212 protein-coding genes and 4 riboswitches (1 of these 216 running past the window's edge) are annotated in these 226,451 nt (G+C 73.9%); of the genes, 65 read left to right on the top strand and 147 right to left on the bottom strand.

Annotated features, from left to right (window positions below):
- From ftsZ to mraZ, 13 genes are all read right to left on the bottom strand, one after another.
- On the bottom strand, positions 1 to 904 hold the 5' portion of the coding sequence (gene ftsZ, locus SM611_RS25110; RefSeq protein WP_371952364.1) for a cell division protein FtsZ. 566 nt of this gene lie to the left of the window's left edge; the window shows 904 of its 1,470 coding nt (coding positions 1-904); its start codon is at positions 902 to 904; its stop codon lies off the left edge, out of view.
- A 380-nt stretch (positions 905 to 1,284) separates the two neighbouring features.
- Positions 1,285 to 2,031: a cell division protein FtsQ/DivIB gene (locus SM611_RS25105; RefSeq protein ID WP_371952363.1), complete on the bottom strand. Its 747-nt coding sequence runs from the start codon at positions 2,029 to 2,031 to the stop codon at positions 1,285 to 1,287.
- 88 nt (positions 2,032 to 2,119) lie between these two features.
- Positions 2,120 to 3,529 (bottom strand): UDP-N-acetylmuramate--L-alanine ligase, encoded by a 1,410-nt coding sequence (gene murC / locus SM611_RS25100; RefSeq protein WP_371952362.1) that lies wholly within the window; start codon positions 3,527 to 3,529, stop codon positions 2,120 to 2,122.
- Positions 3,526 to 4,620 carry an undecaprenyldiphospho-muramoylpentapeptide beta-N-acetylglucosaminyltransferase gene (gene murG, locus SM611_RS25095; RefSeq protein WP_371952361.1) on the bottom strand — a complete coding sequence of 365 codons (1,095 nt, stop codon included), beginning with the start codon at positions 4,618 to 4,620 and terminating at the stop codon, positions 3,526 to 3,528. The genes murC and murG overlap by 4 nt, the downstream gene beginning before the upstream one ends.
- Before the next feature lie 40 nt (positions 4,621 to 4,660).
- Complete coding sequence (gene ftsW, locus SM611_RS25090; RefSeq protein ID WP_371952360.1) at positions 4,661 to 5,914, bottom strand: putative lipid II flippase FtsW; 1,254 nt, start codon at positions 5,912 to 5,914, stop codon at positions 4,661 to 4,663.
- Positions 5,915 to 5,916: 2 nt separating this feature from the next.
- Complete coding sequence (gene murD, locus SM611_RS25085; RefSeq protein ID WP_371952359.1) at positions 5,917 to 7,404, bottom strand: UDP-N-acetylmuramoyl-L-alanine--D-glutamate ligase; 1,488 nt, start codon at positions 7,402 to 7,404, stop codon at positions 5,917 to 5,919.
- On the bottom strand, positions 7,386 to 8,462 hold the full coding sequence (gene mraY, locus SM611_RS25080) for a phospho-N-acetylmuramoyl-pentapeptide-transferase (protein ID WP_371952358.1): 1,077 nt from the start codon (positions 8,460 to 8,462) through the stop codon (positions 7,386 to 7,388). Before mraY ends, murD begins: the two co-directional genes overlap by 19 nt.
- Complete coding sequence (locus SM611_RS25075) at positions 8,459 to 9,841, bottom strand: UDP-N-acetylmuramoyl-tripeptide--D-alanyl-D-alanine ligase (RefSeq protein WP_371952357.1); 1,383 nt, start codon at positions 9,839 to 9,841, stop codon at positions 8,459 to 8,461. The genes mraY and SM611_RS25075 overlap by 4 nt, the downstream gene beginning before the upstream one ends.
- Complete coding sequence (locus SM611_RS25070; RefSeq protein ID WP_371952356.1) at positions 9,838 to 11,373, bottom strand: UDP-N-acetylmuramoyl-L-alanyl-D-glutamate--2,6-diaminopimelate ligase; 1,536 nt, start codon at positions 11,371 to 11,373, stop codon at positions 9,838 to 9,840. Before SM611_RS25070 ends, SM611_RS25075 begins: the two co-directional genes overlap by 4 nt.
- 81 nt (positions 11,374 to 11,454) lie before the next feature.
- The gene (locus SM611_RS25065; protein ID WP_504230284.1) at positions 11,455 to 13,173 is read right to left on the bottom strand and encodes a peptidoglycan D,D-transpeptidase FtsI family protein; all 1,719 of its coding nucleotides are present in this window, start codon (positions 13,171 to 13,173) and stop codon (positions 11,455 to 11,457) included.
- Between the two features lie 667 nt (positions 13,174 to 13,840).
- The gene (gene ftsL, locus SM611_RS25060) at positions 13,841 to 14,536 is read right to left on the bottom strand and encodes a cell division protein FtsL (protein ID WP_371952354.1); all 696 of its coding nucleotides are present in this window, start codon (positions 14,534 to 14,536) and stop codon (positions 13,841 to 13,843) included.
- Positions 14,533 to 15,549 carry a 16S rRNA (cytosine(1402)-N(4))-methyltransferase RsmH gene (gene rsmH, locus SM611_RS25055; protein WP_371952353.1) on the bottom strand — a complete coding sequence of 339 codons (1,017 nt, stop codon included), beginning with the start codon at positions 15,547 to 15,549 and terminating at the stop codon, positions 14,533 to 14,535. The genes ftsL and rsmH overlap by 4 nt, the downstream gene beginning before the upstream one ends.
- A 246-nt stretch (positions 15,550 to 15,795) precedes the next feature.
- Positions 15,796 to 16,227 (bottom strand): division/cell wall cluster transcriptional repressor MraZ, encoded by a 432-nt coding sequence (mraZ, locus tag SM611_RS25050; protein ID WP_371942050.1) that lies wholly within the window; start codon positions 16,225 to 16,227, stop codon positions 15,796 to 15,798.
- Positions 16,228 to 16,669: 442 nt separating this feature from the next.
- Here mraZ and SM611_RS25045 point away from each other — a divergent pair, with 442 nt between their 5' ends.
- The 3 genes from SM611_RS25045 to SM611_RS25035 are packed head-to-tail and all read left to right on the top strand — an operon-like array spanning position 16,670 to position 21,567.
- Positions 16,670 to 17,716: an AAA family ATPase gene (locus SM611_RS25045; protein ID WP_371952352.1), complete on the top strand. Its 1,047-nt coding sequence runs from the start codon at positions 16,670 to 16,672 to the stop codon at positions 17,714 to 17,716.
- A 3-nt stretch (positions 17,717 to 17,719) separates the two neighbouring features.
- A complete protein-coding gene (locus tag SM611_RS25040) occupies positions 17,720 to 19,012 on the top strand; it encodes a DUF58 domain-containing protein (RefSeq protein ID WP_371952351.1) in 1,293 nt (430 codons plus the stop codon).
- On the top strand, positions 19,009 to 21,567 hold the full coding sequence (locus tag SM611_RS25035) for a transglutaminase TgpA family protein (protein ID WP_371952350.1): 2,559 nt from the start codon (positions 19,009 to 19,011) through the stop codon (positions 21,565 to 21,567). The genes SM611_RS25040 and SM611_RS25035 overlap by 4 nt, the downstream gene beginning before the upstream one ends.
- Positions 21,568 to 21,704: 137 nt before the next feature.
- Here the strand turns inward: SM611_RS25035 and SM611_RS25030 are convergent, their stop codons facing one another.
- The 10 genes from SM611_RS25030 to SM611_RS24985 form a co-directional block, all read right to left on the bottom strand.
- On the bottom strand, positions 21,705 to 22,097 hold the full coding sequence (locus SM611_RS25030) for an SCO2097 family morphological protein (RefSeq protein WP_371952421.1): 393 nt from the start codon (positions 22,095 to 22,097) through the stop codon (positions 21,705 to 21,707).
- 147 nt (positions 22,098 to 22,244) lie between these two features.
- Entirely contained in the window at positions 22,245 to 23,507 is a 1,263-nt protein-coding gene (locus SM611_RS25025; protein ID WP_371952349.1) for a DNA polymerase IV, read from the bottom strand.
- A gap of 75 nt (positions 23,508 to 23,582) precedes the next feature.
- Positions 23,583 to 24,368 (bottom strand): methyltransferase domain-containing protein, encoded by a 786-nt coding sequence (locus tag SM611_RS25020; protein WP_371952348.1) that lies wholly within the window; start codon positions 24,366 to 24,368, stop codon positions 23,583 to 23,585.
- A gap of 181 nt (positions 24,369 to 24,549) precedes the next feature.
- Positions 24,550 to 24,966: a transcription antitermination factor NusB gene (gene nusB / locus SM611_RS25015; protein ID WP_371952347.1), complete on the bottom strand. Its 417-nt coding sequence runs from the start codon at positions 24,964 to 24,966 to the stop codon at positions 24,550 to 24,552.
- 1 nt (position 24,967) lies between these two features.
- Positions 24,968 to 25,525 carry an elongation factor P gene (efp, locus tag SM611_RS25010; protein ID WP_371952346.1) on the bottom strand — a complete coding sequence of 186 codons (558 nt, stop codon included), beginning with the start codon at positions 25,523 to 25,525 and terminating at the stop codon, positions 24,968 to 24,970.
- 31 nt (positions 25,526 to 25,556) lie between these two features.
- Entirely contained in the window at positions 25,557 to 26,627 is a 1,071-nt protein-coding gene (locus tag SM611_RS25005; RefSeq protein ID WP_371952345.1) for a M24 family metallopeptidase, read from the bottom strand.
- Positions 26,628 to 26,771: 144 nt separating this feature from the next.
- The gene (locus tag SM611_RS25000; protein ID WP_371952344.1) at positions 26,772 to 27,647 is read right to left on the bottom strand and encodes a hypothetical protein; all 876 of its coding nucleotides are present in this window, start codon (positions 27,645 to 27,647) and stop codon (positions 26,772 to 26,774) included.
- Positions 27,648 to 27,759: 112 nt separating this feature from the next.
- Positions 27,760 to 28,473 (bottom strand): hypothetical protein, encoded by a 714-nt coding sequence (locus SM611_RS24995; RefSeq protein WP_371952343.1) that lies wholly within the window; start codon positions 28,471 to 28,473, stop codon positions 27,760 to 27,762.
- Between the two features lie 116 nt (positions 28,474 to 28,589).
- Positions 28,590 to 29,114 (bottom strand): hypothetical protein, encoded by a 525-nt coding sequence (locus tag SM611_RS24990; RefSeq protein ID WP_371952342.1) that lies wholly within the window; start codon positions 29,112 to 29,114, stop codon positions 28,590 to 28,592.
- 56 nt (positions 29,115 to 29,170) lie between these two features.
- Entirely contained in the window at positions 29,171 to 29,347 is a 177-nt protein-coding gene (locus tag SM611_RS24985; RefSeq protein WP_371952341.1) for a hypothetical protein, read from the bottom strand.
- Positions 29,348 to 29,918: 571 nt separating this feature from the next.
- Here SM611_RS24985 and SM611_RS24980 point away from each other — a divergent pair.
- Positions 29,919 to 31,397 (top strand): flavin monoamine oxidase family protein, encoded by a 1,479-nt coding sequence (locus SM611_RS24980; protein WP_371952340.1) that lies wholly within the window; start codon positions 29,919 to 29,921, stop codon positions 31,395 to 31,397.
- Positions 31,398 to 31,440: 43 nt separating this feature from the next.
- On the opposite strand, the gene SM611_RS24975 is transcribed toward SM611_RS24980, so the two are convergent.
- Both SM611_RS24975 and SM611_RS24970 read right to left on the bottom strand, forming a co-directional pair.
- The gene (locus tag SM611_RS24975; protein WP_371952339.1) at positions 31,441 to 32,487 is read right to left on the bottom strand and encodes an LLM class F420-dependent oxidoreductase; all 1,047 of its coding nucleotides are present in this window, start codon (positions 32,485 to 32,487) and stop codon (positions 31,441 to 31,443) included.
- 63 nt (positions 32,488 to 32,550) lie between these two features.
- A complete protein-coding gene (locus tag SM611_RS24970) occupies positions 32,551 to 33,216 on the bottom strand; it encodes an enoyl-CoA hydratase/isomerase family protein (RefSeq protein WP_371952338.1) in 666 nt (221 codons plus the stop codon).
- Positions 33,217 to 33,464: 248 nt separating this feature from the next.
- On the opposite strand from SM611_RS24970, the gene SM611_RS24965 reads away from it, so the two are divergent.
- Complete coding sequence (locus SM611_RS24965) at positions 33,465 to 34,040, top strand: TetR/AcrR family transcriptional regulator (protein ID WP_371952337.1); 576 nt, start codon at positions 33,465 to 33,467, stop codon at positions 34,038 to 34,040.
- Between the two features lie 31 nt (positions 34,041 to 34,071).
- Here the strand turns inward: SM611_RS24965 and aroQ are convergent, their stop codons facing one another.
- From aroQ to aroC, 4 genes are read right to left on the bottom strand one after another with little or no spacing between them, the layout of a single operon-like run.
- Positions 34,072 to 34,533 carry a type II 3-dehydroquinate dehydratase gene (gene aroQ / locus SM611_RS24960; protein ID WP_371952336.1) on the bottom strand — a complete coding sequence of 154 codons (462 nt, stop codon included), beginning with the start codon at positions 34,531 to 34,533 and terminating at the stop codon, positions 34,072 to 34,074.
- The gene (aroB, locus tag SM611_RS24955; RefSeq protein ID WP_371952335.1) at positions 34,530 to 35,603 is read right to left on the bottom strand and encodes a 3-dehydroquinate synthase; all 1,074 of its coding nucleotides are present in this window, start codon (positions 35,601 to 35,603) and stop codon (positions 34,530 to 34,532) included. The genes aroQ and aroB overlap by 4 nt, the downstream gene beginning before the upstream one ends.
- Positions 35,600 to 36,109, bottom strand: a complete 510-nt coding sequence (locus tag SM611_RS24950) for a shikimate kinase (RefSeq protein ID WP_371952334.1) — start codon at positions 36,107 to 36,109, stop codon at positions 35,600 to 35,602. The genes aroB and SM611_RS24950 overlap by 4 nt, the downstream gene beginning before the upstream one ends.
- 8 nt (positions 36,110 to 36,117) lie before the next feature.
- Complete coding sequence (gene aroC, locus SM611_RS24945) at positions 36,118 to 37,311, bottom strand: chorismate synthase (RefSeq protein WP_371952333.1); 1,194 nt, start codon at positions 37,309 to 37,311, stop codon at positions 36,118 to 36,120.
- An 80-nt stretch (positions 37,312 to 37,391) separates the two neighbouring features.
- Here aroC and SM611_RS24940 point away from each other — a divergent pair, with 80 nt between their 5' ends.
- Positions 37,392 to 38,411: a DUF2332 domain-containing protein gene (locus SM611_RS24940; RefSeq protein WP_371952332.1), complete on the top strand. Its 1,020-nt coding sequence runs from the start codon at positions 37,392 to 37,394 to the stop codon at positions 38,409 to 38,411.
- On the opposite strand, the gene SM611_RS24935 is transcribed toward SM611_RS24940, so the two are convergent.
- From SM611_RS24935 to SM611_RS24910, 6 genes are read right to left on the bottom strand one after another with little or no spacing between them, the layout of a single operon-like run.
- Complete coding sequence (locus SM611_RS24935) at positions 38,408 to 39,037, bottom strand: nitroreductase family protein (protein ID WP_371952331.1); 630 nt, start codon at positions 39,035 to 39,037, stop codon at positions 38,408 to 38,410. The two genes, SM611_RS24940 and SM611_RS24935, sit on opposite strands and share 4 nt — an antisense overlap.
- 22 nt (positions 39,038 to 39,059) lie before the next feature.
- Positions 39,060 to 39,827, bottom strand: a complete 768-nt coding sequence (locus tag SM611_RS24930) for an SDR family NAD(P)-dependent oxidoreductase (RefSeq protein WP_371952330.1) — start codon at positions 39,825 to 39,827, stop codon at positions 39,060 to 39,062.
- On the bottom strand, positions 39,827 to 40,747 hold the full coding sequence (locus tag SM611_RS24925) for a sulfotransferase (RefSeq protein ID WP_371952329.1): 921 nt from the start codon (positions 40,745 to 40,747) through the stop codon (positions 39,827 to 39,829). Before SM611_RS24925 ends, SM611_RS24930 begins: the two co-directional genes overlap by 1 nt.
- Positions 40,747 to 42,006 carry a DegT/DnrJ/EryC1/StrS family aminotransferase gene (locus tag SM611_RS24920; protein WP_371952328.1) on the bottom strand — a complete coding sequence of 420 codons (1,260 nt, stop codon included), beginning with the start codon at positions 42,004 to 42,006 and terminating at the stop codon, positions 40,747 to 40,749. The genes SM611_RS24925 and SM611_RS24920 overlap by 1 nt, the downstream gene beginning before the upstream one ends.
- A gap of 32 nt (positions 42,007 to 42,038) precedes the next feature.
- Entirely contained in the window at positions 42,039 to 44,789 is a 2,751-nt protein-coding gene (locus tag SM611_RS24915; RefSeq protein WP_371952327.1) for a type 2 lanthipeptide synthetase LanM family protein, read from the bottom strand.
- Complete coding sequence (locus SM611_RS24910; protein WP_371952326.1) at positions 44,786 to 44,974, bottom strand: hypothetical protein; 189 nt, start codon at positions 44,972 to 44,974, stop codon at positions 44,786 to 44,788. The genes SM611_RS24915 and SM611_RS24910 overlap by 4 nt, the downstream gene beginning before the upstream one ends.
- Before the next feature lie 196 nt (positions 44,975 to 45,170).
- Here SM611_RS24910 and SM611_RS24905 point away from each other — a divergent pair, with 196 nt between their 5' ends.
- Positions 45,171 to 46,040: a family 3 encapsulin nanocompartment shell protein gene (locus tag SM611_RS24905; protein ID WP_371952325.1), complete on the top strand. Its 870-nt coding sequence runs from the start codon at positions 45,171 to 45,173 to the stop codon at positions 46,038 to 46,040.
- Between the two features lie 308 nt (positions 46,041 to 46,348).
- Here the strand turns inward: SM611_RS24905 and SM611_RS24900 are convergent, their stop codons facing one another.
- The 9 genes from SM611_RS24900 to SM611_RS24860 all read right to left on the bottom strand — a co-directional run bounded on the left by SM611_RS24900 (position 46,349) and on the right by SM611_RS24860 (position 58,325).
- Entirely contained in the window at positions 46,349 to 47,872 is a 1,524-nt protein-coding gene (locus SM611_RS24900) for an MFS transporter (RefSeq protein ID WP_371952324.1), read from the bottom strand.
- Complete coding sequence (locus tag SM611_RS24895; protein WP_371952323.1) at positions 47,869 to 49,503, bottom strand: AMP-binding protein; 1,635 nt, start codon at positions 49,501 to 49,503, stop codon at positions 47,869 to 47,871. Before SM611_RS24895 ends, SM611_RS24900 begins: the two co-directional genes overlap by 4 nt.
- A gap of 92 nt (positions 49,504 to 49,595) precedes the next feature.
- Positions 49,596 to 52,568: a glycine--tRNA ligase gene (locus SM611_RS24890; RefSeq protein WP_371952420.1), complete on the bottom strand. Its 2,973-nt coding sequence runs from the start codon at positions 52,566 to 52,568 to the stop codon at positions 49,596 to 49,598.
- A gap of 43 nt (positions 52,569 to 52,611) precedes the next feature.
- A complete protein-coding gene (locus SM611_RS24885; protein WP_371952322.1) occupies positions 52,612 to 53,364 on the bottom strand; it encodes a phytanoyl-CoA dioxygenase family protein in 753 nt (250 codons plus the stop codon).
- Between the two features lie 41 nt (positions 53,365 to 53,405).
- Positions 53,406 to 54,101: an SseB family protein gene (locus SM611_RS24880; protein WP_371952321.1), complete on the bottom strand. Its 696-nt coding sequence runs from the start codon at positions 54,099 to 54,101 to the stop codon at positions 53,406 to 53,408.
- 68 nt (positions 54,102 to 54,169) lie between these two features.
- Positions 54,170 to 55,276: a barbiturase gene (gene bar, locus SM611_RS24875; protein ID WP_371952320.1), complete on the bottom strand. Its 1,107-nt coding sequence runs from the start codon at positions 55,274 to 55,276 to the stop codon at positions 54,170 to 54,172.
- An 11-nt stretch (positions 55,277 to 55,287) separates the two neighbouring features.
- Complete coding sequence (locus tag SM611_RS24870) at positions 55,288 to 56,307, bottom strand: carbamate kinase (protein ID WP_371952319.1); 1,020 nt, start codon at positions 56,305 to 56,307, stop codon at positions 55,288 to 55,290.
- A gap of 151 nt (positions 56,308 to 56,458) precedes the next feature.
- Positions 56,459 to 57,622 carry a pyridoxal phosphate-dependent aminotransferase gene (locus SM611_RS24865; protein WP_371952318.1) on the bottom strand — a complete coding sequence of 388 codons (1,164 nt, stop codon included), beginning with the start codon at positions 57,620 to 57,622 and terminating at the stop codon, positions 56,459 to 56,461.
- A 61-nt stretch (positions 57,623 to 57,683) separates the two neighbouring features.
- On the bottom strand, positions 57,684 to 58,325 hold the full coding sequence (locus SM611_RS24860) for an NAD(P)-dependent oxidoreductase (protein ID WP_371952317.1): 642 nt from the start codon (positions 58,323 to 58,325) through the stop codon (positions 57,684 to 57,686).
- A gap of 137 nt (positions 58,326 to 58,462) precedes the next feature.
- On the opposite strand from SM611_RS24860, the gene SM611_RS24855 reads away from it, so the two are divergent.
- A complete protein-coding gene (locus SM611_RS24855) occupies positions 58,463 to 59,038 on the top strand; it encodes a TetR/AcrR family transcriptional regulator (protein WP_371952316.1) in 576 nt (191 codons plus the stop codon).
- A gap of 66 nt (positions 59,039 to 59,104) precedes the next feature.
- Here the strand turns inward: SM611_RS24855 and SM611_RS24850 are convergent, their stop codons facing one another.
- Together SM611_RS24850 and SM611_RS24845 are read right to left on the bottom strand one after the other, a co-directional pair.
- Positions 59,105 to 60,502, bottom strand: a complete 1,398-nt coding sequence (locus SM611_RS24850) for an acyl-CoA synthetase (protein WP_371952315.1) — start codon at positions 60,500 to 60,502, stop codon at positions 59,105 to 59,107.
- Positions 60,502 to 61,716 carry a CaiB/BaiF CoA transferase family protein gene (locus tag SM611_RS24845; RefSeq protein ID WP_371952314.1) on the bottom strand — a complete coding sequence of 405 codons (1,215 nt, stop codon included), beginning with the start codon at positions 61,714 to 61,716 and terminating at the stop codon, positions 60,502 to 60,504. Before SM611_RS24845 ends, SM611_RS24850 begins: the two co-directional genes overlap by 1 nt.
- A 73-nt stretch (positions 61,717 to 61,789) precedes the next feature.
- Between SM611_RS24845 and SM611_RS24840 the strand changes: the two genes are divergently transcribed.
- The 3 genes from SM611_RS24840 to SM611_RS24830 all read left to right on the top strand — a co-directional run bounded on the left by SM611_RS24840 (position 61,790) and on the right by SM611_RS24830 (position 64,752).
- Positions 61,790 to 62,365 (top strand): uridine kinase family protein, encoded by a 576-nt coding sequence (locus SM611_RS24840; RefSeq protein ID WP_371952313.1) that lies wholly within the window; start codon positions 61,790 to 61,792, stop codon positions 62,363 to 62,365.
- Between the two features lie 691 nt (positions 62,366 to 63,056).
- Positions 63,057 to 64,250, top strand: coding sequence for an HNH endonuclease signature motif containing protein (locus tag SM611_RS24835; RefSeq protein WP_371952312.1), 1,194 nt, complete (start codon positions 63,057 to 63,059; stop codon positions 64,248 to 64,250).
- Between the two features lie 97 nt (positions 64,251 to 64,347).
- Positions 64,348 to 64,752 (top strand): class I SAM-dependent methyltransferase, encoded by a 405-nt coding sequence (locus SM611_RS24830; protein ID WP_371952311.1) that lies wholly within the window; start codon positions 64,348 to 64,350, stop codon positions 64,750 to 64,752.
- 12 nt (positions 64,753 to 64,764) lie between these two features.
- Here the strand turns inward: SM611_RS24830 and SM611_RS24825 are convergent, their stop codons facing one another.
- Complete coding sequence (locus SM611_RS24825; RefSeq protein WP_371952310.1) at positions 64,765 to 65,985, bottom strand: phospholipase D-like domain-containing protein; 1,221 nt, start codon at positions 65,983 to 65,985, stop codon at positions 64,765 to 64,767.
- Positions 65,986 to 66,161: 176 nt separating this feature from the next.
- On the opposite strand from SM611_RS24825, the gene SM611_RS24820 reads away from it, so the two are divergent.
- From SM611_RS24820 to SM611_RS24800, 5 genes are read left to right on the top strand one after another with little or no spacing between them, the layout of a single operon-like run.
- Positions 66,162 to 66,809, top strand: a complete 648-nt coding sequence (locus SM611_RS24820; RefSeq protein WP_371952309.1) for a tetratricopeptide repeat protein — start codon at positions 66,162 to 66,164, stop codon at positions 66,807 to 66,809.
- A complete protein-coding gene (locus SM611_RS24815) occupies positions 66,806 to 67,165 on the top strand; it encodes a hypothetical protein (RefSeq protein WP_371952308.1) in 360 nt (119 codons plus the stop codon). Before SM611_RS24820 ends, SM611_RS24815 begins: the two co-directional genes overlap by 4 nt.
- Positions 67,166 to 67,222: 57 nt before the next feature.
- Positions 67,223 to 67,939, top strand: a complete 717-nt coding sequence (locus tag SM611_RS24810; RefSeq protein ID WP_371952307.1) for an AraC family transcriptional regulator — start codon at positions 67,223 to 67,225, stop codon at positions 67,937 to 67,939.
- A gap of 50 nt (positions 67,940 to 67,989) precedes the next feature.
- Entirely contained in the window at positions 67,990 to 68,805 is an 816-nt protein-coding gene (locus tag SM611_RS24805; protein WP_371952306.1) for an alpha/beta fold hydrolase, read from the top strand.
- A 1-nt stretch (position 68,806) separates the two neighbouring features.
- Complete coding sequence (locus tag SM611_RS24800) at positions 68,807 to 69,370, top strand: dihydrofolate reductase family protein (RefSeq protein ID WP_371952305.1); 564 nt, start codon at positions 68,807 to 68,809, stop codon at positions 69,368 to 69,370.
- A 30-nt stretch (positions 69,371 to 69,400) separates the two neighbouring features.
- On the opposite strand, the gene SM611_RS24795 is transcribed toward SM611_RS24800, so the two are convergent.
- Positions 69,401 to 71,257, bottom strand: coding sequence for a hydantoinase B/oxoprolinase family protein (locus SM611_RS24795; RefSeq protein ID WP_371952304.1), 1,857 nt, complete (start codon positions 71,255 to 71,257; stop codon positions 69,401 to 69,403).
- On the bottom strand, positions 71,254 to 73,293 hold the full coding sequence (locus SM611_RS24790; protein WP_371952303.1) for a hydantoinase/oxoprolinase family protein: 2,040 nt from the start codon (positions 73,291 to 73,293) through the stop codon (positions 71,254 to 71,256). Before SM611_RS24790 ends, SM611_RS24795 begins: the two co-directional genes overlap by 4 nt.
- Before the next feature lie 144 nt (positions 73,294 to 73,437).
- On the opposite strand from SM611_RS24790, the gene SM611_RS24785 reads away from it, so the two are divergent.
- Positions 73,438 to 73,812, top strand: coding sequence for an FKBP-type peptidyl-prolyl cis-trans isomerase (locus SM611_RS24785; RefSeq protein ID WP_371952302.1), 375 nt, complete (start codon positions 73,438 to 73,440; stop codon positions 73,810 to 73,812).
- Positions 73,813 to 73,946: 134 nt separating this feature from the next.
- Here SM611_RS24785 and SM611_RS24780 read toward each other — a convergent pair whose 3' ends face one another.
- A complete protein-coding gene (locus tag SM611_RS24780; protein ID WP_371952301.1) occupies positions 73,947 to 74,588 on the bottom strand; it encodes an SRPBCC family protein in 642 nt (213 codons plus the stop codon).
- Between the two features lie 229 nt (positions 74,589 to 74,817).
- Here SM611_RS24780 and SM611_RS24775 point away from each other — a divergent pair, with 229 nt between their 5' ends.
- The gene (locus SM611_RS24775; RefSeq protein ID WP_371952419.1) at positions 74,818 to 75,633 is read left to right on the top strand and encodes a polysaccharide deacetylase family protein; all 816 of its coding nucleotides are present in this window, start codon (positions 74,818 to 74,820) and stop codon (positions 75,631 to 75,633) included.
- 115 nt (positions 75,634 to 75,748) lie between these two features.
- On the opposite strand, the gene cutA is transcribed toward SM611_RS24775, so the two are convergent.
- From cutA to SM611_RS24750, 5 genes are all read right to left on the bottom strand, one after another.
- The gene (gene cutA / locus SM611_RS24770) at positions 75,749 to 78,163 is read right to left on the bottom strand and encodes an aerobic carbon-monoxide dehydrogenase large subunit (RefSeq protein ID WP_371952300.1); all 2,415 of its coding nucleotides are present in this window, start codon (positions 78,161 to 78,163) and stop codon (positions 75,749 to 75,751) included.
- Complete coding sequence (locus tag SM611_RS24765) at positions 78,163 to 78,663, bottom strand: (2Fe-2S)-binding protein (RefSeq protein ID WP_371952299.1); 501 nt, start codon at positions 78,661 to 78,663, stop codon at positions 78,163 to 78,165. Before SM611_RS24765 ends, cutA begins: the two co-directional genes overlap by 1 nt.
- Positions 78,663 to 79,544, bottom strand: coding sequence for an FAD binding domain-containing protein (locus SM611_RS24760; protein ID WP_371952298.1), 882 nt, complete (start codon positions 79,542 to 79,544; stop codon positions 78,663 to 78,665). The genes SM611_RS24765 and SM611_RS24760 overlap by 1 nt, the downstream gene beginning before the upstream one ends.
- 3 nt (positions 79,545 to 79,547) lie before the next feature.
- Positions 79,548 to 80,999 carry a uracil-xanthine permease family protein gene (locus SM611_RS24755; RefSeq protein ID WP_371952297.1) on the bottom strand — a complete coding sequence of 484 codons (1,452 nt, stop codon included), beginning with the start codon at positions 80,997 to 80,999 and terminating at the stop codon, positions 79,548 to 79,550.
- A 147-nt stretch (positions 81,000 to 81,146) separates the two neighbouring features.
- The gene (locus tag SM611_RS24750; protein WP_371952296.1) at positions 81,147 to 82,910 is read right to left on the bottom strand and encodes a PucR family transcriptional regulator; all 1,764 of its coding nucleotides are present in this window, start codon (positions 82,908 to 82,910) and stop codon (positions 81,147 to 81,149) included.
- Positions 82,911 to 83,121: 211 nt separating this feature from the next.
- Here SM611_RS24750 and SM611_RS24745 point away from each other — a divergent pair, with 211 nt between their 5' ends.
- The 5 genes from SM611_RS24745 to SM611_RS24725 all read left to right on the top strand — a co-directional run bounded on the left by SM611_RS24745 (position 83,122) and on the right by SM611_RS24725 (position 89,266).
- Complete coding sequence (locus SM611_RS24745; protein ID WP_371952295.1) at positions 83,122 to 84,090, top strand: oxamate carbamoyltransferase subunit AllH family protein; 969 nt, start codon at positions 83,122 to 83,124, stop codon at positions 84,088 to 84,090.
- A gap of 102 nt (positions 84,091 to 84,192) precedes the next feature.
- Entirely contained in the window at positions 84,193 to 85,644 is a 1,452-nt protein-coding gene (locus SM611_RS24740; RefSeq protein ID WP_371952294.1) for an AllF/FdrA family protein, read from the top strand.
- Positions 85,641 to 87,047 (top strand): YlbE family protein, encoded by a 1,407-nt coding sequence (locus SM611_RS24735; RefSeq protein ID WP_371952293.1) that lies wholly within the window; start codon positions 85,641 to 85,643, stop codon positions 87,045 to 87,047. Before SM611_RS24740 ends, SM611_RS24735 begins: the two co-directional genes overlap by 4 nt.
- Positions 87,048 to 87,076: 29 nt before the next feature.
- Entirely contained in the window at positions 87,077 to 87,985 is a 909-nt protein-coding gene (locus SM611_RS24730; protein ID WP_371952292.1) for an aldose 1-epimerase family protein, read from the top strand.
- 60 nt (positions 87,986 to 88,045) lie between these two features.
- On the top strand, positions 88,046 to 89,266 hold the full coding sequence (locus tag SM611_RS24725) for a DUF6986 family protein (protein ID WP_371952291.1): 1,221 nt from the start codon (positions 88,046 to 88,048) through the stop codon (positions 89,264 to 89,266).
- 11 nt (positions 89,267 to 89,277) lie between these two features.
- On the opposite strand, the gene SM611_RS24720 is transcribed toward SM611_RS24725, so the two are convergent.
- On the bottom strand, positions 89,278 to 90,138 hold the full coding sequence (locus SM611_RS24720) for a nitroreductase/quinone reductase family protein (protein ID WP_371952290.1): 861 nt from the start codon (positions 90,136 to 90,138) through the stop codon (positions 89,278 to 89,280).
- 73 nt (positions 90,139 to 90,211) lie between these two features.
- Between SM611_RS24720 and SM611_RS24715 the strand changes: the two genes are divergently transcribed.
- A complete protein-coding gene (locus tag SM611_RS24715; RefSeq protein ID WP_371952289.1) occupies positions 90,212 to 90,682 on the top strand; it encodes a MarR family winged helix-turn-helix transcriptional regulator in 471 nt (156 codons plus the stop codon).
- On the opposite strand, the gene SM611_RS24710 is transcribed toward SM611_RS24715, so the two are convergent.
- The 4 genes from SM611_RS24710 to SM611_RS24695 are packed head-to-tail and all read right to left on the bottom strand — an operon-like array spanning position 90,660 to position 94,413.
- Positions 90,660 to 91,253, bottom strand: coding sequence for a nucleotidyltransferase family protein (locus tag SM611_RS24710; protein WP_371952288.1), 594 nt, complete (start codon positions 91,251 to 91,253; stop codon positions 90,660 to 90,662). The genes SM611_RS24715 and SM611_RS24710 overlap by 23 nt on opposite strands.
- Positions 91,254 to 91,271: 18 nt before the next feature.
- Positions 91,272 to 92,396, bottom strand: coding sequence for an XdhC family protein (locus SM611_RS24705; RefSeq protein ID WP_371952287.1), 1,125 nt, complete (start codon positions 92,394 to 92,396; stop codon positions 91,272 to 91,274).
- Positions 92,389 to 93,528 carry a vWA domain-containing protein gene (locus SM611_RS24700; RefSeq protein ID WP_371952286.1) on the bottom strand — a complete coding sequence of 380 codons (1,140 nt, stop codon included), beginning with the start codon at positions 93,526 to 93,528 and terminating at the stop codon, positions 92,389 to 92,391. The genes SM611_RS24705 and SM611_RS24700 overlap by 8 nt, the downstream gene beginning before the upstream one ends.
- A gap of 3 nt (positions 93,529 to 93,531) precedes the next feature.
- Entirely contained in the window at positions 93,532 to 94,413 is an 882-nt protein-coding gene (locus SM611_RS24695) for an AAA family ATPase (RefSeq protein WP_371952418.1), read from the bottom strand.
- 160 nt (positions 94,414 to 94,573) lie between these two features.
- Between SM611_RS24695 and SM611_RS24690 the strand changes: the two genes are divergently transcribed.
- From SM611_RS24690 to SM611_RS24680, 3 genes are read left to right on the top strand one after another with little or no spacing between them, the layout of a single operon-like run.
- Positions 94,574 to 95,830, top strand: a complete 1,257-nt coding sequence (locus SM611_RS24690) for a sulfite oxidase (RefSeq protein WP_371952285.1) — start codon at positions 94,574 to 94,576, stop codon at positions 95,828 to 95,830.
- A 26-nt stretch (positions 95,831 to 95,856) separates the two neighbouring features.
- Complete coding sequence (locus tag SM611_RS24685) at positions 95,857 to 97,257, top strand: selenium-binding protein SBP56-related protein (protein WP_371952284.1); 1,401 nt, start codon at positions 95,857 to 95,859, stop codon at positions 97,255 to 97,257.
- Positions 97,254 to 97,892, top strand: coding sequence for a hypothetical protein (locus SM611_RS24680; RefSeq protein ID WP_371952283.1), 639 nt, complete (start codon positions 97,254 to 97,256; stop codon positions 97,890 to 97,892). Before SM611_RS24685 ends, SM611_RS24680 begins: the two co-directional genes overlap by 4 nt.
- Positions 97,893 to 97,899: 7 nt before the next feature.
- Here SM611_RS24680 and SM611_RS24675 read toward each other — a convergent pair whose 3' ends face one another.
- The 13 genes from SM611_RS24675 to SM611_RS24615 form a co-directional block, all read right to left on the bottom strand.
- Complete coding sequence (locus SM611_RS24675) at positions 97,900 to 98,346, bottom strand: PH domain-containing protein (RefSeq protein ID WP_371952282.1); 447 nt, start codon at positions 98,344 to 98,346, stop codon at positions 97,900 to 97,902.
- Positions 98,339 to 99,214, bottom strand: coding sequence for an ATP phosphoribosyltransferase (gene hisG, locus SM611_RS24670; protein WP_371952281.1), 876 nt, complete (start codon positions 99,212 to 99,214; stop codon positions 98,339 to 98,341). The genes SM611_RS24675 and hisG overlap by 8 nt, the downstream gene beginning before the upstream one ends.
- Positions 99,215 to 99,351: 137 nt before the next feature.
- The gene (ribH, locus tag SM611_RS24665; protein ID WP_371952280.1) at positions 99,352 to 99,858 is read right to left on the bottom strand and encodes a 6,7-dimethyl-8-ribityllumazine synthase; all 507 of its coding nucleotides are present in this window, start codon (positions 99,856 to 99,858) and stop codon (positions 99,352 to 99,354) included.
- The gene (locus SM611_RS24660) at positions 99,858 to 101,099 is read right to left on the bottom strand and encodes a bifunctional 3,4-dihydroxy-2-butanone-4-phosphate synthase/GTP cyclohydrolase II (protein ID WP_371952279.1); all 1,242 of its coding nucleotides are present in this window, start codon (positions 101,097 to 101,099) and stop codon (positions 99,858 to 99,860) included. The genes ribH and SM611_RS24660 overlap by 1 nt, the downstream gene beginning before the upstream one ends.
- Before the next feature lie 91 nt (positions 101,100 to 101,190).
- Positions 101,191 to 101,838: a riboflavin synthase gene (locus SM611_RS24655; protein ID WP_371952278.1), complete on the bottom strand. Its 648-nt coding sequence runs from the start codon at positions 101,836 to 101,838 to the stop codon at positions 101,191 to 101,193.
- Between the two features lie 70 nt (positions 101,839 to 101,908).
- Positions 101,909 to 102,039: riboswitch (FMN riboswitch) on the bottom strand.
- Between the two features lie 80 nt (positions 102,040 to 102,119).
- A complete protein-coding gene (locus SM611_RS24650) occupies positions 102,120 to 102,425 on the bottom strand; it encodes an HAD family hydrolase (RefSeq protein ID WP_371952277.1) in 306 nt (101 codons plus the stop codon).
- Positions 102,422 to 103,099, bottom strand: coding sequence for a ribulose-phosphate 3-epimerase (gene rpe, locus SM611_RS24645; RefSeq protein WP_371952276.1), 678 nt, complete (start codon positions 103,097 to 103,099; stop codon positions 102,422 to 102,424). The genes SM611_RS24650 and rpe overlap by 4 nt, the downstream gene beginning before the upstream one ends.
- Positions 103,100 to 103,111: 12 nt before the next feature.
- On the bottom strand, positions 103,112 to 104,062 hold the full coding sequence (locus tag SM611_RS24640) for a phosphatase PAP2 family protein (protein WP_371952275.1): 951 nt from the start codon (positions 104,060 to 104,062) through the stop codon (positions 103,112 to 103,114).
- A gap of 15 nt (positions 104,063 to 104,077) precedes the next feature.
- The gene (locus SM611_RS24635; protein ID WP_371952274.1) at positions 104,078 to 105,484 is read right to left on the bottom strand and encodes an RsmB/NOP family class I SAM-dependent RNA methyltransferase; all 1,407 of its coding nucleotides are present in this window, start codon (positions 105,482 to 105,484) and stop codon (positions 104,078 to 104,080) included.
- Complete coding sequence (fmt, locus tag SM611_RS24630; protein ID WP_371952273.1) at positions 105,484 to 106,410, bottom strand: methionyl-tRNA formyltransferase; 927 nt, start codon at positions 106,408 to 106,410, stop codon at positions 105,484 to 105,486. The genes SM611_RS24635 and fmt overlap by 1 nt, the downstream gene beginning before the upstream one ends.
- Positions 106,411 to 106,956, bottom strand: a complete 546-nt coding sequence (gene def / locus SM611_RS24625) for a peptide deformylase (RefSeq protein WP_151542021.1) — start codon at positions 106,954 to 106,956, stop codon at positions 106,411 to 106,413.
- Positions 106,957 to 107,043: 87 nt separating this feature from the next.
- The gene (locus SM611_RS24620; RefSeq protein WP_371952272.1) at positions 107,044 to 108,852 is read right to left on the bottom strand and encodes a hypothetical protein; all 1,809 of its coding nucleotides are present in this window, start codon (positions 108,850 to 108,852) and stop codon (positions 107,044 to 107,046) included.
- Positions 108,853 to 108,868: 16 nt separating this feature from the next.
- A complete protein-coding gene (locus SM611_RS24615) occupies positions 108,869 to 111,022 on the bottom strand; it encodes a primosomal protein N' (RefSeq protein WP_371952271.1) in 2,154 nt (717 codons plus the stop codon).
- A gap of 256 nt (positions 111,023 to 111,278) precedes the next feature.
- Between SM611_RS24615 and SM611_RS24610 the strand changes: the two genes are divergently transcribed.
- Positions 111,279 to 112,829: a DUF8823 domain-containing protein gene (locus tag SM611_RS24610; RefSeq protein ID WP_371952270.1), complete on the top strand. Its 1,551-nt coding sequence runs from the start codon at positions 111,279 to 111,281 to the stop codon at positions 112,827 to 112,829.
- Between the two features lie 72 nt (positions 112,830 to 112,901).
- On the opposite strand, the gene metK is transcribed toward SM611_RS24610, so the two are convergent.
- The 13 genes from metK to pyrR form a co-directional block, all read right to left on the bottom strand.
- Entirely contained in the window at positions 112,902 to 114,095 is a 1,194-nt protein-coding gene (gene metK, locus SM611_RS24605) for a methionine adenosyltransferase (RefSeq protein ID WP_371952269.1), read from the bottom strand.
- 122 nt (positions 114,096 to 114,217) lie between these two features.
- Positions 114,218 to 115,483, bottom strand: coding sequence for a bifunctional phosphopantothenoylcysteine decarboxylase/phosphopantothenate--cysteine ligase CoaBC (gene coaBC, locus SM611_RS24600; protein WP_371952268.1), 1,266 nt, complete (start codon positions 115,481 to 115,483; stop codon positions 114,218 to 114,220).
- A gap of 217 nt (positions 115,484 to 115,700) precedes the next feature.
- Complete coding sequence (gene rpoZ / locus SM611_RS24595) at positions 115,701 to 115,955, bottom strand: DNA-directed RNA polymerase subunit omega (protein WP_021597645.1); 255 nt, start codon at positions 115,953 to 115,955, stop codon at positions 115,701 to 115,703.
- Positions 115,956 to 115,983: 28 nt separating this feature from the next.
- A complete protein-coding gene (gene gmk, locus SM611_RS24590) occupies positions 115,984 to 116,571 on the bottom strand; it encodes a guanylate kinase (protein WP_371952417.1) in 588 nt (195 codons plus the stop codon).
- 94 nt (positions 116,572 to 116,665) lie between these two features.
- Complete coding sequence (mihF, locus tag SM611_RS24585) at positions 116,666 to 116,992, bottom strand: integration host factor, actinobacterial type (protein ID WP_371952267.1); 327 nt, start codon at positions 116,990 to 116,992, stop codon at positions 116,666 to 116,668.
- 758 nt (positions 116,993 to 117,750) lie between these two features.
- Positions 117,751 to 118,455: an orotidine-5'-phosphate decarboxylase gene (pyrF, locus tag SM611_RS24580; protein WP_371952266.1), complete on the bottom strand. Its 705-nt coding sequence runs from the start codon at positions 118,453 to 118,455 to the stop codon at positions 117,751 to 117,753.
- Positions 118,452 to 119,444: a dihydroorotate dehydrogenase gene (locus tag SM611_RS24575; protein WP_371952265.1), complete on the bottom strand. Its 993-nt coding sequence runs from the start codon at positions 119,442 to 119,444 to the stop codon at positions 118,452 to 118,454. The genes pyrF and SM611_RS24575 overlap by 4 nt, the downstream gene beginning before the upstream one ends.
- A complete protein-coding gene (locus SM611_RS24570) occupies positions 119,441 to 120,328 on the bottom strand; it encodes an iron-sulfur cluster-binding protein (protein WP_371952264.1) in 888 nt (295 codons plus the stop codon). Before SM611_RS24570 ends, SM611_RS24575 begins: the two co-directional genes overlap by 4 nt.
- Before the next feature lie 73 nt (positions 120,329 to 120,401).
- Positions 120,402 to 123,758, bottom strand: coding sequence for a carbamoyl-phosphate synthase large subunit (carB, locus tag SM611_RS24565; protein WP_371952263.1), 3,357 nt, complete (start codon positions 123,756 to 123,758; stop codon positions 120,402 to 120,404).
- Positions 123,758 to 124,876 (bottom strand): glutamine-hydrolyzing carbamoyl-phosphate synthase small subunit, encoded by a 1,119-nt coding sequence (gene carA / locus SM611_RS24560; protein WP_371952262.1) that lies wholly within the window; start codon positions 124,874 to 124,876, stop codon positions 123,758 to 123,760. The genes carB and carA overlap by 1 nt, the downstream gene beginning before the upstream one ends.
- The gene (locus SM611_RS24555; RefSeq protein ID WP_371952261.1) at positions 124,873 to 126,159 is read right to left on the bottom strand and encodes a dihydroorotase; all 1,287 of its coding nucleotides are present in this window, start codon (positions 126,157 to 126,159) and stop codon (positions 124,873 to 124,875) included. The genes carA and SM611_RS24555 overlap by 4 nt, the downstream gene beginning before the upstream one ends.
- On the bottom strand, positions 126,156 to 127,097 hold the full coding sequence (locus tag SM611_RS24550) for an aspartate carbamoyltransferase catalytic subunit (RefSeq protein WP_371952260.1): 942 nt from the start codon (positions 127,095 to 127,097) through the stop codon (positions 126,156 to 126,158). The genes SM611_RS24555 and SM611_RS24550 overlap by 4 nt, the downstream gene beginning before the upstream one ends.
- Positions 127,094 to 127,669 carry a bifunctional pyr operon transcriptional regulator/uracil phosphoribosyltransferase PyrR gene (gene pyrR, locus SM611_RS24545; protein ID WP_371952259.1) on the bottom strand — a complete coding sequence of 192 codons (576 nt, stop codon included), beginning with the start codon at positions 127,667 to 127,669 and terminating at the stop codon, positions 127,094 to 127,096. The genes SM611_RS24550 and pyrR overlap by 4 nt, the downstream gene beginning before the upstream one ends.
- Positions 127,670 to 128,116: 447 nt before the next feature.
- Here pyrR and bldD point away from each other — a divergent pair, with 447 nt between their 5' ends.
- Positions 128,117 to 128,611 carry a transcriptional regulator BldD gene (gene bldD / locus SM611_RS24540; protein WP_021597992.1) on the top strand — a complete coding sequence of 165 codons (495 nt, stop codon included), beginning with the start codon at positions 128,117 to 128,119 and terminating at the stop codon, positions 128,609 to 128,611.
- A 109-nt stretch (positions 128,612 to 128,720) separates the two neighbouring features.
- Here the strand turns inward: bldD and SM611_RS24535 are convergent, their stop codons facing one another.
- From SM611_RS24535 to SM611_RS24520, 4 genes are all read right to left on the bottom strand, one after another.
- Positions 128,721 to 130,142, bottom strand: coding sequence for an MFS transporter (locus tag SM611_RS24535; protein WP_371952258.1), 1,422 nt, complete (start codon positions 130,140 to 130,142; stop codon positions 128,721 to 128,723).
- Positions 130,143 to 130,244: 102 nt separating this feature from the next.
- Positions 130,245 to 131,432: a CoA transferase gene (locus SM611_RS24530; protein ID WP_371952257.1), complete on the bottom strand. Its 1,188-nt coding sequence runs from the start codon at positions 131,430 to 131,432 to the stop codon at positions 130,245 to 130,247.
- Positions 131,433 to 131,676: 244 nt separating this feature from the next.
- Positions 131,677 to 132,174, bottom strand: coding sequence for an SAV_6107 family HEPN domain-containing protein (locus SM611_RS24525; RefSeq protein ID WP_371952256.1), 498 nt, complete (start codon positions 132,172 to 132,174; stop codon positions 131,677 to 131,679).
- Positions 132,175 to 132,455: 281 nt separating this feature from the next.
- The gene (locus tag SM611_RS24520; RefSeq protein WP_371952255.1) at positions 132,456 to 133,247 is read right to left on the bottom strand and encodes a L,D-transpeptidase family protein; all 792 of its coding nucleotides are present in this window, start codon (positions 133,245 to 133,247) and stop codon (positions 132,456 to 132,458) included.
- A 23-nt stretch (positions 133,248 to 133,270) separates the two neighbouring features.
- Between SM611_RS24520 and SM611_RS24515 the strand changes: the two genes are divergently transcribed.
- Genes SM611_RS24515 through SM611_RS24495 form a run of 5 tightly spaced genes read left to right on the top strand, consistent with a single transcriptional unit; the run spans position 133,271 to position 135,957 of the window.
- On the top strand, positions 133,271 to 133,735 hold the full coding sequence (locus SM611_RS24515; RefSeq protein WP_371952254.1) for a YbaK/EbsC family protein: 465 nt from the start codon (positions 133,271 to 133,273) through the stop codon (positions 133,733 to 133,735).
- Positions 133,735 to 134,085 (top strand): arsenate reductase family protein, encoded by a 351-nt coding sequence (locus tag SM611_RS24510; RefSeq protein ID WP_371952253.1) that lies wholly within the window; start codon positions 133,735 to 133,737, stop codon positions 134,083 to 134,085. Before SM611_RS24515 ends, SM611_RS24510 begins: the two co-directional genes overlap by 1 nt.
- 57 nt (positions 134,086 to 134,142) lie before the next feature.
- Complete coding sequence (locus SM611_RS24505) at positions 134,143 to 135,003, top strand: hypothetical protein (protein ID WP_371952252.1); 861 nt, start codon at positions 134,143 to 134,145, stop codon at positions 135,001 to 135,003.
- Positions 135,004 to 135,011: 8 nt separating this feature from the next.
- The gene (locus SM611_RS24500; RefSeq protein ID WP_371952251.1) at positions 135,012 to 135,344 is read left to right on the top strand and encodes a hypothetical protein; all 333 of its coding nucleotides are present in this window, start codon (positions 135,012 to 135,014) and stop codon (positions 135,342 to 135,344) included.
- Between the two features lie 10 nt (positions 135,345 to 135,354).
- Positions 135,355 to 135,957: a GNAT family N-acetyltransferase gene (locus tag SM611_RS24495; protein ID WP_371952250.1), complete on the top strand. Its 603-nt coding sequence runs from the start codon at positions 135,355 to 135,357 to the stop codon at positions 135,955 to 135,957.
- Here SM611_RS24495 and metF read toward each other — a convergent pair.
- Complete coding sequence (gene metF / locus SM611_RS24490; RefSeq protein WP_371952249.1) at positions 135,894 to 136,829, bottom strand: methylenetetrahydrofolate reductase [NAD(P)H]; 936 nt, start codon at positions 136,827 to 136,829, stop codon at positions 135,894 to 135,896. The two genes, SM611_RS24495 and metF, sit on opposite strands and share 64 nt — an antisense overlap.
- Before the next feature lie 179 nt (positions 136,830 to 137,008).
- Between metF and SM611_RS24485 the strand changes: the two genes are divergently transcribed.
- From SM611_RS24485 to SM611_RS24470, 4 genes are all read left to right on the top strand, one after another.
- Complete coding sequence (locus tag SM611_RS24485) at positions 137,009 to 138,061, top strand: polyprenyl synthetase family protein (protein WP_371952248.1); 1,053 nt, start codon at positions 137,009 to 137,011, stop codon at positions 138,059 to 138,061.
- Positions 138,062 to 138,138: 77 nt separating this feature from the next.
- Positions 138,139 to 138,681 (top strand): carboxymuconolactone decarboxylase family protein, encoded by a 543-nt coding sequence (locus SM611_RS24480; protein WP_371952247.1) that lies wholly within the window; start codon positions 138,139 to 138,141, stop codon positions 138,679 to 138,681.
- Positions 138,681 to 140,822: a beta-glucosidase family protein gene (locus SM611_RS24475; RefSeq protein ID WP_371952246.1), complete on the top strand. Its 2,142-nt coding sequence runs from the start codon at positions 138,681 to 138,683 to the stop codon at positions 140,820 to 140,822. Before SM611_RS24480 ends, SM611_RS24475 begins: the two co-directional genes overlap by 1 nt.
- A gap of 92 nt (positions 140,823 to 140,914) precedes the next feature.
- Positions 140,915 to 141,994 carry a serine/threonine-protein kinase gene (locus tag SM611_RS24470; protein ID WP_371952245.1) on the top strand — a complete coding sequence of 360 codons (1,080 nt, stop codon included), beginning with the start codon at positions 140,915 to 140,917 and terminating at the stop codon, positions 141,992 to 141,994.
- 51 nt (positions 141,995 to 142,045) lie between these two features.
- Here the strand turns inward: SM611_RS24470 and SM611_RS24465 are convergent, their stop codons facing one another.
- The 4 genes from SM611_RS24465 to SM611_RS24450 form a co-directional block, all read right to left on the bottom strand.
- A complete protein-coding gene (locus SM611_RS24465; RefSeq protein ID WP_371952244.1) occupies positions 142,046 to 142,207 on the bottom strand; it encodes a hypothetical protein in 162 nt (53 codons plus the stop codon).
- 63 nt (positions 142,208 to 142,270) lie between these two features.
- Positions 142,271 to 142,903 (bottom strand): thiamine phosphate synthase, encoded by a 633-nt coding sequence (gene thiE / locus SM611_RS24460; protein ID WP_371952416.1) that lies wholly within the window; start codon positions 142,901 to 142,903, stop codon positions 142,271 to 142,273.
- Between the two features lie 240 nt (positions 142,904 to 143,143).
- Positions 143,144 to 143,518 carry an Rv2175c family DNA-binding protein gene (locus SM611_RS24455; protein WP_371952243.1) on the bottom strand — a complete coding sequence of 125 codons (375 nt, stop codon included), beginning with the start codon at positions 143,516 to 143,518 and terminating at the stop codon, positions 143,144 to 143,146.
- An 81-nt stretch (positions 143,519 to 143,599) separates the two neighbouring features.
- A complete protein-coding gene (locus SM611_RS24450; protein WP_371952242.1) occupies positions 143,600 to 144,814 on the bottom strand; it encodes an NAD(P)/FAD-dependent oxidoreductase in 1,215 nt (404 codons plus the stop codon).
- Between the two features lie 94 nt (positions 144,815 to 144,908).
- Positions 144,909 to 145,022, top strand: a riboswitch (TPP riboswitch).
- Here SM611_RS24450 and thiO point away from each other — a divergent pair.
- The 6 genes from thiO to SM611_RS24420 all read left to right on the top strand — a co-directional run bounded on the left by thiO (position 145,012) and on the right by SM611_RS24420 (position 151,137).
- Positions 145,012 to 146,133 carry a glycine oxidase ThiO gene (thiO, locus tag SM611_RS24445; protein ID WP_371952241.1) on the top strand — a complete coding sequence of 374 codons (1,122 nt, stop codon included), beginning with the start codon at positions 145,012 to 145,014 and terminating at the stop codon, positions 146,131 to 146,133. It overlaps the preceding riboswitch by 11 nt.
- Complete coding sequence (gene thiS / locus SM611_RS24440) at positions 146,130 to 146,330, top strand: sulfur carrier protein ThiS (protein WP_371952240.1); 201 nt, start codon at positions 146,130 to 146,132, stop codon at positions 146,328 to 146,330. The genes thiO and thiS overlap by 4 nt, the downstream gene beginning before the upstream one ends.
- A gap of 104 nt (positions 146,331 to 146,434) precedes the next feature.
- Complete coding sequence (locus SM611_RS24435) at positions 146,435 to 147,214, top strand: thiazole synthase (protein WP_371952239.1); 780 nt, start codon at positions 146,435 to 146,437, stop codon at positions 147,212 to 147,214.
- A 147-nt stretch (positions 147,215 to 147,361) separates the two neighbouring features.
- Positions 147,362 to 148,324, top strand: a complete 963-nt coding sequence (locus SM611_RS24430; protein ID WP_371952238.1) for a DMT family transporter — start codon at positions 147,362 to 147,364, stop codon at positions 148,322 to 148,324.
- 36 nt (positions 148,325 to 148,360) lie between these two features.
- A complete protein-coding gene (gene pknB, locus SM611_RS24425) occupies positions 148,361 to 150,274 on the top strand; it encodes a Stk1 family PASTA domain-containing Ser/Thr kinase (RefSeq protein ID WP_371952237.1) in 1,914 nt (637 codons plus the stop codon).
- 20 nt (positions 150,275 to 150,294) lie between these two features.
- Positions 150,295 to 151,137: a deoxyribonuclease IV gene (locus SM611_RS24420; RefSeq protein WP_371952236.1), complete on the top strand. Its 843-nt coding sequence runs from the start codon at positions 150,295 to 150,297 to the stop codon at positions 151,135 to 151,137.
- A 758-nt stretch (positions 151,138 to 151,895) separates the two neighbouring features.
- Here the strand turns inward: SM611_RS24420 and SM611_RS24415 are convergent.
- The 5 genes from SM611_RS24415 to SM611_RS24395 all read right to left on the bottom strand — a co-directional run bounded on the left by SM611_RS24415 (position 151,896) and on the right by SM611_RS24395 (position 156,876).
- Entirely contained in the window at positions 151,896 to 153,533 is a 1,638-nt protein-coding gene (locus SM611_RS24415) for a sodium:solute symporter family transporter (protein ID WP_371952235.1), read from the bottom strand.
- Positions 153,530 to 153,967 carry a DUF485 domain-containing protein gene (locus tag SM611_RS24410; RefSeq protein ID WP_371952234.1) on the bottom strand — a complete coding sequence of 146 codons (438 nt, stop codon included), beginning with the start codon at positions 153,965 to 153,967 and terminating at the stop codon, positions 153,530 to 153,532. The genes SM611_RS24415 and SM611_RS24410 overlap by 4 nt, the downstream gene beginning before the upstream one ends.
- On the bottom strand, positions 153,957 to 154,745 hold the full coding sequence (locus SM611_RS24405) for a LytR/AlgR family response regulator transcription factor (protein WP_371952233.1): 789 nt from the start codon (positions 154,743 to 154,745) through the stop codon (positions 153,957 to 153,959). The genes SM611_RS24410 and SM611_RS24405 overlap by 11 nt, the downstream gene beginning before the upstream one ends.
- 76 nt (positions 154,746 to 154,821) lie before the next feature.
- On the bottom strand, positions 154,822 to 156,153 hold the full coding sequence (locus SM611_RS24400) for a histidine kinase (RefSeq protein WP_371952232.1): 1,332 nt from the start codon (positions 156,151 to 156,153) through the stop codon (positions 154,822 to 154,824).
- 99 nt (positions 156,154 to 156,252) lie between these two features.
- Positions 156,253 to 156,876: a sulfite oxidase-like oxidoreductase gene (locus SM611_RS24395; RefSeq protein WP_371952231.1), complete on the bottom strand. Its 624-nt coding sequence runs from the start codon at positions 156,874 to 156,876 to the stop codon at positions 156,253 to 156,255.
- Positions 156,877 to 157,148: 272 nt separating this feature from the next.
- On the opposite strand from SM611_RS24395, the gene aroF reads away from it, so the two are divergent.
- From aroF to SM611_RS24380, 3 genes are all read left to right on the top strand, one after another.
- Positions 157,149 to 158,198, top strand: coding sequence for a 3-deoxy-7-phosphoheptulonate synthase (gene aroF / locus SM611_RS24390; protein WP_371952230.1), 1,050 nt, complete (start codon positions 157,149 to 157,151; stop codon positions 158,196 to 158,198).
- 327 nt (positions 158,199 to 158,525) lie between these two features.
- A complete protein-coding gene (locus tag SM611_RS24385; protein ID WP_371952229.1) occupies positions 158,526 to 159,440 on the top strand; it encodes an EamA family transporter in 915 nt (304 codons plus the stop codon).
- A 40-nt stretch (positions 159,441 to 159,480) separates the two neighbouring features.
- On the top strand, positions 159,481 to 160,383 hold the full coding sequence (locus SM611_RS24380; protein WP_371952228.1) for a DUF5954 family protein: 903 nt from the start codon (positions 159,481 to 159,483) through the stop codon (positions 160,381 to 160,383).
- Here the strand turns inward: SM611_RS24380 and thiI are convergent, their stop codons facing one another.
- The 8 genes from thiI to SM611_RS24340 form a co-directional block, all read right to left on the bottom strand.
- The gene (gene thiI / locus SM611_RS24375; protein ID WP_371952227.1) at positions 160,384 to 161,616 is read right to left on the bottom strand and encodes a tRNA uracil 4-sulfurtransferase ThiI; all 1,233 of its coding nucleotides are present in this window, start codon (positions 161,614 to 161,616) and stop codon (positions 160,384 to 160,386) included. It lies immediately after the preceding gene.
- 104 nt (positions 161,617 to 161,720) lie between these two features.
- On the bottom strand, positions 161,721 to 162,746 hold the full coding sequence (locus SM611_RS24370) for a 6-phosphofructokinase (RefSeq protein WP_371952226.1): 1,026 nt from the start codon (positions 162,744 to 162,746) through the stop codon (positions 161,721 to 161,723).
- 147 nt (positions 162,747 to 162,893) lie between these two features.
- Positions 162,894 to 163,346, bottom strand: coding sequence for an SCO6045 C-terminal-like domain-containing protein (locus SM611_RS24365; protein ID WP_371952225.1), 453 nt, complete (start codon positions 163,344 to 163,346; stop codon positions 162,894 to 162,896).
- Complete coding sequence (locus SM611_RS24360) at positions 163,343 to 164,170, bottom strand: MbnB/TglH/ChrH family RiPP precursor modification enzyme (RefSeq protein WP_371952224.1); 828 nt, start codon at positions 164,168 to 164,170, stop codon at positions 163,343 to 163,345. The genes SM611_RS24365 and SM611_RS24360 overlap by 4 nt, the downstream gene beginning before the upstream one ends.
- Positions 164,157 to 165,137 (bottom strand): TIGR04222 domain-containing membrane protein, encoded by a 981-nt coding sequence (locus tag SM611_RS24355; protein WP_371952223.1) that lies wholly within the window; start codon positions 165,135 to 165,137, stop codon positions 164,157 to 164,159. Before SM611_RS24355 ends, SM611_RS24360 begins: the two co-directional genes overlap by 14 nt.
- Before the next feature lie 68 nt (positions 165,138 to 165,205).
- Entirely contained in the window at positions 165,206 to 165,844 is a 639-nt protein-coding gene (locus SM611_RS24350) for a response regulator (RefSeq protein WP_371952415.1), read from the bottom strand.
- Positions 165,845 to 165,861: 17 nt separating this feature from the next.
- Positions 165,862 to 167,013, bottom strand: coding sequence for a MacS family sensor histidine kinase (gene macS / locus SM611_RS24345; protein ID WP_371952222.1), 1,152 nt, complete (start codon positions 167,011 to 167,013; stop codon positions 165,862 to 165,864).
- A gap of 10 nt (positions 167,014 to 167,023) precedes the next feature.
- Entirely contained in the window at positions 167,024 to 167,758 is a 735-nt protein-coding gene (locus SM611_RS24340) for a lysophospholipid acyltransferase family protein (RefSeq protein WP_371952414.1), read from the bottom strand.
- 369 nt (positions 167,759 to 168,127) lie between these two features.
- On the opposite strand from SM611_RS24340, the gene SM611_RS24335 reads away from it, so the two are divergent.
- Positions 168,128 to 168,976: a hypothetical protein gene (locus tag SM611_RS24335; protein ID WP_371952221.1), complete on the top strand. Its 849-nt coding sequence runs from the start codon at positions 168,128 to 168,130 to the stop codon at positions 168,974 to 168,976.
- A 38-nt stretch (positions 168,977 to 169,014) separates the two neighbouring features.
- Here SM611_RS24335 and SM611_RS24330 read toward each other — a convergent pair whose 3' ends face one another.
- The 5 genes from SM611_RS24330 to SM611_RS24310 all read right to left on the bottom strand — a co-directional run bounded on the left by SM611_RS24330 (position 169,015) and on the right by SM611_RS24310 (position 172,851).
- Positions 169,015 to 169,719 (bottom strand): endonuclease/exonuclease/phosphatase family protein, encoded by a 705-nt coding sequence (locus SM611_RS24330; RefSeq protein ID WP_371952220.1) that lies wholly within the window; start codon positions 169,717 to 169,719, stop codon positions 169,015 to 169,017.
- A gap of 2 nt (positions 169,720 to 169,721) precedes the next feature.
- On the bottom strand, positions 169,722 to 170,690 hold the full coding sequence (locus SM611_RS24325; RefSeq protein WP_371952219.1) for an ROK family glucokinase: 969 nt from the start codon (positions 170,688 to 170,690) through the stop codon (positions 169,722 to 169,724).
- Positions 170,691 to 170,841: 151 nt separating this feature from the next.
- Positions 170,842 to 171,276 (bottom strand): SRPBCC family protein, encoded by a 435-nt coding sequence (locus SM611_RS24320; protein WP_371952218.1) that lies wholly within the window; start codon positions 171,274 to 171,276, stop codon positions 170,842 to 170,844.
- Between the two features lie 64 nt (positions 171,277 to 171,340).
- Complete coding sequence (locus SM611_RS24315) at positions 171,341 to 172,108, bottom strand: metallophosphoesterase family protein (RefSeq protein ID WP_371952217.1); 768 nt, start codon at positions 172,106 to 172,108, stop codon at positions 171,341 to 171,343.
- A gap of 47 nt (positions 172,109 to 172,155) precedes the next feature.
- Positions 172,156 to 172,851 carry a copper homeostasis protein CutC gene (locus SM611_RS24310; RefSeq protein ID WP_371952216.1) on the bottom strand — a complete coding sequence of 232 codons (696 nt, stop codon included), beginning with the start codon at positions 172,849 to 172,851 and terminating at the stop codon, positions 172,156 to 172,158.
- A 205-nt stretch (positions 172,852 to 173,056) separates the two neighbouring features.
- Here SM611_RS24310 and SM611_RS24305 point away from each other — a divergent pair, with 205 nt between their 5' ends.
- On the top strand, positions 173,057 to 174,859 hold the full coding sequence (locus SM611_RS24305; RefSeq protein ID WP_371952215.1) for an AMP-dependent synthetase/ligase: 1,803 nt from the start codon (positions 173,057 to 173,059) through the stop codon (positions 174,857 to 174,859).
- Between the two features lie 24 nt (positions 174,860 to 174,883).
- Here the strand turns inward: SM611_RS24305 and SM611_RS24300 are convergent, their stop codons facing one another.
- The 13 genes from SM611_RS24300 to ctaE form a co-directional block, all read right to left on the bottom strand.
- Complete coding sequence (locus SM611_RS24300) at positions 174,884 to 175,543, bottom strand: NAD(P)H-binding protein (protein ID WP_371952214.1); 660 nt, start codon at positions 175,541 to 175,543, stop codon at positions 174,884 to 174,886.
- Positions 175,544 to 175,669: 126 nt separating this feature from the next.
- Positions 175,670 to 177,079, bottom strand: a complete 1,410-nt coding sequence (locus tag SM611_RS24295) for a DUF1996 domain-containing protein (protein ID WP_371952213.1) — start codon at positions 177,077 to 177,079, stop codon at positions 175,670 to 175,672.
- A 35-nt stretch (positions 177,080 to 177,114) separates the two neighbouring features.
- Entirely contained in the window at positions 177,115 to 177,747 is a 633-nt protein-coding gene (locus SM611_RS24290) for a DUF4142 domain-containing protein (RefSeq protein WP_371952212.1), read from the bottom strand.
- A 111-nt stretch (positions 177,748 to 177,858) separates the two neighbouring features.
- A complete protein-coding gene (locus SM611_RS24285) occupies positions 177,859 to 179,382 on the bottom strand; it encodes a ferredoxin (RefSeq protein WP_371952211.1) in 1,524 nt (507 codons plus the stop codon).
- Complete coding sequence (locus tag SM611_RS24280; RefSeq protein WP_371952210.1) at positions 179,379 to 180,209, bottom strand: hypothetical protein; 831 nt, start codon at positions 180,207 to 180,209, stop codon at positions 179,379 to 179,381. Before SM611_RS24280 ends, SM611_RS24285 begins: the two co-directional genes overlap by 4 nt.
- A gap of 47 nt (positions 180,210 to 180,256) precedes the next feature.
- Positions 180,257 to 182,089 (bottom strand): hypothetical protein, encoded by a 1,833-nt coding sequence (locus SM611_RS24275; RefSeq protein WP_371952209.1) that lies wholly within the window; start codon positions 182,087 to 182,089, stop codon positions 180,257 to 180,259.
- A gap of 500 nt (positions 182,090 to 182,589) precedes the next feature.
- Positions 182,590 to 184,119, bottom strand: a complete 1,530-nt coding sequence (locus SM611_RS24270) for a penicillin-binding transpeptidase domain-containing protein (RefSeq protein WP_371952208.1) — start codon at positions 184,117 to 184,119, stop codon at positions 182,590 to 182,592.
- Positions 184,120 to 184,700: 581 nt separating this feature from the next.
- Positions 184,701 to 185,477 carry a hypothetical protein gene (locus tag SM611_RS24265; RefSeq protein ID WP_371952207.1) on the bottom strand — a complete coding sequence of 259 codons (777 nt, stop codon included), beginning with the start codon at positions 185,475 to 185,477 and terminating at the stop codon, positions 184,701 to 184,703.
- Between the two features lie 17 nt (positions 185,478 to 185,494).
- The gene (locus tag SM611_RS24260) at positions 185,495 to 186,622 is read right to left on the bottom strand and encodes a glycosyltransferase family 4 protein (RefSeq protein WP_371952206.1); all 1,128 of its coding nucleotides are present in this window, start codon (positions 186,620 to 186,622) and stop codon (positions 185,495 to 185,497) included.
- Between the two features lie 86 nt (positions 186,623 to 186,708).
- Positions 186,709 to 188,334, bottom strand: coding sequence for a cytochrome bc1 complex cytochrome b subunit (gene qcrB / locus SM611_RS24255; protein ID WP_371952205.1), 1,626 nt, complete (start codon positions 188,332 to 188,334; stop codon positions 186,709 to 186,711).
- Positions 188,331 to 189,446 carry a cytochrome bc1 complex Rieske iron-sulfur subunit gene (qcrA, locus tag SM611_RS24250; protein ID WP_371952204.1) on the bottom strand — a complete coding sequence of 372 codons (1,116 nt, stop codon included), beginning with the start codon at positions 189,444 to 189,446 and terminating at the stop codon, positions 188,331 to 188,333. The genes qcrB and qcrA overlap by 4 nt, the downstream gene beginning before the upstream one ends.
- Positions 189,443 to 190,354, bottom strand: coding sequence for a cytochrome bc1 complex diheme cytochrome c subunit (qcrC, locus tag SM611_RS24245; protein ID WP_371952203.1), 912 nt, complete (start codon positions 190,352 to 190,354; stop codon positions 189,443 to 189,445). The genes qcrA and qcrC overlap by 4 nt, the downstream gene beginning before the upstream one ends.
- Positions 190,355 to 190,389: 35 nt before the next feature.
- Complete coding sequence (ctaE, locus tag SM611_RS24240; RefSeq protein ID WP_371952202.1) at positions 190,390 to 191,046, bottom strand: aa3-type cytochrome oxidase subunit III; 657 nt, start codon at positions 191,044 to 191,046, stop codon at positions 190,390 to 190,392.
- Positions 191,047 to 191,139: 93 nt separating this feature from the next.
- Between ctaE and SM611_RS24235 the strand changes: the two genes are divergently transcribed.
- Together SM611_RS24235 and trpD are read left to right on the top strand one after the other, a co-directional pair.
- Positions 191,140 to 191,562: a hypothetical protein gene (locus tag SM611_RS24235; protein WP_371952201.1), complete on the top strand. Its 423-nt coding sequence runs from the start codon at positions 191,140 to 191,142 to the stop codon at positions 191,560 to 191,562.
- A gap of 47 nt (positions 191,563 to 191,609) precedes the next feature.
- Positions 191,610 to 192,659: an anthranilate phosphoribosyltransferase gene (trpD, locus tag SM611_RS24230; protein ID WP_371952200.1), complete on the top strand. Its 1,050-nt coding sequence runs from the start codon at positions 191,610 to 191,612 to the stop codon at positions 192,657 to 192,659.
- A 33-nt stretch (positions 192,660 to 192,692) separates the two neighbouring features.
- On the opposite strand, the gene SM611_RS24225 is transcribed toward trpD, so the two are convergent.
- From SM611_RS24225 to SM611_RS24210, 4 genes are read right to left on the bottom strand one after another with little or no spacing between them, the layout of a single operon-like run.
- Positions 192,693 to 193,502, bottom strand: coding sequence for an ABC transporter permease (locus SM611_RS24225; RefSeq protein WP_371952199.1), 810 nt, complete (start codon positions 193,500 to 193,502; stop codon positions 192,693 to 192,695).
- Positions 193,502 to 194,434 (bottom strand): ABC transporter permease, encoded by a 933-nt coding sequence (locus SM611_RS24220; protein WP_371952198.1) that lies wholly within the window; start codon positions 194,432 to 194,434, stop codon positions 193,502 to 193,504. Before SM611_RS24220 ends, SM611_RS24225 begins: the two co-directional genes overlap by 1 nt.
- On the bottom strand, positions 194,413 to 195,624 hold the full coding sequence (locus SM611_RS24215) for an ABC transporter substrate-binding protein (RefSeq protein ID WP_371952197.1): 1,212 nt from the start codon (positions 195,622 to 195,624) through the stop codon (positions 194,413 to 194,415). The genes SM611_RS24220 and SM611_RS24215 overlap by 22 nt, the downstream gene beginning before the upstream one ends.
- 34 nt (positions 195,625 to 195,658) lie before the next feature.
- Positions 195,659 to 196,702 (bottom strand): ABC transporter ATP-binding protein, encoded by a 1,044-nt coding sequence (locus SM611_RS24210; RefSeq protein ID WP_371952196.1) that lies wholly within the window; start codon positions 196,700 to 196,702, stop codon positions 195,659 to 195,661.
- Positions 196,703 to 196,781: 79 nt separating this feature from the next.
- Between SM611_RS24210 and SM611_RS24205 the strand changes: the two genes are divergently transcribed.
- Both SM611_RS24205 and SM611_RS24200 read left to right on the top strand, forming a co-directional pair.
- Positions 196,782 to 197,498, top strand: coding sequence for a FadR/GntR family transcriptional regulator (locus SM611_RS24205; protein ID WP_371952195.1), 717 nt, complete (start codon positions 196,782 to 196,784; stop codon positions 197,496 to 197,498).
- A gap of 15 nt (positions 197,499 to 197,513) precedes the next feature.
- Complete coding sequence (locus tag SM611_RS24200) at positions 197,514 to 198,215, top strand: PDC sensor domain-containing protein (protein ID WP_371952194.1); 702 nt, start codon at positions 197,514 to 197,516, stop codon at positions 198,213 to 198,215.
- Positions 198,216 to 198,244: 29 nt separating this feature from the next.
- Here the strand turns inward: SM611_RS24200 and SM611_RS24195 are convergent, their stop codons facing one another.
- The 3 genes from SM611_RS24195 to SM611_RS24185 are packed head-to-tail and all read right to left on the bottom strand — an operon-like array spanning position 198,245 to position 201,190.
- A complete protein-coding gene (locus tag SM611_RS24195; RefSeq protein ID WP_371952193.1) occupies positions 198,245 to 198,532 on the bottom strand; it encodes an Lrp/AsnC family transcriptional regulator in 288 nt (95 codons plus the stop codon).
- Between the two features lie 59 nt (positions 198,533 to 198,591).
- Positions 198,592 to 199,341, bottom strand: coding sequence for a rhomboid family intramembrane serine protease (locus tag SM611_RS24190; protein WP_371952192.1), 750 nt, complete (start codon positions 199,339 to 199,341; stop codon positions 198,592 to 198,594).
- A 4-nt stretch (positions 199,342 to 199,345) separates the two neighbouring features.
- Positions 199,346 to 201,190 carry a DEDD exonuclease domain-containing protein gene (locus SM611_RS24185; protein WP_371952191.1) on the bottom strand — a complete coding sequence of 615 codons (1,845 nt, stop codon included), beginning with the start codon at positions 201,188 to 201,190 and terminating at the stop codon, positions 199,346 to 199,348.
- 307 nt (positions 201,191 to 201,497) lie between these two features.
- Between SM611_RS24185 and SM611_RS24180 the strand changes: the two genes are divergently transcribed.
- From SM611_RS24180 to SM611_RS24160, 5 genes are all read left to right on the top strand, one after another.
- The gene (locus tag SM611_RS24180; protein ID WP_371952190.1) at positions 201,498 to 202,745 is read left to right on the top strand and encodes an NYN domain-containing protein; all 1,248 of its coding nucleotides are present in this window, start codon (positions 201,498 to 201,500) and stop codon (positions 202,743 to 202,745) included.
- A 188-nt stretch (positions 202,746 to 202,933) separates the two neighbouring features.
- On the top strand, positions 202,934 to 203,989 hold the full coding sequence (locus tag SM611_RS24175; protein WP_371952189.1) for a C40 family peptidase: 1,056 nt from the start codon (positions 202,934 to 202,936) through the stop codon (positions 203,987 to 203,989).
- Between the two features lie 498 nt (positions 203,990 to 204,487).
- Positions 204,488 to 204,682: riboswitch (cyclic di-AMP (ydaO/yuaA leader) on the top strand.
- A 152-nt stretch (positions 204,683 to 204,834) separates the two neighbouring features.
- A riboswitch (cyclic di-AMP (ydaO/yuaA leader) is annotated at positions 204,835 to 204,973 on the top strand.
- Between the two features lie 11 nt (positions 204,974 to 204,984).
- Positions 204,985 to 205,818 carry a CHAP domain-containing protein gene (locus tag SM611_RS24170; RefSeq protein ID WP_371952188.1) on the top strand — a complete coding sequence of 278 codons (834 nt, stop codon included), beginning with the start codon at positions 204,985 to 204,987 and terminating at the stop codon, positions 205,816 to 205,818.
- A gap of 39 nt (positions 205,819 to 205,857) precedes the next feature.
- Entirely contained in the window at positions 205,858 to 207,171 is a 1,314-nt protein-coding gene (locus tag SM611_RS24165; protein ID WP_371952187.1) for a hypothetical protein, read from the top strand.
- Entirely contained in the window at positions 207,168 to 208,574 is a 1,407-nt protein-coding gene (locus SM611_RS24160) for a M48 family metallopeptidase (protein ID WP_371952186.1), read from the top strand. The genes SM611_RS24165 and SM611_RS24160 overlap by 4 nt, the downstream gene beginning before the upstream one ends.
- A gap of 9 nt (positions 208,575 to 208,583) precedes the next feature.
- Here SM611_RS24160 and SM611_RS24155 read toward each other — a convergent pair whose 3' ends face one another.
- The 4 genes from SM611_RS24155 to ctaC form a co-directional block, all read right to left on the bottom strand.
- The gene (locus SM611_RS24155) at positions 208,584 to 209,867 is read right to left on the bottom strand and encodes a L,D-transpeptidase (protein ID WP_371952185.1); all 1,284 of its coding nucleotides are present in this window, start codon (positions 209,865 to 209,867) and stop codon (positions 208,584 to 208,586) included.
- Positions 209,868 to 210,000: 133 nt separating this feature from the next.
- Positions 210,001 to 210,411, bottom strand: coding sequence for a cytochrome c oxidase subunit 4 (locus tag SM611_RS24150; RefSeq protein WP_371952184.1), 411 nt, complete (start codon positions 210,409 to 210,411; stop codon positions 210,001 to 210,003).
- Between the two features lie 3 nt (positions 210,412 to 210,414).
- Positions 210,415 to 212,082: an aa3-type cytochrome oxidase subunit I gene (gene ctaD, locus SM611_RS24145; protein WP_371952183.1), complete on the bottom strand. Its 1,668-nt coding sequence runs from the start codon at positions 212,080 to 212,082 to the stop codon at positions 210,415 to 210,417.
- Positions 212,079 to 212,837: an aa3-type cytochrome oxidase subunit II gene (gene ctaC / locus SM611_RS24140; protein ID WP_371952182.1), complete on the bottom strand. Its 759-nt coding sequence runs from the start codon at positions 212,835 to 212,837 to the stop codon at positions 212,079 to 212,081. Before ctaC ends, ctaD begins: the two co-directional genes overlap by 4 nt.
- Positions 212,838 to 213,017: 180 nt before the next feature.
- Between ctaC and SM611_RS24135 the strand changes: the two genes are divergently transcribed.
- Positions 213,018 to 214,190 carry a cysteine desulfurase family protein gene (locus SM611_RS24135; protein ID WP_371952181.1) on the top strand — a complete coding sequence of 391 codons (1,173 nt, stop codon included), beginning with the start codon at positions 213,018 to 213,020 and terminating at the stop codon, positions 214,188 to 214,190.
- Positions 214,191 to 214,221: 31 nt separating this feature from the next.
- A complete protein-coding gene (locus SM611_RS24130) occupies positions 214,222 to 214,527 on the top strand; it encodes a sulfurtransferase TusA family protein (protein WP_371952180.1) in 306 nt (101 codons plus the stop codon).
- Between the two features lie 70 nt (positions 214,528 to 214,597).
- On the opposite strand, the gene SM611_RS24125 is transcribed toward SM611_RS24130, so the two are convergent.
- Positions 214,598 to 215,584, bottom strand: coding sequence for a carbohydrate kinase family protein (locus tag SM611_RS24125; RefSeq protein ID WP_371952179.1), 987 nt, complete (start codon positions 215,582 to 215,584; stop codon positions 214,598 to 214,600).
- A 238-nt stretch (positions 215,585 to 215,822) separates the two neighbouring features.
- A complete protein-coding gene (locus tag SM611_RS24120; RefSeq protein WP_026405700.1) occupies positions 215,823 to 216,185 on the bottom strand; it encodes a HesB/IscA family protein in 363 nt (120 codons plus the stop codon).
- 236 nt (positions 216,186 to 216,421) lie between these two features.
- On the opposite strand from SM611_RS24120, the gene nadA reads away from it, so the two are divergent.
- On the top strand, positions 216,422 to 217,576 hold the full coding sequence (gene nadA, locus SM611_RS24115; protein ID WP_371952178.1) for a quinolinate synthase NadA: 1,155 nt from the start codon (positions 216,422 to 216,424) through the stop codon (positions 217,574 to 217,576).
- Positions 217,577 to 217,607: 31 nt separating this feature from the next.
- Here the strand turns inward: nadA and pspAB (SM611_RS24110) are convergent, their stop codons facing one another.
- The 6 genes from pspAB (SM611_RS24110) to SM611_RS24085 all read right to left on the bottom strand — a co-directional run bounded on the left by pspAB (SM611_RS24110) (position 217,608) and on the right by SM611_RS24085 (position 221,942).
- Positions 217,608 to 218,219 carry a PspA-associated protein PspAB gene (gene pspAB, locus SM611_RS24110; protein WP_371952177.1) on the bottom strand — a complete coding sequence of 204 codons (612 nt, stop codon included), beginning with the start codon at positions 218,217 to 218,219 and terminating at the stop codon, positions 217,608 to 217,610.
- A 1-nt stretch (position 218,220) separates the two neighbouring features.
- On the bottom strand, positions 218,221 to 219,138 hold the full coding sequence (locus SM611_RS24105; protein ID WP_371952176.1) for a M48 family metalloprotease: 918 nt from the start codon (positions 219,136 to 219,138) through the stop codon (positions 218,221 to 218,223).
- 70 nt (positions 219,139 to 219,208) lie between these two features.
- Positions 219,209 to 219,778 carry a PspA-associated protein PspAB gene (gene pspAB, locus SM611_RS24100; protein ID WP_371952175.1) on the bottom strand — a complete coding sequence of 190 codons (570 nt, stop codon included), beginning with the start codon at positions 219,776 to 219,778 and terminating at the stop codon, positions 219,209 to 219,211.
- Positions 219,779 to 219,781: 3 nt separating this feature from the next.
- Complete coding sequence (gene htpX / locus SM611_RS24095) at positions 219,782 to 220,699, bottom strand: zinc metalloprotease HtpX (RefSeq protein ID WP_371952174.1); 918 nt, start codon at positions 220,697 to 220,699, stop codon at positions 219,782 to 219,784.
- Between the two features lie 158 nt (positions 220,700 to 220,857).
- Positions 220,858 to 221,136: a PspA-associated protein PspAA gene (pspAA, locus tag SM611_RS24090; protein ID WP_371952173.1), complete on the bottom strand. Its 279-nt coding sequence runs from the start codon at positions 221,134 to 221,136 to the stop codon at positions 220,858 to 220,860.
- The gene (locus tag SM611_RS24085; protein WP_371952172.1) at positions 221,133 to 221,942 is read right to left on the bottom strand and encodes a PspA/IM30 family protein; all 810 of its coding nucleotides are present in this window, start codon (positions 221,940 to 221,942) and stop codon (positions 221,133 to 221,135) included. The genes pspAA and SM611_RS24085 overlap by 4 nt, the downstream gene beginning before the upstream one ends.
- 132 nt (positions 221,943 to 222,074) lie before the next feature.
- Between SM611_RS24085 and SM611_RS24080 the strand changes: the two genes are divergently transcribed.
- Positions 222,075 to 222,650: a DUF3043 domain-containing protein gene (locus SM611_RS24080; RefSeq protein ID WP_371952171.1), complete on the top strand. Its 576-nt coding sequence runs from the start codon at positions 222,075 to 222,077 to the stop codon at positions 222,648 to 222,650.
- A 64-nt stretch (positions 222,651 to 222,714) separates the two neighbouring features.
- Complete coding sequence (locus SM611_RS24075) at positions 222,715 to 223,716, top strand: aldo/keto reductase family protein (RefSeq protein WP_371952170.1); 1,002 nt, start codon at positions 222,715 to 222,717, stop codon at positions 223,714 to 223,716.
- 52 nt (positions 223,717 to 223,768) lie between these two features.
- On the opposite strand, the gene SM611_RS24070 is transcribed toward SM611_RS24075, so the two are convergent.
- Both SM611_RS24070 and SM611_RS24065 read right to left on the bottom strand, forming a co-directional pair.
- The gene (locus SM611_RS24070) at positions 223,769 to 223,966 is read right to left on the bottom strand and encodes a hypothetical protein (RefSeq protein WP_371952169.1); all 198 of its coding nucleotides are present in this window, start codon (positions 223,964 to 223,966) and stop codon (positions 223,769 to 223,771) included.
- Positions 223,967 to 224,002: 36 nt separating this feature from the next.
- Positions 224,003 to 224,875, bottom strand: a complete 873-nt coding sequence (locus tag SM611_RS24065) for a DsbA family protein (protein WP_371952168.1) — start codon at positions 224,873 to 224,875, stop codon at positions 224,003 to 224,005.
- A 68-nt stretch (positions 224,876 to 224,943) separates the two neighbouring features.
- Between SM611_RS24065 and SM611_RS24060 the strand changes: the two genes are divergently transcribed.
- Positions 224,944 to 225,888, top strand: coding sequence for a bifunctional adenosylcobinamide kinase/adenosylcobinamide-phosphate guanylyltransferase (locus tag SM611_RS24060; RefSeq protein WP_371952167.1), 945 nt, complete (start codon positions 224,944 to 224,946; stop codon positions 225,886 to 225,888).
- Positions 225,885 to 226,451 (top strand): adenosylcobinamide-GDP ribazoletransferase (locus tag SM611_RS24055; protein WP_371952166.1); only part of this gene is annotated, 567 nt, incomplete at its 3' end. The genes SM611_RS24060 and SM611_RS24055, both read left to right, overlap by 4 nt.

Below are 226,451 nucleotides of genomic sequence, written 5' to 3'. Positions count from 1 at the left end.
CGTCGCCGAGCGCGTCGTCGATGACCGCACCGAAGATGATGTTCGCGTCCGGCGCGGCGGCGTTCGACACCAGCTGCGCGGCCTCGTTGATCTCGAACAGGCCGAGGTCGGAGCCGCCGGAGATGGACAGCAGCACGCCGTGCGCGCCGTCGATGCTGGCCTCCAGCAGCGGGCTGGAGATCGCCATCTCGGCGGCGGCGACGCTGCGGTCGTCGCCGCGCGCGGAGCCGATGCCCATCAGCGCCGAGCCGGCGCCGGACATGACGGACTTGACGTCGGCGAAGTCCAGGTTGATGAGGCCCGGGGTGGTGATGAGGTCGGTGATGCCCTGGACACCGGACAGGAGCACCTGGTCGGCGGCCTTGAAGGCGTCCAGCACGCTGACCTGCCGGTCGGAGATCGACAGCAGCCGGTCGTTGGGGATGACGATGAGGGTGTCGACCTCGTCGCGCAGCGTCTCGATGCCGGCCTCGGCCTGCATGGCGCGGCGCTTGCCCTCGAAGCTGAACGGGCGGGTGACGACGCCTATGGTGAGCGCGCCGAGGGTGCGGGCGATGTTGGCGACGACGGGCGCGCCGCCGGTGCCGGTGCCGCCGCCCTCTCCGGCGGTGACGAACACCATGTCGGCGCCCTTGAGGACCTCCTCGATCTCCTCGCGGTGGTCTTCGGCGGCCTTGCGGCCCACGTCCGGGTTGGCCCCGGCGCCGAGGCCGCGGGTGAGCTCGCGGCCCACGTCCAGTTTCACGTCGGCGTCACTCATCAGCAGCGCCTGGGCGTCCGTGTTGATCGCGATGAACTCGACGCCCTTGAGACCCTCTTCGATCATCCGGTTGACGGCATTGACGCCGCCGCCGCCGATGCCGACGACCTTGATGACCGCGAGGTAGTTCTGCGGTGCTGCCACGACGAGGGGCCTTTCCGCTCTCTCCGACCGCCCTGCCCGGTCTGACCGACCGTGCCGCCGCGGTTTCCCGACCTGTGCACTGAGGCGGGGCCAAAACCCTCACCCTCAACTTGAGGCTTACAGTTATGTCAACCTGAAGACTGATACGGACAGTAGGGCGGCCTTACCGCCAGGGTCAACTAACCTCCCCCGAACTCCACCGGCGTGTCGCAGCTGGCACAGGTTTGCCCTGGTTGGCCTCGGGCATCCGCCCGTTCCCCGGCCCGCGTACACCGGCGTCCCCCTCCCCGTTCCGCCTCGATCCGGCATGACCGTTCCAGCGTGCCCGATCGGACGCCCGGAAGCGCCGCGACACACGCACCCGGCCTACTTCGCCCGGATCACTTCGTCTTCAGGACCTCGGGGGAACTGATGTCCACGGTGCGGACGGCGCGGCCGGCCGCGGTGCGCCGCACGGCGTCCAGCAGCCTGATCTTCTCCCTTGCCCGCTCGGCGGCGCCCCACACCACGGTCTGCCCGTCCTTCATGTGGAGGGTGACCGTCTCGGGGCCGGTGGCCTCCACCTCGGCCAGCCTGCCGCCCAGCCGTTCCGGCAGGCCGCACAGCACGGCGAGCGCCGCGCGGGTCGCCCGGTCGGACGGCCCCGGCGAGGCGACCGTCAGCGTAGGCAGCCCGGACGGGCGCGACTCGCCGTCCGCCACCGTGACGCCGTGCCGGTCGACCAGGTGGTAGCGGCCGTCCCGGGTGAACACCGCCACCGGGACCCGCTCACGCACCACGATCCGGACCGTGCCCGGCCAGTTCCGCTCGATCTTCGCCGACTCGACCTCGCGGAGCCGCTCGACCCGCTCCCCGATCGCGCCGGTGCGCAGCCGCGCCATCGGCGTGCCGAGGTCGATCCCGGCCGCCGCGACGATCCGGTCGCGGGGCGCCAGGCCGGCGCCGGACACCTCGACGTGCCGCACGACCAGCAGCCGCGAGCCGAGCAGCACCCAGGTCACCAGGCCGAGCGCGCCGACGACCAGCAGTGTGACGAACACCGCCTTCCACCGGTTCGGACGGCCGCGCCCCTCCCCGGCCGGGCCCTCCTCCGGGACGGCGCGCCGATCCGCCCGCGTGTCGGTCATGACCCAATGGTGGCAGTCTTTCCCCCGTGCGCCGCCTACCGGCCCGCGGCGGCGTGTCCCCCTCGGAGGCCCGCTCCGCGCGCCCGCCTCAGGAACCGGCGAGTCGCTCCAGGATCAGCGGCCCGAGCTGCGTCACGTCCCCGGCGCCCAGCGTGATGACGACGTCGCCGGGCCGGGCGAGCGAGGCCGCGATGCCGGGCACCTCGTCGCGGACGGGCGCGTAGACGGTCTCGGTGCCCGCCGGGACCGCGTCCGCGACGAGGGCGCCCGTGACGCCGGGCTCGGGGTCCTCGCGGGCGCCGTACACGTCCATGACGACCGCGACGTCGGCGAGGCCGAGCGCCGCGCCGAACTCGGCGGCGAAGAACCGGGTGCGGCTGTACAGGTGCGGCTGGAAGACGGCGACGATCCGGCCGCCCTCGCCCTTCTCGCCCAGGTAGTCGCGGGTGGCGTCCAGGTCGGCAGTCAGCTCGGTCGGGTGGTGGGCGTAGCTGTCGAACACCTCGGCGCCGCCCGCCGCGCCCTTGCGCTCCAGCCGGCGCATCGCACCGCCGAACGCGGCGAGGCCGGCCCGCACCGGAGCGTCCGCCATGCCGAGCGCCTGCGCGACCGCGACGACCGCGGCGGCGTTGAGCGCGTTGTGCCGCCCGGGGACGCCGAGCACGACCTCGCCGGCGCCCTCGATCTCGAACCGGGAGCCGAGGCCGCGCGGGGTGAAACCGGTCACCCGCAGGTCGGCGCCCTCCGCCTCGCCGTACGTCCGGACGGTGAGCCCCCGCGCCCGCGCCAGCGCGGTGAGCTCCATCGCGACCGGGTCGTCGGCCCCGGCGACGAGCGTGCCGCCCGGCTCGACGCGGTCGACGAAGCGGGCGAAGTTCTCCTTCACCATCTCGAAGCCGCCGTAGTTGTCGAGGTGGTCGGCCTCGACGTTGGTGACGACCGCGATGTGCGGGGTGTACATGAGGAACGAGCCGTCGCTCTCGTCGGCCTCGGCGACGAACACGTCGCCGGTGCCCTCGTCGGCGCCGAGGCCGGTGGTGACGAGCTGGCCGCCGATGCAGTAGGACGGGTCGGCGCCCGCGTGCTGGAGCGCCACCGTCAGCATCGACGTCGTGGTGGTCTTGCCGTGCGTCCCGGCGACGGCGACGGCGCGCCGCCCCGCCATCAGGGAGGCGAGCGCCGCGGACCGGTGCAGGACGCGCAGGCCCCGCTCGCGGGCGGCGACCAGCTCCGGGTTGGTCTCCCGGATCGCCGTGGAGACCACCACCGTGTCGGCGTCGCCGACGTACGCGGCGTCGTGTCCGACGAACACCTTGGCGCCGAGATCGCCGAGCTGGCCGAGCAGCTCGGAGTCGCGGGCGTCGCTGCCGGACACGACCATGCCGCGGCGCAGCATGATGCGGGCGATGCCGGACATCCCGGCGCCGCCGATCGCGATGAAGTGGACCCTGCCGAGCTCCTCGGCGGGCACGACCTCCCCCGGGTCGATCAGGCTCATCGCGCGGCGCCCGCCGAGCGGACCACGTCGTACACCATGCGGGCGAGCGCGACGTCGGCGTCGCGGCGGCCCATCCGGCCGGCGGCCTCCGACATGTGCGCGACCCGGGCCGGGTCGGCGAGCACCGGCAGCAGGTGCCGGGCGATCCAGTCGGGCGACAGCTCGGCGTTGTCGACCAGCATGCCGCCGCCCGCCGCGACGATCGGCTCGGCGTTGAGGCGCTGCTCGCCGTTGCCGATCGGGAGCGGGACGTACACCGCGGGCAGCGCGACGGCGGCCAGCTCGGCGCAGGTCATCGCGCCCGCCCGGCACATGGCCATGTCCGCGGCGGCGTAGGCGAGGTCCATCCGGTCGCAGTAGGGGATCGTGACGTACTGCGGGCCGCCGGACGAGGGCTCGGGCTCCTCGGTGTTCTTCGGCCCGACGATGTGCAGCACCTGGATGCCCGCCTGCCGGAAGTAGGGGGCGGCGGCCACCGCGGCCTGGTTCAGCGACCGGGCGCCCTGCGAGCCGCCGAAGATCAGCAGCGTGGGCAGGTCGGGCAGCAGCCCGAAGTAGGAGCGCGCCTTGTCGCCCATCGCGAGCCGGTCGAGGGTGGCGATCTCGCGGCGCAGCGGGATGCCGACGAACGTGGGGTTCGGCAGCGGCGAGTCGGCGTGCGAGACCGCGACGTGCTCGGTGAACCGGGCGCCGAGCTTGTTGGCGAGGCCGGGCTTCGGGTTGGCCTCGTGCACGATGATGGGCACCTTGCGCTTGCGGGCCGCGAGGTAGCCGGGCGTGGCGACGTAGCCGCCGAAGCCGACCAGGACGTCGGCGTGGGCCTGGTCGAGGACGGCCGCCGCCGCGTTGATCGCGCCGCGCAGCCGGCCGGGGACCGACAGCAGCTGCGGGGTCAGCGTGCGCGGCAGCGGCACCGGCGGGATCAGGGCGAGCTCGTAGCCCCGCTGCGGGACGAGCCGGGTCTCCAGCCCCCGCTCGGTTCCGAGGCAGACGATCCCGGTGTTGGGGTCGTTGCGGCGCAGCGCGTCGGCGAGTGCCAGGGCGGGCTCGATGTGTCCGGCGGTGCCCCCGCCGGCCAGGACAACCCTCATGCTCGTTGACAACTCCTCAGCGTGGTCGAAAGGGGGGATTTCACCGCCGTGCCAGACCCAGCCAGCTTAGAGCCCTCACGACCGGTCCGGGGCCACGTGCGGAGAGTGCCTGCCGCGCGCCGGGCTCGCGTTTGGCGAAGGCGAGCAGCATCCCCAGCGCGAACAGGCTCGGGATGAGCGCCGACCCGCCGTAGGACACCAGCGGAAGCGGGATCCCCGTGATGGGTAGGACGCCGATGACGGCGCCGATGTTCACGATGGCCTGCACGACCAGCCACGCGGTGGCGCCCGCGGCGGCGAGCCGGGTGAACGGGTCCTTCACCCGCCGCGCGATCCGCAGACCCGCGTAGGCGAGCATGCCGAACAGGCCGAGGACGACGAGGGTGCCGACGAGCCCGAACTCCTCCCCCACGATCGCGAAGATGAAGTCGGTCTCGGCGTGCGGCAGGTAGTCCCATTTGGCGCGTCCCTCGCCGAGGCCCGTGCCGAACAGCCCGCCGGACGCCACCGCGAACAGGCCCTGCGTGCCCTGGTAGTTGGTGGTGAGCTGGTTGCCGGACGGGTCCAGGAACCCGGTGAGGCGCTGCATCCGGTACGGCTCGACGACGATGAGGATCGACACGAGCAGGCACACGAGCCCGGCGATGCCGACGAACAGCCGTCCGGGCGCGCCGACGACCCACAGCAGCGCGAGGAAGATGGTGAGGAGCACCAGCGTGGTGCCGAGGTCGCTGCCCAGCATGACCAGCAGGACGAGGATCCCGGCGCCCGGCATCAGCGGGACGAGCAGCGGCCGCCACTCGGTGAGCTGGCCGAGCCGGTCCTTGCGGGCCAGCAGGTCGGCGCCCCACAGCACGAGCGCGAGCTTGGCCAGCTCGGACGGCTGGATCTGCACCGGCCCGAGGTCGACCCAGCGGGTGGCGCCGCCCGCGCTGCGGCCGAGCCCGGGGACGAGCACCAGCGCCAGGCAGACGATCGACAGCAGCAGCAGCGGGTAGGCGAGCGCGCGGAACGTCCGCACCGGCAGCCGGGACCCCAGCCACATGCCGGGCAGCCCGATCACCACCCACACGGCCTGCTTCTGGAACAGCGTGTACGCCGATCCCGTCGCCTGGAGCTGCTTCACGCTGGACGCCGACAGCACCATCGTCAGCCCCAGCGCGAGCAGCATCATCGAGCAGCCCAGCACCAGGTAGTAGGAGGTGAGGGGACGGTCGAGCAGCCCGACGGCGGCGGCCACCTGCTCGCGCGGCCCCGGGCGCCCGCCGCCCTCCTCCTCGGCCGCGGCGGTCACGGCTACCGGGAGCTCCGGGGGACGTCCCCCGGGCGCGCGGGCCGGGCGTCCCGCGCCAGGCGCTCCACCGCCGCGATGAAGGCGTCCCCGCGGGCCGGGTAGTTGGCGAACATGTCGAAGGACGCCCCGACGGGCGCGAGGAGGACGGTGTCCCCGGGGAGGGCGAGGGCGGAGGCTTCGCTGACGACGCGGTCCATGGCCCCAGTGTCGGTGTCGGAGACGTCGACGACCGGTACATCCGGCGCGTGTCGCGCGAGTGCCTCGGCGATCCGGTGCCGGTCGCGTCCCATGAGGACGACGCCGCGCAGCCGCTCGGCGCACGAGCGCACCAGGTCGTCGACGTCCAGGCCCTTGAGGAGGCCGCCCGCGATCCACACGACGGTCTCGTAGGCGGCGAGGGACGCGGCGGCGGCGTGCGGCTGGGTCGCCTTGGAATCGTTGACGTAGGCGACGCCGTCGACATCGGCGACGTGCTGGATGCGGTGCGGGTCGGGGACGAACGAGCGCAGCCCCTCGCGGACGGCCGCGGGCGGCACCCCGAACGCGCGGGCCAGCGCGGCGGCGGCCAGCGCGTTCGCGACGTTGTGCGGCGCGTACGGGCGGACGTCGCCGAGCTCGGCCAGCTCCGCGGCGTTCCGCGCGGGGTCGTCGGTGAACGCCCGGTCGACGAGCAGCTCCTCGACGACGCCGAGCTCGCCGGGACGCGGCACCCGGAGGGTGAAGCCGATCCGCCGGTCCACGCCCTCGGCGCGCTCGGCGAGCGCGGTGGAGGTGTCGTCGTCGGCGTTGTAGACCGCGACGGTGCCCGGCGCGTAGATCTTGCCCTTGGCGCCGACGTAGGCGTCCATGGAGCCGTGCCAGTCGAGGTGGTCGGGGGCGACGTTCAGCACGACCGCCGCCTCCGGCGCGAGCGAGCTGGACCAGTGCAGCTGGTAGCTCGACAGCTCCACCGCGAGCACGTCGTACGGCCCGGCGTGCTCCCCCTGGGAGGACGACCCGCCGGACCCCCCTATGGCCTCGACGATGGGCGTTCCCACGTTGCCCACCGCGAGCGCCTTGTGGCCGGCGGCGGTGAGCATGCACGCCAGCATCCGGACGACGGTGGTCTTGCCGTCCGTCCCGGTGATGGCGAGCCACGGCGCCGCGCCCGGTCCGCGGAGCCGCCACGCGAGCTCGACCTCGCCGATGATCTCGATGCCCGCGGCGGCGGCCGCGGCCAGCAGCGGCACGTCCGGCCGCCACCCGGGGGAGGTCACGACCAGGTCGGTGCCCTCGGGAAGGCCCTCGCCGTCGCCGAGCCGGACCACGACCCCGCGGGCCTCCAGCTCGGCGGCGTGCCCGCGCTGCTCCGCGCCGTCGCGGGCGTCCACGACGGTGACGCGGGCGCCGCGGCCGGCGAGGACGCGGGCGGCGGCGCGGCCGGACACGCCGAGCCCGGCCACGCACACGGACAGGCCGTCCCAGGGCTCGCTCACTTCTTCGGCATCCATTCCAGGTAGAACAGCCCGAGCCCCGCCGCGGTGAACAGCGCGGACATCAGCCAGAACCGCACGACGATCGTGGTCTCGGCCCAGCCGGACATCTCGAAGTGGTGCTGCAGCGGCGCCATCTTGAAGATCCGTTTCGGCTGCGGCATGAACTTGCCGGTCAGCTTGAACCCGCCGACCTGGATCATCACCGACAGGGTGATCATCACGATCAGCCCGCACAGGATGGCGAGCAGGAACTGGGTGCGGGTCAGGATCGCCAGGCCGACCAGCACGCCGCCGAGGGCCAGCGAGCCGGTGTCGCCCATGAAGATCTTCGCGGGCGGGGCGTTCCACCACAGGAAGCCGAACACGCCGCCGAGCACGGCCGCGGCGACCACCGCGAGGTCGAGGGGGTCGCGGACGCTGTAGCAGTTGGGGGCGAGGGCGGCGGCGCAGCTGTTGCGCAGCTGCCAGTTGCCGATGATCACGTAGGCGGCCAGCACCATGCCGGCCGGGCCCGCGGCCAGGCCGTCCAGCCCGTCGGTGAGGTTCACGCCGTTGGACATCGCCGCGATGAGCAGCAGCGCCCAGATCACGAAGAGGTACGGGCCGATCGAGGGGCCGAAGTCGCGCAGGAAGGACAGGTGGGGGTCGGCGGGGGTGATGTCGTAGCCGTTGGGGAAGTTCAGCGACGCGACGGCGAACACGACGCCGACCAGGATGATCCCGACCATCTTGGCGCCGCTGCGCAGGCCGAGGCTGCGCTGCTTGAACACCTTGATGTAGTCGTCGACGAAGCCGACGAGGCCCAGCCCGGTCATCAGGAACAGCACCAGGAGGCCGGAGATGGTCGGCTCGTCGCCGGTGGCCAGGTGCGCCGCGCCGTAGCCGACGAGCGCGCCGACGATGAAGACCGTCCCGCCCATCGTGGGGGTTCCGCGCTTCTTGAGGTGCGCCTCCGGGCCCTCGTCGCGGATCATCTGGCCGTAGCCGAGCCGGTTGACGATCCGGATCCACACCGGCGTGCCGACCATCACGAAGACCAGCGCGACCCCGGCCGCGATGATGATGTTGGTCATCGGGCGTCCTCCGCGAGGAGCGCCTCGGCGACCCGTTCCAGCCCCGCGACGCGGGAGCCCTTCACCAGCACGACGTCCTGCGGCGCCAGCCGCTCGCTGAGCGCGGCCACCGCCGCGCCGACGTCATCCACCTGCACGCACTCTCCCGTCCATGACGCCACCTGCCCGGCCCCTTCGGCCATCGCCGCCGCGTTCGCGCCGACCACGACGAGTCCGGCTATCCCGCTGCGCGCGACATGCTGCCCGATCTTGGCATGTTCCGCCACGGAGGAGGCGCCGAGTTCGGCCATCTCCCCCAGCACCGCGAACGCGCGGCGGCCGCGGGCCATGTGCGCCAGCACGTCGAGCGCGGCGCGGGTCGAGTCGGGGTTGGCGTTGTAGGCGTCGTTCACCACGGTCACCCCGTCGGCCCGTTCGGTGACCTCCATCCGCCACCGGCTGACCGGCACGGCCTCCGACAGGCCCGCGGCGATCGCGTCCGGCGCGAGCCCGGCCGCGCGCGCGGCGGCGGCCGCGGCGAGCGCGTTCGGGACGGCGTGCGACCCGTGCAGGCGCAGCGCGACCGGCGCCGTCCCCTCCGGTGTGACCAAGGTGAACGCGGCGCGGCCCCGCTCGTCGAGCGTCTCGTCCGTCGCCCGCACCAGCGCGTCCGGCGCGCGGCCGAACGTGACGACCTCGGCCCGCGTGCGGGACGCCATCGCGGCGACCAGCGGGTCGTCGGCGTTGAGGACGGCGGTCCCGCCCGGGGGCAGCGCCTCCACGATCTCGCCCTTGGCGCGGGCGATGTTCTCCCGGCTGCCGAACTCCCCGACGTGCGCGGTGCCGACGTTGAGCACCACGCCGACGTCGGGCCGCGCGATCCCGGTCAGGTAGGCGATGTGGCCGATCCCACGCGCGCCCATCTCCAGGACGAGGGTGCGGGTCTCGGCGTCGGCGCGCAGCACGGTGAGCGGCAGCCCGATCTCGTTGTTGAACGAGCCGGGCGGGTACACCACCGGCCCGGCCCGGCCGGCCAGCTGCCCGATGAGGTCCTTGGTGGAGGTCTTGCCCGCCGAGCCGGTGACGGCGATGACGGTCACGTCCGGGAGCCGCTCCAGCACGCCCCCGGCGAGCCGTCCGAGCGCCTCCTGCACGTCGGGCACGACGACGCACGGTCCCTCCACGGGACGCTGCGCGAGCACCGCGGCGGCCCCGGCGGCGAGCGCCCCGGCCGCGAAGTCGTGCCCGTCCGCGCGCTCGCCCTTCAGCGCCGCGAACAGCGCGCCGGGCGCCGCGGCGCGGGAGTCGATGACCACGGGACCGCTCACCATGGCGTCCGGGGGCCCGTGAAGGGCGCCCCCCGTGATCTCCGCGATCGTCGACAGCGGAAGTGGGATCACGCCTGCGTCCCGTCCCCTCTAGTACCTCGTGGACGACGCCGGAGCGCCGCGCGGACGACCTCGCGGTCGTCGAACGGATGCACCTCGCCCGCCACGTTCTGCCCCTGCTCGTGGCCCTTGCCCGCGACGACGACGACGTCGCCGCGGCGGGCCCGGCCGACGGCCAGCCCGATCGCGGCGGCCCGGTCGGGCTCGACGACGATGTGCGCGCGCTCGGGCTGCGGCACCTTGAGCCCGCCCTCGACCATAGCGGCGAGGATCGCGAGCGGGTCCTCCGACCTCGGGTTGTCGTTGGTGAAGTACGCCGCGTCCGCCAGCCGGGCGGCGGCCTCCCCCATCAGCGGCCGCTTGCCGCGGTCGCGGTCGCCGCCGCAGCCGAGCACCACCGCGAGCTCGCCCTCGGTGACGGGCCGCAGCGCGTTCAGCACGGCCTCGACCGCGCCCGGTTTGTGCGAGTAGTCGACGAGGGTGACGAAGTCCTGGCCCTCGTCGACGCGCTCCAGCCGGCCGGGGACGCCGGGCAGCGACGCGACCCCGTGGACGGCGGCCTGCAGCGGGATGCCCGCCTCGACCAGCGCGACGATCGCGGCGAGCGCGTTGGCGACGTTGAACGGCCCGGCGAGCCGGACCTCCGCGTCCGCCTCGATCCCGCCGGGCCCGACGACGCGGAACACGCTGCCGTCGGCGCCCACCCGCACGTCCTCGGCCCGCCAGTCGGCCGCCGGGTCCCCGGTCGCGGAGAACGTCGTCGTCGGGACGGTGGCGATCTCCAGCAGCTCGCGGCCGTAGTGGTCGTCCAGGTTCACCACGCCGACGCGCGAGTACTCCGGCGTGAACAGCCGCGCCTTCGCGAGGAAGTAGTCCTGCATGGTGGGGTGGTAGTCGAGGTGGTCCTGCGAGAGGTTCGTGAACACCGCGACCTCGTAGCGGGCGCCGCCGACGCGGCCCTGCACGAGCGCGTGGCTGGACACCTCCATCGCGGCGGCGCCGACGCCGCGCTCGCGCATCATCGCCAGCAGCGCGTGCAGGTCGGTCGCCTCGGGGGTGGTGAGCGCGCTCGGGACCCGCTCGCCGCCGACCCGGATCTCGACGCCGCCGACCAGGCCCGTCTCGATCCCGGCCGCGCGCAGCCCCGCGTCCACCAGGAACACGGTGGTGGTCTTGCCGCTGGTGCCGGTGACGCCGATGAGGGTGATGTCGGCCCCCGGATCGCCGTACACCCACGACGCGGCGTCGCCGAGGCGCGCGCGGACGTCCGGCACCACCAGGACCGGCAGGCCCGCGGCCGCGGCCCGGTCGTACCCGCCGGGGTCGGTGAGGATCGCGGCCGCGCCCGCGTCGGCGGCCTGGCCGGAGAACTGGGCGCCGTGCGCGCGGGCGCCGGGCAGCGCGGCGTAGACGTCGCCGGGCAGCACCGCCCGCGAGTCGTGGGTGATCCCCGTGGCCGACACGCGGTCCCAGCCGTCCGGCTCGATCCCGAGAAGCTCCGCGAGCCCGCTCAGCGGACGGGCCGGATTGGTGGTCGGACGCATGGCTGTTCTTTCGGTGCGAGCGGAACGGGACCGCTGGGACACGGGTGGTGGACTCACAGGCGAGGAGGGTACTCGCTGCGGTCAGTCTCGGGCGTGGATCTGGATGATCGGCGGGCGGCTCCCCGTCGGCGGGATCTTCTGGGACTGCAGGGCGAAGCTCATCACGTCCTTGAAGACCGGTGCGGCCGCATCGCCACCATAGTGGCTGCCCCGCTTCGGGTCCTGCAGGACGACCTGCACGACCAGCTGCGGGTCGTCCGCCGGCGCGAACCCGGCGAACGACGCGGTGTAGCCGCCGCCCTCGTAGCAGCCGCAGCGCGGGTTGACGATCTCGGCGGTGCCGGTCTTGCCGGCGACGCGGTACCCCTTGATCTGGGCCTTCGGGGCGGTGCCCTCGTCGGTGGTGACGCCTTCCAGCATGTCGGTGATCTGGCGGGCCGTCCGCGCGCTGATCACCTGCTTGCGCGCGGGCGCGGGCGCGGGCGTGAACGCGTCGTCCTCGCCGACGGTGCCCTCGACGAGCGTCGGCGCGACGCGGACGCCGCCGTTGGCGATGGTCGCGTACACGCTCGCCATCTGCACCGCGTTGACCGACACCGTCTGCCCGAACGCGATCGGGTAGCGGTCGGTGCCCGACCACTTGGCCGGCGGTTCCAGCAGGCCGGGCGTCTCACCGGGCAGCGGCAGGCCGGTCTTCTGCCCGAACCCGAAGTCGCGCAGCGTCTGGTAGAGCCGCTGCGAGGTGATGCTCTGGCTGGCCATGATGGTGCCGACGTTGCTGGACTTGGCGAGCACCCCCTGGAACGTGAGCCGCTCCGTCGGGTGCGGGTGCGAGTCGTGGAACACGACGTCGTACTTCTTGATCTTGTCGGGGACGGTGTAGGGGGTCAGCGGGGTGACGCCGCCGTGCTCCATGACGGCGGCGGCGGTGACGACCTTGCCGGTGCTGCCCGGTTCGTAGGCGTCCTGCACCAGCGGGCTGCCCCACCGGGACCGCTCGGACCGGGCGTAGCGGTTCGGGTCGAACCCGGGCGCCGACGCCATCGCGAGCAGCTTCCCGGTGCGCGGGTCCATCACGATCACGCTGCCGCTGTCGGCCTTCGTCGCCCTGACCTGCTTCTCGATCGCCTCCTGCGCCTTGAACTGCAGGTCGTTCTGCAGGGTGAGGCGGAGGCCGCGGCCCGGCACCGAGGGGCGCTTCTGGTCCTCGCCCATGGGGATGTGCTGGCCCTCCAGGCTGATCTCCACCCGCTGCCAGCCCGCGCGCCCGGCGAGCACGTCGTTCATCGAGCTCTCCAGGCCCGCCGCGCCCTTCCCCGTGTCGTTCACGAACCCTATGACGCTCGCGGCCAGCGAATCGTTGGGATACTCGCGGCGATATTCCGGCAGAGTCCCGATACCGGGGAAGTTCCACGAGGTGATGAGGCGGGCCTGGTCGGGCCGCACCCCGTGCGCCAGGTACACGAAGCGGCTGTCGGTCTTGGCGATCTGCTTCAGCAGCGTCGCCGGGTTCAGGCCGAGCGTCGGGGCGAGCGCGCTCACGACCGCCTGCCGCCTGGCGGCCGGGATCAGCGACGGGTCGGCGTAGATGGCCCGCGCCTCGACCGTCATGGCGAGCTGGTTCCCCTGCGCGTCGGTGATGTCGCCGCGGACGGCGGGCAGCGTGATCTCCTGCATCCGCTGGCGCATCGCCTCCTCGGTGTACTTGCCGGACTCGATCGTCTGCAGCTGGACGAGCCGCCCGGCGAACAGCGACAGGACGAACGCGACGGCGAGCAGGCCGACGTTGAGCCGCTTCATCGGGTCGCGGCGGTGGAAGGTCACGCGGGTGCGCGGCCCCCGGCCGGGAGGCCGCGGCCCGGAGCCGCCGGGACGCGGCCCGCGGCCCCCGCCGCCGGCGCCCGTCCTGGCCCCGGCCGGACGGCCGCCCGGGGCCGTGCCCGGACCGCTCTTGGCCGGGCCGCTCTTGCGCGCGCCGCTCCTGCCCGGCGCGCTGCCGGCGGGCGGCTTCTTGCGCACGGGCTTGGCGGGCGCGCCCTTGCCCGACTCCCTGCGCACCGACTCCTTGCGCGCCGACTCCTTGCGCGGCGGAGCCTTGCCGTCGGTTCCCTTGCGCTCGGACGACTTGCGCTCGGACGACTTGCGGTCGGGTGCCTTGCGCGGGGTGTCCGGGCGGGCCGCGCCTGTCGCGCCGCTCGCGCCGCCGCGCGCGGGACGGCGGGACGCGCTGCCCTTCTTGCCCGGCCGCCCCGCGCCGTCCGCCCTCCCGCCCGGGGAGCGCGGAGTACCGCCGGTCTGGTGCCCGGACGCGCGCGCCGCGCCCGGGCCGCTCTTGTCGTCGCGCCCGGCCGACCCCCGGGGGGCCCGCCCGTCCGGGCCGCGTCGCCGGCCGGGCGGAGGGCCGGCGGTCCCGGGTCCCGGCCGTTTCGTCACCGCGTCCCCCGCTCCCCGATGCCGCCGCGCCCCGTCACGGCGCTCCGTTCCCCGCCTGCGCCCCGGCACCCGCCGCCGGGGTCCGGACGCCGTCGCCGGGCACCACGGTGCCGGGGACGCCGAGGACGCCCGCAGCGCCGGCCGAGGCGGCGGCCGCGTGCGGGACGGGACGGATCCTGCCGCCGCTCGCCCGGCCGGTGTCGGGGTCGAAGAAGGCCGGGTCCTCGGCCTCCTTCATGCCGAGCGCCTTCGCCTTCTCCGCCAGCCCCGCCGGGGAGCCCTCGCGGGCGATGTCCTCCTCGTAGGCCTGGCGCTGCTGCTCGAGCTGCTTGTTGCTCTGCTGGAGCCGCGTCAGCGTGAACGCGTCCTCGGCGAGGACGGTGTTGAGCAGCAGCAGGCTCACCAGGGCGCCGCCGAGCAGCCCGATGATGAGCAGCACGAACGGCGTGCGCGGCGCGGCCCGCTGGACCGCGGCCGGGCGGGGCCGGACGGCCGCCGCCCGCACGTTCTTCTTCACCGCCGGCTTCTTCACCGCCGCCTTGGCGGCGGCGGTGCTCGCGGGCGCCGTCTTCGGCGCCGCACCCGCCGCGGGCTTCGCCGGAGCCTTCGCCGGGGACTTCGCCGGGGTCTTGGGCGCGGGCTGCACGTCCGCCGCCGCGGCGGCCTTCCGCCTGGGCGCCTTCTTCTTGGGCGCCTCGGTCGGCGGCCGCCTGCTCGTGGTCGTCGTCATGTCGCCTCCCGGACCCGCTCCGCGGCGCGCATCCGCACCGATCCGGCCCGTGGGTTGGTCGTGGTCTCCTCGCCGGTCGGCAGCTCGGCCCCGCGCGTCAGGAGCCGGAACCTCGGCTCGTGCTCGGGCAGCGGGACGGGCAGGTCCGGCGGGGTGGTGTCGGCCGCCTGGGCGGCGAGGACCTGCTTGGTGATGCGGTCCTCGAGGGAGTGGTAGGACAGGACGGCGATCCGGCCGCCGACCGGGAGCGCGTCCAGCGCGGCGGGCAGCGCCCGCCGCCAGCTGTCGAGTTCGCCGTTCACCTCGATGCGCAGCGCCTGGAAGGTGCGCTTGGCCGGGTTCCCGCCGGTGCGGCGGGTCGCGGCCGGGATGGAGGTCCGCACGAGGTCGGCGAGCCGGCGGGTGGAGTCCAGCGGGGCGCGCTCGCGCTCGCGGACGATGGCCGAGGCGATCCGCTGGGCGAACCGCTCTTCGCCGTACTCGCGCAGGATCCGGGCGAGCTCGGCGGGCGGGTAGCCGTTGACGACCTCGGCGGCGGTGAGGCTCTGGGTGCGGTCCATCCGCATGTCGAGCGGGGCGTCGTAGGAGTAGGCGAAGCCGCGGCCCGCCTCGTCCAGCTGCGGGGAGGACACCCCGAGGTCGAACAGGACGGCGTCCACCGCGCGGACGCCGAGCCGGCGCAGCACCGCGGGGATCTCGTCGTAGACGGCGTGCTCCAGGGTGACCCGGTCGCCGAACGGCGCGAGCCGGCGCGCGGAGCGCTCCAGCGCGACGGTGTCGCGGTCGAGGCCGATGAGCCGGAGCCGCGGGACGGCCCGCAGCATCGCCTCGGCGTGGCCGCCCATGCCGAGCGTGCCGTCGAGGTAGACGGGGTCGCGGCCGGTGACGGCCTCCGCGGCGGGGACGAGGATGTCGAGGACGCGGCCGAGCATGACCGGCACGTGGCCGCCCTCCGGCCCCCCGTCGCCGGCCGTGCGGCCGCCGGCCTCGGACGCGTGGTCGTCTGCGTCCATGGTTCACCCCCTGTACTGCCACCTCGCTCGCGGACTTGTGTGGCATCGCCGGACCGGACCGTCCCGTGCCCCCGGCGGCGGCCTCGCCCGGCCAGGTCCCCATCCGCTGCCCTAGAGGAAGATCACCGCGTTTCCGCGGGGGGTCGCCGTCTGGCACCGGGGAAGCTGCGCCAGCTGGCTCGGAGAGCGGCTGGAGACCTGGCCGAACGTGGGCCATAGCCGGTCAACGGACCGACGAGTCTTCGCTCAGAGGATCCCTGGCAGCACCTCCTCCGAGACGTCGGAGAACGTCTGCTCCTCCTGCTCGAGGTAGGCCTCCCATGCCTGGGAGTCCCAGATCTCCAGACGCGTGTTGGCCCCGATGACCGTGCAGTCGCGGGTGAGGCCCGCGTACTTGCGCAGCGGCGGGGGAATCGTGACGCGGCCCTGCTTGTCCGGAACCTCGTCGGAGGCGCTGGCGAAGAAGACCCGGCTGTAGCCCCGGACCGCCTTCTCCGTGACCGGCGCGGCACGCAGAGCCTCGGTAATCCGCTGGAACTCCGCCATGGGGAAGACGTACAGGCAGCGCTCCTGGCCCTTCGTGATCACCAATCCCCCCGACAGCTCCTCGCGGTACTTCGCCGGCAGGAACAGTCGTCCCTTGTCGTCGAGGCGCGGTGAATGGGTGCCGAGGAACACCGGCCCCACCTCCCGCGCCGCATGGGGTGCTACCGCCCCCACGGCGCCCCACTCTACTCCACTCTTCCCCACCGTCAACAAGAAAAACACCCTCCACCGGCGAATTTCGCGGACGAAAGCGCAGGTCAGAGGGGGTGGTGCGGAGTGGGGCCCAGCGAGCCCCACTCCGCGCGCCGAAGCGTGGCAAGGCGGCCCGGGACGCTTTTCCGGCGGCTGTGGCGGGCCCCGGGCGACCGTGGTGGAGCGGGGTGGTGGAGCGGAGTGGTGGAGCAGGTGGAGCGGGGTGGTGGAGCCGGGTGGTGGACCGGGCCGCGGGCGGCGCTCGCGTCGGGGCGGCGCTCGCCGTCCGCACCGTGGAGCACAATGGGCTCGCGTTCCCCATGAACATCGCGGCGGGCCTTCCGACGACGTACTGTCGGGTGGAACGGCTGAGGAGGGTTTGGTGGCAGTAGGTACGCACGGCGAGTCGTTCATGGAGACCGACCCCCCGGCATCCCACCCTGCCCGGCGCCGCGCCTCGGGAGGCGAGGGGTCGGGCCGCGGGCTCGACGGGCTCGCCCACGTCGCGAACAAGATCCGGGACGCGGTGGAGTCGGTGATCGAGGGCAAGCCCTCGGTGGTGCGGCTGGCGCTCACGGTGCTGCTGGCGGAGGGCCACCTGCTGATCGAGGACGTGCCCGGGGTCGGCAAGACGATGCTGGCCAAGGCGCTCGCGCGGTCGGTCGACTGCTCGGTGCGGCGCGTCCAGTTCACGCCCGACCTGCTGCCGAGCGACATCACCGGGGTCAGCGCCTACAACCAGGAGCTGCGCGAGTTCGAGTTCAAGCCGGGCCCGGTGTTCGCCAACATCGTGGTCGGCGACGAGATCAACCGGGCGTCCCCGAAGACGCAGTCGGCGCTGCTGGAGTGCATGGAGGAGCGCCAGGTCACCGTCGACGGCACGACCTACGCGCTGGAGCCGCCGTTCATGGTCATCTCCACCCAGAACCCGGTGGAGATGGAGGGCACCTACCCGCTGCCGGAGGCGCAGCGCGACCGGTTCACCGCCCGCATCTCGATGGGCTACCCCGACCCGGCGGCCGAGCTGGAGATGCTCGACACGCACGGCCAGGCGTCCCCGCTCGACCGGCTCACCCCCGTCGCGCACGCCGCCGACGTCCGCGACCTCATCGAGGTGGTGCGGCGCCAGCACGTCGCGCAGCCGGTCCGGCAGTACGCGATCGACCTCGTCGCCGCCACCCGCAAGCACCCCGAGCTGCGGCTCGGCGCGTCCCCGCGGGCGACGCTGCACCTGGTGCGGGCCGCGCGGGCGTACGCGGCGCTCGACGACCGCGACTACGTCGTCCCCGACGACGTCCAGGACCTCGCCGTCCCCGTCCTCGCGCACCGGCTGCTGCCGACGCCGGAGGCGCAGGTGGAGCGGCGCCGCCCCGAGCAGGTCGTCGCCGAGCTGGTGAAGCGGCTGCCGGTGCCCTCCCCCGGGAAGTGACCGGTGCGACGCGCGCTGGCCGGCCTCACCACGCGCGGGCGGTCCTTCGTGGCCGCCGGCGCGACCGCGATCGTGTGCGCGGTCGTCCTCGGCGAACGCGACCTGCTGCGGGCCGGGGTGCTCGTGCTGGTGCTGCCGCTGCTGTGCATGCTCGCGGTGTCGCGGACCCGGTACCGGCTGGCGTGCGCGCGGCGGCTCGACCCGGCGCGGCTGCCCGTCGGCCGCGAGGCCCGCGTCGACTTGCGGCTCGAGAACGTGTCGCGGCTGTCCAGCGGGCTGCTGATGGTGGAGGACCGGGTCCCGTACGCGCTCGGCGGCCGGGCCCGGTTCGTGCTCGACCGGATCGAGCCGCACGGCTCCCGCCAGCTCGGCTACCGGATCCGCTCGGACGTGCGCGGGCGCTACCGCGTCGGGCCGCTGACGGTCCGGCTCGCCGACCCGTTCGGGATGGTGGAGCTGGTGCGCTCGTTCAGCCTGTCCGACACCCTGACGGTGACGCCGCAGATCGTCCCGCTGCCGCACAGCCGGCTGTCGGGCGCGTGGACGGGCGGCGGCGACAGCGTCGCCCGCGCGGTCTCCGCGGCCGGCGAGGACGACGTCGCCCCGCGCGAGTACCGGCACGGCGACGACCTGCGCCGCGTGCACTGGCGGTCCACCGCGCGGCACGGTGAGCTGATGGTGCGGCGCGAGGAGCAGCACTTCCAGAGCAGCGGCACGCTGTTCCTCGACACCCGCCGCGCCGCGCACTGGGGCGAGGGGCTGAGCGGCTCGTTCGAGCAGGCCGTGGCGGTGACCGCGTCGGTCGGCGTGCACCTCGTCCGGACGGGGATGAGCCTGCGGTACGTCACCGACGCCGGCGAGGCGCTGCCGGTGGCGCCGTCCGAGGGCGCGTTCGAGGGGCTGCTGCTGGACGCGCTCGCCGTGGCGCGCAGGTCCAAGGGCGGCTCGCTGTCGGCGGGGCTGGCCGCGCTGCGCGGCGCCCGCGGCGGCGGCCGGGAGCGCGACGGCCTCGTCGTCGCGGTGTTCGGCGCCCTGTCCGCCGAGGAGGCCCGGTCGGTGGCGGCGGTGCGGCGCGGCACCGGGACGTGCGTCGCGGTGCTGGTCGAGGGCCGGCCCGCGGGGACGGCCCAGGCGGGCGGCCACGCGGACGCGGGCGCGGCGCGCGCCGTGCCCGCCGCGGACCTGCTGCGCGCGGCGGGCTGGCGGGTGCTGACCGTCCGGTCGGCGGCCGAGCTCGCCGGCGCGTGGACGACGGCCGGGAAGACCGGCGATGACTTCGTCAGGGACGGTTCATGAGGATCCGGATGACGGCCATGGCCGCGGCCGCGACGCTCGCCGGCTCGCTCGGCCTCTACCCGCTGTTCGAGCGGTCCGGCTGGTTCTGGGCGGGGTTCGGCGCGGTGCTGGCCGTCGCGGGCGGCGGGCTGCTGGCCCGGCGGCTGCGGCTGCCCGCGCTGATGAACCCGGTGTTCGGCCTGGCGGCGCTGCTGCTGTACCTCGACCTCGTGTACGCCGCCGACCGGGCGTGGCTGGTGTTCGTCCCGTCCCCGGACTCGCTGCGGCACCTCGGCGACCTCGCCGGGGAGGGCTGGCGGGCCGCGAACCGGTACGCGGCGCCCGTCCCGCTGCTGCCCGGCATCGCGATGCTGACCGCCGCCGGGATCGGGCTGGTCGCGGTGCTGGTCGACCTCCTCGCCGTCCGGCTGCACCGCACCGCCCCCGCCGGGCTGCCGCTGCTCGCCATGTACAGCGTGCCCGCGGCCGTCCGCGAGGACGGCGTCGGCTGGCTGGCGTTCGGCGCCGGCGCGCTCGGCTTCCTCGCCCTGCTGATGGCCGACTCCCGGGAGAAGGTCGGCGGCTGGGGCCGCATGGTCACCACGCACCGCCGTCCCCGCGAGGTCCCCCTGGCCGGCTCGGACCCGCGGCCGGAGGAGGAGGCGGCCCGCCCCGATCCGGCGGCGCTCGCGGCGAGCGGCCGCCGGATCGCGGTCGGCGCGGTGGCCGTCGCGGTGCTGCTGCCGGCCGCCGTGCCCGGCCTGCAGCCGCGCGGCGTGTTCGGCCTGGGCGGCGGCTCCGGCCAGGGCACCCGGACGGTGACGACGCCCGACCCGCTCGTCAGCCTGAAGCGGGAGCTGACCCGGCTGGACGACTCGGTCGTCCTCACCTACCGCACCGACGACCCCGGGGGCCCCGACTACCTGCGCCTCTACGCCCTCGACCGGTTCGACGGCGACCGGTGGACCTACAGCCCGCTGAAGAGCAGCTCCAAGGACCGGCTGGTCTACGGGCAGCCGCTCCCGCCGCCGCCGGGGCTGTCGGTCGCCCGCGTGCACAAGGTGACGACCCGGGTGAAGGTGCGGCCCGAGGTCAGGAACATGACGTTCCTGCCGGTGCCGTACGCGCCGACGAACGTGTCGATCAAGGGCGACTGGCGGGTGCACCCCTCGTCGCTGATGCTGTACTCGCTGCACGACTCGGCGGGCGGGCGCTCCTACACCGTCGAGAGCGCGCGCGCCGACCCGACCAGCGGGCAGCTCGCCGCCGCGGGCGGCTACCCGGCCGACGTCGTCTCGCACTACACGGCGGTCCCCAAGAACATCCCGCAGGAGGTCAGGCGGCTCGCCGACCAGGTCACCGCGGGGTCGTCGACCGCGCTCACGCAGGCGGTGCGGCTGCAGCGCTGGTTCACCGTCAGCGGCGGGTTCACCTACGACCTGTCCGCGCCCGCGCCGCAGAACGGCGGCGACCTCGTCGACTTCCTGCTGCACAGCAAGCGCGGCTACTGCGAGCAGTACGCCGCGTCGATGGCGCTGCTGGCCCGGATCCTCGGCATCCCGTCCCGTGTGGCGATGGGGTACACGCCGGGCAGCGAGGTCCGGCCGGGCGAGTGGGTCGTCCGGTCGCGGGACGCGCACGCCTGGCCGGAGCTGTACTTCCAGGGCACCGGCTGGGTGCGGTTCGAGCCGACGCCGGGCGGCGCGGGCGGGCAGGGCACGGCCGTCACGCCGTCCTACAGCCAGCCCGCCGTCAGCAGCGGCGGCGAGAGCGACGGCCAGACCGGGCAGGCGCCGGACACGTCCTCCCCCGGCGAGGAGGCGTCGGCCTCGCCCAGCACGGGGGCCCGGCACCGCGACGACGAGGGCGCCGGCGGCGGCGCGTCCGCGCAGGGCGACGAGGAGGGCGGCTTCGGCGCGACGCCGTGGCTGGCGGGCGCGCTGCTGGCGCTGCTGTTGATGGCCGTCCCGATGACGCTGCGGAGGCTCACCCGGCGCCGCCGGTGGGCCGCGCTGACCGCACCGCCCGCGCCGCCGCGCGGCGGCCCGAAGGGGACGCGGGCGGGGCCGGCGAGGCGGGCGCCCCGCGACCCGAAGAGGGCGCGCGTGCGGCTCCCCGGCCCGGCGCCGGGGACGCCGTCCGAGGCGCGGACCGGGGAGCCCGACCCGGTCAGGGCCGCGCACGCCGCCTGGCAGGAGATGCGCGCCGACGCGCTCGACCACGGGCTCGAATGGCGGGCCAGCGACTCCCCGCGCGCCACCGCGCGCCACCTGGGCGAGGTGCTCGAACTGGACCCGGCGGGCCTGCAGGCGCTCACCCGCATCGCCCGCGCCGAGGAACTGGCCCGCTACTCGCGGACCCGGTCCGCGGAGCCGGTGGAGCGGCTGCGCGCCGACGTGCGGACCGTCCGGGAGTCGTTCGCGGCCTCCGTGGGCCGCCGGGCCCGCTGGCGCGCCCGGCTGCTGCCGCCGTCCACGATGGCGCAGACCCGCGCCACGCTCCGCACCGCCGGGGACCGCGTCGCGGACGCCGCCAACCGCGTGAACGAACTGCCCGCCCGCCTCCGCCGCAAGTAGGCCCCCGGACACGCGTTCGTCCCGGCCCTCCGCGGCTCGACCACGGGGCCGGGACGATCAGCCGTACCGCACACGTCCGGCGAAGAGGGACGGCGCCCGGGGCTCCGGACGGGGGCTGAGCGCCGTCGGACCTCCGCTCAGTCGCCTTCGGTGCGGCGGCGCCAGCGCTCCTCCATGCGTTCCATGAAGCCCGCCTTGGCGGGGCGGGACTGGCGTCCGCCGCTCCGCGCGGGCTCGTTGCCGATGCCGGTCATCCGCTTCCAGCTCGTCAACGCCCAGACGCAGCACACCACCATCAGCAGGAAGCCGGTCACGCTGATCGCGATGGTGACCGTGCCCTCGTTGATCACAAGGCCGGCCATCAGGGCGCTGACGCCCACGACGAAACCGAGTGCGGCCTTGACGATCCGGCGCTTGTAGTGGACCTGGGGGTTGGTCGAGCGAACCGCGTGAGCGAACTTCGGATCCTCGGCGTACAGAGCCGATTCGATCTGTTCGAGCATGCGCTGCTCGTGCTCAGAGAGCGGCACGGCACCTCCCAACGACAGCTCCGCGACGGGGTATCCGATGCGGGACGCGAACGTCAACGGTGATATGCCCAGAATACGAGCACTGTCGAGCGTACGAAAGCGAACGGCCCGTCGAGGGCCCGGTGCCGGTCACCCCACAGCCTTCTTTCATTGTCTTCCGTCCCTGCCGTCACGTCCGTCACCGTCCGCACGCCGCACCAGCGCGGCGGGACGGACGGCGCCGCGGCCGAACCGGTGCGCGACCTGGTCCATGGCACGCTCGGCCTCACGCCAGCCTCGTTCCGGCTCGTCGAAGGCGAGCTGACGGGGGGCCTCGCCGGCGGGGCCCAGGTTCTCGACCCGCACCCCGACCAGACGGAGTCGTACCCGTTCCAGCCCGGCTGCCTCGTACAGCTCGCAGGCTGTGACATAGATCACACGGGCGAGGTCGGTCGGCTCGCTCAGCGTGCGCGCCCGGGTGATCGTCTTGAAGTTCGCCATCCGGAGTTTGACGCTGACCGTCCGGCCCGCGTTCCGGCTCTCGCGCAGCCGCTCGCCGGTCTTCTCCGCCAGCCGCAGCAGCGACCGGCGGATGACCTCCGGGTCGTCGACGTCGGTGTCGAACGTCTCCTCGGCGCCGATGCTCTTGTCGGGCGTGTGCGGGACGACCTCGCGCGGGTCGCGCCCCCAGGCCAGCTCGTGCAGGTGCGCGCCCGCCGCGGTGCCGAGCTCCCGCTGGAGCGTCGCCGGCGGCACTTGGGCGAGCTGCCCGACCGTCCGCAGGCCGAGGCGAGCGAGGTGCTCCTCCGTCCGCTCCCCCACACCCCACAGGGACGCGACGGGCAGCGGGTGCAGGAAGTCGACGACGCCGTCGGCGGGCACCACGAGCAGCCCGTCGGGCTTGCACCGGGTGGAGGCCAGTTTGGCGATGAACTTGGTGCTGGCGACGCCGACCGAGCAGGTGATGCCCTGCTGGTCGCGGACCTGCTCGCGGATCGTCCGGGCGATCTCGGCCGGCCGGCCCAGGCGCCGCCTGGCGCCGGCCACGTCGAGGAACGCCTCGTCCAGCGACAGGCCCTCGACCAGCGGGGTGATCGAGCGGAAGATCTCGAACACGGCGGCGGACACCCGCCCGTACTTGCCGTGGCTGACCGGCAGCACCACGGCCTGCGGGCACAGCCGCCGCGCCCGCGTCATCGGCATCGCCGAGTGCACGCCGAACGCGCGGGCCTCGTAGGACGCCGCGGACACCACCCCGCGCGGCCCCGCCCCGCCCACGACGACGGGACGCCCCCGCAGCTCGGGGCGTTCGAGCAGTTCGACGCTGACGAAGAACGCGTCCATGTCCACGTGCAGGATGGCGCAGCCGGTGTCGTCGGCGGGCGGCCCGGGCTGCGGCCCGGGCCGGTGGAGCTGCTGCTTGCGGCTCACGCGCCCTCCCCGCCCGGCGGCCCGGCCGCGCGCGGGCCTCGCCGCCGCGCCCTCCGGTTCGCTCCGCCCACGGCGCTACCCGGCCGGCTTGTCGGCCACCAGGTGCAGCTGGGTGGCGAGGTCCCGCAAGACGGGGTGGACGGCGGCGACCGCCTCCAGCGCGATCAGCGCGTCGGCCGAGTCGGAGTCGCCGTCCAGCAGGCCGCTCGGCACGAGGTCGGCGAAGATGCGGACGCCGTGCAGTTCGGCGACGCGCAGGCCCGCGCCGCGGACCAGCGCCGACAGCGTCTCGCGGGTGAACCGGCGGGGCATCCGGTCGCCCTCGCCCCACCGCCCGGACGGGTCGGTCAGCACCCGCCGCGCATCGTCGAAGTGGCCGGACACGGCGCGGTGCAGCGCGGCGGCGACCTGCCCGGCGACCAGCACGCTGACGGAGCCGCCCGGCCGGACGACGCCGGTCAGCGCGGCCATCGCCGCGCCGGGCTCGTCGACGAACTCCAGGACGCTGTGGCACAGCACGAGGTCGGCGGCGTCCGGGCCCAGCAGGTCGGGCAGGTCGACGGCGTCGCCCTGCACCGCGCGGACCCGCACCCCGGACTCGGCGGCGCGGCGCTCCAGCGCGGCGAGCGCGTCCGGATTGGCGTCGACCACGGTGACCCGGTGCCCCAGTTCGGCGAGCGGCACCGCGAACCCGCCGGTGCCACCGCCGACGTCCACGACGTCGCTCGGGCCGGCCTCGGGGGTGATGCGCCCGAGCACGGTCCGCAGGGCGTCCCACAGGACCGCGCTCCGAACCCGCCCGCTGCCGCGCACCCGCTTCTGTTGCCGGCCGGTCACGGCCACTCCCCTAACGTCGCTCATCCCGCCCCAGCCTAGCCGCCCAGTCCCCCACCCACCGCCGCACACCAAACCCTGCCCACACTCCCACCGACGCGGCCGACCACGGGCCCACCGCACACCCGCGCAGCCACGACAGACCGAAACGGCGGCGCGAAGATCGCCTGCGTCGCAACGGGGTTCCCAGGGGATCGCCCCCAGGGAGTCACAGCGTGAGCGAGGGTTTCAGTTGTTGCAGGCGGGACAGGAGGCCGTTGACGAAGCGGGGGGATTCGTCGGTGGAGAGTTCGGTGGCCAGGCCGACGGCTTCGCTGACGGCGACGCCGTCGGGGACGTCGTCGACCCACAGGAGTTCGTAGGCGCCCATTCGCAGGATGTTGCGGTCCACGGCGGGCATCCGTTCCAGGGTCCAGCCGGTCGCGTAGGTGGAGATCAGTTCGTCGATGCGTTCCCGGTGCTCCTGGACGCCTTCGATCAGCCGGACGGCGTGCGGGAATTCAGCGAGTTCGTCCTGGTTGGGACGGCCCCGGGCGGCGAGTACCGCCGTGGGCTCCTCTTCCCGCAGTTCGGCCGCGAACAGGATGTCGAGGGCGAGCTTCCTGGCCTTGGTGCGTGCCGCCATCTCAGCCGCGGCCGAGGTACTCGCCGGAGCGGGTGTCGACCTTGACCTTCTCGCCGGTGGTGATGAACAGCGGCACCTGGATCTGGGCGCCGGTCTCCAGGGTGGCGGGCTTGCTGCCGCCGGTGGAGCGGTCGCCCTGCAGGCCGGGCTCGGTCTCGGTGATCTCCAGCACGACGGCGGCGGGCAGCTCGACGTAGAGCGGGTTCTCGTCGTTGAAGGCGATCACGGCGTTCTGCTCGGGAAGCAGGTAGTTCGAGGCGTCGCCGACGACGGTCGCCGGGATGTGGGGCTGGTCGTAGGTCTCGGTGTCCATGAAGACGAAGTCCTCGCCCTCGCGGTAGAGGTACTGCATCTCGCGCTTGTCGACGCTCGCCACCTCGACCTTGGTGCCGGCGTTGAAGGTCTTGTCGACGACCTTGCCGGACAGGACGTTCTTGAGCTTGGTGCGGACGAACGCGCCGCCCTTGCCTGGCTTGACGTGCTGGAACTCCAGGACGGTCCACAGCTGGCCGTCGAGGTTCAGCGTCATGCCGTTCTTCAGGTCGTTCGTCGTCGCCACTGGTTGTTCTCCCGGTCGCGGACCCGCGCGCCTACAGGACGAGCAGGTCCTTGGTCGTTGTGGTGAGGAGCTCCGGGCCGTCCGCGCGGACCACGAACGTGTCCTCGATGCGGACGCCGCCCCGGCCGGTGAGGTAGACCCCAGGCTCCGCTGTGATCGGAACTCGATCCATCAGCTTACCGGTCCGGCCATAGCCCAGCATTGGCCACTCCTGGATCTCCAGGCCGACGCCGTGCCCGAACCCATGCGGGAAGAACTCGCCGTACCCGGCCGACGTGATCATGTTACGGGCGGACGCGTCGACATCGCGCACATCCGTATCCGGCCGGGCGTGGGAGATACCGGTCCGCTGGGCCTCGGCCACAAGTGCGTAGATGTCGCGCTGCCAGGCGCTCGGCGAGCCGAGCGCCACCGTCCGCGTCATGTCGGCGTGGTAGCCGCCGTAACTGGCTCCAAAGTCCATGGTCACCAGATCCCCGCGGGTGACCGGCCGGTCTCCCGGCGCGTGGTGCGGTGAAGCGCCGTTCGGCCCCGCCGCGACGATCGGCTCGAACGCGAGGCCATGCGCCCCGTGCTCGAACATCGCAGCAGTCAGGGCCTGCGCGATCCAACGCTCGCTGAGCCCCGGACGCAACTGCCCGAGGACATCGGCGAGTGCCTGGTCGGAGATGGAACAGGCCCGGCGGAGGAGGTCGATCTCCTCCTCGCTCTTCACCCTCCGCAACCCCTCGACGATCCTCTCGCCGGGAATGAACTCCGCGCGGGGTGCGGCCGCCTTCAGCCCTCGATACCGCTCGACCGTCAGTACATGGTCTTCGAAGAGAACACGGCCACTTCCGAACTCGGCGATGCGAGGACCGAGGACCGCATCGACGTCACGGCCGAGCTCGAGAGGGATTTCCGGACAAACCTCTCTCGCCTTGGGCAGGTAGCGGGCATCCGTCACGAGCACGGTGGCCTGGCTCGCGACGATGAGAGCGCCGTTGGAAGTCCGCAGCCCGGTGAGATAGTGCACGTTCACTGGGCTGGCCACAAGGACGCAATCGGCGCCTTTCGCCTTCGCCGCGGACAGGAGGTCCTCGCGGCGTACTCCGTAATTCATATCTCAGTATTCCTCTGAATATGCAGCCGAACGACCCGAATTACTGACGGCCCGGCCAAGGCCGTGCATGCTCCGCTCGACCCGCTGGACGCGGCATGCTGGCGGCCATCGCCCGGCCGGGCAGCTTGGAGTGCGCGGAAGATGCTACGAGATCCGCCTGAACACTAGCCCGTAGATACAGTCGTTCTCAACCGGGCTGACCGTCCACTCATACTCTCTCCCCAGCGGTCCGACGGCCTGAGGCTGGGACGTGGTCACTTCGCAGACCCCGCGACGCAGCGAAGCACAGAATCCCCGTAAGTAGATAGGCGCTTCCTCGAAGGTCACCTTGATGATCATGCGCTCCGGTTCGCGCTGGAACATCGCTGCATACGGATACCACAGGCTGTCTTCCCCCTCGGCCATCCCGCCCGGCCAGGAGTGCCGGTGCTCGACCTCGAAATGCTCACTGCGCTGCAGGGGAACGGAGAAGGAAATACGCACATAGTGCAACTGGCCGAGATCTAAGACGTTCCTGATGTACAGTCCGGTCTCCGAGCCGTCGGAGGCGATGCTCACTGCCCGCTGTTTGAAGTTCTGCAGATGGATGACACTTCCGCCGAACATGACCATCGGGCACCACTCGGCCGGTCGACGGGTTGCGTTGGTGCCGACAAACCGGATGCATAGTGTCGCATCGTTCGCATCGAGCACCGTCTCACATCGGATCTCATCCACCTGAAGCGCGTCGTCCGTCTGCCAGTACAGATCCAGCGCCCTTTGATTCAGCAGGGTGCTGCGCAGCCAGGTCTCCAGATAGTTGATCGGCAGAACCAGGTTGATTCGCCGCAGAAGCCGCTCCCCGGGAGAGGCGGGAAGTCTGCCCGCGTAGGTGATGTAGACCACGGCCGCCCAGCCGCAGAGGCCGATGAAGGCTACCGCGGTGAGTATGAAGTACCGCGCGTTCAGCACCTGAAGGATGGCGAGCAGCCCACTGATCACCGAAATAAGAAGCAGCGTGATCCCGGTGGCCTTGGCCACGAAGGACCGGAGTAGACCGATCGGTTCCCCACCGAACCCCATGCCCCTCTACCCTCCGCGAGTCCGACCCGCGAGTCCGAAGAGCTCACCGGACTCAGGTGCCGGTTCCATACTAGCGATCAAACGCCAGCCCATAGATGAGGGTATTGTCGACAGGGTCTATGCGCCACTCGAAACTTCGGGCGGTCCCGTCCAGGTCGGTCGGCTGAAGCATGCCGACCTGGCACTCGGCATCGACGGGCCTCCCCTCCAAGGCGAGAATGTACCTCACCGCACGATCGAAATGCACCCTCGCGACGACACTTCCAGTATTCCGCGAGAAAAGCGCAGGGTAAGGATACCAAAGCGTATCTTCGCCCGCGGCCATCCCGGTCGGCCACAGGTGCTTCTGTTCGATCTCGAATTCCTCGCCGGGGCGCAGCGGTACCGGAAATATCATATCTATTAGCTGGAACTGCCCGGTGTCAATGAGCGATCGGCAGGACATCAGGACCGGCGCCTCGCTCGTGCGCCGGACGGTCGTCTCGTTCCCCGGAATATTGGTCCAGTGCAGGACGCTGCCACCGAACATCAGCATCGGGCAACTCGTCACAGGACTCGTCGCCTCATTCCGCCCGCGAAAAACGATCGACAGCTCCGCATCGAGTTCGCTCACGAACGTAGTGCAGACCATCTCTTCGATTCGCAGATTCCGATCACGGTGCCAGTACTCCGGCAGCGCCGCCGGATTGAGGATCGTCGCGAGGAGCCAAGGCTCCAAGTACCCCATGCCCAACGCGGCACCGATGGCTTCGGCCAACTTGCTCGGCTGCCAGTCCGGCAACATCTCGGCAGACGTCTTAGTATCACGAAAAAGGCGAATCATATGACTCAATTCACTACTTCCCGCCGTCAACCGCTCAGCGAGCCCCGGCGGGCGAAGAGGCTAGGTCATGTCGTCCATCACGCCTCACGGTAGCAAAGGCTCAGCATGAGCAGCGGCTCGGTCACCGGTCGCCGCTGGTGCGGGAGCACGGAACCGACGAAGGCGACCGCATCTCCACGGCGGGCCAGTGCGACGCGCTCGGTCTCCGCGATGAAGCCCCCGCCCTGCCTGGCCAACTCGAAGATCGTCGGAGCGGGTTCACGAGCGAGCGCCGGAGCGTACTCGAACTCCGTCGGTGCGCCCGAGAGCACCACGAGGAGGTTCAATTCGCACCCGGCGCGGTCGGTGTGCACTCCGATGAAGGACCCCTTGCTGTAGAGGACATACGTCGTGGCACTGAGCCGGAGCGGAACGGGGGTGAACGTCCGAAGAACAGAAAAGGCTGTGTCCGACTCACCGAGCGTGACGGCCACCTCGGAACCAGAGGCGGAGGCCATGTCAAAAGGTGAAGTGACCCTGCGCGGCCGGACCTTCGCACCGAAAGCGGAGCCGGCCGTGCGAGTGAAGGGACAGCCGGCCGCCTCATCGAGCAGGCGCTCCACCAGGGCGTCCTCTACTCGCCAACGCAGTACGTCGTCGGCCCTTCGGACGGTTCCGATCATGAAAGGGCGTCCTGCGTGCTGACGAGATCCCATTCTTCAGCGGGCAGGTCGACCATCTGATTCATGGTCACCGGTTCCGGGCCCACCGGAGGCAGATATTGGGCCTCTTCCGATACTCCGTTTTCAAGATCGGTAACCTGGAACGACCGACCATCGAGACGAATCGCATCCATTCGACTCTCCCCTTGTACCCTTGTTAAGGGGATGGTAACACGCTTGCGATGGCCCAGACAGAGCCTCTTATCGAAGTTTTCCGCATGCACCGGGGCGGCCACAGCAGCCTGGACAGGATCGATCCCTCACACCGCCTCCGTCGCTCTCCTCACAGTTATCGCACCCGAGGCACCTCCGCACGAACTGCCGACGCCCGACATCAACGATCCTTTTCAGCGGCCGTTTTGCATGAGCTGATCACAACGTGATCGCGGATGGCGGCAACCGGGCATCATAAGCCCCCGTCAGAACGGTTGGCCTCCCGCAACCCTCCGCAACAACGGCGATCTATGCGTGTTGGCCATAAGTGGTCTCAGGCGGCCTCTTGCCGGGATTGACCGCGTCGCGATGGACGGTCGACCTGAGCAGGAATCCCCGCCACCATGGCGCTGCGGCCCGAGGGCCGGGAGGCCGTCTCGACGCGGTCACGAAACATGAAGAACCCTCGACTTTGGCGTGAGGGCTGCCCTAGCGTGACCGGCGGTGTGATCTTCCGTCCCCCCGCACGGTCTTCCCCAGGAGGGATTCCCCTTGACCCGAGTCAGCCGCCGCAGACTGCTCGGCACAGGCGCGCTCACCGCCGCCGGCGCGGTCGCGTCCGCCGCCGCGGCGCCGCCCGCCGCCGCCCGCACCGCACCCCTCAGCACCGACGTGGTGATCGTCGGGGCCGGTCTGTCCGGCCTGACCGCCGCCCGCGACCTCGTCGCGGCCGGGCGGTCCGTGATCGTCCTGGAGGCCCGGGAGCGGCCCGGCGGGCGCGTGTACGGGCTGCCGCTCGGCGACGGCACCACCAGCGAGGGCGGCGCCGAGTTCATCGGCCCGACGCAGGACCGCATCGCCGCGCTCGCCCAGGACATGGGCGTCGCGACCTTCAAGACCTACAACGAGGGCAAGAACGTCTACTACCGCAGCGGCAAGCGGTCCCTGTACGAGACGGACGGGCTCCTCGGCGCGGTCCCGCCGGACTGGGGCGTGATCGACCTGGAGCTGGCGCTGGTCACGCTCGGCGGCATGATCAAGGAGGTGCCGGTCGGCGAGCCGTGGAAGGCGGCGAAGGCCGAGGAGTGGGACTCCCAGACGTTCTACACCTGGTCGCGGTCCAACTCGCTGAGCGGCGGCGCGCGGTTCCTGATGGACGCGTTCGCCTCCTCGACGCTGTCGGTGCGCTCGCAGGAGATCTCGCTGCTGTACCTGCTCAACTACGCGGCTTCGGCGGGCAACGAGAGCACCCCGGGGACGATCGACCGGCTGATCGACACCAAGAACGGCGCGCAGGAGTCCCGGTTCGTCGGCGGCTCGCAGGAGGTTCCCGTCCGGCTGGCGGCGAGGCTGGGCGACATCATCCGCTACAACGCGCCGGTGCGGTCGATCGCGACCGGGTCGGACGGCGTCACCGTCACCGCGGACGGCGTCACGGTGTCGGCGAAGCGCGTCGTCGTCGCGATGTCCCCGGCGATCGCCGGGAAGATCGACTACTCGCCGGCGCTGCCGGCGAACCGGACGCAGCTGATGCAGCGCTACCCGATGGGGTCGATCGCCAAGTTCGTCGGCGTCTACGACACGCCGTTCTGGCGCGCGGACGGCCTGACCGGGCAGGCGGTCGCCGACAGCGGCGCGATCGACGCGACGTTCGACAACAGCCCGCCGGACGGGTCGCGCGGCATCCTGATGGGCTTCATGAACCAGGCGAACATCCGCAAGCTGGACGGGGCGTCGGCGGACGAGGTCCGGGCGGCGGGCCTCGAGTCGTTCACCAAGCTGTTCGGCGACAAGGCGGCGAACCCGCGGTCCACCGCGTTCCAGCGCTGGGACAACGAGATGTGGAGCGGCGGCGGGCCGGTCGGCGTCGCCCCGCCCGGCGCCCTGACGGCGTTCGGCCCGGCGCTGCGGGCCGCGTGCGGGCCGATCCACTGGGCGGGCACCGAGACGTCCGACTACTGGACGGGCTACATGGACGGCGCCGTCCGGTCCGGCGAGCGCGTCGCCAGGGAAGTGCACGCGGCGCTGTGAGGCGCGCGGCGGGCGGCGGGCCGGACGCACGCCGCCCGCTGCGTCACATCTCGGAGGCCATCTCCTTGACCTTCTCGATCAGGGCGAGCCGGCCCTTGTGGTCGCCCGCGATCGGCGACACGTTCAGCGTCGTGATCCCGGACTCCTTCATCGCGGCGAGCCGCTCGCGCACGTGGCCCTCGGACCCGATGAGCGACATCTTCTCCAGCAGCTCCTGCGGGACCTTCGCGGCGGCCTCGTCCTTCTTGCCGTCCAGGTACAGGTCCTGGATCTCCTCGGCCTCCTTCTCGAAGCCGTAGCGGCGGGCGAGGTCGTTGTAGAAGTTCTTGCCCTTGGCGCCCATGCCGCCGATGTAGAGCGCCGCCATCGGGCGGCCGAACTCCAGGTAGCCCTGCACGTCGTCGCCGATGGCGAGCGCGGCCTGGCCGACGACGTCCAGCTCGCCGAGGGACGGGTCGCGGCGGGCCTTGCCCGCGGCGAGGGACGCGCCCCACACGTCGGCGGCCTTCTCCGGCATGTAGAAGATCGGCTCCCACCCGTTGGCGATCTCGGCGGTCTGCTCGACGTTCTTCGGCCCGATCGCGGCGACCAGGATCGGGATGTCGGCGCGGACGGGGTGGTTGATGAGCTTCAGCGGCTTGCCGAGGCCGGTGCCCTGGCCCTCCGGCAGCGGCAGCTTGTAGTACTTGCCGTCGTGCTGGAGCCGCTCCCGCCGCCACACCTTGCGGCAGATCTCGATGACCTCGCGGGTGCGGCCGAGCGGGGCGGTGTAGGGGACGCCGTGGAAGCCCTCGATGACCTGCGGGCCGGACGCGCCGATGCCGAGCGTGAACCGGCCGTCCGACACGTAGTCGAGGCCGGCGGCGGTCTGCGCCATCGCGGTGGGCGTCCGCGAGTAGATGTTCAGGATGCCGGAGGCGATCTCCAGCCGCTCGGTCTTGGCCGCGATGAAGCCCATCTGGCTCACCGCGTCGAAGCTGTAGGCCTCCGCGACGTAGACGATGTCGAGCCCGGCCTTCTCGTAGTCGGACAGCTCCTCGACGGTCTCCTTGAAACCGCCCGAGTAGCTGAGCGCCATCCCGATGCGCATCGGCATCCTCTCCCTAACCGAATCCGATTCCAGTCGAACGTAACCTACTCCGCCGCCGGGCGGTCAGCGCAGGGCGGGCCCGTGCAGGGCGTCCAGCACCGGCCGGTACAGATCCGCGCGGATCCCGGCGACGGTCGAACCGTTCCTGCCCGCCGACGCCGCCGCCAGCTCGACCGCGGCGGGCAGGACCTCGTCCTCGGCGGCGGTCCGCTGCACGATCCCGGCGTCCAGCGCCTGCTCGGCGGTGTAGCGGCGGCCGGTGAGCATGGCCTCGTGCGCGGTGGCCTTCGGCAGCCGCTCCTTGAGGAGCGCGTTCATGCCGGGCGTGAAGGTCATGCCGAGGTCGACCTCGGGCAGGCAGAAGTAGCCGCGGTCCGTCCGCATGACGGCGAAGTCGTGGCAGAGGGCGAGCATGGCGCCGCCGGCGAACGCGTGGCCGTTCAGGGCCGCGACGGTGGGCATCCGCAGCTCCAGGATGCGCGCGAACATTCCGTGCACGCGGCCCAGGTACTCCTCGAACTTGTCCTGGTTCGCGGAGAGCCAGTCGAGGTCGAGGCCGTTGGAGTAGAACTTGCCGGTGCCGACGGTGACCAGGGCGGCGGGCCCGTCGCTCTTCGCCACGGTGTCGAGCGCGCCCTCGACCGCGCCGAGGAAGTCGGGGCCGAACCGGTTCTCGCCGGCGTCGAAGCGCAGGACGTGGACGTCCCCGTCGCGCTGCAGGTCGATCACGATGTCTCCTTCATCCGTGCCTGAGCGGAACCTTACGCGCCGGTGGCCGGCGGGAAGACCATGCAGGCGGTGGTCCCGTGGGCCCCGTTCCTCGCGCCCGCCTCGAGCAGTTCCCTGAGCTGCTCCAGGCCCGCCGTGGTCTCCATCCGGTCCCCTCACCTCAGTAGGACGTCCGTCATAGGAAGAATTCTTTATGACGATTGTCATGGTCAATGCGAACGGCCTATGATGAAGGTCATAATCAAGCCATGGGGACCGACAGCCGGGAACGCATGGTGCGCAGCGCCGCCTATCTCTTCCGCGAGCGCGGCTACAGCGGCACCGGGTTCCGCGACGTCATCGCGCACAGCGGCGCCCCGCGCGGGTCGATCTACCACCACTTCCCGGACGGCAAGGCGCAGCTCGCCGAGGAGGCCGTCCGCTACGCAGGGGAGTTCCTCAACGCCGGGATCCTCGCCGCCACGGAGGGCGGCGACGCCGCGTCCGCCGTGGACGCCTTCGTCGGCTGGTGGCGGCAGGTGCTGATCAAGAGCGAGTTCCGGGCGGGCTGCCCCGTCGTCGCGGTGACCGTGGAGTCCCACGACGAGGCGCCGCAGCTCGCCGCGGCCGCCGCGGCGGTGTTCGGCCGCTGGCAGGACACCCTCGCGACCGGACTCGGCAACGCCGGCGTCCCCGACGAACGCGCCGCCCGCCTGGCCCGCCTCATCGTCGCCGCCGTCGAGGGCGCGACCATCCTCTGCCGCGCCCACCGCGACGTCGCCCCGCTGGACGACGTGGTCGCCGAGCTGAAGGACCTGACGCGCGGCGCCGTCCAGGACTCCTAGGACTGCCGGGAGCCCAGGGCCGCCCGGACTCTCAGGGCCGCCCGGACCGCTGGGACTGCTCGGCGAGGAGTCCGGCGATGGCCTGGAGGGCGAGGACGTAGGACATGGGGCCGAACCCCGCGATGGTGCCGGTCGCGACGCCCGCGACCACGGAGGTGTGGCGGAACTCCTCGCGGGTCGCGGGGTTGGTGATGTGGACCTCGATGAGCGGGGCGGTGCGCTGGGCGAGGGCGTCGCGGAGGGAGTAGGAGTAGTGGGTGAACGCGGCCGGGTTCAGCACGATCGGGATGCGCTCGTCGCAGGCCTCGTGCACCCAGTGGACCATCTCGGCCTCGTCGTCGGTCTGCCGGACCTCCACGTTCAGGTCGAGGCGGCGGCCGGTGTCGCGGCAGAGGGCGGCGAGGTCGTCGAAACTGGTCGTGCCGTACTTCTCGGGCTCGCGGACGCCGAGCCGGCGCAGGTTGGGGCCGTTCAGGACGAGCACGCGGGTCATGAGGTGATTTCCCTGTAGGCGGCGGCGAGCAGCGCCTCGTCCGGGCCTTCGAGGCGGCCCGGCTCGGCGATGCCGTCGAGGACGACGAAGCGCAGCGTCGATCCGCGCGACTTCTTGTCGATGGACATGGTGGCCCGCAGGCCGGCCCAGTCGGCGGCGTAGGACACCGGCAGGCCGACGGAGGTGAGGACGTCGCGGTGCCGCTGGACGGTCCCGGCGGGCAGCCGCCCGGCGAGGCGGGACAGCTCGGCGGCGTAGACCATGCCGATCGCGACGGCGTGGCCGTGGCGGAACCTGTAGTCCTCGGCCTTCTCGATCGCGTGGGCGAGGGTGTGGCCGTAGTTGAGGATCTCGCGCAGGCCGCCCTCCCTGAGGTCGGCGGAGACGACGCCGGCCTTGACCCGGACGGCGCGTTCGACCAGCTCGCGGGTGTGCGGGCCGTCGGGGGACGCGGCGCCCTTCGGGTCGTCCTCGACCAGCTCCAGGATCGCCGGGTCGGCGATGAACCCGGCCTTGATGATCTCGGCGAGGCCGCTGACGTAGTCCTCGTGCGGCATCGTCATCAGCGTGGCGAGGTCGCACAGCACGCCGGCGGGCGGGTGGAACGCGCCGACGAGGTTCTTGCCCTCGGGGACGTTGATGCCGGTCTTGCCGCCGACCGCGGCGTCCACCATGCCGAGCAGCGTGGTGGGGACGAGGACGGCGCGCACCCCCCGCAGCCACGACGCCGCCGCGAACCCGGCGAGGTCGGTGGTGGCGCCGCCGCCGACGCCGACGACGACGTCCGTGCGGGTCATGCCGAGACGGGCGAAGGACGACCAGAGGCCCGCGAGGACGCCGACCTCCTTGGCGGCCTCGCCGTCCGGGACGGGCAGCGCGTGGACGGCGTACCCGGCCTGCTCCAGCGCGCCGCGGACGGGCCGGGCGATCTCCGGCAGCCCCTCGGCGTGGACGACGGCGACGGTGCGGGCGCGCTCGCCGACCATGGCGGGCAGCTCGCCGAGGACGCCCGTCCCGATGACGACGTCGTAGGGGTCGGCGCCGCCGACGTGGACCCTGGCCTGCGTCATGCCGCGCTTTCCAGGGCCTTGGCGACCTCTTCGACGATGTCGGCGGGGTCGCGGCCGTCGGTGTCGACGCTGAGCGTGCCGAGGCTCTCGTAGATGGGGAGGCGCTCCTGCAGGAGCTTGCGCATCTGGCTGCGCGGGTTGAGGACGAGCAGCGGCCGCGCGGAGGCGAGCCCGACCCGCTTGATCGCCTCCGAGAGGCCGACCTTCAGGTAGACGACGGTGTGCCCGCCGAGCAGTTCCCGGGTCTCGGCGGCGAGGACGGCGCCGCCGCCGAGCGCGACGACGCCCTCGTGCTCGGCGAGGGCCGCGGCGACGGCGGCGCGCTCCAGCTCGCGGAAGCGCTCCTCGCCGTCGTCGATGAAGATCTCGCCGATCGGCTTGCCGGCCGCGGCCTCGACGTCGGCGTCGGTGTCGCGCAGCGTGACGCCGAGGCGCTCGGCGAGCGCGCCGCCGATCGTGGACTTGCCCGAGCCGGGCGGCCCGATGATGACTGCCTTCGGTCGCATGGTCCCGCTCACTTGATCGTCAGGGCGGACAGGTATCCGCGCAGGTTGCGCGCGGTCTCCTCGGCGGAGTCGCCGCCGAACTTCTCCAGCGCCGCGTCCGCGAGGACGAGCGCGACCATCGCCTCGGCGACGACCCCGGCGGCGGGGACGGCGGTGACGTCGCTGCGCTGGTTGATCGCCTTGGCGGGCCCGCCGGTCTTCACGTCGATGGTGTCGAGCCGCCGCGGGACGGTCGAGATCGGCTTCATCGCGGCGCGGACCCGCAGCACCTCGCCGGTGGTCATGCCGCCCTCGACGCCGCCGGCCCGGTTCGTCCGGCGGCGGACGCCCTCGGGAGTGCCGTCGATCTCGTCGTGCGCCCGCGACCCGGGCCGCCGCGCGGTGGTGAACCCGTCGCCGAGCTCGACGCCCTTGATCGCCTGGATGCCCATGAGGACGCCGGCGAGCCGCGAGTCGAGCCGCCGGTCCCAGTGGACATGGCTGCCGAGGCCGGGCGGGAGCCCGTAGGCGAGGACCTCCACGACGCCGCCGAGCGTGTCCCCGGCCTTCTTGGTCTCGTCGATGTGCGCGACCATGGCGGCGGACGCGTCCGGGTCGAAGCAGCGCACCGGGCTCTCGTCGACGCGGGCGAGATCGCCCGGCTCGGGCAGGACGCCGTCGGGCGCCTGGACCTCGCCGAGCGCGATCACGTGGCTGAGGACGTCCACGCCGATGGCCTGCTCGAGGAACGCCTTGGCGACCGTGCCCAGCGCCACCCGGGCGGCCGTCTCCCGGGCGCTCGCCCGCTCCAGCACCGGGCGCGCGTCGTCGAAGCCGTACTTCTGCATGCCGACGAGGTCGGCGTGACCGGGCCGCGGCTGCGAGAGCGGGGCGTTCCTCCCCCCTTGCCCCCGGCTCAGGGCGGCGAGGACGCCGGCGTCGACGGGGTCGGCCGACATGACCGTCTCCCACTTCGGCCATTCGGTGTTGCCGATCTCGATCGCGACCGGCCCGCCGAGCGTCACCCCGTGCCGGACGCCGCCGAGGATCGTCACCTCGTCCTGCTCGAACTTCATCCGGGCGCCCCGCCCGTGCCCGAGCCGCCGGCGGCGCAGATCCTCGGCGATGTCCCCCGAGGTCACGCGCACGCCGGCCGGCAGCCCCTCCACGATCGCGGTGAGGGCCGGGCCGTGGGACTCCCCCGCGGTCAACCAGCGCAGCATGCCCCCGATCCTATTGACTCCGCGCGCCCGCCCGTGACGGACGTCCACCATCTGAGAGGCTCGGCGGCGGAGGTGGGGCGATGCCGGGGGCGATGAGGAGGGCGCTGCTCGCCCAGGCGCGGGCGTGCGCCGAGCTGGGGTCGCCGATGTACGCGGAGCTGCTCCTGCGGGCGGCGGACGATCCGGGCGGGGCGGTCGCCGGGGTGCTCGGAGACCGCACGGGCTCCGGTTTCATCCTCGGGATGCTCGGGACGGTGCACCGGATCGTGCTGGAGGGGCGGGCGCCCGAACTGGCCGCGCACTACCCGACCGCGGGCGGGACGCGGGACCCGCTGCGGGCCTGGCCGGCGTTCCGGGACGTCCTGGCCGGGCACGCGGCGGAGGTGCGCGAAGGCGCCGCCGACCCGCCGCAGACGAACGAGGTGGGGCGGTCGGCCCCGCTCGTCGGGGGCCTCCTGGCGGTCGCCGAGGCGACGGGGCTGCCGGTCAGGCTGCTGGAGATCGGCGCGAGCGCGGGCCTGAACCTGCGCGCCGACCGTTTCCGGTTCCTGCACGAGGGCGGCGCGTACGGCCCGGAGTCACCGGTCGTCCTGCCCGGCGCTTGGCGGGGGCTTCCCCCGGTGGACGCGCCGCTCGTGATCGCCGGGCGGCGCGGATGCGACCCGAGCCCGGTGGACGCGGCCTCGGCGGACGGCCGGCGGCGGCTCCTGTCGTACGTGTGGCCCGACCAGGCGGAGCGGGTGGCGCGGCTGCGGGCGGCGTTCGAGGTCGCGGCCCGCGTCCCGGCGGAGGTCGTCCGCGCGGGCGCGGCCGGGTTCCTGGACGGCCTGGCCCCGGAGCGGGGCGTCGTCACCGTCGTGTGGCACTCGACGATGCGCGCCTACCTGTCACCGGACGAGGCCGCCCGCGTCGACCGGCACATCGAGGACGCCGGGGCGGCGGCGACCGGCGACGCGCCCGTGGCCCGCCTGTCGTTCGAGGGCCGGGACCCCTCCCGCCTGGACGCCGTCCAGGTCGTGACGCTGCGGCTCTGGCCGGGCGGCGAGCCCGCGGTCCTCGGCGAGGGCCCGGCGCACGGCCTGCCGACGACCTGGTTCTAACCGGCCCGCTTCTCGTCGGCCCGGTTCTCCTGGGGGGCGGTCCAGGTCTCGTGGTGGACGAGCTCGCCGAGGGGTTTGCGCATCGAGCGCAGGCGGGCGGTGTCGGACGGGGCCACGGCGTCCTCGCGGGGGTGGCCGATGGTGGCGACGCCGACCACGGCGACGTCGCCCGGGATGCCGAGCAGCGCCTTGAGCTCGTCCTTGCGGCGGACGGTCGCGAACCCGGTCGCGAGGCCCGCGTCGATCGCGGCGAGCTGGATCAGCATGAGGAACGCGCCGGAGTCGACCCACCAGTAGGGGGCGGGCCACTCGATCTCCTTGCCGTCGATGAGCTTGTCGGGCCGGGTGTAGCGGTCGTGGTAGTCGTCCTCGCGGACGCCGATCACCATGAGGACGGGCGCGACCGACAGCCACTTCTCCGGGTAGCGGGACTCCTCGGCGAGCTCGGCGACGCGCTCGCGCGTCGCGCGGTCGGTGACGACGACGAGGCGGTGGCCCTGGCTGAACCCGGCGCTCGGGGCCTTCCGGATCGTCGCGGCGATCTTCTCCACGGTCTCGGCGGGGACGGGGTCGGGCCGGTAGCGGCGGACCATCCGCCGCGCGGCGAGCACGTCGTCGAACTCCACTGCGCCTCCGTTCTCGGCCGCCTCAGATCCCCCGGCTGAGGCCGCCGTCCACCAGCAGGGTGGTTCCGGTGATGAAGCCGGCCCGCTCGCTCGCGAGGAACGCGGCGGCGGCGCCGAAGTCGGCGGGCGAGCCGAGCCGGCCGAGGGGGATGCCGGCGGCGATCCCGGCGAGGCCGGCGTCGCGGTCCGGGCCCGCGAGCGCCTCCACGGCCGGGGTCAGGTGGTAGCCGGGCGCGAGGACGTTGACGGTGATCCCGGCGGGACCCAGCTCGCGGACGAGCGACTTGGCGAACCCGGCGAGGGCGGGCCGCACGGTGCTGGACAGCGCGAGTTCCGGCGCCGGCTGCCGCATCGTCTCGGACGCGATCATGAGGATGCGGCCCCAGCCCGCGTCCCGCATGTGCGGGACGGCCGCCTGCACGAGCGCGATGTGGGACAGCACGCACAGCTCGACGGCGTCGCGGTAGGCGTCGGCGCCGAACCCGAGGGCGGGCCCCGCCGGGGGGCCGCCCGCGTTCGTGACCAGGACGTGCGGCCCGCCGAGAGCGGCGGCGGTGTCGCGCACCCAGGCGGCGGTGGCGGCGTGGTCGCGGACGTCGAGCCGGGTCGGGACGGCGCGCCCCGGTCCCGCCGCGTCGATCTCCTTGCGGGCCGGCTCCAGCCTGGCCTCGTCGCGCCCGCAGAACGCGACGTGCGCGCCGGCGGCGGCGAGCTCGCGGGCGGTGGCCAGGCCGAGCCCGCTGGTCGCGGCGGCGACGAGCGCGACCCGGCCGCGCAGTCCGAGATCCATCAGGCCTCCTCGGGGGCGGGGGCGGGGCGCAGCGGGTAGCCGTAGCGGGCGAGCAGCGGCGCGGCGAGGACGGTGGCGACGGCGCGGGCGGACGCGGGCTGGGCGCGCACCCACGCGTCGTCCGCCCGGATCCGGACCGGGCCCCGCCGCAGCCGGTCGGGGTTGCCGGTCACGGTGTGGTTCACGCCCAGCCGGGCCGTGCCGGCGGCGTCGACGGGCGGGTCGCCGGCGAGGCCCGCGTGCCGCATGACCCGCGCCAGCTCGGCGCGGGGGCGGGCGGCGAAGTCCTCGTAGCGGAGCCGCAGGCACCGGCCGGGGAACGCGCGGGCGACGCGCTCGGACGCCAGGTTGAACCCCGTCCAGTAGGCGGTGCTGCGGGCGGGGCCCATCGCCGGGATGTACTCCTTCGCGCGCCGCCACGACTCGGCGGTGGCGCGCGGGTCCCGGACGACGTGCAGGACGCGGGCGTCCACGCCGGGCGCCCCGCACAGCGCGGCGGCCTCGGCGGGGAACTTGCCGGTGTCGACGATCAGCCCGGCGCCGGTCTCGTCCGCGATGGCCGCGTACAGGGCGGCCAGGTCCCGGACGGCGGGGTGGACGCCGCGGACGCGCCGGGCCTCGGCGAGCCGGCGGCCGGTGTGCCGGGTCCGCAGCGCGGACTGCTGCCGCCGGACGGTGCGCTCGGCGTGCCAGTCGAGGTCGTCGCCGGCGAGCCGCCCGATGACGGCCTTCCACAGCGGGCACGACGGGATGTCCTGCCCGCATCCGCACAGCGAGTTGGTGCCCCGGCCGAGGACGCCGTTCGTCCACAGGTAGCGCAGCTCGCCGACGTGGACGGCGCCGGGCGCCTCGCCGAGGAGGTTGCCGAGCAGGGTCGTCCCGCTCCGGCACCAGCCCGTCACGTACAGGACGCGGACCATCAGGAGCGTCCCGCGCCGGAGCCGACGACCTTCCGGACGGCCTCGACGACGTGGTCGCGGTCCCGCTGGGTGAGGTTCGCCGACAGCGGGATGTCGATCGCCTCGTCGAGCCGCGCGGCCGTGGCCGGGTGCTCGGCGCGGGCGCGCGCCGCGTCGGGGAACAGGAAACGCCAGTTCCAGAAGGCGCGGACGTTGGTGTCGCCGGGGTCGCCGAGCGCGCGGGCGTCGATGCCCTCGGCGCGCAGCGCGGCGGCGGTCCACGCGGTGCAGCGGGCGCCGGCGCCGGGGAGCCGGAACACCAGCGCCTCGCCGAGGTAGGCGCCCTCGGCGACCGGGCGGCGCAGCGCGAGGCCGGGCACGTCCGCGAGCCGCGCGGCGACGTCGTCGTGGTTGCGGCGGTGCGCGGCGAGCCGGTCGGGCAGGCGGCGCAGCATCGGGCGGGCGAGCGCGGCCCGGACCTCGTCCATCCGCAGGCTGAAGATCGGCAGGGCCAGGTCGTCGACGGGCGGCGGCGGGCCGTCGAAGTGCCGCGCCATCCGGCCCTCGTAGGCGCCGGAGTAGACGACGGCGCGGGCGTGCACGGCCGGGTCGCGGGCGAGCAGGAACCCGCCCTCGCCGGTGTTGAGCGACTTGTCGGACTGGGTGCTGAACGCGCCCGCGTCGCCGAAGGTGCCGAGGAGGCGGCCGTTCAGCCGGGCGCCGAGCGCGGGCACCGCGTCCTCGACCACGGGGACGCCGTGCTCGCGGGCGAGCGCGCAGATCGCGTCCATGTCGGAGGCGAACCCGCGCATGTGCACGACGACGATCGCGCGGACCGCCGGGGTGAGGCGGCGGCGCAGGTCGGCGACGTCCATGTGCAGGTCGTCGTCGCACTCGACGAGGACGGGGCGGTGCCCGGCGAGCAGGATCGCGCTGGGCGTGGCGGCGAAGGTGAAGGCGGGGCAGGCGACGAGGGAGCCGGGCGGCAGGTCCAGGGCGAGCAGCGCGAGCGCGATCGCGGCGGTGCCGCTGGAGCACGACAGCGCGTGCGGGACGCCGAAGTACGCGCACAGGTCCCGCTCGAACAGGCCGGTCCGCGTCTCGGCGTACGGGCGGTGGTCGTAGCGGAAGTAGAGCCGGTCCCGGATCGCGCCGAGCGCGTCGTCCAGGTCGTCGTCGCCGATGAAGACGTCGCCCTTGTCGTAGGTGGGCCAGGGTTCGGTGCGCACCGGCGCGGCGCCGTCGATGGCGAGCAGGCCGGGCTGAACGTCCACGGTCATGTCGTCTCCTCCGGGGGGAACGGGAGCATGGCTCAGGGGTGCGGGGGCGCCAGCGCGAGCACCGGTGGCACGTCGGCGGGGAACGCGCGGCGCAGCAGCCCGTAGCCGATGCCGGACAGGCCGGCGAGGAGTCCGGGCGCGGGCGCGGGCAGGGCGGTGCGCCGCTCGCCGGACGGGCGGGGGGCGGACGCGGCGGGGGCGGGGTCGCCGAGGGCGGCGCGCAGTTCGGCGAGCCCGGACGCGCCGTGGCAGAGCGAGCCGTCCGGCGGCGGGCCGGACTCGCGGACGGTCCGCGCGGCGGCGTCCAGGGAACGCTCCAGGCCGGGCGCGGCGGCCGAGAGCTCCAGGAGCGCGAGGCCGGTGCCGGCGGCGCCCTGGCACCAGCCGGGCTCGGCCACCGGGCCCGGGTCGGCGAGCTCCCGCGCCCGGGACGCGTGCCGGGGGTCGCCGAGGAGGCCGTGCAGGCGGTGGAGGGCGACCGCCGCGCCGGGCGCTCCGTAGCCGAAGCCGGCGCCCGCGGGTTCCAGGGCCATGAGCCGCTCGCCGCCGGCCCGCGCCGCCTCCCGCACCGCGTCGCAGGGCAGGACGGCGTGCAGGGCGAGCGCGGACAGCAGCGCGCCGGCCTCGCCGTCCAGCACGGAGGGGCCGAGCACGGAGGGGCCGAGCACGGAGGGACCGAGCACGGAGGGGCCGAGCACGGAGGGGCCGGACGGCGCGGGCGGCGGCGCGTCGCGGGCCGCCTCGGCCAGGTCCGGGCGGCGGTGCACGGCGGCGGCGTGCGCGAGGTGGTAGGCGGGGCCGAGCGCGGGCACGGCGGCGGACGCGCGGCAGCGCAGGACGACCTCGTCGGCGACCCTCTCGGCCAGCGCCGCGACCCACCGCTCGCCGGTCGCGGCGGACAGGTAGGACAGGAACAGGCCGATGCCGGGCAGGCCGCCGTAGAGGTCGAGCCCGGCGGGCGCGACGCGACGGGACGCGGCGTCGACGACCTCGACGGTGAGCCAGCCGATCCGGCCGCCGTCGCGCACGGCGGTCGCGTCGAGCCGCCGGGCGACGTCCAGGGCGGCGCGCACCGGGTCGTCGCCGGCCGGCGCGTGCGCGGCATGGCCGGCGCGGGGGCGGGTGTCCAGCGCGGCGAGGCTCGCGTCGACGATCTCCAGCTGCGCGGCCAGGTCGTCCTCCCCCAGCGCGGCCAGGCGGGCGGCCGTCGCCTCCAGGGGCGCGGCCGGCAGGACGCCGGGGAGGCGCGTCCCGTCCTCCAGCCACACGTCGCGATGCCCGGGGCGGACCTCGAAGACCGGCACCTCGCCGCGCCGCAGCGCCGCCTTCTCCGCCTCGACGAGGGTCTCCCGGTGCGGGACGCCGGGCCAGCCGGCCGCGAGCCGGTCGAGGCCGCGCTCGCGGACGGCGGGGTCGCGCACCGCCTCAGGGCGCCAGCCGTCCAGCAGCAGCCGGACGTAGAGGAACGTCGACAGCTGGATCAGCCGGACCGGGGCGTCCGCGCAGCCGTGCAGCGGCCCGTCCTCCGCGAGGAGGCCGGTCCCGGCGGCGGCGAGCCGGCGGTAGGCGAACGCGTACCCGGCGGTGAGGGAGCCCCGGTGCGGGCGCGGGTCGGCGGTCCCGCCGTCCGGCAGGCGCAGCCGCCCCTCGGGCGCGGGGACGGTCCGGTAGCCGAGCCCGACCCGCATCCGGTCGGTGCCGGCGTGCTCGACGACCGGCGTCGGGATGAGGGAGCGGCGGCCGGGGGCGATGCCGAGCGGGCTGATGTCGACGCCGAAGGGCAGTTCGGTGCCGGTGTCGGGCATGACGAGCGGGCCGGGGAGCAGGCCGGTGCGCAGCACGGACTCCGCCAGCCGCGCGGCGGCCGGGTCGCCGAGCCGCGCGCGGCGCGCCATCGGCTGTGTCCCCTCGGTGTGGAACAGGGCCTCCAGGTCGACCACCACGGGATCGGCGCCGGCGGCGATCACGTTGTCGGCGTGCAGGTCGTAGCCGTGCACGGCGTGGGTCAGCGCGAGCAGCGCGCCCATCCGCCAGAAGAACGCGGGCAGCGTCTCCGGGTCGCAGGGGGCGGGCGCGACGTACTCGCTCCAGCCTCGGTCGCCGCGGTCCAGGAGGCCGGGCCGGCGCAGCGGGTGCGGCACGCCGTCCGCCGCGTTGAACCAGCCGAGCAGGCGGTCGAAGCACAGGTCGACGGCGAGGCTCCGCGGCTTGTAGACGACCGCGGCGCGCTCGAACCGGACGATCGCGACCGTCCTGCCGCCCCGGTGCGTCTCGGCGGACCCGAAGGCGACGCCGTGCAGATCGCCGAGGTCGCCGAGGTCGCCGAAGGCGGCGGCGAGCGAGGGCAGGTCGGCGGCGAGGTCGCGGGCGAAGGCGGTGCGGGCGGCGACCCAGGCGTCCAGCAGTCCCGCGGCCTGCCCGGCGAGGACGGGGTACTCCGCCCAGATCCGGGCCGCGGCGGCGGGGCCGCGGAGGCTCCGCACGAACGCGTCGTGGCGCTCCCGGGGCGTCGCGCCGGCCAGGCCGCGCCGCCGCGCCGCGCCGAGCTCGCGGGCCAGCGCCGGCTGGACGGCCATCGCGAGCCAGCCGAGCGGCGGCTCGCGAACGAGGAGCCCGGCCAGGCCGCCGGGCAGGCCCGGCAGGGCGTCGAGCTCGCCGCGCAGGGCGTCGCGCGCACGGTCGATCAGGGGGCGGGCGATCTCCAACAGGCCGAGACCGGTGCCGGCACCGGTGCCCGTGAGGTCGTCCGGCGCGCCGGTGGAGGCCGGAGCCGCGGCGCTCATGCCGCGCCGCCCGCGTCGCCGGGCCGGTCGGCACGCTCCTCGGGGTCCGCGCCCGGGGGCGCGGCGCGCAGGGGGCAGCCGGGGGCGGGCCGGGCGGCCGGGCGCGGACCGGTCCCGCGATCGGGATCGATCACCGGGTCGGTGAACTCCGTGGCCGGCCCGGCCGCATTATCCGGCTTCGGCATGTCACCATCCCTTCCAATCCGCAAGGACGTTCTACCATGAATCGAATTTTCCGAACAAGATCGAAGGGGACCCTTTTCATTTCTCCGCGGATGTGCTTACCCTCTCGTTTGGCACGGTGCAGGACCGGCATCGTGCATTTGTCGGCGACCCGAGATCCGAGCGGCCGCGCAAGGCGTGTTCTGACGGGAGTTCTCCGTGCTGGACTACCTCATCGACGACCCCGGGCTGCGCGAGCGCGGCCCGGGCGAGGAACTGGCGATCGCGGTCGCGCGGGCGGCCGGGGGCGACGCGGCGGTCCGGCTCCGGGCGCCGCTGACGACGCTGTTCCCGCTCGCCTCCACCCGCCCCCGGCCGACCGTGCGGGCGCAGGCCAAGGCCGGCACCGTCACCGACCGCACCCTTCGCTACGTGCGCGAGCACCGGGACACCGGCCGCGACGGCGAGCGCGGCACCCGCTACGGCGCGACGCCCGAGGCGGTGTTCCGCCCGGCGGTCGCCAAGGCGGAGCTGACCGAGATCTCCGTCGCCGTGCCGGTGCCCGCCGAGCTGTGCCACGACCCGGCGCTGCTCGCCCGCTTCGTCGACCACCGCGTGATCGTCCGGCTGTGCACGGTGGAGAACGAGGTGCTGCTGCACGGCAGCGACGACGGCGCGATCCCCGGGCTGCTGCGCCTGGACGGGCTGCGCCGGCTCGCCTCCCCGGCGGCGGGCGGCCGGATCGGCGCGGTGCTGGACGCGCTGATGGACGGCTGCGCCGAGGTGGAGGAGATGGGCGGCTCCTGCGACGGGCTCGTCATGCACCCGGCCCTGTACTGGCGGCTCGTGGGCGGCGGCGCACTGCCCTCGCTGGACGCGGCGGGGCTGCGCGTCACCCGGACGCGCATGATCGAGCGGGACCGGGTCCTGCTCGGCGACTTCCGCGCCGGCATCACCCTGCTGGACGGCGAGGAGTCGACGCTCGCGCTGCGCCGCCCCGCCGGCGACGGCGAGGCGACGATCACCGCCGCGATGCGCCTCGGCCTGGCCGTCCACCTGCCCCAGCACTTCGCCCTGCTGGGCCTCTGACCCGCCTCCGGCCTCCCCCGGTGCTCCCCCGGGCCCCGGCCGAGGGGCCCGCGACCGCGAGAAATGGAGGTGAACGACATGCGCACCCCCCCGTGGTGACCCTTCGCCGATGCCGGTCAACGGCCATTCCACGTCCCCGCGAGCCCAGGAGGTGAATCGTATGCGCACGACGCCCTGGTAAACCATCGGATCGGATCGAAATGCTGCCGCAGCGCAGGCCGTAATTGCCCGCGGGACTGCAAATGCCCGCGAGCCTGAATTCGGTCGCATCAATTGTCGGCAGCGGGCGCCGAATTACCGTCACGGCGCTACGGCGCCCGCGGCACCTTCCGGGGCCGCGGGCGCCCCCGTTCCCCGGCGGGCGGCGGAACCCCGGGCGGCCGGGCCGCGACGCCCGCGAGCGCCGTCGCCAGCATCCCGGCCGCGAGCCCCGCCCACGCGACGGCGAACGCCGTCCCGTCCGGCTCGTGCAGCACGGCCGCGAGGCCGCCGATCCCGGCCGCCGCGCCGGCCGACCGGGCCAGCATGATCAGCGCGCTGCCGCTGCCGAACCGGGCGGGCGGGACGGCGGCCATCGCGATGGTCTCGATCGCCACGGCGGCCGCCGCCGTCCCGGCCGTCCCGGCGACGAGCGCGGGCAGCACCACGACCGGGTAGCTCCGCCCGGCGCCGAGCGCGTCCGCCGCGAGGGGCCAGCACCAGCCGGCCGCGCCGAGCGCGCCGCCCGCGACCGCGACCGCCCGCGCCCCGGCGCGGCGGACCAGCGGCCCGCTCCGCCAGGAGACGACGGCCGAGGTCAGCGGTCCGGGCGTGAGCGCGATCGCGGCGGCGAGCACCGAGTAGCCCCAGCGCTCGGTCAGGAACAGCGCCACGCACAGCGCGACCGCGAACTGGGTGACGCTCAGCAGCGCCATCGCCGCGTTGCCCGCGGCCGTGGACCGGGCGCGCAGCAGCGTGAAATCGGCCGCCGGGCGGGGATGGCGGAGCGAGCGGCGCACCCCGAGGCACGACAGCGCGGCGCCGGCGGCGAGGGCCGCCGCCGTCCGGCCGTCGCTCCAGCCCCAGTCCGGGCCCTGCACGACGCCGAGGACCAGCGCCGCGACGCCGCCCGCGAGCAGCGCCGCGCCGAGCAGGTCGGGCAGCCCGCGCTCCGCCGGCCCCTGCTCCGCCGGCCCCTGCTCCGCCGGCCCGGGCCCGCGCGGCCCGTGCCCCGCCGGGGGACGCGCGGGGACGCCGGCCGCGGCGCAGGCCAGCGCGAGCGCGCCGAGCGGCAGGTTGATCAGGAAGATCCAGCGCCAGCCGCCGAGGGCGAGCAGCGCCGCGCCGAGCGCGGGACCGCTCGCGCCCGCGATGCCCGCGGCGGCGCCGAGCAGCCCGAACGCGTGCCCGACCCGGCCGGGGAACTCGCTCAGCCCCACCGAGATCGACAGCGCGACGACGGCGCCGCCGCCGGTGGCCTGCAGCATCCGCGCCAGCACGAGCGCGAGCGGCCCGGTCGCGAGCGCGCACGCGGCCGAGCCGAGCGTGAACACCGCGAGGCCGCCGAGGAAGATCCGCTTGGGCCCGAGCCGGTCGGCCATCCCGCCGGCGGGCAGCAGGACGGCGGCGAACACCACCGTGTAGGCGGTGATCGTCCAGGACAGCCCGGCGAGGGTGCTGCCCGGGAAGGCGCGGAGCAGCTGCGGGATCGCGATGCTGACGATGTTGTAGTCGACCACCGCCATGACGTTGGCGACGACGACCGCGGCGAGCGCCAGCGCCCGCCGCCGGGCCGCGTCCCGCGGCGGTGCGAGCAGGCCCGCGAGCGGCCTCGCGCGCGGCCCGGCGCTCACTGGGCGGCGGCGGTGCCGGCCCTCCGGGCGAACTCCTCCTCCAGGACGCGTTTGCGGACCTTCCCGGTCGGGGTCTTGGGCAGCTCGGCGACGACCTCCAGCCGGTCGGGCTCGTAGCCGGGCGTCAGCCCCGCGTCCGCGACCCGCTTGCGGAGGTCCTCCAGCGTGGGCGGCGCGGCGCCCGGCGCGGGGACGACGACGGCGACGACGGTCTCGCCGAGCAGCGGCTCCGGCTCCCCGACGACCGCGACCTCCGCGACGCGCGGGTCGGCGCGCAGGACGCCCTCCACCGTGACGCCGGGCACGTGCAGCCCGCCCTTGTTGATCATGTCCTTGGTGCGGCCGATGACCTTGATGCCGCCGCGCCCGTCCGGCCGGGCCAGGTCGCCGGTGGCGAACCACCCGTCGTGCAGCGCGGCGGCGAACGCCTCGTCGGCGCCCTCGTAGCCGAGGCACATGTTGGCGCCGCGGACCTCCAGGCGGCCCGGCCCGTCCGCGACGACCGCGCCGTCCTCGTCCACGAGCCGCACCGACATCCACGCGACGGGGCGGCCGTCGCTGCGGGACGCCCAGTCCGGCGGGTCGTCCGCGCGGCTGATCGTGACGCCGCCGTTCTCGGTCATCCCCCACAGCGACCGGACGGGGAACCCGAACGTGTCGCGGAAGCGCCCCGGCAGGTCCGGCGGGATCGGCGTGGACCCGGTGACCATGTGCCGCAGCGCGACCCGCCGCGGACGCGCCCGCTGCTCCGCGACCAGCTCGTCCAGGACGAACGGCGTGAAGTACGCGGCGGTGATCCCGTACCGCTCGGCGAGGTCGAGGAAGTCGCCCGGCTTGAACGCGTCCGCCCACACGGCGGTCGCGCCGGCGACGAGCGGCGCCAGCATCCCGTAGAGCCAGCCGCCCTGCCCGCCGACGATGCACGGCGTGGACAGCACGTCGTCCTCGCCGAGCCCGAGCGGGACGGTGTAGGAGCGCGCCATCGCGTACAGCGTGTTGTGCGAGTGCCGGACGCCCTTGGGCCGCCCGGTCGTCCCCGACGTGTACATGATCTGCAGGACGTCGTCGCCGGACGGCCGGTGCGCGGGCGCGGCGCCCGCGCCCGCGAGCAGGCCCGTCTCGAAGCCGATCGCGCCCTCGGGGACCTCGTCCCCCACCACGATCTGGTGCCGCAGCCCGGGGAGCCGGTCCCGCATCCCGGCGATGACCGCCGCGATCTCCAGGCCGCGCACCCCGTCCAGGGACACGACGGCGGCGGCGCGGGACTCGCGCAGGATCCACTCGGTGTCGGCGGCGCCCGTCGCGATGTAGTACGGCACGGCGACCGCGCCCGCGCGCCCGCAGGCGAGCGCGAGGACGGTGGCCTGCCACTGGTTGACCAGCTGCATCGCGACCCGGTCGCCGGGCCCGATTCCGAGGCCGGCGAGGCCGGCCGCGCACCGGTCCACCTGTTCCGCCAGCTGCGCGTAGGTGAGGACGACGTCGGGGCCGTCCCCGGTCTCCCAGACGTGGCCCACCACCGCCGGGCGGTCCGGGGCGGCGTCCGCCCATCGGTCGAGGTCGTCCAGGAACGTTCCGTCCCGCCACCAGCCGCGCCGCCGGAACTCCTGTGCGTCGTGAAGGTTCGCCATCGTCGAGCCCTTCCATGCGGGGGTCACTTGATCATGACCACGGCGCGGCGGTGACGGCAACGGCCAGTGTTGACGAAGAGCGGCCGCCCCGGTCAGGCGATCTCGCGCCAGCCGAGGACGGGGGCGACCGCGTCCCGGACGGCGGCGAGGAGGCCGAGGCGGTTGGCGCGGACGCCGGGGTCCTCGGCCATGACCATCACGTCGTCGAAGTAGGCGTCGATGGGCGCGACCAGCGCGGACGCGGCATCGGCGAACTCGGGCAGGGACGGCCGGGCGGTCAGCTCGGCCGTGACGCGGGTGAGCGCCTCGTGCAGGGCGTGCTCGGCGGGCTCGGTGAACAGGTCCGGGTCGTAGCCGGCCTCGGCGGCGTCGGGCACGATGCGCAGGACGCGCTGCAGCGCCGTCGTGAGCCGCTCGAACGGGGGCGACCCGATCAGCCCCTCCAGGTCGGCGGCGGCCCGCGCGGCCTGGGCGGGCGCGCCCGCGAGCGGCAGCACGGCGCGGACGACGCTCACCGGCCGGCCCTCGTCCAGGAGGTTCTGCTCCAGGCGGCGCGCGATGAACCGCTCGGCCTCCGCGAGCGCGCCGGGGGCGACGGCGACGGGCTGGTGGCGGGCGGCGAGCGCGAGCCCGTCCCCGACGGTGACCGGCGCGAGGCGCGGGACGTCCCGCAGGATCGCGGTCAGCGCGAGCGCGGCGCGGCGCAGCCCGAACGGGTCGGAGCTGCCGGTCGGCGCGGACCCGACGGCGAACAGCCCGGCCAGGAGGTCGAGCCGGTCGGCGGCGGCGAGCACGGCCCCGGCGACCGAGCCGGGCAGGGCGTCGCCCGCGGAGCGGGGCAGCTCCATCTCGTAGAGGGCGCGCGCGACGGCCTCGTCCTCGCCGGCGCGGCGGGCGTACTCGCGGGCCATCGTCCCGGCGAGGCCGGACAGCTCGATGACCATGGACGAGGCCAGGTCGAACTTCGCCAGCGCGGCGGCGCGGGCCAGCGCGGCGCGCTCCGCGCCGGTGAGGCCGAGGCGCCCGGCCAGGTCGGCGGCCAGCGCGGCGATGCGGGACGACCGGTCGGCCATCGACCCGAGCGCCTCGGTGAACGTGAGCCTGGCGAGGCCCTCCTTGAGCTGCTCGGGCGTGCTCCGGAGGTCCTGGCGGAAGAAGAACGAGGCGTCCTCGTAGCGCGCGCGGAGGACGGCCTCGTTCCCGGCCCGGACGGCGTCGCGGTCGCATTCGCCGTTGGCGACCGCGACGAAGTGCGGCAGGAGGCGGTCCGACGGGCCGCGCACCGGGAGGTAGCGCTGGTGCTTGCGCATGACCGTGGTGAGGATCTCCTCCGGCAGCTCCAGGTACTTCGCGTCGAACGAGCCGAGGACGGCGACGGGCTCCTCGACCAGGTCGACGATCTCCTCGACGAGGGCGTGCTCGGCGGCCAGGTCGACCGTCCCGCTCCGCGAACGGGCGAGGGCGGCGGCGTCCTCGGCGATGCGGGCCCGGCGGCGGGACGGGACGGGCTCGATCCCGTGCTCGCGCAGGACGCCGGTCAGCGACGCGGCGTCCGGCACGTCGACGCGCGGCGTGGCGGACGTCCGGTGGACGCGGGTGGAGCGGCCGGCCACGAGGTCCGCGACGGCGAACGGGACCTCCCGGTCGTCCAGCAGGGCGAGCAGCCAGCGGACGGGGCGGGCGAACGACAGTCCGGGCGCGCTCCACCGCATGTTCTTCCCGGAGCGGAGCCCGGCGACGAGGTCGGGGAGCAGCCCGGCGAGGACCTCGGCGGCGGAGCGTCCCACCACCCGGCGGGTGAATCCGGCGTACTCCCCGCCCGCGACGGTGACCGCGCCGACGTCCGCGACGTCGATGCCGTGCCCGCGCGCGAACCCCCGCAGCGCCCGCGTCGGCTCTCCGGCGTCGTCGTAGGCGGCGGCGAGCCGGGGCCCCTTCACGACCTGCTCGCCGTCGGGCTCGCGGGCCTCCAGGCCGCGGACGGTCACGATGATCCGGCGGGGCGTCGCGCACGTGTCGAGGGACGACGCGTCGGTGTACAGCCCGGCCTCCCGCAGCCCGTCGCGCAGGCGTTCCGCCACATGCCCGGCCGTCCGGCCGGCCTCGTGCGGCGGCAGCTCCTCCACGCCGATCTCCAGCGCGAACGTCCCGGCCGGGCCCGCCTCGGGAAGGGCGCCCGGTTCGGCGGGGGCGGGCCGCGCCGCGGCGTCGCCGAGGGGATGCCCCAGCTCCGCGCGGCGCTCCACCCACAGGGCGGCGACCTCGTGGGCGAGGCCGCGCATCCGGGCGAACGCGCGGGCCCGCTCGGTGGCGCCGATCGCTCCCCGCGCGTCCAGGACGTTGAACGCGTGCGAGCACTTCAGCACGTAGGAGTGGGCGGGGACGGGCAGCCGGGCGTCCAGCGTCCGCCGCGCCTCGGCCGCGTACGCCTCGAACAGCTCCCGGTTCGTCGCGATATCGGCGTCGTCCAGGTAGTACCGGCTCATCTCGTACTCGGCCTGCCCGAACGCCTCACCGTAGGAGATGCCGGGCGCGTAGGCGATGTCCTTGAAATGGGAGACGCCCTGCAGTGCCATCAGGATGCGTTCCATCCCGTACGTGATCTCGACCGAGACCGGGTCGAGCGTCAGCCCGCCGGACTGCTGGAAGTAGGTGAACTGGGTGATCTCCAGGCCGTCCAGCCAGACCTCCCAGCCGAGCCCCCACGCGCCGAGCGCCGGCGACGCCCAGTCGTCCTCGACGAACCGGACGTCGTGGGCGCGCAGGTCGACGCCGAGCGCGGCGAGGCTGCCGAGGTACTGCTCCTGCGCGTCGCCCGGCTCCGGCTTGAGGATCACCTGGAACTGCGTGTGGGTCTGCAGCCGGTTCGGGTTGTCGCCGTAGCGGGAGTCGTCCGGGCGGACGCTCGGCTCGGTGTAGGCGACGCGCCACGGCTCCGGCCCGAGGACGCGCAGGGCGGTGGCCGGGTTCAGCGTGCCGGCCCCCACCTCGGTGTTCATGGGCTGCGCGACGAGGCAGCCGCGCCCCGCCCAGTAGTCGGTGAGCCGGATCAGGGCGTCCTGCATGGTCGGCACGGGAGTCTCCAAAAGGGCGGCGGACGGATGAAGCCTAGAACCGCCCGAGACCTCGCCCGATCGCGACGCGCACGGGAGACGCATCCGGGAGCGGCCCGGCCGGGGCCAGCGGGGGCTGCGCCATGAACCGGGGCCGGGTGCCGTGGTGCTCCTGCGCGGCGTGCACCAGGAACGGATGGCACAGGTACACGTCGCCCGCCCGTCCCGTCGCGTGCGCGAGCGGGCGGTGCTCGGTCGCGGGGACGGCCTTGCCCGCCAGCTCCATGAACCCGAGCCCCGCGTCGCCGGCGGGCTCCAGGATCGGCGGGACGTCCAGGTGGGAGCCGACGCGGATGCGGGTCGGGCCGTCGTCGTCCCCGACGTCCGAGAACAGGAACAGCATGAGGAGCGCGCGGCCCTTCGAGGCGAGGTTCACGCGGTAGCCCATGAAGTCGGACGGGTCGCCGCCGGGGAAGCTCGCGTCGATGTGCCAGCCGTCGTCGCCCGGCGGCTCGTCGCCGGGGAACCGGACCGGGAACGTCCCGAGGCTCCCCCGCGGCAGCCAGGCCCCCTCGCCCACGACCGCGTCGAACGCGGCGTGCAGGCGGGGCGTGTTCGCGGCGGCTCTGAACGGCCCGCCGGCGTAGTCGCCGAGGCGGATGACCGGCCGCGTCCAGGTCGCGGGATCGTCGGGGTCGCGGCCGGTGTCGCGCCACAGGACGTCGCGGCACTCGGCGGCCAGCTCCCGGGGGAAGGCCTCCGCCACCCGGACGAACCCGTCGGCGATGAAGGCGTCAAGGTCGATCATGGCGCCAGCCTCGCAAACCGGGCCCGGCGGACGCGAACGGTTTACCGGCGCAGGACGTTCAGCTCGACGCCGCCGACGATCCGGCCGCGGAGCAGCTCGGCGAGCCGGTCGGAGACCCGCTGGACGGTGAGCCGCTCGTCGTGGCCCGGCACGACGGCGAACCGCACCGCGACCTCGGCGGACGTCCCCTCGGTCACCCGGACGCCGGTCACCGACCCGTCGGACCCGAACGCCGCCTCGACGGCGGCGAGGACGTCCGGGTCCTCGTGCGGGGCCGGGACGGGACGGCCCTCGGCGAGCAGGTGCAGGCGCAGCCCGTCCACGGCGAACGGGACCGGGCCGGCCACGTCCACGACCAGGGCGTCGGCGCCCTCGTCGAGGGCGGCGCGGCACGCGTCGCCGCCGCGGACCGTCACCGGGCGGGCGTCGGCGCGCCACGCCTTCATCGTCTCGGTGCAGGTGAAGCCGAGCACGCCGCGCCGCCCGTCGTCGCCGATCAGCGTGGGCAGCGCCATGTCGCTCGACTTCTCCCGGCGCGGCTCGCCGGGCGCCGTGTCCTCCGCCTCGGTGAGGACGGCGACGATCGGGACGAGGAGCCGGGCGCCCTGCAGCCGCCGCAGCACCGCGTGCGCGCCGACGCGACCGGCCGCGTACCCGGCGAGCGCTTCGCACAACCGCGGGTCGGCGCTTCCGTCGTCCCCGGGGAACTGTGGTTCGGGAATGGTCAGTCCGGACACGGCAGGAAGGCTATAACCTCCGGCGACCGCCGCGTGTATCGATTCGGATACTGTACGCGCCCGCCCGGTCACCCGAGGTCGGCGATGGCGGCCACGGTGCCGCCGCCGGACGGCCCCTGGTGGACGGCCGCGACCGACACGAACACCGCCGGGTCGCCGGTGACGGACGCGGCGACGCCGCCGACGCACGCCTTGATCTGCCGGTGCCAGTGCACGTCGGAGTCGTCCAGCATGATGTTGCGGCGGCCCCGGACCGAGCCGCCCGGGTCGGCCTCGCACTTGATGAACACGTTGACGAGCCGGTCGCCGAGGTCGGACGTGCGGGGCCGCTCGGGCAGGTCCAGACCCGCGGACCTGATCGCGTCCCAGACCCCGTCGGCGTCCAGTGCGTCCTTCATCACACCGTGCCCGGCCCGGTACCGGCCGCCGATGCCGCGCACGTTCCCGACGACGACGATCTGCGCGCGGTCGAGCTCCACGCCGGACGAGCACGACGCCACCGACGAGTACAGCGACAGGTCCTTGTGGATCCGCTCCGCCGACGGCGCCTCGATCTCGCCGAGCGCGACGGCGATGCCGAGCGCGGTCGTCGAGTTGGAGATGTCCATCGACGTGAGCGTGTCCTCGGTGACGACGTCGCGGCCGCGCGACTTGGCGTCGTTGATCGTGTCGAGGGTGAGCAGCGGCGTCTTCGTCTGCACGTAGTGGACGTCGGCCGGGTCGTCGATCCCGGCGGTCTTCATCGCCTCCCGGACGCCGGCGGCGACGGTCTCGACCATCGCGGGCCGGCCGATGTCCTCGGGCAGGATGACGTCGCTCATCGCGACGCCGACCGACAGGCGCGGCTCGTCCGACGCCGGCGCCGTCGCGGGGTCGACGGTGGCGAAGACGGTGGCGTGCGGGCTGAGGACCCCGTCGGTGCCGCCGGACCACACGAGCGGGACGCGCGCGACCTCGTCCGCCGTCCGGGTGCCCTTGGCGATCAGCACCTCGCGGAACGCGCGGTCGGCGAGCAGCCGCGTGTAGTCGTTCACGCCGCCGTTGCCCTCGGTCTTGCCGACGACGGCGAGGACCCGGTCGGCGTCCAGGACGCCGCCGTCGATCAGCCGGGCCAGCCCGGACGCGTCGGTCACGGACTCGATGGGGATCTTGCGGACTTCGATCGGGTCGGGCACGTCATCGCTCCTCAGCAGCTCTGGTCATCGGTCTCTACCCCGCGCCGCGCCTCGACGACCGTCCCGGCGCGCGCCTCGACGACCGTCCCGGCCCGGCCGCGCGCGGCGTCGCCGAGCCGGGCCAGCGACGCGATCGCGGCGCGGCGCCCGCCGGAGGCGACGAACCGCCGCACCGCCTCCACCTTCGGGCCCATGCTGCCGCTCGCGAAGTGCCCGGCGGCGGCGAGCTCGGCCAGTTCCGCGGCCGTGGTGCGGCGCAGCGGGCGGGCCCGCGGCGTCCCGAACCCGGTCATGGCGTGCTCCACGTCGGTGGCGATCACGAGGGTGGTCGCGCCGAGGCGGCGGGCCAGCAGCGCCGCCGCCAGGTCCTTGTCGACGACGGCCTCGACGCCGCGGAGCGTCCCGTCCCGCCGGACCACGGGCGCTCCCCCGCCGCCCGCCGCGACGACGACGTGCCCGGCGTCCAGCAGCGCCGCCGCCGCGCCGGCGTCGAGGATCTCCAGCGGCTCCGGGGAGGCGACGACGCGCCGCCAGCCCCGCTCCCCGAACGGCCGCCACACCTCGCCGAGCGCCATGGACCGGCGCGCCTGCTCCTCGGGGAAGTACCGGCCGATCGGCTTGGCGGGGGCGCCGAACCCGGGGTCGGAGGCGTCCACGAGCGTCCGCGTCACCAGCGCCGCCACCGGGCGGGCGGCGCCGCGCGCGGCGAGGGCCCGCTCCAGCGCGTTCATGATCATCATACCGACGGTGGCCTGGGTCTGCGCGCCGCACCAGTCCAGCGGGACGGGCGGCACCACGCCCGCCGCCAGCCGGTTCTTGATCAGCAGGTTGCCGACCTGCGGCCCGTTCCCGTGCGTGAGCGCGACCCGCGCGCCCGCCGCGACCAGGTCCGCCACGTGCCCCATCGCGGCCTCGATCGCCGCCGCCTGCGCGTCCGGGGTGGCGCTGCCGTCCGGCGCGGTCATGGCGTTGCCGCCGAGCGCGATCAGGATCCGCTCGCCGCTGAGCGAACCCCCGCCGTTCCACGTCACGGACGGACGCTAACCCGCGCGGCGGGCGGCGCTCACGGGCGAAACCAGCCCAAGGAACGCCGCCCGTTCGGCAACCTCCGCCCAACCGGCCGGGGCCGTTCGCCGTCGCCCGCCCGCCGGGTCCGGCCGCCGGCGGGCGGTCCGGGGTGTCTCAGCGGAGGCGGGCGAGGCGCTCGACGGCCTCGTCGATGACCTCGTCCCTCTTGCAGAACGCGAACCGGACGAAGTGGGCGCCGGCCTCGGCGTGGTCGTAGAACACCTGCGTCGGGATCGCGACGACGCCCGCCTTCTCCGGGAGGGCGCGGGCCAGCTCCATGCCGTCGGTGAACCCGAGCGGCCGGATGTCGGCCTGCACGAAGTACGTGCCCTGCGGCCGGTACGCCGTGAACCCGGCGGCCTCCAGGCCGGTGACGAGGCGGTCCCGCTTGGCCTGGAGCGACTTGCGCAGCTCCTCCACCCACGGGATCTCGTTGCGCAGCGCGTACGCGGCGGCCAGCTGGTAGGGGGCGCTGACCGCGTAGGTGAGGAACTGCTTCACCGTCTGGACGGCCCGGACGTACGGCGCGGGCGCGGTCACCCAGCCGGTCTTCCACCCGGTGACGGAGAACGACTTGCCGGCCGACGACACCGACACCGTCCGCTCCCGCATGCCGTCGAGCGTGGCGAGCGGGATGTGCTCGGCGTCGTCGAACGTGAGGTACTCGTACACCTCGTCGGTGATCGCGACCAGGTCGTGCTCGCGGCAGACGCCGGCGACGGCCTCCAGCTCGTCCCGCGTGAACACGGTTCCGGCCGGGTTGTGCGGCGAGTTCACCAGGATCGCGCGCGTGCGGGGGCCGACCGCCGCCCGCAGCTCGTCGGGGTCGAACGTGAACCGCCCCTCGACCGGCCGCAGCGTGACGGGCCTGCGCACCGCCCCGGCGAGCGCGATCACGGCGGCGTAGGAGTCGTAGTACGGCTCGAAGACGATGACCTCGTCCCCGGGCCCCGCCAGGGCGAGCACCGACGCGGCGATGCCCTCGGTGGCGCCGACCGTCACGTACACCTCGGTCGCCGGGTCGTAGGACAGCCCGTACCGCTCCGCCCGCTGCGCCGCCACGGCCTCGCGGAGCTCGGGCGTCCCGGGGCCGGGCGGGTACTGGTTCGCCCCGGCGCGGATCGCGTCCACGGCCGCGTCCAGCACGCCCGCGGGGCCCGGCTCGTCCGGGAAGCCCTGCCCGAGGTTGACGGACCCGGTCCGGACCGCCAGGGCCGACATCTCAGCGAAGATCGTCTCGCCGAATCCCCGCATGCGCGCTACGAGTGGCTCGTCCACGCAGCCCAGACTAACGGGATCAGGTCCAGCCCATCTGCTCCGCGTGGCGCGGGTCATCCGGTCAGCCCGCGACGCTGACGACGCGGCCGACGGAGGAGGCGTCGGCCGCCTGGTCCAGGAGCGCGGCGGCCAGGTCGGCGCGGGAGATCGAGGCGCCGCCGAGGACGTTGCGGTCGACGGCCTTGCGGTAGCGGCCGTTGCCGGGCCCGTCGGTGAGGCGGGGCGGGCGGACGATCGTCCAGCGCAGGCCGGACTCCCGGGTGAGCCGCTCGGCGGCGCGCATGTCGGCGAACGCGTGCTTGAAGAGCGGCTGCAGGATCAGCGGCTTGACGACGAACCGGGTGAGCGGGTCGTCGCCCGGCCCGGCGTGCAGCCCTGACGCGCTGACCAGTACGAACCGCTCGGCGCCCACCGCGGCCATGGCGGTGAGGATGCCGCGGGTGCCGTCCGCGCAGACGCTCGTGGGCGCGCGGCCCTCGCGGGTGCCGAGGGCGGACAGGACGGCGTCGCGCCCCTGCACCGCCTCCTCGATCGCGGCCGGGTCCCTGACGTCGGCGCGGACGACGTCGGCGCAGGCGCGCAGCTCGGGCGGGAGCCCGGCCGGGTCGCGGACGACGGCGGTCACCTCGTGCCCGGCGCCCAGCGCCCGCCGGACGGTGCGGACGCCCGTCCCGCCGGTCGCCCCGAAGATCGTCAGCCTCATGGTCCTCCTTCGCGGGGATGGGGCCGGTGACACGCGTCGGTGACACGGGTCGGTGTCCACGGGTCGGTGTCCACGGGTTAGTGAACACTAACCCCTATCCTGGTTAGTGTTCACTAACCCGTCAAACGGGAGCCCCCTTGAGCGCACGGGAACGGATCCTGGACGCGGCCGCGGACATCATGCGGCGGCGCGGAGGCGCCGGCGCCACCACCAAGGAGATCGCGAAGGCCGCGGGCTACTCCGAGGCGCTGCTCTACAAGTACTTCCGCGACAAGGAGGAGCTGCTGCTCAGCGTGCTGAAGGAGCGCATGCCGCCGTCCACGTCGATGGGCGTCCCCGGCGAGGGGACGGTGGAGTCCAACCTCGTCGCGATCGTCCACGGCGGGCTGCGCTTCTACCGGCGGGCGTTCCCGCTGATGGCGTCGATGGTCGCCCAGCCCCGGCTGATGACCGCGACGCGGGACTCGCTGCGCAAGTACGGCGCGGGCCCGCACGCGCCCGTGCTGGCCCTGGCCCGGTACCTGGACGCCGAACGCGGCCTCGGCCGGGTCGCCGCCGGCGCCGACACCGCCGCGGTGGCCGCCCTGCTCATGGGCGCGTGCTTTCAGCAGGGGTTCCTGCACTACTTCGCGGAGGGGGACGACGGCCCGGACCTGCCCGAGTCGGTCGCCCGCGACCTCGTGCGGCCCGTCCTGGCGGAGCTGCTGCCCTAGAGCCGGTCCGGTCCGGTCTGGCCCGACCTGGCCCCGACCTGGAGCCGGGTTGGAGGAGCTGCCGCCCTAGAGTTCGCCGAGGCGGGTCTTGACGACCTTGCCCATGGCGTTGCGCGGCAGCGAGCCGACCAGATGGACGACGCGGGGACGCTTGTGCGCCGACAGGCTCTCGGCGACGAAGTCGATCAGCGCGTCCGCCGCGACGCCGTCGGCGACGACATAGGCGGTGACCTGCTCGCCCAGATCGTCGTGCGGGGTGCCGACGACGGCCGCCTCCCGGACGGCCGGGTGCGCGAGCAGCGCGTTCTCGATCTCGCCCGCTCCGATCCGGTAGCCGCCGCTCTTGATCAGGTCGGTGGACGCGCGGCCGACGATGCGGTGCCAGCCGTCCGCGCCGATGGTCGCGATGTCGCCGGTGCGGAACCAGCCGTCCGGCGTGAACGACCCGGCGGTCGCCTCCGGGCGGTTGAGGTAGCCCTTGAACAGCAGCGGCGCGCGGACGTGCAGCTCCCCCGGCGTCTGCCCGTCCGGTGGGACGGGCGCGCCGTCCTCCGCGACAAGGCGCGTCTCGACGCCCGGCAGCGGGGTGCCGACGTAGCCGGGGCGTCGATCGCCGTCGGCGCGCGCGCTGAGCGTGATGAGGGTCTCGGTCATGCCGTAGCGCTCGACGAGGCGGTGCCCCGTCAGGCCGGTGAGCCGCTCGAAGACGGGCACGGGGAGGGGCGCGCTGCCGGACACGAGCAGCCGGGCGCCGCGGAGGGCTCGCGCCGTGCCGGGATCCGCCGCCGTCCTCGACCAGACGGTGGGGACGCCGAAGAACAGGCTGCCGCCGTCGTTCCGCGCCGCCGCCGCGTACAGCTCCGGCTTGGGGCGTCCGGTGTGGATGAGCGGCGACCCGACCCGCAGCGCTCCGAGCACGCCGAGGACGAGGCCGTGCACGTGGAACAGGGGCAGCCCGTGCACGAGGACGTCGCCGGGCGTCCAGGCCCACGCCTCCGCGAGCGCGTCGAGCCCGGCGGCGATCGCGCTCCGCGAGATGAGCACGCCCTTCGGCGGGCCCGTCGTCCCGCTCGTGTAGAGGATCAGCGCCGTCGCGTCGCCGGGGACGCCGGCCGCGACGCCGTCCCCGCCGCGCGGCAGCCCGTCGACCGGGACGAGGGGCGGCTCGCCGTCGACGGGCTCGGTGCCACCGGCGGCGAGGATCATGCTCGCGCCCGAGTCGCCCAGGATGTGGGCGCGCTCGGCAGGCCCCGAGTCGGGCGGCAGCGGCACCACCGGGACGCCCGCGAGGAGGCCGCCGACGACCGCCGCGACCGTCTCCAGGGAGGCCGTGGCGTGCACGGCGACCGCGTCCGCGCCGCGGACCTCCGCCGCCACGGCGGCCGCCCGGCCGAGCAGTCCGTCGCGGGACAGTTCGCGGCCGGCGATACGGATCGGGCCGCCGGTCTCGCCGAGCAGGTCCATCACTCGTCCCTCTCCCTCTTCTCCTTCTCTTTCTTCTCTTTCTTCTCTTTCCGCAGCTCCTCCCGCTCCTCCCGCTCCTCCAGCCAGGCCAGTACCTCGCCGGTGTGCTCGCCGAGCAGGGGCGGCGCGGTGTGGTCGCGCGGGGCCGCCCCGTCGAAGCGCAGCGGCGGGCCCGGCAGCTCGATGCGGCCGAGCTGCGGATGATCGACCTCGATGACAAGGCCCTGCGAGCGCGTCTGGTCCCACTCGTACACCTCGTCGATCGACCGGATCGCGCCCGCCGGGACGCCCGCCTCGTCCAGCCGCGCGAGCCACACGTCGCGCGTGCCGTCCGCGAGGGCCTTCTCGATGTCGGCGGTCAGCTCCGAGCGGTGCGCGGCGCGGTCGGGGATCGTCGCGTAGCGCGGGTCGTCGGGGTCGAGGCCGACGAGCGGCGCGAACCGGCGCCACAGGCTCTGGTTGGCCACCCCGATCTGGATCTGCCCGTCCTCGCAGTGGAACGTCCCGTACGGGGCGATGGACGGATGGTCGTTGCCCACCGATTCGGGGGCGTCGCGGGCGACCGTCCAGCGCGTCCCCTGGAACATGTGCGCGCCGACGACCGACGCCAGCAGCGAGGTGCGGACGACCGTCCCGCGTCCCGTCCGGGTCCGCTCGTACAGTGCGGCCAGCACCCCGGCGACGCCGTTGTGCGCCGCGAGGATGTCGGCGATCGACAGGCCGACCTTGCTGGGTGTGCCGGGCGGGCCGGTCACGCTCATGATCCCCGCCTCGCCCTGCACGATGGCGTCGTAGCCGGGGCGCCCGCCCTCCGGGCCGCCGTGCCCGAAGCCGGTGATGGACAGGACGATCAGCCCGGGGTTCAGCTCGTGCAGCCGCTCGACGGGGAAGCCGAGCCGGTCGAGCACTCCCGGCCGGAAGTTCTCCACCAGCACGTCGGCGTGCCGCACCAGCCGGGCCAGGACGCCCGCCCCCTCGTCCGACTTCAGGTCGAGGGTGATCGACTCCTTGTTCCGGTTGATCGACAGGTAGTAGGTGCTGACCTGGTCGTCGCCCGCGAACGGCGGCCCCCAGCCGCGGGTCTCGTCCCCGCCGCCGGGATGCTCGACCTTGATGACCCTGGCGCCGAGGTCGGCGAGGGTCATGGTGGCCTGCGGGCCCGCCACGACCCGGCTGAGGTCGACGATCACGACTCCTTCGAGCGGTCCGGGCAAGGACGTCCTCCTTAGCGGGTGCTCCTTCGCGGGTGCGGCACCTGGAAGTATGCCGTCCGTGCCGGGACCCGCCATGACCTACCCCGCGCTCGCCGCGCGGCTGCTCGCGCTGCCGCCGTCCTGCGGTCCGGCGCGCCTGGTCGCGGTGGACGGGCCGAGCGGCGCCGGCAAGTCGACGTTCGCCGACCACCTGGCCGAGGTTCTGGTCGGGGCGCCCGTCATCCGGTCGGACGACTTCCGGGTTCCCTGGGAGGCCGACCCGCTGACCTGGTGGGAGCCTCTGCGCGTCGCCGTTCTCGGCCCGCTCCGCGCGGGGCGTCCGGCCCGGCTGCGCCGCTACGACTGGCACCGCGACGGTTACGGCCCCGAAGAGGAGATCTCACCGCCGCCCGTCCTCATCGTCGAGGGCGTCGGCTCGGCCTGGGCCGGGTCGCCCGCCGCCTACCGCATCTGGATCGACGCCCCCTACGGCGTCCGCCAGGCCCGCGCTCTCGCCCGCGACGGCGTGGAGTACGCCGACGCCTGGGAGCGGTGGGCCGCGCGCGAGGGCGAGTTCTTCGTCAAGGACGGCACCAAAGCCCGCTGCGACCTCCAGGTGGACGGGACCACTTTCACTCCGCATCGGTTCTCAATCGCATCCGATCCGTAACGGGTGCCTCAGTTGGGTGTGGAGTGTCGGTCTTCGGTGTTCGGTTGGTGGGGGCGGGTTTTTTGTGGCGTGCTTTGTGGACTCTCTGGTGGCGTGCTTTGTGGCTCTTTGGTGGCGTGCTTTGGGGACTCTTTGATGGCGTGCTTTGGTTTCGCGGTTCTGGTTCGGAGTTCGGTCAATTGTGGTGGGGGCGGCGCTGCGTACGGGGCCGCCCCTCCAAAGTCAAGGGCGCTTCGCGTCGCTTCGCGATGGCCTTCGGCCACCCTTGACTTCGGAGCCTCTGCGGCCCCTGAGTGCAGCTTTCGTCGGGCAGGCTCCGCCTGCCCTCTGCCCGACGCGCCGCCCCCACCCGTCCAAGAGGGGACAAGGGTGGGCAAGGGCAGGGGCGGGTCAGGGACAGGGACAGGGACCGTACAGGGGCGGGACAGGGGCGGGACAGGGGCGGGGCAGGGGCGGGGCAGGGGCGGGGCAGGGTTCCGGTTCGCCTGTACTGGTGGCGATGGGCCCTTGCAGTCCAATTTTGGATGTATGCGAGCTTTGGAAAATATATGTGTTCTTGAGCGCCCTTCTTGATCGAATTATTCGGGGTTTGGATTTCGGTTGTTCAGGCATGGTGGGGTGGGTGGTGGGGTAGAATTTGGATATGAGTTCGGTTGTGGTCGATCTTGACGGGGCGTCCACCATGGAATTGGTGGACGCTGCGTCTGCGATCGCCGCTGAACTGGCTCGTCGGGCCGCGCCCGAATCGGCGGCGGCGTGCATGGAGCTCACCGAAACGCTCGCCGCCGCCACCGATATGAATGAGGCGGCTCTGTCCGGCTTGATCGAGGTGGTCGATCGCCGCAAGGAAGCACAGCGGTGGGGATTCCCGTCCACCAGGTCGTGGTTGCGATCGCGGCTCGGCATGCGTGAGTCCCGCGCGAAAGAACGCCTGAACCTGGCGCGCCAGCGGCACCGCCTCGCGCAGGTCGCGACGCGCCTGGCGACCGGTGACCTTCCCCTCGGCTACGCGTCCACCATCGCCGACGCCGTCGCCCGGCTCGACGACACCGACTGCCGGGCGGCGGAGCAGACCCTGCTCCAGATGGTCGGCAAGGGCTTCTCCGCCGGAAAGATCGCCTCCTTCGGCAAGCGGATCCGGGACGTCGTCGCCGAGCGGGACGGCACCGAGCGCGCCGACCGCGACACCCGGTGCGGCTACGAGCGGTCCTGGATCGACTCGACGCGCTCCCTCGACGGAGGCCGCTACATCAGGGGGTGGCTGAACGCCGAGGACGCCGCCGTCTGGGACGGGACCCTCGGCCCGCTGGCCAAGCCCGCCGGTGCCGACGACCGCCGCGACCTGTCCGAGCGGACGGCGGCCGCCCTCGGTTCCGTGCTGTCGGGCGGCCACCGCGCCACCAAGGTCACCGTCGTCTGCGACCTCGACACTCTCACCGGCGGCACCGCCCCGGCGCGGCTGACCGACGGGACCCCGATCCCCGCAGCGCAGGCCCGCCGCATCGCGCTCAACGCGGGCGTGTCGCCTCTGCTGCTGGGACGCGGGCACACGCCCCTCTACCTCGGCCACAGGGTCCGGTTCGCCACCGGCCCGCAGCGCCAGGTCCTGGAGACCCTCTACCCGACGTGTGCGGTACAGGGCTGCGAGGTCCCCGGGACGTTGTGCGAGGTCGACCACGTACGCGGCTGGGCACTCGGCCGCTCCCCCACCGACATCGACGTACTGTCCCTGTGCTGCGGCTGGCACAACCGCTACAAGCACACCAACCCGGATCGGCTCCACATCACGACGGACGAGAACGGCCGCTACATCTACCGGCTGCGTCCACCCGGAGCCGCCCCCCCTGCCGAACGCCGCCCGCCACCGTGGCCGCGCGCCGCCTGACGGCCTGCGGGGCATACGCTCACAGCCGTGACCAGTGCGGAGTACGTCGCGGTCAACAAGGCGCTCTGGGACGAAAGAGTCCCGATACACGTCGCCAGTGACTTCTACGACGTCGCCGGATTCAAGGCCGGGGGGCATCGTCTACACGGGTCTCGGCGCCCTGTACTGGCTTCCCGACATCGGCCGCTGGGCCGAGGTTGTCGCGTCACTTCTGCGTCCGGGCGGGTTCCTCTATCTCGACGAGCCGGACGCGGGCAGCTATGCCGATCCGCAGGCGTCCGTCCAGCACACCCGGTCGATCGAGTTCGTCCACGGGCTGGGCGAGGTCGTCACGGCCCTGGCCGCTGCCGGCCTGCGCATCGACTTCCTGCATGAGCACGACTACACGCTCTGGCAGCGGTTCTCCGTACTGGAGCGGGACGGCACCGCCTACCGCCCTCCCGAGGGCCGTCCCCGCGTCCCGCTGATGTACTCCGTCCGCGCCGCCAAGCCGTCGCCCTGACCGGGCCGGTGCCTACAGGAAGCGGCGGATCGGGGTGATCGACAGTTCCCTGGCGCGCTGGGTCAGGGAACGCCGGGCCCAGCGCGCGTGGTCGACCCGCTCGCTGCGGGCCAGGTCGTCGTCGAAGTGGGCGTCGAGCGTCGTGGTCAGGTCTTCGTCGATCACGGCGAGCATGACCTCCTCGTCGTGGTCGAGGGACCGCCGGTTGAAGTTCGTCGAGCCGAGCAGGGAGACCATCCCGTCCATGGTGATGATCTTGGTGTGCAGCATGGACGGCCGGTACTGGTGGATGCGCACGCCGCAGCCCAGGAGCGTCTCGTAGTTCCGCTGGCTCGCCAGGCGGCTCACGCGCTTGTCGGCGTGCGGACCCGGCAGCAGCAGGTCCACCTCGACGCCGCGGCCGGCCGTCTCGCACAGCAGGTCGATGAAGTAGGGATCGGGGGCGAAGTAGGCGGTGGCCACCCGCAGCCGCCGCTCCGCCAACTGGAGGACGACCCTGAAGAGGGTCTGCATGTCCTGCCAGCCGAGACTGGCCGACCCGCGCACGACCTGCACCACGGCGTCGCCCGCCGGGTCGTGTTCGCCGAAGCGGTCGCGGTCGTCGAACAGCACGTCGTCGACCTCGGCCCAGTTCTGGGCGAACGCGGCCGCGATGCCGTCCACCGCGGGTCCGCGCACCCGGAAGTGGCTGTCCCGCCACTCGTGCTCGTTGCGGGCGTCGCCGCACCATTCCTCGGCGATGCCGACTCCCCCGGTGAACGCCGTCCGCTCGTCCACGACGAGCACCTTGCGGTGGCAGCGGTGGTTCTGCTTGAACGGTGAGCGGGCGATGGGCTTGCGGAACCATCTGACCGTGACGCCCGCCCGGTCCATCTGGTCCAGAAGATCCCTTTCGATCTGCCAGCTGCCGATGCCGTCCAGGAGCAGGCGGACCCGCACCCCGGCGCGCGCACGGTCCGACAGCGCGTCGGCGAAGCGGCGGGCGATGTCCCCGCGCCAGTAGACGTAGGTCATCATGTCGATGGTGTGCCGGGCTCCGGCGATCTCGTCCAGCATCGCGGGGAAGATCGCATCCCCGTTGATCAGGGGGGTCACGGCGTTCCCCTCCGTCGCCGCCACGCCGATGAGCCGCTCCAGGGACCGGCGGATCCGGTGCGCGCGGTCTGCGGGGGGTGTCGCGGGGGTGCCGGGGGTGGTCTCGGGTTCCGCCGGTCGTTGCTGGGGGACGGTCATTCCGGCCTCTTCTCCTTACACTGCCGTCGACGACCAGCCCGTCCTCGCCGGACGCGCCGAGGATCCGAAGCCGATCGTTCGGCGGGGATTCGTCCCCCTGTCCGCGCGTTTCATGCCTGTCCGTACATCTGCCGAAATCGGTACGGTCGGATGATCTTCGTCGTTAGCGTGGTGCCATGAGCGGTGACGGGCTTTCCCAGGGGATCGGTCCTGCGGCGAAAATCGCGTTGCGGGGGGGGGCGGCGGCCGAGGACGACGAGGACGCCGCGGCCCTGTGGTGCTCGCGGCTGGCCGGGTTCGGGCTGGTCGAGGCGGCCAGGGACCACTTCCGCCCGGCCGCCGGGGCGGGCGACCTCGCCGCCGCCAAGTGCATGGTGTGGCTCGCCTGGGAAGCCGGCCTGGACGGCGACGCCCGGACGTGGCTCGACCGCGCCGCCCGGACCGGCGACCCGTGGGCCATGTTCGAGCTGGGGCGGTCCGTACAGGAGCCGGACGAGGCGGAGCGGTGGTACCGGCGCGCGGCCGAGGCCGGCGCCGGCATCGCGATGAACAACCTCGCCGTCCAGCACGTCCTGGAGGGGGAGCACGCGGAGGCCGAGCGGTGGTTCCGGCGTGCCGCCGACGCCGGGAACGTCGACGGGACGGCCAACCTGGGGCGCCTGAAGCTGGAGGCAGGCGATCTGCGGGACGCCGAGACCTGGCTGACCGCGGCGGTCGAGCAGGGGCACGGCGGCGCGGCGGAGCAACTCGCGTGCCTGCTGGCCGACGCGGGCCGGACGGAGGAGGCCGAGGTCTGGCGGGCGCGGTCGGCGGCCCGGCGATGATGATCCGGGTCGACCGCGACAGCGTCGCCATGGGGGAGGACGTCCGCCCCCATGACGAGACGATCGACCTGCCGGGCGAGACGTCCCTGGCCGACGTCGTGGCGCACCTGCTGGAGCGGCGGTTCCTCGCCTCGATCGCGAGCGGGAGGGCCACCTGGATCCTCGTCGGCGACCGGCCGCTGGCGGTCGTGGCGCAGCAGTGGGACGAGCCCCGCTTCCTCGTGGACGGGTCGCGGCCGATCCGCTCGTTCGGGGCCTGGGCCGGGGGCGTCTCCCTCAGGTTCCGGTACTGGAAGCAGCACACCCCCGACGGGGTCTTCGAGGAACTGGCCGCCGGACGCGAACCCGAGCGGTGAGCCGGCCGCGCCCGGGGCGGTCGGTAGCATCGGTGGAGCCTACGGGGAGGGCGCCGCATGCCGATCGAGAGCGAGCACCGTGCGTCCGACTCGCCGTACGTCGCTCGTGTCTGGCGCGGGCGCGCCGGCGGGGTGGAGAGCCTGACGTCGGTGGCGACATCGAACTGGGAGCTCGTCTTCTGGGAGTTCGAGGGCGCCGTGCACGCGGGCGTCCGGGGGCCGGAGACGGCGGCGTCGACCGTGACGGCGGCCGGTGACTCGGAGTCGCTCGGGATCACGTTCGCGCACGGGACGTCGATGCCGCATCTGCCGGTCGCCGGGCTCGTCGACGCCGAGAGGGAGAGCCCGTACGCCGACGGGCGCGTCTTCGTCCTGCGGGGCGAGGAATGGGAGATCCCCCGCTTCGACAGCGCGGAGGACCTCGTCGGCGGGCTCGTGCGCGCGGGCGTGGTCATCCGCGACCCGCTCGTGGACGAGGTCGTGCGGGGAGGGCCCGCCGGGGTCGGGTCCCGGTCGGTGGAGCGGCGCGTCGCGTCCTCGACGGGCCTGACGCAGGGCGCGATCCGGCAGATCGACCGGGCCCGCCACGCCGCGGTGCTGCTCGGGGAGGGCGTGCCGTCCCTGGAGGTCGTGCACCGGCTCGGCTACTACGACCAGCCGCACATGGCGAGGTCGCTGCGGCGGTTCATCGGCCGGACCGCGACGCAGCTGCGGCGGGACGCCGGGGGGCCGCTGTCGCTTCTGTACAAGATCGAGGGCGACGAGCGTTTCTAGGGTTGGGTCGCCGCGATCGACGCGGCCCGACACTGGAAGGGTGTGACCTGATGTTCGAGGGCACCGTCACCTCGCCCGACGGAACCGTCATCGCCTACAGCGCGTGGGGCGAGGGGGAGCCGATCGTCCTCATCGACGGCGCGACCGCCCACCGCGCCTCGACCCCCGAGAACGCGGCGGCGGCGGAACTGCTCGCCGGCCGGTTCCGGGTGATCAACTATGACCGGCGCGGCCGCGGGGAGAGCGGGGACACCGCCCCCTACGCGGTCGAGCGCGAGGTCGAGGACCTCACCGCGGTCATCGAGCGGGCGGGCGGGGGCCGCCCGGCGACGGTGTTCGCCTGGTCGTCCGGCGGGCACCTGGCGCTCAACGCGGCGCAGGCCGGGGCGCCCGTCGCGCGGATGGCGCTGTTCGAGCCGCCGGTCATCGCCGGCGGCGGCCACCCGCCGCTGCCGCCCCGCTACGTCGAGCGGCTCGACGCGGCCGTCGCCGACGGGCGGCCCGGGGACGCCGTGGCGCTGTTCCTGACCGCCGTCGCCGGGATGCCGGAGGACGCCGTCCGCGAGATGCGCGGCGCCGACTTCTGGCCGGCGCTGGAGGCGGTCGCCCCGACGATCGCCTACGACGGCCGCAACGTCGGGGACACCATGTCCGGCAGGCCGCTGCGCGCCGACCTGTGGGACAAGGTCGACGTGCCCGTCCTCGTGCTGTACGGCGAGGACACGTGGCCGCACCTCGCCGCGGGCGCGAAGGCGCTGGCGGACCACCTGCCGACCGCCACGCTGAAGGCGGTCCCGGGCGAGAACCACAGCACCACGCCCGACGTCCTCGCGTCCGTGCTGGGCGACTTCGCCGAGGGGGCCTGACATGGGGAAGATCGTCGTGACGGAGTTCATCTCCCTGGACGGCGTCGTCGAGGCCCCGGGCGGCGAGGACTTCAAGTACCCGGACTGGAGCTTCGCGTTCGACCGCGGCGAGGACGGCGAGCGGTTCAAGACCGACGAGGCGCTCGGGTCCGCCGCGCTGCTGCTGGGCCGCACCACCTACGAGGGCTTCGCCTCCGCGTGGCCGGAGTACGAGGGCGAGCTCGCCGACAAGTACAACACCATGCCGAAGTACGTCGTGTCCGGCACGCTTCGGGACCCCGGATGGACCAACACGTCGGTGCTCTCGGGCGACCTCGCCGGAGAGGTGTCCCGGCTCAGGCGCGACGTCGCCGGCGACATCTCCGTGCCCGGCAGCATCCGGCTCGTCCAGAGCCTGCTCGCGGGCGACCTGGTCGACGAGATCCGGCTCATGTGGTTCCCGGTGATCCTCGGCCACGGCCGCGGGCTCTGGGCGGCGACGCCCGACAAGAGCACGTGGACGCTCACCGAGTCGACGAGGTACGGCAAGGACTCCCTGGTCACCATCCATCAGCGGGTTCGCTGACCGGCGGCCGATCGTCGCGTTCCGGCCGCGTCACGTCGCCGGGCCATCCCCGTCGAGTGTGTCGACGTCGGCGGACGTGGCGCCGCCCGACAGGCGCGGGTAGCCGGGGCCCCGGTCGAAGAACGGGACGGGGCCTCGTCCGGCCCGCAGGCGGGCGCGCAGGGCCGCCGTCGCCCCCTCGTCCACGACGCCTTCGCTCAGGACCACGCCGTAGTCGTCGCGGGCGCCGTCCTCGGACACCTTGCCGTCGCGGACGTCGGCGGCCACCCGGGACGGTTCGCGGTTCAGGGGGTCGCCCCAGCCGCCGCCGCCGGTGGTGCGGATGCGGATGACCTGGCCGGCGCGGACGGGGTGGTCGTCCACCAGGCCGTCCATCTCCTCGCCGTCGATGTCGACGCGGAAGGGGCGTCCTGCGCGGCCGCCGTCGACGCCCCAGCAGGACAGGATCGAGCGGTCGGCGATCGACATGTAGCGGGCGTCGCGGAGCATGCGGATGTGCTTGTCGTAGCCGAGGCCGCCGCGGTGCTCCCCCGGGCCGCCGGAGTCGGTGGCGAGGCCGAGGCGTTCGACGATGAACGGCCAGCGCGCCTCGGCGAACTCGGCGGGGATGTTGCGGGAGTCGGGCACGACGTGGATGGTGTCCTCACCGTCGGCGTAGTAGCGGCCGCCGGAGCCGCCGCCCAGCACCTCGCGCATCAGGTACGGCCCGCGGTCGTCCTCGCCGTAGACGCCGGTGTAGCGGATCGTCTCCTGGTCGGCGGGCATCCGGCCGTTCGTGGCCTTGGCCAGGACGCCCGCGAGGACGCCCAGGAGCCGCAGGATCACGAACGTGCGGGCGTTGGTCGGGGCCGGGAAGACCGGCGTGAGGAGGGTCCCCTTCTCCGGGAAGCGCATCTCGATGAGGGGCACGACGCCCTCGTTGACGTCGAGTTCGGCGGCGCGCTCGGGGGTGTCGGCGAGGTTGCGCAGGACGGGCGCCAGCCACTTCTTCAGGAAGACGCCGCCCGCGTAGTCGCCCGCGTGGTTGATGGGGCCCTTGGCCTGGGGGGACGTCCCGGTGAAGTCGATGGTCAGCGGGACGGCCGCCGCCTTGTCGACGGTCAGCGTGATGCGCTGGGCGTGCAGCCGGGGCGGGTCCACGCCGTCGTGCTCGGCGTAGTCCTCCCAGACGAAGACGCCGTCGGGGATCTTGGCGAGCAGCTCGCGGCGGAACGTCTCGGTGGTGCGGTCGATGATCGCGTCGAAGCACGCCTCGACGTCCGCGCGGCCGTAGCGGGCGAACAGGTCGCCGAGGCGGCCGGCGCCCATCAGGCAGGCCGAGCACTCGGCGTCGAGGTCGCCGGCGAGGGAGTCGGGCATCCGCGAGTTGCGCGTCATGATCGTCAGCGCGGCCTCGTTGGGGACGCCCCGGTCCCACAGCTTGATCGGGGGGACCATCAGGCCCTCCTCGAACGCGCTGCGGGCGTGGCTCGGCATCGAGCCGGGGACGGCGCCGCCGATGTCGTCGTGGTGGCCGAACGCCTGGACGAACGCCACCACCTCGCCGGAGTGGAACACCGGGACGGTGACGCACAGGTCGGGCAGGTGGCCGATGCCGCCCTCCGACAGGTACACGTCGTTGTGGAAGAACACGTCGCCGGGGCGCATCGTCTCCGGCGGGAAGTCGCGCGCGACGGGCTGGACGAGCGCCGAGTAGGAGCGGCCGGTCAGCTTGCGGAGGCGGCGGTCGTGGATGCCGGCGCGGAAGTCGTGCGCGTCCCGGATCATCGGGGAGCGGGCCGTGCGGGCGATGGCCGTCTCGACCTCGCGCTCCACGGACGCGAGCGTCCCCTCGACGATCTCCAGCAGGATCGGGTCGGTCAGCGGGCCGGTCAGCGGGCCGGTCATCGCGTCACCACCAGGTTTCCGAAGCCGTCGAGCCGCGCGGTGAAGCCGGGGTGGAGCGGCAGCGTCGAGCCGAACTCCTCGATGACGGCCGGGCCCTCGACCGCGTCGCCGGGGGCGAGCTTCTCGCGCCGGTAGACGGGCGTCTCCGCCCAGGCGTCGAAGTACACGGCGCGGGCGCCGGTGCGGGCGCGCGACGGGTCGCCGTCGCCGGGCGGGCGCTCGGTGAGGCGGGGGCGCTCCATCGGGCCGATGCCGGAGACCCGCAGGTTGACCCATTCGACCGGATGGCGCGGGTCGTCCCGGTAGCAGTAGCCGTAGAGGGCCTCGTGCGCGTCGTGGAACCGGCGGACGACCTCGGTGCGGAACGCCTCGTCCGGCGGCCCGGCGGGCGCGGACACCCGCACCTCGAACGCCTGGCCGCAGTAGCGCAGGTCGGCGGACCGGGCGAAGCGGCGGCGGTCCTCGGCGAACCCCTCGCGGGCCAGGGCGGCGGCGGCCTCCGCCTCCAGCCCGGTGTAGACGCCGCCCAGCAGCGAAGGGTCGAGTTCGGCGTCGCGGACGACCCGCGTCCGCACGTAGTCGTTCTTCACGTCCACCGTGAGCAGCCCGAACGCCGACAGGTTGCCCGGGTTCTCCGGGACGACGGCGGCGGGCAGCCCGAGGACGTCGAGCAGCCGGCACGCGAGCAGCGGCCCCGACCCGCCGAACGCCACCAGGGGGTAGTCGCGGACGTCCAGGCCCCGCTTCACCGTGATCTGCCGGATCGCGTTGGCCTGGTTCCACGCGGAGATCTCCAGGATCCCGGCGGCGGCCCGTTCGAGCGTCAGCCCGAGGTCGTCGGCGAAAGCCCGCAGGCCGGTGCGGGCGGCGCCGACGTCCAGGGGGACCTCGCCGCCGAGCAGGTGCGGCGGGATCCGGCCGAGGACGGCGTGCGCGTCGGTCACGGTGGGCTCCGCGCCGCCCCGCCCGTAGCAGAGCGGGCCGGGGTCGGCGCCCGCGCTGCGCGGCCCGACCTTCGGCGCGCCCTCCGGCGACCGCCAGGCGACCGACCCGCCGCCCGCGCCGACCGTCACGATGTCGATCATGGGGATCTTCACCGGGTGCCGCCCGATCGAACCCTCGGTCGTGAGGGTCGGCTCGCCGTCCAGGACGACCGCGACATCGGTGGACGTCCCGCCGCCGTCCAGCGTCACGACGGAGCCGTGCCCACTGTGGGAGACGACGAACGCGGCGCCGAGCGCGCCCGCCGCCGGGCCCGACAGCACCGTCGTGATGGGCTGCCGCGCGACCTCCTCCGCCGACAGCACGCCGCCGTTGCTCTTCATCACCAGCAGCCGGGACGCGGTGCGCTCGGTGATCCGCGACAGGTAGCCGTTCATCGCGGGCTTCACGGCGGCGTCCACGAGCGTCGTCACCGACCGCTCGTACTCGCGGTACTCGCGCAGCACCTCGCACGACAGCGACACGACCGCGCCGGGGTGCTCGCGGCGCAGGACGTCCCGCATCGCCAGCTCGTGCGACGGGTCGGCGTAGGAGTGCAGGAAGCACACCCCGATCGCGAGGATGCCCTGGTCGCGGAACCAGCGGGCCGCCGCGACCGCCGACGCCTCGTCGAACGGGCGGATCTCCGCGCCGGTGTGGTCCAGCCGCCCGCCGACCGCCCGAACCCGGTGCACGGGGACGATCCGGGGCGGCTTCACCCAGAAGTAGCTGTTGCCGTAGCCGTCCGGGACGCTCTGCCGCGCGATCTCCAGGATCGACTCGAAGCCCTCGGTGGTGACGAGGCCGAGGCCGTCGACCCGGTCCTCCAGGAGCCGGTTCGTCGCGACCGTCGTCCCGTGCGACAGGGCCGCGACGTCCTCCGGCCCGGCGCCGAGCAGGCCGAGCACCTTGCCGACCCCGTACGCGAACCCCTCGGCGGGGTCGGCGGGCGTCGACGGGGTCTTGGTAGTGACCACGCCGCCGTCCTCGTCCAGCGCGACGACGTCGGTGAACGTCCCGCCCGTGTCGATCCCGATCCGCAGCCGCCTCGCCATACGCAAGGGTCTACCGGACGGCGCCCACCTGCGAAACCGTCGCAATCTGCCAACGGCCGCGTCGTTCTTTCGTGGGAGCGCATAGGGCTAGGCTGAGCCTTTCCCATCAGACGACCATCACGACGACACCGCTGGAGCCCATCCATGGCGCTTGAACGCCCCGAGGTCGACTTCCCCGAGGGACAGCCGCCCGAGTACCTCGACATCACCGACATCACCGAGGGCGACGGCCCCGAGGCCGTCAAGGGCTCGACCGTGTCGATGCACTACGTGGGCGTGTCGTGGTCCACCGGCGAGGAGTTCGACGCCTCCTGGAACCGGGGCTCGACGCTCGACTTCCAGCTCGGCTCCGGCCGCGTCATCAAGGGCTGGGACATGGGCATCCAGGGCATGAAGGTCGGCGGGCGCCGCAAGCTCGTCATCCCGCCGCACCTCGCCTACGGCGACCGCAGCCCCAGCCCGGCGATCAAGCCGGGCGAGACGCTCATCTTCGTCGTCGACCTGGTCGCGGTCGGCTGACGCCACCGGCCGGGGCACGACGGCGGGCGATCCGCGGGCCGGGAACGGCCCCGGGCGCCCGCCGTCGCCGTCCCCAGGCCGGTGACGCGGGTGTCGCGGACGCGGCCCAGCGAGAGCGGCCCAGCGAGAGCGGCTCAGCGGGAGCGGCGGCCGAGGAGGTGGCCGAGCGCGACGCCGGCGAGGGCGACCGCCCCGCCGGCGGCGAACGCCGCCACCATCGGCCAGGCCGCGGACGCGCGCTCGCGCTCCGGCGCCGCCCGCCCCGCGTAGACCGCGCCGCCCCCTGCCGGGGCGCCCTCCGCCGGGACGCCGTCCGCTGCGGGCCCGGCCGCCTCGGGAGGAGCGCAGAGGTCGCGTTCGACGGCGGCGAAGAACTCGCCGGCGGTGCGCCTGGCGACGCTGCCCAGCATCCGCTGCCCGACCCCGCCGACCATCCCGCCGACGACCGCGTCCGCGTCGTAGTCGATGCGGGTCGCGCCGCCGCCGTCCGAGAGCCGGACGCGGACGGTCGCGTCGACCGTGCCGGGCGCGCCCTGGCCGCGCGCCCGCAGCACGAACGAGCGCGGCGGGTCGGGTTCGGCCAGTTCGACCTGGCCCACGTAGGTGCCCTGGATGGAGGCGACGCCCGCGGTGACCGTCATGCGGTACGTGCCCGGCCCCGTCTCCTCCAGGGAGCGGCACCCGGGGATCGTCCTGGCGAGGACGGCCGGGTCCTGGAGCGCGTCCCACACGCGGTCGAGCGGCGCGGCGACGCCGGCACTGCCGTTCAGCTGCATGACCCGACTGTAGAGAACGCCGCCGCCGCGCCGAACGGCAACATCTGCCGAGTACACGCCGATGATTGGGCAGATGCACCCCGGCGGCCCCTGGAAATGGTCAGATATGTCCGGCAGGTTCCGGACGGAGGCGAACCCCGGCCGCCACCTGCGCGTCAACCGATGCGAGATCTACAACCGAACTGAACGGAGAACGCGGCCGATGCGAGGGAAGACGCCCGTGATCGCCATGGTTGCCGCCGGCGTGTTCGGCGTGGCCGCGGGCGGCTGGCCCGTCGTGGCCGCCCAGGCCGGCGACTCGGGCCCGTCCATGCGGACGCAGCTCGCCTCGGTGCTCGGCGACCGGACGTGGGCCACGCCCAAGCCCGGCTCGTGGACGATGCCGAAGCCCGCCCCCAACGGGCTCCCCCTGGTCATCAACCGCATCGAGACCCAGGAGCGGGTCGTCTTCCTCACCATCGACGACGGCTACACCTACGACTCGGAGTTCGTGGACCTCGTCCGCAAGGAGGGGGTCCCGATCATGACGTTCCTGACGTCGACCTACATCAAGGGCCAGGGCCAGTACTTCTGGGCGATGCGCAACGCGGGCTCGCCGATGGAGAACCACACGATCAGCCACCCCAACATGGCGACGCTCGGCGCCGAGGCGCAGAAGAAGGAGATCTGCGGCGCGTCGGACGCGATCGAGAAGCAGTACGGCCGCCGCCCCGGGATCTTCCGCCCGCCGTTCGGCAGCTTCAACCAGACCACCCTGCAGGTCGCGAAGGACTGCGGCATCAAGTCGGTGATGCTGTGGTCGGCGGAGTTCTACAACGGGACGTCCGGCCCCGGCGTCGGGTACAACGGGTTCGCGCGCGGCGACGGCGGCAAGGGGTTCAAGCCCGGCGACATCATCCTGATGCACTACCGCAAGGGTCTCGCGCAGGAACTGCGGATGATCCTCGGCTGGATCCGGCAGGCCGGCTTCCGGCCCGCCGCCGTGGAGAACTACCTGCCGGCGTCGCTCGGCGGGAACGTCCGCGAGAAGCCCGCACACGGGTGATTTCCGACCTTCCCGGAGGAATCCCGGTTAAGCCGAAGGCCCGAGTGGACCTTCACTAGGGTCGACACGCTGGCGGGACCGAGGTCCCCCGCTTCCCGAGCCGGTCCCGCCAGCGTCAGCTGGCCCGCACTCCTTCCCGGACGCGCAGCGACCGGTCGCGCGCGGCGCGCTCGCGGAGGGTGTAGAGCCCGTCCGGGGAGAGCGGCATCGCGTCGACCCGGACGCCCTCCGCGTCCTCCACGGCCGACGCGATCACCGCCGACACCGGGATGACGCCCGCCTCCCCCGCGCCCTTGATGCCGAGCGGGTTCAGCGGCGACGGCGTCTCCAGGTGATCGGTCTCGATGTGCGGGATCTCCGTCGCGTACGGCATCAGGAAGTCCATGAAGGACGCGTTCAGCAGCTGCCCCGACTCGTCGTAGACCATCCGCTCGTACAGCGCGCCGCCGACGCCCTGCGCGACACCGCCGTGGATCTGCCCCTCGACGACCATCGGATTGATGAGCCGGCCGCAGTCGTGGACGACCGCGTACCGCAGGATCGCGATCTCCGCGGTGTCCGGGTCGACCTCCACGATCGCCGCGTGCGCCCCGGCCGCGAACGTCGACCGGACGGGCGAGTAGTAGTCGCGCCCCTCCAGGCCCGGCTCGTCCCCGGACGCGACCGGCGGCTCCGTCACCGGGCGGCCGACCGCGAACTGCGTCGCCGCCGCGGCCTCCGCGTCGAACGCGTACCGCAGCGGGTTCGACAGCACCGCGACCGTCCGGAGCGGGACGGACGACGACCGGTCGCCGCGCACGTGCACGACCCCGTCGGTGATGTCCAGGTCGTCCGGGTCGGCCTCCAGGGCCTCGGCCGCGATGCGCAGCGCCTTGCCGCGGACCTTCCGGCAGGCCAGCGCGATCGCGTTGCCGCTCATCACGGCGGCGCGGGACGCGAACGTCCCGACCGCGTACCCGAACCGCCGCGTGTCGCCGGTGGTGACCCGCACGTCCTCGATCGGGACGCCCAGCTCCTCGGCGGCGATCTGCGCGAACACCGTCTCGTGGCCCTGCCCCTGCGAGGTGAGGCCGGTCGACACGTGCACCCGCCCGGCGGTGTCGATCTCGACGTGCCCGCCCTCGTACGGGCCGACGCCCGTCCCCTCCACGTAGACGCCGAGGCCGATGCCGACGCGGCGGCCCCGGGACTCGGCGGCGGCGCGCTCGGCCTCGAACCCGTCCCAGCCGATCAGCTCCCGCGCCTTGCGGAGCAGCTCCGGGTAGTCGCCCGAGTCGTAGATCAGCGGGCGGCCGTCCTGGAACGTGAGGCCCTGGTCGTAGGGGAACTCGTCGGGCTGGATGAAGTTCGCGGCGCGCACGTCGGCGCGGTCGGCGCCGAGGTGGCGGGCGATGCGGTCCATCGTCCGCTCCATGCAGAACACGCCCTGCGGGCGGCCCGCGCCCCGGTACGGGGTGACGATCAGCGTGTTGGTGTAGAGGCTGACGACCTCCGCCCGGTACGCGCCGATCTTGTACGGGCCGAGGAGCTGGGTGGAGGTGACGATCGGGATGATGATCCCGTACGGGGTGTAGGCGCCGTGGTCGTGCCGGATCCGCACGTCCAGGCCGAGGACGCGGCCCTCGTCGTCGAACCCGACCCGGACGTCCTGGAGCTGGCCGCGCTCGTGGGCGGCGGAGACGAAGTGCTCGCGCCGGTCCTCGGTCCACTTGATCTCGCGGTCCAGCAGCCGCGCCGCCCACGGGACGAGGATCTCCTCCGGCCACGGGTGGACGATCTTGACGCCGAAGCCGCCGCCGACGTCCGGCGCGACCACCTCGACCTTGCCGTTCGGCAGCCCGAGCCGCGCGGCGATCGCGGCCCGCACGCTGGTGGACGCCTGCGTGGAGGAGTACACGCGCAGCGACCCGTCGTCGGCGTCCCACCGCGCGTACACGCCGCGCCCCTCCAGCGGCATGGACGCGCTGCGCTCGATCGACAGGCCGAACTCCAGCACGTGCGGCGCCGACTCGATCGCGGCGCGCGCGTCCCCGTTCTCCTGGACGAGGACGGCCCCCACGTTGCCGGGCACGTCGTCATGGACGAGGTGCTCCGCCCGCGCCGCCTCCTCGATCCCGACGACGGCGGGCAGCGGCTCGTACTCGACGCGGATATGCTCGGCGGCGTCCTCGGCCAGGTAGCGGTCGCGGGCGACGACCATCGCGACGGGCTCGCCGACGTGCCGGACGACGTCGCGGGCGAGCGGGAGGCCGGTGCGGCCGTGCGTCAGCGCCGGGTGCGGGATGAGCAGCGGCAGCGGCTCGCCGATCCGTCCGGGCAGGTCCTCGTAGGTGTAGATCGCGACGAGGCCGTCCACGTCCAGCGCTCCGGACACGTCGATGTCGGCGATCCGGGCGTGCGCGTGCGGCGACCGGACGAACGCCGCCGCCAGGGCGTGCCGCCCGAGGTCGTCGAGGTAGCGGCCCCGGCCGGTGGTGAGCCGGGCGTCCTCGCGCCGCTCGACCCGTTCACCGAAGACGCGCGTCCCCATCAGCCCTCCCCTTCGTCGGCGGACAGAGCGAGCAGGTCGGCGGCGCGGTGCACCGACTTGACGATGTTCTGGTACCCGGTGCAGCGGCACAGGTTCCCGGAGATCCCTTCGAGGACCTGGTCCTCGGTCGGGCGCGGCGTCTCCCGCAGCAGCGCCGTGACCGTGCAGAGGAACCCGGGCGTGCAGAACCCGCACTGCAGCCCGTGGCATTCGCGGAACGCGCGCTGGACGGGCGACGGCGTCCCATCCTCGGCGGCGAGCCCCTCCACGGTGGTGACGTCGTGGCCGGCGGCGGTGACGGCGAGCATCAGGCACGACCGCACCGGCTCCCCGTCCAGCAGGACGGTGCAGCAGCCGCAGACGCCGTGCTCGCAGCCGACGTGGGTGCCGGTGAGCCCGAGGTCGTGCCGGAGCAGGTCGGACAGCAGCCGCCTCGCCGGGACGCGGGCCGTGCGGTGCGTCCCGTTGACGGTCAGCGCGACCTCGAAGCCGTCCTCCATCAGTCCTCCGCCTTCCGCAGCGCACCTGTCCGTCGCAGAGCCCGAGCCGCCGCCGCGCGCAGGGCGCGCTCGGTGAGCACGCCGGTCAGGTGCCGCCGGTACGCGGCGCCGGCGTGGATGTCGGGTTCGGGGTCGATCCGCTCGCGGACGTAGGCGGCGGCCGCCGCCCAGTCGCCGCCCGGCCCGGCCGCGCCGGCCAGGTCGAGGACGAGCGGCGTCGCGGCGATGCCGAGGTACCCGCCGCGGGCCGCCGACACCCGCAGGTCCTCGTCGAGGGTGACGACGGCGGCGACCCCGGCGAGCGCGTAGTCGCCGTGCCGCCGGGCCGTCTCGGTGAACGCGGTGCCGGTGCGGGGCGGCGCGGCCGGGAAGAACGCGGAGACGGCCAGCTCGCCGGGCCGCAGCGCCGATTCGAGGGGGCCGGCGAAGAACTCGGCGGCCGGGATCGTGCGGCGGCCCGCCGCCGACGCCGTGTCGACCGTCCCGCCGAGGACGGCCAGCACGGCGGGCAGCTCGGCGGCCGGGTCGGCGTGCGCGAGGCTCCCGACGACCGTGCCCCGGTTCCGGATGACGGGGTGCGCGACGTGCCGGAGCGCCTGCCCGAGCAGCGGCTGCACGGCCGCCGCCTCCGCCGAGCGCTCCACCCGCGCGTGCCGGGCGAGCGCGCCGACCCGCACGCCGCCGTCCCCAGCGTGCAGGGTGTCCAGTCCGGCGACCCGGTTGATGTCGACGAGGTCGGACGGCGCGGCGAGCCGCATGTTCAGCAGCGGGATGAGGCTCTGCCCGCCCGCGAGGACCTTGCCGCCCGGCGCGGCGGCGAGGGCGTCGAGCGCCTCGCCGACCGTGCCGGGGGCGTGGTAGCCGAACGGGGGCGGTTTCACGTGTCAGCCCGCATCCGGGTGCGGGGACGGGCGGACCGGGCCGCCGATCTCCTCCTCGGACGGCGCGATGGATCCGCCGCCCGAGTCGTCCGGGCGGCGCAGCGCGTTCAGGACGTGGTAGCCGAGCAGGACGGCGATGGTGCCGAGCGCGATGCCCTGCAGCGGGAAGTCGTCGGTGACCTGGAGCGTCACGTTCCCGATCGCGAGGATGATCGCGGCGGCCACCGGGACGAGGTTGACCGGGTCGGCGAAGTCCACCCGGTTCTCGATCCAGATCTTCGCGCCGAGCAGCCCGATCATCCCGTACAGGACGACGGTGATGCCGCCGAGCACGCCGCCGGGCGTCGCGGCGACGAGCGCGCCGAACTTCGGGCACAGCCCGAACAGGATCGCCACGGCCGCGGCGACGTAGTACGCGGCGGTCGAGTAGATCCGGGTCGCGGCCATGACGCCGATGTTCTCGGCGTAGGTCGTGGTGGGCGAGCCGCCGACCGCGCTGGCGAGGGTGGTGCCGATGCCGTCCGCGGCGATGGCGCGGCCGAGGACGGGGTCCAGGTCGTCGCCGGTCATCGCGGACACCGCCTTCACGTGCCCGGTGTTCTCCGCGATCAGCGCGATGACCGCCGGCAGCGCCAGCAGGATCGCCGACGTCTTGAAGTCGGGCCCGTGCAGGCTGGGGAACCCGAACCAGTCGGCGCCCTTCACGCTCGTGAAGTCGACCCGGTCGTGCGGGAACGCGGTGGCGACGCAGTACGGGCCCTCCGCCGTGCACGCCTTGCCCGCCCCGTCGAGGAGGTTCTGCCCCGGCAGGACCGACGTGATCGTTCCCGCCGTCTTGTCGAGAATCCACGAAAGGACGAACCCGAACACCAGCGCCAGCAGGATCGTGATCCGCGCCCAGAACCCGCGCAGCAGCACCGCGCACAGCACCGCGAAGGCGAGCGTGGCGAGCGCGACCCACTGGTCCTGCGGCCAGTAGACGGTGGCGACCACCGGGGCCAGGTTGAACCCGATGAGCATGACGACGGCGCCGGTCACCACCGGCGGGAACACCCGGTGGACGAGATCGCCGCCCGCGAAGTGGATCAGCACCCCGACCAGCGCGAGCACCACGCCCGCGACGAGGATCGCGCCGGTCACGGTGGCGCTGTCGCCGCCCGCCGCCCGGATCGCCGCGACCGCGCCGACGAACGACGCGCTGGTGCCGAGGTAGCTCGGCACCCGGCCGCCGACGATCAGCAGGAACAGGATCGTCGCGACCCCGGACATCATGATCGCCAGGTTGGGGTCCAGGCCCATCACCACGGGGAAGACGAACGTCGCCCCGAACATCGCCACCACGTGCTGCGCGCCGATGCCGGCGGTGCGCGGCCACGACAGCCGCTCGTCCGGTCTGACGACCTCCCCGGGCGGCGGCGTCCGTCCGTCGCCGTGCAGCTTCCAGCCGATCACCATCGGGGTTCCTCCTGCTCAGCCGACCGCGTCATGCGGGCAAGGTAGATCTACCCCGATGGCCGGGCATCGGCGACTTCTGCCAAAGCCCGCGCCGCCGATTGGGAGCGGCGGCCGGTGCGCGAACCCCCTGCACTCCTTGCACTACGATCAGATACCACGCATGCGCAGAACGTGAAGGGCGAGGGTGAGGTTGAGGCGGAGATGCGCGTCCTCGGTGAAGGCCCCGAGCATCCGTTCCAGCTTCCCGATGCGGTACCGCAGCGTGTTGTAGTGGAAGTGGAGCCGGCGGGCCGTCTCCGCGACGTTGAGGTTGGTCTCCAGCAGCACCTGCAGGGTGCGGCGCAGGTCGACCAGCTCCGGCTCGTCGTCGGCCGCGAGGTCGCCGAGCGTCTCCCGGACGAACGCGTGCAGCTCACCCGGGTCCGACACCAGGCTGAGCAGCCGGTACACGCCGAGCTGGTCGAAGTGCGCCCGCGCGCCCGGGCCGTTGAGCTGGCGCCCGACCCGGACGGCCTTGCCCGCCTGCTCGTACGCCTCGGGCAGCGCCGCCGGGGACGCCACCGTCCGGCTGATGCCGGTGGAGAACGTCCGCCGCACCGGCAGGTGCTCGGCGAAGATCGACGAGGCCTCCTTGACCATCGCCTGCACCGGCCCGGCCGCCCACTCGGCGGGGTCCTCGCCGTCCGCGCCGACGACCGCGACGACCTCGTGCGCGAAGCTCGCGACGGCCGCGCCCCGGTCGTGCCGGCGGACGGCCGTCGTCCACGCGGCGGCGAGCCGCTCCTGCGCCGACCGCTCCTCGGCGCCGCGGCCCCTGCCGTCGGCGTCGGCGCCCTTCCCGCGGCCCTTGCCGTCCGGCTCGGGGCCGCCGCCGGGGCCGGCGCCGCGCGGGCGCCCGTCCAGCTCGGCGACGACCACCATCATCGGGCGGTCGAGGTCCCAGCCGAACCCGCCGCAGTGCGCGACGACCCGGTCGTCCGCCCCGGCGCGCCCGGCGAGGATGTCGCGCAGGAAGTCGGCGCGGTACTTGCTCTCCACCGCCGCGACCGCCTGCTGCTTGGTCACCACGAGCGCGGCGACGGTCGCGGCGCGCTCCAGGATGCCGAGGTCGGTGCCGCGCAGCGTGCCGGCGGGGCTGAACGCGACGATCCGGCCGTGGTCGAAGCCGCCCGCCATCACGGGCACGACCAGGTGGTCGCCGGTGCCGTGCGCGCCGATGATGCCGCAGCCGCCGCGCCCGCAGGCCGCGTGCCGGCCCGCGTCGAACGCGCGCATCGCCTGGACGTGCTCGTCCGGCCCGGCGCCGGCGAGCACGCGCTGCTCGCCGTCCAGCACCACGACCGCCACGTCCAGAAGGGTCGCGACCTCGTCCACGACCTCCTGGAGGCCGCCGCCGCACAGCACGATCTGCACGAGCGCGCGGTGCACCTCCTCGGTGCGGGCGAGGACGGCCGCCTGCCGGTTCAGGATGTCGGTCAGGACCTGGTTCAGGATGTCGTCGAAGCCGACGTCGTTCGGGAGCAGGATCAGGGGGAAGCCGAGCCGGTCGGCCTGCGCGATCATCTCGGCGGGGAGCGAGTCCAGATAGCGGCCCAGTTTGATGGCCAGGGCCGCGAGGCCGCGCTCGTCCAGGTCGGCGACCAGGTTGCCGAGCGACTGGGGGGTGTTGCGGAGGGGGTAGCCGGTGGTGAGGAGCAGCTCGTTCTGTTTGACCCACGACAGGATGTCGGGGACCTCCATCACGTTGAGCCGCTGGACGACGCGGTCGAGGCCCGCGCGGCCGGCGATGAGGCGGGCGCCGTTCAGGGTGCTGACGCCGAGGACCTCGCCCACCGACAGGCCGTAGGTCAGTGTTCCGGTACTCGCGAGCCGCAGGGCCGGTGGGCCCGGGTCCGCAGTGGTGTAGCTCATGCCAGGGGTCACCTCGCTTTTGGTGCGTTCATCGCCAGTGACGATGTGATCGCTACCGGTTCCTGATCAAAAATGACAACAAAGACGAACGATGACAACCATTCTTGGCAGCTTTCTCCATACGTCCGGTGCGGGGCCCGTTCTACCGTCGTCGCGGAGGCCGGGCCGCCCGCGTGCCGGGCGGCCGCCGACACCGGCCTCGGGAGGCTCCGTGACTGCCCTCGTCCGCGACCCGATCCGGCTCCCGGCCAGGCCGCGGCGGCGGCCGCCGGTCGCCGGGGCCGCGAGCCTCGCGCTGCGGCCGCTGCTCGATCCGCCGCGCCGCGCGGCGCGCGTCATCGCCGTGTTCCCGGCGGCGCTGTACCTGGAGATGCGGGGCGGCCCCGAACCGCGGGTGCTCGCCGTCGTCACCTCCGACGCGGGCCGGCTGCCGAACGCGGTGGTGGTCGTCGCGACGCGCCGCGAGCATCCGTTCCGGTCGGTCCGCGAGGGCGGGGACGCCTTCGTGGGCGAGGGCCGGGTGGAGGCGGACGGGCTGAGCGTGCGCGTCCGCCGCTGGTGGGACCCGTCGCCGGCGCTCGGCGCGCTGCAGCCGGCCGCGCTCGGCCGCGGCGTCCGCGCCCTGGAGGACGAGCTGGCCGCGGCCGGCGCGCTCACCGCCGCCGGCCCGGCGCGCGGCGGCCTCGACGGCCATCCGGACCCGGCGGCGCTCGCCGAGGCGTGCGCGGCCGGCGACCTCGCGGGCGCGGTGGAGGCGGCCGAGCGGATCGTGGGCCTCGGCCCGGGGCTGACGCCGTCCGGTGACGACATCCTGTGCGGCCTGCTCGTGTCGCTGCGGCTGCTCGGCGGCGCCGTCCGGCACGGCGAGGCCGCGGTGCGGCTGGCCGGCTGGCTCGGCGCGGCCGTCACCGCCGACGCCGGCACCCGGACGACGGCGCTGGCCGCGACGCTGCTGCACTGCGCGGCCGCGGGCGGCGCGGGCGCCGAGGTCGCGGCCGTGCTGCGGTTCGTCGCGGGCCACGAGCCTCCCGGCGGCGCGGGACAGGGCGCCGTGCGGCGGTTGCTGTCGGTGGGGCACACGTCGGGCACCGATCTGGCGCACGGCGTCCTCAGCGGGTGCCGCGCCGCGCTCGCCCTGTCCGCCGCCAATGCGCGGAGCGCGCCGAGGGTGACTGCATGAGCGCAGCGAACCGGGGGGTGTGGGGGGTCGCCCCCCACAGGAGGCACGCATGAGCGCAGCGAACCGGGGGGCGTGGGGGGTCGCCCCCCACAGGAGGCACGCATGAGGGATTGGGTCGAGGTCCGGCGGGGGGGCTACCACGATTCGGTCACGCTCATGCGGGTCAGCCGGCAGTTGTCGGAGCGGCCCGGCGTCACCGCGGCGATGGTGGCGATGGGCACCGGGTTGAACCGCGAGATGCTCGGGCGGATGGGGTTCGCCGTGCCGGACGAGGCGGGCCCCGACGACCTCGTCGTGGCGATCCGGGCGAGCGGCGGCGGGCTCGACGAGGTGCGCGAGGCGCTGGACGGGCTGCTGCGGGACGCGTCCCGCCCGCCGGCCGGCGGCGGGGGGCTGGGCGCGCCGGCGCCGCCGCGCACGACCCGGTCGGCGGCGGCGCGGACGGACGCGACCGTCGCGCTGCTGTCGGTGCCGGGCCCGCACGTGTTCCCCGAGGCGATGGACGCCCTCGACGCCGGCCTCAACGTGATGATCTTCAGTGACAACGTGCCGCTCGCGCAGGAGATCACGCTGAAGGAGGCGGCGGCGCGGCGCGGCCTGATCGTGATGGGCCCCGACTGCGGGACGGCGGTGATCGGCGGCGCGGGCCTCGGGTTCGCGAACGCGGTCCGCCCGGGGCCGGTCGGCGTCGTGGCGGCGTCCGGGACGGGCGCGCAGCAGCTCATGTGCCTGCTGGACGCGGCGGGCGCCGGGGTCAGCCATGTGCTGGGCGTCGGCGGCCGGGACCTGTCGCCGGAGGTGAGCGGCCGGTCGGCGCTGTCGGCGCTCGCCGCGCTGGACGCCGACCCGGGCACGGAGCTGATCGTGCTGGTGTCGAAGCCGCCCGCGCCGCAGGTCCTCGACCTGATCCGGGAGGCGGCGCGGCGGCTGGACACCCCGGTCGTGTTCGCGCTGCCGATGCCCGGCGAGGCCGATCTGACGCAGGCGGCGGAGAAGGTGCTCACGGCGCTCGGGCGGACCGTCCCGGAGTGGCCGCGGTGGACGGCGGCACGGCGTCCGGCGCCCGCCCGCGGGCGGGCGCCGGGGCGGGCGCTGCGCGGCCTGTTCGCGGGCGGGACGCTGCGCGACGAGGCCGAGATGATCGTCCGGGAGGCCGTGGGCTGGGACCTGCGGGCGCGCGGCCACCGGCTCACCGACTTCGGCGACGACGCCTACACGCGGGGCCGCGCGCACCCGATGATCGACCCGGCGCTGCGGCTGGAGGCGGTGCGGGCCGAGGCCGCCGACCCGGTGTGCGGCGTCCTGCTCCTGGACGTGGTGCTGGGGCACGGCGCCGAGCCCGACCCGGCGGCCGCGCTGGCCCCCGCCGTCGCCGCCGCGGTGAAGGACCGCCCGGACCTGGCGGTCGTCGTGTCGCTGTGCGGGACGCCGGCCGATCCGCAGGACCGCGACCGGCAGGCGGCGGCGCTGTGCGAGGCGGGCGCCGACGTGTTCGCGTCCAACGCGCACGCGACCCGGCACGCCCTGCGGACGGTGGAAGGGGGATCGGCATGACCGATCAGCGGCTGGGCGGGCTGCTGTCCCGCGAGCCGGCGGTGGTCGCCGCCGGCGTCGAGGTGCTGGCCGAGGCGCTGGCCGACCAGGCCGTCCCGGTGGAGGCGGTCGACTGGCGGCCCCCGCCGGCCGGGACGGAGGCGTCGCTCGCCGCGGTCCTGGGCGACCCCGGCCACGCCGAGGCCAACGCCCGCGCGGTGGAGCGCATGGTGACGGCCCGCCCGCACCTGGTGGACGTGCGTCCGGCGCGGGACGTCCTCGGCCTGGAGCCCGGGACGTTCCTGCACGCGGGCCCGCCGCTGGAGTGGGAGCGCGCGTCCGGCCCGATGCGGGGCGCGCTCATCGGCGCGATGCTCCTCGAAGGGCTCGCCGAGACGCCGCTCGGCGCGCGGCACGCCCTGGAGCGCGGCACGGCGGTGCTCGAACCGTGCCACGCCCACGCCGCCGTCGGGCCGATGGCGGGCGTCGTCAGCCCGTCCATGTGGATGTTCGTCGTGGAGGACGCCGAGCACGGCGGGACCTCGTACTGCTCCCTCAACGAGGGGCTCGGGAAGGTGCTGCGGTACGGGGCGTACGGGCCGGAGGTGATCGAGCGGCTGACGTGGATGGGCGAGGTCCTCGGCCCGGCGCTGCGGGCGGCCGTCCGGCGGCACGGACCGCTCGACCTGATGTCGGTCATCGCGCAGGCGCTGCAGATGGGCGACGAGCTGCACAACCGGAACCGGGCGGCGACGTCGCTGCTGCTGCGCGAGCTGGCGCCCGACCTCGCCGGCGCCGGCGAGATCCCTCGCGACCGGGCGGCGGAGGCGCTGCGGTTCGCGGCGGGCAACGACCACTTCTTCCTGAACGCGGGGATGGCGGCGGCGAAGGCGTGCGCGGACGCGGCCCGGAACGTGCCGGGGTCCAGCCTGGTCGTGGCGATGGCCCGCAACGGCACCGACTTCGGCATCCAGGTGTCGGGCACGGGCGACCGCTGGTTCACCGGCCCCGCCGGCGTCCCCGACGGCCTGTACCTGGGCGGCTACGGCCCGGACGACGCCAACCCCGACCTCGGCGACTCGGCGATCACCGAGACGGCCGGGATGGGCGGGTTCGCGCTCGCCGCCGCGCCCGCGATCGTCCGGTTCGTCGGCGGCGAGGTCCCGGACGCGGTCGCCGCCACCCAGCGCATGTACGAGATCACCCTCGCCGAGCATCCGGCGCTGCAGATCCCGCTGCTGTCGTTCCGCGGCACCCCGGCGGGCGTCGACGTCGCCCGCGTCGTCCGCACCGGGATCCTGCCCGTCATCGACACCGGCATCGCGGGCCGGGAGGCGGGCACCGGCCAGGTCGGCGCCGGTCTCGTCGAACCGCCGCCGAACGTGTTCACCGACGCCCTGCACGCCCTCGCGAAGATCGCGTAGGGGCGGCGGCACGGGGTAGCGTCCGGGGCATGAGCGAGTCGATCACCGGGGAGCAGTTCGCCCTCAGCGCCGGGCCGTACCAGGCCGTCGTCACCGAGTCGGGCGCGAGCCTGCGCGAGCTGTCCCACGAGGGGCGCCCCCTGGTGCTGTCGCACGGCGCGGACGAGCCGGCCCCGGCGGCGTTCGGGCACCTGCTGATCCCGTGGCCGAACCGCGTCGACCGCGGCCGCTACTCCTACGGCGGCGCCGAGCACCAGCTGGACGTGTCCGAGCCCGCCCGCGACTGCGCGATCCACGGACTCGTCCGGTGGGCGTCGTGGAAGGCCGCCGAGCACGAGCCGGACCGGGTGCGGCTCACCCACCGGCTCCTCGCCACGGGCGGCTACCCGTTCCGCCTCGACCTGGAGGTCGAGTACGCACTCGACGCGTCCGACGGCCTGCGCGTGCGGATGTCCGCCCGCAACCCGGGGGCGCGGACCGCCCCGTACGGGCACGGCGCGCACCCCTATCTGACGGTCGGCGAGCCCATCGACGCGTGCACGGTCCACCTGGGCGCCGACCGGTACCTGCCGGTGGACGACCGCATGATCCCGTCGGGGCCGTCCGAGGACGTCACGGGCACCGGGTACGACCTGCGCACCGGCCCGCTGCTCGGCGGCCGGAGGATCGACAACGCGTTCGCCGACCTGAACCGCGACGGCGACGGCCGCACCTGGGTGGTCCTGTCCGGCGGGGGCCGGACGGTCCGGCTGTGGGCCGACGAGGCGCACCCGTGGATGGAGATCTACACGGCCGACGACGCCCCGAAGCCCCGCGCGGGCCTCGGCGTCGAGCCCATGACGTGCCCGCCGAACGCGTTCGCGTCCGGTGAGGGCCTCGTCGACCTCGCCCCCGGCGCGGAGTTCCACGGTGCCTGGGGCATCGTCGCCGGAGCCTGATCCGGCCCATAACGGTCCGATCGGTTCCCCGGCGGGCGGCCGGTGGGGGATCATGGCGAGGTGAACCTCAGCGTGTCCTCGTTCGACGACCTGTCCGCGCGCATCGCCGCCGCCCGCGACGCGCACGGCGAGCGCTTCCCGGGCGGCGCGGAGGGCCGGCAGCCCGTGCACACCGTGTACGTGCCGGCCGACCGGTTCTCCCGCTCGACCCCCGCCGACTTCGGCGCCGAGGCGCTGCGGCTGCTGAACACCCACACCCCGGGCGCCGGGTCGTTCGGCGCCGCGTTCGGGCTCGACCCCGAGCTGGCCGGGCCCGTCCGGGAGCGGGTCGCGGCGAAGCTCGCCGCCGAGCCGGTCGAGGACGTCCGGATCGACTTCGAGGACGGCTACGGCGTGCGCGAGGACGCCGAGGAGGACGCGCACGTCGACCAGGTCGTCGAGGCCGTCGCCGCGGCGTACCAGGTCAAGGGCCTCCCCCACTACTGGGGCGTGCGGGTGAAGTCGTTCGCCGACGGCGGCCACGAGCGGGCGATGCGGACCCTGGACGGGTTCCTGACCGCGCTGCGCGACCGGCTCGGCCGGCTGCCAGGCGGGTTCACGATCACCTTCCCGAAGGTGGTGACGGCCGAGCACGTCCGGCTGTTCGTCGAGTTCCTGGACCGGCTGGAGACCTCGCTCGGGCTGCCGCAGGGCATCCTGCGGTTCGAGATCCAGGTCGAGACGCCGCAGTCGCTCATCGACCACGAGGAGGACCGGGTCGGGCTCGGCCCGCTGGTGGCCGCGGCGCAGGGCCGGATCACCGCCGCCCACTTCGGCGTGTTCGACTACACCGCCGCGCTCGGGCTGCCGCCGCACGAGCAGCGGCTCGACCATCCGGCGTGCGACTTCGCCCGGCACGTCATGCAGGTGTCGCTCGCCGGAACCGGGGTGCGGCTGTCGGACGGCTCCACGAACGTCATCCCCCGCAACGACGGGCCGGACGAGGTCAACGCGGCGTGGGCGACGCACGCGGCGCACGTCCGGCACTCCCTCGCCCACGGCTTCTACCAGGGCTGGGACCTGCATCCCGCGCACCTGCCGAGCCGGTACGCCGCCGTGTACGCGTTCCATCTGAGCGGTGTCGACGACGTCATCGGGCGGGTGCGGGCGTGGCACGAGCAGGCGGCGGGGAACGCGAGCGGCGTGCTGGACGAGCCCGCCACCATCCGGGCGCTCACGGCCCGGCTCCGCCGCGCGGTCGACTGCGGCGCGCTGGACGAGAGCGTCCTCCCGGCTTCTTAGGGGCGGGCGTCCTAGGGCCGCCTCCAGAGGGGGCCGACCGCGTTGAGGAGGGCGCGCAGCTGCTCCTCCTCGTAGGCGAAGTGGGCGTCGAGTTCGGCGGTCATCGTGTCGAGTTCCGCCTGGACGAGGCCGGGGTCGCGGGAGGCGGCGTCGTCCAGCAGTTCCTGGAGCCGGCGGCGGTTCTCGGTGACGGCGACGTGCTCGCGGCGCAGCCTGCCGATGACGGGGGCGAGGCCGGGGAACTGCGCCGCCAGGCGCGGGAAGCCGCGCCCCTCCTCGTTGTCGTGGTGCTCGCCGAGGACGCCGCAGACCGAGACGCAGTGCTCGCGGAGCTGCCGGGCGAGGTCGGGGACGTCGCGGGAGCCGGCGTAGAAGGCGCGGACGTCGGCGCGGAGGTCCGCCAGGCGGGCGCGCAGATCGTCGTGGATTTTGACCAGTTCGTCGCCCAGGGCGGCGCCGCGACCGCCGGGGACGCCGCGGTGGACGGCGACGACCGGGATGACGCGGGTGGTCCGCCGCTGGTACTCGGCGTAGGCGGGGACCTGTTCGGCGCGGCGCGCGTACAGCCGGTCGCGCTCCTCGCCTTCGACGGGGATCGCGACGCCGGCGAAGGTCTCGGCGCCGGTCTCGACGGTGACGCGGGGGTCGGCGCGGATATTGCGGTACCACGCCGGGTCGTGCGGGAGGCCGGCGTTGGAGGCGAACACCAGGAGCCGGTCGCCGTCCGCCATGCGGCCGAGCGGCGTGGTGTGCGGGGCGCCGGTCCTCCGTCCGGTGCTGGTGAGCAGCAGCAGGTCCGCGCCTTCGAAGACGCCGACCCGGCCGGCGTTCGCCCGGAACTCCTCGATGACCTGCCGGTTCCCGTCGCTCATGGGCGGGGCCTCCTATCCTGGACGTGCCCGGATTATTTGCTTTGCGAGCAAAGCTATTTTGAAAGCAGAGGCAATGTCAACCGATGAGAGCGCCGGGCCGGACGTCGACGACGGCATCCGGACCATGCTGCTGCTGATGCCGCGGCTGGTCTCCGCCGCGAAGAAGATCAAGGTGCCGGCCGAGCTGGCGTCCTTCGACCTCGCGCCGCGGCACCTGTCGCTGCTGGCCTACCTGCTGTTCGACGGCCCGATGACGGTGAACGCCCTCGCCGGGCGGCTGGAGGTGGCGCCCGCCACCGTCAGCCTGATGGTCGGCGACCTCAGCCGGCAGGGCATCCTCGAACGCCGCGAGGACCCCGGCGACCGCCGCCGCACCATCGTCAGCGTCGCGGACGAGCACCTGCCCGCGATCAACGGCTGGCTCGGCCGGGGCGCCGGCGCGTGGCGCGTCGCCCTGGAGCCGCTCACGCCGGAGCAGCGCGGGATGTTCATCGACACGCTGCTCGCCTACGAGCGCGCCGTCACCGCCGCTCGCGGCGGTTGAAGGCGGCGAGGTCGCCCGGGGTGTCGATGTCGTCGGGCGCCGCCACGTCGTCGCACGGCACGGCCGTGACCAGGTCGGCGTGGTCCCGCAGGTACCCGCGCGCCCCCTGGTCCCCCACCGCGGCCTCGGCGGCGGCGGCGAAGTGCGCGGCGCTCAGGAGCACGGGATTGCGGCGCGCCCCGCCGTAGGTCGCGACGGCGATGCCGGCGCCCCCCTCGTACGCGGCGATCAGGCGTCCGACGGCGGCGGGCGTGACGAGCGGCTGGTCGACGAGCGCGATCACCACGGCGGGGCAGGCGGGCGGCAGCGCGGCGAGCCCGGCGCGCAGCGAGGAGCCCATGCCGTCCCGCCAGTCCGGGTTCGGGACGACGACGGCGCCGATGACCTCGATCTGCGCGGCGCCCGCCACCACCAGGACCGGGGTGCAGCCCCCCTCCCGCAGCGTCCGGACGCCGCGGTCGACGAGGCGTTCGCCGTCCAGTTCCAGGGTCGCCTTGGGGCGGCCGAGGCGGCTGCCCTCGCCCGCGGCGAGCAGCAGGCCCGCCGGGGACACCGCTCGGTGCAACGTCATCCAGCGAGGGTAGTGCCGTCAGGGCGCGTCCGCGTGGATCCGGCCGCTGGTGTCGGTGAGCGGCCGTCCCGAGCCGCCCCAGCGGAGCTGGACGAGCTCCGCCGCGATCGACACCGCCGTCTCCTCCGGCGTCCGGGCGCCGAGGTCGAGGCCGATCGGCGAGCGCAGCCGCCCCAGCTCCGCGTCCGCCAGGCCCGCCTCGCGCAGCCGGGCGAGCCGGTCGTCGTGGGTGCGGCGCGAGCCCATCGCGCCGACGTAGCCGGCGCCGGTGCGGAGCGCCACCTCCAGGAGCGGGACGTCGAACTTGGGGTCGTGGGTCAGGACGCAGATGGCGGTGCGCTCGTCGATGCCGTCGCGCGTCTCCTCCAGGAACTTGTGCGGCCACTTCACCACGACCTCGTCGGCCTCGGGGAACCGCTTCGGCGTGGCGAACACCGGCCGCGCGTCGCACACCGTCACGTGGTAGCCGAGGAACTTGCCGACCCGCGCGACGGCCGCCGCGAAGTCGATCGCGCCGAACACCAGCAGCTTCGGCGGCGGGGCGAACGAGTGCACGAAGACGGTCAGGTCGTCCAGGCGCCGCTCCCCCTCCGGCCCGTAGTGCCGCCGGCCGGTGATGCCCTGCGCGAGCATGCCGCGCGCGTCGTCGTCGACGGCGGCGTCGAGGCGGGCGGCGTGCGGCTCGCCCGGCGCGAGGGAGCCGGAGGCGCGGTCCGCCCAGACGACGCGGCGGGCGCCGATCCGGCCCGGACCGGCGACGACGGTGGCGACCGCGACCGGCTCGTGCCGCTCGATCGCCGACGCGACCTCGGCGAACTCGGGGAACGTCGCCGGGCCGACCGGCTCGACCAGCACGTCCAGGATCCCGCCGCAGGTCAGCCCGACGGCGAACGCGTCGTCGTCGCTCACCCCGTACCGCTGGACGACCGGCTCGCCCGTCTCCAGCACCGACTGCGCCAGCTCGTAGACGGCGCCCTCCACGCAGCCGCCGGACACGCTGCCCGCCACCTCCCCGCCCGGCGAGACCGCCATCGCCGCGCCCGGCGGGCGCGGCGCGCTGCGGAAGGTGTGCACGACCGTCGCCAGCCCGAACGTCTCCCCCGCCGCGTACCAGCCGGCGATGTCGCCGAGGACGTCACGCATGAACCCTCCCCTGTCCGGTGCCGGCGCGCGCGCCGGCGGCGCCCGCGACGATGCGGGCCAGTTCCTCCAGTGCCGCGAGGCTGTGCCCGGAGGTGAAGTCGTCGACGTGCGGCAGCGCCGCCGCCATCCCGGCCGTCAGCGGCTCGTACCCGGGCCGCGCCTTGTGCGGGTTCGCCCAGACGACCCGGTGCGCGAGCCGGTGCAGCCGCGCCATCTGCTCGCCGAGCAGCGTCGCGTCGCCGCGCTCCCAGCCGTCCGAGGCGATCACCGCGATCGCGCCGCGGGCGAGGCCGCGCTGCCCGAACCGGTCGAGGAACTCCTTCAGCTCCTCGCCGAGCCGGGTGCCGCCGCTCCAGTCCGGGATGGCGGCGGACGCCGCGGCCATCGCCGCGTCCGGGTCGCGGTGCCGCAGCTCCCGGGTGAGGCGGGTGAGGCGCGTCCCGGCGCTGAAGACCTCCACGTCCCGGCCGCCGGACCGGGCGGCGGCGTGCGCGAACCGGAGCAGCGCGTCGGCGTACGGGGACATCGATCCGCTGACGTCCACGATCAGGACGACCCGGCGCGGGCGGGTGCGGTGCGCGCGGTGCCGCAGCAGGGACGTCTCGCCGCCGCGCCGGAGCGTCTCGCGGACCGTCCGGGCGGGGTCGAGCCGGCCGGCCGGCGCGGGCGCGAACCGGCGCGAGCGGCGCCGCTCCGCCCCCGCGTCGAGCACCGCGATGAGCCGGGCGACCTCGGCGCGCTCGGCCGCGCTGAGCCGCGCCAGGTCGCGGTCGCGGAGCACCTCCACCTCGCTGGCGGTGGCCGCCTTCAGCTCGCCCGCCTCGTCGTCCCCCGCCTGCGCGCCCGGGTCGGGCACCGTCATCCGGCGGACGACGACGGGCGGCGGCCGGCGCCCCGGCCGGGCGGTCGCGCCGGAGAAGTACGCGGCGAAGCACCGGTCGTAGCGGGCGAGGTCGGCGGGGTCGGCGCACAGCGTCAGCCGCCCGGCCCAGTACACCTCGTTCGGGTCGAGGACGTCGAGGTGGTCGAGCGCCGCGACCATCGCCTGGACGCGCTCGGGGTCGGCGGCGCCGCCCGCCGCGCGCAGCGTCCGGGCGAACCCGACCATGGTCTCGGTGACGTCCCGCCGCACGGCTCAGCCCCCGTTGAGCAGCGCTTCCAGCCCGCCGAGCACGCGCTGCTGGTCTTCGCGGTACTTCAGGACGGCGCCGAGCGTCACCGCGGCCGTGCCCGGGTCGAGCTCGCGGACGCCGAGCGCCACCAGGGCCTCGGTCCAGTCGAGGGTCTCGGCGACGCCGGGCGGCTTCAGCAGGTCGGTCTCGCGCATCCGCTGCGCGGCGCGGGCGACCTGCCCGGCGAGCCGCTCGGCCGCGCCGGGCAGCCGGCGCCTGATGATCGCGACCTCCCGGTCGAACGTGGGGTGCTCCAGCCAGTGGTACAGGCAGCGCCGCTTGAGCGCGTCGTGGACCTCGCGGGTGCGGTTGGACGTGACCACGACCACCGGGGGGCGCTCGGCCCGGATCGTCCCGAGTTCGGGGACGGTGATGGTGAAGTCGCTGAGGACCTCCAGCAGGAACGCCTCGAACTCGTCGTCGGCGCGGTCGAGCTCGTCCACCAGCAGGACGCTCGGCGAGGTCTCCAGCGCGCGCAGCAGCGGCCTGGCCAGCAGGAAGCGCCGGTCGTACAGCTCGCCCTCCAGCCGCGACACGTCGTGCACGCCCGCCGCCTCGGCGGCGCGCAGATGCAGCAGCTGGCGGGGGAAGTCCCAGTCGTAGAGGGCCTGGGACGCGTCCAGCCCCTCGTAGCACTGCAGCCGGATCAGCGGCGCGCCGAGCCCGCGCGCGAGCGTCTTGGCCAGCTCGGTCTTGCCGACGCCGGCCTCGCCCTCCAGGAACAGCGGCCGGCCCATCCGCAGCGCGAGGAAGCACGCCGTCGCGAGCCCGTCGTCGCACAGGTAGGCGTGCCGGTCCAGCAGGCCCGCGAGCTCCGCGGGCGATCCGACCCGGTCGGTGGTCATCGACGCCGTCTCCCCCACGGCACCGAGGCTACTCGGCGCGAGACCCAACTCACACGGCCGGGCCTCTTGCGTTTTCGCGGCTCCGTCCGCACGGGGGCAATTTTATGTTAAACCAGTAGGGAAAGTTGACTTTTCGGCGCTCACTGAGCAGCATCGGACCATGCGATCCGGTGACCGGAAGGACGTCGGCCTGACCGACGAGGCGACCTACGAACACGTCCGCTCGCTGTCCCGCCGCGGCCTGCTGCGCCTGTCGGCGGGCGCCGGCGCCGGCCTGGCCGCCGGAGCCGGCGGCGCGCTGGCCGCCGCTCCGGCCGGGGCGGCCACAGGCATCGTGAAACCCCTGCCGCCCGAGCTGTTCATCGAGCACGGCACGAACGCCGAGATGCGGTGGGAGGCCATGCGCGGCCAGGGCCTGCTCACCCCCGCGGACCGGTTCTTCGTCCGCAACCACGTCTCGACGCCGCTCATCGACGCGCGCACGTGGCGGCTCCGGCTCTGGGGCAGCGGGCTGCGCGGCTCCCCCGGCGAGGACGGCCCCATCGAGTTCTCCTACGACCGCCTCCGGCGGCTCCCCGCCGAGACGATCACGGCGTTCATCGAGTGCACGGGCAACGGGCGCGGGTTCTACACGTCCCAGCAGGGGCAGCAGGTGTCCGGCACGGGCTGGCGGCTGGGCGCGGTGGGCGTCGCGCGGTGGCGCGGGGTCCGGCTGTCGACCGTCCTGAGACTCGCAGGTATAACCCGCGAGGCCGTGGACATCCTGCCGCGCGGGCTCGACGCTGAGTACGTGGACAAGGGCGAGAACCTCGGCCGCGTGCGGCGCCCCCTGCCGGTCGCCAAGGCGCTGAAGGACGTCCTGCTCGCCTACGAGATGAACGGCGCCCCCCTCCCGCCCGACCACGGCCATCCCGTCCGGCTGGTCGTGCCCTCCTGGACGGGGATCGCCTCCATCAAGTGGCTCGGCGACATCCAGGTCGCCGCCGAACCGCTGTACTCGCCGTGGAACACCCGCTTCTACCGGCTCTTCGGGCCCGGCTACCCGCAGGAGGGGTCGCCGCCCGTCACCCGCGCGAACGTCAAGTCCGCCTTCGAACTGGCCTGGGACGCGACCCTGCCGGCCGGGCCGCACGTCCTGCGCGGCCGGTCCTGGTCGGGCAACGGCCGGGTGCGGCGCACCGAGGTCAGCGTGGACGGCGGCGCGACCTGGCGTCCCGCCCGCGTCCTGGACCGCCACCCGAACCCGCGCGGATGGGTCCGCTGGGAGCACCCGTGGACGCCGCGTGCGGCGGGCCGGTACGAACTGCTCGCGCGGGCGGCCGACGAGACCGGCGCGTCCCAGCCCGACACCGCCCCCTACAACACCTTCGGCTACCTGTTCGGCGCCGTCGTGCGCCACCCCGTCACCATCGCCTGACGCCCGTCTGAGAGGACCCGACCCCCATGGCACTGTGGAAGCCGGACCCGACCTTCTACGCCTCCCCCCGCGACGCGGCCGCCGCCCCGGCGGAGAAGCTGGCGTACGTGGCCGCGTTCGACCGCGCCGCCGAGAAGCCCGACGCGATCGCGGTCCTCGACGTGGACCCGGGTTCCGGCTCCTACGGCTCCGTGGTGGGCTGGACCGACCTGCCGTTCCTCGGCGACGAGCTGCACCACTTCGGGTGGAACGCGTGCAGCAGCGCGCTGTGCCCCGGCTCGCCGCACCCGCACGTCGAGCGCCGGTACCTGATCGTGCCCGGCCTGCGGTCCTCGCGGGTGTACGTCATCGACACCAAGGACGACCCCGCCGCACCCGAGATCGTCAAGGTGCTGGAGGCGGACGAGCTGGCCAAGCGGGCCGGGTACTCGCGCCCGCACACCGTCCACTGCGGGCCGGAGGGCCTCTACCTGACGGCGCTCGGCGGCGCGGGCGGCGAGGACGGGCCGGGCGGCATCGCGCTGCTCGACCACGCCTCGTTCGAGGTCCTCGGGCGCTGGGAGGTCGACCGGGGCCCGCAGTACTTCGCCTACGACGCGTGGTGGCACATCGCGCACGACGTCCTCGTCACCTCCGAGTGGGGCACGCCGTCCATGGTGGAGGACGGCGTCGTCGCCGAGCTGCTGCTCGGGCGCAAGTACGGGCACTCGCTGAACTTCTTCGACCTCCGCAAGCGCAAGCACGTCCAGACCGTGGACCTCGGCGACGAGCACCAGATGGTGCTGGAGCTGCGCCCGGCGCACGACCCGACCAAGCTGTACGGTTTCGCCGGCGTGGTCGTCAGCGTCGAGGACCTGTCGGCGTCCGTCTGGGTGTGGCACCGCGACGGCGACGCGTGGGCGGCGAAGAAGGTCATCACCATCCCCGCCGAACCCGCCGACGCCGGGGCGCTCCCCCCGGTGATCCAGCCGTTCGGGGCGGTGCCGCCGCTCATCACCGACATCGACCTGTCCGTGGACGACCAGTGGCTGTACGTCTCGTGCTGGGGCACCGGAGAGTTGAAGCGCTACGACGTCAGCGACCCGTTCAACCCTGTCGAGGCCGGCTCGGTGCGCATCGGCGGCATCGTCAACCGGACGCCGCACCCGGCGGCCCCGGACCGCCCCCTCGCGGGCGGGCCCCAGATGGTCGAGGTCAGCCGCGACGGGAAGCGCGTCTACGTCACCAACTCGCTCTACGGCTCCTGGGACGACCAGTTCTTCCCGGACGGCGTCGGCGCCTGGATGGCCAAGCTCGACTCCACCGACGACGCCTTCACCTTCGACGAGCGGTTCTTCCCGAACGGCGACGACTTCCGCGGCCGCCGCCCCCACCAGACCCGCCTCCAGGGCGGTGACGCCTCCTCGGACTCGTACTGCTACCCATGAACGACGGGTCGCTCGCCGCGCTCGTGGCGCTGGGCGCGTTCCACGGGCTCAATCCGGCGATGGGGTGGCTGTTCGCGGTGGCCCGCGGCCTCCAGGAGCGCAGCAGGAGACTCGTGCTGCAGTCGCTCCCGGCGATCGCGGCGGGCCACGCCGCCTCGGTCGGCGCCGTCGCGATCCTCATCGCGCTGACCCGCTCGGTCGTCGCGACCCAGGCGGTCGCGATCGGCGGCGGCGCCGTCCTCGTCGGGTTCGGGTTCTGGCGGCTGCTGTCCCGGCGGCACTTCCGGTGGGTGGGCATGCGGATCTCGCTGTGGCAGCTCGCCGGGTGGTCGTTCCTGATGTCGTCGATGCACGGGGCGGGCCTCATGCTGCTGCCCGTGCTCGCCTCGTCCGGGACGGCCCCGGCCCACCACGACCACGGCCTGGCCTCGTCCTCGGGCAGCGCGCTGTCGACGGGCGTCTTCGTCACCGCCGTGCACACCCTCGCGATGTTCGCGGTGGCGGGCGTCATCGCGGTGCTCGTCTACGAGGTCGTCGGCCTGGCGATCCTGCGCCGCGCCTGGTTCAACCTCGACCGCGTCTGGGCCGTCGCCCTCATCGGCGCCGGCACCGTCACCCTGTTCACCGCCCTCTAAGGGCGGGTCAGACGGGGTCGGGGGTCTCGCCCCTGGCTTGCAGGAGGGCCTGGAGCTCGGCGAGCTGGCGCGCCGCCAGGGTCTTCTCGGCGCCGTTGATGCCCATGGCGCCGATGGACGTGCCGTCCGACAGGTCGAGGGTGGGCCAGGGGTCGCCGACGTTCATGGTCACGTCCAGGATCTGCGGCCATTCGAGGCGGCGCGTCCTGAAGGCGTTGACGACCGTGACGCCCGCCTCGTCGGCGGCGACGCGGCAGCGCGCGAGCATGTGCAGGATCCACGCGACGAGCGCGCCGAAGCCGACCATCAGGACGCGGTCGGGCAGCTTGTACTGGTCCGGCACCACCACGGCGAGCGCGATCAGGCCGAGCAGGATCACGCCCGCCGTGGTGTAGGCCACGATCCGGGTGGTGCGGGGACGCCACACGGTCGGCAGGGCCGGAGTCTCAGTCAACGATCTTCGCGATGGGGATCTCGAGGATGTCGTGCGCGCCCGCCGCCTTCAGCGCCGGGATCAGCGTGTTGACGCCGCGCTTGGCGACGACGGACTCCACGGCGTTCGACTCCCCGCCGGCCAGCGAGGTGACCGTCGGCGACGCCATCGCGGGCATGATGTCCAGCACGTTCTGCAGGTCGGCCTGGGCGACGTTCAGCTTCAGCAGCACCTTGCCGCGGGCGCGGATCACGCCCTGCAGGAGGAGGGAGATGTCCTCCATGGCGGCGCGCTTCTCCGCGTCCTCGTAGGCGTCGCGGTTGGCGACCAGCTCGGTGTAGCTGGTCAGCAGCGTGTCGAGGATCCGCAGGCCGTTCTTGCGCAGCGACGAGCCGGTCTCGGTGAGGTCGACGATCGCGTCCACGATGTCGGGGACCTTCGCCTCGGTCGCGCCGTAGGACGGGACGACCGTGGCCTTCACGCCGTGCTGGTCGAGGAACCGCTTGGTCATCGCCGGGAACTCGGTCGAGATCCGGGCGCCCTCCGGCAGGTCGGCCACCGACCGCCACGGCGCCCCGTCCGGCACCGCCATGATCACGCGGACCGGGTTGGAGGTCGCCTTGGAGTACTTCAGCTCGCCGAGGCTGACCACGTCGGAGTCGGTCTCGGTGATCCAGTCGCGGCCGGTGATGCCGAGGTCGAACAGCCCCTGCTCCAGGTAGGTCGGGATCTCCTGCGGGCGCAGGACCCGGACCCGGTCGATGCGGGGGTCGTCGATGGACGCGCGGTAGTCGCGGTCCGACGTGCGCTGGACGGTGAGGTCGGCGGCGTCGAACAGCTGCATGGTCGCCTTCTCCAGCGACCCCTTGGGCAGGACGAGTGACAGCACGGAATTGCCTTTCGGTGAGGATGCGTACGGGATACCGGGCGGTTCGAGGACTGCGAATGCGCGGCTCTTTCGGGGGCGGAACCCCTCGCGACCGCTACAGACGCGCGAGTCGTTCAGGGGCGGAACCCCTGCACCCGCTACGAATGCTTCGCGCCGTGCCCGGCGTGACCGTGATGCCGCAGACCTCGCAGGGTCAGTGCCGTGTCGAGTGCGGCCACAGTCGCCTCCCATCCCTTGTCCTCGGGGCTGCCGGGCAGCCCGCTGCGTTCCAGCGCCTGCTCAATGGTGTCACATGTGAGGACCCCGTTGCCCACCGGAGTCGACTCGTCGAGCGCGACACGGGTCACACCCGCGGTCACCGAGTCGCAGACGTAGTCGAAATGGGCGGTGGCGCCCCTGATGACCGCGCCCAGGCAGACGACGGCGTCGAACTCGCGGGCCATCTGCTGCGCGACCACGGAGAGTTCGAGCGCGCCCGCCACCCGGGCGACCACGGGCTCGTCGACGCCGCACGCCTTCGCCGCGGCGAGCGCGCGGTCCAGCAGCCGGTCGGTGATCTGCCCGTGCCAGCGGGTGCAGACGATGCCGAGCGTGAGCCCGGCCGCGTCGACGACGGTGTCCTCGGGGCGTCCCGCGCCGCTCATCAGAGTCCCTCGATCTGGTGTCCGAGACGGTCGCGCTTGACCGTCAGGTAGCGCCGGTTGTGCTCGGTCACGACGACCGGCATGGACTCGCGTCCCCGCACGTCCACGCCGAACCCGTCCAGGCCCGCGAGCTTGTCCGGGTTGTTGGTGAGCACCCGCACCGAGCGTACGCCCAGGTCGCGCAGCATGTGCGCGGCGTTGGAGTACTCGCGCGCGTCGGCGGGGAGCCCCAGCTCCAGGTTCGCGTCGACGGTGTCGGAGCCGTTGTCCTGGAGCGCGTACGCCTGCAGTTTGGCGAGCAGGCCGATGCCGCGCCCCTCGTGGCCGCGCAGGTACAGGACGATTCCGCGCCCCTCTTCGGCGATGCGCTCCATGGCGGCGTCCAGCTGGGTCCCGCAGTCGCAGCGTTCGGAGTGCAGGACATCGCCGGTCAGGCACTCCGAATGCGCCCGGATGAGGACGTCGTCGCCGTCGCCGAGGTCGCCGAGCACGAGCGCGATGTGCTCGCCGCCGTCGATGGCGCTGGAGAAGCCGACGGCGCGCCACGCCCCGTAGCGGTTGGGCAGGCGGGTCTCGACGACGCGGGTGACCATCGCCTCGGTGCGGCGGCGGTGTTCGGCGAGTTGTTCGATGGAGATGAGCTTGAGCCCGTGCTCCTTGGCGAAGACCTGGAGTTCGGGCAGGCGCGCCATGGTGCCGTCCTCGTTCACCACCTCGGCGAGGACGCCCGCCGGGGCGAGGCCCGCGAGCCGGGCGAGGTCGACGGCCGCCTCGGTGTGGCCGCGCCGCCGCAGCACGCCGCCCTCCCGGTAGCGGAGCGGGAAGATGTGGCCGGGCCGGACGAGGTCGCGGGGCTCGGACGCGGAGTCGCACAGGGTCCTGATCGTCCGCGCCCGGTCGGCGGCGGAGATGCCGGTGCTGACGCCGAGGCGGGCGTCGACGCTGACCGTGTAGGCGGTGCGCATCCGCTCGGTGTTCTGCGCCGTCATCAGCGGGATCTGCAGCCGGTCGAGGTCGGCGCCCTCCATCGGGACGCAGATGACGCCGCTGGTGTAGCGGATGGTGAACGTCAGCAGCTCGGGCGTCGCCTTGGACGCGGCGAAGATGATGTCGCCCTCGTTCTCGCGGTCCTCGTCGTCGACGACCACGACGGGACGTCCCGCCGCGATGTCGGCGATCGCCGCCTCGATGGAGTCGAAGATGCCCGAGTCGTTGATGCCCGTGTCGTTGCCGCCGCTCATGCGGTCACCGCCTTCTGCCTGGGAGGGTGCGTGCTCCGGGACGCCCGGAGCCGGTTCGTGAACCCGTCGACGGGCCCCGCGCCGGGCCGGTTCACGACCGGTCGCCCATCATGCGTTCGACGTACTTGGCGACGACGTCCACTTCGAGGTTCACCGGATCGCCGGGCTTCTTGAGGCCGAGCGTGGTGAGGGCGAGCGTCGTCGGGATGAGGGCGACGGTGAACCAAGGGGAGCCGGCGGCGTCGCGGGGGGTGCGGGGGGCCGTTCCCCCTCGGACGGCCCCGTCGCCGGCCTCCACGACCGTGAGGCTGATGCCGTCGACGGTGATGGAGCCCTTGTCCACCAGGTAGCGGCTCAGGCCGGCGGGCAGCGACACCGTGACGACGTCCCACCGCTCGCCCGGTTCGCGGGAGACGATGGCGCCGACGCCGTCCACGTGGCCCTGCACGAGGTGGCCGCCGAGCCGGTCGGACAGCCGGACGGGACGTTCGAGGTTGACCTTGGAGCCGGGTTCCAGCGCGCCCAGGCTGGACTTGTCGAGGGTCTCCTTGATGACGTCGGCGGTGAAGACGCCGTCCTCGACGTCCACCACGGTGAGACAGACGCCGTTGACCGCGATCGACGCGCCGTGGACGGCGTCCTCGGTGACGAGCGGCCCGCGGACCGCGAGCGCGACCGAGTCCCCCTGGGGGTCGATCGCGACGATCTCGCCGAGCTCCTCGACGATGCCGGTGAACATCTCCCGGGCCTCCTAGATCAGGGCTCCGGGGACGTACACGGGTCATCGCACACCCCTGGTCAGGGGCGTACCGCGCGCTGCCTCCCATCCGGACTTTAACCGTCGGTCCCGGAGTTCCACCGGGTCAACCGGCCGATGGCTTCGGCCGGGTCGCGGACTGTCACCGCCGGTTCGGAATTTCACCGACCCCGGAGCACGCGTTCGTACTTTGCCAACCAGTGTGCCATGCATTCCATTCCGCGCCCCATGTGACGGTCGCCACGCCCGTGCGCCCTTGAACGTCACCTGAGCCCGCCCGGCCGATCGGCCCCGGCGGTCACGCCCCGGGCCCTGCCCCGAGGCCGGCCTCGACCGGGTCCCCGGTCGTTCGACCGGGCGTCCAGGCGGGCGGTGGCTTCGGGAAGGTCGGGTGGGAGGAAGTCGGCGACGCGGTCACTCGTGCGGCGGCCGTGGGCATCGGACAGGAACTCGTCCGGGTCGATGCCGTACTCGGCGGCCCATTCGCGGGCCGCGCGTTCGACCAGCGGAGTGGAGTCGACGAGCGTGCCGTCCACGTCGAACAGGACGGCGGCGCAGGGCAGGATCACCAGTCCGCCTTGGCCGTCGCCTCCTCGGCCTGTGCGCGGAGCCTGCGGATGGCCTCGGAGGGGTCGTCGGCCCCGTAGACGGCGCTTCCGGCGACGAAGACGTCCGCCCCGGCCTCGGCGCAGCGTTCGATGGTCTCGGCGCTGACGCCGCCGTCGACCTGGAGCCAGACGGGGAGGTCGCGGCCCTTGATGAGCTCGCGGGCGCGGCGGACCTTCGGCAGGACGACGTCCAGGAACTTCTGGCCGCCGAAGCCCGGCTCGACGGTCATCAGCAGGAGCATGTCGATCTCGCCGAGGAGGTCTTCGAAACCGTCCACGGGGGTGGCCGGGTTGACGCCGAGGCCCGCGCGCGCGCCGGCGGAGCGGATGGCGCGCAGCGTGCGGATGGGGGCCTTCGCCGCTTCGGCGTGGATGGTGACGCTCTTCGCTCCCGCCTCGGCGTACTCCGGCGCCCAGCGGTCGGGGTCCTCGATCATCAGGTGGCAGTCGAGCGGCAGCGCGCTGTGCTGCAGCAGCGCCTGGACGACCGGCAGTCCCAGGGTGAGGTTGGGGACGAAGTGGTTGTCCATGACGTCGACGTGGACCCAGTCGGCTGAGTCGGCGATGCGCGCGACGTCCTCGGCCAGGCGGGCGAAGTCGGCGGACAGGATGCTGGGTGAGATCTGAGGAGCCATGATGCCCCGAGTCTATTGGCGCGTTTCGGCCCGTTCCTCACCCGGCCGGGTGACGCCGGGGGTGGGACGGGCCGCCAGGCCGAGGCGGACGAACGCCTCGGGTGCGCCCGCGGTGACCCACAGCGCGAGGAGCATCTGGACGGCGAACGCCTCCGCCAGGTTCGTCCCCGTGGGCAGCAGGTCGAGCGCGGCGACCGCGGCGGCTCCGGCGAAGCCCAGCGGGACGCGCGCCAGGCGCTGCCAGGCCCGCCCGCCGGGGTCGAACCAGCCGCGCGCCGCGAGCACCGACAGGCCGGCGAGGGCGCCGCAGAGCCCGCCGGAGGCCCTGGCGGAGTCGGTCAGCGAGACGGGCTCGGCCCGGCCGCCGGCCGCCCTGATGGCGTCCGCCCACGCCTGCGGCCACTGCCAGTTCTCCAGCGGCTGCCACGCACCCCAGGCCGCGGCCAGCAGCAGCAGGGAGAGCACGAGGGACAGGGCCATCTGAACGCCGAGATGACGGCGGGCCCACCACGGGACGACGACGGGCTCCAGCGCGAGGGCGGCCACAAGGAGGAGCAGCCCGACGGCCCACCCCGCGAGGACCTGGCCGGTCGAGTGGACGCCCAGGTAGACGCGGGACACCCCGATCAAGGCGATGACGACGGCGGCACCCGCCCAGACGAGCCGCCGCCTGGTCTGAGCCGCGAAGAAGCCCCATGCCACGATGCCGTTCTGGGCGTGGCCGGACGGCATCCCGAAGGACGACAGCGGCTGCCTGCCCTGGACGGCGGGGTCCGTCCAGTACGGGCGCGGGTCGTGGAAGACCAGCTTCAGGATCGCGTTGAGGAGCCCGCACGTCAGCAGGACGACCGAGGCCCGCGCCGCGAGGCGCGGCGCGACGCACCAGAACAGCGCGACGAGCAGCGGGACGTAGAAGCCCGCGCTGCCCAGGTACGACATGAAGAGCATGAAGCCGGTCAGCACGGACCCCCCGAGGTGCTAGGTGCGGCGCAGGAGCGCCAGGAACATCGCGTCCGTGCCGTGGCGGTGCGGCCAGAACTGGGCGTACGGGCCGTCCCCCACGTCGGTGAGGCCGGGGCTGAGCGATGCCAGCACGGCCGGCGCGTCGAGCCGTTCGGCGTCGTCGCGCTTGCGCAGGACGTCGTCCACCACCACGCGGGTCTCGGCCAGGTGGGGCGAGCAGGTGACGTAGGCGACGACCCCGCCGGGCCGGACGGACTCCAGCGCCGTGGCGAGCAGCCCGCGCTGCAGCGTGCCGAGTTCGGCGACCGCCTCCGGGCCACGGCGCCAGCGGGCCTCCGGGCGGCGGCGGAGCGCCCCCAGGCCGGTGCAGGGCGCGTCCACCAGGACCCGGTCGAACGCCCCGGGACGCCATGCCGGGGCCGTTCCGTCGGCCGCGATCACGCCCGCGCGGTCGTCGGCCGCGCGCCGGACGAGCGCGGCCCGGTGCGGCTGGACGTCGGCGGCGAGGAGCCGCGCGCCGCGCTGGGCGGCGATGGCCGACAGGAGCCCGGCCTTGCCCCCGGGGCCCGCGCAGAGGTCCGCCCAGCGGGCGTCCGGGCCGTCCACGGAGGCTTCGATCAGCGCGAGGGCGACCAGCTGGCTGGCCTCGTCCTGGACGGCGGCGCGCCCCTCGCGGACGGCGGCGATACCGGCCGGGTCGCCTTCGGGCATGACGGCGGCGTAGGGCGAGTACGGGGCGGGCTCCGCGCCGGACTCGTACAGCTCCTGCAGCGTGGCCCGGCCGGGACGGGCGACGAGCGTCACCCTGGGGCGGGCGTTGTCGGCGGCGAGGAGCTCGTCGATCTCGTCCGGTCCGACGGCGTCGCGCAGGGCGGACACGATCCACTTCGGGTGGCTGTGCGCGATGGACAGGCGCGTCGTCGTGTCGGCGCCGGCGGGCACCACGATCTCCAGCCAGGCGTCCATGTCGCGGGTGGCGACCTTGCGGAGCACCGCGTTGGCGAACTTCGCCTGGCCGGGGCCGGCGACGGACCGGGCCAGCTCCACGGTGGTCCCCACGGCGGCGTGCGGCGGGATGCGCGTCGCGAGGATCTGGTGCGCGCCGAGGCGCAGGACGTCCAGCAGCGGGGCGTCGATGCGGCGCAGCTCGCGGTCGCTGCACAGCGCGAGGACCGCGTCGTAGGTGCCGCGGCCGCGCAGGGTCCCGTAGGTGAGCTCGGTGGCGAGGGCGGCGTCGCGTCCGGTCAGGTCGCGGTCGTGCAGGCGCTTGGGCAGCAGGAGGTTCGCGTAGGCGTCGCGGGTCTCGACGGCGCGGATCACGTCGAACGCGGTGCGGCGGACGAGGTCCTGGGGGCGGCCGGTCCTGCGGGGGCCGCCCGGCCTGCGGTTCGGGGCGCGTCGGCGGTCACGGGCGGGCGGCATCAGTGCAGCGCGTCCTTGCCGACGAGGTTGACGCCGCGGATCCAGTCGGCGGCGGCCATGCGGCGCTTGCCCTGCGGCTGGACCTCCCCGAGCGCGACGGGATGTGTGGCCGTTCCCACCAGTACCTCGTTCTTTCCTGGGCGGATCTCGCCGGGCGGGAGCTTGTCCGCGCCGGGCGCCGGGCGGACCGGCCCGAGCTTGACGCGCGTGTCGCGGAAGTTCGTCCACGCTCCGGGGGCCGGCGTGCACGCGCGCACGAGCCGGTCGATGTGCAGGGCCGGGCTGCCCCAGTCGACGCGACCGTCCTCGGGCCCCAGCTTGGCCGCGTGGGACACGCCTTCGGACGGCTGCGGCCGCGGTTCCAGCACGCCCGCCTCGATCCCGTTCATCGTGTCGAGGAGCAGGCTCGCGCCTGCGACGGCGAGCCTTCCCAGAAGGTCGCCGGACGTGTCGGTCGGCCGGATCGGCTCGGTGAGGACGCCGTAGACGGGGCCGGTGTCGAGGCCCTCCTCGATCTGGAACGTCGCCGCGCCGGTCACGTCGTCGCCGTGCAGGATCGCGCGCTGCACGGGCGCCGCGCCGCGCCACGCGGGCAGCAGCGAGAAGTGCAGGTTCACCCAGCCGTGCCGGGGGATGCCGAGGGCCTCCCGGGGCAGCAGCGCGCCGTAGGCGACGACCGGGCAGCAGTCGGGCGCGATCTCGCGGAGCCGGCCGAGGAACCCGGGGTCGCGGGCCTTGGCCGGCTTCAGCACCTCGACGCCGGCCTCGGCGGCCAGCGACGCCACCGGAGAGGCGCTCAGACGGCGTCCACGGCCCGTGGGGCGGTCGGGGCGGGTCACGACCGCGACCACCTCGTGCGAGGAGCCCAGGAGCGCCGTCAGCGCCGGAAGCGCGGTGTCCGGGGTGCCCGCGAAGACGAGCCTCACCTAGATCGCCTTCCCGAAGGTCCGGTGCGGCGACTCCTTGACGACGGGCGCCGGGTCGCCGAACCACTCGGCCTCCCGGATCGCCTTCATCGCGGCCTTGCGCTGCTCGGGGTCCATCCGGTCGATGAAGATGATCCCGTCGAGGTGGTCGGTCTCGTGCTGCACGCAGCGGGCCAGCAGGTGGGTGCCCTCCAGCGTGATGGGCTCGCCGTGCATGTTGAAGCCCTTGGCGACGACGCCCACGGAGCGCGGCGTGGGGAACGCCAGGCCGGGCAGGGACAGGCACCCCTCGTCGTCGGTCTCCTGCTCGTCCGACAGGTCGAGCGTCGGGTTGACCACGTGGCCGAGCCGGTCGTCGACGTAGTAGGTGAACACCCGCAGGCCCACGCCGAGCTGCGGAGCGGCAAGGCCCGCGCCCGGAGCGTCGATCATCGTGTCGGTGAGGTCCTTGACGAGCTGGCGCAGCTCCTTGTCGAAGTCCTTCACCGGCTCCGCGGGCGTGCGCAGCACGGGGTCGCCGAAGAGGCGGATGGGCTTGACGGCCAACGGGGACTCCGTTTCCTGCGTGGTTCTCTTGCGCCGTTCTGCGAACGGGCTGTGCCGGTCCAGTTTACGGAGACAACGCGTGGTGATTCACACGCCGCGGCGCGCCCCCTCATGCGCCGAGCGCGCCTTGTAGGCGGCGGTACGGGCCGCCTTGGCGGTCGCCTTGTCGGGGTGATGGGCGCCCAGCGCCTCCAGGACGTCGGCCACGCCGGGATGCTCCGTGCGCCACAGCTCCCCGACCATGACCTTCATCTCGGCCTCCGGCGGAGCGTCGATGAGGGCCGCCTCGACCGCCTCGCCGGGCTCGGCGGTCTCCAGCATCCCGGCGACGGTGTCGACGAACACCCAGAGGTACTCCTCGCGGGCCAGCTCCCGCCCGGACGGGTCGCCGACGGCGTTCAGCCAGAGCGCGGCGTAGGGCGAGACCAGCGGATGCTCCCGCGCGGCGCGCACCACGGGCGCGGCCTCGGCGCCGATGCGGTGCAGGACGGCCGCGGCGAGGTTGCGGGCCCCCGGGCCGCCCGTGCGCATGACGTCCAGCAGGTCGGCGGCGGCGTCCTTGGGGTCGTGGGCGGCCAGCCAACCGTCGATCTCCTCGTCGGCGGCGTCGGGCCGGTACCAGGTGAGCCCCTCGATGAGGTCGGACGCGCGCGCCCCGGCCAGCTCGCCGACGACGGGGGCGGTGAAGCCGTCCGCGAGCAGCAGCTCCCGGACGGCCCACACGCCGAGCGGGGTCAGCGCGAGGCCGTCGCCGGCCGGCTCGACGATCCCCCAGTCCTCGAGGGTCGCCAGTTCCAGGTGCAGCGCGTCCGCGACGAGGTCGGCCATGGCCTCGGCGTCGGAGAGGTCGTAGGCCTCCTCCACGTGCCCGAGCAGCGCCCCCGCCAGGATCTCCGGCTCGGTCGGCTCGTCCTGCTCGTACAGGTGGATCAGGACGCCGGTCAGCTCGTTCTGCACGAGCTCCACCGCGTCCAGACCGTCGGCGTAGTCGTGGCCCGGCACGGCCGTCGCCTCGAACAGCGGCAGCCAGGCGGCGAGCAGCGCCTCGTCGTCGTCCGACCGGAGGCCCGCGCAGGCCGGGCCCGGGGCGGCGGCGCCGTGCCCGGCCGTGATGACGTCCGCCTCGACGGCGGCCCACCACAGCCGCTCAAGCGCGCCCTCGTCCTCCATCCGGCCGTGGCGGCGCGGACCGTCCAGGCCGAGTGCGGCGGCGGCCGCGGCGGCGTCCTCCGCGGTGAGCGTGTCGTGCTCGGTGAGGGCGCGCTCGCCCGTCCAGTCGGCGAGGGCCAGGACCGCCGCGGTCAGGCCGGACGCGCGCGCCGCCCCGGCCACCGCCGCCCGGGACGCCAGCCGGACGGGCGGGACGACCAGCTCACCGGCCCGCCGCAGGTACTCCTCGGTCCGGGCGTAGCGCTCCGCCTCGGGCAGCTCCTCGAAGTCGCGCACCCACGCGTCAACGGCCTCCTGGTCGTCCAGGGAGACGCCCTCGGCCCGCATGAGCCCGCCGATCACCTCGGCGGCGGCCTGCCGCTCCTCGCTGTCGACGGCCGCCACGACCTCGGCGAACTCCGGGCCGACGCGGTCGATCTCGGCCGCCAGCGCGGCGGCGGCCGGCGCCTGCACGGCGCCGGTGTCGCCCAGGTACCGCACGATCGCGCGGAAGGCGTCGAGGACGGTGGGGACGTCGTCGCTCCCGGCGACCACGGTCTCGGGGAAGACCTCCAGCAGCAGCCCGCGGACCCCGTCCGGGGTCAGTTCCTCCGGGGCCGCGAGGCCCATCTCCTCCCGCGCGAGGCCGAGCAGGATACGGACTCCCTGCTCGTCCAGCGCCTCGCCGCGTTCGCCCGCCCACCGCCGCAGGTCGCCGGCGGTACTCTCCACCCAGTTGTCGGCCACCAGAGAACCCTATTGGTCAGATCAACTCCAGGGGGTCGATCTGGACCCGTACCGTCTCCGCGGCCTTACGCGCGCTACGCACGCCCTGGGCTTCCTTGAGCGCGCGCGCGAGCGCGTGCCCCGCGGCGCGGGGCACGCGCACCAGCGCGCGTTCCCTCTCCTGGGCGCCGGCCCCCGCCTGCGGCACGGGCACGGCCTGCGGCACGGGCACGGCCTGCGGCACGGGCACGGGCCCGAGCACCTCCGCCCCCTCGGGCAGGCGGGCATCGGCCAGGAGCTCCCGTATCGCGGCCGGTGAGCCGGTGAGCGACGCCATGCGCGCGGCGGGCGGGAAGCCCGCCTCCCTGCGCTCGGCCAGCTCGCGCTCCGCGTAGGTGACCGGGTCCCACCGGACGAGCGCCTGGACGGCGGGCAGCGACCCTTCGGCGGCCACGATGACCGGCCCCTGCGGGCGGACGAGGGACGCCGCGTTCATCCACCGCCGCAGCGTCTCCTCCCCGGCGCGCAGATCGGGGCGGCCCAGCAGGACCCAGCCGTCCAGCAGCAGCGCGGCCCGGTACCCCTCGTCCGCGGGCGGCTCCGCCCCGGGTGTGGACACCACGAGCGCGCGCTCGGGGCCGACCCGTTCGAGGACGGCGTCACGCCCAGACGTCCGTACGGGCACGCCGGGGAACGCCCTGCCCAGCTCTTCCGCAGTGCGTTTCGCGCCCACCACGACGGCTCGCACCTGGAAGAAGCCGCATTCGGGGCAGTGCCAGTCACCGGCGATACGCCCGCACCACCGGCAGTAGGGCGCGGCGTGGGACGACGCCAGCGACAAGGGCCCCTGGCACGCCTCGCATCGCGCCGGCGTGCGGCAGCGCCCGCACGCGATGCCCGGTACGTATCCGCGCCTTGGCACCTGCACCAGGACGGGTCCGTCCTGGAGGGCGAGCCGGGCCGCCTCGAACGCGACGTTCGGCAGGCGCGCCGTGCGGGCGGCGGCGTCGCGGGCGAGCTGCGCGTCCTCCCCCACGTACCGGACGCGGGGCATCGCCGTCCGGACCCGTGCCCGGTCGGCGGACAGCTGGTGCGCCCATCCGCTCTCCACCAGCTGGGCGGCGTCGGTCGTGGTGGTGAACCCCCCGATGAGCGCCCCGGCCCCCGCCCGGTGCGCACGCAGGGCGAGGACGTCGCGAGGATGCGGGTAAGGCGCGTGGGGCTCGGCGTGGACGTCGTCACCGTCGTCCCAGAGCACGACCAGCCCGAGGTCGGCGACGGGCGCGAACATGGCGGCGCGCGTGCCCACCACCGCCCGCGCCTTGCCGCGGAGGACCGCGAGCCACCTGCGGTAGCGCTCGGCAGGGCCGAGCTCGGCCGTCAAGGCGACGTGCAGGCCCTCCCCGAGCTCCCCCAGCTCCGCCTTGAGCGCGGCGTCGACCCGCGCGACATCGCGTCCGTCGGCGACCACGATGAGCGCGCCGCGCCCGCCGCTCAGCGTGGCGGCGGCGGCCCGCGCCATGGCGGCCGTCCAGTCGGGGCCGGGCAGCGCCGTCCATACGGCGTGCGGCGCTCTCCCGTCGGCGAGCGCGCCGAGAAACGACGCCCCGGCCGGATAGTCCTGCCAGACGCCCGCCTCGACCGCGCCGGGCATCCCCGGCCCGTCCGTCTCGGCCACCGGTTCGGCTTCGACGCGGGCGTGCCGGGGCGGGACGGCCAGGCGCAGCACGTCCGCGAACGTGCCCGCGTACCGGTCGGCCACCTCCCGGGCCAGCGCGGCCACCTCCGGCGTCAGCACGGCCTCGGACGACGTGACCCGCTCCAGGAACAGCAGCTTCCCGTCATGGCCGCTCTCGGCGGCCCGCTCCAGCAGGAACCCGTCAACGAGCTGCCCGGCGAACCGCACGCGCACCCGGCACCCCGGCACGGCCTTGCCGTCCAGCTCGGCGGGGACCAGGTAGTCGAACGGACGGTCCAGATGCGGCAGGGACATGTCGACCGCGATCCGCGCCACCGGCAGCTCCCCGGCCGGGCGGCGCGCCCCCTTCCGCCCGGCCCTGCCCGCCTTCTTCGGCTTGCCGGGCGCGCCGGACCCGCCGGACTCTCCGGACCCGCCGGGTTCGCCGGCGGGCGTCCGCGGAAGATCGTCCAGCCCGGGGATCAGGTCCGTCCCCCCGCCGTCCTTCGTCACGCTCCCCGTCCTACCAGATCAACCCGACAGCCTGGCTCGCACGCTAGGGTTGGTCCGTTTCAACGGGGGCGCGCGTCCTTGGCCCATTGCCCGACGCCCTCCTCGCTCCCGCCGACGACGAGCCCGTGCAGGCGATGTGACCTCAGCGCATACTCAAGAGCGGGCGGACGCCCCGGTCCGGCCCAGACCGCCAAGCCGTCCGCCCAGACCCTCGACCGCGTCGACGAAGTGGAAGAAGCGGGCACGGCACCCCGTGGTGGCCGCGACGGTCGCCGCCGCCGTCCTGCACCTCGTGTGGGCCCTCTTCCTCGCCGCCGAGGGAGGCGACCTCGCGGCCCAGGCCGCGTGGACCGACTTCGCCTGGAAGCACCCCACGGCGGCGTACAGCTTCGCCTGGTACGGCGGGATGCATCCGGCGTCCTACAGCGTGATGTCGCCGTACCTGATGGCGCTGTTCGGCATCCGCACGGTCGCGGTGGTGACCGGCACCCTCTCGGCCGCACTCACCGCCTGCCTGCTCAAGCGGTTCAGGGCGCCCGTGGCCCTGCCCGCGTCGCTGTGGGCCGCGTTCGCTCTGTCGTGCAACTCCGCCTCGGGCCGCGTCACCTTCGCCCTGGGACTGCTGTTCGCGCTCATGGCCGTCATCGTGGCGTTCACCCCGCGCGGCACGCCCGCCCTGCGCGCCGCCGGTATGGTCGTCCTCAGCCTGCTCGCCTCGCTCGCGAGCCCGGTCGCCGGCCTGTTCCTGCTGGTGCTGGCCGCCGCCCTGGTGCTCACCGGCCGCCGCCGCGCGGGCGTCTGCGTCGCCGTCGGCCTGCCCGTCGTGGTGGGCACGACGAGCCTGCTGTTCCCGTTCAGCGGCGTCCAGCCGATCTCGCTCACCGCCATCGTGCTGCCGGCGCTCGCCAGCGTCGTCGCGATCCTGCTGTGCGCGCCGAAGGAGTGGACGTTCGTGCGCGTCGGCGCGGCCGTCTACCTGGCCGGGATCGTCCTCACGTGGCTGGTCCCCTCCCCCGTCGGCAGCAACGTCGAACGGCTGTCGCTGCTGTTCGGCGGGATGTTCCTGCTGTCGGCGGTCGCCCGCGCGCAGGGCCGGGTCCGGATCGCCGTGCTGTCCCTGGCGTTCATCGTCACGGCGTCCTGGCAGGTCGTGAAGCCCGTCGACGACCTGATCCACACCGAGCCGGCGGCGTCCGCGGCCGACCACGCCCGCGGCCTCGTCGCCGAGCTGGACGCCCTCGGCGCCGACAGGGCCCGCATCGAGGTCGTGCCGCTGCGCTCCCACTGGGAGGCGTCCGGGCTCAGCCGCCACTTCGTCCTGGCGCGCGGCTGGAACCGCCAGGTCGACGCCGAGCGCCACCGGCTCTTCTACGAGGACGGCGCGCTGACGCCCGCCTCCTACCGCGACTGGCTGCACGCGTGGGCCGTCGAGTACGTCGTCCTGCCCGAGCAGGAGGTCGACTGGTCGGCGCGGGACGAGGCCGCCCTCGTCGAGGGCGGCCAGCCGTACCTCACGGAGATCTGGAAGGACGAGCACTGGCGCCTGTTCCGCGTCGCGCGCCCGACCCCCCTCGTCGACCTCCCCGCGACCGTCCGCGAGCTGAACGCGGGCGAACTCGTCGTCGACATGCCGGCCCGCGGGTCCGTCCTGATGCGCATCTCCTGGTCGCCCTGGCTGAGCGCCGCCGGAGGGGACGCCTGCCTGGCGCGCGCGGGCGACTTCGTCCGGCTCACCGCGGACCGTCCGGGCCGCTACACCATCGCCGCCCGCTACGGCTTGCACCGCGGCAACCACTGCGGCACCTGACGGGACGCGGCACCCGACCGAACACGGGAAGGGCCCCGGGGACGCCCCCGGGGCCCTTCGTCGCGCGCCGGGTCAGAGACCGGCGGCGGAGGCCAGGGCCTTGGCGCGGTCGGTCGACTCCCAGGAGAAGTCGGGCTCGGACCGGCCGAAGTGGCCGTACGCGGCGGTCTGCGAGTAGATCGGGCGGAGCAGGTCCAGGTCGCGGACGATCGCGGCCGGACGCAGGTCGAACACCTCGTCGACCGCCTTCTCGATCTTCTCCGGGGCGACCTTCTCGGTGCCGAACGTCTCCACGAACACGCCGACCGGGTGCGCCTTGCCGATCGCGTACGCGACCTGGACCTCGGCGCGGTCGGCGAGCTGCGCGGCGACGATGTTCTTGGCGACCCAGCGCATCGCGTACGCGGCGGACCGGTCGACCTTGGACGGGTCCTTGCCGGAGAACGCGCCGCCGCCGTGCCGGGCCATGCCGCCGTAGGTGTCGACGATGATCTTGCGGCCGGTGAGGCCGGCGTCGCCCATCGGGCCGCCGATCTCGAACCGGCCGGTCGGGTTGACCAGCAGCCGGTAGCCGGCGGTGTCGAGGTCGAACTGGGCGAGCACCGGGTCGACCACGTGCTCCTTCACGTCCGGGGCCAGCAACTCCTTCAGGTCGATGTCGGGAGCGTGCTGGCTGGACACGACGACGGTGTCGAGGCGGACGCCGCGGTCGCCGTCGTACTCGATGGTGACCTGGGTCTTGCCGTCCGGGCGCAGGTAGGGGACGTCGCCGCTCTTGCGGACCGCCGACAGCCGCTGCGCGAGCCGGTGCGCCAGCGTGATCGGCAGCGGCATCAGCTCGGGGGTCTCGCTGGTGGCGTAGCCGAACATCAGGCCCTGGTCGCCGGCGCCCTGCCGGTCCAGGTCGTCGACGCCCTCGCCCTCGCGGGTCTCGTAGGCGTCGTCGACGCCCTGCGCGATGTCGGGCGACTGCGCGCCGATGGACACCGACACGCCGCAGGAGTGCCCGTCGAAGCCCTTCTTGGACGAGTCGTAGCCGATCTCGAGGATCTTCTCCCGGATGACGCCCGGGATGTCCACATAGGTCTCGGTGGTGACCTCACCGGCCACATGCACCTGACCGGTCGTGATCATCGTCTCGACGGCGACCCTGCTCTTCGGGTCGTCCTTGAGCATCGAGTCGAGGATCGCATCGCTGATCTGGTCCGCGATCTTGTCCGGGTGTCCTTCGGTCACGGACTCGGAGGTGAACAGGCGGCGAGACACGTACGTGCACTCCTTGCAGCGGCTGCTGACTGACGTCGCAGGACGGATATGTCATCGAGTTCGGCGGGGACGTCCCCCGCACGGGTATTGACGAGTGATAGGCCCGCAGTCTAGCCCGATCGTCATCGGGTGCCGGTAGAGGCTCGGTCGAGGCCGGCGGCCACCGGCCGGTCCGCGGGCGGCGGATCCAGGCGCGCGGCGACGAGGTCCCAGATGATCTCGGCGAGGGCCTCCTTGGCGCCGCGGGGCACCTCGGTGTGCGACCCGTCCGCGCCGAGGATCACGGCCTCGTTGTCGGGGCGGCCGAACGTCAGGTCCTCGCCGACCTGGTTGACGACGAGGAGGTCGCTGCCCTTGCGGGCGAGCTTGGCGCGGCCGTTCGCGAGGACGTCGTCGGTCTCGGCCGCGAAGCCGACGATCACCTGGCCCGGACGGCGGTTCGCGCCGAGCTCGGCCAGGATGTCGGGGTTCTTGACGAGCCGGATCGGCTCCGGCTCCGCCCCCTCCGCCTTCTTGATCTTCGAGCCCCGGTAGCCGGCCGGCCGGAAGTCGGCGACGGCGGCGGCCATCACGACCGCGTCGGCGCCGGCCGCGGCGGCCACCACGGCGGTGCGCATCTCCTCGGCCGACCCGACGGCGACGACCTCGGCGCCGGCGGGGTCGGGCAGGGCGACGTTGGCGGAGACGAGCGTCACGCGGGCGCCGCGGGCGACGGCCGTGCGGGCGAGGGCGTAGCCCTGCAGGCCGGACGAGCGGTTCCCGATGAAGCGGACGGGGTCGATGGCCTCGCGGGTGCCGCCCGCCGAGACGACGATGCGCCGTCCGGCGAGGTCGCGGCCGTCCGCGCCGCGGGCCAGGACGTGCCGCGCGACCTCGAACAGCTCGGCCGGATCGGGCAGCCGGCCGGGGCCGGTGTCCTTGCCGGTGAGCCGCCCGGACGCCGGCTCGACCACGACGGCGCCGCGCGCGCGCAGTGTGGCGACGTTGGCCCGGGTCGCCGGGTGCTCCCACATCTCGGTGTGCATCGCCGGCGCGAACACGACGGGGCACCGGGCGGTGAGGAGGGTGTTGGTGAGCAGGTCGTCGGCCAGCCCGTGCGCGGCCCTGGCGAGCAGGTCGGCGGTGGCGGGCGCGACGAACACCAGGTCGGCGCCCTGCCCGAGGCGGACGTGCGGGACCTGCGACACGCCGTCCCACACCGCGGCGGACACGGGGTTGCCCGACAGCGCCGCCCACGTCGGCTCGCCGACGAAGCGCAGCGCGTCCTCGGTCGGCACGACGGTGACGTCGTGGCCGGACTCGGTGAGCCGCCGCAGCAGCTCGCACACCTTGTACGCGGCGATTCCGGCGCTCACGCCGAGCACCACGCGCGGCTTACGGGAGGTCATGCTGCCACTGTCCCATCACATGCCGAACGGCCCGCCCCCGGGGGTCTGGGGGTCGCCCCCCAGATGAACACCACGGGCATCGGCGAAGGCGGCCGGAGGCCGACGAGTAGCATGGCCCGCCCCGGGGGTCTGGGGGTCGCCCCCCAGATGAACACCACGGGCATCGGCGAAGGCGGCCGGAGGCCGACGAGTAGCATGGCCCGCCCCGCCCAGGGGGTCAGCCTTCGATGGGCTCGGCGTTCAGGAGGCCTTCGCGCGTCTCGCGGAGCGCGATCGACAGGGGCTTCTCCTGCACCTGGGTCTCGACGAGCGGGCCGACGTACTCCAGCAGGCCCTCGCCCAGCTGGGCGTAGTAGGCGTTGATCTGCCGGGCGCGCTTGGCCGCGATGCTCACGAGGCCGTACTTGGTGTCGACGACCTCGAGGAGCTCGTCGATCGACGGGTTGGTGATGCCCTCATTGCTGGCTGCCACTCGGTGGCCTTCCACTGGTAGGTCTCGACTAGTGAACAGCCATCAAGGTTAGCAGCTCATCGCACACGTCCTGGACGGACGTGTTGACGAGCGTGACGTCGAACTCCTTCTCGGCGGCGAGTTCGACGCGGGCCGCGTCGAGCCGGCGTTCGATCACCTCGGGCGGCTCGGTGCCGCGGCGGGTGAGCCGGCGGACGAGCTCCTCCCAGCTGGGCGGCGCGAGGAAGACGAGCCGCGCGTCCGCCATGGAGCGGCGGACCTGCCGGGCGCCCTGCAGATCGATCTCCAGGAGCACCGGTTCGCCGCGGGCGAGGCGCTCCTCGACGGGCCGCCGCGGGGTGCCGTAGCGGTTTCCCGCGAACTCGGCCCATTCGAGGAGCTCCCCTTCGGCGACGAGCCGGTCGAAACCGGCGTCGTCGACGAAGAAGTACTGCACACCATCGGTCTCACCCGGGCGGGGGGCCCGGGTGGTCACCGAGACCGACAGCCACACCCGCGGGTGCGAGCGCCGGATCTCGGCGACGACCGTGCTCTTGCCGACGCCCGACGGCCCGGACAGGACCGTCAGCCGCCGCGCGAGCGGGCCATGCGTTCTGGAGCCTGCCGGCGCAGCGATGGGTGCGCCGGAGCCGGGCGGGATGGAGCCGGTCTCGGGTCGCCCCGGCCCGGCCGCGGCGGACTGACCGCCGCGCCCGCCCGTGAGTCGCGCGTCAGCGGTTCGCACTTCCGCCGAACTCACGCTCCAGGGAGGCGCGCTGGTTGGCGCCGAGGCCCCGCACACGGCGGGACTCGGCGATGCCCAGGCGCTCCATGATCTGCTTCGCACGGACCTTGCCCACACCGGGCAGTGATTCGAGGAGGGCCGACACCTTCATCTTGCCGACGACATCGTCGGACTGACCCTCTTTGAGAACCTCGGCGAGCGAGGTTCCACCGTGCTTGAGCCGGTTCTTAACCTCGGCCCGCTCCTTGCGAGCCTTGGCAGCCTTCTCAAGGGCTGCGGCGCGCTGTTCGGGGGTTAGGGGCGGAAGAGCCACGCCGGGTCACCTCAGGTTTCCACTCGACGGAGTCGGACGGGTTGGGAAACTAGCGAGTTCACCACCCATAAGGCAACGTGAAGTGCCGTTTAGCCCACCACAAATTCACGAATATCACTCCCCGGAGTGTCCTGAATACAGAGTGTACCCAATCCGGGGGGGTCGGCGGCGCATCCCCTTGCCTTGCTGGGACTTTCGCATGATCGTGAAAATCCCCCCTTTCCACCCCCAAATGCGGCACTCCGTACCCATATGTCACTACGGTTCGCGGCCCCGCCCGGCGGTCCCGCCGCGCCCCCGGAGGGCCCGGACGGGCGCCCTCGGGCGCCTCCTGTGAGGTCTCCCACAAACGATCCCGACCGAGTGACGCTCATCACGCCCCGCCGTTCCGCACGTCGCGGCGGCACCGTTACTGTCATCCTCGACAACACCCGACCCCGCCAAGATCGTCTCCCGCTCGGAGGACCGCGCCACCCACTCAGCTCCCCCGCCCGCCGCCAGGGCGCGACACGGACGCGGATCGACCGGACGACCCGCCGGGGGCCGCCCCGGCCGGAATCGCCGCTCCGCGTGAACGACTTCGTCGTTCGGCAAGTACTCGCAATGCGAACACCGCTTCCCCGGTATTCGCATGCGACTAAAACCACAATGTGCGGTCGCGCACGCCCGAGTGCGCTTCGAAACTTTCGCGGAATGCAGTTCTGCCCCATGCACCCACGGTCACCCCAATGCCCACTCGCCCCCCGGGAGACGGGGGCTCAGCCGGTGCCGGAGGAGGTGCGGCGCAGCGCCGCCGCGATGGCGGCCGCGGCCGCTCCGGGGTCGGGGGCGCCCGTGATGGGGCGCCCGATGACCAGGAGGTCGGCGCCGGCGGCCAGCGCGTCCTCCGGGGTGGCGACGCGGGCCTGGTCCTGGTTGGCGGCGCCGGCGGGCCGGACACCCGGAGTGATCAGCGTGATGCCCGGCCCGACCTCGGCGCGGACGGCGGCGGCCTCCTGCGGGGAGCAGACGAGGGCCTGCGCGCCCGCCTCGACGGCGAGGGCGGCGAGCCGGCGGACCGCGTCCGGCGCCGGCCCGGCGAGGCCCAGGGCGGTGAGGTCCGCCTCGCCGAGCGACGTCAGGACGGTCACCGCGGCGATCTTCGTGGCGGGCACGGCCTCCACGGCGGCACGGATCATCGCGGGGCCGCCGGCGGCGTGCACGGTCAGGTAGGCCGGCTTGAGCCGCGCCACGGCGCGGGCGGCGCCGCGCACGGTCGCGGGGATGTCGTGGAGCTTGAGGTCCAGGAAGACCTGGACGCGGCTGGCGCCCCGGACGCTGGCGACGACGTCCGGCCCGTAGCGCAGGTAGAGCTCCAGGCCCACCTTGACGGTGGAGACGTGCGGCGTGACCAGGGTGGCCCAGCGCGCGGCCGTCTCCAGGTCGGGCGCGTCCAGCGCGACGGCGATGGGGGCGGCGGTCACAGCTTCTCCTTCTCGGGCTGTTGCGGGCGCACCTGGGGAGGGACGTACCCGGCGGGCTTGTGCGCGAGGCCGACGGCGTCGGCGAGGCGGCCGATGCGGCGCGCCGCGAGGGCCTCCTCCAGCTCGCGCAGGACGCGCGGCCCGGCCGCGGGGTCGTGGAAGACGGCGGTGCCGACGGCGACGGCGGAGGCGCCGGCGAGGATGAACTCCAGCGCGTCCAGGCCGGTGGCGATGCCGCCGACGCCGATGATGGGCGTGCTGGGCAGCGCGGCGTGCACCTGGTAGACGCAGCGGACCGCGATGGGCCGGACGGCGGGCCCGGACAGGCCGCCCGACACGCCGCTGAGAGCCGGCCGGAGCGTCTCCGGGTCGATCGCCATGCCCTCGACGGTGTTGATCAGGGTGAGGCCGTCGGCGCCCGCGTCGACGCACGCGAGCGCGATCGTGACGATGTCGGTCACGTCCGGGGCGAGCTTGGCGAAGATCGGGACGCCCGGCCGGGCGTGGGCGCGGACGGCGCGGACGACGGACGCGGCGGCGGCCGGGTGCCAGGCGAACACGCGCCCGCGGTCCTCGACGTTGGGGCAGGCGACGTTGACCTCGATCGCGGCGACGCCGGGGACGCCGCGGAGGCGGCGGGCCACGTCGCCGTACTCCTCGACGCTGTTGCCGGCGATGGACACGATCGTGCGGACGTCCTGCTCGATGAGCCAGGGGAGGTCCCGTTCGAGGAACGTCTCCACGCCGGGGCCGGGGAGGCCCATGGCGGTGAGGAGGCCGCTCGGGGTCTCGGTCACGCGCGGCGTGGGGCGGCCCGCGCGCGCTTGGGGCATCACGGACGTGGTGACGAACGCCCCCAGGCGGCCGAGGTCGAAGAACTGGGCGAGCTCCCGTCCCGTCCCGCCGCACCCGGACGCCGTCAGGACGGGATTGGGCAGCTCCAGCGGCCCGAGTGCGGTCCTGACCCGGTCGCCCGCCCGGTCGCTCACTGCTGGCCCCCTTCGGAGACGCTCAGGACGCGCGGCGCGCCCAGCGCGTCGAACGGGATCGTGCCGAGGTCGCCCCAGCGGATGCGGTCGCCGCGCAGGACGGGGCCGTCCGCGCAGGCGCGGACCATGCGGGTGACGCCGTCGTCGCCGTGGACGGGGAGCATGCACGTCATGCAGACGCCGATGCCGCAGGCGCCCGTCCGCTGCAGGAACTCCTCGACCGACACCTGCGAGGGCAGGCCGAAGTCGCCGGCGATCTGGGTGACCGAGCGCAGCAGGCCCGTCGGCCCGCAGCCGTAGACGACGTCGGCGCCGGTCTCCTCGATGACGCGGGGCAGGACGTCGCGGACGGTGCCGCGCTCCCCCATCGTGCCGTCCTCGGTGGCGACGGTCGAGCTGTCGCCGATGCGCTGCGCCATCCGGGAGCCGAACACCTGCCGGGCGGACGGCCCGCCGAGCACGAAGTGCACCTGGCAGCCGCGCCGCAGCAGCGTGTCGGCGAGCGCGAACACGGCGGCGCCGCCGGGGCCGCCGCCGACGAGAAGGCAGGTCACCGGGTCGCGGGGCAGCCGGAACGGGCGGCCGAGCGGCCCGACGAGGTCGATCTGGTCGCGGGAGCGGCGGCCCGCGAGCCAGCCGGTGCCGGGCTCGGTGTCGGCGAACACCAGCTCGACGGTGCCGCCGTAGTCGGACTTGACCTCGTGCACCCCGAAGCAGCGGCGGACCAGGCGGGACGTGTGCTCGCCGCCGACGGCGAGCGCCACGAACTGGCCGGGGCGGAACCGCTCGGCGATGGCCGGGGCCACCAGCGTCATCGCGTGGTAGTCCTGCACCTGGCGGACCGTCAGGACCGTCGCCGACGTCTGCACCGGCGTGTCGGACACCCGTCTCCCTCTCCTCGTCGTGCGCCGCGCGCGGCCGGGCGGCGGGGCCGGCCCGGCCGGGCGCGGCCTGTCCTCACCCGGGCGCCACGGTGCCGTCCGGCGCGCCGGCGCGGCCGCGGGCGCCGCCGATCCGCTCGGCGTGCTCCTGGAGGGAGCGGACGCCGACCTGGCCGCCGGCGACGGCCTCGATGCCCTGCACGGCCGCCGCGAGGCCCTGCACGGTCGTCACGCACGGTACGCCCCGCAGCACGGCCGCGGTACGGATCTCGTAACCGTCGAGCCGCGGCCCGGACTGGCCGGGGCTGCCGAAGGGAGTATTGACGATGAGGTCGACCTCGCCGTCGAGGACGCGCCGCACGATCGTGGGCTCGCCGGACGGGCCCGGACCCTCGCTGTGCTTGCGCACGATCTTGGCACGCACGCCGTTGCGGCGCAGGACCTCCGCGGTCCCTTCCGTGGCAAGAATCTCAAAGCCCAGGTCAGCGAGGCGTTTCACGGGGAAGACCATGTGCCGTTTGTCGCGGTTCGCGACGGACACGAACGCGCGCCCCTTGGTCGGCAGCGACCCGTAGGCGGCCTGCTGCGACTTGGCGAACGCGGTGCCGAACACCTCGTCGATGCCCATCACCTCGCCGGTCGAGCGCATCTCGGGGCCGAGGACGATGTCGACGCCCTGCCCGCTCTCGTTGCGGAACCGGTCGAACGGGAGGACGGCCTCCTTCACCGCGATCGGCGCGTCCAGCGGGAGGGTGCCGCCGTCGCCCGCCGCGGGCAGCATGCCCTCGGCGCGGAGCTCGGCGACGGTGGCGCCCATCATGACGCGCGCCGCGGCCTTGGCGAGCGGCACGGCCGTCGCCTTGGACACGAACGGCACCGTGCGGGACGCGCGCGGGTTGGCCTCCAGCACGTACAGGACGCCCGCGGAGAGCGCGTACTGGACGTTCATGAGCCCGCGCACGCCGACGCCGCGCGCGAGCGCCTCCGTGGACTCGCGGATGCGGCGGATGTCGTCGTGCCCGAGCGTGATGGGCGGCAGCGCGCACGCCGAGTCGCCGGAGTGGATGCCGGCCTCCTCGATGTGCTCCATCACGCCGCCGAGGTAGAGCTCGTCGCCGTCGAACAGGGCGTCGACGTCGATCTCGATGGCCTCGTCCAGGAAGCGGTCGACGAGGACGGGGTGCTCGGGGCTCGCCTCCGTCGCGCGGGCCATGTACGACTCCAGCGTCGCGTCGTCGTACACGATCTCCATGCCGCGCCCGCCGAGTACGTACGAGGGGCGGACGAGGACCGGGTAGCCGATCTCGGCGGCGATCTCGCGCGCCTCCTCGTAGGAGGTGGCGGTGCCGTGCTTGGGCGCGAGGAGGCCCGCCCGGTGCAGGACGCGTCCGAACGCGCCGCGCTCCTCGGCAAGGTGGATGCTCTCCGGGGAGGTGCCCACGATCGGCACTCCGGCGTCCTTGAGCTTCTGGGCGAGCCCCAGGGGCGTCTGGCCGCCGAGCTGGACGATGACGCCCGCGACCTCACCGGACTGCTGCTCCGCGTAGACGACCTCCAGGACGTCCTCCAGCGTGAGCGGCTCGAAGTAGAGCCGGTCGGAGGTGTCGTAGTCGGTGGAGACCGTCTCGGGGTTGCAGTTGACCATCACGGCCTCGTAGCCCGCCTCGGCCAGCGTGAACGACGCGTGGACGCACGAGTAGTCGAACTCGACGCCCTGGCCGATGCGGTTGGGGCCGCTGCCCAGGATGATGACCTTCGGCTTGCTCCCCGGCGGGACCTCGGTCTCCTCGTCGTAGGCCGAGTACAGGTACGGCGTCTGGGCCTCGAACTCGGCGGCGCACGTGTCGACCGTCAGGTAGACGGGACGGATGCCGAGTGCGTGCCGCAGCTCGCGCACGACCTCCTCGGAGAGGTTCCGCAGCTCGCCGATCTGCGCGTCGGAGAAGCCGTGCCGCTTGGCGCGGAGCAGCTTGTCCTTGGTGAGGGCGTCGTCGGCGGTGCGGATCTCCTCGGCGACCTCGTTGACGGCGGCGATCTGGTCGAGGAACCAGGGGTCGATGCCGGTCGCGTCGTACATGTCCTGGACGGTGGCCCCGGCCCAGAGGGCGCGCTGGACGTCCCTGAGCCGCCCGTCGTGCGGGCGCCTGGCCGACTCGACCAGTTCGGCGGCGTCGGCCTCGCCGGCCCAGCTGAACGACGAGCCCTTCTGCTCCAGCGACCGCAGCGCCTTCTGCAGCGCCTCGGTGAAGCAGCGCCCGATGGCCATGGCCTCGCCCACCGACTTCATGTGCGTGGTCAGCGTGCCGTCGGCGCCGGGGAACTTCTCGAACGCGAACCGCGGCACCTTCACCACGACGTAGTCGAGCGTGGGCTCGAACGACGCGGGCGTCTCGCGGGTGATGTCGTTCGGGATCTCGTCCAGGGTGTAGCCGATCGCCAGCTTCGCCGCGATCTTGGCGATGGGGAAGCCGGTGGCCTTGGACGCGAGCGCCGACGAGCGCGACACCCGCGGGTTCATCTCGATGACGATCATGCGGCCGGTGCCGGGGTGCACGGCGAACTGGATGTTGCAGCCGCCGGTGTCGACGCCGACCTCGCGGATCACCGCGATCGCGACGTCCCGCATGTTCTGGTACTCGCGGTCGGTGAGCGTCAGCGCGGGCGCGACCGTGATCGAGTCGCCGGTGTGCACGCCCATCGGGTCGAGGTTCTCGATGGAGCACACGATCACCACGTTGTCGTGGCGGTCGCGCATGACCTCCAGCTCGTACTCCTTCCAGCCGAGGATCGACTCCTCCAGGAGCACCTCGCCGGTCGGGGACGCGTCGAGCCCGGCGCCGGCGATGCGGCGCAGGCCGGCCTCGTCGTGGGCGAAGCCGGAGCCGCGCCCGCCCATCGTGAACGACGGCCGCACGACGAGCGGGTAGCCGAGCTCACCGGCCGCCGCGAGGCAGTCGTCCATCGTGTGGCAGATGACCGACTTCGCGGACTCGGCGTTGAGGCCCCGCTCGCGCGCGACCTTGGCGACGACCTCCTTGAACCGCTCGCGGTTCTCGCCGGCCTGGATCGCGTCCACGTCGGCGCCGATCAGCTCGACCCCGTACTTCTCCAGGACGCCGCTCTCGTACAGCGCGATCGCGGTGTTCAGGGCCGTCTGGCCGCCGAGCGTCGGGAGCAGCGCGTCCGGCCGCTCCTTGGCGATGATCTTCTCGACGACCTCGGGGGTGATCGGCTCGACGTAGGTCGCGTCGGCGAACTCGGGGTCGGTCATGATCGTGGCCGGGTTGCTGTTGACCAGCGTGACCCGCAGGCCCTCGGCCCGCAGCACCCGGCACGCCTGGGTGCCGGAGTAGTCGAACTCGCACGCCTGGCCGATGACGATCGGCCCGGAGCCGATGACCAGGACGGACTTCAAGTCTTCGCGACGCGGCATTACTTCGACGCCTCCATGAGCTCGCAGAAACGGTCGAAGAGCCCGGACGCGTCGTGCGGGCCCGCGGCGGCCTCCGGGTGGTACTGGACGCTGAACGCGGGGCGCTCCAGGAGCCGCAGCCCCTCGACGCAGCCGTCGTTGAGGTTGACGTGGGTGACCTCGGCGGGGCCGTACGGGGTGTCGAACGGGCCGTCGGCGGGGGCGTCCACGGCGAACCCGTGGTTGTGGGCCGACACGTCGACCTTGCCGGTCGCCCGGTCCTGGACGGGCTGGTTGATGCCCCGGTGGCCGAACCTCAGCTTGTAGGTGCCGAGGCCCAGCGCGCGGCCGAAGATCTGGTTGCCGAAGCAGATGCCGAAGAACGGCGTGCCGGTGTCGAGGACGCCCTTCAGCGCGTCCACGGCGTAGCCGGCGGCGGCCGGGTCGCCGGGGCCGTTGGAGAAGAACACGCCGTCGGGCCCGAGGGCGAGGATGTCCCGGGCGGTGCTGGTCGCGGGCAGGACGTGCACCTCGCAGCCCCGCTCGGACATCCGGTACGGCGTCATCGACTTGATGCCGAGGTCGACCGCGGCGACGGTGTAGCGCTTCTCGCCCCTGGCCGGGACGACGTAGGGCTCGGCGGTGGAGACGTCCCGCGCGAGGTCGGCGCCCTCCATCGAGGGAGTCTCCCGGACGCGCCGCACCAGGGCGTCCTCACTGGGCGCCAGGGCGTCGGCCCCGCTGAAGATGGCGGCGCGCATGGCGCCCTTGTCGCGCAGGTGCCGCGTCAGCGCGCGCGTGCCGGGGATGGCGATGCCCACCACGCCCTGCTCCCGCAGCGCCGAGCCCAGCGAGCCGGTGGCGCGCCAGTTGGACGCGACGCGGGCGGGCTCGCGCACCACGTAGCCGGCCACCTGGATGCGGCGCGACTCGGGGTCCTCGGCGTTGACACCGGTGTTGCCGATGTGGGGGGACGTCATGGCCACGATCTGGCGGGCGTACGAGGGGTCGGTGAGGGTCTCCTGGTAGCCGGTCATGCCGGTGTTGAAGACCATCTCGCCGAAAGTCTCGCCCTCGGCCCCGTACGCCACCCCGCGGAACACCCTGCCGTCTTCCAGAACGAGCAGAGCAGGGTTCATTGGAGCTTCCCTTCGAGGACGGTCGGCTCGCCGCGCAGGAACGTCGCGGCGACCCGCCCGGGCAGCTCCAGCCCCGCGAACGGGGTGTTGCGGCTCTTGGAGGTCATCGCGGACGGGTCCACGGCGCGGCGCGGCGACGGGTCGTACAGCGTGATGTTGGCGGGCGAACCTGCCTCCAGCGGACGACCCTGTCCGGACAGGCGGCCGATGCGGGCGGGGCGGAAGGACATCCGGTCGGCGACCCCGGCCCAGTCGAGCAGGCCGGTCTCGACCATCGCCTCCTGGACGACCGGCAGCGCGGTCTCCAGCCCGATCATCCCCATCGCGGCCACGGCCCACTCGGTCTCCTTGGCCTCGACCGGGTGCGGGGCGTGGTCGGTGGCGACGCAGTCGATCGTGCCGTCGGCGAGCGCGTGCCGCAGCGCCGTGACGTCGTCGGCGGTGCGCAGCGGCGGGTTGACCTTGAAGATCGGGTCGTAGGTCCCGGCCTTGGCGTCGTTCAGCAGCAGGTGGTGCGGGGTGACCTCGGCGGTCACCGGGCAGCCCTTGCTCTTCGCCCAGCGGATAATCTCCACCGAGCCGGCCGTGGACACGTGGCACACGTGCAGCCGCGACCCGACGTGCTGGGCGAGCAGCACGTCCCGGGCGATGATCGCCTCCTCGGCGACGGCGGGCCAGCCGCGCAGGCCGAGCGCGGCCGACATCTCGCCCTCGTTCATCTGCGCGCCCTCGGTGAGGCGCGGCTCCTGCGCGTGCTGGGCGACGACGCCGTCGAACGCCTTCACGTACTCCAGCGCGCGGCGCATGATGACCGCGTCGGACACGCAGTGGCCGTCGTCGGAGAAGACCCGTACTCGCGCGGCGGAGTCGGCCATCGCGCCCAGTTCGGCCAGCTTCTCGCCGGCGATGCCGCGCGTGACGGCCCCGACCGGCTGGACGTCGCAGTACCCGGCCTCGCGGCCGAGGCGCCACACCTGCTCGACCACGCCGGCCGTGTCGGCCACCGGGTCGGTGTTGGCCATCGCGTGGACGGCGGTGTACCCGCCCACCGCGGCGGCCTTCGTCCCCGACTCGACGGTCTCGGCGTCCTCGCGGCCGGGCTCGCGCAGGTGGGTGTGGAGGTCGACCAGGCCGGGGAGGGCCACCAGCCCGTCGGCGTCGACGGTCTGCGCGCCGGCCTCGTCCAGGCCGCGGCCCACCTCGGCGATGGCGCCCTCGCGCACCAGGATGTCGGCGGGCTCGCCGCCGAGGATCCGCGCGCCCTTGATGATGTACGTCGTCATTGGGAGACCTCCTGGCCGATGGCGGGCTCGCTGCCCCCGAGAAGCAGGTACAGGACGGCCATGCGGGCGCTGACGCCGTTGGCGACCTGCTCGACGATCGTGGAGCGGACCGAGTCGGCGACCTCGGCGGCGATCTCGACGCCGCGGTTCATCGGACCGGGGTGCATGACGATGGCGTGCTCGGGCAGCTGCGCCATGCGGTCGACGTCCAGGCCGTAGCGGCGGCTGTACTCGCGCACGGTCGGGAAGTAGGCGGCGTTCATGCGCTCCTGCTGGACGCGCAGCATCATGATGACGTCGCTCTTGGGGATGACGGCGTCGAGGTCGTACGACACCGAGCACGGCCACGTGTCGATGGCGACCGGCAGCAGCGTCGGGGGCGCGACCACCGTGACGTCCGCGCCGAGCGTGTCCAGCAGCAGGACGTTGGATCGTGCCACACGGCTGTGCAGGACGTCCCCCACGATCGTGACGCGGCGGCCGTCCAGCTCACCGAGCCGCTTGCGCATCGTGAACGCGTCCAGGAGCGCCTGGGTGGGGTGCTCGTGCGTGCCGTCGCCGGCGTTGACCACGCTGCCCTGCACCCAGCCCGCGAGCCGGTGCGGCGCGCCCGAGGCCCCGTGCCGGATGACGACGCCGTCCGCGCCCATCGCCTCCAGGGTGAGGGCCGTGTCCTTCAGGCTCTCGCCCTTGGACACGCTCGACCCCTTGGCGGAGAAGTTGATGACGTCGGCGGACAGCCGCTTGGCCGCCGCCTCGAACGAGATCCGGGTGCGGGTGGAGTCCTCGAAGAAGAGGTTGACGACCGTCCGGCCGCGCAGCGTCGGCAGCTTCTTGATGGAGCGGCCCGCGATCTGCGCCAGCTCCTCGGCCGTGTCCAGGACGAGCAGCGCGTCGTCGCGGGACAGGTCGGCGGCGGAGATCAGATGGCGGTTCATTCGGCACCCCCCGTCGGGCCGGCCGGCACGGGGCCCAGCAGCACCGCGTCGCGCCCGTCGTTCTCGTCCAGCAGCACCTTCACGGTCTCCCGCATCGAGGTGGGCAGGTTCTTGCCGACGTAGTCGGCGCGGATCGGCAGCTCCCGGTGCCCGCGGTCGACCAGCACGGCCAGCTGGACGGCGCGGGGCCGCCCGAGGTCGTTGAGGGCGTCCAGCGCGGCGCGCACCGTGCGGCCGGAGAACAGCACGTCGTCGACCAGGACGACGACCCGGTCGTCGACCCCCTCGGCGGGCAGCTCGGTGCGGCCGAGGGCGCGGGCGGGCCGCATCCGCAGGTCGTCGCGGTACATCGTCACGTCGAGCGAGCCCCAGGGCACCGGGCGGCCCTCGACCTCGCGCAGCGCGCCCGCCAGCCGCTCGGCCAGCGTCACGCCGCGGGTCTGGATGCCGAGCAGCAGGACGTCGTGGCCGCCCTTGGTGCGCTCGAGGATCTCGTGGGCGATGCGGGTCAGCGCGCGTCTGATGTCGGGACCCTCGAGAACGGCCTTGGGCCGGGGATCACCGTCCGCCACACGCGCCTCCGCCTGCCGATCCGGCCTGGAGGCAGCATTCACCGCCGGAACCTCCTTCCCCGCCTCACGGGACGGGCCTTAAAGGACGTCATGTCGCACCCACGTTAGCAGCCGGCCCGGACCGCTCCGCACCCGGACCGGTCCACGTCTTCGCAGGTGAGAGGGGTCACATTCGATCATGCTCGGGACGTCGCGGCGGGCCGTGACGGCCCCCGTCGCAGCGCGCCCGCGGCCGTTCCGGACGATCCGGACGGCCCGGATCGATCCCTGCGGATTCGACCGCTTTTTTCCAATCAGCTTGACCTGGGGCCGTACCCGTTTTACCGTCACTGTCCGTAACCATCCCTGGAGACAGAGTCCTGAGGCCCCCTGGCTTCGTGAATCTGTCTCCCCCCGGTGACACGACCGGGGTCCGACGACGACGAAAGTGAGCCTGGGGGGCCGAGAATGCCGTCTGAATACGCTAAGGCTCTCGGCGCGCGCCTGCGCGCCATCCGCACCCAGCAGGGCCTGTCCCTGCACGGTGTGGAGGAGAAGTCACGCGGCCGCTGGAAGGCCGTCGTCGTGGGTTCGTACGAGCGGGGCGACCGCGCCGTCACCGTTCAGAAGCTGGCCGAGCTCGCCGATTTCTACGGCGTGCCGGTTTCCGAGTTGCTGCCCGGCGGAGCCGCGCCGAGCCCGCTCGGGCCTACACCCAAGCTCGTGATCGATCTAGAGCGGTTGCAGCAGCTTCCGAAAGACAAGGCCGGTCCTCTCGCCCGCTACGCCGCGACGATCCAGAGCCAGCGGGGCGACTACAACGGAAAGGTCCTGTCCATCCGCCAGGAAGACCTGCGTTCACTGGCGGTCATCTACGACAAGTCCCCGACCGAGCTGACCGAAGAGCTGATCGGCTGGGGCGTCCTCGACCCGGAGGCGCGCCGCGCCGTCGAGTCGTTCTGACACACCGCACCACCTTTTTCACCGCACTGCAGCAACGGGGCCCGGCACACCGCCGGGCCCCGTTCCGCGTCCTGGCCAGGGGCGGAGCCGGGTCAGGGGCGGAGCCGGGTCAGGGGCTGAGGGCCGTCCGGCCGGCCCTGGGCGCCTCGTCGAGGACGAGGACGTCCCCGCCCGGGGATCGGCGGCGGCGGGGGGCGAGGAGGGCCAGCGGCAGGACGGCGGCCATGACGGCCGCGCTCACGGCGAAGCCGGTCGTGTAGCCGCCCTCGCCGGGGACCACGACGATGACGACCGCGCTGACCTGCGTGCCGAGGGACGCGCCCACCGTGCGGATGAGGGTGTTGATCCCGGTCGCCACGCCCGTCTCGCTCTGCGGGACGGCGGCGACGACCAGGTTGGCGACGGCCGCGTAGGCGAACCCGAGGCCGATGCCGCGGGCCAGGCCGCCGACGTAGAGCTGCCACATGGCGGCGTGCTGGAAGGCCACGAACGCGTACCCGAGCCCGGTCATCACCGCGCCGCCGAGCAGCACCGTGCGGGAGCCGATGCGCCGGTCGAGCAGGCCCGCCGTCATGCCCGCCGCGGTCATGCCGATGCTCGCGGGCAGTTGCAGCAGGGCCGCCTGGGTGGCCGTCCCGCCGAAGCCGTAGCCGGTGCCCTCCGGCAGCTGGACGAGCAGCGGGAACAGCAGCCCGCCGGCCATGAGCGCGTAGCCGGAGAGCAGCGAGGCGGCGTTCGCCGTCCACACGCCGCGCGTCCGCATCACCTTCAGGTCGACCAGGGGCTCGGCGACGCGGCCCTCGACCCGCAGCCAGGCGGCGGCCGTCACCGCCGAGAGCACGAGCAGGCCCAGCACGCCGGGCGAGGTCCAGCCCCAGTCCATGCCCTCGGTCAGCGCGGTGAGCGCGGCCACCAGCCAGGCGGCGAACAGCGCCGCGCCCCACCAGTCGACCCGGGCCGCCTCCCGGGGCGCCGACCGTGGAACGATCCACCAGGCGAGGGCGATCCCGGGCACCAGCCCGAGGACCGGCACCCAGAGCAGCCACCGCCAGCCGAGCAGGTCGATGATCGGCCCCGCCAGGCACCAGGAGACCGCCCCGCCGAGCCCCAGCATGGACGACATGAGGCCGACCGCGGACGCCGTCCGGGCGGGCGGGATGACGTCCCGGATGATCGTGTACGCGAGCGGGAAGACGCCGCCGCCGATGCCGGCGAGGGCGCGTCCGGCCAGCATCGCCGCGACGTTGGCGGCCAGGGCCGCGACGACCATCCCCGCGGTCGCGATCGCCAGCACGGCGAGCAGGACGCGGCGCGGCCCGTACAGGTCGCCCAGCCGCCCCACCACGGGCGTGGCGACCGCGGCGGACAGCGTCATCGCGGTGAGCGCCCACGCGGCCCCGGCCGGCGTGGTGTCCAGGCCGTCCTGGATCTGCGGCAGCGCGGGCGTCACGACGGCCATGGACAGCGAGTAGGCCATCACGCCGAGGAACGCCAGCAGCGGGACCAGCCCGCGCCCGCCCCGCGCCACCACCGCGTCCTCCCATGCTTCGCAGCCCTAACAATCTCATACCGGGACAAAGCGTCATCGAGGCGTCCCCGGCCGACCGCGGCCACGGCTGATGGGAGGGGCGGGTCAGGAGGCCGCGATGGCCCCGGCCTTCCGCAGTGCCCCGATGCGTTCGGCGGACAGGTCCAGGACGTCCCGCAGCACCTCGTCCGTGTGCTCGCCGAGGGTGGGGGCGGGAGCGGGGGGCGGCGAGGCGTCGCCGAGGCGCAGCGGGGAGCCCGGGGCGAGGTGGGGGCCGATGCCCGGCTGGTCGAGCTCGCCCATGAGGGGCTCCTCGTGCAGGGCGGCGGCCACCTCCGCGAAGTCGCGGTAGCGGGACCACAGGACGGACGTGTTCCGCAAGCCGTCCCCGACCTGCTCGCAGGTGCGGGCCGCGAACCACGGGGCGAGGACGCCGCCGAGCGCCTCGCGGTAGGTGAAGCGGTCTCCGGCGCGGCGGAAGTCGGCGCCGAGGGCGCGTTCGAGGGCGGCGCTCACCTCGCCGAGGCCGGTCGCCTCCACGAGGTCGCGCCAATGGCGCGCCGTGAGCACCGCCACCATGACGCGGCCGTCGGCGGTGGGGAAGTCGCGTCCGAAGTCGCCGAACAGGTGGTTGCCCAGGCGCTGCCTCGGCTCGCCCAGTTGCGCCTCCGCGAGGTAGCCGAGGTTCCCGGCGGTGGCCAGGGCGACGTCCTGCAGCGCCACGTGGAGGCTCTGCCCTTCGCCCGTGCGCAGTCGGTGCCGCTCGGCCGCCAGGAGGCCGACGGCCATGTAGAGCCCGCACGCCACGTCCCAGGCGGGCAGGGAGTGGTTGACCGGTGCGTCCTGGTCGGGCGGGCCCGTGACGCCGGGGAAGCCCAGGGCGGCGTTCACCGTGTAGTCGACGGCGTTGCCGCCGCCCCGCGTGCCCTGGAGCCGGACATGGATCAGGTCGGGCCTCGCCGCCTTCAGCTCGTCGTAGGTGAGCCCCTGGCGCGGCGGCGCGTTGGTCAGCACGACGCCGCACTCGGCGATGAGACCTGCGACGAGCCCGCGCCCTTCCGGCGAGCGCAGGTCGGCGGTGACGGACCGCTTGCCCTTGTTCAGCCCGGCCCAGTACAGGCTCCGGCCGGACGGCGCGAGCGGCCACCGGTCGATGTCGGGGCCGCCGCCCACCTGGTCGACCCTGATGACGTCCGCGCCGAGCTGCGCGAGCGTCATCCCTCCCAGCGGCGTCGCGACGAAGCTCGACAGCTCCACGACGCGCATCCCGTCCAGCGGCAGCGTTCCCGTCATGACGCGATGTCTATCAGGGAGCCGCGCCCGCCTCCCCGGACGGGTCGACCGGACGGGTCGGCCGGACGGGGGATCGCGCCGGCGGGGCCGGCTCGGGGGGTTGCGGCCGCCGCCGACGCGATCGTCCGGGGGGCGCCGGAGACCGGGGCCGCCTCCCCGCGGGTGGGGGCCCGCGGGGCGGACGCCCCGGCCTCCGGCGCGGCCGGTCCCGTGGGGAGGGAGGGGACGGGCCTTCCGGGGGTGGCTAGCCGGCCTCCGGGACGGGCAGCGTCGGCTGCCCGTCGATGCCGAGGGTGTCCTCGACGAGGGTGACGAAGACCTCCGCGTCGTGCACGAGCTCCTCGGCCTCGCGCGGGGTGACGGCGCGCGGCAGGCCCGCCTCGGCGGCGGCGCGCTTGTCGGCGCCGGCGGCGAAGAACGCGGCCCACTCGCGCAGCGCGGGCTCGGCCTCGGGCAGCAGCACCCACACGCTGCGCGGCCGGCCGCGGCGGTGGGTCTCCAGCGGTTCCTTGGACGCCAGCACCGCCGCGGCGGCGCGCAGCGCGGCCAGGTGGGCGCAGACGTAGCGGACGGCGGGCGAGGTGGCCTCGGCCGCCTCGGCGAGGCCCATGCGGGCGGCGTGCAGCTGGCCGACGGCCGTGTGCGCCGGACGCGGCGCGGGCATCGGACGGTGGCGCGGGCTCGGCGGCGGGACGGACTGTGCGGCGGAGTGGACTCCGCGTGCGGTCATCGTTCCGGACATGTGTGCCTCCTTCCGGGCTCGGGCCGGCCGGGCGGAGAGCTTCCCCTCACTCCGCCCGGCCGTCCGTCCCGCCGAAACACCGCGATCGGCGGGGACGTCGCCCTGGCGCGGGCCGCGAGTCCCGCACCAACGTCGAACATAAGTTCGACGCATTCCCCAGTAAACAGCCCTGACGCCGATTCGTCAACGTGTTCGAACGCGTGTCGCGAGCCGCAGGTCAGCGGGCATGGCGACGGTAGGGATATGGTGCGGAACGGTCCGCCGGGAGCGCCGGCCGGAGGCTAGCGAGGCCGCCTGACGTGCACCGGGACGTTCGTTCCGAGGAGGTCCGGGAAGTATTCGGCGATGTGCATCGGCATCCGGACGCAGCCGTGTGAGGCCGGATACATCGGCACGTCCAGGGCGCCGTGGAAGGCGATGCCGCCGTTGAAGTAGATCGGGTTGTACAGGCGCCCCAGGGGCGAGGTCTCCCAGCCGGTGAAGCGGCGGCCCGTCCGGAAGTCGCCCGTGCCCGTCGAGGCGTAGCGGCAGCGCGGGACGGTGGCGCCGCGGTCCTTGGCGCAGTAGTACTCCCCCGAGCCGGACGAGATGTGCGAGATGAGACGCGGCGTGCCGTCCTTGTAGAGGACGAGGTACTGGCGCTTGAGGTCGACGTCGACCCGGTCCTTCTCGCGCTTCTTGGCCATCGGACGCGGCTGCTCGGGGGCGTCCAGGGCCTTCCAGAAGGACGCGCCGAGGGTGGTCTTCTGCTTGAGGCCGTTGACCGCCTGGAACGCCCACACGGCCATCTGCGTGGACGGCCCGTACTTCCCGTCCGCCTTGCCCGGGTCGTAGTTGAGTTCCTTGAGGCGGCGCTGGAGCGCCTCGACGTCGTCGCCCTTCGCGCCCGCCTTCAGCTTGCGATGCGTAGGGGTAGGCGTCGGCGCGGGCGTCCTGGGCGGGGGCGCCGTCGCGGACGGCGAGCCCTCCTGCGCCCGGGGCTCCGCCTGCTCAGTCCCGCTGCAGCCCGCGAGGGCGACGGCCGCGATCAGCGGCACCGCGCCCATCCGAACGTCGATCGGTATCCCGCGCATGGAGGAAGCTTAAAGTGCTTCCCATGCATCCGAATGCCGAAATCGTCGCGAAGGCCCTGCTCGACCAGGGCGCGACCGGGGCCATCGTCGAGCTTCCCGACTCCGCGCGGACGGCGCAGGCCGCCGCCGAGCAGCTGGGCTGCGAGGTGGGCGCCATCGCCAACAGCCTGGTGTTCGACGCCGACGGGGCGCCGCTGCTGGTCCTGACCAGCGGCGCGCACCGCGTCGACACCGCGAAGGTGGCGGCGCTGGTGGGCGCGGCGAAGGTCCGGCGGGCGACGCCCGAGTTCGTCCGGGAGGCGACCGGGCAGCCGATCGGGGGCGTGGCGCCGCTCGGCCACCCCGCGCCGATCCGTACGCTCGTGGACGTCTGGCTGGACGGGTACGGCGAGGTCTGGGCGGCGGGCGGGCACCCGCACACCGTCTTCCCCACGTCGTACGAGGAACTGCTGAGGATCACCGGGGGGACCCCCGCGGAGGTGGAGTGATGGAGCTCTGGCACAACCCGCGCTGCTCGAAGAGCCGCGCCGCGAAGGCGGCGCTGGACGAGGCGGGCGTGGAGTACACCGAGCGCCGCTACCTGGACGAGCCGCCCACGGCGGCGGAGCTGGACGCGGTGCTCACCCGGATCGGCGCCGAGCCGTGGGACGTGGCGCGGCTGAACGAGCCGGTCGCCAAGGAGCTCGGGCTCAAGGACATGGAGCGCGACCGGGCCCGCTGGATCGAGGTCATGGTGGCGAACCCGGTGCTGATCCAGCGCCCGATCGTGCTGACCGGGGAGGGCGCCGTGGTCGCGCGGGACGGCGAATCCGTGCGGAAGGCCCTCGACAGCCGCTGACACCGGTGTGATTCTGGGGAGTCGGAGCACGACGATCGGTGACCTCCCGGAGGTGCGATGACCGCGCAGATGCGCACGGGGCCGGCCGCGGGCGATCCGGAGTTCCGCGGGATCGACCCGCCCGCGCTGAACCAGGTCGCCAGGCAGTTGCAGGACGCGCAGAACGCGATCCAGGGCTGGCTGAACGCGCATCGTCCCCCGCCGGGGGTGTCCGCGGCCGGGTACCGGCAGGCCGACCAGGTGGCGCGGTGGGCCGCCGACCAGCTCGGGATGCTCTCGCGCCGCTACAACTACGCGATCGCCCACCCCTCCCCCGGCGGCGGGGTGGACGCCCCGCCGCCGCCGGTCCGCCCGCGGACGCCGGGGACGGGCGGCGGGGCCCCGGTCGGGACGCCCCGGCCCGTCCAGCCGCCGCCGCGCGGGACGGGCCCGGGGCCCACCCCGAGGGGCGCGGGCGACATCGGCGGCTTCCCCGACCGCGGGGCCGCCGCCAGGGCCGCCAAGACCGACGCCCTCGCCGTGCTGGCGTCCGTCCGGGACGGCGAACCCGTCCCCGACCCGCTGTGGAGGCACCTCAGGGCGAACGCCGACGACCCCGACTACACCGAGAAGCTGTACGAGCGGCTCGGCCCCGCCGCGACGGCCGGCCTGGTCGGGGCGGCCGGCCGGGACGAGGCGAAGCTGCGGGCCGTCCGGGAGTCGCTGGGCATGGCCAGCCACCACATGACGGTGGACGTGACGTGGCTGCGGGCGTTCCTGGCCGAGGCCGACCGCGCCGGGGTCCATCCCGCGGCCGTCCAGGTGCTCCTGGGGGCCGGCATGAGCGAGCGGACGCGCGCGGCCATCGCCAGGCTCGGCCTGGGCGAACCGGGACGAGCCCCGCTGGCGGCCGCGCCGCGAGCGACCGACGTCGCCTGAGAGTCGCCATGGCCACTCCACCGCCTCCGGGAAGCCTGCCCCTGCCGCTCACCGGCGCCGCCGCCGCCGCGCTGTCGCCGAGCGAGCAGCCCAATCCGGAGTACCAGCGGCTCTACCAGGCGTACGCGGACGCGTACGGCAGCATCGACCGGCTGCGGCACGCCCTCGACGCGCCCGTGAAGACCCTGCGCGGGACGGACGCGTGGCTGGGCCCGGAGGCGCGCGTGTGGGGCGGCCAGCTGGACGCCAACCGCGGGACGCTGAAGAAGGCCGCCGACCGCATCCTCTGGGACATCTACGATCGGCTTTCGTCGACCCAGCGGACCATCCCCCGGGTCTAGTCTCTGTCGGGTGAGGGACCCGAAGCTGCGCGAGATCGACCAACGCGCCTTCCTACGCAGGCTCAACCCCATGCTGGACGTGTACGCGGCGGCGATGGAGCCGCCGCACGAGCAGATCCCGGGACGGCACACCATCATGGAGCGGCACGCCGCGTACCCGGGGTTCCGGGCGTTCGTGGTCGAGCGGCGCGGCGCGCTGCCCGTCCTGACGAGCCCGGTGCAGGGCTTCGCGTACGGGTTCCACGGGACGCGCGGGCAGTGGTGGCACGACGTCGTCCACCAGGCGCTGTCCGACCTGGAGGGGCCCGAGCACGCGGAGGCGTGGCTGGACGACGCGTTCGAGGTCGCCGAGCTGCACGTCCACCCGCAGGCTCAGGGCAGGGGCCTCGGCCGCACGCTGCTGAACGCGCTGTGCGAGGGGAGGCCGGAGCGGACGGTCGTCCTGTCGACGCTCGACCGGCGGCCGGACACCCCGGCCCGCAACCTCTACCGCTCGGTCGGCATGGTGGACCTGCTGAGCGGCTTCGAGTTCCCCGGGGGCGGGCCGCCCTACGCGGTCATGGGCGGGATGCTGCCCCTCGCGCCGTACGCCTCGGCGCCGAGGCGCGAGTAGACCTCGCGCGTCGCCGTCGACTTGTTGAACGTGATGAAGTGGATGCCGGGCGCGTCCTGCTCCAGCAGCTCGCGGCACAGTTCGGCGGCGTGCTCGACGCCGAGCCTGCGCACCGCCTCCGGGTCGTCGGCGACGGCGTCGAAGCGGGCCTTGACCTCCGGCGGGAACGGCGCGCCGGACAGCTGCTCGGACCGCTCGATCGTGCTCAGCTGCGTGACGGGCATGATGCCCGGCAGGATCGGCACGTCGCAGCCGGCGGCGGCGACGCGGTCGCGGAGCCGGAAGTAGTCCTCGGCGCGGAAGAACATCTGGGTGATCGCGTAGTCGGCGCCGGCCCGGCACTTCTCGATGAAGTGGCGGACGTCGCTGTCGACGTCGGGCGAGCGCGGGTGCTTGTAGGGGAAGGCGGCCACGCCGACGCAGAAGTCGCCGTAGGAGCGGATCATCCGGACCAGGTCGGCGGCGTACTCGACGCCGTCGGGGTGCTTGACCCACTCCCCCATCGGGTCGCCGGGCGGGTCGCCGCGCAGCGCGAGGACGTTGCGGACCCCGGCCGCGGCGAACCGGCCGATCAGGTTGCGCAGCTCGGCCTGGGAGTGGTTCACGGCGGTGAAGTGCGCGACCGGGGTGAGCGTGGTGTCGGTGGCGATGCGCTCGACGATGTCGACGGTGGTGTCGCGGGTGCCGCCGCCGGCGCCGTAGGTCACCGACACGAACGTCGGGTGCAGGGACTCCAGCTCGCGGATCGTCCGCCACAGGTTCCGCGCGCCCTTGTCGGTCTTGGGCGGGAAGAACTCGAACGAGAAGGACCTGCCGCCCGAGGCCAGGAGCTCTCGGACGGTCGGGGGCCGGTCGGGACGTTCGCGTCGCATCCTCCAAGCCTACAGAAGGCCCTTGAGGGCGCCTTGAGCCGTCCGAGGGCGGCTCGGGCCGCCGTTTTGCGTGATGCTCATCACACCTCGCGGGCGTTATGTACGCATTTCTGGCAATCCAGTGACTTCTCACGTTCCGGCGGCAAGGTTGAATCCCCCCAGGTGGATACGATCGCGGCATGTCGACCAGCCGCATCCGCAAGGAGGTCGACGAGGCCCTCCTCGGCTTCGTCGACCGGCAGCGCCCGGCGCTGCTGAGCATCAGCGACGACCTCGGCCCGCTGCTGGCCGCCCTCGACGCCCTGCTCGGCGGGGGCAAGCGGCTGCGGCCGGCCTTCTGCTACTGGGGGTGGCGCGCCGCGGGCGGCGAGAACGATCCCGGGATCGTGGCCGCCGCCGCGTCCCTGGAGCTGCTCCAGGCGAGCGCGCTGGTCCACGACGACGTGATGGACTCCAGCGACACCCGCCGCGGCCAGCCGTCCGCGCACCGCCGGTTCGAGGCGCTGCACCGGGCGCAGGCGTGGCCGGGCGACGCGGAGGCGTTCGGCGGCGGCGCGGCCATCCTGCTCGGCGACCTGTGCCTGGCCTGGTCGGGCGAGATGTTCGAGACGTGCGGGCTGGACGCCGAGCGCCGCCTGCGCGGCCGCGCCGTCTACGACCTGATGCGCACCGAGGTCATGTGCGGCCAGTACCTCGACATGCTGGAGGGCACCCGCGGCCTCGCGACCGTCGCCACGGCGCTGCGCGTGGTCGAGTACAAGAGCGCCAAGTACACGATCGAGCGCCCGCTGCACCTCGGCGCCGCGCTGGCCGGCGCCCGCCCGGACGTGACCGCCGCGCTCACCGGCTACGGCCTGCCGCTCGGCATCGCCTTCCAGCTCCGCGACGACGTGCTGGGCGTGTTCGGCGACCCGGCCGCGACGGGCAAGCCCGCCGGCGACGACCTGCGCGAGGGCAAGCGGACCGTGCTGATCGCGCTCACGCTGGAGCGCGCCACCGCCGCGCAGGCCGCCGCGGTGCAGCGCCGCCTCGGCGACCCCGCGCTCGACCGTCCCGGCGTGGACGAGCTGCGCACGATCATCGAGGAGACCGGCGGCCTCGCCGCCTGCGAGGCGATGATCGAGCGCTACCTGCGCGAGGCGGAGGAGGCCCTCGGCTCCGCCCCCGTCACCGCCGAGGCCCGGGAGGCCCTGGGCGAGCTCGCCGTGGCCGCCACCACGCGCAGCACTTAAGCGACTGATGACACAATCCGGCCAAATTTTCCCAGTGCACTAGAACTTTCCCACTGATCGGTGGCAGAAATGTCGCCATGTCCGCCGACACCCCGGGGAACCGCGTCCCGCGCTTCGACCCGCTGCCCGAGAACGAGTGGGACGACGTCCTCAAGGCCGTGGCCGCCACCACCGGGCCGCTGAACGTCTTCACCACGCTCGCCCGCCACCCGGAGCTGTTCCGCGCGTGGATCGGGCTCGGCTCGATGCTGCTGATGAAGGGGACGCTGAGCGCCCGGGACCGCGAGCTCGCGATCCTGCGGACCGCGCACCACCGGTCCTGCGAGTACGAGTGGGAGCACCACCGCGGGCTCGCGCTCGGCGCCGGGCTCACGGAGGCGGAGGTCGCCGCGCTCCGGCTCGACGCCGACGCCCACGACTGGAGCGACGACGACCGCATGGTCGTCACGGCCGCCGACGAGCTGCACGCCAAGGGCACGGTGACCGACGCGACCTGGACGGAGCTCGCCACCCGGTTCGGGGAGCACGAGCTGATCGAGCTGGTCATGCTGATCGGCCACTACCACATGGTCGCCTTCACCCTGAACGCGCTGCGCGTCCAGAACGAGGAGGGGCACTGATGCGGACGGGACGATGGCTGCCGGCGGCGGCCGCGCTCGCGGCCGTGCTGGCGCTGACGGCGGCGCCCGGACCCGGCGCGGCGCGGGCGGAGGCGGGACGCTGCGGCGACCCGGCGCAGCGTCCCTGGTGCGACACGGCGCTCACCCCCGACCAGCGGACGGCGCTGCTGCTGCCGAAGCTGACCGACGACGAGAAGATCGCGCTGCTGGCGTCCGACGACCCGTTCGGCGGCCCGCTCGGCGGCTTCTTCGAGGACGCGCACGCCGACACGAGCGACGGCGTCGAACGCCTCGGCATCCCGCCCGTGTACATGTCCGACGGCCCGGCGGGCGTCCGGCAGGGCAAGGCGACCGCGCTGCCCGCGCCGATCGCGATGGCGGCGGGCTTCGACCCGGACGCCGCGCGGCTCTACGGCGGGACGGTCGCCTGGGAGGCCCGGCACCGCGGCAACGACCTGATCTTCGGCCCGACGGTGGACGTGCTGCGCACGCCCCGCAACGGCCGGACGTTCGAGGGCTTCGGCGAGGACCCCTACCTGTCCGCGACGCTCGGCGCGCCGTGGATCAAGGGCGCGCAGGAGCAGGGCGTGATGACGTCGGTCAAGCACATGGCCGTCTACACGCAGGAGCAGGACCGGCTGTCGCTCGCCATGGAGGTGGACCCGCGCACGCTGCGCGAGATCTACCTGCCGCCGTTCGAGGCCGCCGTCAAGGAGGGCGGCGCGGCGACCGTCATGTGCGGGTTCGGCAAGCTGAACGGCCGGTGGGCCTGCCAGGACGACGCCGTCCTCAACAAGATCCTGCGGTCGGAGTGGGGCTTCAAGGGGTTCGTGCCGTCCGACCACACGGCCGCGCAGGACACCGCCGGGGCCGCCAACGGCGGGCTCGACATGGAGCTGCCGCTCGGCACGAAGTACAACGCGTTCATGCTGAAGATGGCCGTCGCGCAGAAGAAGGTCACGCAGGCGACCATCGACGGGCACGTCGGCAACATCCTGCGGACGATGTTCGCGTTCGGGATGTTCGACCGGCAGGCGTACGCCAACGACCTTTCCCGCGTCGACCGGACGGCGAGCGAGACCGCCGCGCGCCGGATCGAGGAGGCGGGGATCACGCTGCTGAAGAACGACGGCGCCCTGCCGCTGGCCGCGCCCACGTCGATCGCGCTGATCGGGCGGGCGGCGCAGGACGCGCCGAGCGGGTTCGGGTCGGCGAAGGTCGTGCCGTTCACGACCGTGAGCGCGCAGGAGGGCATCGCCCGCCGCGCCGGCTCCGGAACCGAGATCACTTTCACCAACGGCGACGACCGCGGCGAAGCGGCCGGACTGGCGCGGGACGCCGACGTGGCGATCGTGTTCGCCACCGACAGCCAGGGCGAGTTCTTCGACAAGTCGTGCCTGACGCTCCAGTGCGGCGAACCGCTCCGGGGCGACCAGGACGGCCTGATCTCCGAGGTCACCAAGGCCAACCCCAACACGATCGTCGTGCTCAACACGGGCGGCCCCGTCCTCACGCCCTGGGCCGGCCAGGTGAAGGGCATCGTCGAGGCCTGGTACCCGGGGCAGGAGGCGGGCAACGCCCTCGCGCGCGTCCTGTACGGCGACGTGGACCCGGGCGGACGGCTGCCCGTGACATTCCCCGTGGCCGAGAACGACGCGCCGGCGGCCGGGAACCCCGCGCAGTACCCCGGTGTCGACAAGACCGTCACGTTCTCCGAAGGCGTCATGGTCGGCTACCGGCACTACGACGCGAAGGGCATCAAGCCCCAGTTCCCCTTCGGGCACGGCCTGTCCTACACGACGTTCTCCTACAGCGGGCTCAAGGCGAGCACCAAGGCCGTCCAGGTGACCGTCACCAACACCGGCGCGCGGGCGGGCGTGGCCGTCCCGCAGCTCTACATCGGCATGCCGTCGGCCGGCGTGGACGTGCCGCAGCCGCCCAAGCAGCTCAAGGGCTACACCAAGGTCACTCTCGGCCCGGGCCAGAGCACCACGGTCACGTTCCCGCTGACCTCGCGGTCCTTCTCCTACTGGAACGAGGAGGCGAAGGCGTGGAAGGTCGCGGACGGGTGCTACACGGTCATGGTCGGCTCCTCGTCCCGGGAGATCGCCCAGAAGGGGACACTCGGGACGTGCCAGTAAATACAAAGATCTGGGTTCCCCTGCCGTGCTCAGCCGTTACGCGGTACAAATGAGGAAATCTTCGTCCGTCCCCGCCGAGTCGGAGTCCCCCTGTGCCGCACGACACCTCCCGCGGGAGGACGAGCCCCCACTCCCCGCGTCCCGCCGCCGCCCGTTCCGGTCGTCCAGGGCACTCCGGGCATCCCGCCCGGACCGCTAAGGCCCGGTCCGGGCAGGGCCGCCAGAACGGCGCGCCCCGGTCCGCGCACGGCCGCGACCGGCGGCACGGCACACCGCTCGGCCCCGACGACCCGCGCGGCCTCGGCGGCTACACGCTGCTCCGCCGGCTCGGCGAGGGCGGCCAGGGCGTCGTCTACCTGGGGCGGGACGGCGACGGCGAGCTCGTCACCGTCAAGCTGCTGCGCGGCGGCGCGACCGCCGGCCAGCGCGCGCGCAGCCGCTTCGTCAAGGAGGCGGACGCGGCGCTGAAGGTGTCCGGGCGGCACACGGCGCGCGTCCTGGACGCCGACATGACCGGCGACCGCCCCTACATCGTCAGCGAATTCGTCGAGGGGCCCTCGCTCCAGCACGTCGTCGCCGACCGCGGCCCGCTGCCCGCCCCGCAGCTGCGCAAGGTCGCGCTGCGCACGGCGGCGGCGCTCGCCGCGATCCACCGCGCCGGGATCGTGCACCGCGACTTCAAGCCCGGCAACGTCCTCCTCGGCCCGGACGGCGCCAAGGTCATCGACTTCGGCATCGCCCGCACCGCGGACGCGGCCCCGATCACCACCGGCCCCGTCGGCACCCCCGCCTACATGGCGCCCGAGCAGATCGAGGACGAGCCCGTCGGGCCGCCCGCCGACGTGTTCGCCTGGGGCGCCGCGATGGTGTTCGCCGCGACCGGCCGGCCGCCCTTCGGCACCGGGCCGAGCGCCGCCGTCATGCGGCGCGTCACCTCCCGGCGGCCCGACCTCGGCGACATGCAGGGCCCGCTGCGCGACCTCGCGGCCCGCTGCCTGGACAAGAACCCGGCCGCCCGGCCCACCGCGCCGCAGCTCGTCCGGGCGCTGCGGGACGGCCGGAGCCCGGCGCCGAAGCCGCGCCCGACCCGGATCCCGCGCTACCGGTGGCGGATGATGGTCGCGCTCGGCGCCGTCGTCGCCGCCGGGTTCGCGCTCGGCCTGGTGTTCTGAGCGGGCCGGTGTTCTGAGCGGGCTGTTGTTCTCAAGCGGGGCCTGCCCTCGTCACCAGTGGGGCGGGCGCTCCTCCAGCAGGCGGTCGTCGTCGCCGGCCCCGCCGCGCCACTCGCCCCAGCCCGTGTCGGTGTCGTCGGACGTCTGGTCGGGCAGGATCTCCAGGTCGTCGTCCAGGTCGACCGTGCGGTCGTCATCGGGTCCGAGGCTCATGCCCCCATTGTGGGTGATCGTTCCCACCGCCCGCACCATGATCTACGTCAAACCACGACAAGGTCAGGCCGCCAGCCGGCGCGCGAACTCCGCCGCCGCCGCGCCGGGGTCGTCCGCCTCGGTGATGGCGCGCACCACGACGACGCGGGTCGCGCCCGCCGCCAGCACCTCGCCGAGGTTCCCGAGGTCGATGCCGCCGATCCCGAACCAGGGCCGCGCCGCCCGCAGCGACGCCGCGTACTCCAGCAGCTTCGGGCCGCGCGCGGGACGGCCGGGCTTGGTCGGCGTCGGCCACACGGGGCCCGCGCAGAAGTAGTCGACGCCGGGCTCGACGGCCGCCGCCGACGCCTGCTCGCCGGAGTGCGTGGACCGGCCGATCAGCATGTCGCCGCCGACGATCTCTCGGGCGGCGGGCACCGGCAGGTCGTCCTGGCCCAGGTGCAGCACGTCCGCGCCGACGGCGTGCGCCACGTCGGCCCGGTCGTTGACCGCCAGCAGCGCGCCGTGCCGGTCGCAGGCCGCCCGGAAGATCTCCAGGTACGCCATCTCCTCCCGGGCCTCCAGGCCCTTCTGGCGGAGCTGGACGATGTCGACCCCGCCCGCGAGGACGGCGTCGAGGAAGCCGGGCAGGTCTCCCCGGCCCTCCCGCGCGTCGGTGCAGAGGTAGAGGCGGGCCCGGCTGAGCCGGGCGCGCAGCGCGACGGCGCGTTCGGAGGGTTCGGAGAGTTCGGAGGGGACGGAGGGGAGATGCCTGGACACTGCCGGTCATCGTCCTTTCACAGGTGATCGCGGGGCCGCGCGGGCGGCGAACCGCCGCCGCGCGTGACCCCGCGATCGTGTCACGAGCGTTGCCCTCCGTTGATACCCGGTGGCCGGGACCGCCGGGAGGGCGGGGGCGTCCGGGCGGCGCGGGACGCCCTGGAGTGCCCTGGCCCCCTAGAAGGCCAGTGCCTGGGCCCGGCGGCGGACCTCGGTCCCCCTGTTCTCGGTGAGCGCCTCCACCGGCGTCCCCGGCAGCGTGTCGTCGGCGGTGAACAGCCAGCGGATCGTCTCCACGTCGTCGAACCCGGCGTCCGACAGGAGGGTGAGCGTGCCGGGCAGCCCCTTGATGACCTGGCCGTCCTTGATGAAGGCCGCCGGGACCATCGGCTCGCCGCCCCGGCGGACCGCGAGGATCCGGTGCTCGTGGATGAGCTGCTTGATCCGGTTGGGCTTGATCCCGAGCCGTTCGGCGGTCTCGCGGAGGGTGAGCCATTCGCCGGCGAGGGCGTCGGTCCGGGGGTCGAGTGCGCTGTCAACGGTTGCGTGCATCTGCGTCACGCCCCCTTGCTACCACGCCTTCGGAAGCCTCAAACCCGCTGGACAGCCGTTGTCCTCCCGCGGCGATCGCCGTCAGCGAACGGCCTGCCGGACGGGGACGTCCGGGTCGGCGATCGCCACCGGGTCCACCGGCGTCCCGGCGGCGATCACCCGCCTCGCCTGCACCAGGTCACGGGGCCGGTCGACGGTGAGGATCGCGTCGAGGCGGTCGCCGGTCAGCCACACCGCCGCCCACTTCGGCCCGGACGGGTCGCCGCGCAGGACGAGCCGCTCGGACGCGGCGTGGTTGCCCGCGTACTGCACCATGCGCCCGAACTGTTCGGACCAGAAGTAGGGGGCGGTGTCGTATCCGGCGTCCTGGCCGAGGAGGGCCGCGGCGGCGGTCTCGGGGGCGTTGAGGGCCGTGTCCCAGTGCTCGACGAGGAGCCGCCGCCCGTACCGCGACGACCACCAGGCGGCGACGTCGCCGACCGCCACGATGTCGGGGCGGAGGGAGCCGGGCTCCTCCGCGCCCTGGTAGACGCGGAACGAGCCGTCGGTGACGACGCCGCGCTCGACCAGCAGGCCCGAGCCGTCCAGCCACGACACGACCGGGCGGACGCCGACGCCGGTCACGACCTCGTCGGCCTCGATCCGCCCGCCGCCGGCGAGCACGAGGCCGCCCGCCTCGACGGCGGCGACCTTCACGCCGGTGCGCAGCTCCACGCCCGCCTCCGCGTACCAGGGGGCGGTCAGCGCGCCCACCTCGGGCCCGATCGCGTTGGCGACCGGGGCGTCGGCGGCCTCCACGACGGTGACGCGGCAGCCCTTCTTCGCGGCGGTGGTCGCGACCTCGGCGCCGATCCAGCCCGCCCCGACGATCACGATCCGGGCGCCCGCGGTCAGCCGGGAGCGCAGGTCGCGGGCGTCGTCGATGGTCCGCAGGACGTGCTGGCGGCCCTGCCCCGGCAGCGTGACCGGGGTGGCGCCGGTCGCGATGACCAGCCCGTCGAACGGCAGGTCGCCCGCCGTGGTCGCCAGCTCCCCGCCGCGTCCGGGCTCGTCCGGCCGCAGCGCGGTCGCGCGCTCGCCGAGCAGCAGCTCGCAGCGCAGCGCGTCCCAGTCGGCGTCGACGGTCGTGTCGTCGGACTCGCCCGCGAGGACGGCCTTCGACAGCGGCGGCCGGTCGTAGGGCCGGTGCCGCTCCGCCGAGACGAGCGTCAGCGCGCCCTCGTACCCCTTGTTCCGCAGGGCTTCCGCGGCGCGCACGCCGGCCAGCCCGCCACCCACGACGATGACCCTCTCCATGAAGGGCAGCCTAATGTGCCGCGATTTTCGCGTGGACACCTGTCCAGGAGCTGGCGCGCTTTACCGAGGTCGTAAGGTGGGAAGCGGATAAAACGACACAGAGCGCGGGAGTCCGGTGCGACCGGGCTGAGAGGGCGGCTGGAACGGGCCGCCGACCGCCAGACCTGATCCGGATCATGCCGGCGAAGGGAGCGCGCATGGAGATCGTGATCGTGGGCGCGGGGGTGATCGGCCTCGGCACCGCCTGGCGCGCCGCCGCGGGCGGCGCGGCCGTCACCCTGGTCGACCCGTCCCCCGCGAGCGGCGCCTCGGCGGTGGCGGCGGGCATGCTCACCCCGGTCAGCGAGTTGACCTACGGCGAGGAGCCGCTGCTGCGGCTCGGCCTCGCGTCCCGCGACCGGTACGGCGCGTTCGTCGCCGAACTGGAGGAGCTGACCGGCCTGGAGACCGGCTACCGCACCGACGGGCTGCTCCAGGTCGCCTTCGACTCCGACGACCTCCGGTACCTCGACGACCTGCGCCGCTTCCAGGAGAGCCTGGGCATCCCCGCGGAGGCGCTGACCGGCCGGGAGTGCCGGCGCGCGGAGCCGATGCTCGCGCCCGGCGTGCGCGGCGGCCTGCTCGCCCCCGAGGACGGCTCCATCGACCCGCGCCGGCTCACCGCGGCGCTGCTGGCGGCGGCGGCGCGGCTCGGCGTCCGGCTGGTCCGCCGGAAGGCCGCGCGGATCGTCGTCGAGGGCGGCGCGGCGGCCGGAGTCGGGCTGGACGACGGCACGGTGCTCCGCGCCGACCGGGTGCTGCTGGCGGCCGGGCCGTGGTCGGGCGACCTCGACGGGCTGCCGCCCGGGATCGTTCCCCCCGTCCGGCCGGTGAAGGGCCAGGTGATCCGGCTCCGCACCCGCGTCCCGTTCCTGCGGCGCACCACCCGCGGCCTGGTGCGGGGCTCGTCGGTCTACCTGGTGCCGCGCGCGGACGGCGAGATCGTCCTCGGCGCCACCCAGGAGGAGCTGGGCTTCGACACGCGGGTCACCGCCGGCGGGCTGTGGGAGCTGCTGCGGGACGCCCGCGAGCTGCTGCCCGGCATCACCGAGCTGGAGTTCGCCGAGGTCACCGCCGGGCTGCGGCCCGGATCGCCGGACAACGCGCCGGTCATGGGCCCCACCGGCCTGCCCGGCCTGTTCGCCGGTACGGGCCACTTCCGCAACGGGGTCCTGCTCACCCCGGTGAGCGCCGACATCCTGGCCGCCATGCTGCTGGACGGCCCCGTCCCCGAGGTCGCCGGGCCATTCGCCCCGGCCCGATTCGAGGTGCCGGCATGAGGGTGCACGTCAACGGCGAGCCGCGCGAGCTGCCCGACGGCGCGGGACTGGCCGAGGCCGTCGCGTCCGTCACCACCGCGCGGACGGGCGTGGCGGCCGCGCTGAACGGCGAGGTCGTCCGCCGCTCCGCCTGGGAGACGACGACGCTGCGGGACGGCGACCGGCTCGAAGTGCTGACCGCCGTGCAAGGGGGGTGACCGCGCATCGAACGGAGCGCAGCGCAGCCGAGCGGACGCGGCGGCCCGCCCCGGACCCGGGGGCGCGGGAGGTCGTCCCCCCACAGGGGACGCGTACAGGGAGGATGAGGGTGGACACCGACACGCTGGTCATCGCCGGGGAGGAACTGGGCTCGCGGCTGATCATGGGGACGGGCGGCGCGCCCAGCATGCACGTGCTGCGGGAGGCGCTGACCGCGTCCGGGACGGAGCTGACCACGGTCGCGATGCGGCGGGTGGACCCGTCCGCGCGCGGCTCGGTGCTCGACGTCCTCGCGGAGTGCGGCATCCGGGTGCTGCCGAACACGGCGGGCTGCTTCACCGCCGGGGAGGCCGTGCTCACCGCCAAGCTCGCCCGCGAGGCGCTCGGCACGAGCTGGGTCAAGCTGGAGGTGATCGCGGACGAGCACACGCTGCTGCCCGACCCGATCGAACTGGTCGAGGCCGCCGAGCAGCTCGTCGACGACGGGTTCACCGTCCTGCCGTACACCAGCGACGACCCGGTGCTGGCGCACCGCCTGGAGCAGATCGGCTGCGCCGCGGTGATGCCGCTCGGCTCGCCCATCGGGTCGGGTCTCGGCATCCGCAACCCGCACAACATCGAGCTGATCGTCGAGCGGGCGAACGTCCCGGTGATCCTGGACGCGGGGCTGGGCACCGCGTCCGACGCCGCGCTCGCCATGGAGCTCGGGTGCGACGCCGTGCTGCTCGCGACCGCCGTGACCCGCGCGCGGCACCCGGAGCGGATGGCCGCGGCGATGCGGCACGCGGTGGAGGCCGGCCGGCTCGCCCGGCTCGCCGGGCGCATCCCGAAGCGCCGCTACGCGCAGGCGTCCTCGCCCTTCGAGGGCCTCGCCACCTCGTAGGCCCTCTAAAGAGTTCCCTGTAGGAATATTCGCTGGACCTGAAATCAGGCGGTCACCACACTGGGTCCGGTTCACCTCGGGCACACGCCGGGACCCGGCACGTTCCTTCGGTGTTCATCGAAACGACCCATACCTAAGGTGCGTGACATGCAGCAGGAGAACCCGGGTCGCGCCGACAAGCGCGCGGTCGCCGCCGCCACCGTCACGGTGGTGCTGTGGGCGTCCGCCTTCGTCTCGATTCGCAGCGCCGGCGCCGAGTACGGGCCCGGCGCCCTCGCCCTCGGCCGGCTCCTGTCCGGGACGGTCGTGCTCGGCGTGCTCTGGCTCGTCCGGCGCGAGGGCCTGCCGCCCAGGGCCGCCTGGCCCGGCATCGCCGCCGCCGGCGTGCTGTGGTTCGGCGCCTACATGGTCGCCCTCAACTGGGGCGAGCAGCTCGTGGACGCGGGCACCGCCGCCCTCGTCGTCAACATCGGGCCGATCCTGATCGCGCTCCTCGGCGGCTGGCTGCTGAAGGAGGGCGTCTCGTCCCGGCTGGTGGTCGGCATGGCCGTGTCGTTCGCGGGCGCCGCCGTCGTCGGGCTGTCGATGTCGGGCGAGGGCCGCGCGTCCGTCGGCGGGGTGCTGCTCTGCCTGGTCGCCGCCGTCACCTACGCGGCGGGCGTGGTGAGCCAGAAGCCCGCGCTGCGGCACGCCTCGGCGCTGCAGTTCACCACGTTCGCGTGCGCGGTCGGCGCGCTCGCCTGCCTGCCGTTCTCCGGCCAGCTGGTCTCGCAGGCCGCCGACGCCCCGGCGAGCGCCACCCTCAACATGGTCTACCTGGGCGTCTTCCCGACCGCGATCGCGTTCACGACCTGGGGGTACGCGCTGGCCCGCACGACCGCCGGGAAGATGGGCGCCACCACCTACGCCGTGCCCGCCCTGGTCGTGGGCATGTCGTGGCTGTTCCTCGGCGAGGTCCCCGGCCTGATCACGCTCGGCGGCGGCCTGCTCTGCCTGGCGGGCGTGGCCGTGTCCCGGAGCAGGGGCCGCGGCGTCCCGCCCGCCACTCCGGAACCGGGCGTCCCGGACGAATCGGCCCCGGGACTCATCGATGCTCATACTCGCGACTGATGAGATCCGCATCGATTCGCCCGTAAACTCGCACCGATGGACACGACGGTCGCAGATCCACTCGTCGGGAAGGTGCTCGACGGGCGCTACCGCATTGAGTCCCGCGTGGCCCGCGGCGGCATGTCCACGGTCTACGTCGCGCGGGACCTCCGCCTCGACCGCATCGTCGCGATCAAGGTGATGCACGCCGGGCTGGCCTCCGACGAGGACTTCGTCGCCCGCTTCATCGGCGAGGCCAAGGCCGCGGCGGCGCTGTCGCACCCGAACGTCGTCGCGGTCTATGACCAGCGCACCGACGGCGAGCACGTCTTCCTCGTCATGGAGTACGTCGCGGGCCGCACGCTCCGCGACGCGCTCACCTCGATCGGCCGGTTCGGGCCGCGCGCCGCGCTGGAGACCATGCAGCCGGTGCTGGCCGCGCTCGGCGCCGCCCACCGCGCCGGCCTCGTGCACCGCGACGTCAAGCCCGAGAACGTCCTCATCACCGAGGACGGCCAGGTCAAGGTCGCCGACTTCGGGCTCGCCCGCGCCGAGACGGCGAGCAAGATGACCAAGACCGGCATGATCATCGGCACGGTCGGCTACCTCGCGCCCGAGCAGGTGCTGTCCGGCAACGCCGACGTCCGCTCGGACGTCTACGCCGCCGGGATCATGCTGTTCGAGCTGCTCACCGGGCATCTCCCCCACCAGGGCGACACGCCGCTCGCCGTCGCGTACAAGCACGTGAACGAGACGGTCCCGCCGCCGTCCAGCGTCGTGCCCGGCATCCCCCGGCGGGTGGACGACCTGGTCACCGACGCGACGAGCCACGACCCGTCCCGCCGTCCGCAGGACGCGAACCAGTTCCACGCCGAGGTCTCCGAGGTGTTCGGCGGCCTGCCCCGCGACTTCGACCGGCGCCTCGAGGAGTCGTCGCGCGGCGGCACCGGCCTGCCGCACCCGCCCGCCCAGGGGCACACCGCCGTCCTCGACCCGCGCACGATGCCGGCCGAGTACGTCCCCCCGACGCGGACCGACCGCGCCATCGGCGCGCTGACCGGCCGCTACGTCCTGGTCGCCATCGGCGCGATCGCCGCGCTCATCCTCGGCTGGGCCGTCTGGTACCAGACGTCGGGCCAGTACGAGCACGTCCCGTCGTCGATCATCGGGATGAAGGTCGCCGACGCCCGCGACCAGTTGGAGTCCGGCGGCCTGGAGGTGCGGACCGCCAAGGCGGTCTACGACGACCGCGTCCACAAGGGCGGCGTCGCCAAGTCCGACCCGCCCGCCGGCGCCCGCGTCGCGAAGGGGCAGACCGTCACGCTCACACCGTCCAGGGGCATCACGCCCCGCGAGGTCCCGGACGTCGAGGGCAAGAGCCTCGCCGACGCCAGGAAGACGCTGGAGGACAAGGGCTTCACCGTCGGCCGGACGAGCACGAGCCCCTCCCAGACCGTGGCCAAGGACAGGGTCATCGGCACCGACCCGGAGCCCGGCGAGAAGCAGTCCCCGGACGACCCCGTCGCCGTCGTCGTCTCCAGCGGCATGTCCATGCCGGACCTCGTCGGCCAGAACGGCGACGCCGCCGCCAACCAGCTGCGCTCCATGGGCCTGAACGTCAACGTTCAGAAGAAGCAGGTGGCCGGCAAGGAGCCGAACACCGTGATCAGCCAGACCCCGTCCGAGGGCACCGGGGTGTCCCGAGGCGACGAGGTCACCCTCGTGGTCAACAAGCGCGACTGCATCGTCGACGCGGGCCCGTTCCAGTTCGGCTGCGACGACGGCGGCGACGAGCGCATCCCGGTGCCCGACATGACCAACCGCACCGTCGGCGAGGCGAGGAAGGCGCTGAAGGAGTCGGGTTTCAAGGTCAACGTGACGGGCTTCGGCGGCGACCGCGTCCGCTTCCAGTCCCCGTCCAGCGGCGAGGCCCCGCGTGGCTCCACGGTCACGATCGTCCGGGGCCCGTGAGCGGCTAGGCTGAACGCGCCATGACGAACAACCCCGTAGGGGCGCATGTCCCCGTGGCCGGCGGCCTGGCCACCGGCGGACTGAAGTACGCCGCCCAGATCGGCGCCGAGGCGATCCAGGTGTTCGTCGCGAACCCGCGCGGCTGGGCCCTCCCCGAGGGCAGGCCCGCCGAGGACGCGAAGCTCCGCGAGCACGGCCTCCCCGTCTACGTGCACGCCCCGTACCTGGTCAACTTCGGCTCCCCCACCCCGGAGACCCTGGCCAAGTCGATCGCGACGGTCCGCCACTCCCTGACCCGCGGCCTCGCCATCGGCGCCCGGGGCGTCGTCGTCCACACGGGCTCGTCCGTGAGCCAGACCTACGACGAGGCGATGGCGCAGGTCCACGAGCACGTCCTGCCGCTCCTGGAGGAGATCCCGGACGACGGCCCGGACCTCCTCCTGGAGCCCATGGCCGGCCAGAACAACATGCTCTGCGCCACGGTCCAGGACCTGGGCCCGTTCCTCGAGAAGCTGGAGCACCACCCGAAGCTGGGCGTCTGCTTCGACACCTGCCACGCCTTCGCCGCGGGCCACGACCTGGCGGCCCCCGGCGGCGCCAAGCAGACCCTCGACGCCCTGGTGGCCACGGTCGGCGAGGGCCGCCTCAAACTGATCCACGCCAACGACTCCAAGGACCCCTGCGCCTCCGGCCGGGACCGCCACGAGAACATCGGCGCCGGCCGGATCGGCGAGCAGCCCTTCGCCGACCTCTTCACCCACCCGGCCGCCAGGGGCATCCCCTTCCTCATAGAAACCCCGGGCCGAGCCCCCGAACCCCACGCGAACGACATAAGAACCCTGAAACGCCTACGCGACACCTGATCCCCACCGGTCGGCCCGCCCTGAGCACCCCACGCCGCCATACCGCGGCCACTAAGCGACGATGCCCGCCGGCCCCTGGCCACGCGACGGCCGGACTTGCCGCGCCCGAGACGCGCCACCGACCACCGGCAGACGCCCGCACAGACGCAACGATTCCGCAGCGACCGCAACCGGCTGGTGCAACGACGCCGACCGGCGGCCCAGCCCGCAACGACCCCGACCGTCGCGATTGCGTCCGAAGGCAGGTTCGAGCCTGCGAGAAACCTGATCGCGCAGCGAGCCGCAAGGCGAGCCGGAGCGACGCAGCGATCGCACGTTCTTCCGCCGAAGGGAGGGCCCCCAGGGCCCGACCGCCAAGGAAGAACAAATGAAAACGACTCGGGCGCCGCTGAACAACCCCCCGACTGTTCAACGACGCCCGAGCCACAGGCCACCGGATCCCACCCCCCCGGTACGGGATCCGGCGACTCCGATCCGGCTGTGCCGGATCTCCGGGATTTGCTGTTGTGGGAGGTCTCGCGGCCGGGGTGCCGGCCGCCCGCGCCTCCGGGTGGCGGTGTGGCTTGTGGTGCCACTGAGAACACTAGACGCGCGGTGCGGGCGGGCGGCACCAGGAAAACGCGGTCTTCGTTAAGCGGTACGTAGCCGGAGATGTGCGTAGCGTAGTCATGCGACGAGCGGTCGGTGCGGCGGGACGAGCGGTCGCGCGGGAACGGTCCACGCGGGACGGGTGCCGTTCGTAGATGAATCACGGGCGTTCAGCGGGCGGGTGCGTCCTCGGGGAGGTGCAGGCGTCGCAGCGCTCGGTCGGTGTGGCGGGGGACGCGGCGGCGGGTCAGCGCGGAAACGGCGATCATGGCGGCGAACGCGGCCGGTGCGATGAGGAGGGCGGGCTGGGTGAGGACGGCGTCCGGCCAGCCCGGCGGGGCGCGGTGGAAGAGGCCGGTGACGCCGGCGGAGACGGCGAGGCCGCCGCCGAGGAGGAGGCCGGCGGCGGCGCCGGCGGGGGTGAGGCCCCGCCACCAGATGCCGAGGACGAGCAGCGGGCACAGCGAGCAGGCGGACACGCCGAGGGCCGTGGTGACGAGGCCGGCCGCGCCCCGCGGGCCGAGGGCGGGCAGGAGCGCGAGCGGCGCGGCGAGCGCGATCACGACGCCGGCCCGGAACGCGGCCGCGCCGCCGCGGCGGAGGCACTGCGAGATCGTCCCGCCGATGGCCACGGCGAGGCCGCAGGACGTGCAGATGAAGGCGGCGAAGGCGGCGGCGGCGGCGAACGCGGTGAGCAGCGTGCCGGGCGGCCCGCCGATCGACCGCCGCGGGAGCAGCAGGACGGCGGCGTCGGTGTCGCCGGTCACGAGGAGGTCGGGGGCGTAGGCGCGCCCCAGGGTCCCGTAGAGGATGGGGAACACATAGAACAGGGCAAGGAGGACGGGCACGAGCGCGGCCGTGCGGCGCGCGGCGACGCCGGACGTGTTGGTGTAGAAGCGCATGAGGATGTGGGGTAACCCCATCGTGCCCAGCAGGACGCCCAGCATCGCCGAGTAGGTGCGGTAGAGCCCGTGCTCCTCGCCGCGGCCGAGCGGCGTCGCCCACGTCGCGCCGTCCTGGACGGGGAGTCCCTCGGCGTGCGGCACCCGCGCGCCGCCGGGGAAGACCACGACGGTGTCGCGGCCGACGGCGTGCCGGCCCTCGCGGAGCAGTACCGCCTCGCCGTGGCGGGGGACGCCGTCCACGCGTCCTCGCGCGGTGACGGTGACGGGCGCGGAGACGGTGACGGTGACGTCGGCCCGGACGTGGACGCGCGTGGTGTCCTCGAACCGGGGGACGCCGTCGCCCAGCGGGCCGGGCCCCCTGGCCATGTGCCACATGCCGAGCAGCGCGACGGCGGGCACCGCGACGGCGACCAGTTTCACCCAGAACTGGACGGCCTGGACGGCGGTGATGCTGCGCATGCCCCCGGACAGCACGAGCGAGAGGGTGACGGCGACCACGACGGCCCAGCCCGTCCAGGCGGGGGCGCCGGTCAGCGCGCGCAGCGCCGCGCCCGCGCCCTGGAACTGGGGCAGCAGGTAGAACCAGCCGACGAAGCAGACGCAGGCGGTGACGACGCGGCGGACGCCGCGGGAGCCGAGCCGCCACTCGGCGAAGTCGGAGATCGTGTAGGCGCCGGAGCGGCGCAGCGGCGCGGTCACGAACGCCAGCAGCAGGACGTATCCGGCGGTCGCGGCGACGGGGAGCCACAGCGTGTCGGCGCCGTAGGCGAGCACGAGCCCGGCGCCGCCGACGAAGGTGGCGGCGGAGATGTACTCGCCGCTGATCGCGGACGCGTTCCACCAGGGGGTGACGCCGCGCGAGGCGACCAGCAGGTCGGACGTGGTGCGGGCGGGCCGGCTCACCGGCGGCCCATCGCCCGTTCGGCCCGCTCGGCCCGTCTGAGCTGGCGGAACGCGATCGCGACCCAGACCGGCTGGACCCCGAACGCCAGCACGGCCCAGAGCAGCGGCACGCCGTGCACGCGCGCGTGCGCGACCGCCGGGACGAGCGCCAGCAGCGGCAGGCCCGCCAGGACGGCCAGGACGATCGCGCCGGTGCCGAGGGCGGCCCGCAACTGGGCGCGGACCAGGGCGCGCGCCTCGGCGGGCCCCGAGGCCGGCACGCCGGCCTCGTACGCGGCGGACGAGGGCGGCCCGGTATGGACGGGGTCGGCGTCCGGCGGGTCGGACGCGTCGCCGGACGGCGGGGCGCTCTCCCCCGGCGCGGCGCTCTCCCCCGGCGCGCACACGCGGGCACACGCCCCGGCGGACACCGCCACCCGCCGTTCACCGTCCATCGCGGGTCTCCCGCGCCTCGTCCGCGTCCGGCTGGTGGAACTTGCGGACGAGCCGGTCCCGCACCTCGCGGGTGTGCCGGCGGCTGACCTGCAGCAGCTCGTCGCCGATCCGGACGGCGGCGCGGCCGCCGTCGAACCGCACCTCGGTGATGTGCGCGCACGCGACCAGGGTGCTGCGGTGGATCCGGATGAACCCCGCGGCCTCCCACCGCTTGGTCAGCGCCGACAGCGGCATCCGCACCAGGTACCCGCCGTCGGCGGTGTGCAGCCGGACGTAGTCGCCCTGCGCCTCCACGTGCGTCACCGTCCGGCGGGAGACGAGCCTGGTCCGCCCGCCGAGCTCGACGGGGATCAGCTCGTCGTCGGGGTCGGGCCGATCGGCGGCGGGCGGGCCCGTCCGGTGCACGGCCTCGGCGACCCGGCGGACCGACTCGGCCAGCCGCTCCGGCCGGACGGGCTTCAGCAGGTAGTCGAGCGCGCCGAGCTCGTAGGCGGTGACGGCGCAGTCGTCGTGCGCGGTCACGAACACGACGTGCGGGGGCGCGGTGAACCCGGTGAGGAGCCGGGTGAAGTCGAGCCCGTCGAGCCCCGGCATCCGGATGTCCAGGAACACGGCGTCGAGGCGCTCGCCCTCCACGAGCCTGCGGCTCAGGTCGCGGAGCGCCGACGAGGCGTCGCCCGCGCCGGTGACCTGCCCGATCCGCGGATCCTGGCGGAGGAGATAGGACAGCTCCTCCAGGGCGGGCCGTTCATCGTCGACGGCGAGGACGTGAAGCATGAGGGCGACTTTGCCGCGATTACCGTCCGTTCGCAATCGATTCCAAGAAGTGAGTTCGGTGTCGCGGGGCGGGGACTCACTCCGGAAAAACCCCCGGACGGTACTTCGGAACGCGCAACCTCACCTTGGTCCCGGCGCCGAGCGCTGTCTCGACGGTGATCCCGTACTCGTCGCCGTAGACGCGGCGCATGCGCTCGTCGACGTTCGCGAGGCCGATGCCGGGGTCGGCGCGCCCGTCCCGCCGGCCCCGGGCCGCCACGCCGCCCCAGCCGGCCGGGCCGGGCCCGCCGAGCGGGGCGGACAGGATCTCCTGGAGCCGCTCGGGGTCCATGCCGACGCCGTCGTCCTCGACGCTGATCGCGGCCTCGGCGCCCGAGTCGCGGGCCGCGATCGTGATGTGGAACGGCCCGCGGCCCCCCGCCATGCCGTGCCGGACGGCGTTCTCCACGAGCGGCTGCAGGGCCAGGAACGGAACGGCGACGGGCAGCACCTCCGGCGCGACCTCGACGTCGCACCGCAGCCGCTCGCCGAATCTGGCCCGTTCCAGCAGCAGGTACCGGTCGATGGAGCGCAGCTCGTCGGCGAGGGTGGTGAAGTCGCGGGGGTTGCGGAAGGAGTAGCGGGCGAAGTCGGCGAAGTCGAGCAGCAGGGCGCGGGCCCGGTCGGGGTCGGTGCGGACGAACGAGGCGATCGTGGTGAGCGAGTTGTAGACGAAGTGCGGGGAAATCTGGGCGCGCAGCGCCCGCGTCTCGGCCTCGCCGAGCCGGATGCGGGCCATGTCCAGCTCGGCGAGCTCCAGCTGGCCGGCGGCGAGCCGGGCGGCCTCGCCGACCGCGCGGACCCGCGCCGCCGACGCGGTCCGCCAGTAGGCGGTGAGCGTCCCCTCCACCCGTCCCCCGACGGTGAGCGGCGCGGTCAGGGCCGCCCGGACGGGGCAGCCCGGGTCGGCGCAGCCGACCGGCTCGGGGGCGCCGACGCGGGGACGTCCGGACGCGAGCACGGGCAGCGCGTGCTGGACGGCCTCCGCCGCGTGCGCGCCGCCGCACGCGCCGTCCCAGGCCAGCAGGCGCGGCGCGGCCGGGGCCCGGTCGCCGCCGTCCGCGCCGTCCGCGCCGTCCGGATCGCCCTGGACGGCCGGGGGCCGCACCGCGACCAGCGCGACCGCCTCGGCGCCGAGCAGCGGCCGCAGCCAGCGCGCCGCCTTGCGCGCCGTGTCGGCGGTGAGCCCGGCGCGCAGCGGCGGCGCCGCGCGTGCGATCTGGTGCAGGGCCGCGAACGCCGCCTGCTCGGCCGGGTCGGCGGGCGCGCGCCGCCGCAGGCGCAGCCACCGGCGCAGCGTCCAGCCCCCGGAGGAGGCGCCGGCGACGGTGGCGTGCGCCGCGACATCGGCGACGGACGGTAGGATCATGGCGACTTACGGTAACATCCGGCGTCCCCGGCGGTCCGGTCGTTGCCCATTTACGGGCGGCCTCGGATGGTCCGTCCGGTCACCGGCGCCGCACGGCCGTCACAGGGGCGGCGACTCGCCGTCGTCCTCCTGGTAGGAGTAGCGCTGCTCCCGCCACGGGTCGGCGACGTTGTGGTAGCCGCGCTCCTCCCAGAAGCCGCGCCGGTCCTGCACCAGGTACTCGACGCCGCGGACCCATTTCACGCTCTTCCACGCGTACAGGTGCGGGACGACGATGCGGAGGGGGAAGCCGTGGTCGGCGGTCAGCCGCTCGCCGTCGTGGTGGGTGGCGAACACCGTCCCGTCGGCGAGGAAGTCGGTCATCCTGATGTTGGCGCTGTAGCCGTACTCGGCCCAGACCATCACGTGCGTGACGTCCGGCGCGGGCGGCGCCAGCTCCACGATCGCCGTGCCGGGGACGCCCTTCCACGCGTTGCCGGGGATCGTGAACTTGGTGACGCAGTGGAAGTCGGAGACCGACCCGGCCTTCGGGAGCGCGTCGAACTCGTCCCAGGTCCAGCGGTGCTGCCCGCCCGACTCGGTGGCGCCGAAGACCCGGAAGTCCCACGACTCGGGACGGAACTTCGGCACGGGGCCGTAGTGGAGGACGGGCCAGCCCCGGGGGACGTACTGGCCCGGAGGCAGGTCCCGCGGCTGCGGCAGCGAAGGCTCGGGGTGGGTCATGACGCGGCCATCCTGCCATCCGGCGTGAGCTGAGCCATATTCGGGGGCGGTGCAGAACCGGGTCCCGGACATCGGCTACGCTTGGGCCCGTGCGCAACGTCGTCTATTTCTTTTGGTACGGCCAGCCCGGGCGGCTGGTCTGCCAGACGCTGCGCTGACAGACCACGGAACGAGAAGCCCCGGGCCACTGCGGCCCGGGGCTTTCGTCGTTTCCGGGGTTGGCCCCGGGGCCCACCGGGGTTCCCGGGTGAAACAGGAGAGGCAGCACACGCATGGTCGTCGTCATGGCCCCGGAGGCCAACGAAGCGGATATCAAGGCCGTCGTCTCACTGGTCGAGACGGCGGGGGGTGACGCATTCGTCAGCCGCGGCGTGGAACGGACCATCGTCGGGCTCGTCGGCGACGTCCAGCAGTTCGGCTCGCTGAACCTGCGCGGGATGCGCGGCGTCACCGACGTGATCCGCATCTCGGCGCCCTACAAGCTGGTGAGCCGGGAGAACCACGCCGAGCGCTCGGTCGTCCGGGTCGGCGGCGTGCCGATCGGCCCCGGCACCATGACGCTGATCGCCGGCCCGTGCGCGGTGGAGACCCCCGAGCAGACGCTCGGCGCGGCGCAGATGGCGCAGGCGGCGGGCGCGGCGCTGCTGCGCGGCGGCGCGTTCAAGCCGCGCACGTCGCCGTACGCGTTCCAGGGCCTCGGCGAGGCCGGCCTGCGCATCCTCGCGGACGTGCGGGAGGAGACGGGCATGCCGATCGTGACGGAGGTGGTGGACGCCGCCGACGTCGACCTCGTCGCCTCGTACGCGGACATGCTGCAGATCGGCACCCGCAACGCGCAGAACTTCGCCCTCCTGCAGGCCGCCGGCGAGTCCGGCAAGCCGGTCATGCTGAAGCGCGGCATGAACGGCACGATCGAGGAGTGGCTGATGGCCGCCGAGTACGTCGCGCAGCGCGGCAACCTCGACATCGTGCTGTGCGAGCGGGGCATCCGCACGTTCGAGAAGGCGACCCGCAACACCCTCGACATCTCCGCGGTCCCGGTGGCGCAGCGCCTCTCCCACCTGCCGGTCATCGTGGACCCGTCGCACTCGGGCGGCAGCCGCGACCTCGTCCTGCCGCTGACCCGCGCCGCGGTCGCGGTCGGCGCCGACGGCGTGATCATCGACGTGCACCCGCACCCGGAGACCGCCCTCTGCGACGGCCCCCAGGCCCTGGTGGACGGCGACCTGCGCGAACTGGCCAAGCTCGTCCGCGACCTGCCCCCCGTCGTCGGCCGCACCCTCACGGCGTCGATTGCTTCGCCCTCGGCGGTCGGGCGCTAGAGCGCCCTCCCTTCCACGGGCGAAGCGGCGATCGCTGCATCGCTTCGGCTCGCCTTGCGGCTCGCTGCGCGATCAGGTTCTCGCTTCGCTCGAACCTGGCTTCGCACTCGATCGCAACGCTCAGGTCGTCCCCCACGATGACGCCCCGGTATCGTCCCTTTCGTGGCTTACTGGGTTTCTGATTGCGGACCGCCGCGCTCCTGACGGGGCGCGGCGACCGCACCTGCGGCGAACGGTGACGCGGCCCGGCGCGAACGCGCCCGGCCGCGTCCTCCTGCGCCCCGGATCCGGATGTTCTCTCCCGATTCGAGCCCAGGAGCTTCTCCCGTGTCACGCAACACGTTCATTCGGTTCGGCGGCGGCGCCGACGTCCTGCTGGCGGCCTCCCTGTGGGGGACGACCGGGACGGTCCGCACCTTCGCCGGCGGCGCGTCCGCGCTCTCGGTCGCCGCGATCCGCATCGTCGTCGGCGGCCTGGTGCTGCTCGCGGTCGCGGCCTGCACGCGCCGCGGCGCCGGGCTGCGCCGGCTGCTCGGCGACCGCCGCAACCTCCCGCTGATCGGCCTCGGCGCGGTCGCGGTCACCGTGTACCAGACGGCGTTCTTCGTCGCCGCCGGCCGCACCGGCGTGGCGGCCGGCACGGTCGTCACGATCGGCAGCGCGCCCGCGTTCGCCGGCGTGATCGGCCTGCTCGCCGGGCGGTCGCGCCCGACCGGCCGCTGGGTGGCGGCGACCGCCGGGGCCGTCGCGGGCTGCGCGCTGCTCGTCGGGGGCGGCCGGGACGCGGGCGTCGAGCCGGCCGGCATCGCGCTGGCGCTGCTGTCCGGGCTGTCGTACGCGGTGTACGCGACGGTGGCGTCCGTCCTCATCACCCGGGGCGAGGAGGACCGGGCCGTCGCCGGCGCGCTGTTCGGCGCGGCGGCCGTCCCGCTGCTCCCGGTCCTGTCCACCGGCTCGTCGTGGCTGCTCACCGGGTCCGGCGCGCTGATCGCCTGCTACCTCGGCGTGGTCACCACGGGCGGCGGCTACCTGCTGTTCGCGCGGGGCCTGCGCACCACCCCGGCCGCGACCGCGACGACGCTGACGCTGGCGGAGCCGGCGGTCGCCGCGGCGCTCGGCACGGTCCTGCTGGGCGAGCGGCTGGGCGGGCTCGCCCTCGGCGGCCTCGCGCTGCTGGCGGCGAGCCTGGTCGCGGCGATCGCGCCGGCCCGGCGGGAACGCGGCGGTAACAAATTGGTCTGAACCATTGGCCGGAGCGGGCTCGGCGAGGATGATGTCCGGCATGACTACGGGCGATGGTGACGCCGGGGGGCGGCTGTTCCCGGAGGATCTGGACGGCGTCGACCCGGTCGCCGCGGTGATGCTCGCGGACGCGTGCCGCGCCCTCACCGCCTACCCGGAGCTCGTGGCCGTGGGCACGCTGTTCACGGCCGCCGAGCGCGTCCCGGGCGGCTGGCAGGTCGTGTGCCCGTGCGACCCGCTGCCGCAGGGCGCGCGCGAGCTGCTCGGCGGACGGCTGGAGGACCTGGCGGCGCTCGCCGGCGGCGCGCCGGAGCGCGAGCTGCTCGCGGCGGCGCGCACGCTGCGGCGCGGACCGGTGGACGAGGTGGCCGCGGCCGGGCGGCGGTTCCGGATCGCGCGGATCGAGCAGCTCGTGCGGACCGGCCCGGACGGCCCCGAGCCGCCCCGGCCGACGGACCTCGACCCGCTGCCCGCGGGCCGCGGCGCCGCGCCCGCCCGGCCCTTCGAGCTGCTGCCGGAGGACGGCCCGGCGTCGGACTTCGCGACCGCCGAGCTGCTGTGCCAGGTGCTGGACGCGGCTGCGGCGGCGGGCAACGAGCCGACCGGCGCGTTCCTCACCCCGGTCGCGCTGGCGCCCGCGTTCACGGTGGCCGAGCGCAGCGAGCGGCGCTGGCGGCCGGTCGGCCGGCTGCACGAGGCCCCGCAGCAGGCCCGCGACGCGCTGATCACCTACTTCCGGCACGTGGTGCCGGCGGTGGAGAGCCCGGGCGAGGCCGACATCGCCCGGTTCGCCGAGGCGGCGGAGCTCATGGAGGACGAGACCCGCCGCAACGGGATCGCGGTCGCCGGGCGCCGGTTCCGCATCGTCCGGATCGAGCGCATCACCCTGATGGGCCCCGACGGCCCCGAGCCGCCGCGCCCGACCGACTTCGACGCGCGCTGATCAGGAGGCCGGGTCGCCGTAGGCGGGGCGGTGCTCCTGGACGGAGGCGGCGAGCTGCTCGGCGAGCTCGCCGGCGTCGAGGCGCTTCTCGATCCGGTGCAGGTCGTCGATCTTGGCCTTGGTCTCGGCGCGGCGGGGCGCGAGCATGCTGCAGCAGTCCTCGTCGGGCAGCTCGGAGATCGACAGCGTCCGGATGCGGCGCGCCTGGTCCATGATCTCGACCTTGTCCATGCCGACGAGGGGCCGCAGGATCGGCAGCTCCACGGCGTCGTCCAGCGCGGTGATGTTGGTGAGCGTCTGGCTGGACACCTGGCCGAGCGCGTCGCCGGTGATCAGCGCGCCGCCGCGCAGCCGGCGGGCGAGGATCTCGCCGGTGCGCAGCATGAGGCGGCGCTGCGCGATCACCGCGAGCCGCTCGGCGCCGGACGACTTGATCTGCTGCTGCGCCTTGCCGAACGGCACGACGAACAGCCGGGACCCGCCCTGGAACTTGTCCAGCTCGCGGACCAGCGCGTACGCCTTGTAGATCGACTCGGGGCCGGTGAACGGCATCCCGGAGAAGTGCAGGTAGTCGACGCGCAGGCCGCGGCGCATCATCCGGTACGCGGCGACGGGCGAGTCGATGCCGCCGGACATGAGGACGAGGGCGCGGCCGCTCATCCCGACGGGCAGGCCGCCCTGGCCGGGCAGGCCGCCGGAGTAGACGAACACCTCGTCCCGGTCGACCTCGATCGACAGGGTGTGCGCGGGGTCCTTGAGCTTGACGGGCTGCCCGTAGCGCTCGGCGACGAGCCCGCCGATGTGCCGGTCGAGCTCGGTGGACGTCATCGGGAACCGCTTGTCGCGGCGCCGGGACCGGACGGCGAACGTGCCGGTGCGGCCGTCCATGAGCTCCAGGGCGGCGCGCTCGACGCTGGCGAGGTCCTTGCCGACCAGCCAGGCGCGGTGCGCCCACACGATGCCCATGACGTCGGTGATCCGCTGCGCGACCCGCTCCATGGTGGCGAGGTCGGCGTCGTGCTTGCGGACGATGAACACGCCGTGGCGGCGCACGACGTCGACGCGGGCGATGGGGCGGACGGCCAGCCGGACGTTGTCGGCCAGCCGGCGTTCGAACTGCTCGCGGTTCTTGCCCTTGAGGACGACCTCGCCCAGTTTGAGCAGCACGCACGGCTCGCCGTCGACCGGCGGCTGCTCCCGGACGTCCGCCGGCGCGGTGTCGAGCGTGGTCATGCGTGATCCTCCTGGCGGGAACAGGTCGAGGGGTGCGACTCCAGTGTGGCCCAGAGAGCCCAACACCGCGACCCGGTACGGCTGTTCCCGCCGGGAGGAGCCGGTCAGCCGAAGAAGACCTCGGCCTCGGAGTAGCGCTCCAGCGGGACGGTCTTCAGCTCCTTGGTCGCCTCGTCCAGGCCGACGCGGACGATGTCGGTGCCGTGGAGCGCGACCATCTTGCCGAAGTCGCCGTCCTTGACCGCGTCGATCGCCTGGAGGCCGAAGCGGGTGGCGAGGACGCGGTCGAACGCGGTGGGGGTGCCGCCGCGCTGGATGTGCCCGAGCACGGTGGCGCGGGCCTCCTTGCCGGTGCGCTTCTCGATCTCGTCGGCGAGGGCCTGGCCGATGCCGCCGAGCCGGACGTGCCCGAACGAGTCCCGCTCGCCGGTCTGCAACCGCATCTGCCCGTCGACGGGGTGGGCGCCCTCGGACACGACGATGATCGGCGCGTACCGGGTCTTGAAGCGGCTCTCCACGTACTGGCAGACCTTCTCGATGTCGAAGGGCCGCTCGGGGATGAGGATGACGTTGGCGCCCGCGGCCATGCCGACGTGCAGCGCGATCCAGCCCGCGTGCCGGCCCATGACCTCGCAGATCAGCGCCCGGTGGTGGCTCTCGGCGGTGGTGTGCAGCCGGTCGACGGCCTCCATGCCGATGTTCACGGCGGTGTCGAACCCGAACGTGTAGTCGGTCGCGTTCAGGTCGTTGTCGATCGTCTTCGGGACGCCGACGACGTTGACGCCGTTGTCGTACAGCTCGCGCGCGACGCCGAGGGTGTCCTCGCCGCCGATGGCGATCAGCGCGTCCACGCCGAGGCCGGCGAGGTTGTCCTTGATCCGCTCGACGCCGCCCTCGACCTTGACCGGGTTCGTCCGCGACGACCCGAGGATCGTGCCGCCGCGCGGCAGGATGCCGCGCACGGCCTGCACGTCGAGGGCCACGGTGTCGCCTTCGAGGGGCCCGCGCCAGCCGGCCCGGAAGCCCACGAACTCATAGCCGAAGACCTGCACGCCCTTGCGGACGACCGCGCGGATCACCGCGTTCAGTCCGGGGCAGTCCCCGCCACCGGTCAGCACTCCGACGCGCATGCCGTCTCCTTCTCCCGCCACCGGGCTCCTCCCTCGGTTCACATGCTCTGGCCAGGTCCGCGCGGCCGGATGTCCCGGTCCGCCGCCATTGGTCTAGACCATAGCCGCTGGCGGGTGCGGTGGCACATCGGTTCGCGCAACGCGCGGTCAGCGATTCGCGGCCCGTCCGAAGACCCGGACGTACCCGCGAACCAGCACCGCCACTCCCCCGGGCGTCCGCCGCACGGCGAGGGCGCGCGGACGCGGCGGGGCCTCGCCGTCATACGACCACCGCACCTCGGCGAGCGCCAGTTCCCGCGCCGCGCCCGCGCCGAGATCGCCGCGGTGGGCGCGCGCGAAGTCCCACCCGTCCCGGAATGAGCCGCGGGTCGGCCGGGCGGCGGCCCAGCCGGTGAACGCCTCCCGCCACGCCGGCCCGTAGGACGCGGCGAGCGCGGGCCAGGCGCGGGCGGCCTCCCCGGCCCGCTTGAGGAGGATGCCCCGCGCGGCGGCCCCGACCGCGGCGGCGTCGAAGCCGTCCGGGAGCGGCCCGCCGGACGTCATGGCGAGGACGAGCGCCTCCTGCGCCGCCGCCAGACCGGGGTCGAAGGGGCCGCTCATGTGATCACCGGGTGGCCCGAGGCGGCGGCGACGGCGTCCAGCTCGGCCCGCAGCTCGCCGGCCGGCGGATAGCGGCCGTCGCGCTCCAGCAGCAGCCCGGGCGGGCGCCGCCGCGCGCACAGCTCGGCGACCAGGTCCAGGACCTCGGGAGGGACGGCGGCGGCGTGGGTGTCGTGGTACCGGCCGCCCTGCTCGGTCCCGCCCGCGACGTGGCAGTAGGCGACGCGGTCGAGCGGCAGCCGGTCGAGGAGGCCGAGGGGGTCCTCGCCGCGGTTGCGGGCGTTGGCGTACACGTTGGCGACGTCCAGCAGGAGGAGGGCGCCGGTGCGGTCGAGCAGCTCGGTGAGGAAGTCGGCCTCGCCGTACTCGGCGTCCGGCCAGTCGAAGAGGGTCGCGATGGGCTCGACCGCGAGCGGGACGGGCAGCTCGGCCCGGGTGCGGCGGATGTTGGCGGTGAGCGCGTCCAGCGCGGCCCGGGTGCGGGGCACCGGCAGCAGGTGCCCCGCCTCGATCCCGCCCGCCCGGACGAACGCGACGTGCTCGCTCACCAGCGGCGCGCCCAGGGCCTCGGCGCAGGCGGCCAGGTGCGCGACCCGCTCGGCGGCGACGGGCTCGGCGCCGCCGAGCGACAGCTTCACCCCGTGCGGGACGACCGCCGCGCCCCGGCCGCGCAGCTCCGCCAGCTCCGGCGCGGGATGCTCCGGATGCACCGACTCGGCGATCACCTCGGTGAAGCGCAGCCCCGGCAGCGCGCCGACGAAGCCCGCGATCTCCGGCCGCCATCCGATCCCGACGCCCAGCTCCGGGACGTCAGGCCCCGCCACCGCAGCCTCCCCCTCCGCCGCAGCCGCTCCCGCAGCCGCCGCCACCGCAGCCGCCCCCGCCGCCGCCGCACGAGCCGCCGCCACCGCAGGAGGACGCCGAGCACACCGAGGCGGTGGACGAGCACGACGACCCCGAGTGACCGCCCGAGGTCGCCGCGACGCCGGTCAGCTCCAGGTAGCGGCCGAGACCGATGGTCTGGGCGAACATCGGGTCGAACGTCATCAGCGCCGCCGTCCCGAACAGCGCGACGCCCATCAGGACCGCGGGCGCGGGGAGATCCGCGTACGAGGAGGCGTTCCCGGGATCGAGATGGGGGCTGCGCTCCTTCATCTGCTCGACCGCCCGCTCCCCCTCCTTCGTCCGCTCGCCGTCCGAACCGAGCGCCAGCGCGCCGATCCCCAGGCAGAACAGGCCGGCGACCGGGACGAACAGGGCCGGGAACCCGTCGAAGACCCTGCTCACGACGAAGGCCAGGAAGCCGATCGCGACCCACCCGAAGGCGACGCCCTGGAGGATCCGCAGCCGGAGCCGCCCGCCCGGCGGGATCACGAGGCCCTGCGCGGCCAGCCCGTCGCGCAGCTGATCGAGCGCGGCCCGGACGCCCGGCTCCGCGGTCAGCTCGGCGAGCGTCCCGGCCCGGCCGCCCGCGATCGCGCCGAAGACCGCCGCGTCCAGGGGCGTCCCGGCCGCGCGCGGGCCCGCGCCGGACGGCCCGGTCGCCACCAGCCGCCCGTCGGCGCGGGCGTCGACCGCGCCGTCGAGCCGCAGCGCCGTCATCGAGGCCGCGATCGCGTGCCGCCCGCCGCCGTGCAGGTAGGCGACCTCGTAGGGGTGCGGGTCCCGCGACGGCGGGTTGCCGCGCACCAGCCGCGCCCGCACGCGGCGCAGGCCCACCAGCAGCAGGGCCCCGGCCAGAAGGTGGGCCGCGAGGAACCCCAGCGCGGGCCCCCAGATCTCGTCAACCATGCGCGCTCCCGTCCTGCCGCACGTTCACGAGCTCAGACGCGGGCGCCGCGCCCGTGGTTCATCCGGCCCTAGTCCTCCTGGTCGAGGCCCTTCTCGATGGCGTAGCGGACGAGTTCGACGCGGTTGTGGAGCTGGAGCTTGCCGAGGGTGTTCTGCACGTGGTTCTGCACCGTGCGGTGGGACAGCACCAGCCGCTGCGCGATCTGCTTGTAGGTCAGGCCCTTCGCGACGAGGCGCAGCACCTCGGTCTCGCGGTCGGTGAGGCGGGGCGCGTCGTCGTCCCCGCGGGCGGGGGCGGCGGCGAGGCGGCGGTACTCGCCGAGGACGAGCCCGGCCAGGCCGGGGGTGAAGACGGCGTCGCCCTCGCCGGTCCGGCGGACGGCGTCCAGGAACTCCTCGCGGGCGGCGGACTTCAGCAGGTACCCGGTGGCGCCCGCCTTGACCGCCTCCAGGACGTCCTGCTGCTCGCCGCTCGCCGACAGCACCAGCACCCGGACGGGCGGGTCGGCGGCGGCCAGGTGGCGGGTCACCTCGACGCCGCTGAGGTCGGGGAGCTGGAGGTCGACGACCGCGACCTGGGGGCGCGCGGCGGCGGCGATGCGGACGGCGGCGCGGCCCTCCCCGGCGGTCGCGACCACGTCGTGCCCGGCCTCGGCGAGGTCGCGGGCGACGGCCTCGCGCCACATCGGGTGGTCGTCCACGACCATGACTCGCAGGCTCACGCTCACACCCTAGGCCGCGGCGCGCGGCGGCGCGGCACGGTCATCTCGATCTCGGTGCCCTCGCCCGCCGCCGACACGATCACCACCTCGCCGCCGAGGTCGGCGACGCGGCCCCGGATGGACTGCGCGACGCCGAGCCGCCCGGCCGCGGCCGCCCGGTCCAGCCGGCCGGCGGGCATGCCGGGGCCGTCGTCGCGGACGCTGACGGTGATCCCGTCCTCGCCGTCCTCCAGCAGGACCCAGGCGCGGGCGCCGCCGCCGCAGTGCCGCCGGACGTTGTCCAGCGCCGCCGCCACGGCCGCCGCGACCTCGCGGGCGGCGTGCGCGGGCAGCGGCACCTCCGTCGCCGGCGTCGAGACCGTGACGGACGTGGACGCGTGCGCGGTCAGCAGCGGGCGCAGATCGGCGTCGGCGTCGGGGACGCGCGGCGGCGCCGGGGCGCCGCCGATGAGGGCGCGCAGCGCGGCCTCCTGCTCGCCCGCCAGCCGGCCCAGCTCGGCCGCCTCGCCGCCGAGCTCGCCGCCGCGCCGCTGCACCATGGCGAGGACCTGCAGCACCGAGTCGTGGATGCGGCGGGCCAGCCGCTCCCGCTCCCGGTTGGCCGACTCCAGCTCCACGGCCCGCGCCAGCCGCGCCTCCGCCTCGCGCGCCAGCCGGACGACGTGCCCGACGACGAGCCCGGCGAGGAACAGCAGCACGATGCCGTTGAACGCGGTGCCGCCGATGCCGCCGCTCGTCCCGGCGATGGCGTGGACCAGCAGGTTCGCGGCGGCCAGCACGAGCGCGGCGGTGATGCCGAGCCGCCGGCCGCCCGCGACCGCCCACGACAGCACCGCCGCCGCCACCCACGACACCGGCAGCGTGGGCCGTCCGGCGGCGATGTTCGCGGCCGTCTCCACCCACGCCGTCGCGAGGACGGAGGCCGCGGCGACGGCGAGGTCGGCGGCCAGCAGCGGCCACCCGCGGCGGCGCGGATCGCTGAACGCGTGCACGGCGTAGCCCGTCCAGGCCGCCATGGCGGCGAGGACGGCCCAGCCGGCGGCCGGATGCGCGTAGCCGTCGAAGTTCATGGCGATCACGACCGCGGCGTACAGCAGGGCGAGGCCGCGGTAGACCGCCACGGCCCGCCACAGCGCGACCTCCAGTCCCCTCATGGGCGGCGCGCTACCCGCGGTCGCCCAGGCCGCCGTCGTCCTCCCCGGCGGACCGCGCCGGCCGGCCGGCCATCTCGGCCTTGACCTCGGCGGCGTACCGGTCGACGTACTCCTGCCCGGACAGCGCCCGGATCGCCGCCATGATCTCGTCGGTGATCTCCCGGAGCACCTCGTGGTCGTCCTCGCGGCCGTAGTAGCGGGAGAAGTCCATCGGCTCCCCGAACCGGACGCCGGGCCGGATGCCGAGCCGCGGCAGCGGCCGGCCGGGCGGCATCAGCTCGAACGTGTTGATCATCGCCATCGGGACGACCGGGACGCGGGACTTCAGCGCCAGCCGCGCCACGCCGGTCTTGCCCCGGTACAGCCGGTTGTCGGGCGCCCGGGTGCCCTCCGGGTAGATGCCGAGGAGCTTGCCCTCGCCGAGGATCCGCAGGCCGGTCTGGAGCGCCGCCTCGGCCGCGTCCCCGCCGGTCCGGTCGACCGGCACGACGCCGACCCCGGTGAAGAAGCCCTTGCTGATCAGCCCCTTGATCCCCCTGCCGGTGAAGTACTCGCCCTTGCCGATGAAGTAGATCGGGCGCATCAGCGGCAGCGGCCCGAAGAAGTGGTCGGCGAACGACAGGTGGTTGCTGACCATCAGCGCCGGGCCCCGCTTGGGGACGTTCCGCATGCCCGAGTTCCGCGGCCACCATCCGAGGTACAGGATCGGCGACAGGACGATCCTGAGCAGGATCCAGAACCACACCATGCGGGCACCTTCCTCGGACCGGCGCCCTCCGGGGCGGGCAGACCGGTCCCTGACCGAGCGGGGACGATGGAACATCCTCCCACTTGCCGTCTCGCCTATCTACCGGTCGGTACCCCACAGCGGGACCGGTCCGCGCGGCGGACGGGGCGGGATTGAACGTAGGCTCTGAACGGTGAATCTCAAACGGGTGCGCCCGGGGGCTTGTCCCGCGCGGCGCAGCGAATACCGTGGGACACACGTTTCGGGGTGTCCGGGAGCGCCGCCGCGTGCCGCGGGCGCGACCGGGCACCGCACTGTCGTCAGGGGAGCGGAGGCCGCCATGCCGGTGCTGTCGGTCACGCCGGAGTCGTCGAAGGAGCCGGCCCCGTGAATCGCCGTGGCAATGGACTGTCCGCCGACACCTACGCCCCGCTGGTCGACCTCGCCCCGCATCTGGCCGACGCGATGCTGGCGGCGCTCGGCGAGGCCGGGGTGGCCGCCTACGCGACCTCGCCGGCCGGGCTGCCGGAACTCGCCGAGCCGGCCGCCGAGCCGGTGTCCGGCGACGTCCTCGACCGGCTGTACGTGGACGTCGACATGAAGCCGACCGCCGAGGGCATCCTGCGCGTCCACCTCGCCCGGCTGCGGGACGCCTCCGCGCGCGGCTCCGACGACGGCCGCGGCGAGCCCGCCGGGCGCGCCGAGAAGGCCGACCGGGCGGACACCGGCCTCGCCGACCCCGCCGGGGGCGAGGCCGGGACGGACGCGGGCGGCGCCGCCGAGCGCGACGAGGACGCCATCTGGGCCGAGATCGTCGCCGGTTTCGACGCCGTCCCCGAGGGCGACGACGTCCCCTGGCCGGACGAGGAGAACGTCCGGGAGCCCGCCGAGCCGGCCGACCCTCCGGGGGAGGGCGAGGACCGCACCGGCCGGCTCCCCCGCGCCCGCGTGATCAAGCCGACCGAGCCGCCGGAGTTCCCGGAGGCGGGCGGCGACGAGGAGCACTACGTCCCGCCCCCTCCCCCGCCGCTGCCGGCCGCCGACCCGCTCACCAAGGGCGCCTGGATCGCGCTGATCGGCGGGCCCGTCTACCTGCTCATCACCGTCATCCTCGACTGGGACGTCCCCGGCTGGGCGGCCTTCCTCGCCGTCGCCGCGTTCATCGGCGGCTTCGTCACCCTCGTCCTGCGCATGGGCGACGAGCCCCGCGACCCCGACGACGGCGCGGTCGTCTGACGGGTGCGGCGGGCGGCGGTCCCCGGGCGTGAGGCGCCTCAGCCGGGGACGTCCAGGTCGGCCCGCAGGGGCCGGTGGTCCGTGGCCGCCGGGTAGTCCCGCATCAGGGCCTCGTCCGTGGGGACGCCGCAGGCCGCCGCGGTGATCGCGGGGTCGGTGAAGACGGCGTCGATGCGGCGGACCGGGTCGCTGGACGAGAAGGTGAGTTCCGCGCCGGCCGGGGCGGCGGCATAGGCGTCCTCGAAGCGGTCGGTCAGGGCGTTCCAGGCGGCGCCGCCCGGTTCTTCGTTGACGTCGCCCGCGAGGACCACGGGTGCGCCGTAGCGGGCGCGGGCGCGGTCGAGATGGGCGAGGACCTCGCCGACGTGGCGCAGGCGCGGCTCCGGCTTCAGGTCGAGGTGGGTGCAGGCAGCGATGACGCGGGCGCCGCGGACGTCCAGCACGGCGATCGCCAGGGCGCGGCGGTGCAGGCCCGGTTCGGGGCTGAGCAGGTGGAACTCGCGCGCCTCGCGGCGGACGTGCGGCGCGGCCAGGACGGCGAGCCCGCAGGCCCGCCGCCCCGCCGCGATCCGCATGCCGCAGGCGACCGCGAAGCGGCGGCGCCGGAGCCGCCACGTCCGGAAGCGCGGGACCTCCTGCAGGCACAGCACGTCCGGGGCGATCGCGCGGACGACGCGGGCCGCGGCCGCCGCGTCGTCGCGCAGCGACCGGACGTTGTAGCTCAGCAGGCGGACGGCGGCCACCCCTAGACGGCCACGTCCTGGAACGGCCGGACGCGGGCGAGGTCCGCGGCGCCGACGATGCCCGCCGCCGAGCCCAGCTCGGCGATGCGGATGTCGGGCAGCGGACGGTGGCCGCGTCCGGTCAGCGCGTCCTCGAACGCGGCGCGGATCGGGTCGAGCAGCAGGTCGCCGGCGTCCGACAGGCCGCCGCCGATGATGAACGCGCCCGGGTCGAGGATCGCGCTGAGGTCGGCGAGGCCCTGGCCGGCCCAGTGCGCGATGGTGCGGAAGCACTCCAGCGCCGCCTTGTCGCCCTCGCGGGCCGCCTGCGACACCTCGGGGCCGCTGATGCCCTCCGGCCGGCCGCCGCCGAGCTCCAGCAGCCGCCCGGCCATCGCGGGCGCCACCCGGGCCAGGTCGCGGGCCTCGTGCACGAGGGCGTTGCCGCTGGCGTACTGCTCCCAGCAGCCGCGGTTCCCGCAGCCGCAGCGGCGCCCGTCCGGGACGACCCGGAAGTGGCCCATCTCGGCGCCGATGCCGAACGCGCCCCGGTACAGCTCCCCGTTGATGATGATGCCGCCGCCGATGCCCGTGCCGAGCGCCACCAGGACGAGGAAGTTCTCGCCGCGGCCCGCGCCGAACCGGGCCTCGCCCCACGCGGTCGCGTTGCCGTCGTTCTCGACGACGACCGGCAGCCCGACGAGGCTCTCGACCTTCTCCTTGATCGGCTCGTCCCGCCAGGCGAGGTTCGGCGCGAACAGCACCGTGGCGCGGGCCTCGTCGACGAAGCCCGCGGTGCCGAGGCCGACCGCCGACACCTCGTCGTACTTGCCCTTCAGCAGGTCGACGACCTCGGCGATGGTCTCGGCGGTCTCCTTCGGGTTCGTCGAGGGAGTCGGCCGGCGGACCTTCTCAAGGATCGTCCCCCGGTCGTCGACGACCCCCGCGGCCACCTTCGTGCCGCCCACATCCACGCCGATGGTCAGGGCCATGTAACGCTTCCTCCTCCTCGCGCGCCCCGGCTGGAGCCATTGCCGCACTGCCCGATGTCGAGGGACCACCGCCGGTGGCGGCCCCATCACTCCCATCATCCCCCCGGAGACGGGGTGCGCGGTAATGCCCTTTCGGACGCCTCCGCGCCGCTCAGCGCTCCACGTGGCGCTTGAGTCCCTTGAGGGCGGAGTCGATGATCCGCTTCTCGCCCTTGCGCTTCACCATGCCGATCATCGGGATGCGGACGTCCACGGCGAGCTCGTAGGTCACCTCGGTGACGCCGTCCTCCTCGGCCAGCGCGTAGGTGCCGTGCAGCCCGGTGACGACCGTGCCCGGCTCGACCAGCTCCCAGGTGACCCGGTCGTCGCCGTCCCAGTCGTAGGCGAGCCCGACGGTGTCGCTGAACGGGCCGCCGTCGAAGGTCAGCCGGCCGCGCGCCGCGCGCCCGTCCGGCCCGGTCTCCTGCACGGTGAACTCGCGGATGCCGCTCGCCCACCGCGGGTAGGCCTCCAGGTCGGCGATCACCGCCATGATCTCGGCCTTCCCGGCCTTGACCGTGATGGAAGAACTCGTGCGGTCCGCCATCTGCGTCTCCCTCCGGCTGTCCGCGGGCCCGCGCCCGGACCCGCTCTCGTAGAGAAGGTATCCGTCACACCGTCAGGACGTGGGGAACGCCGCGGGCGCGGAAGTGGCCGACGTTCACGCATTCGGTGCGGCCGATCCGCGCCCGGCTGGCGAGCGGCTGGTGGACGTGCCCGAACAGCACGTACTTCGGCTGCGTCCGGTGGATCGCGTCCAGGATCGCCTCGCTGCCGCGCTCGAACCGGCGTGCCACCGTGTCGTACAGCAGGTCGGGGACGGCGGGCGGGATGTGGGTGCACAGCACGTCCACCTCGCCGACGGCCTCGATCTTGGCCGCGTAGGCCTCGTCGTCGAGCTCGTAGGGGGTGCGGTACTCGGTGCGGAGCCCGCCGCCGACGAACCCGAACCGCAGCCCGCCGATCTCGGTGGTCTCGCCGTCGAGGACGTGGTGGCCGTCGCGCAGGTGCCGCCCCCACATGCGGGGGACGTCGACGTTGCCGTACGTGAGGTACGCCGGGGACGGCATGGCCGCGAACAGGTCCGCGTACTGCCGGTCGACGGCGCGCTCGATGTGCGGCCACGCGTCACCCTCCAGCGACGCCCACAGGCGCCGGGAGAACGCGCGCGCCTCGTCGAAGCGCTTCTCGGTGCGCAGCGCGATGAAGCGGTCGGCGTTCTCCTGGCCGAACAGGTCGGCGAAGATGCCCTGCCCGTGGTCCTGGTAGTCGATGAAAAGGATCAGGTCGCCCAGGCAGATGAGGACGTCGGCGCCGTCGGCCGCGCCCGCCAGGGCGTCCGCGCGGCCATGGACGTCGCTCACCACGTGGATCCTCATGAACCGACTCTAATAGGACAGACCGCCCGGGAGAACGGGCGGGCCGGTCAGCCGGTCGCCGCGGACACCAGCGAGCGCCACTCCCGCACGAGGACGGGGTCGACGGGGGCGTCCCAGGCGCCGTCCGGGCGGACGGCGGTGCCCACGTGGAAGGCCGTGACGCCCGCGGCGGCGAGGACCGCGACGTGCTTGCGCCGCAGCCCGCCCCCGGCCATGATCATCGCGGCGGCGCCCGGGTCGTCGGCGGCGCGGCGGACCAGCACGTCCACGCCCGCGTCGACGCCGCGCGCCGAGCCCGCGGTGAGGACGGTGTCGAGCCCGCCGCCGAGATGGCGGACGGTGCGCCACGCCTGGACGGGGTCGGCCGCGTGGTCCAGCGCGCGGTGGAACGTCCAGGGCAGCGGGGCCGCGACCGCGGCGAGCTTGCCGGTGGCGGCGGCGTCGACGTGGCCGGCGGAGTCGAGGAAGCCGAGCACGAACCCGTCCGCGCCCGCGTCCGCGAGGTCGGCGGCGGCCCGGCGCAGCCGGTCGAGCTCGGCGCCGGTGGTGCGGAAGCCCCCGTTGGCGCGGAGCATCACGCGCATCGGCAGCATCGTGGCCGTCCGGATGGCGGCCACGAGGTCGGGATCGGGCGTCAGCCCGTCGGCGGCCATGTCGGCGACGACCTCGATCCGGTCGGCGCCGCCGTCCTGCGCCGCCCGGGCGTCGTCCGCGGTCAGCGCGATCACTTCGAGCAGCGACATGGCGATCCCCCGAACCCCGAACCCTGCGTACGTGGTGCGACCGGGGTCAAGAGTAGGCGACGGCACGGCCGCCGCCACGGGCGGCGGGCCGTCTTTGCCGTGCCGTTAACCCGGTCCGATTCCTACTCATGGGTATCATTCGGGTGCGGGAAGCCCTCTGGAGACTTCCCCGCCGACCTGGAAGACCGACTACAGGAGTTGGGCCGTGCGCGAGTTCAGCGTCCCCGCGATGGTGGAGGTCCCCGACTCCGCCAATCTGACCGACGCGCCCTTCACCCGGGCCGCCGAGGAGCCCGGCGCGATCGTCGTGCGCCGGAGCAGCGGCTCGGGCGCCGGGCAGGCGTGGAGCGCCGTCACCGCGGCCGAGTTCGCGGCGGAGACGACCGCGCTCGCCAAGGGCCTGGCCGCCGCGGGGATCGAGCCCGGCGACCGGGTGTGCCTGCTGTCGCGGACCCGCTACGAGTGGACCGTCCTCGACTACGCGGTCTGGACGGCCGGCGCCGTGTCCGTCCCCATCTACGAGACCTCGTCCGCCGAGCAGATCGAGTGGATCGTCGGCGACTCCGGCGCGAAGGCCGTGTTCGCCGAGACCGCCGAGCACGAGGCGCGGGTCGCCGAGGTCCGGGACGCGCTGCCGGGCCTCGCGCACGTGTGGGGCATCGACGCGGGCGGGGTCGACGAGGTCGTCCGGCTCGGCGCGGACGTCGGCGACGACGTGATCGAGGAGCGCCGCCGGTCCCGCACCGCCGCCGACATCGCCACCCTCGTCTACACCTCCGGCACGACGGGGCGCCCCAAGGGCTGCGAGCTCACCCACGGGAACCTCGTGTCGACCGCCCGCAACGCCGTGCAGGGCGCGATCGCCGAGATCGCCGTCGAGGGCAGCTCCACGCTGCTGTTCCTGCCGCTGGCGCACGTGTTCGCGCGGCTGATCCAGGTCGCGGCGATCGAGGGCGGCATCATCCTCGGGCACAGCGACATCCCGAACCTGCTGCCCGACCTCGCCACCTTCCAGCCGACCTTCCTGCTGGCCGTCCCGCGCGTGTTCGAGAAGGTCTACAACGGCGCCGAGCAGAAGGCCGCGGCGGAGGGCAAGGGCAAGGCGTTCAAGGCGGCGGCCGAGACCGCGATCGCCTACAGCCGGGCGCTGGACGCGGGCGGCCCCGGCCTCGGGCTGAAGCTCAAGCACAAGGTCTTCGACGTCCTCGTGTACGGCAAGCTGCGCGCCGCCGTCGGCGGCAAGGTGGAGTACGCGGTGTCCGGCGGGGCCGCGCTGGGCGAGCGCCTCGGGCACTTCTTCCGCGGCGTCGGCATCACGATCCTGGAGGGCTACGGCCTCACCGAGACGACCGCGCCCGCCAGCGTCAACCGTCCGAGCGCGATCAAGATCGGCACGGTGGGCCGGCCGATCCCGGGCGTGGACGTGCGCATCGCCGACGACGGCGAGATCCTCGTCCGCGGCATCAACGTCCTGCGCGGCTACTGGAACAACGAGGCCGCCACCAAGGAGGCCGTGGAGGACGGCTGGTTCCACACCGGCGACCTCGGCTCCCTCGACGAGGACGGCTTCCTGCGGATCACCGGCCGCAAGAAGGAGATCCTGATCACCGCCGCGGGCAAGAACGTCGCGCCCGCCCCGCTGGAGGACCGGCTCCGCGCGCATCCGCTGGTCAGCCAGTGCCTGGTCGTCGGCGACGGGCGCAAGTTCATCAGCGCGCTCATCACGCTCGACGAGGAGGCGCTCGGCCCCTGGAAGGAGCGGCACGGCAAGCCCCCGGCGATGAGCGTGGACGAGCTGCGCCGCGACCCCGACCTGGTCGCCGAGATCGAGGCCGCGGTCGCCGAGGCCAACAAGTCGGTCAGCAGGGCTGAGGCGATCAAGAAGTACGTCGTCCTCGGCGTCGACTTCACCGAGGAGGCCGGCCACATGACGCCGAGCCTGAAGGTGAAGCGGAACGTCGTGATGAAGGACTTCGCCGACGAGATCGACTCGCTCTACACGTCGTAGGCCCCGCGGAGCCCTGTGCGGGCGTCAGCGGAGGGAGGCGACGGCGTCCTCGACCGGCGTGCCGCCGTTGAGGAGGTCGAGCGTGCGGCGGCGGACCCCCGGCTCGGCGAGCAGCGCCGCCACGACCGCCGCCACGTCGTCGCGGGTCACCGCGCCGTGCCCGATCGGCGGCTCGTCCAGCCGCACCAGGCCGGTGCCCGGGTCGTCGGTGAGCCGGCCCGGGCGCAGGATCAGCCAGTCGAGGGCGTCCCGATCGCGCAGGTCGTCCTCGGCCTCGCCCTTTGCGCGGATGTAGGCGTCCCAGACCTCGCCGCGTCCCGGCGCGGCCTTCTCGCCCGCGCCCATCGCGGAGATCTGCACGAAACCGCGCACGCCCGCGCGCTCCGCCGCGTCCGCCGTCAGCACGGACGCGGCGCGGTCGACGGTGTCCTTGCGGGCCGCACCGCTGCCGGGGCCCGCGCCGGCGGCGAACACGACGGCGTCCGCGCCGGCCAGGTGGCCGGCGACGGTGGCCGCGCCCGCGGTCTCCAGGTCGCAGACGACCGGTTCGGCGCCGGCGTCCCGGACGCCGGCGGCGTGGTCCGGGTTGCGGATGATGCCGCGTACGGTGTCCCCCCGTGCGGCCAGCAGCCGTGACAGCCGCAGCGCGATCTGCCCGTGCCCGCCCGCGATCACAATGTCCATGCCGCGATCGTAGGACGGCCGGCCGCCGCACGCGCGCGGACGCGGCCGGTGAGGACGCCCTCACCGGCCGCGTTTCCGTGATCCGCTCCCGCCGTCCGGACGCGTCCGGACGCCGGGACCCCGGGGTCAGCGGCGGCGCTTGCCGGTGGTGCGCGCGCCCTTGTTGATGGCGTTGACGGCCTGCCGCATCAGCTGCTCGCCCATCACGTTGATGAGGTCGCCGTGGTCGGTCACCGGGTCGTGGCCCGACTCGGGGAAGCTGTCCAGCGCGAACGCCAGCGGCTTGGCGGGCACGTTGTAGGCGAGCGTCATGCGCAGCTGCGGCACGGCCTTGGTGCCCTGCGGGCACTGCCCGGTCCGCGCGTCCGGGAACTGGATGTGGTCGCGGTGGTTGGCGCTGTCGGTGTTCTGTCCGTCCCAGCAGCTCGGGAAGTTCAGCACGCGTTTCACCTGGCTGCCCTGGGGGCACAGGGGGTACTTGTCGGTGAACGCCCGGTTCTCGAAGCCGCTGCACGTCCACGACGCGTGCGCGTTCTTCAGCCCGTTCGTCACGGCCTTGGCGTCACCGACGGCGACCCGGATGAACTGCGGCATCGCGGTCACCTTGCTGCGGGGGTTGCCGAGGAACTGCAGCTTGACGCTGGACGGGGTGACGATGCTGCCGATGTTGCCGTCCGCCGTGCTCTGCGCGGCGCGGTCGGAGTCGTCCTGGCCGTCGCGGAGGCGGATCACCGGCCAGAAGTAGGCCGACTTGTCGCCGTTGGTGCAGGTCGTTCCGGCCGCGGCGAACGTCTCGTCGGTGGAGAAGGCGTTCGTGTCGAGGTTGCCGACGTAGTCGTGGATGTGGTGCGCGCCGTTCACGACCCCGGGCGCGGCGAGCACGTTGTCGGGGTTGCTGTGCGCCTGGCCCTCGTTCACGCCGCATTCGGACGCGAACACGCCGGTGGACGCCTGCCGGGTGCGGCGCGGCTGCCGGACGCGGGGCGCCTTGCGGATGTCGACGAACTGGTCGGCGCGCAGCTCGGGGTTGGGCGGCGGCTGCTCGCCCTGGTCGCCGTTCCCCTGGTCGCCGTTGCCCTGATCGCCGTTGCCCTGATCGCCGTTCTGGCCGTCGCCCTGGTCGCCGTTCTGGCCGCCGTCACCACCCATCTGGCCGCCGTCGCCGTTCTGGCCGCCCGTGCCATCGGTCGGGTCGGCGCTCGGATCGGCCGGGGGCTCGGCGCTCGGATCGGCCGGGGGCTCGGCGCTCGGATCGGCCGGGGGCTCTGCGGCCGGGTCGGCCGGGGGCTCGGCGGTGGGCTGGGCGGTCGGCCGCCCGTAGCCCTGAGCGCCACCGTTCTGCTGGCCTCCGCCCTGCAGGTTCGGGATGCCGGAGCCGTCATCCGCGGCCGGCCGTCCGGGATACGCCGCCGGGTTCGCCGTCCTGGTCGCCTGCGGCCCGTTCGGCTGGGCCACGCCGGGTGTCTCCTGGCAGGCCGTCGCGACCAGGGCGAGTGCCGGGATCAGCACCGCGAAGGCTTTCTTCTTTCGTCCCATGGAAAAGTGCTCCCTTTGCGGGGTGGGATGTGTTGTCAGTGCAGCGCGCGCCGGGGAACCAGCCCGGTGCTCTCCAGCAGAGAAATGTGAGTGTTCACGAATTTCATTCCGCTTTCGATGAACGATCGCATCACGGTGTTCTCGGTCTGCGCGCGAGCCTTGGCGAGGAGCTGGAACACCTGCCCGTGCGCGGCGCGCAGCCGCAGCACGAAGGTCTTGTCGTAATCGGCGCCGAACTTGCCGGACATCTCTCGCAGCCAGCTCTTCTGCGCCCCGTTGGGCTCGACGGGCAGGAGTACGCCCAGTTGCTCCGCGACGGCGCGGGTGGAGGCGTCCAGCTGCATGTGCTGGTCCGAGATGATCCCGGCGACCTCCCGCACCCTGGGGGACGCGGCACGCTGCTGGGCCTGCTGGCCCGCGGGCGTCTCCCACAGGTTGGCCTGCCTGACCTTGACGAGCACCGACCGGTCCTGGGCGCTCAGCGGCCCCCACTTGGTGTTCACGGTCCCGCCGAGGTTGGCCGCGCCGCTGGCGGGGACGCCGACCGGGTTCATGACGACCGCGAAGGCGGCGGCCCCGGCGGCGATGACGGCCAGGATCAGGAGCAGACGCCCTTTGCCCGGAAGCGGAAGCCTGCGCCTCTCCGCCATTCCGTATGCCTTCCCCATGATCATTCTCCTCCTTTCCCGAGATTTTCTACGGGCACGACGCGGGTCTCGTCATCAATACGCACTGCGCCACCTCAAAGGTTCAACGGCGTCCACTTTTCGTCATTTTTCTTACGCCTGCGCCTTTCGCCGCGACGGCTCGCCCGGCACCCCGCCGACGACGCGCAGCGCGAGCGCCGGGCACATCGCGACCGCCTTCTGCACGTCCTTCTCCATCCACGCGGGAATGTCGGTGCCGAGCACCACCGGGAATCCGTACCGGTCGAGCTGGATCAGCTCGGGGACGAGGTAGGCGCACAGGCCGTGCCCGTCGCACCGGCTCCAGTCGATCGCCACCCGCCCCTCCGAGCCGTCCGGCACGGGCAGCGGCAGCACGCCGTAGGTGGACAGCCCGCAGCCGCCGCCCCACCGGTGCGCGTCGATGTCGGCGCCGAACGCCTCCATCGCCGACAGCACGAACCTGGCCGTCCCGTCCGGGTGGGTGCAGGCGCCGCGGCCCCGTCCCACGCCGGCGGCGCGGCGGACGTCCTCGACCGTCCCGGCGCCCTCGGTCAGCGCGTTCAGGGACCGCACGACGTCGGGCAGCCCGAGCCGGCACGGCCCGCACTGCCCGGCGGACTGCGCCGCGAGGTAGGAGGCGATCCGGGTGACCTCGCCGAGCGGGCAGGTGCCCTGGGTGAGCGGCAGGATGATGCCGGCGCCGACCGTCCCGCCGACGCGGCGCATCCCGGCCCGCGACAGCACGGCCCGCGCCACCCCGCTCGGGCCGAGCCACATGCCGTGGTACCCGCCGACGAGCACGCCCGGCGACGGCGGCACCTGGCAGTGGTCGAGGACGGTCCGCAGCGGCGTGCCGTACGGCGCCTCCACGACCTGGGTCCCGCCGATCGTGAGCAGCGTGGTGCCGGGCTCGTCGTCCGTCCCGGCCGAGGCGTACAGGTCGGGGCCCAGCGAGACCAGCACCGCGAGCTGCGCGAACGTCTCGGTGTTGGACAGCAGCGTCGGGTAGCCGTCCACCCCCGAGTCGGACGCGCGGACCTTGACGCCCGGCGGGATCGGCGTCTCCCCGTTCACCGCGCGGATCACCGCGCCGCTCTCCCCGGAGATGAACCGCTCCGTCAGCCGGACGACCCGCGCCGGCATCCGCCGCTCGCTGATCGCGGCGCGGATGGAGCGGGCGGCCTCGTCGTCCTCGACGGCGACGACGATCCGCTGCGTGCCGAGCGCGGACGCGGCGATCTGGGCGCCGTCGAGGACGAGGTGCGGGGCCCGGCACAGCAGCACCTTGTCCTTGGAGCTGCCGGGCTCGCCCTCGGCGCCGTTCACGACCACGACGACGTTCTCGCTGGAGCCGCGCTCGTCGGCCCGCTCCCCGGGCAGCAGCGCGGTCTGGTCGGCGGTGGGATGCCTGATCCGCGCCGCCACCGCCATCAGCTTGCGGGCGAACGGGAAGCCCGCCCCGCCGCGCCCCCGCATGTCGACCTGCTCGGCCATGCGGACCAGGTCGTCCAGCCCCGGCGCGCGGAGCTTGCCGTGCACCGCCAGGTGGCGGTCGATGTCCAGCCGGTCGAACCGGTCGAACCCGAGCGTCAGCCGCGGGCCGCCGATGCCCGTGACGGTGACGGTCGAGCTCATCGCAGGACCTCGGTGTCACGGCCCGGCCCGGTGACCGGCATGCCGCGCGGGTCGGCGATGGTCCGGCGCGGGTCGTCGTCGTAGTCCCGCGCGTCGAGGTCGCGGGCCGCCGCGGCGGCGCGGCCCTCCTCGTGCTCGCGCGCCGCCATCTCACGCCGGTAGCGGGCGCGCCCGGCGCCGTCCGGCACCGAGAAGGGGGCGATCTCGTCCCCGGCGCGGGGCAGCTCCCGCGGTTTGATCACCACGATCATGCGGGTGACGAGGGCGAGCACGACGAGCACCACGCTCATCACGTAGCTGAGGACCACCCAGTTCGCCGCGGACCGCCCCGTGATGAGGCCGTGCACGATCGCCATCGGCCAGGCGATGTAGGCGAGCACGTGCATCGAGCGCCACATCCAGGTCTTGCCGCGGACCGCGAACCTCGCCCGCACCATCCCGGTGATCAGGACGAGGACCATCAGCTCCGCCGCCATCGTGCCGAGCCCGACGGCGCCGCCGTCCGGGACGACGATCTGCGCCGGCAGCGCGAGCCCGTTCATCACCTTCACCGACACGTGCGCGGCGAGCATGGCCGTCGCCACCACGGCCGCGGCGCGGTGCGCCGCCTGCGCGAGCACCCGGTGCCTGATCTTCAGGATCAGCCGCTCGGTGGCGAGCAGCCCGCACATCACGGCGGTGGTGTAGGAGACCAGGGCGAAGACGCCGGCGTAGAAGTTGAGGAAGTACTGCACGTTCGCGACGGCGACCGCTCCCGGCGGGGTCGCCGCGCCGACGAGCACCAGCACCGCCCCGGCGAGCACGACGCGCAGCACCCAGGTGGGCACCGCGGGATCATCACTGCTGCGAGTTCGCACCGTTCGGACTCCTCTTCCTAGGTTGCGGCCGGCGCCGGGGCGGCGGCCGTTCCTGCGCCGTCCTCCGGCGAGGGGCCGGGGGACGGGGATGACGGCGGAGGCTCGTCCGCCGCGGGGACCGGGCCGAGGTTGGCCATCAGCCCCCCGGGAAGCACCTGCAGGGCGCCGCGCTCGGCGAACCCGAGCAGCGGCTTGGCCCGCTCGCGGAACGTCCAGCCGCCGATCTCGGCGCCGTCCAGCGGGACGGTCCCGGCGCCGCCGCGCAGCCCGAACCCGACCTCCGCGCGGGGCGCCGCCGCGCCGCCGCAGGGCCGGCCGGTGCCGGTCGCGCCGAGCACGTCGCCCTGCTCGACGACGCTGCCGTCGCGCAGCTTGGTCGCGTTCCGCAGCCCGTAGTAGGTGGTCGCGAGGCCGCTCGGGTGGATCAGCATCACCAGCGCGTTGCCGGACGCGTTGCCGCAGAAGCGGTAGAGGCGGCCGTCGCCGGACGCCACGACGCGGCCGTCGCCGCCGGAGAACGCCAGCGATCCGAGCGGGCGCGGCGACGTGGAGCCGTCCGAGGTCGTCATCGCCCAGACCTGGCCGATCCGCCACGGCAGCATCAGCCGGTCCCCGGCCCGCGTCCCGTTGACGAGGGCGGCGGCCTGCGCGGCGCCGACCGACCCGTACTTGCTCAGCAGCCGCACCTCCGACGCCGACATGACGGCCGCGGGCACGTCGCCGAGCAGGGCGGCGAACGCCTTCCCGCCGGACAGCCCGACCTGCCACTGGGAGCCGGTCCAGTGCGCGGCGTAGAACGCGACCTCCGGGTTGGCGGTGCTGGTGTCGGGGACGGGGATCGCGCTGGTGCCGAACACCCACGTCTTGTCGGCGCTCGTCCGGGTGGCGCCCACGATCGGCTGCTGCGCCGGCGCGACGCCGTAGGCCTGCCGGGCGGCGGCCCCGCGCTCGTCCAGGGTCAGCTCGCGCACCTGCGCGGCGAGCGCCCGCAGGCTCGGCGCGCCCGGCGCCTCCGACGGCGCGCCGCCCGCGCCGGGCTGCTGCGCCGGCTGCTGCGGCTGGGCGGGGGTCCCGGTGCCCGGCTTCGGCGGCTGGATCGCGCGCTGCGAGCCGACCGGGCCGGACGACCCGCCGAGGGGGCCGCCGTCCAGCAGCGCCCGCTCGGCGATCCCGAGCAGCGACAGGCCGACGGCCGTGGACAGCACGATCGCGCCGATGCCGAGCCGGTCGGCCGGCCGCTTGCCGCGGCGCGGGCGCGCCGTCGGCCCGGGGCGCGGCGGGCCCTGCCGCCGCGACGCCGCGCGGGCCGGCCGCCGGCCCTCCGCGCGCCGCCCGGTCCTCGGCTCCGGCCGGCGCGGCCGCCCGCCGCGCGACGTGAAGTCGCGGGACCGGTCCCGTCCCTCCGCGCGGGCGTCGAACTGCCGGGTCCGCGCGTCCTCGGACTGCCGGGTCCGCGCGTCCTCGAAGTGACCCGTGCGGGCGTCCTCGAACTGACCCGTGCGCGCGTCGAAGTCCCGCGTACGCGCATCGCTCCGCGCGTCCCGGGGCGCGAACGCGATCGTGGGCGCGTCCATCCGCGTGGCCCGCGAGTCGGACGGCGGAGCCTGCGCACCGGACAGCGGGCCGCGCGCGTCGGGCTGCTCCATGCGCGCGTCAGTGCGCGCGTCGGTGCGGCCGCGGGGGGCCGGCCGGCGGTTCCGCGCCTCGAAGGGGTCCTCGCGGCCGGAACCCCGGTTCCGCACGTCGAAGGGGTCGCCGCGGCCGTCGCGCCGGCGTGCGCGCGGTTCCGGCCGCTCCTCCGGCTCCTGCGGCTTCCGCCGCGCGCGGGACTTGCCCTCGTGCCGCTTCATCTCCCGCCGGCTGGGCGCGCGCCGGGACGGCGTGCGCCCCGACTCGGACCAGTCCGGCTGCTCCGACCACCAGGACCCTTCGGGCCACTGGGGCTCCTCGGACCAGCGCGCCTGTCCGGACGCCGGTCTCGATGAGGCACGCGCGGGCGTGTCCGCCCACGATGAAACATGCGTGTTGCTCCGGGACGCATGCCCGTTATCGCGTCGCGCCATGCCCTCTCCTGTGGAGGAGACGGAGGGCAAGGCGAACGCCGGTGGCTCCGTGCCGCCGGGCTCATCGCCCGGCGGCGGTTCCGCTGAGACATCGCGGGACCGCGGCGTGGGAGCCCGCTCGCTCCCACCGCGTTCCCCGGACGGATTCTCGACGAACCCGCCCGATCACTCCGGGAGCATACGCCCCAGAAGCCGCTCTGACGCGAATTGGCGCTAAAAAACCGTCCGTAACCTTTCCCGCAACCATTCCGCTCTCCGGACGAGTACGTACGAACTACGCAGCAGGTTCATTTATTCAGGAAGTTCGCGGCGAGCGGCGCCGCCACCTTCGGGCCCGACCCGCCGGCCTGGACGAACACCGCGAACGCGACGTCGTCGCGGTACCCGATGAACCAGGCGTGCGCCCCGCCCGCGAACTCGGCGGTGCCCGTCTTGCCCGCCGTCCCGCGCGGCAGGCCCGCCCCCGCCGCGGTGCCGCCGGTGACCACGGCCCGCATCATGGCGCGCAGCGCGGCCGTCCCGGGCACCGGACGCGGCGCGGGCGTCCTCCCCCCGCCCTCGCGGATCAGCTTCGGCGGCAGCAGCCGGGGCGAGCGCCACGCGCCGTCCGCCGCCGCGGCGGCGACCGACGCCATCAGCAGCGGGCTCGCCTCGACGCGGCCCTGCCCGATCGAGGCCTCGGCCAGCTCCGCGCCGTTCTCCGGATCGGGGAAGCTCCCCTGCGCCGCCTCGACGCCCGGGCTGATCGGGGCGCCGAACCCGAAGCGGCGCGCGCTCGCCGCCAGCCCGGCCGCGCCGAGCCGCTCCACCCCGAGCCGCGCGAACGTCGTGTTGCAGGACGCGGCGAACGCGCCGCTCAGCGTCGTCCGGCCGAGCGCGTGGTCCTCGTCGTTGCGGATGGTGCGCTGGGCGGTGACCACCGAGGCCGGGCAGTCGGCGGCGGTCCCGGGGCCCGCCCCGTCCGCGACCAGCCCGCCGGCCGTCACCACCTTGAACGTCGAGCCGGGCGGGTAGCGGCCGGCGAACGCGCCGAGGCCGCCCAGCTCGTCCGCCACCGCGAGGATCTCCCCGGTGGACGGGCGGACCGCGACGATCGCGGCCTGCCGCGCCACGGACGTGAGCGCCTTCTCCGCCGCCGCCTGCAGCCGCCGGTCGAGCGTCGTCCGGATCCTGCGGCCCTTCGCCGCGTCGAGCAGCTTCACGCGCTGCGGCGGGCCGCCGCCGTCGCGCATCTGGATCGTCCAGACGGCCTGGTCCGCGTCCTCGTCGAGCCACTCGACGATCCCGGCGAGGTAGGGCGCCAGCGGCCCGTCGTCCGGCAGCGCCCTCCCGTCCCGCGCCACCAGCGTCACCGCCGGGACGCGGACCTGCCGCAGCGCCCACTCCCCCGCGCCCTTCAGCCCCGGGTACAGCGTCGCGGGCGTCCACAGCACCCGCCACCGCCCGCCGGCCCGGCCGAGCCGGAGCACCGAGCGGAACGACCACGTCCCGTGGTCGGCCAGCATGCGGGCGACGGTGAAGTCGGCGTGCGCCTCGCCCGCCCCGGTCCGGACGACGGGACGCGGCTCCAGCGTGATCCCGATGACCGTCAGCCCGCGCGACAGCGCCCGGTGCTGCGCGGCGAAGTCGGCGGGCGGGTCGGCGACGAACGCGCGCATGCCGTCGAGGTCGCCCTTCCGCCAGGCCGCGAAGTAGCCGGCCGCGACCTCCTCCGGGCTCCGGTCCCGCTCGCGCCGCAGCGCCCAGCCCGCCGTCAGCCCGGCCGCCAGCACGACGCCCAGGATCCCGGCCAGCACCACGACGCCGCGAGACCGCATCCGTCCTCCTCCGCCCGCCCGCCTCCAAGGAATTGATCATCCCAGCGTCCGGTGGCCCCGTACATGCCGCGGACGGCCGTTCCCGTGGCCGGACCTGGAAGGCGGCTTAGCGACGGATGATCCGCTCCTTAAGCGCGCTTTAACGGCGCCGCACCCGGCCGCCGGCCGCCCTACCTTCGGAAATGTCAGCGACCGCGGACGTGCGGCAGGGAGGAGGCCCCGATGAAACGATCACCGCGACACGGGATCGGCCCGGGGGCCGCCCCGCCTCCCGCACGTCCGCGGCCGGGCACCGCCGCGGCGCCGAGCCGCGCGGTGCCGGATGCCGGGCTCGTGCCCCGCACTCCCGTCCGCGCGGACCCGATCCGGTCCTGCCGGCCGGCCCACCCGGCGCGCCCCACCTCCAGGTTCTCCCCACGAGGGCGCCGGGCCGGCGGCGGCGGATCACACCCACCCCACCTCGGCAGGGGCGGTCCGCGCGGGAACGGTCTCCGGGGCGAGGCACGAGCCCTCAGCCGCTGAGGGCGGGAGGACCCCGCCCACGGCGCGGGGGCGGGGTCCTCTTTCGGCGGCTCCAGATCTCAGCGGCTCCAGGGGAGGCGGACGGCCTCCAGTGCGGGGTCGGTCAGGACCGCCTCCACCAGGGCCGTGGGCCCCACCACCTTCGTGCCCCACAGGTCCCAGTCGCAGTAGACCACCCAGGAGCGGTCCTCGGGCCACAGGTTGGACGGGCAGCTGCCCATGTCGGGGTGGTCGTAGAGGCCCCCCGCGTCGCCCAGGCGGCCGGCGAGGACGGTGTCGTCGTCCCAGTCGGCGGTGACCAGCGGGCAGTAGTACGCCTGGCAGGGGGTGCCCGCGCCGGACGGGCTGTGCCGCAGCAGGACGCCGATCAGCCGGTACCAGCTCTCGCGGTCGAGGCAGCCCTCCGCGGGCGGCCGGATCGCCGCCGACCAGCTGCCCGCCGGGTGGCCCTGGCGCAGGCAGCGGCTGCCGGGCAGCGCGCCGTCGGGGACGACGGGCTCACCGAAGCCGCGGGCGAGCTCCCGCCAGCGCAGCCGCCGCCAGCCCGCGCCCGGGTCGCCGCTGCGGCCCAGGTCGACGCCGGTGACCATCGCGCCCTCCAGCAGGTCGCCGACGTCGGACTGCCCGGTCAGCCCCGCCGCCGTCATCGACTGGTGGACATCGTCGTGCGTCGTGGTGACCAGGCCCTCCTCCCACACGTACATCGCGTGCAGGAGCCAGGCGGCGTCGGGCCGGCGCGGCGGTTCGAACCCCGAATGGCGATGGCCGGGGTCCAGCTCCCGCAGCCACCCGGCGGCCTCCCCCGGAACGCGGGCCCATACGTCCTCGATGTCCATAGCCGCATCCTGCCACCTCAAGGGGCCAGGAGGCTCCCCAGCCGAGCGGCCTGGATCTCCCAGCGCCATTCGCGCTCGATCCAGGCGCGCCCCTTCTCGCCCATGGCGCGGGCCCGCGCCGGGTCGGCGAGGAGACCGGCGACGGCCACGGCGACGCGCTGGACCGAGCGGCCCGGGACGACGACGCCGGTCTCGCCGTCCAGGACGGCGTCGGGCGCGCCGCCGGAGTCGCCCGCGACGACGGGCAGCCCGGTCGCCGACGCCTCCAGGTAGACGATGCCGAGGCCCTCCACGTCCAGGCCGCGGCGGCGGGTCCGGCACGGCATCGCGAAGACGTCGCCCGCGTCGTAGTGGGCGGGCAGCTCCTCCCAGCTCACGCCCCCGGTGAACACCACGCTCCGCTCCACGCCGAGGGAGGCGGCCAGGCGTTCGAGGTCCTTGCGGTGGGGGCCGCCGCCGACGAGCAGGAGGGCGGCGTCCGGCACCTTCCGCAGGACGTGCGGCCACGCGTGGATCAGCGCGTCCTGGCCCTTGCGCGGCACCAGGCGGGACACGCAGACCGCGACCGGGCGGTCCGCCAGCCCGTGCCGGGCGCGGATCTCGTCGCCGCCCGTGTTCCGGTGGAAGACCTTCTCGTCGACGCCGGGCGCGAGCCGGGACATCCGCGCCGCGGCGCGCGGGCTCAGCGCCCGCGCCATCCGGGAGCGGGTGTACTCGCCCAGGTAGGTCAGCACGTCCAGGTCGTCGCCGATGCGGCGGAGCAGCCGCCGCGCCACCGGCAGCGCCGCCCAGCCGGCCTCGTGGCCGTGCGTGACGCCGACGAGGCGGGCGGCGCCGCGCCGCCGCAGCGCCGGGGCCAGCAGGCCGAGCGGTGCCGCCGCGCCGAACACGACCGAGTCGCAGCCCTCGGCGCGCAGGACGTCCGCGGCCCGGCGCAGCACCCCCGGCTCCGGCAGCATCAGCGTGCCCGGATGCCGGACGACCGGGAACGGCTGCCGCGCGTCGAACTCGGCGGCGCCCTTCCACGCCGGCGCGTAGACGACGACGGATCCGGCCGGGCGGCGGGCCGCGAGGCCGTGCACGAACGCCTGGATGCCGCCCGGACGGGGCGGGAAGTCGTTGGTGACGAACAGGGTCTTGGTCATCGTCCGGCCAGAATACGGAGGAATACGGACCGGGGAACGGAAAGGCCCGCCACCGCGGCTGCGGTGGCGGGCCCCTGCGCGTGCGGTCAGTGCTTGATCTCCTGCGACGTCCGGCCGCTCTCGATCTCCTCGTGCCCGTGCTCGTGCTCCTCGACGGGGATGTCGTCGTAGGTCCACGCGCGGTTGAGCCGCGAGCGCAGGTGACCGATCGGGCCCTTGGAGCCGGGCGCGGGGATGCCGCTGGCGTCCCGGTCCGGCGGCTGGAGCCGCGCGTTCTCCTTGGACAGGAGGACGTGCTTCTCCTCGTCGCGGGCGGGCTCGTGCCGCTCGGAGAACTTGCCGTCCGGCGACATGAGGATGACGCCGCTCTCCACGCCGTGGCCGACGATGTCGGCGTCCTTGCGCTGGAGGCCGAGGCAGATCCGCTTCGTGACGATGAACGCGATGACCGGCCCGACGAAGAACGTCACCCGGAAGAACCACGTCGTGGCGAACAGCGAGACGTGGAACTTGTCGGCGAGGACGTCGTTCGCGCCGGCGAGCCACAGCAGCCCGTAGAACGTGACGGCGGCGACGCCCGTCGCGGTGCGGACCGGGGCGTTGCGCGGCCGGGTGTTGACGTGGTGGTGCCGCTTGTCGCCGGTCACCCACGCCTCGACCCACGGCCAGGCCGCCGCGCCGCCGAACACGATGCCGAGCGGCAGCGCCGCCGGGATCAGCACGCTCAGGCTGAGCGTGTGGCCCCAGGCGTTGATCTCCCAGCCCGGCATGATCCGCAGCGAGCCCTCCAGGACGCCCATGTACCAGTCGGGCTGGGACGCCGAGGAGATCGCGCCGGGGTCGTACGGGCCGAACAGCCAGATCGGGTTGATCTGCGCGAACGCGCCGAACAGCGCCACCACGCCGAAGGTGAACAGGAAGTAGGCGCCCGTCTTGGCCATGAACACCGGGTAGAACGGGTAGCCGTACACCTGCTTCTCGGACTGGTTCTTGACCGGCATCGCGGTGTGCTTCTGCACCCACATGATCATCATGTGCGCGGTGACCAGGCCCAGCAGCAGCGCCGGGATCAGCAGGATGTGCACCATGTAGAGGCGGGGAACGATGTCCTGGCCGGGGAACTCACCGCCGAACAGGAACATGTAGACATAGGTGCCGACGACCGGGATGCCCTCGGCGACGCCCTGCGTGATGCGCAGGCCGGTGCCGGACAGCAGGTCGTCCGGGAGCGAGTACCCGGCCAGGCCCTCCAGCATGCCGAGCGTGAACATGCCGATGCCGATCAGCCAGTTCAGCTCGCGCGGCTTGCGGTAGGCGCCGGTGAAGAACACCCGCAGCATGTGCGCCAGGATCGACGCCATGAACAGCAGCGCCGCCCAGTGGTGGATCTGCCGCATCAGCAGGCCGCCGCGGACGTCGAAGCTGATGTGCAGCGTCGAGGCGTAGGCCTCCGACATCTTCACGCCCTTGAGCGGGACGTAGGAGCCGTCGTAGACGACCTCGCCCATGCTCGGCCTGAACCAGAGCGTCAGGAACACGCCGGTCAGCAGCAGGATGATGAAGGAGTACAGGGCGATCTCGCCCAGCATGAAGGACCAGTGGTCCGGGAAGACCTTCTTCATGTTCCGCTTGAAGAAGGTGGTGGAACCGAGGCGGTCGTCGAGGAACGTCAGCGGAGCCTCGACCGCCTTCGGAGCTGTCGCCTCGCTCATCCGCGCTCCCAGAAGCTCGGTCCGACGGGCTCGTGGTAGTCGCTCGTCGCGATGATGTAACCGTCCTCCACCGACAGCGGCAGCTGCGGGAGCGGCCGGGCCGCCGGGCCGAAGACGACCTTCGCCGCGTCGGTGGCGTCGAAGGTGGACTGGTGGCACGGGCACAGGATGTGGTGCGTCGTCTGCTCGTACAGGGCCGCCGGGCAGCCGACGTGCGTGCAGACCTTGGAGTAGGCGACGATCCCGTTCACGTGCCAGTTGTCGCGTCCCTTGGCGGGCTTGAACTCGCCGGAGGGGACGTTGATGAGGATCGTCACGGCCTTCGCGACCTGGGTGAGCACCTGGTCCTCGGGAAGGTGCTCCTCCATGCCCTCCGGCAGGACGGTGATCATCGAGCCGGGGGTGGCGAAGTCGCTGACCTTGAGCGGCTTGTTGGTGCCGTCCACCACCAGGCGGACGCCGCGCTTGCCCTCCGCCTGCGCCCGCTTCACGGCGTCGCCCCAGAAGGTGTGCCGGAGCTTCTTCTCCGGGAGCGGGCCGAGGTCGCGCAGCAGCACCAGCGGCGCCAGGCCGAGCGGCGCGGCGGCCAGCAGCAGCGTGCGGCGCAGCAGCGGCCGCTTGGTGATGCCGCTGTCCTCCGCGCCCTCCATGAAGTCGCGGTTGAAGGCCGCCCTGGTCTCCTCGTCGGCGGCCAGCTCGTGCCGCTCCTGGACGATCGGCTTGCTGGTCATCAGCCGGCGGACCCAGATGGTGATGCCGATCGCCATCGACAGGAACGCCAGCGCCATGGTGCCGCCGAGCCAGAAGTTGACCTCGCGGGCGTCCCAGATGCCGTGCATGCCGCCGTCGCGGCCGCTCCAGCCGATGAAGTAGGCGATGAACACCACGCTCGCCAGGAACGCGAGCAGGAAGAACGACGCGACGACGCGCTCCGCGCGCTTGGCCGACGCCTCGTCGAGCTGCTCTCCCACGCCCGCGGGCGCCGAGATGTTGTCCTCGGCGAGGAGCGCCTTCTCCCTCGCCGGGGACGGCGTGCCGATCACGCGTTCGCGCCGGCCGTCGTCCTCGCGCGGGCCCGTCGAGCCCGCGGTCTCCTTGTTGTCGTCGCTCATGACTTCTTCAGCTTCTTCGGCTTCTTCGCGGTGATCCACATGGCCGCCATGACCATCAGGCCGATCCCGACCACCCAGGCGACCAGGCCCTCGCTCACCGGGCCGATGCGGCCGAGGCCGTTACCGCCCGGGTTGGGCTCCTCGCGGGTCTGCACCAGGTAGGCGATGATCGCCTGCTTGTCCTCAGGCCGGAGCGTGGTGTCGTTGAACACCGGCATGGCCTGCGGGCCCGTCAGCATGGCCTCGTACATCTGGGTGGGCGTGACGTCGTCGCCCGACAGCGCGGGCGCGTACTTGCCACCGGTCAGCGCGCCGCCCTGGCCGGTGAAGTTGTGGCACTGCGCGCAGTTGGTGCGGAACAGCTTCCCGCCGAGCGCGGGGTCGCCCTTGGACGGGTCGACGGCGGAGGCGGGCGGCACCTCGGGGCCGCCGCCCAGGGAGGAGATGTAGGCCCGCAGGTCGGCCAGGTTCTTCTCGGCCTGGGCCTTCTGCTTCTCGGCCGCCTCCCGCTTCTCCTTCTCCTCGAAGTCGGTCTTGATCGAGGTGTTGAAGGCGGGGATCGGCGGCTTGCGCGGGATCTGCGCGCCGGGGTTCGACGCGGGCATGCGGCCCGTGCTGACCTGGAAGTCGACGGAGGCGGCGCCCACTCCGATGAGGCTCGGGGCGATCGCCTTGCCCTCGGCGTCCTTGGTGCCCTCGGCGTTCAGCCCGTGGCAGCTCGCGCAGTTCTTGTTGAACAGCTCCTGCCCGTGCTTCAAGTCCTCCGCGGCCTGCGCGGTGCCCTGCGCCTCGGCGCGGTCGGTCTGCGGCGAGAAGCCGGCGTAGATCACGCCGATCGCCGCCAGGGCCGCCAGCACGACGGCGTAGCCCGCCCACGGGCGCCGTCGCCATGCGGTGATCCTTTTCACGGAAATCCCCGTTCGGGTCATGTCGTCGGGATGGGTCAGAGGTCGAGCAGGTAAACGACCGAGAACAGGCCGATCCACACCACGTCGACGAAGTGCCAGTAGTAGGAGACGACGATCGCGCTCGTCGCCTGCTCATGCGTCCAGCGCTTGGCGGCGTAGGTGCGCCCGAGCAGGAAGAGGAACGCGATCAGGCCGCCGATCACGTGGAGTCCGTGGAAGCCGGTGGCCAGGTAGAAGATCGAGCCGTAGGCGGAGGACGAGAAGGTCAGCCCGTCGTGCGTGACGAGGTTGAAGTACTCGTAGCCCTGGCCCGCGACGAAGTAGGCGCCCATGAGGAACGAGAGGATGTACCACTCGCGCAGTCCCCAGCGGCGGAAGTTCAGAAGGCCGCCGTCACGCCCGACCTGGCCCGCCTCGGCCCTGAACACGCCCATCTGGCACGTCACCGAGGACAGCACCAGAACGGTCGTGTTCACCGCCGACAGCGGCAGGTCCAGGGGTGCGCCCGGCCACGCGTCTTCACCGGACTGGCCGATCGTCACGGAGCGGATCGTGAAGAACATCGCGAACAGCGCCGCGAAGAACATCAGCTCGGACGACAGCCAAACGATCGTCCCCACGCTGACCAGATTGGGACGGTTCGCCCGTGCGTGAGGTGTTGTCTCTATCGCGGATGCTGTCACGGGCGACATTATTGCGCCCCCATCCCGTGAGTGGCGCATGACCCCCCTCCTAGGGTTCCCCGAGCGTGTTGCCCGGGTCCGCGACCCGGTACCCTCACGTGCATGAGCACCGCCCCGGAGAGCCCGATGAAGGTCCTCGTCTACAGCGACGACGCGAACACCCGCGCCCAGATCCGGATGGCGATCGGGCGCCGTCCCGCCGCCGACCTGCCGAAGGTCGAGTTCGTGGAGATCGCGACCCAGCCCGCCGTCGTGGAGCGCCTGGACCGGGGCGACATCGGCGTCCTGGTCGTCGACGGCGAGGCGCAGCCCGCGGGCGGGCTCGGCGTGTGCCGGCAGGCCAAGGACGAGGTGTACGACTGCCCGCCGGTCCTCGCGCTGATCGGCCGCCGCGACGACGGCTGGCTCGCCACCTGGTCGCGCGCCGACGCCGTCGTGGCCCTGCCGGTCGACCCGATGGCCCTCGCGAACGCGCTCGCCGAACTGATGCGCGCCCGCCTCGCGAACCGCCTCACCGCCCTCTGAGGGCGAAGCCCTGTAACGCCGACCCCAGAAGAGACCCGGTAGGGGACATGGACGCGCGCACCACCTGGCCCGCACTGCTCAACGCCCTCCTGTCGGGCGGCTCGCTGTCCAGCGAGGAGACCTCCTGGGCCATGAACAGCATCATGGCCGGGGAGGCCACGGACGTGCAGATCGCGGGCTTCGCGATCGCGCTGCGGGCCAAGGGCGAGACGGTCGAGGAGGTCACCGGCCTCGCCGACGGGATGATGGACAACGCCACCCGCATCGACGTGCCGGGCCCCATCGCCGACCTCGTCGGGACGGGCGGCGACCGCGCCCACACCGTCAACGTCTCCACGATGGCCGCCGTGGTCGCGGCCGCGTCCGGCGTCCGGGTCGTCAAGCACGGCAACCGCGCCGCGTCGTCCTCGTGCGGCGCCGCCGACCTGCTGGAGCACCTCGGCGTCGCCATCGACCTGCCGCCGGAGGACACCGCGCGGGTCGCCGGGGAGCTCGGCATCACCTTCTGCTTCGCGCCGCTCTACCACCCGGCGCTGCGGCACGCGTCGCGGACGCGCAGCGAGCTCGGCACGCCGACGGTGTTCAACTTCCTCGGCCCGCTGACGAACCCGGCGCGCCCGTCCGCGCAGGCGGTCGGCGTGTTCCACCCGCGGATGGCGGGCGTCATCGCCGGGGTGTTCGCGGCGCGGGGCTGCTCGTCGCTGGTGTTCCGCGGCGACGACGGGCTGGACGAGCTGACCACCACCGGCACCTCCACGGTGTGGGTCGTCCGCGACGGGACGGCCACGGAGACGACGTTCGACCCGGCCGACCTCGGCATCCCGCCGGCGCGGCCGGAGGACCTGCGCGGCGCCGACGCCGCGTTCAACGCCCGGGTGGCGCGCGAGACGTTCGCCGGGGCGCCGGGCCCCGTCCGCGACATGGTGCTGCTGAACGCCGCCGCGCTCATCACCGCCTACGAGGGCGCGCCGCCCGCCGCCAAGCTCACCGCCGCGCTGCGCGACGGCTTCGAGCGCGCCGCGCGGGCCGTCGACTCCGGCGCCGCGAGCACCCTCCTCGACCGCTGGATCGACACGACCCGGGCGCTGCGCGGCTGAGCCCGCCCCCGTCGTCGGCGCCCGCTCCCCCGCTCACGCCACTCCCCTGGCGCCGCTCGACACCCGCTGCGCGATGTAGATCGGGATGACCGACAGGACGATCAGCGCGGCGGCGAGGACGTTGACGACCGGCGCCTGGTTCGGGCGGAACAGGTTGTTGAAGATCCAGATCGGCAGCGTGGTGGCGCCCGGCCCGGCGGTGAACGTGGTCACGATGATCTCGTCGAACGACAGCGCGAACGACAGCAGCCCGCCGGCGAGGAACGCCGAGCGCAGCGCCGGCAGCGTCACGTACCGGAACGTCTGGAAGGTGTCCGCGCCGAGATCGGCGGACGCCTCCTCCAGGCTCGTCCCCGTGCGGCGGAGGCGGGCCAGGACGTTGTTGTAGATGGTGACGACGCAGAACGTGGCGTGCCCGACGATGACGGTGAACAGGCCCAGCCCGATCCCGAGCGGCTTCAGCACGACCTGGAAGGCGTTGCTGAGCGCGATACCGGTGACGATGCCGGGCAGGGCGATCGGCAGGACGACGACGAGCGACACGGTCTCGCGTCCGAAGAACCGGTACCGCGACACGGCGAACGCGGCCATCGTGCCGAGGACGAGCGCGATGGCCGTCGCGCCGAGCCCCGCCTTGACGCTGGTGAGGACGGCCTGCCGGGCGCCCTCGTTGTCCAGGGCCTGCGACCACCAGCGCCCGGTGAAGCCGGGCGGCGGCCAGCCGAACGTCTTGTCGGCGTTGACGGAGTTGACCAGCACGACGAGCAGCGGCACGTAGATGACGGCGAGGCCGAGGGCCATGAGGACGCGCAGCGCGATCCGCGCGGCGGGCGAGAAGGTCATCACAGCTCCCTGAGGGCGCCGGTGCGGTGGGCGGCGGCGAGGTAGCCGAGCATCACCACCACCGGGATCGTGGCGACGGCCGCGGCGAACGGCAGGTTGTTGGCGGCGCCGATGTTGTCGTAGACGACGTTGCCGAGCAGCTGGCTCCGGCCGCCGACGATCTTCACGGTGATGTAGTCGCCGAGCGACAGCGAGAACGTGAAGATCGACCCCGCCACCAGGGACGGGAACACCAGCGGCAGCATGACCGTGCGGAACGTGCGCAGCGGCCGGGCGCCGAGGTCGCCGGACGCGTCCAGCAGCGAGTCCGGGAGCCGCTCCAGGCCGGTGTAGACGGGCAGGATCATGTACGGCAGCCACAGGTAGGACAGGACGAGCACGGTCGCCGGGAGGCCGTAGCCGGGGCTGCCGAGCCCGAACGGCCGCAGCGCCTCGTCGAGCAGTCCGCCCTGCTGCAGCATGACCCGCCACGCGTACGCCTTGACGAGGTAGGCGGCCCACAGCGGTGCCAGGATCGCGATCATCAGGTAGGGCCGGTGCCGGGGCCTCGCGACCTTGGCCATGTACAGCGCCATCGGGAAGCCGATGGCGGTGTCGATGAGGGTGACGGCCACCGCGACGCCGAGGCTGCGCAGCGCGACCGTCCGGTAGACGGGCTCGTCCAGCAGGGTCTGGAAGTTCGCGAGGGTGAACCGGCGGACGACCTCGCCGGTGAAGACGTCGGTCGTCCAGAACGCGGTGAGGAAGATGGCGGCGAGGGCGCCGAGGTAGACGGCGACCAGCCAGGCGAGCGGCGCCGACAGCAGCAGCGACAGCCGCAGCCGCGGCCGGCGGTGCAGCAGGGCCGCCGCCCGGCGCCGGGGACCCGGCGCCGGGCGGGCGTCCGCACCGCCGGTGCGGGCGGGGGCGGTCATCCCTTGATCGCGGTCCACGCCTGGGTCCACTTGGAGTAGTCGACGCACGTGACGTCCGTGCGCCCGTCGAGGCACTGCGCGATCGGCGTCGTCCAGAAGTGCACCTTGGAGAAGTAGTTCTCATCGGTGGCGTGGAAGGTGTCGCAGAATTTCTTGTCGGCGGTCTCCCCGCACGCCTTCGCGTTCGCCGGGGCCTCACCGAACCACTCGGCGACCTGCGCGTTCACCTTCGGCGACACGATCCAGTCGAGCCACTTGTAGGCGCAGTCCGGGTGCTTGGCCTTCGCGCCGACCATCCAGGTGTCGGACCAGCCGGTGGAGCCCTCCTTGGGCAGCGTCACCTTCACCGGCGCCTTCTCGGCCTCGGCGAGGTTCGCGATGACCTGCCACGTCGTCCCGAGGACGGAGTCGCCGCTCTTGAAGGCCTGGACCTCCTTGGTGTAGTCGGACCAGTACTCGCCGATGAGCCCGTGCTGCGTCTTCAGCAGCCCGACGGCCGCGTCGAACTGCTGCTGGTCGAGCGCGTACGGGTTCTTGATCCCGAGTTCGGGCTTGGCCGACATCAGGTAGAGGGCGGCGTCGGCGATGTAGATCGGCGAGTCGTAGGCGGTGATCTTCCCCTTGTACGGGGAGTTCGCGTCGAACACCGCGCCCCACGAGTCGGGGGCGGTCTTCACCGTGTCGGTGCGCCACATCAGCAGGTTGGCGCCGCGGCCGTGCGGGACGCCGTAGGAGACGCCGTTCACCGAGTTCCACGGCTTCATCTTCAGGCCCGCGAACACGTCGGCGTAGTTCGGCACGAGGCCGGTGTTGACCGGCGCGACCGTCCCGGAGGCGATCAGCCGCAGCGAGGCGTCGCCGGAGGCGGAGACCGCGTCGTACTCGCCGGTCTTCATCAGCGTGACCATCTCGTCGGACGTCCCGGCGATCTTGGTGTTGACCTTGCAGCCGGTCTGCTTCTCGAACGGCGTGACCCAGTCGACCTTCGGGTCGTTGGAGCCGTCCTCGGCGTAGCCGGCCCAGGCGACCAGGTTGACCGCGCCCTCGCCCGCGCCGAGCGACTGCCGCATCGGGACCTTGGGGACGGTGAAGCCGCCCTGCCCGGCCCCGGACGCCTTGCCGCCCGGGTCGCCGTCGCCGCAGGCCGCGGCCGTCAGTCCGATCGCCAGCGTCGCCGCCGCGGCGAGCGCCACGCGTGTGGACCACATGGGGAACTCCTTGCTTTCGGGGGTTGGGGGTGAATCAGGAGGCGGGCGCCGGGGCGGTGCCGGTGCCCGCGCCGGCGCCCGGGACGTGGAACTCGTGCGCCTCGTGCCAGCTGATCCGGACGCGGGCACCGCGCCGGCCCAGCACGTCCATGGAGGACGTCCGCAGGTTCTGCTCCAGCGCCACGACCCGGTCCCCCGACTCCAGGTCGATGACGAAGCGGGTCACCGCGCCCGCGTAGACGACCTCGGCGACCGTGCCGAGGGCGTGCCGGTCCCCCGTGCCCGGCGCGCCCTCCCGCCCGTCGCCGCCGGTCGCCACGTGGATCTTCTCCGGCCGGACGCAGACGTCGCCGATCCGGTTGGACGTCCCGACGAACCCCGCCACGAACTCGGTCGCCGGTCGCTCGTACACCTCGGCCGGCGTGCCGACCTGCTCGATCCGGCCGCCGTTCAGGACGGCGACCCGGTCGCTCAGGGTCAGCGCCTCCTCCTGGTCGTGGGTGACGAACACGAACGTGATGCCCGCCCGCCGCTGCAGGCTCTTCAGCTCGACCTGCATCTCCTCGCGCAGCTTCAGGTCGAGCGCGCCGAGCGGCTCGTCCAGCAGCAGCACCTTCGGCTCGTTGACCAGGGCGCGGGCGAGCGCCACCCGCTGGCGCTGGCCGCCCGACAGCTCGCCGGGGCGGCGCGACTCCAGCCCGCCGAGCCGGACGCCGTGCAGGGCCGCGAGGGCGCGCTCGCGGCGCTCCGCCCGCGGCACCCGCCGCACCCTGAGGCCGTACTCGACGTTGCGGAGCACGTCCATGTGCGGGAAGAGGGCGTAGTCCTGGAAGACGGTGTTGACGTCACGGTCGAACGGCGGAAGGGCCGTCACGTCGGTGCCGCCGAGCTCGACCGTGCCGGACGTCGGGCGCTCGAAGCCCGCGATGAGCCGGAGCACGGTCGTCTTCCCGGACCCGGACGGGCCGAGCATCGAGAAGAACTCGCCGTCCCCGATGTCGAGGTCGACGCCCGCCACCGCCTCGACGGAACCGAAGGTCTTGCGCAGATCGCGGATCCTCACCGCTGTCACCGGCATGACCGAAAACATATGGATTCATAGGTTTCAGTTCAAGTGATGTTCCGGTATCACTGTGTGCAACACCGGGAGGGGGCCCATGAACAGCGCGCACCTCGTCGTGTTCGCTCCCGTCGACAACACCGCGCGGGTGCACGCGGTGGTCCGGCGGCTCACCGACGCGATCGCGCTCGGCCTCCTCGGCGACGGGGAGCAGTTGCCGAGCGAGACCGACCTCGCGGCACATCTCGGTGTATCCACGGTCACACTACGCGAAGCACTGATGGCCTTGCGTCAGCAGGGACTCATCGAGACCCGGCGCGGCCGGGGCGGCGGCAGCTTCGTCCGGGCCCCCGCCAGGCCGTTCGACCTCGACGAGCGGCTCCGTTCGCTCAGCGCGGAAGAGCTGCGCGACCTCGGCGACCACTACGCCGCCATCGCCGGCGCCGCCGCGCGCCTCGCCGCGCTGCGCTCGCTGCCCGGCGACGTCCGGCGGCTGCGCCGCTCCCTGGAGGAGATGGCGGGCACCGCCGCCGGCGCCGGCATGTGCAGGCTGGACGGCCGGCTCCACCTGGAGGTCGCCGCCGCGTCCCAGTCCGGCCGGCTCACCCGCGAGGAGATCCGGCTCCAGGCCGAGATCGGGCCGCTGGTCTGGGCCGTGCACGACCTGCCGGACCGGCGCGGCCGCGTCGACGCCGAGCACGCCGGGATCGTCGGCGCCATCGCGGACGCCGACGACGCCCGAGCCCGCGATGTAGCTGAAAGTCACGTCTTGAATGCGGTAGAACGTCTCATTGAACGACGGCTCGCACTCTGACCCCGAGGGGGACCCATGCCCGCCGAGCCACCGGCCGTCGGCGCGGCGGCGGCACACGTCCGCGCGACCCTGGACGGCGTCTTCGAGACGGTGGCCCGGGTCCGCGACGCGACGGCCCGGTGCCTCGCGGACGTCCAGCGCGCCGGCCGCGCCCCCGTCAGCGCCGACCTCGCCGCGCTGCGCCCGCTGCTGCTCCCCCGGCTCGGCCCGCTCGTCTGCGGCCTCGGGTTCATCGCCGCGCCGCAGCTGCTCGCCGACGCCGCCTGGTACATGGAGTGGTGGCAGGCGGGCCCCGCCGGCCGCCCGTGCCGGCTGCTGCGCGACCTGGACCCCGAGCGCAGCGCCCTCTACGACTACACGAGCTGGGAGTGGTTCACCGGCCCCGAGAGCGGCGCCGAGCGGACCGTCTGCGGGCCCTACGTCGACTACCTGTGCAGCGACGAGTACGTCCTGACCCTGTCCGCGCCCGTGCACGTCGCCGGGGCCTTCGCCGGCGTCGCCGCCGCGGACGTGTTCGCCCGGACGTTCGAGAACGAGATCGTCCCCGTGCTGCGCGAGATCCCCGCGCCCGCGTTCGTCGTCAACGCCCCCGGCCGCGTCATGGCGTCCAACACCGCGACGTGGCCGCCCGGCGCCGTCTACCGCGAGAGCCCCGGCCACGCCGCCCGCCCGTGCGGGGACGGCGTGCACTGCGTCGCCCTCGGCGTCGGGCCCTAGCCGGCCGTCCGCCGGCGGCCGGGCGGGCGTCAGTCGGCGTCGGGGAGGCCGAGCGCGAAGGCCTGCTCCAGGTCGTGCTGGGAGTAGGTGCGGAAGGCGATGTGGGTCTCGGTGCCGACGACGCCGTCGACCTTGTTGAGGCGGCCCGGGATGACGTCGTTCAGCTCCTCGTTCCGGCGCACCCGGATCATCGCCATCAGGTCGTGGTCGCCGGTGATGGAGTAGACCTCGCTGACGCCGTCCAGCGCGGCGATCGTCTCGGCCACCTCGTGGATGCGCGCGACGTCGGCCTTGACGAACACGATCGCAGTGACCACTTCACCCTCCCCGTGAGATTCGCCCCGTCAGATCGGACCCTCCGACCCTACCGGCAGGGTCAGCCGCGGCTCAGGGCGGCCAGGCGCCGCGCGGGGCCGGCGCGGCGGGCGAGGAGAGCGAACACCACCCCGGCGGCGAAGCCGTAGATGTGCGCGGTGTAGGCCACGTTGCTCTTCTCGTCGCCGAGCGACAGCCACTGCAGGACGAACCAGTAGCCCAGCACCACCCACACCGGCAGCCGGACCACGATGACCGGCGGCACCCAGCTCACGATGCGGCCCCGCGGGTTGAGGATCACGTAGGCGCCCATCACCCCGGCGATCGCCCCGGACGCGCCGATCAGCGGGACGGTCGAGTCCGGCGACGTCCAGGCGAACCCGTAGACGGCGACGAGCCCGAACGCCAGGTAGCCGAGGAGGTAGCGCCATCGGCCGAGGCGGTCCTCGACGCCCATGCCGACGACGAACAGCGCGACCAGGTTGCCGAGCAGGTGCAGCGCGCCGGAGTGCAGGAACATCGAGGTGAACGCCGCCGTCCAGGGCGCCTTGTGGAAGGTCGCGGGCCCGCAGTCGTGCGCGATGTCGGTCGGGATCGGCTGCTGGTCGCCGGTGGTCAGCTCCTTGGGCACCGCGCCGTACTCGTAGGTGAAGTGCGCCGCCCGGCACTCGCGGACCCGGTCCTCGCCGTACCAGGTCGCGAAGTTCGACATGGGGGTGAGCAGGAAGACCACCACGTTGGCCGCGACCAGCAGGTACGTCACCCACGGGACGCGCCGGGCCGGCTGGCTGTCGTAGAGGGGCAGTGCCACACGGTCACCTTAGCGGCCGGCCGGCCCTCCGATGCGACGGCTCGTGCCGCTCGTAGGGCCTGTCGTAGGCGCGGTCGATCCATTCGCGCAGGCCCTCGGCGCCGTGCACGGGGCACGTCCACGGGCCGTCGACCTCGACGAGCCGGACGCCGGGCAGGTCGAGCCAGCGCAGCACGCACTCCATCTCCTCGGCGGTGGCGCCCGCCGAGGGCGGCGCGCCGAGCGCGACGCCGCCCGGCGCCTCCCCCGCGGGCGGGAACACCGTCTCGGCGGTGGCGATGAGCGCGTCCACGTAGGGGCGGGGCTGGGCGCGCGGCGGGACGGTCCCGGCGGCGGCGAGCCGGCCGTAGCGCACGACCGCCAGCTCCCAGCCGCCGTCGAAGGCGGGCCGCGCCGCCACCAGCTCCGGGAGCCGGGCGAGCGCGGCGAGCCGCTGCCCGCGCGCGGCGGCGCGGACGAACGCGGCGAGCCGGTCGCGCTGGGCGGCGGCCTCCTCGTAGCGGAGTTCGGACGCGAGCCGGTCGATGCGCACCTTGGCGGCGGCCACCACCGGGCGCACGTCGCCCTCCATGACCGAGCGGGCCGTCCCGGCGTGGACGTTGTAGGCGTCGGCGGACTCGCGCCCGTCGCAGGGCGCGCCGCAGCGTCCGATCTCGGCGAGCGCGCACGCGCGTGCTCCCGCCGCCCCGGCTTTGCCGCTCTCGATCAGCCGGAGCGTGAGCCGCTGGGTGCACTGCCGCAGCGGGACGGCCTCGTGCAGCGCCGCCCGCGCCTCCTCGGCCTGCCGCCGCGAGGAGATCGGCCCGAGGTAGCGGGCGCCGTCGGCGCGGCACTCGCGCACGATCGACAGCCGCGGGAACGGCTCCACGGTGAGCTTCAGCCAGATCGCCCGCTCGGGGAACTTGGAGCGGCGGTTGTAGCGCGGCTTGTGCTCGGCGATCAGCCGCAGCTCGCGGACCTCCGCCTCCAGCCCGGTGGCGCACACGATCGTCCGGACGTTCTCGGCGAGGCCGACCATCTCGCGGACGCGCCAGCGCGTCTCCGAGCCGGTGAAGTAGCTGCGCACGCGTGAGCGCAGGTCGCCGCTCTTGCCGACGTACAGCACCTCGCCGGCGTGGTCCTCGAAGAGGTAGACGCCGGGCGTGCTCGGCACGTCGTCGGCGAGGTGCCGCTTGCGGCGCTGCTCGGGGGTGGGCGCCTTGGCGAAGCCGCGCATCTCCTCCAGCGAGGTGACGCCGAACGAGCCGAGCCGCTCGATGAGCCCGTGCAGGACCTCCACGGTGGCGCGGGCGTCGGCGAGCGCGCGGTGCGTCGGCTCGGTGGACGTGCGGAAGAAGCGCGACAGGGTGCCGAGCTTGCAGTTGGGCACCTCGTCCTTGGACAGGACGCGCCGCGCGAGGTCGACGGTGTCGACGACGGCGAACGCGGGCCAGGCGTAGCCGTTCGCGGCGCACGCGGTCTTCAGGAAGCCGATGTCGAACGGGGCGTTGTGCGCGACGAGCACGCAGCCGCGCGCGAACTCCAGGAACGCGGGCAGCACCGCCTCGATGCGCGGCGCGGCCGTCACCATCGCGGTGGTGATGCCGGTCAGCGCGGTGATGAACGGCGGGACGGGCCCGCCGGGGTCGACCAGGGTGCCGAGCTCGCCGAGCTCCTCTCCCCCGCGCACCTTCACCGCTCCGATCTCGGTGATGGCCGAGTCGGCGGCCGAGCCGCCCGTGGTCTCCAGGTCGACCACCACGAAGGTGACGTCGGAGAGCGGGGTGCCGAGGTCGTCCAGGGTGCCCTGGACGCCCTGGACGCCCTGAACGCGGGCGTCGGTCCCCTGACCACCGTGCGCAGCCGTCATGTGCGCGACCGTAGAGGACCCCACCGACAGAACTTCGTGCCGCTAGGGTTGGGGGCGTCGGCGCGTCCCGCCGGGCGGGGGCCGCGGGGGACGGGTTCCGGGGAGCCCGGCACGAGCCGCCCGACCGCACGTCCGCCCAGGTCGATCGCCGATTAGACCGCGGGGCGGCAGGGAAGACACAGGCCCACCGGCGGCGTAGCCCGGAAGGAGCGGGATCATCGACAGCGGCCCCGAAGCGACCCCCGGCTGCGCGGAGTCCGGAGAACGGCTGGGCAGGCCCCTCCCCGAGCCGGTCCGGCAGTCGGTGGTGGAGGCCGCCGCCGACCTGATCGGGGCGCTGCCCGCCGACGAGGTCCCCGCTCCGCTGCGCCGGTTCGCGCGGTTCGAGCGCCGCAAGCGCGCCAAGCTCGCGGGGCAGCACATCGCGGCGGTGCTGGAGAAGGACCCCGGCTTCCGGGGCCGGGTCGCCGGGCCGCTGCGCGAGACGCAGGCCGACCTGGTGGAGGCGGTCGAGGACGGCCGGGTGCCGCCCGCCGCCGACCCGGTGCGCGTCGCGGTGCTGGCCTACCTGCTGCGGCCCGCGGGCTGGACGGACCTGGTGGAGTCCGCGCGCGCCGAGCTGGAGCGCTCCGCGAGCGTGTCGGAGGAGGAGGCCGCCGGGCGCCGCGTCGCCGCGCTGGAGGAGGAACTGGCCGCCGCCCGCGCCGCGCGCTCCGCCGAGCTGGACAAGCTGCGCGCGGAGCTGCGCGAGACCAAGGCCGAGGTCGCCGAGCTGCGCCGCAAGCTGCACGACGCGCGCACCCGGTTCCGGGCCGCGGAGGAGCGGGCGGGCGCGGTCGCGGCCGAGACCGAGCGTGCGCTGGCCGCCGCCCGCGAGTCGACCGCCGCGTCCGAGAAGGAGCTGCGCAAGCTGCGCGCCCGCGCCGCCCAGGCGGAGGCGGCCGCGGAGGCCGCCAAGCGGGCCGCGCGGGAGGGGCGCAACGTCGACGACGTCCGGCTGCGGATGCTGCTCGACACGCTCGGCGACGCGGCGCAGGGCATCCGCCGCGAGCTGGCGCTGCCCTCCACCATCGGCCGCCCGGCCGACCTGGTCGGCGGCCACGCGCACCGCCCGCTGCCCGGCCGGGCCGTGTCCGACGGCGACCCGCAGCTGCTCGACCGGCTGCTGACGCTGCCGCATGTGCACCTCATCGTGGACGGCTACAACGTCACGAAGACCGGGTACGGGGAGCTGCCGCTGTCGGACCAGCGCAGCCGGCTGGTGTCCGGGCTCGGCGGGCTGGCGGCGCAGACCCGCGCCGAGGTGACCTGCGTGTTCGACGGGGCGGAGCTGGACGCCCCGGTCGCGATCGCCGCGCCGCGCGGCGTCCGGGTGCGGTTCAGCGCCCCGGGCCAGACCGCGGACGAGATGATCGTCGAGCTGGTGCGGGCCGAGCCGCCGGGCCGTCCCGTGGTGGTGGTGTCCTCGGACCGCGAGGTCGCCGACGGCGCCCGCCGCGCCGACGCCCGGCCCTGCCCGTCCGCGCTGCTGCTGCGCCGGCTCGGCCGCTCCTGAGCCGGCGCCGCGTTTAAGGCCGCGATAAGGCCCCGATAAGGGACGCCTCGCACTCCGTGATCGGAATGTCACGAAAAAGCGACAATGATCGCCGATGTCAATCAAAGAGCGACGAATCGGTTGTGGCGGTTGTCGGCCATCGCTAGTGTCGTCCGCTGACGTCGTGGACGAGAGGGGCGAGACCGACCGTGGCCAAAGATCTCATCGGGGCACCAGCGCGAAGGCGTGACCGGAGAGGCGGCTCGGCGAGCAGAGGCGCGTCCCGCCGCCTGGCGGCCGTCGCCTGCCTGAGCCTGACCGCCTCCCTCGCGTCCGCTCCGGTGGTGGCGCACGCCGAGCCCAAGCCGACCAGGGCGCAGGCCCAGAAGAAGCTCGACAAGCTCAACGAGCTGATGGACCAAGAGGTCGAGAAGTACAACCAGAACAAGGAGAAGCTCAAGGTCGCCAAGAAGAAGTTCACGGCGGCGACCAAGGCGAGCAAGCAGGAGCAGGCCGCCTTCGAGGAGCAGCGCTCCAAGATCGCCCAGATGGCGGCCACCGCCTACAAGAACGGCGACTCCGCCGACGTCACGGGCTTCGTCGGCAGCAAGGACCCGCAGGCGATCCTCGACCAGGCGGCCGTCTTCTCCCACCTGTCGCACGAGCGCAGCTCCCAGCTCACCCAGTTCCTGGCGACCGCGCAGCGGCTCCGCCGCGAGCAGGCGCAGGCCAAGACGGCCTACGACGAGGTGAAGCAGAAGCAGGAAGAGCTCGCGCAGAAGAAGAAGGAACTCGACAAGCAGGTCCAGAAGCAGAAGGCGCTGGTGCGGCGGCTCGGCGGCGGCACGTCCTCCGGCGGCGGCAGCGGGTCCTCGGGCGGCACCGGGGGCACCTACACCGGCCCGGCCAGCGGCTCGGCCCGCAAGGCGCTCGACTTCGCCTACGCCCAGCTCGGCAAGCCGTACCAGTACGGCGCCGAGGGCCCGGGCTCCTACGACTGCTCCGGCCTCACCATGAAGGCGTGGGCCGCCGCGGGCGTCAACATCACCCGCACGACCAACTCGCAGTACGCCGCCACGAAGCGGGTGGCCAAGAGCAACCTGCAGCCGGGCGACCTGGTGTTCTTCAACAGCCTCGGCCACGTCGGCATGTACGTGGGCGGCGGCAAGATGATCCACGCTCCCAGCACCGGCAAGAACGTCCAGATCGTCAGCATCACCTCGGGCTACTACCTGAACGGCTACTACGGCTCCGGACGCCCCTGACACACCGCCCCGCGCCGCGCCGCGGGGCCTCGCTTCGACAACGGACCAGGGTTGACCTGGTCCGTTGTTGATTTTGGGGGGTTTGCCTTCTGTTGGGGCTTTGGTACCTTTGCACCACCCCGGCGCCCTCCAGGCGCTGCGGCCCCGCGGCGCCCACCAGGCGCCACGGCCCCACGCGGCGCATCCAGCCGCCGCGTATCCGGCGGCGCGAGCCACGCGCCGCTCCCCCCGGGCGGCACGACCCACGCGTCGCCCCACGGCGCCGACGGCGCCGCACCGTTCGCAGCAACCGGCCTGCACGCAGGCCGTGGCCGTCCCGGCCCACCGTGCGCACGCCAGCAGCGTGCATGGCGCTGAGCGCGCTGCCACGGCGGTCCTCCGGGTCAGGCCCCCGGACGCTCCCCCGGATCGGGGCCGGCGTCCGTCCACAACATCAGCGCCGCTCTTTCGCACGCGGGAGACAGGTCCCGCGCCGGGCCCCATCTCGCCCCCAGGATCGCAGCGGCAGCGCCGAATCCGCCGAAGCGCGGAACCGGGGACCCACACCGCCGGAGTCCGGGACACCTCCCGGACGGGCATTCCGGCACCCGGGGTGAATCGGCGCGTCTCTCCCCCCTCTGGTGAGAGCCGCCGTAGGGCTACTTCCACGCCCGAACCCGTCAGCTAACCCGGTAGGCGTCTGGGAGAAACGAAGGAGTGAGTTCCGCAGCGTTCCCTGGGCGTGGCCGCCCCATGCGGCCACGCCCTGAGAACCCCTGCGCTCCGCGGGCGCCCCCGCCCGCCGGAGCATCCCATCCGAACCGGCGTGCCCGCCCGGGTACGTCACCGCCGAGTCCGCGGACCGGCGCGCACACGCGCCGGACGCGGAGCCGGGGACCCATCGCGTCCTTTTCCACGGGGTGAATCGGCCTGCCCGCAGGCCGTAGGGCGGCTTCCACGCCCGAACCCGTCAGCTAACCCGGTAGGCGGCATGGAAGTCGAGGAGAGATCCCCCCGTGCCAGGAGCACACCGCAAGCAGACCCCGGTCAGTCCCGAGAAGCCCTCGGGCAGGCACCGCAAGCCGAGATCCCTGTCCCTCACGTGGCGGACGACCGGCGGCGTGATCGTCGGCGCCGCCGTGCTCGGCACCGCCGCGGCCACCGCGCAGGCGGCCGTCCTGCCGTTCGGTTCCGCCCCGGCGACGGCCACGGCCGCCGGCGTCACCCCCGGCAAGAAGAAGGACGGGGGCCCGCCGAAGAAGGCGTCCGAGGCGGCGCCCGAGAAGAGGGAGGGCGGACGGCAGGCCGAGCCGAAGGCCGCCGAGCCGAAGGCCGCCGCACCCGAGAAGCCCGGCAAGCCGCGGCCCACCGCCGCCGAGGTGATCAAGATCGCCAGGTCCCAGGTGGGCGTGGAGGAGGACGGCGGCGGCGAGACGAAGTTCCAGAAGTGGTACATGACCACCGCCCGCGCCAAGGAGACCGTCGCTCGCGACGGCGGCTCCGTCAGCGGCTACAGCGACGCCCAGTGGTGCGACATGTTCGTCTCCTGGGTCGGCGAGCAGGTCGGCTTCAGCGACCAGATCGGCAGCGACGCCTGGACGGTCGAGCACGCGCGCTGGTTCCAGTCGCACGGCCGCTGGGGCACGGAGCCGAAGCCCGGCGCGATCGTCTTCTACGCCTGGAGCGGCAGCAAGGCGGTCGACGACATCCGGCACGTCGGCATGGTGATCGAGAAGATCGACGACGACACCATCGAGGCCGTCGAGGGCAACACCGGCAACGCCGTCAAGATCAAGGAGCGCTCGACCGGCGACGTCGTCGGCTACGGCTACCCCGACTACAGGTCGTGACGGCGCCCCGGGCCGCGCGGGCTGCATAGGATCGCGAGCGTGGAGGACGGCCCCCCGGACCAAGGCGAGCACGGCGACCCCGGCCACGGGGATCCCGAGCAGGGCCCCGTCACGCGGCGCAGGGTTCTCGCCCTGGGCGCGGGCGGGGCCGCCGCGCTGCTCGCGGGCGGCGCCGGGCTCCTCGGCGCCCGGTCCGGCGGCGGGGCGCCGCAGGTCCGCGCGGCCCCGGACGGCCGCGCCGAGGCGGCCGGGCCGTTCCGTCCCGACGACGCCGCCGCCGTTCTCGCCAACCGGACGCGGGCCGTGCGGGACGGCGACCGCATCGCCTTCCTCGCCACCGTGGGCGACGCGCCCAGGGCGTTCCAGGACGTCCAGTCCCGCATGTACGACAACCTCCGCAAGCTGCCTCTGGAGGGCTGGCAGGAGCGTGTCTCCGGCACGCAGTCCGTGGAGGCGGACGGCGCGGTGGTCCGCGTGGAGGTCCGCTTCAAGCTGCGGGGCTTCGACAAGGGGTACGTGGCCCGCACCCGCTACCTCACCCTCGCCCCCGGTTCCGGCACCTGGCGGATCGTCGGGGATGGGACGTCCCACGGCCTCACCGACGACGCCGGCATCTGGGACGGCGGCCCGCTGTCCGTCGTGGAGGGCCGCGCGAGCCTCGTCATCGGCGACAGCACGGGCCTGGAGGGCATCGCCACGCGGCTGGACGCCGCCGTGCCGGTCGTCACCGGCGTCGTGGGCCGGGGGTGGGCGCAGCGGGTCGTGGCGCTCGTCCCGGCCGACGCGCGGCTCGCGTCCGCGCTGGCGGGCCCCGGCCAGAGCCTGGACGAGATCGCCGCCCTCGCCACCGTCGCGCCGTCGGCGGGCGGGGGCCGCGGCGAGGACCGCGTCATCGTCTCCCCCGGCACGTTCGGCCGCCTCAACGCCCTCGGCCGCGACGTCGTCCTGACGCACGAGCTGACGCACGTGGCGACCGGGGGCGCCCGCGACCGGCGGACCCCGCTGTGGCTCATCGAGGGCTTCGCCGACTACGTCGGCTACCGGCGCGTCAGGATCGGCGCCCGGTCGGCGGCGGGCGAGCTGCGCCGCGAGGTCGCGGCGGGGCGGCTCCCGGCCGCGCTGCCGGCGGCCGCCGACTTCGCGGGCGGCTCCCCCCGGCTCTCCCAGGCGTACCAGGAGGCCTGGCTCGCCTGCCGGATGGTCGCCGACCGCTACGGTGAGGCGACGCTCGTGCGGCTGTACCGGGCCGCCGGGCGCGTCCCCGAGGCGGCCGCGCTGGGCGACGTGCTCGGCCTCACCCGGGACCGCTTCACCGCCGTGTGGCGCGACTATGTGAAGAGGGAACTCTCTTGAGTGAGCGAAGCGAGCCGGGGGGCGCGGAGGGCCGTCCCCCCACGGACGACACGAGAGGGACGCGGCGGGCTCGTGTCGCCGCCGGGGTCGCCGCCGCCGTGCTGTTCGCCGGGGTCGGCGCCGTGCTCGCGCTGACCACCCCGTGGAACCCGCTGCCCGGACACGTCCCCGGCGGGCACGTACGGGCCGATCCCGCGCTCGACTTCTCCCCGGCCGAGATCGCCCGCTCCAGGGCGTTCGACTCGGCGGTCAACCCGCCCGCGTACGCGGGGCTGCTGGCGGGCCTGGCGGTGATCCTCGTCCTCGGCCTCACCCCGCTCGGAGCGCGCCTCATCGCGCGGGTCACGGCCCGCACCCGCCGCCGCCCGCTCCGCGTCGTCCTCGCCGTGCTGGCGCTCACCACGGTGCTCCGCCTCGCCGGGCTCCCGTTCGACGTCTGGAGCGAGTCGGTCCTGCGGCGGTACGGGCTGTCGACGCAGAGCTGGCCGGCGTGGCTCGTCGACCAGCTGAAGTCGCTCGGCGTCACCTGGGTCCTCTACGCGATCGCGCTGCTGCTCCTGTACGCCCTCATGCGCCGCTTCCCCCGCTACTGGTGGACGGGCGCCGCCGCCGGCGGGTTCGTCCTGGTCGTCCTCGTGTCGTTCATCTACCCGGTCGCGGTGGAGCCGGTGTTCAACAAGTTCCACTCGCTGGAGCAGGGCCGGCTGCGCAGCGACCTCCTCGCGATGGCGGAGCGGGACGGGGTGCCCGTCAAGGACGTCCTCGTCGCCGACGCCTCCCGCCGGACGACCGCGCTGAACGCCTACGTGTCCGGGTTCGGCTCCACGCGCCGGATCGTCCTGTACGACACGCTGCTGAAGTCGCCGCGCCCGCAGATCGAGTCGATCGTCGGGCACGAGCTGGGCCACGCCAAGCGCGACGACGTCCTGTGGGGCACGCTGGTGGGCGCGCTGGGCATCGCCGGGGCGCTGTGCCTGCTGTACCTCCTGATGACCTCACCGCGCCTGCTGCGGCGCGCGGGAGCCGATCCGGACGGCGGCCCGGACGAGGCGCCCGGGGAGCCCGGCCCGGGCGGCGGGCGCGGGGCGGCGGACCCGCGCACCATCGCGCTGCTGCTCGCGCTCGTGACCGCCGGGACGCAGCTCGCCGCGCCCGTCCAGAACCTCGTCAGCCGGCGCATCGAGGCCCGGGCGGACGCGCACGCGCTGAACCTCACCCGTGACCCGGCGACATTCGTGTCGATGCAGCACGCGCTGTCGGTGCGCAACATCTCCGATCTGAGCCCCGACGCCCTGGAGTACCTCCTGTGGATGTCGCATCCGTCGGGGCCCGACCGGATCGCGATGGCGCGCGACTGGGCCCGCATGAACGGCGCGCCGGTCCCGCCGCCGCCGCGCCGGTGAGCCGGGGCGTCAGTTCCCTTCCGCGCCCTGCTCCGCCGGCGCCTTCGGCTGTCCGCCCGGCCGGGCGGACAGCGTCGCCGCGTCCGCGTGCGGCGCCGTCGTCACCGGCTTCTTGAGGGCGCCGCCCTTCACCCAGTCGTCCCAGCCGAGCTGCCAGAAGCCCCAGCCGTTGTCGGGCTCCAGCTCGCGGCTGGTGCCCGTCACCCGCACCGGGTCGCCCCGGTAGCTGAGCTTGTAGAACCACTTCGCGTTGGACGGGCTGATGTTGATGCAGCCGTGGCTGACGTTCTCGTGCCCCTGGCTGCCGACGGACCACGGCGCGCTGTGGACGTACTCGCCGCTGTTGGAGATCCGCACGGACTTGTACACGGTCAGGCTGTAGCCGCCGGCGCCTCCGGGGGCGATGCCCATCCAGTCCGACGTCATGACGGTGGGGTCCTCCTTGCCCATCGTCAGATGGACCCCGTTGGTCGTGGTGTACATGCGGGCGCCGCCCTTGCCCATGCTGGTCGGGATGGTGCGGGCCTTCTTGCCGTTCACCATCACGACCATCTTGTGGTTGTCCTCGCCCGCCGTCGACACGTGCGAGTCACCGATCTTGAAGTCGACGGCGTAGTCCTTCCCGCCGTACACCTCCCCGCCGGTGCGCACGCCGCTGAGGTGCGCCTGGAACCGCACGTTCGCGTGGGCGGGCCAGTACTGCCTCGTCCGGAACACGACCTGCTGGTCGCCGAACCAGTGCCACGCCCCCTCCACGGTCTTGTCGGCGGTGACCTCCAGGGCCCGCTCGACCGCCGCCCGGTCCTTGACCGGGCGCTGGAAGTTCATGATGATCGGGATCCCGACGCCGACCGTCTCCTTGTCGTACGGCGCCTCGATCGTCGCCGCGTTCGTCTTCGCGACCTCGGCGGTGGTGAAGCGGCTGGACACCGTGCGGGTCCTGCCGTCCTTCCCGAGCGCCGTCGCCGCCACCGTGTAGGTCTGCCCCGGCGTCAGCGACCAGCGCGACCGCCACTGCGTCCGGTCCGCGCTGAGGTCGCCCTCGACCGCGCCGTCCCCGGCGGACACGGTGACGTTCTCGATGGTGCCGCCGTGCGCCCGGACGTCGATCGGGCTGTCCGGCCTGAGCTTCCCGCCGCCGCCCGCGGGCGACACCGCGAGCCGCACGGCGGCCGCGCCGTCCGGTTCACCGCCTCCCGAGCACGCCGCGGCCCCCGCCACGACGCTCGCGCCGACGAGGACGGCGGCGGTGCGCCGCCCCCGCTCCCCCGGTCCCGAGCCACCCACCCGCATGTGGTCCCCCCGGTCGTCCTCCTGGGCGATCGGTCCGCCTGCCCAGCCCGGTGCTGGAACGGCGCCCAGTATGTGAAAGGGCCGGTACCCGCAAAAAAGCGGACACCGGCCCCCGATGGGGTTCTTTTACTGATCAGTGGGCGAAATGACCCCGGTAGTACTCGAAGACCAGACCGATCGTGGTCAGGATCGCGGCGCACGCGCCGAGGATGACCAGCCACCAGCCGAACACGACGCCGAGCGACACCGCCGCGGCCGACAGGCCCACGAACAGCGGCCACCAGCTGTGCGGGCTGAAGAAGCCCAGCTCACCGGCCGCGTCCGCGATGTCGCCCTCCGGGTCGTCCTCGAACAGCGGGCCCGCGTTCGCCCGCTCGAGGCGGCGGACCGTGAAGTGGACGTAGAACCCGATGAGCCCGGCGAGGCCGACCGCCAGCCCGAGCGCGGTCGTGCCCGTCCAGTCCTTGGACCAGAGCCAGTACACGACGTCGGTCGCGAGGAAGAAGACCGCGCACCCGTAGAACATGAACGCCTGGACGCGCATCGGCTACTCCCCCTTCGTCCCGGCGAGTTCGCCCTTCGCACCCACGTACGGGTGGTGCAGGTCGAACGCCGGCCGCTCGGAACGGATCTTCGGGATCGAGTTGAAGTTGTGCCGCGGCGGCGGGCACGACGTGGCCCACTCCAGCGAGTTGGAGTAGCCCCACGGGTCGTCCACCTCGACCTTCTTGCCCTTCTTCCACGTGATGTAGACGTTGTAGAAGAACGGCAGCATCGAGGCGCCGAGGACGAACGAGAAGATGGTCGACAGCTCGTTCAGCCCGTGGAACTCGGCGGCGTAGTCGGCGTACCGGCGGGGCATGCCCGCCGCGCCCAGCCAGTGCTGGACGAGGAACGTGCCGTGGAAGCCGATGAACAGCAGCCAGAAGTGCACGTGCCCGAGCCTGTCGTTCAGCATCTTGCCGGTCCACTTCGGCCACCAGAAGTAGAAGCCCGCGAACATCGCGAACACCACGGTGCCGAACACGACGTAGTGGAAGTGCGCCACCACGAAGTAGGAGTCGGAGAGCTGGAAGTCCATCGGCGGGGACGCCAGGATGACGCCGGTGAGACCGCCGAACAGGAACGTCACCAGGAAGCCCAGCGACCACAGCATCGGCGACTCGAACGTCAGTTGCCCTCGCCAGATGGTCCCCACCCAGTTGAAGAACTTCACCCCCGTGGGCACGGCGATGAGGAACGACATGAAGGAGAAGAACGGCAGCAGGACCTGGCCGGTCACGAACATGTGGTGCGCCCACACGGTGATGGACAGGCCGGTGATGCTGATGGTGGCGAACACCAGGCCGATGTAGCCGAAGACCGGCTTGCGGCTGAACACCGGGAGGATCTCCGTCACGATGCCGAAGAAGGGCAACGCGATGATGTAGACCTCCGGATGCCCGAAGAACCAGAACAGGTGCTGCCAGAGCAGCGCGCCGCCGTGCGCGGCGTCGAAGATGTGCGCGCCCAGCTTGCGGTCGGCCTCCAGGGCCAGCAGCGCGGCGGCGAGGACGGGGAACGCCAGCAGGACCAGGATGGAGGTCAGCAGGACGTTCCACGTGAAGATCGGCATCCGGAACATCGTCATGCCCGGCGCGCGCATGCACAGGATCGTGGTGATGAAGTTGACGGCGCCCATGATGGTGCCGAAGCCCGACATCGCCAGGCCCATCACCCACAGGTCGCCGCCCACGCCCGGCGAGCGCACCGCGTCCGACAGCGGGGCGTAGGCGAACCAGCCGAAGCTGGCCGCGCCGCCCGGGGTCAGGAAGCCCGCGATGACGATGAGGCTGCCGAACAGGAACAGCCAGTACGCCAGCATGTTCAGCCTCGGGAACGCCACGTCCGGCGCGCCGATCTGCAGCGGCATGATGACGTTGGTGAAGCCCGCGAACAAGGGCGTCGCGAACATCAGCAGCATGATCGTGCCGTGCATGGTGAACAGCTGGTTGTACTGCTCGTTGCTGACGACCTGCAGCCCCGGCTCGAACAGCTCCGCCCGGATCAGGAGGGCGAGCACGCCGCCGAACAGGAACATGACGAACGAAGTGATCAGGTAGAGGTAGCCGATCACCTTGTGGTCGGTGGACGACATCCAGGAGGCGAGGAGGCGCCCCTTGCTCGTCCGCGGCGCGGCGATCGGCGCGCTCGGGGCGTGACTCGTCGCGGTCACTTCCCACCTCCCGCGGCCAGTGCTTGCTTCGAATCTGCGATGAACTTGTCGTACTGCTCGGGCGTGACGACCTTCAGCTGGAACAGCATCTTGCTGTGGTCGACGCCGCAGAGCTCGGCGCAGCGGCCCTCATAGGTGCCGAGCTTGGTCGCCGTGAACTCGAACTCGTTGACGTACCCCGGCATGACGTCCTTCTTGTAGATCAGCGCGGGGACCCAGAACGAGTGGATGACGTCGTTGGCGTGCAGCTTCACCCGGACGGTCTTGCCCGCGGGGATCGTCATGACCGGCTTGGCCGGCGCGGGTCCGTTGGGGGCCACCGGCTGGCCGACGACGGAGGCGACGGTCTTGCCGTTCTCCTTGTAGTCGAACTGCCAGCTCCACTGGAACCCGGTCACGTCGACGACCACGGCGGGATCGTCCGTGGTCTTCTCGACGAAGTTCTCGTCCCGGGCGGTGAAGTAGAACAGGACCGCGATGATGACGAACGGGACCGCCGTATAGAGGATCTCGATCGGCAGGTTGTAGCGGACCTGGGGCGGCAGGTCGTCGGAGCGCTTGCGGTGGAACAGCACGGCCCAGATGATCAGGCCCCAGACGACTCCCCCGACCGCGAAAGCCGCGATCCAGGAGCCCTGCCACAGGTGGAGCATGCGCTCGCCCTGCACGCTGATCGGCTCGGGCAGGCCCAGCCGGGAACCACTGCAGCCGGTGGCGGCGAGCGCCAGCAGCCCTAGCGCACCGGCGCTTTTCAATGCGCGGCGACTGCGCACAGGCGTACGCCGCTCCCCAGAGCGGGTCGGACTCACGGAATGCCTTCCCCACGGATGAAGCCCGGTCGGCCGGGCGGTGAGATCACTGTTTACACGATTGGTGGACACCCTAGCGCGAGGGTCGGCGGAACCCCCGATCGGGTGCCCGGTTAGTGTTTCCGCGTGGCCGATCCGAGCACGCCGGGCGCCCCTTCCGGGGCCGCCTACTTCGACGCCGCGTCCACCGAGCCGCCGCACCCGGCGGCGCGCGCCGCGCTCCTGGAGGCGCTGGACGCGGGCTGGGCCGATCCCGCGCGGCTGTACGGGACGGCGCGCGGCGCGCGGCTGCTGCTCGACCGGGCCCGCGCGCGGGTCGCCGGCGTCCTCGGCGCGCGCGCCGACGAGGTGTCGTTCACCTCGTCGGGCACGCAGGCGGTGCACCTGGCGGTCCTCGGGGGGCTCCAGGCGCGCCGGCGCGTCGGGCGGCACCTGGTGGTCGGCGCCGTGGAGCACTCCAGCGTGCTGCACGCCGCGGAGCGGCACGAGCGCGACGGCGGCGAGGTGACCGTCGTCGGCGTCGACCGGGCGGGCCGCGCCGACCCGGAGGAGTTCGCCGCGGCGCTGCGCCCGGACACCGCCCTCGCGTGCCTGCAGTCGGCCAACCACGAGGTCGGCACCGTCCAGCCCGTCGCCGAGGTGGCCGAGGCCTGCCGCGCCGCCCGCGTGCCGCTGTTCGTGGACGCCGCCCAGTCGCTCGGGCGGGCGGACGTCCCCGGCGGGTGGTCGTTCCTGGCCGGCAGCGCCCACAAGTGGGGCGGCCCCGCCGGCGTCGGCGTGCTCGCCGTCCGCAAGGGCACCCGGTGGCGGTCGCCGCTGCCGGACGACGAGCGGGAGGGCCGCCGCGTCCCCGGGTTCGAGAACGTTCCGGCCATCGTGGCGGCGGCGGCCGCGCTGGAGGCGTACCGTGCCGACATGGCGGCGGACGCGCCGCGCGTCTCCGCCCTGGTGGACCGCATCCGCGCGGAGGTGCCGCGGGCCGTGCCCGACGTCGAGGTGGTCGGCGACCCGGTCCGGCGGCTGCCGCACCTGGTGACGTTCTCGTGCCTGTACGTGGAGGGCGAGGCGCTGCTGACCGAACTCGACCGGCTGGGTTTCGCCGTTTCCTCCGGCAGCTCGTGCACGGCGGATACGCTGCGTCCCAGTCACGTGCTTGAGGCGATGGGAGTGATTACCCATGGGAACGTCCGGGTATCGCTGCCGCGTGGGGTCGACGCGGCGGACGTCGACCGGTTCCTCGCCGTGCTCCCCGGCGCCGTCGCCCGCCTCCGCGAGACGATGAGGACGGCCGGACGATGAACACCTTCGAGACCGGGAGGCGGTCGCGCCCATGAGATTCCGAGGCCGCGGCAGGACCGGGACGCCGCCCGGCGATCCGGCGCCGCCCCCCGTGCCGGAGGGGCCGCCGCCGGTGCTCGTCATCGACGCGCTCGGCCGCAAGTGCCCCATCCCGATCATCATGCTGGCCGAGCGGATCCGGGAGGTGCCGGTCGGGCAGGTCGTCGCCGTCCTCGCCGACGACGCCGCCGCCCGCACCGACGTGCCCGCCTGGTGCCGCATGAAGTCGCAGGACTTCGTCCGCGAGGAGACCCTGCAGCAGGGCGGCTGGGGCTTCCACATCCGCCGGACGTACTGACGCGCGGGACGCGCCGGCGCGCCGGCGTGCCGCGGGGCCGCGCCCGGCGGCGCGGCCCCGGCACGGGGGCCTACGGGTTCGGGCAGCTGATGTGCTCGGCGACCTCGGCGGCGGCGCCGGCGCCGTAGACGGCGCCGAAGCGGTCGAGGAACGCCTGCCGGGCGAGGCCGTACTCCTGCGGGCCGGCGGCCTCCAGGCCGTAGGCGGCGATGGTGCAGCCGACCTGCGCGGCGCGCTCCAGCGGCAGGTTCCACGCGGTCGCCGACAGGAAGCCGGCGCGGAAGGCGTCGCCGACGCCGGTCGGGTCGACGACGTTCTCGACGGGGACGCAGGGGACGTGCACGCCCTCCTCGCCCTCGCGGTCGATGACGACGCCCTTGGCGCCGAGGGTGGTGACGCGGACGCCGACGCGGGACAGGACGTCCGCGCCGCTCCAGCCGGTCTTCTCCTCGCAGAGCGCCTTCTCGTAGTCGTTGCTGAACAGGTACGCGGCGCCGTCGATGAGGCGGCGGACGTCGGCGCCGTCCATGCGGGCCAGCTGCTGGGACGGGTCGGCGACGAACGGGATGCCGCGGGTGCGGCACTCGTCGGTGTGCCGGAGCATCGCGTCGGGGTCGTTCGGGCTGATGACGACGAGGTCGAGCCCGCCGACGCGGTCGGCGACCGGCTTCAGCTCGATGGAGCGGGCCTCGCTCATGGCGCCGGCGTAGAACGTGGCGATCTGGTTCTGGTCCTGGTCGGTGGTGCACAGGAACCGGGCCGTGTGGTGGACGTCCGACACGTGCACGGACGCGGTGTCGACCGAGTGCCGCTCCAGCCAGGACCGGTAGTCGGCGAAGTCGGAGCCGACGGAGCCGACGAGGATCGACTCCTTGCCGAGGCTGCCCATGCCGAAGCAGATGTTGGCGGCGATGCCGCCGCGGCGGATCTCCAGCTCGTCCACCAGGAAGGACAGCGACACCCGGTCCAGCTGGTCGGGCAGGAGCTGGTCGGTGAACCTGCCGGGGAAGGTCATCAGATGGTCGGTCGCAATGGAGCCAGTCACGGCGATGCGCACGGCGTCGCTCTCCTCGTCGTGGTCGTCCGGCTGTTCACCGGCTGTCTCGAACCCGGAAAGACTACTTCGTTCCCATGCCACCACGGATCACCGCCGGAGTGCACCCGCGAAAGCGGAAGGGACGGGCAGGACATATCGTCCGCCCGTCCCTTCGAATGCTCCTCGAACCCGGCTTGAGCGATCGTCACCGCCGGGACCGCCGGCCCGGGGCATCCCTGAGCGGAGCCCCGGCGGGCCGCTAGTTGAAGGAGTCGCCGCAGGCGCAGGAGCCCGACGCGTTCGGGTTGTCGATCGTGAAGCCCTGCTTCTCGATCGAGTCGACGAAGTCGATGGTGGCGCCGGTCAGGTACGGGGCGCTCATCCGGTCGACGCGCACCGACAGGCCGTCGAAGTCCTGGATCTGGTCGCCGTCCATCTCCCGCTCGTCGAAGAAGAGCTGGTAGATCAGGCCGGAGCAGCCGCCCGGCTGCACGGCGACACGCAGCGCAAGGTCGTCGCGGCCCTCCTGCTCGAGCAGGCCCTTGGCCTTCTCGGCGGCGGCGTCGGTGAGGACGACGCCCTGCTGCGTGGTCTCCTGCGTGGTCTCGCCTGAAACCGTCATGTGTTCAGCTCCCGGGTCTCGCTGCGCCGCGGTGCGGCGGGCTGTCGCTTGTCCTGGAGGACGTCGTACGCCTCTTCCCGTAGGACAACGTACCTCGCCACATGGCCATTCCGCTTATCGGCGGTGTTTAACGCTCCGGCGCGGTGCGTTCTACGTCACATCACCGCCGCCGCCCGGATGTGCCATCATTAGTCGTCAAAGCGACGATAAGTCTCCGTCGCGGAGGGAGATTCCCGATGACCACCCCGGTGCGCGACCTTCCGCTGCTGCTGCTCGGCAGCGCCGCCGACCCCGCGAGCGAACGCGGCGTGGACTGTCCCGGCGAGCTGCCGCCGGCCTCCGACCCCGCGCTCGTCGAGCGCGCCCGCGCCGCCAAGGCGTCCCTCGGCGACCGGGTGTTCGTCCTCGGCCACCACTACCAGCGGGACGAGGTCATCCAGTTCGCCGACGTCACCGGCGACTCGTTCAAGCTGGCGCAGAAGGCCGCGGCCCGCCCCGAGGCGCCCTACGTCGTGTTCTGCGGCGTCCACTTCATGGCGGAGTCGGCCGACATCCTGACCGCCGCGCACCAGCGGGTGATCCTGCCCGACCTCGGCGCCGGCTGCTCGATGGCGGACATGGCCACCTTCGACCAGGTCGAGGAGTGCTGGGACGTCCTGGAGGACGCCGGAGTCGCCGACGACGTCGTCCCCGTCACGTACATGAACTCCTCGGCCGACATCAAGGCGTTCGTGGGACGGCACGGCGGCGTCGTCTGCACCTCGTCCAACGCCAAGCGCGCCCTGGACTGGGCCTACGGCAAGGGCAAGAAGGTCCTGTTCCTGCCCGACCAGCACCTCGGCCGCAACACCGCCGTCCTGGACATGGGCTTCTCGCTGGACGACTGCGTCGTCTACAGCCCGCACCGCCGGGAGGGCGGCCTCACCGCGCGGCAGCTGCGCGACGCCAAGATGATCCTGTGGCGCGGGCACTGCTCGGTGCACGGCCGGTTCACCGAGGAGTCGGTCGCCGAGGTCCGCGAGCGCGTGCCCGGCGTGAACGTCCTCGTGCACCCCGAGTGCCGGCACGAGGTCGTCACGGCCGCCGACCGGATCGGCTCGACCGAGTACATCATCAAGACGATCGAGGCCGCCGAGCCCGGCTCGTCCTGGGCGATCGGCACGGAGCTGAACCTCGTCCGGCGGCTGGCGAACGCCCACCCGGACAAGAACGTCATGTTCCTGGACAAGACCGTCTGCTACTGCTCGACGATGAACCGCATCGACCTCCCGCACCTGGTGCTGTCGCTGGAGTCCCTCGCCGCGGGCGACGTCCAGAACGTCATCGAGGTGGACGAGGAGACGGCGCACTACGCCCGCGCCGCCCTCGACCAGATGCTCGCCCTGCCCTGACCCGGCCCCCGCGGGCGGCGCCCCCGCGCCCTCACAGGCCGGGGGCGTCCCACAGCGGGAACCAGCGGGCCGTGTCCGGCTCCATGGGCAGCGTCTCCCTGAGCGCGTCCCTGGCCCGGGTCTCGACCAGGTTGTTGCGGCGCCGGGCGTGATCCGGGGCGTCCGGGGGGCCGTCCGGGGGGCGCGGCGCGAACGGGTAGAACGCGCCCCGGCCGGGCGCGTGCACCACGTAGAGCCGCTGCCGCCCGTCGCCCCGGCGGAAGGCCGCCGCCGAGCACAGCAGGTAGCGCCCGTAGCCGGCGTCCGCCAGGGTCGCCTCGACGAGGTGCAGGTCGGCGATCAGCCGCTCGAAGTCGTCCGCGGCGCGCGTGACGCGCGTCCAGCCCCAGCCGTGCGGGTCGTCGGTCGTCTCCGTCCGCCGCGCCGGATCGCCGGACAGCAGCCGGCCGGCCTCGCGCCGCGCGCGGTCGAACGCGCCGAACGCCCCGCCCTCCACCAGGCGGTGGCAGACGCCGCCCTCGCCGGTCGGGGCGAAGCCGGTCGCGGCCGCCAGCTCCGCCGCGGCGGCGGGCAGCGCGAGCAGCCGCCCGGCGTCCGGCGGGGCGGGCGCGGGCCGGCCGAGGAGCCCGTCCAGGACGCCCACGTCACCCTCCGCTCGCGAGCCGCCAGGACAGCGCGGCCAGCCGCTCGCGGCGCCGCCGCAGCGGCGGATGGCTGGACAGCAGCCCGGCCGCGCCGCCGCCGCGCGCCGCGACCACGCAGCGCGGGCCGGCCGGGCGCAGCGCCCGCAGGTCGTCGCGGGACATGCCGTCCAGCTCGTCGCTGATCTTGTCGAGCGCGGACGCGAGGTCGGCGGGCCGCCCGGTCAGCAGCGCCCCGGTGGCGTCGGCGCACAGCTCCCGGTGCCGTGACAGCGCGAGCAGCACCAGCGTGCCGGCGGTGTGCAGCACCGCCGCGACGAGGGCGAGCGGCAGCAGGACCACCCCGCAGGGAAGCGCGGCGACGCGTCCCGCTACGCCCCGGCCGCGTCCGGTGAACAGCCCGGCCCACCAGGTGAGGAAGAGGCCCGCGACCAGGCTCGGGAACGAGGCGATCGCCGAGACGAGCACGTCCCGGTTGGCGACGTGCGCGATCTCGTGGCCGAGGACGGCGGCGAGTTCCGCCGGGTCGAGCCGGTCGCGCAGCCCCTCGGTGACGCACACCACCGCCGAGCCGGGCCCCGAGCCCGCGGCGAACGCGTTGGGGGCGGCGACGGCCGCGACGGCGAGGCGCGGCCTGGGCAGCCCCGACGACATGCACAGCCGGTCCAGGACGGCGTGCAGCTCCGGCTCCTCGGCGGCGTGCACCTCGCGGGCGCCCATCGACCGCATGACCAGGCCGTCCGCGGCCCGCGCCGAGAAGACCGCGACGGCCACGGCGGCGGCCACCGCGACCGCGCCCCAGACCGGGCCGGCCAGGAACGCGGGCAGCGCGGCGGCCGCGTAGACGAGCGCGACCAGGGCCATCGCGGCGAACATGCGCCAGGTCAGGCTCGGCTCGTCCATGTCGCGGGAGGACGCCATGCCATGACGGTAGCCCGCCCCGGGCCGCCGTTCAGCGTCCTGTGACGCAGAACGGGTCGACGCGGGACGGTCAGAGGCCGGGGGCGCCCCAGACGGGGAACCAGCGGCCGAGGTCCTCCTCGAAGGGGAGGTCGGCGCCGATCGCGCCGCGCACCTGGAGCTCCAGCGCGTTGTCGCGCTTGTCGCCGGGGAGCGGCGCGAACGGGTAGAAGGTGCCGCGCTTGTACAGGTAGACGAGCGCCAGCGGCCGCCCGTCCGGGCCGCGGAAGCCCGCCAGGGAGCACAGCAGGTGCGGGCCGAACCCGCCGGACTCCAGCGTCGAGTTCACCGCGTGCAGGTCGGTGACGAGGTCGGGCAGCTCCTCGGGGCGGTGCGTGGCGAGCAGCCAGGTGTAGCCGTAGTCGTCGTTGCTGATCTCGACCTTGGGCCCCTGGTCGGCGTCCAGCAGCTCCTGGACGTCGGCCTGCAGCCGGGCGAACGCGCCGCCCTCGGCCGCCCGGAAGCAGACCGAGCCGCGCCCGGTCGGGGTGAACCCCGTCGCCGCCTCCAGCGTGATCGCCGCCGACGACAGCCCGAAGATCTGGTCGAGATCGGGCTTGGCCGGCTTGGAGCGGCCGAGGAGGGTGTCGAGGAAACCCACGGATCAGACTCCCCTGCTGAGCTGGTCGGAGATCTTCGAGAGCTGCGCGAGGCGCTTGTCCAGCGGCGGGTGGGTGGAGAACAGCGAGGAGACGCTGAACCCCTTGCTCAGCGCCGGGGTGAAGAAGAACGCGTTGAACGCCTGCGCGGACCGCAGGTCGTTCGTCGGGATCCGCGCGATCTCGCCGCTGACCTTCGTCAGCGCGCTGGCCAGCGCCGAGGGGCGCCCGGTCAGCAGCGCCGCGGCGCGGTCGGCGGACAGCTCGCGGTACCGGGACAGGGCCCGGGTCAGCAGGAAGCTGACCGCGTAGGCGAGCGCGCTGGCCGCGACGACGGCGAGCAGGATCAGGCCGGTGTTCTGGTCGTTGTTGCGGCGGGAGAACCCGCCCCACAGGCCCCACTGCAGGCCGAACCGGGTGATCAGGCCGGCGCAGATGCCGAGGAACGAGGCGATCGTCATGACCGCGACGTCCTTGTGCGCGACGTGCGCCATCTCGTGCGCGAGGACGCCCTCGAGCTCGACCGGGTCGAGCCGGCGCAGCAGCCCGGTGGTGACGCAGACGACCGCCTTCTTCTGGTTGCGGCCGGTGGCGAACGCGTTCGGCACGTCGGTGTCGGCGATCGCGACGCGCGGCTTCGGGGCGTCCGACATCGCACAGATGCGGTCGATGACGCCGTGCAGTTCGGGCGCCTCCTCCGGAGTGACGACCCGGCCGTGCATGGCGAACAGCGTCATCCGGTCGGAGAAGAAGTACTGGGCGAGCAGGAACGCCACCGCGACGCCGAGCGCCACGAAGGCCCACTGCGGAACGAAGACGAAGAACGCCCCGACGAAGACGACGTACACCAGCCCCAGCAGGAACATCGTCACGAGCATCCGCGACGTCAGCCCCCGGTCGGAGGCGTAGCGCGTACTGGCCATGCGGCAACCCCCAGTCCTTGTTATTCACTTGTACCAACGCACGAGACCCGGGTTTTGTGCCTGCGTGTCCATAACGGCGTGTCCGAACGGACGGCACCCCCGGGGCCCCTCGTCGTCGTGTACGTACTGGACGCGCCCCCGGCCCCCGATGACCGGGATCAGTCCGGGATGAGGCCCTCGTCCCCGAGCATGGAGCGCACCTCGTCGATGTGCGCGTCGGCCGGCGGCAGGATCAGCCCGGACGGCTCCAGGCTGTCGGCCGGGAGCGGCCGGCCCACCTTGCGGACGTTCTCCAGCAGGGCGTTCAGCGCGGTGCGGAACGCCGTCTCGTCGCCCGACTCGATCGCCGACTCCAGTTCGGAGTCGAGGGCGTTGAGGGACGACAGGTCCTCGTCGGCCACCTCCAGCTGGCCCTCGCCCATCAGCCGGACGATCACTGGGCACCCCCGGGGTTGTTCGGCCACGGGGCCTGCTGCGGGGTGTCCTGCTGCTGCTGTTGCGGCTGCGCGGTCGGGGTGCCCTGGTTCAGCTCCTTGGGCGCGGGCCCCTGTCCCAGCTCGGCCTTGAGGCGCTCCAGCTCCACGTCGACGCCGGGGCCGGAGCCCATGCGGTCGAGCTCGGCCTGGATGTCGTCCCTGGGACCGGAGAAGTCCTCCAGTGCGCCGGAGGCCAGCAGCTCGTCGATCGCGCCGGCGCGCGCCTTCATCGTGTCGGTCTTCTCCTCGGCGCGCTGGATCGCCAGGCCGACGTCGCCCATCTCCTCGGAGATGCCGGAGAACGCCTCGTTGATCTTGGTCTGCGCCTCGGCGGCCGTGTAGGTCGCCTTGATCGTCTCCTTGCGGGTGCGGAAGGAGTCGACCTTGGCCTGCAACCGCTGGGAGGCGAGCGTCAGCTTCTCCTCCTCGCCCTGCAACTGCTGGTACTGGGCGCGCAGGTCGTTCAGCTGGCTCTCCAGGCCGGACCGGCGGGTCAGCGCTTCGCGGGCGAGGTCCTCGCGGCCCACCTGCAGCGCCTTCTTGCCCTGGTCGGTCAGCTTGGTCTGCTGCTGCTCCAGCTGGTTGATCTGCAGTTCGAGACGCTTGCGGGAGGTGGCGACGTCGGCGACCCCGCGACGAACCTTCTGCAGCATCTCCAGCTGGCGCTGGTAGGAGTAATCGAGGGTCTCCCGAGGATCTTCCATCCGGTCCAGGGCCCTGTTCGCCTTGGACTTGAAGATCATCGACATTCGCTTCATCACGCTCATCGCGCGGCGCCGGTCCCTTCGTGCTGTCGCCTCAGTCGTGAACTGGGCTCAATGACCACTGCTGGGGTTCTTATCACCCTACGCGTTAACGCGCGAGGCAGCCACGATGTTCGCAGCCGGTAGGCTGATCCCGTGTTCAAGCGTCGTACCCCGGAAGCCCCGGCGAATCCTCCTCAGGTAGTAAAGCCGGGAGGCAAGGGCCGCCCCACGCCCAAGCGCAGGGATGCCGAGCAACGCCGCCGCCAGCCCATCACCGCACCGGCCACCGGCAAGGAGGCCTACAAGCGGCGCAGGGCCCAGCTCGCGGAGAACCGCGCCAAGGCCCGCGAGGGGATGGCGAAGGGCGAGGAGAAGCACCTGCTCAAGCGGGACAAGGGCCCCGTCCGCAGGCTCGCCCGCGACTACGTCGACGCGCGGCGCACGGTCGGCTCGTACCTGATGTACGCCATGTTCGCGATCGTGCTGCTGAGCATGATGCCGGTCCCCGCCGCCAAGCTGCTGGTGCTGTTCGCCCCGCCGGTGCTGCTCGTCGTGGTGTTCGGCGAGGGGCTGATGCTCAGCCGCGGCATCAAGCGGCTGGCCGCCGAGCGCTACCCGGACGAGGACACCAAGGGCGTCGGCATGTACGCCGCGATGCGCGCCATGCAGATCCGCCGGCTGCGCGTGCCGAACCCGCAGGTGCGGGTCGGCGAGAAGCTGGACGTCTGACCGGACGCGCGGCCGGGGCCTCCGGCGCGGTTCCAGGCGATCATCCGCCGGTTAGGGTCGTGGCATGGAGTTCCGAAACCTGGGCCGGAGCGGTCTGAAGATCAGCGAGATCGCGTACGGCAACTGGCTCACCCACGGCTCCCAGGTCGAGGAGGACGCGGCGCGCGCGTGCGTGCGTGCCGCCCTCGACGAGGGGATCACCACCTTCGACACCGCGGACGTCTACGCCGGCACGCGCGCCGAGGAGGTCCTCGGGCGCGCGCTGGAGGGGCAGCGCCGCGAGGGCCTGGAGATCTTCACCAAGGTCTACTGGCCCACCGGGCCCGGCAAGAACGACTCGGGCCTGTCCCGCAAGCACATCTTCGAGTCGATCCACGGCTCCCTGCGCCGCCTCGGCACCGACTACGTGGACCTGTACCAGGCCCACCGGTTCGACTACGAGACGCCGCTGGAGGAGACCATGCGGGCGTTCGACGACCTCGTCCGGCAGGGCAAGGTCCTCTACGTCGGGGTCTCGGAGTGGCGGGCGGAGCAGATCGAGCGGGCCCTGAAGATCGCCGACGAGATGGGCTTCGACCGGATCGTCTCCAGCCAGCCGCAGTACTCGATGCTGTGGCGGGTCATCGAGGAGGAGGTCGTCCCGCTCTGCGAGCGCGAGGGCGTCGGGCAGATCGTCTGGTCGCCGATCGCGCAGGGCGTGCTGACCGGCAAGTACAAGCCGGGGCAGCCGCTGCCGGAGGGGTCGCGCGCCACCGACGACAAGGGCGGCGCCGACATGATCAAGCGCTACCTGAACGACGACCTGCTGACCCGCGTGCAGAACCTGAAGCCGATCGCGGACGAGCTCGGGCTGTCGATGGCGCAGCTCGCGATCGCGTGGACGCTGCAGAACCCGAACGTGTCGGCGGCGATCGTGGGCGCGTCCCGTCCCGAGCAGGTCGCCGACAACGTGAAGGCCGCCGGGGTGAAGCTGGACGCCGACGTGCTGAAGCGCATCGACGACGTCCTCGGCGAGGTCGTCATCCGCGACCCGGCCAAGACCGTCAGCCCGGCCAAGCGCCCCTGACCGGACGCGCGAGAGGGCCGCGGGGCCGAGGCCCCGCGGCCCTCTCCGCATGTCACTCCGGGTCCTGCAGGCTCATCTCGTAGACGAGCGTCTCGCCGTCCAGCAGGACGACCTTGTCGACCTCGTCGGCGCGCAGGCCCCGCCAGTTCTCCCCCAGCCAGCTCTCCGCGTCCGCCTGGGTGGAGAAGGTCTCCTCCGACATGCCGGCCGCGCGCCCGTCGGCCTTCTCCAAACGCCAGCTCCACGCCATCCGCAGTCCTCCCTCGTCGCGGGTGAGACTAGCGGTTCACGCCGCGGCCTCGATCGCGCGGCGCAGCGCGTCGGGCGACTCGATGTCGGACGAGGCGAGGGTGCGCCCGTCGATCCGCACGCTGGGCGTCCCCTGGATCCCGGACGATATGTAGCCCTGGCTGACCGTCTTCACACTGGCCGCGTGGCGCTGGTCCTCCACGCACGACGTGAAGTCGCCGCCGGTGAGCCCCAGGGGTTCGGCCCAGGAGAGCAGCTCCCGCGTGGTGTAGCCGGTGGTGTTCTCGTTCGCGGGCTGGTGGGCGTAGAGGGCGTCCTGGTAGGAGAGCCAGTGCGCGCCGTCGCCGACGCAGCGCAGCGCGGCCGCCGCCCGCATCGAGTTGTCGTGGGCCGGCTGCGTGCTCTCGCCGAAGATCACCATCGGGTGGAAGACCACCTTGGCGCGCCCCTCGATCGCCACCTGCTTCAGCATCGGATCGTGCCCGCGGTCGAACGCGCCGCAGGGCGGGCAGGCGAAGTCCTCGTAGATGTCGACGACGGGCGCGGTGACGCCCGGCCGGGCCATGGCGAGACTCCCGTCGGCGAGCGGCGTGGCCTCCGCGCCGCCGGCGATCTTGCCGGCCCGCAGCTGGACGTCGCCGCCCTCGCCGCCGTCCCCGCCGTCGCCGTCCCCGCCCCGGAGGGCGAGCACGACCGCCGCGACGACGATCAGCACCACGACGAGGCCGCCGGCGGCGAGCGCGAGCGCCAGGCCGCCGCCGCCCTTGCGCGGGGGCGGGGGCGGGCCGGGCTGCCAGCCGGGCCCGGGAGGCGGCCCCGGCAGGGGGCCGCCCGGCGGGCCGGGGGGAGGGCCGTAGGGCGGCTGCGGGCCGCCCTGGCCCGGCCATGGCGCGTGCGGGGGGTTGCCCACCGGGTCTCCTTCTGTCGGGGGCATCGTGATCGTTCCAGGTCAGCGTAACCGTAGAGTCTCCGACCAAGATGGACATCGAGCTGAGCGGCACCGCCGCCGCACAAGGCTGGCCCGCGCCGGGATGCCGGTGCGCGTCCTGCAACCGGCTGCGCGCGGCCGGCGTCCGGTACGAACCGTTCGGCGCCGTGATCGACGGCGCCGCGCTGGACGACCTGCCCCGGACGGAGGTGCCCGGCGGCTACGAGGTGCGCGGCCCCGGCGGAGGGGTGGCGCTGGTGGCGTCGGGTCCCGGGGCCCGTCCGGAGCCGTCGCCGGGCACCGAGTACGCGGCCGTCCTGCTGGACCTGGCCGGCTCACCGGAGCACCTGGGGCGCCTCCGCCGCGCCGGGGCGGTGACGGACGCGACCCGGGTCGTCGCCGTCCACGTCGACCACCGGCTGCCCTCGCCGTCCGAACTGGAGCGGCGTACGGCCTTCTGGGCCCGGCCGCGCACCGGCCCGTTCCGGACGCTGCTCCTCGGCGGGAGCCGGTCGGGGAAGTCGGCCGAGGCGGAGCTGCGGCTGGCCGCGTGCCCGGACGTCCTCTACGTCGCGACCGGCCCGGCCGGCGACGGCGACCCCGCGTGGGCGGAACGCGTGGCCGCGCACCGGCGCCGCCGTCCGGCGTGGTGGCGCACCGCCGAGACCACCGACCTGGCGGGCGTGCTGGCGTCCGAGACCGGCGCGGTCCTGGTGGACGGCATCGGCACGTGGCTGGCCGCCGCGATGGACGAGACCGCCGCCTGGGACGACCCCTCCCGGGTGCTGCCCCGCCTCGACGCCCTCGTCTCGGCGTGGCGGGGCACGGCGGCGCGGGCGGTCGCGGTCAGCGACGAGGTCGGGCTGTCGCTGGTGCCGGCGACCGCGTCCGGGCGGGCCTTCCGCGACGTGCTCGGCCTGGCCAACCAGCGGCTCGCCGCCGAGTCGGAGGAGGCCGCGCTGGTCGTGGCGGGACGCGTCGCGGAGCTCCGGTGATCGAGGGGCTGCGGCTGGCGGTGACGCTGCTGACCGTCGTCCCGGCGGGCACCGCGCGGGTCGACCGGGGCACGGCGCGCACCGCGATGCTGCTCGCCCCGGCCGTCGGGCTGATCACCGGCGGCGCCGCCGCCCTCGTCCTGCTGGCGGGCGATCTGCTGGACCTGTCCCGGCCGCTGTCCGCGGTGCTCGCGGTGGCCGCGACCGCCGCGGCGACCCGGGCCCTGCACCTGGACGGGCTGGCCGACCTCGCCGACGGCCTCGGCAGCGGGCGGCCCGCCGCGGACGCCCTCGCCGTGATGAAGCGGTCCGACATCGGCCCGTTCGGCGTCGTCACCCTGCTGCTGACCCTGCTGGTCCAGGTCGCCGCGCTGGCCTCCGCCCCCGATCCCGCCGTCGCGGCGCTCGTCGCGGCCGTCGCCGGCCGGCTCGCGCTGCCCTGGGCCTGCCGTACCGCCGTGCCGGCCGCCCGCCCCGGCGGGCTGGGCGCGCTGGTGGCGGGCACCGTCGGCACGCGCGCCGCCGCGGCGGGCACGGCCGCCGTCCTGGCGGCCGCCGCGGGC

The sequence above is a fragment of the Actinomadura monticuli genome, assembly GCF_041463655.1.
GTDB classification, from domain to species: Bacteria; Actinomycetota; Actinomycetes; order Streptosporangiales; family Streptosporangiaceae; genus Spirillospora; species Spirillospora monticuli.
The sequence above is the reverse complement of the archived record's forward strand: the minus strand, read 5'-3'. Positions and strand labels throughout refer to the sequence as shown.

Coding starts and splice junctions, on each gene's coding strand:
- SM611_RS24555 (WP_371952261.1), bottom strand. CDS start 126,159: ATGACGACGTACATCATCAAGGGCGCGCGGATCCTCGGCGGCGAGCCC.
- SM611_RS24270 (WP_371952208.1), bottom strand. CDS start 184,119: ATGCGGTCTCGCGGCGTCGTGGTGCTGGCCGGGATCCTGGGCGTCGTG.
- murC (WP_371952362.1), bottom strand. CDS start 3,529: ATGAGCCTGATCGACCCGGGGGAGGTCGTGCCCGCCGAGGAGCTCGGC.
- aroF (WP_371952230.1), top strand. CDS start 157,149: ATGGTCGTCGTCATGGCCCCGGAGGCCAACGAAGCGGATATCAAGGCC.
- SM611_RS24320 (WP_371952218.1), bottom strand. CDS start 171,276: ATGGCGGACCGCACGAGTTCTTCCATCACGGTCAAGGCCGGGAAGGCC.
- SM611_RS24940 (WP_371952332.1), top strand. CDS start 37,392: ATGCCGGGGGCGATGAGGAGGGCGCTGCTCGCCCAGGCGCGGGCGTGC.
- SM611_RS24435 (WP_371952239.1), top strand. CDS start 146,435: ATGAGGGTGGACACCGACACGCTGGTCATCGCCGGGGAGGAACTGGGC.
- SM611_RS24950 (WP_371952334.1), bottom strand. CDS start 36,109: ATGCGACCGAAGGCAGTCATCATCGGGCCGCCCGGCTCGGGCAAGTCC.
- mraY (WP_371952358.1), bottom strand. CDS start 8,462: ATGACCAACATCATCATCGCGGCCGGGGTCGCGCTGGTCTTCGTGATG.
- SM611_RS24405 (WP_371952233.1), bottom strand. CDS start 154,745: ATGCTTCACGTCCTCGCCGTCGACGATGAACGGCCCGCCCTGGAGGAG.
- SM611_RS24775 (WP_371952419.1), top strand. CDS start 74,818: ATGGTTGCCGCCGGCGTGTTCGGCGTGGCCGCGGGCGGCTGGCCCGTC.
- SM611_RS24985 (WP_371952341.1), bottom strand. CDS start 29,347: ATGGATGCGATTCGTCTCGATGGTCGGTCGTTCCAGGTTACCGATCTT.
- rsmH (WP_371952353.1), bottom strand. CDS start 15,549: ATGGACGCAGACGACCACGCGTCCGAGGCCGGCGGCCGCACGGCCGGC.
- SM611_RS24890 (WP_371952420.1), bottom strand. CDS start 52,568: ATGCAGGACGCCCTGATCCGGCTCACCGACTACTGGGCGGGGCGCGGC.
- thiO (WP_371952241.1), top strand. CDS start 145,012: ATGGAGATCGTGATCGTGGGCGCGGGGGTGATCGGCCTCGGCACCGCC.
- murG (WP_371952361.1), bottom strand. CDS start 4,620: ATGAGGGTTGTCCTGGCCGGCGGGGGCACCGCCGGACACATCGAGCCC.
- SM611_RS24975 (WP_371952339.1), bottom strand. CDS start 32,487: ATGCGCATCGGGATGGCGCTCAGCTACTCGGGCGGTTTCAAGGAGACC.
- rpe (WP_371952276.1), bottom strand. CDS start 103,099: ATGGCTCCTCAGATCTCACCCAGCATCCTGTCCGCCGACTTCGCCCGC.
- murD (WP_371952359.1), bottom strand. CDS start 7,404: ATGGATGCCGAAGAAGTGAGCGAGCCCTGGGACGGCCTGTCCGTGTGC.
- thiS (WP_371952240.1), top strand. CDS start 146,130: ATGAGGGTGCACGTCAACGGCGAGCCGCGCGAGCTGCCCGACGGCGCG.
- SM611_RS24660 (WP_371952279.1), bottom strand. CDS start 101,099: ATGAGCGGCGGCAACGACACGGGCATCAACGACTCGGGCATCTTCGAC.
- SM611_RS24525 (WP_371952256.1), bottom strand. CDS start 132,174: ATGTCCGGAACGATGACCGCACGCGGAGTCCACTCCGCCGCACAGTCC.
- ftsL (WP_371952354.1), bottom strand. CDS start 14,536: ATGACGACGACCACGAGCAGGCGGCCGCCGACCGAGGCGCCCAAGAAG.
- SM611_RS24275 (WP_371952209.1), bottom strand. CDS start 182,089: ATGAAGCGGCACGAGGGCAAGTCCCGCGCGCGGCGGAAGCCGCAGGAG.
- nusB (WP_371952347.1), bottom strand. CDS start 24,966: ATGGCGGCACGCACCAAGGCCAGGAAGCTCGCCCTCGACATCCTGTTC.
- SM611_RS24450 (WP_371952242.1), bottom strand. CDS start 144,814: ATGGAGAGGGTCATCGTCGTGGGTGGCGGGCTGGCCGGCGTGCGCGCC.
- SM611_RS24410 (WP_371952234.1), bottom strand. CDS start 153,967: ATGGACGGTGAACGGCGGGTGGCGGTGTCCGCCGGGGCGTGTGCCCGC.
- SM611_RS24105 (WP_371952176.1), bottom strand. CDS start 219,138: ATGGCGTCCTCCCGCGACATGGACGAGCCGAGCCTGACCTGGCGCATG.
- SM611_RS24215 (WP_371952197.1), bottom strand. CDS start 195,624: ATGTGGTCCACACGCGTGGCGCTCGCCGCGGCGGCGACGCTGGCGATC.
- SM611_RS24235 (WP_371952201.1), top strand. CDS start 191,140: ATGAGCACCGCCCCGGAGAGCCCGATGAAGGTCCTCGTCTACAGCGAC.
- SM611_RS24265 (WP_371952207.1), bottom strand. CDS start 185,477: ATGGACATCGAGGACGTATGGGCCCGCGTTCCGGGGGAGGCCGCCGGG.
- SM611_RS24465 (WP_371952244.1), bottom strand. CDS start 142,207: ATGAGCCTCGGACCCGATGACGACCGCACGGTCGACCTGGACGACGAC.
- SM611_RS24690 (WP_371952285.1), top strand. CDS start 94,574: ATGCGATCCGGTGACCGGAAGGACGTCGGCCTGACCGACGAGGCGACC.
- SM611_RS24510 (WP_371952253.1), top strand. CDS start 133,735: ATGGAGCTCTGGCACAACCCGCGCTGCTCGAAGAGCCGCGCCGCGAAG.
- SM611_RS24515 (WP_371952254.1), top strand. CDS start 133,271: ATGCATCCGAATGCCGAAATCGTCGCGAAGGCCCTGCTCGACCAGGGC.
- qcrB (WP_371952205.1), bottom strand. CDS start 188,334: ATGAGCGAGGCGACAGCTCCGAAGGCGGTCGAGGCTCCGCTGACGTTC.
- SM611_RS24790 (WP_371952303.1), bottom strand. CDS start 73,293: ATGGCGAGGCGGCTGCGGATCGGGATCGACACGGGCGGGACGTTCACC.
- SM611_RS24720 (WP_371952290.1), bottom strand. CDS start 90,138: ATGAGCGACGGGAACCGGCAGGTCATCGAGGAGTTCCGGGCGAACGCC.
- SM611_RS24800 (WP_371952305.1), top strand. CDS start 68,807: ATGGGGAAGATCGTCGTGACGGAGTTCATCTCCCTGGACGGCGTCGTC.
- SM611_RS24395 (WP_371952231.1), bottom strand. CDS start 156,876: ATGACCCACCCCGAGCCTTCGCTGCCGCAGCCGCGGGACCTGCCTCCG.
- SM611_RS24550 (WP_371952260.1), bottom strand. CDS start 127,097: ATGAACCGCCATCTGATCTCCGCCGCCGACCTGTCCCGCGACGACGCG.
- SM611_RS24820 (WP_371952309.1), top strand. CDS start 66,162: ATGAGCGGTGACGGGCTTTCCCAGGGGATCGGTCCTGCGGCGAAAATC.
- carA (WP_371952262.1), bottom strand. CDS start 124,876: ATGAACCCTGCTCTGCTCGTTCTGGAAGACGGCAGGGTGTTCCGCGGG.
- SM611_RS24455 (WP_371952243.1), bottom strand. CDS start 143,518: ATGCACGCAACCGTTGACAGCGCACTCGACCCCCGGACCGACGCCCTC.
- SM611_RS24755 (WP_371952297.1), bottom strand. CDS start 80,999: ATGGTGATCGGCTGGAAGCTGCACGGCGACGGACGGACGCCGCCGCCC.
- SM611_RS24710 (WP_371952288.1), bottom strand. CDS start 91,253: ATGACGTTGCACCGAGCGGTGTCCCCGGCGGGCCTGCTGCTCGCCGCG.
- SM611_RS24485 (WP_371952248.1), top strand. CDS start 137,009: ATGTCGACCAGCCGCATCCGCAAGGAGGTCGACGAGGCCCTCCTCGGC.
- SM611_RS24225 (WP_371952199.1), bottom strand. CDS start 193,502: ATGACCTTCTCGCCCGCCGCGCGGATCGCGCTGCGCGTCCTCATGGCC.
- SM611_RS24285 (WP_371952211.1), bottom strand. CDS start 179,382: ATGAGCTCGACCGTCACCGTCACGGGCATCGGCGGCCCGCGGCTGACG.
- aroB (WP_371952335.1), bottom strand. CDS start 35,603: ATGACGCAGGCCAGGGTCCACGTCGGCGGCGCCGACCCCTACGACGTC.
- SM611_RS24885 (WP_371952322.1), bottom strand. CDS start 53,364: ATGATCGACCTTGACGCCTTCATCGCCGACGGGTTCGTCCGGGTGGCG.
- SM611_RS24680 (WP_371952283.1), top strand. CDS start 97,254: ATGAACGACGGGTCGCTCGCCGCGCTCGTGGCGCTGGGCGCGTTCCAC.
- carB (WP_371952263.1), bottom strand. CDS start 123,758: ATGCCGCGTCGCGAAGACTTGAAGTCCGTCCTGGTCATCGGCTCCGGG.
- SM611_RS24295 (WP_371952213.1), bottom strand. CDS start 177,079: ATGGGACGAAAGAAGAAAGCCTTCGCGGTGCTGATCCCGGCACTCGCC.
- SM611_RS25020 (WP_371952348.1), bottom strand. CDS start 24,368: ATGAGCGACGTTAGGGGAGTGGCCGTGACCGGCCGGCAACAGAAGCGG.
- SM611_RS24185 (WP_371952191.1), bottom strand. CDS start 201,190: ATGACGGCTGCGCACGGTGGTCAGGGGACCGACGCCCGCGTTCAGGGC.
- SM611_RS24310 (WP_371952216.1), bottom strand. CDS start 172,851: ATGTCGCTGCTCGAAGTGATCGCGCTGACCGCGGACGACGCCCGGGCG.
- SM611_RS24915 (WP_371952327.1), bottom strand. CDS start 44,789: ATGAGCGCCGCGGCTCCGGCCTCCACCGGCGCGCCGGACGACCTCACG.
- SM611_RS24120 (WP_026405700.1), bottom strand. CDS start 216,185: ATGACGGTTTCAGGCGAGACCACGCAGGAGACCACGCAGCAGGGCGTC.
- trpD (WP_371952200.1), top strand. CDS start 191,610: ATGGACGCGCGCACCACCTGGCCCGCACTGCTCAACGCCCTCCTGTCG.
- SM611_RS24655 (WP_371952278.1), bottom strand. CDS start 101,838: ATGTTCACCGGCATCGTCGAGGAGCTCGGCGAGATCGTCGCGATCGAC.
- SM611_RS24155 (WP_371952185.1), bottom strand. CDS start 209,867: ATGCGGGTGGGTGGCTCGGGACCGGGGGAGCGGGGGCGGCGCACCGCC.
- SM611_RS24315 (WP_371952217.1), bottom strand. CDS start 172,108: ATGAGGATCCACGTGGTGAGCGACGTCCATGGCCGCGCGGACGCCCTG.
- htpX (WP_371952174.1), bottom strand. CDS start 220,699: ATGGCCAGTACGCGCTACGCCTCCGACCGGGGGCTGACGTCGCGGATG.
- SM611_RS24930 (WP_371952330.1), bottom strand. CDS start 39,827: ATGGATCTCGGACTGCGCGGCCGGGTCGCGCTCGTCGCCGCCGCGACC.
- SM611_RS24420 (WP_371952236.1), top strand. CDS start 150,295: ATGACGAACAACCCCGTAGGGGCGCATGTCCCCGTGGCCGGCGGCCTG.
- SM611_RS25105 (WP_371952363.1), bottom strand. CDS start 2,031: ATGACCGACACGCGGGCGGATCGGCGCGCCGTCCCGGAGGAGGGCCCG.
- SM611_RS24810 (WP_371952307.1), top strand. CDS start 67,223: ATGCCGATCGAGAGCGAGCACCGTGCGTCCGACTCGCCGTACGTCGCT.
- metF (WP_371952249.1), bottom strand. CDS start 136,829: ATGCGACGCGAACGTCCCGACCGGCCCCCGACCGTCCGAGAGCTCCTG.
- SM611_RS24400 (WP_371952232.1), bottom strand. CDS start 156,153: ATGATCCTACCGTCCGTCGCCGATGTCGCGGCGCACGCCACCGTCGCC.
- SM611_RS24765 (WP_371952299.1), bottom strand. CDS start 78,663: ATGGAGGACGGCTTCGAGGTCGCGCTGACCGTCAACGGGACGCACCGC.
- cutA (WP_371952300.1), bottom strand. CDS start 78,163: ATGGGGACGCGCGTCTTCGGTGAACGGGTCGAGCGGCGCGAGGACGCC.
- SM611_RS24210 (WP_371952196.1), bottom strand. CDS start 196,702: ATGCCGGTGACAGCGGTGAGGATCCGCGATCTGCGCAAGACCTTCGGT.
- SM611_RS24205 (WP_371952195.1), top strand. CDS start 196,782: ATGAACAGCGCGCACCTCGTCGTGTTCGCTCCCGTCGACAACACCGCG.
- SM611_RS24695 (WP_371952418.1), bottom strand. CDS start 94,413: ATGACCACCGACCGGGTCGGATCGCCCGCGGAGCTCGCGGGCCTGCTG.
- SM611_RS24740 (WP_371952294.1), top strand. CDS start 84,193: ATGAGGGATTGGGTCGAGGTCCGGCGGGGGGGCTACCACGATTCGGTC.
- SM611_RS24815 (WP_371952308.1), top strand. CDS start 66,806: ATGATGATCCGGGTCGACCGCGACAGCGTCGCCATGGGGGAGGACGTC.
- SM611_RS24085 (WP_371952172.1), bottom strand. CDS start 221,942: ATGAGCGTGATGAAGCGAATGTCGATGATCTTCAAGTCCAAGGCGAAC.
- SM611_RS24260 (WP_371952206.1), bottom strand. CDS start 186,622: ATGACCAAGACCCTGTTCGTCACCAACGACTTCCCGCCCCGTCCGGGC.
- SM611_RS24795 (WP_371952304.1), bottom strand. CDS start 71,257: ATGACCGGCCCGCTGACCGGCCCGCTGACCGACCCGATCCTGCTGGAG.
- SM611_RS24860 (WP_371952317.1), bottom strand. CDS start 58,325: ATGAGGCTGACGATCTTCGGGGCGACCGGCGGGACGGGCGTCCGCACC.
- SM611_RS24430 (WP_371952238.1), top strand. CDS start 147,362: ATGCAGCAGGAGAACCCGGGTCGCGCCGACAAGCGCGCGGTCGCCGCC.
- SM611_RS24850 (WP_371952315.1), bottom strand. CDS start 60,502: ATGGACCTGCTCGGCGAGACCGGCGGCCCGATCCGTATCGCCGGCCGC.
- SM611_RS24480 (WP_371952247.1), top strand. CDS start 138,139: ATGTCCGCCGACACCCCGGGGAACCGCGTCCCGCGCTTCGACCCGCTG.
- SM611_RS24965 (WP_371952337.1), top strand. CDS start 33,465: ATGGGGACCGACAGCCGGGAACGCATGGTGCGCAGCGCCGCCTATCTC.
- nadA (WP_371952178.1), top strand. CDS start 216,422: ATGACCACCCCGGTGCGCGACCTTCCGCTGCTGCTGCTCGGCAGCGCC.
- SM611_RS24075 (WP_371952170.1), top strand. CDS start 222,715: ATGGAGTTCCGAAACCTGGGCCGGAGCGGTCTGAAGATCAGCGAGATC.
- SM611_RS24735 (WP_371952293.1), top strand. CDS start 85,641: ATGACCGATCAGCGGCTGGGCGGGCTGCTGTCCCGCGAGCCGGCGGTG.
- coaBC (WP_371952268.1), bottom strand. CDS start 115,483: ATGACCTCCCGTAAGCCGCGCGTGGTGCTCGGCGTGAGCGCCGGAATC.
- SM611_RS24685 (WP_371952284.1), top strand. CDS start 95,857: ATGGCACTGTGGAAGCCGGACCCGACCTTCTACGCCTCCCCCCGCGAC.
- SM611_RS24925 (WP_371952329.1), bottom strand. CDS start 40,747: ATGGTCCGCGTCCTGTACGTGACGGGCTGGTGCCGGAGCGGGACGACC.
- SM611_RS24730 (WP_371952292.1), top strand. CDS start 87,077: ATGAGCGAGTCGATCACCGGGGAGCAGTTCGCCCTCAGCGCCGGGCCG.
- bldD (WP_021597992.1), top strand. CDS start 128,117: ATGCCGTCTGAATACGCTAAGGCTCTCGGCGCGCGCCTGCGCGCCATC.
- SM611_RS24365 (WP_371952225.1), bottom strand. CDS start 163,346: ATGAGCGGCCCCTTCGACCCCGGTCTGGCGGCGGCGCAGGAGGCGCTC.
- SM611_RS24750 (WP_371952296.1), bottom strand. CDS start 82,910: ATGAGCTACACCACTGCGGACCCGGGCCCACCGGCCCTGCGGCTCGCG.
- SM611_RS24920 (WP_371952328.1), bottom strand. CDS start 42,006: ATGACCGTGGACGTTCAGCCCGGCCTGCTCGCCATCGACGGCGCCGCG.
- SM611_RS24130 (WP_371952180.1), top strand. CDS start 214,222: ATGAGATTCCGAGGCCGCGGCAGGACCGGGACGCCGCCCGGCGATCCG.
- SM611_RS24475 (WP_371952246.1), top strand. CDS start 138,681: ATGCGGACGGGACGATGGCTGCCGGCGGCGGCCGCGCTCGCGGCCGTG.
- SM611_RS24350 (WP_371952415.1), bottom strand. CDS start 165,844: ATGGTCGTGGACGACCACCCGATGTGGCGCGAGGCCGTCGCCCGCGAC.
- SM611_RS24780 (WP_371952301.1), bottom strand. CDS start 74,588: ATGCAGCTGAACGGCAGTGCCGGCGTCGCCGCGCCGCTCGACCGCGTG.
- SM611_RS25070 (WP_371952356.1), bottom strand. CDS start 11,373: ATGCGTCCGACCACCAATCCGGCCCGTCCGCTGAGCGGGCTCGCGGAG.
- macS (WP_371952222.1), bottom strand. CDS start 167,013: ATGAGGGGACTGGAGGTCGCGCTGTGGCGGGCCGTGGCGGTCTACCGC.
- SM611_RS24520 (WP_371952255.1), bottom strand. CDS start 133,247: ATGCGCGGGATACCGATCGACGTTCGGATGGGCGCGGTGCCGCTGATC.
- SM611_RS24060 (WP_371952167.1), top strand. CDS start 224,944: ATGGACATCGAGCTGAGCGGCACCGCCGCCGCACAAGGCTGGCCCGCG.
- SM611_RS24895 (WP_371952323.1), bottom strand. CDS start 49,503: ATGGCGAACCTTCACGACGCACAGGAGTTCCGGCGGCGCGGCTGGTGG.
- SM611_RS24370 (WP_371952226.1), bottom strand. CDS start 162,746: ATGCGCGTCGGAGTGCTGACCGGTGGCGGGGACTGCCCCGGACTGAAC.
- SM611_RS24500 (WP_371952251.1), top strand. CDS start 135,012: ATGGCCACTCCACCGCCTCCGGGAAGCCTGCCCCTGCCGCTCACCGGC.
- SM611_RS24290 (WP_371952212.1), bottom strand. CDS start 177,747: ATGGGGAAGGCATACGGAATGGCGGAGAGGCGCAGGCTTCCGCTTCCG.
- thiI (WP_371952227.1), bottom strand. CDS start 161,616: ATGACCACGCTCGACACCGCGCCGGCGGACGTCCGGGAGCAGCCGCCG.
- SM611_RS24380 (WP_371952228.1), top strand. CDS start 159,481: ATGACTACGGGCGATGGTGACGCCGGGGGGCGGCTGTTCCCGGAGGAT.
- SM611_RS24300 (WP_371952214.1), bottom strand. CDS start 175,543: ATGGACATTGTGATCGCGGGCGGGCACGGGCAGATCGCGCTGCGGCTG.
- aroQ (WP_371952336.1), bottom strand. CDS start 34,533: ATGACCCGCGTGCTCGTCCTGAACGGCCCCAACCTGCGCCGGCTCGGC.
- SM611_RS24070 (WP_371952169.1), bottom strand. CDS start 223,966: ATGGCGTGGAGCTGGCGTTTGGAGAAGGCCGACGGGCGCGCGGCCGGC.
- SM611_RS24910 (WP_371952326.1), bottom strand. CDS start 44,974: ATGCCGAAGCCGGATAATGCGGCCGGGCCGGCCACGGAGTTCACCGAC.
- SM611_RS24325 (WP_371952219.1), bottom strand. CDS start 170,690: ATGGCCCTGACCATCGGCGTGGATGTGGGCGGCACGAAGGTGGCCGCG.
- SM611_RS24840 (WP_371952313.1), top strand. CDS start 61,790: ATGACCTACCCCGCGCTCGCCGCGCGGCTGCTCGCGCTGCCGCCGTCC.
- SM611_RS24150 (WP_371952184.1), bottom strand. CDS start 210,411: ATGCGCGTCCAGGCGTTCATGTTCTACGGGTGCGCGGTCTTCTTCCTC.
- SM611_RS24825 (WP_371952310.1), bottom strand. CDS start 65,985: ATGACCGTCCCCCAGCAACGACCGGCGGAACCCGAGACCACCCCCGGC.
- qcrA (WP_371952204.1), bottom strand. CDS start 189,446: ATGAGCGACGACAACAAGGAGACCGCGGGCTCGACGGGCCCGCGCGAG.
- SM611_RS25035 (WP_371952350.1), top strand. CDS start 19,009: ATGAGGATCCGGATGACGGCCATGGCCGCGGCCGCGACGCTCGCCGGC.
- SM611_RS24995 (WP_371952343.1), bottom strand. CDS start 28,473: ATGTTGCCGGACTGGCAGCCGAGCAAGTTGGCCGAAGCCATCGGTGCC.
- SM611_RS24785 (WP_371952302.1), top strand. CDS start 73,438: ATGGCGCTTGAACGCCCCGAGGTCGACTTCCCCGAGGGACAGCCGCCC.
- SM611_RS24805 (WP_371952306.1), top strand. CDS start 67,990: ATGTTCGAGGGCACCGTCACCTCGCCCGACGGAACCGTCATCGCCTAC.
- pknB (WP_371952237.1), top strand. CDS start 148,361: ATGGACACGACGGTCGCAGATCCACTCGTCGGGAAGGTGCTCGACGGG.
- SM611_RS24715 (WP_371952289.1), top strand. CDS start 90,212: ATGTCAACCGATGAGAGCGCCGGGCCGGACGTCGACGACGGCATCCGG.
- SM611_RS24355 (WP_371952223.1), bottom strand. CDS start 165,137: ATGGTTGACGAGATCTGGGGGCCCGCGCTGGGGTTCCTCGCGGCCCAC.
- SM611_RS24530 (WP_371952257.1), bottom strand. CDS start 131,432: ATGACGGGAACGCTGCCGCTGGACGGGATGCGCGTCGTGGAGCTGTCG.
- SM611_RS24505 (WP_371952252.1), top strand. CDS start 134,143: ATGACCGCGCAGATGCGCACGGGGCCGGCCGCGGGCGATCCGGAGTTC.
- SM611_RS25065 (WP_504230284.1), bottom strand. CDS start 13,173: ATGAAGCGGCTCAACGTCGGCCTGCTCGCCGTCGCGTTCGTCCTGTCG.
- ribH (WP_371952280.1), bottom strand. CDS start 99,858: ATGAGCGGCGCGGGACGCCCCGAGGACACCGTCGTCGACGCGGCCGGG.
- aroC (WP_371952333.1), bottom strand. CDS start 37,311: ATGCTGCGCTGGTTGACCGCGGGGGAGTCCCACGGCCCGGCCCTCACC.
- SM611_RS24635 (WP_371952274.1), bottom strand. CDS start 105,484: ATGCCGCCCGCCCGTGACCGCCGACGCGCCCCGAACCGCAGGCCGGGC.
- SM611_RS24705 (WP_371952287.1), bottom strand. CDS start 92,396: ATGCGTGACGTCCTCGGCGACATCGCCGGCTGGTACGCGGCGGGGGAG.
- ctaE (WP_371952202.1), bottom strand. CDS start 191,046: ATGTCGCCCGTGACAGCATCCGCGATAGAGACAACACCTCACGCACGG.
- SM611_RS25005 (WP_371952345.1), bottom strand. CDS start 26,627: ATGAATTACGGAGTACGCCGCGAGGACCTCCTGTCCGCGGCGAAGGCG.
- SM611_RS24200 (WP_371952194.1), top strand. CDS start 197,514: ATGCCCGCCGAGCCACCGGCCGTCGGCGCGGCGGCGGCACACGTCCGC.